This is a genomic window from Streptococcus pseudopneumoniae IS7493 (assembly GCF_000221985.1).
Taxonomy (GTDB): domain Bacteria; phylum Bacillota; class Bacilli; order Lactobacillales; family Streptococcaceae; genus Streptococcus; species Streptococcus pseudopneumoniae.
The window spans coordinates 1,543,541-1,774,226 of the sequence record NC_015875.1; the positions used below are offsets into that span (position 1 = coordinate 1,543,541).

At 39.4% G+C, this 230,686-nt stretch carries 224 protein-coding genes, 1 tRNA gene, 21 pseudogenes, 1 riboswitch and 2 other annotated features (1 of these 249 only partly in view); of the genes and pseudogenes, 52 read left to right on the forward strand and 194 right to left on the reverse strand.

The annotated features are described in order from the left end of the window. Positions 1–134: 134 nt before the first annotated feature. Both SPPN_RS07930 and pepO read right to left on the reverse strand, forming a co-directional pair. On the reverse strand, positions 135–788 hold the full coding sequence (locus SPPN_RS07930) for a recombinase family protein (RefSeq protein WP_000078993.1): 654 nt from the start codon (positions 786–788) through the stop codon (positions 135–137). A gap of 182 nt (positions 789–970) precedes the next feature. Further along, positions 971–2,863, reverse strand: coding sequence for an endopeptidase PepO (pepO, locus tag SPPN_RS07935; RefSeq protein WP_014017316.1), 1,893 nt, complete (start codon positions 2,861–2,863; stop codon positions 971–973). Between the two features lie 381 nt (positions 2,864–3,244). Here pepO and SPPN_RS07940 point away from each other — a divergent pair, with 381 nt between their 5' ends. From SPPN_RS07940 to tpx, 6 genes are all read left to right on the forward strand, one after another. Beyond that, on the forward strand, positions 3,245–4,360 hold the full coding sequence (locus SPPN_RS07940; RefSeq protein WP_000364968.1) for a HesA/MoeB/ThiF family protein: 1,116 nt from the start codon (positions 3,245–3,247) through the stop codon (positions 4,358–4,360). After that, positions 4,353–5,546: an MFS transporter gene (locus SPPN_RS07945; protein WP_001081491.1), complete on the forward strand. Its 1,194-nt coding sequence runs from the start codon at positions 4,353–4,355 to the stop codon at positions 5,544–5,546. The genes SPPN_RS07940 and SPPN_RS07945 overlap by 8 nt, the downstream gene beginning before the upstream one ends. 471 nt (positions 5,547–6,017) lie before the next feature. Then, the gene (locus SPPN_RS07950) at positions 6,018–6,740 is read left to right on the forward strand and encodes a metal ABC transporter ATP-binding protein (protein WP_000619142.1); all 723 of its coding nucleotides are present in this window, start codon (positions 6,018–6,020) and stop codon (positions 6,738–6,740) included. Next, complete coding sequence (locus SPPN_RS07955) at positions 6,737–7,585, forward strand: metal ABC transporter permease (RefSeq protein ID WP_000559788.1); 849 nt, start codon at positions 6,737–6,739, stop codon at positions 7,583–7,585. The genes SPPN_RS07950 and SPPN_RS07955 overlap by 4 nt, the downstream gene beginning before the upstream one ends. A 34-nt stretch (positions 7,586–7,619) precedes the next feature. Then, complete coding sequence (gene psaA, locus SPPN_RS07960; RefSeq protein WP_000733085.1) at positions 7,620–8,549, forward strand: metal ABC transporter substrate-binding lipoprotein/adhesin PsaA; 930 nt, start codon at positions 7,620–7,622, stop codon at positions 8,547–8,549. 122 nt (positions 8,550–8,671) lie between these two features. Further along, positions 8,672–9,163 carry a thiol peroxidase gene (tpx, locus tag SPPN_RS07965; protein ID WP_000256026.1) on the forward strand — a complete coding sequence of 164 codons (492 nt, stop codon included), beginning with the start codon at positions 8,672–8,674 and terminating at the stop codon, positions 9,161–9,163. A 209-nt stretch (positions 9,164–9,372) separates the two neighbouring features. Here tpx and SPPN_RS07970 read toward each other — a convergent pair whose 3' ends face one another. The 16 genes from SPPN_RS07970 to pbp2b all read right to left on the reverse strand — a co-directional run bounded on the left by SPPN_RS07970 (position 9,373) and on the right by pbp2b (position 28,959). Next, positions 9,373–12,081: an ABC transporter permease gene (locus SPPN_RS07970; protein ID WP_000595894.1), complete on the reverse strand. Its 2,709-nt coding sequence runs from the start codon at positions 12,079–12,081 to the stop codon at positions 9,373–9,375. A 1-nt stretch (position 12,082) separates the two neighbouring features. Continuing rightward, complete coding sequence (locus tag SPPN_RS07975) at positions 12,083–12,784, reverse strand: ABC transporter ATP-binding protein (protein WP_000323361.1); 702 nt, start codon at positions 12,782–12,784, stop codon at positions 12,083–12,085. A gap of 118 nt (positions 12,785–12,902) precedes the next feature. Beyond that, the gene (locus SPPN_RS07980; RefSeq protein WP_000240129.1) at positions 12,903–13,595 is read right to left on the reverse strand and encodes a phosphoglycerate mutase; all 693 of its coding nucleotides are present in this window, start codon (positions 13,593–13,595) and stop codon (positions 12,903–12,905) included. Positions 13,596–13,740: 145 nt separating this feature from the next. Beyond that, positions 13,741–16,533 (reverse strand): isoleucine--tRNA ligase, encoded by a 2,793-nt coding sequence (gene ileS, locus SPPN_RS07985; protein WP_000768050.1) that lies wholly within the window; start codon positions 16,531–16,533, stop codon positions 13,741–13,743. Between the two features lie 252 nt (positions 16,534–16,785). Beyond that, positions 16,786–17,667 (reverse strand): DivIVA domain-containing protein, encoded by an 882-nt coding sequence (locus SPPN_RS07995; RefSeq protein WP_001123179.1) that lies wholly within the window; start codon positions 17,665–17,667, stop codon positions 16,786–16,788. 8 nt (positions 17,668–17,675) lie between these two features. Then, positions 17,676–18,461, reverse strand: a complete 786-nt coding sequence (locus SPPN_RS08000; RefSeq protein WP_001032424.1) for a YlmH family RNA-binding protein — start codon at positions 18,459–18,461, stop codon at positions 17,676–17,678. Further along, entirely contained in the window at positions 18,458–18,721 is a 264-nt protein-coding gene (locus SPPN_RS08005; protein WP_000576506.1) for a YggT family protein, read from the reverse strand. Before SPPN_RS08005 ends, SPPN_RS08000 begins: the two co-directional genes overlap by 4 nt. Next, positions 18,721–19,266, reverse strand: a complete 546-nt coding sequence (locus SPPN_RS08010; protein ID WP_000053375.1) for a cell division protein SepF — start codon at positions 19,264–19,266, stop codon at positions 18,721–18,723. Before SPPN_RS08010 ends, SPPN_RS08005 begins: the two co-directional genes overlap by 1 nt. 9 nt (positions 19,267–19,275) lie before the next feature. Next, positions 19,276–19,947, reverse strand: coding sequence for a YggS family pyridoxal phosphate-dependent enzyme (locus SPPN_RS08015; protein ID WP_001101082.1), 672 nt, complete (start codon positions 19,945–19,947; stop codon positions 19,276–19,278). Positions 19,948–19,951: 4 nt separating this feature from the next. Then, a complete protein-coding gene (ftsZ, locus tag SPPN_RS08020) occupies positions 19,952–21,211 on the reverse strand; it encodes a cell division protein FtsZ (protein WP_000144268.1) in 1,260 nt (419 codons plus the stop codon). 16 nt (positions 21,212–21,227) lie between these two features. Further along, positions 21,228–22,601, reverse strand: coding sequence for a cell division protein FtsA (ftsA, locus tag SPPN_RS08025; protein ID WP_000090408.1), 1,374 nt, complete (start codon positions 22,599–22,601; stop codon positions 21,228–21,230). 218 nt (positions 22,602–22,819) lie between these two features. Further along, on the reverse strand, positions 22,820–23,524 hold the full coding sequence (locus SPPN_RS08030) for a YwaF family protein (protein WP_001055260.1): 705 nt from the start codon (positions 23,522–23,524) through the stop codon (positions 22,820–22,822). 94 nt (positions 23,525–23,618) lie between these two features. Beyond that, positions 23,619–24,992: a UDP-N-acetylmuramoyl-tripeptide--D-alanyl-D-alanine ligase gene (locus SPPN_RS08035; protein ID WP_000778741.1), complete on the reverse strand. Its 1,374-nt coding sequence runs from the start codon at positions 24,990–24,992 to the stop codon at positions 23,619–23,621. Positions 24,993–25,075: 83 nt separating this feature from the next. Continuing rightward, the gene (locus SPPN_RS08040) at positions 25,076–26,119 is read right to left on the reverse strand and encodes a D-alanine--D-alanine ligase (RefSeq protein WP_000814667.1); all 1,044 of its coding nucleotides are present in this window, start codon (positions 26,117–26,119) and stop codon (positions 25,076–25,078) included. 175 nt (positions 26,120–26,294) lie between these two features. Beyond that, the gene (gene recR / locus SPPN_RS08045) at positions 26,295–26,891 is read right to left on the reverse strand and encodes a recombination mediator RecR (protein ID WP_000966760.1); all 597 of its coding nucleotides are present in this window, start codon (positions 26,889–26,891) and stop codon (positions 26,295–26,297) included. A 10-nt stretch (positions 26,892–26,901) separates the two neighbouring features. Further along, complete coding sequence (gene pbp2b, locus SPPN_RS08050; RefSeq protein ID WP_080564682.1) at positions 26,902–28,959, reverse strand: penicillin-binding protein 2B; 2,058 nt, start codon at positions 28,957–28,959, stop codon at positions 26,902–26,904. Positions 28,960–29,262: 303 nt separating this feature from the next. On the opposite strand from pbp2b, the gene SPPN_RS08055 reads away from it, so the two are divergent. Further along, positions 29,263–30,114: a MurR/RpiR family transcriptional regulator gene (locus tag SPPN_RS08055; protein WP_000360356.1), complete on the forward strand. Its 852-nt coding sequence runs from the start codon at positions 29,263–29,265 to the stop codon at positions 30,112–30,114. 61 nt (positions 30,115–30,175) lie between these two features. Here SPPN_RS08055 and SPPN_RS08060 read toward each other — a convergent pair whose 3' ends face one another. From SPPN_RS08060 to SPPN_RS08180, 25 genes and pseudogenes are all read right to left on the reverse strand, one after another. Then, positions 30,176–30,526: a type II toxin-antitoxin system RelE/ParE family toxin gene (locus tag SPPN_RS08060; RefSeq protein ID WP_000384969.1), complete on the reverse strand. Its 351-nt coding sequence runs from the start codon at positions 30,524–30,526 to the stop codon at positions 30,176–30,178. Next, a complete protein-coding gene (gene relB / locus SPPN_RS08065) occupies positions 30,516–30,803 on the reverse strand; it encodes a type II toxin-antitoxin system RelB/ParD family antitoxin (protein ID WP_000150674.1) in 288 nt (95 codons plus the stop codon). The genes SPPN_RS08060 and relB overlap by 11 nt, the downstream gene beginning before the upstream one ends. A gap of 96 nt (positions 30,804–30,899) precedes the next feature. After that, positions 30,900–31,784 carry an ROK family protein gene (locus SPPN_RS08070; protein WP_000150277.1) on the reverse strand — a complete coding sequence of 295 codons (885 nt, stop codon included), beginning with the start codon at positions 31,782–31,784 and terminating at the stop codon, positions 30,900–30,902. Between the two features lie 17 nt (positions 31,785–31,801). Then, the gene (locus tag SPPN_RS08075) at positions 31,802–32,719 is read right to left on the reverse strand and encodes a dihydrodipicolinate synthase family protein (protein ID WP_001281495.1); all 918 of its coding nucleotides are present in this window, start codon (positions 32,717–32,719) and stop codon (positions 31,802–31,804) included. Positions 32,720–32,888: 169 nt separating this feature from the next. Further along, the gene (locus SPPN_RS08080) at positions 32,889–33,533 is read right to left on the reverse strand and encodes a YesL family protein (RefSeq protein ID WP_000057493.1); all 645 of its coding nucleotides are present in this window, start codon (positions 33,531–33,533) and stop codon (positions 32,889–32,891) included. Between the two features lie 82 nt (positions 33,534–33,615). Continuing rightward, positions 33,616–33,807: a hypothetical protein gene (locus SPPN_RS14015; protein ID WP_014017318.1), complete on the reverse strand. Its 192-nt coding sequence runs from the start codon at positions 33,805–33,807 to the stop codon at positions 33,616–33,618. A 9-nt stretch (positions 33,808–33,816) separates the two neighbouring features. Next, complete coding sequence (locus SPPN_RS08090) at positions 33,817–34,161, reverse strand: hypothetical protein (protein ID WP_014017319.1); 345 nt, start codon at positions 34,159–34,161, stop codon at positions 33,817–33,819. A gap of 326 nt (positions 34,162–34,487) precedes the next feature. Beyond that, on the reverse strand, positions 34,488–34,940 hold the full coding sequence (locus tag SPPN_RS08095; RefSeq protein WP_000575441.1) for a NanQ anomerase/TabA/YiaL family protein: 453 nt from the start codon (positions 34,938–34,940) through the stop codon (positions 34,488–34,490). A 227-nt stretch (positions 34,941–35,167) separates the two neighbouring features. After that, positions 35,168–36,007: a carbohydrate ABC transporter permease gene (locus SPPN_RS08100; protein ID WP_001192005.1), complete on the reverse strand. Its 840-nt coding sequence runs from the start codon at positions 36,005–36,007 to the stop codon at positions 35,168–35,170. 15 nt (positions 36,008–36,022) lie between these two features. Next, positions 36,023–36,889: a carbohydrate ABC transporter permease gene (locus SPPN_RS08105; RefSeq protein WP_162467683.1), complete on the reverse strand. Its 867-nt coding sequence runs from the start codon at positions 36,887–36,889 to the stop codon at positions 36,023–36,025. A 252-nt stretch (positions 36,890–37,141) separates the two neighbouring features. Beyond that, on the reverse strand, positions 37,142–38,470 hold the full coding sequence (locus tag SPPN_RS08110; protein WP_000672129.1) for an ABC transporter substrate-binding protein: 1,329 nt from the start codon (positions 38,468–38,470) through the stop codon (positions 37,142–37,144). Between the two features lie 123 nt (positions 38,471–38,593). Beyond that, positions 38,594–40,111, reverse strand: a complete 1,518-nt coding sequence (locus SPPN_RS08115; protein WP_044012217.1) for a PTS transporter subunit EIIC — start codon at positions 40,109–40,111, stop codon at positions 38,594–38,596. A gap of 20 nt (positions 40,112–40,131) precedes the next feature. Continuing rightward, positions 40,132–40,830: an N-acetylmannosamine-6-phosphate 2-epimerase gene (locus tag SPPN_RS08120; protein ID WP_001135655.1), complete on the reverse strand. Its 699-nt coding sequence runs from the start codon at positions 40,828–40,830 to the stop codon at positions 40,132–40,134. A gap of 179 nt (positions 40,831–41,009) precedes the next feature. Further along, positions 41,010–42,113 carry a Gfo/Idh/MocA family protein gene (locus SPPN_RS08125; protein ID WP_000241724.1) on the reverse strand — a complete coding sequence of 368 codons (1,104 nt, stop codon included), beginning with the start codon at positions 42,111–42,113 and terminating at the stop codon, positions 41,010–41,012. Positions 42,114–42,124: 11 nt separating this feature from the next. After that, complete coding sequence (gene nanB, locus SPPN_RS08130) at positions 42,125–44,218, reverse strand: neuraminidase NanB (RefSeq protein ID WP_001042150.1); 2,094 nt, start codon at positions 44,216–44,218, stop codon at positions 42,125–42,127. Positions 44,219–44,235: 17 nt separating this feature from the next. Further along, the gene (locus SPPN_RS08135) at positions 44,236–45,069 is read right to left on the reverse strand and encodes a carbohydrate ABC transporter permease (protein ID WP_000730466.1); all 834 of its coding nucleotides are present in this window, start codon (positions 45,067–45,069) and stop codon (positions 44,236–44,238) included. Beyond that, complete coding sequence (locus SPPN_RS08140) at positions 45,069–45,953, reverse strand: carbohydrate ABC transporter permease (protein WP_000237991.1); 885 nt, start codon at positions 45,951–45,953, stop codon at positions 45,069–45,071. Before SPPN_RS08140 ends, SPPN_RS08135 begins: the two co-directional genes overlap by 1 nt. Before the next feature lie 78 nt (positions 45,954–46,031). Next, a complete protein-coding gene (locus SPPN_RS08145; protein ID WP_000738778.1) occupies positions 46,032–47,369 on the reverse strand; it encodes an ABC transporter substrate-binding protein in 1,338 nt (445 codons plus the stop codon). Positions 47,370–47,387: 18 nt separating this feature from the next. After that, positions 47,388–47,840: a YhcH/YjgK/YiaL family protein gene (locus tag SPPN_RS08150; protein ID WP_000587463.1), complete on the reverse strand. Its 453-nt coding sequence runs from the start codon at positions 47,838–47,840 to the stop codon at positions 47,388–47,390. Positions 47,841–49,092: 1,252 nt separating this feature from the next. Beyond that, positions 49,093–49,536, reverse strand: a pseudogene (locus SPPN_RS08155) (RpnC/YadD family protein); the annotation flags it as partial. A gap of 8 nt (positions 49,537–49,544) precedes the next feature. Further along, a pseudogene (locus tag SPPN_RS12275) lies at positions 49,545–50,519 on the reverse strand (Rpn family recombination-promoting nuclease/putative transposase). A gap of 288 nt (positions 50,520–50,807) precedes the next feature. Further along, the gene (locus tag SPPN_RS08165) at positions 50,808–54,545 is read right to left on the reverse strand and encodes a trypsin-like peptidase domain-containing protein (protein ID WP_000480565.1); all 3,738 of its coding nucleotides are present in this window, start codon (positions 54,543–54,545) and stop codon (positions 50,808–50,810) included. Between the two features lie 761 nt (positions 54,546–55,306). Next, positions 55,307–58,420, reverse strand: a pseudogene (locus SPPN_RS08175) (sialidase domain-containing protein); the annotation flags it as partial. 137 nt (positions 58,421–58,557) lie between these two features. Further along, positions 58,558–58,743, reverse strand: a complete 186-nt coding sequence (locus tag SPPN_RS14435; protein ID WP_148255722.1) for a YSIRK-type signal peptide-containing protein — start codon at positions 58,741–58,743, stop codon at positions 58,558–58,560. Positions 58,744–59,030: 287 nt separating this feature from the next. Further along, entirely contained in the window at positions 59,031–59,258 is a 228-nt protein-coding gene (locus tag SPPN_RS08180) for a hypothetical protein (RefSeq protein ID WP_000576348.1), read from the reverse strand. A 354-nt stretch (positions 59,259–59,612) separates the two neighbouring features. Here SPPN_RS08180 and SPPN_RS13240 point away from each other — a divergent pair, with 354 nt between their 5' ends. Continuing rightward, on the forward strand, positions 59,613–59,765 hold the full coding sequence (locus SPPN_RS13240; RefSeq protein WP_014017320.1) for a hypothetical protein: 153 nt from the start codon (positions 59,613–59,615) through the stop codon (positions 59,763–59,765). Between the two features lie 286 nt (positions 59,766–60,051). On the opposite strand, the gene SPPN_RS08190 is transcribed toward SPPN_RS13240, so the two are convergent. From SPPN_RS08190 to nrdR, 17 genes are all read right to left on the reverse strand, one after another. Continuing rightward, positions 60,052–61,008 carry an acetylxylan esterase gene (locus SPPN_RS08190; protein WP_000795140.1) on the reverse strand — a complete coding sequence of 319 codons (957 nt, stop codon included), beginning with the start codon at positions 61,006–61,008 and terminating at the stop codon, positions 60,052–60,054. 320 nt (positions 61,009–61,328) lie between these two features. After that, the gene (gene recG / locus SPPN_RS08195) at positions 61,329–63,344 is read right to left on the reverse strand and encodes an ATP-dependent DNA helicase RecG (RefSeq protein ID WP_001048789.1); all 2,016 of its coding nucleotides are present in this window, start codon (positions 63,342–63,344) and stop codon (positions 61,329–61,331) included. 18 nt (positions 63,345–63,362) lie between these two features. Next, on the reverse strand, positions 63,363–64,466 hold the full coding sequence (gene alr / locus SPPN_RS08200) for an alanine racemase (RefSeq protein ID WP_000648055.1): 1,104 nt from the start codon (positions 64,464–64,466) through the stop codon (positions 63,363–63,365). Next, complete coding sequence (gene acpS / locus SPPN_RS08205; protein ID WP_000634996.1) at positions 64,456–64,818, reverse strand: holo-ACP synthase; 363 nt, start codon at positions 64,816–64,818, stop codon at positions 64,456–64,458. The genes alr and acpS overlap by 11 nt, the downstream gene beginning before the upstream one ends. Positions 64,819–64,862: 44 nt before the next feature. Beyond that, entirely contained in the window at positions 64,863–65,894 is a 1,032-nt protein-coding gene (locus SPPN_RS08210) for a 3-deoxy-7-phosphoheptulonate synthase (RefSeq protein WP_000864063.1), read from the reverse strand. Position 65,895: 1 nt separating this feature from the next. Further along, positions 65,896–66,927 (reverse strand): 3-deoxy-7-phosphoheptulonate synthase, encoded by a 1,032-nt coding sequence (locus tag SPPN_RS08215; RefSeq protein WP_000232198.1) that lies wholly within the window; start codon positions 66,925–66,927, stop codon positions 65,896–65,898. Positions 66,928–67,007: 80 nt separating this feature from the next. Next, complete coding sequence (secA, locus tag SPPN_RS08220) at positions 67,008–69,521, reverse strand: preprotein translocase subunit SecA (RefSeq protein ID WP_001274080.1); 2,514 nt, start codon at positions 69,519–69,521, stop codon at positions 67,008–67,010. Positions 69,522–69,665: 144 nt separating this feature from the next. Then, complete coding sequence (locus tag SPPN_RS08225; protein WP_000233474.1) at positions 69,666–69,953, reverse strand: hypothetical protein; 288 nt, start codon at positions 69,951–69,953, stop codon at positions 69,666–69,668. Between the two features lie 10 nt (positions 69,954–69,963). Then, positions 69,964–70,614 (reverse strand): ABC transporter ATP-binding protein, encoded by a 651-nt coding sequence (locus tag SPPN_RS08230; protein WP_000763091.1) that lies wholly within the window; start codon positions 70,612–70,614, stop codon positions 69,964–69,966. Between the two features lie 3 nt (positions 70,615–70,617). After that, positions 70,618–71,259, reverse strand: a complete 642-nt coding sequence (locus SPPN_RS08235; RefSeq protein ID WP_014017322.1) for a hypothetical protein — start codon at positions 71,257–71,259, stop codon at positions 70,618–70,620. Continuing rightward, the gene (locus SPPN_RS08240; RefSeq protein WP_000701266.1) at positions 71,252–72,043 is read right to left on the reverse strand and encodes a hypothetical protein; all 792 of its coding nucleotides are present in this window, start codon (positions 72,041–72,043) and stop codon (positions 71,252–71,254) included. Before SPPN_RS08240 ends, SPPN_RS08235 begins: the two co-directional genes overlap by 8 nt. A gap of 31 nt (positions 72,044–72,074) precedes the next feature. Further along, a complete protein-coding gene (locus tag SPPN_RS14020) occupies positions 72,075–72,410 on the reverse strand; it encodes a hypothetical protein (RefSeq protein ID WP_000681324.1) in 336 nt (111 codons plus the stop codon). Between the two features lie 80 nt (positions 72,411–72,490). Further along, positions 72,491–73,801, reverse strand: coding sequence for a ribosome biogenesis GTPase Der (gene der, locus SPPN_RS08250; protein WP_001207700.1), 1,311 nt, complete (start codon positions 73,799–73,801; stop codon positions 72,491–72,493). 13 nt (positions 73,802–73,814) lie between these two features. Continuing rightward, positions 73,815–74,528, reverse strand: coding sequence for an NADPH-dependent oxidoreductase (locus SPPN_RS08255; RefSeq protein ID WP_000140825.1), 714 nt, complete (start codon positions 74,526–74,528; stop codon positions 73,815–73,817). Continuing rightward, positions 74,525–75,421, reverse strand: coding sequence for a primosomal protein DnaI (gene dnaI, locus SPPN_RS08260; RefSeq protein ID WP_000446510.1), 897 nt, complete (start codon positions 75,419–75,421; stop codon positions 74,525–74,527). Before dnaI ends, SPPN_RS08255 begins: the two co-directional genes overlap by 4 nt. Beyond that, positions 75,422–76,591 carry a replication initiation and membrane attachment family protein gene (locus tag SPPN_RS08265; RefSeq protein WP_000802420.1) on the reverse strand — a complete coding sequence of 390 codons (1,170 nt, stop codon included), beginning with the start codon at positions 76,589–76,591 and terminating at the stop codon, positions 75,422–75,424. Beyond that, a complete protein-coding gene (gene nrdR / locus SPPN_RS08270) occupies positions 76,592–77,065 on the reverse strand; it encodes a transcriptional regulator NrdR (RefSeq protein ID WP_001203672.1) in 474 nt (157 codons plus the stop codon). A gap of 139 nt (positions 77,066–77,204) precedes the next feature. On the opposite strand from nrdR, the gene SPPN_RS08275 reads away from it, so the two are divergent. The 4 genes and pseudogenes from SPPN_RS08275 to SPPN_RS12950 form a co-directional block, all read left to right on the forward strand. After that, positions 77,205–77,570 carry a GntR family transcriptional regulator gene (locus SPPN_RS08275; protein ID WP_000119147.1) on the forward strand — a complete coding sequence of 122 codons (366 nt, stop codon included), beginning with the start codon at positions 77,205–77,207 and terminating at the stop codon, positions 77,568–77,570. A 4-nt stretch (positions 77,571–77,574) separates the two neighbouring features. Beyond that, positions 77,575–78,270 carry an ABC transporter ATP-binding protein gene (locus SPPN_RS08280; RefSeq protein WP_000054204.1) on the forward strand — a complete coding sequence of 232 codons (696 nt, stop codon included), beginning with the start codon at positions 77,575–77,577 and terminating at the stop codon, positions 78,268–78,270. A gap of 16 nt (positions 78,271–78,286) precedes the next feature. Then, positions 78,287–79,054, forward strand: coding sequence for a hypothetical protein (locus tag SPPN_RS08285; RefSeq protein WP_000498734.1), 768 nt, complete (start codon positions 78,287–78,289; stop codon positions 79,052–79,054). A gap of 251 nt (positions 79,055–79,305) precedes the next feature. After that, a pseudogene (locus SPPN_RS12950) lies at positions 79,306–79,554 on the forward strand (transposase); the annotation flags it as partial. Between the two features lie 264 nt (positions 79,555–79,818). Here SPPN_RS12950 and SPPN_RS08290 read toward each other — a convergent pair. Genes SPPN_RS08290 through SPPN_RS08300 form a run of 3 tightly spaced genes read right to left on the reverse strand, consistent with a single transcriptional unit; the run spans position 79,819 to position 82,428 of the window. Then, positions 79,819–80,583: an ABC transporter permease gene (locus SPPN_RS08290; protein ID WP_000475591.1), complete on the reverse strand. Its 765-nt coding sequence runs from the start codon at positions 80,581–80,583 to the stop codon at positions 79,819–79,821. Then, a complete protein-coding gene (locus SPPN_RS08295) occupies positions 80,576–81,346 on the reverse strand; it encodes an ABC transporter ATP-binding protein (RefSeq protein ID WP_000966493.1) in 771 nt (256 codons plus the stop codon). The genes SPPN_RS08290 and SPPN_RS08295 overlap by 8 nt, the downstream gene beginning before the upstream one ends. Next, complete coding sequence (locus SPPN_RS08300) at positions 81,316–82,428, reverse strand: HesA/MoeB/ThiF family protein (RefSeq protein ID WP_001052925.1); 1,113 nt, start codon at positions 82,426–82,428, stop codon at positions 81,316–81,318. Before SPPN_RS08300 ends, SPPN_RS08295 begins: the two co-directional genes overlap by 31 nt. Before the next feature lie 267 nt (positions 82,429–82,695). Between SPPN_RS08300 and SPPN_RS08305 the strand changes: the two genes are divergently transcribed. Beyond that, positions 82,696–83,373 carry an ArsR/SmtB family transcription factor gene (locus SPPN_RS08305; protein ID WP_000433071.1) on the forward strand — a complete coding sequence of 226 codons (678 nt, stop codon included), beginning with the start codon at positions 82,696–82,698 and terminating at the stop codon, positions 83,371–83,373. A gap of 60 nt (positions 83,374–83,433) precedes the next feature. On the opposite strand, the gene pepF is transcribed toward SPPN_RS08305, so the two are convergent. The 10 genes from pepF to SPPN_RS08355 form a co-directional block, all read right to left on the reverse strand. Further along, the gene (pepF, locus tag SPPN_RS08310) at positions 83,434–85,230 is read right to left on the reverse strand and encodes an oligoendopeptidase F (RefSeq protein ID WP_000435578.1); all 1,797 of its coding nucleotides are present in this window, start codon (positions 85,228–85,230) and stop codon (positions 83,434–83,436) included. Between the two features lie 10 nt (positions 85,231–85,240). Further along, on the reverse strand, positions 85,241–85,984 hold the full coding sequence (locus tag SPPN_RS08315) for a 16S rRNA (uracil(1498)-N(3))-methyltransferase (protein ID WP_001188219.1): 744 nt from the start codon (positions 85,982–85,984) through the stop codon (positions 85,241–85,243). 1 nt (position 85,985) lies between these two features. Further along, positions 85,986–86,936, reverse strand: a complete 951-nt coding sequence (gene prmA / locus SPPN_RS08320; RefSeq protein WP_000451162.1) for a 50S ribosomal protein L11 methyltransferase — start codon at positions 86,934–86,936, stop codon at positions 85,986–85,988. A gap of 137 nt (positions 86,937–87,073) precedes the next feature. Then, the gene (locus SPPN_RS08325) at positions 87,074–87,502 is read right to left on the reverse strand and encodes an NUDIX hydrolase (RefSeq protein WP_000418168.1); all 429 of its coding nucleotides are present in this window, start codon (positions 87,500–87,502) and stop codon (positions 87,074–87,076) included. Next, positions 87,483–88,571 carry a site-2 protease family protein gene (locus SPPN_RS08330; protein ID WP_000719722.1) on the reverse strand — a complete coding sequence of 363 codons (1,089 nt, stop codon included), beginning with the start codon at positions 88,569–88,571 and terminating at the stop codon, positions 87,483–87,485. Before SPPN_RS08330 ends, SPPN_RS08325 begins: the two co-directional genes overlap by 20 nt. 18 nt (positions 88,572–88,589) lie before the next feature. Further along, positions 88,590–89,060, reverse strand: a complete 471-nt coding sequence (locus tag SPPN_RS08335; protein ID WP_000257101.1) for a DUF3013 family protein — start codon at positions 89,058–89,060, stop codon at positions 88,590–88,592. Positions 89,061–89,350: 290 nt separating this feature from the next. Continuing rightward, positions 89,351–89,803: a type II toxin-antitoxin system HicB family antitoxin gene (locus SPPN_RS08340; protein ID WP_000961810.1), complete on the reverse strand. Its 453-nt coding sequence runs from the start codon at positions 89,801–89,803 to the stop codon at positions 89,351–89,353. A 36-nt stretch (positions 89,804–89,839) separates the two neighbouring features. Then, positions 89,840–90,019: a type II toxin-antitoxin system HicA family toxin gene (locus SPPN_RS08345; RefSeq protein ID WP_001132281.1), complete on the reverse strand. Its 180-nt coding sequence runs from the start codon at positions 90,017–90,019 to the stop codon at positions 89,840–89,842. 136 nt (positions 90,020–90,155) lie between these two features. Further along, complete coding sequence (locus SPPN_RS08350) at positions 90,156–90,344, reverse strand: hypothetical protein (protein WP_001862821.1); 189 nt, start codon at positions 90,342–90,344, stop codon at positions 90,156–90,158. 154 nt (positions 90,345–90,498) lie between these two features. Continuing rightward, positions 90,499–90,720: a hypothetical protein gene (locus SPPN_RS08355; protein WP_000425689.1), complete on the reverse strand. Its 222-nt coding sequence runs from the start codon at positions 90,718–90,720 to the stop codon at positions 90,499–90,501. Between the two features lie 281 nt (positions 90,721–91,001). Here SPPN_RS08355 and SPPN_RS08360 point away from each other — a divergent pair, with 281 nt between their 5' ends. Together SPPN_RS08360 and SPPN_RS08365 are read left to right on the forward strand one after the other, a co-directional pair. Beyond that, positions 91,002–92,273, forward strand: coding sequence for a replication-associated recombination protein A (locus tag SPPN_RS08360; RefSeq protein ID WP_001113218.1), 1,272 nt, complete (start codon positions 91,002–91,004; stop codon positions 92,271–92,273). 264 nt (positions 92,274–92,537) lie between these two features. Next, a tRNA-Lys gene (locus tag SPPN_RS08365) sits at positions 92,538–92,610 on the forward strand. Positions 92,611–92,818: 208 nt separating this feature from the next. Here SPPN_RS08365 and SPPN_RS08370 read toward each other — a convergent pair. The 6 genes and pseudogenes from SPPN_RS08370 to SPPN_RS08395 form a co-directional block, all read right to left on the reverse strand. Further along, positions 92,819–94,138: a glycoside hydrolase family 32 protein gene (locus SPPN_RS08370; RefSeq protein WP_000502536.1), complete on the reverse strand. Its 1,320-nt coding sequence runs from the start codon at positions 94,136–94,138 to the stop codon at positions 92,819–92,821. Positions 94,139–94,147: 9 nt separating this feature from the next. Then, positions 94,148–95,664, reverse strand: a pseudogene (locus SPPN_RS08375) (ABC transporter substrate-binding protein). A 27-nt stretch (positions 95,665–95,691) separates the two neighbouring features. Continuing rightward, complete coding sequence (locus SPPN_RS08380; protein ID WP_000797956.1) at positions 95,692–96,582, reverse strand: carbohydrate ABC transporter permease; 891 nt, start codon at positions 96,580–96,582, stop codon at positions 95,692–95,694. 10 nt (positions 96,583–96,592) lie between these two features. Next, positions 96,593–97,510, reverse strand: coding sequence for an ABC transporter permease (locus SPPN_RS08385; protein WP_001084980.1), 918 nt, complete (start codon positions 97,508–97,510; stop codon positions 96,593–96,595). A 153-nt stretch (positions 97,511–97,663) separates the two neighbouring features. Beyond that, positions 97,664–98,665 (reverse strand): LacI family DNA-binding transcriptional regulator, encoded by a 1,002-nt coding sequence (locus tag SPPN_RS08390; protein WP_000230199.1) that lies wholly within the window; start codon positions 98,663–98,665, stop codon positions 97,664–97,666. Positions 98,666–98,846: 181 nt separating this feature from the next. Then, on the reverse strand, positions 98,847–99,302 hold the full coding sequence (locus SPPN_RS08395) for a GNAT family N-acetyltransferase (RefSeq protein WP_000586775.1): 456 nt from the start codon (positions 99,300–99,302) through the stop codon (positions 98,847–98,849). Between the two features lie 69 nt (positions 99,303–99,371). On the opposite strand from SPPN_RS08395, the gene SPPN_RS08400 reads away from it, so the two are divergent. Continuing rightward, complete coding sequence (locus SPPN_RS08400) at positions 99,372–100,031, forward strand: prepilin peptidase (RefSeq protein WP_000565602.1); 660 nt, start codon at positions 99,372–99,374, stop codon at positions 100,029–100,031. A gap of 51 nt (positions 100,032–100,082) precedes the next feature. Here SPPN_RS08400 and SPPN_RS08405 read toward each other — a convergent pair whose 3' ends face one another. Together SPPN_RS08405 and SPPN_RS08410 are read right to left on the reverse strand one after the other, a co-directional pair. Then, positions 100,083–101,234, reverse strand: coding sequence for a spr1629 family repressor/antitoxin (locus SPPN_RS08405; protein ID WP_000481761.1), 1,152 nt, complete (start codon positions 101,232–101,234; stop codon positions 100,083–100,085). Positions 101,235–101,248: 14 nt separating this feature from the next. Then, positions 101,249–101,980: a spr1630 family ClpXP-sensitive toxin gene (locus SPPN_RS08410; RefSeq protein WP_000934350.1), complete on the reverse strand. Its 732-nt coding sequence runs from the start codon at positions 101,978–101,980 to the stop codon at positions 101,249–101,251. 123 nt (positions 101,981–102,103) lie between these two features. On the opposite strand from SPPN_RS08410, the pseudogene SPPN_RS13615 reads away from it, so the two are divergent. Beyond that, positions 102,104–102,202, forward strand: a pseudogene (locus SPPN_RS13615) (prepilin peptidase); the annotation flags it as partial. Here the strand turns inward: SPPN_RS13615 and trpA are convergent. The 31 genes and pseudogenes from trpA to SPPN_RS08580 form a co-directional block, all read right to left on the reverse strand. Continuing rightward, entirely contained in the window at positions 102,174–102,950 is a 777-nt protein-coding gene (gene trpA / locus SPPN_RS08415; protein ID WP_001127013.1) for a tryptophan synthase subunit alpha, read from the reverse strand. The pseudogene SPPN_RS13615 and the gene trpA sit on opposite strands and share 29 nt — an antisense overlap. Then, complete coding sequence (gene trpB, locus SPPN_RS08420) at positions 102,943–104,166, reverse strand: tryptophan synthase subunit beta (protein ID WP_000331250.1); 1,224 nt, start codon at positions 104,164–104,166, stop codon at positions 102,943–102,945. The genes trpA and trpB overlap by 8 nt, the downstream gene beginning before the upstream one ends. Further along, a complete protein-coding gene (locus SPPN_RS08425; protein WP_000169908.1) occupies positions 104,144–104,743 on the reverse strand; it encodes a phosphoribosylanthranilate isomerase in 600 nt (199 codons plus the stop codon). The genes trpB and SPPN_RS08425 overlap by 23 nt, the downstream gene beginning before the upstream one ends. Next, a complete protein-coding gene (gene trpC, locus SPPN_RS08430; protein WP_000076540.1) occupies positions 104,730–105,497 on the reverse strand; it encodes an indole-3-glycerol phosphate synthase TrpC in 768 nt (255 codons plus the stop codon). Before trpC ends, SPPN_RS08425 begins: the two co-directional genes overlap by 14 nt. Beyond that, the gene (gene trpD, locus SPPN_RS08435) at positions 105,494–106,498 is read right to left on the reverse strand and encodes an anthranilate phosphoribosyltransferase (protein WP_000658677.1); all 1,005 of its coding nucleotides are present in this window, start codon (positions 106,496–106,498) and stop codon (positions 105,494–105,496) included. Before trpD ends, trpC begins: the two co-directional genes overlap by 4 nt. Positions 106,499–106,508: 10 nt before the next feature. Further along, positions 106,509–107,075: an aminodeoxychorismate/anthranilate synthase component II gene (locus tag SPPN_RS08440; protein WP_000601921.1), complete on the reverse strand. Its 567-nt coding sequence runs from the start codon at positions 107,073–107,075 to the stop codon at positions 106,509–106,511. Then, a complete protein-coding gene (gene trpE / locus SPPN_RS08445; RefSeq protein ID WP_000439608.1) occupies positions 107,072–108,433 on the reverse strand; it encodes an anthranilate synthase component I in 1,362 nt (453 codons plus the stop codon). The genes SPPN_RS08440 and trpE overlap by 4 nt, the downstream gene beginning before the upstream one ends. 71 nt (positions 108,434–108,504) lie before the next feature. After that, positions 108,505–108,730, reverse strand: a binding site (T-box leader). A 75-nt stretch (positions 108,731–108,805) separates the two neighbouring features. Then, complete coding sequence (locus SPPN_RS14025; RefSeq protein WP_000693159.1) at positions 108,806–109,090, reverse strand: hypothetical protein; 285 nt, start codon at positions 109,088–109,090, stop codon at positions 108,806–108,808. Positions 109,091–109,256: 166 nt separating this feature from the next. Next, positions 109,257–109,487: a binding site (T-box leader), on the reverse strand. A 211-nt stretch (positions 109,488–109,698) separates the two neighbouring features. Next, the gene (locus SPPN_RS08460; protein WP_000789949.1) at positions 109,699–110,700 is read right to left on the reverse strand and encodes a LacI family DNA-binding transcriptional regulator; all 1,002 of its coding nucleotides are present in this window, start codon (positions 110,698–110,700) and stop codon (positions 109,699–109,701) included. Between the two features lie 284 nt (positions 110,701–110,984). After that, on the reverse strand, positions 110,985–111,176 hold the full coding sequence (locus tag SPPN_RS08465; protein WP_000656282.1) for a hypothetical protein: 192 nt from the start codon (positions 111,174–111,176) through the stop codon (positions 110,985–110,987). Positions 111,177–111,271: 95 nt separating this feature from the next. Continuing rightward, positions 111,272–111,982, reverse strand: coding sequence for an MgtC/SapB family protein (locus SPPN_RS08470; protein WP_000127548.1), 711 nt, complete (start codon positions 111,980–111,982; stop codon positions 111,272–111,274). 2 nt (positions 111,983–111,984) lie between these two features. After that, positions 111,985–113,676 carry an ABC transporter permease gene (locus SPPN_RS08475; RefSeq protein ID WP_001216169.1) on the reverse strand — a complete coding sequence of 564 codons (1,692 nt, stop codon included), beginning with the start codon at positions 113,674–113,676 and terminating at the stop codon, positions 111,985–111,987. Between the two features lie 11 nt (positions 113,677–113,687). Further along, entirely contained in the window at positions 113,688–114,698 is a 1,011-nt protein-coding gene (locus tag SPPN_RS08480) for an ABC transporter ATP-binding protein (RefSeq protein ID WP_000589142.1), read from the reverse strand. Positions 114,699–114,800: 102 nt separating this feature from the next. Continuing rightward, positions 114,801–115,859: an extracellular solute-binding protein gene (locus tag SPPN_RS08485; RefSeq protein WP_000870092.1), complete on the reverse strand. Its 1,059-nt coding sequence runs from the start codon at positions 115,857–115,859 to the stop codon at positions 114,801–114,803. Positions 115,860–115,891: 32 nt separating this feature from the next. Further along, positions 115,892–116,551: a DUF1868 domain-containing protein gene (locus SPPN_RS08490; RefSeq protein ID WP_000793816.1), complete on the reverse strand. Its 660-nt coding sequence runs from the start codon at positions 116,549–116,551 to the stop codon at positions 115,892–115,894. A gap of 181 nt (positions 116,552–116,732) precedes the next feature. Next, on the reverse strand, positions 116,733–117,743 hold the full coding sequence (gene galE, locus SPPN_RS08495; RefSeq protein ID WP_000996562.1) for a UDP-glucose 4-epimerase GalE: 1,011 nt from the start codon (positions 117,741–117,743) through the stop codon (positions 116,733–116,735). Positions 117,744–117,755: 12 nt separating this feature from the next. Next, positions 117,756–119,231: a UDP-glucose--hexose-1-phosphate uridylyltransferase gene (galT, locus tag SPPN_RS08500; RefSeq protein WP_000848806.1), complete on the reverse strand. Its 1,476-nt coding sequence runs from the start codon at positions 119,229–119,231 to the stop codon at positions 117,756–117,758. Positions 119,232–119,243: 12 nt separating this feature from the next. Continuing rightward, positions 119,244–119,885, reverse strand: coding sequence for a phosphate signaling complex PhoU family protein (locus SPPN_RS08505; RefSeq protein ID WP_000945329.1), 642 nt, complete (start codon positions 119,883–119,885; stop codon positions 119,244–119,246). A gap of 57 nt (positions 119,886–119,942) precedes the next feature. Beyond that, positions 119,943–120,689: a protein phosphatase 2C domain-containing protein gene (locus SPPN_RS12300; protein ID WP_000239031.1), complete on the reverse strand. Its 747-nt coding sequence runs from the start codon at positions 120,687–120,689 to the stop codon at positions 119,943–119,945. After that, positions 120,673–120,909, reverse strand: coding sequence for a hypothetical protein (locus tag SPPN_RS14440; protein ID WP_420173448.1), 237 nt, complete (start codon positions 120,907–120,909; stop codon positions 120,673–120,675). The genes SPPN_RS12300 and SPPN_RS14440 overlap by 17 nt, the downstream gene beginning before the upstream one ends. A 53-nt stretch (positions 120,910–120,962) precedes the next feature. Continuing rightward, a complete protein-coding gene (locus tag SPPN_RS08525) occupies positions 120,963–122,828 on the reverse strand; it encodes a glycosyl hydrolase family 28-related protein (RefSeq protein ID WP_044012235.1) in 1,866 nt (621 codons plus the stop codon). A 313-nt stretch (positions 122,829–123,141) separates the two neighbouring features. Then, entirely contained in the window at positions 123,142–123,372 is a 231-nt protein-coding gene (locus tag SPPN_RS08530; protein ID WP_001280259.1) for a hypothetical protein, read from the reverse strand. Positions 123,373–123,992: 620 nt separating this feature from the next. Further along, positions 123,993–125,219: a DegT/DnrJ/EryC1/StrS family aminotransferase gene (locus SPPN_RS08540; protein ID WP_001134541.1), complete on the reverse strand. Its 1,227-nt coding sequence runs from the start codon at positions 125,217–125,219 to the stop codon at positions 123,993–123,995. 42 nt (positions 125,220–125,261) lie between these two features. Next, on the reverse strand, positions 125,262–125,954 hold the full coding sequence (locus SPPN_RS08545; protein ID WP_000922216.1) for a sugar transferase: 693 nt from the start codon (positions 125,952–125,954) through the stop codon (positions 125,262–125,264). Between the two features lie 183 nt (positions 125,955–126,137). Beyond that, positions 126,138–127,880 (reverse strand): ABC transporter ATP-binding protein, encoded by a 1,743-nt coding sequence (locus SPPN_RS08550; protein WP_001180122.1) that lies wholly within the window; start codon positions 127,878–127,880, stop codon positions 126,138–126,140. Next, positions 127,870–129,615 carry an ABC transporter ATP-binding protein gene (locus SPPN_RS08555; RefSeq protein WP_000022577.1) on the reverse strand — a complete coding sequence of 582 codons (1,746 nt, stop codon included), beginning with the start codon at positions 129,613–129,615 and terminating at the stop codon, positions 127,870–127,872. The genes SPPN_RS08550 and SPPN_RS08555 overlap by 11 nt, the downstream gene beginning before the upstream one ends. Positions 129,616–129,669: 54 nt before the next feature. Continuing rightward, a pseudogene (locus tag SPPN_RS08560) lies at positions 129,670–130,301 on the reverse strand (DUF421 domain-containing protein). After that, complete coding sequence (locus SPPN_RS08565) at positions 130,298–130,753, reverse strand: DUF3290 family protein (RefSeq protein ID WP_000675346.1); 456 nt, start codon at positions 130,751–130,753, stop codon at positions 130,298–130,300. Before SPPN_RS08565 ends, SPPN_RS08560 begins: the two are co-directional and overlap by 4 nt. Before the next feature lie 126 nt (positions 130,754–130,879). Beyond that, positions 130,880–131,521 (reverse strand): SdpI family protein, encoded by a 642-nt coding sequence (locus SPPN_RS08570; protein ID WP_000694123.1) that lies wholly within the window; start codon positions 131,519–131,521, stop codon positions 130,880–130,882. Beyond that, positions 131,502–131,789, reverse strand: coding sequence for an autorepressor SdpR family transcription factor (locus SPPN_RS08575; RefSeq protein WP_000006513.1), 288 nt, complete (start codon positions 131,787–131,789; stop codon positions 131,502–131,504). Before SPPN_RS08575 ends, SPPN_RS08570 begins: the two co-directional genes overlap by 20 nt. Next, the gene (locus SPPN_RS08580; RefSeq protein ID WP_000066794.1) at positions 131,773–132,672 is read right to left on the reverse strand and encodes a CPBP family intramembrane glutamic endopeptidase; all 900 of its coding nucleotides are present in this window, start codon (positions 132,670–132,672) and stop codon (positions 131,773–131,775) included. Before SPPN_RS08580 ends, SPPN_RS08575 begins: the two co-directional genes overlap by 17 nt. A gap of 218 nt (positions 132,673–132,890) precedes the next feature. Here SPPN_RS08580 and SPPN_RS08585 point away from each other — a divergent pair, with 218 nt between their 5' ends. From SPPN_RS08585 to SPPN_RS08600, 4 genes are all read left to right on the forward strand, one after another. After that, positions 132,891–133,718, forward strand: a complete 828-nt coding sequence (locus SPPN_RS08585; protein ID WP_000767452.1) for an exodeoxyribonuclease III — start codon at positions 132,891–132,893, stop codon at positions 133,716–133,718. 11 nt (positions 133,719–133,729) lie between these two features. Beyond that, complete coding sequence (locus tag SPPN_RS08590) at positions 133,730–134,116, forward strand: bleomycin resistance protein (RefSeq protein ID WP_000386213.1); 387 nt, start codon at positions 133,730–133,732, stop codon at positions 134,114–134,116. Positions 134,117–134,456: 340 nt separating this feature from the next. After that, a riboswitch (purine riboswitch) is annotated at positions 134,457–134,552 on the forward strand. Positions 134,553–134,675: 123 nt separating this feature from the next. Further along, complete coding sequence (locus SPPN_RS08595) at positions 134,676–135,257, forward strand: xanthine phosphoribosyltransferase (RefSeq protein ID WP_000770417.1); 582 nt, start codon at positions 134,676–134,678, stop codon at positions 135,255–135,257. Beyond that, positions 135,257–136,519 (forward strand): nucleobase:cation symporter-2 family protein, encoded by a 1,263-nt coding sequence (locus SPPN_RS08600; protein ID WP_001194509.1) that lies wholly within the window; start codon positions 135,257–135,259, stop codon positions 136,517–136,519. The genes SPPN_RS08595 and SPPN_RS08600 overlap by 1 nt, the downstream gene beginning before the upstream one ends. A 55-nt stretch (positions 136,520–136,574) precedes the next feature. Here SPPN_RS08600 and SPPN_RS08605 read toward each other — a convergent pair whose 3' ends face one another. Continuing rightward, positions 136,575–138,065: a Sau3AI family type II restriction endonuclease gene (locus SPPN_RS08605; protein WP_000372610.1), complete on the reverse strand. Its 1,491-nt coding sequence runs from the start codon at positions 138,063–138,065 to the stop codon at positions 136,575–136,577. A gap of 116 nt (positions 138,066–138,181) precedes the next feature. Here SPPN_RS08605 and dcm point away from each other — a divergent pair, with 116 nt between their 5' ends. Continuing rightward, positions 138,182–139,447: a DNA (cytosine-5-)-methyltransferase gene (dcm, locus tag SPPN_RS08610; protein WP_000865859.1), complete on the forward strand. Its 1,266-nt coding sequence runs from the start codon at positions 138,182–138,184 to the stop codon at positions 139,445–139,447. Positions 139,448–139,510: 63 nt separating this feature from the next. On the opposite strand, the pseudogene SPPN_RS14030 reads toward dcm, so the two are convergent. The 23 genes and pseudogenes from SPPN_RS14030 to SPPN_RS08715 form a co-directional block, all read right to left on the reverse strand. Next, positions 139,511–139,891 (reverse strand): annotated as a pseudogene (locus SPPN_RS14030) (DpnD/PcfM family protein); the annotation flags it as partial. After that, positions 139,887–140,649: pseudogene (locus SPPN_RS12970) on the reverse strand (DpnI domain-containing protein). The pseudogenes SPPN_RS14030 and SPPN_RS12970, both read right to left, overlap by 5 nt. A gap of 139 nt (positions 140,650–140,788) precedes the next feature. After that, positions 140,789–141,127: pseudogene (locus tag SPPN_RS14035) on the reverse strand (hypothetical protein); the annotation flags it as partial. A 99-nt stretch (positions 141,128–141,226) separates the two neighbouring features. Next, positions 141,227–141,358, reverse strand: a complete 132-nt coding sequence (locus tag SPPN_RS14220) for a hypothetical protein (protein ID WP_259390853.1) — start codon at positions 141,356–141,358, stop codon at positions 141,227–141,229. 25 nt (positions 141,359–141,383) lie between these two features. Continuing rightward, positions 141,384–141,734: a 30S ribosome-binding factor RbfA gene (rbfA, locus tag SPPN_RS08625; protein WP_001273605.1), complete on the reverse strand. Its 351-nt coding sequence runs from the start codon at positions 141,732–141,734 to the stop codon at positions 141,384–141,386. A 165-nt stretch (positions 141,735–141,899) separates the two neighbouring features. After that, on the reverse strand, positions 141,900–144,701 hold the full coding sequence (gene infB / locus SPPN_RS08630) for a translation initiation factor IF-2 (protein ID WP_000039199.1): 2,802 nt from the start codon (positions 144,699–144,701) through the stop codon (positions 141,900–141,902). Positions 144,702–144,717: 16 nt separating this feature from the next. Beyond that, entirely contained in the window at positions 144,718–145,017 is a 300-nt protein-coding gene (locus tag SPPN_RS08635) for a YlxQ-related RNA-binding protein (protein WP_001041390.1), read from the reverse strand. After that, complete coding sequence (gene rnpM, locus SPPN_RS08640; RefSeq protein ID WP_000857562.1) at positions 145,010–145,303, reverse strand: RNase P modulator RnpM; 294 nt, start codon at positions 145,301–145,303, stop codon at positions 145,010–145,012. Before rnpM ends, SPPN_RS08635 begins: the two co-directional genes overlap by 8 nt. Before the next feature lie 21 nt (positions 145,304–145,324). Next, positions 145,325–146,461, reverse strand: coding sequence for a transcription termination factor NusA (nusA, locus tag SPPN_RS08645; RefSeq protein ID WP_000032273.1), 1,137 nt, complete (start codon positions 146,459–146,461; stop codon positions 145,325–145,327). Positions 146,462–146,504: 43 nt separating this feature from the next. Then, a complete protein-coding gene (gene rimP / locus SPPN_RS08650; protein ID WP_001808691.1) occupies positions 146,505–146,984 on the reverse strand; it encodes a ribosome maturation factor RimP in 480 nt (159 codons plus the stop codon). Between the two features lie 125 nt (positions 146,985–147,109). Then, positions 147,110–147,745 (reverse strand): tRNA (guanosine(46)-N7)-methyltransferase TrmB, encoded by a 636-nt coding sequence (gene trmB, locus SPPN_RS08655; RefSeq protein ID WP_001266102.1) that lies wholly within the window; start codon positions 147,743–147,745, stop codon positions 147,110–147,112. After that, positions 147,742–148,536, reverse strand: a complete 795-nt coding sequence (gene ccrZ, locus SPPN_RS08660) for a cell cycle regulator CcrZ (RefSeq protein ID WP_000363006.1) — start codon at positions 148,534–148,536, stop codon at positions 147,742–147,744. Before ccrZ ends, trmB begins: the two co-directional genes overlap by 4 nt. A gap of 161 nt (positions 148,537–148,697) precedes the next feature. Continuing rightward, positions 148,698–149,296 (reverse strand): annotated as a pseudogene (locus SPPN_RS08665) (lysostaphin resistance A-like protein). Positions 149,297–149,325: 29 nt separating this feature from the next. Then, complete coding sequence (blpZ, locus tag SPPN_RS08670) at positions 149,326–149,574, reverse strand: immunity protein BlpZ (protein WP_000276507.1); 249 nt, start codon at positions 149,572–149,574, stop codon at positions 149,326–149,328. A 41-nt stretch (positions 149,575–149,615) separates the two neighbouring features. Beyond that, positions 149,616–150,305: a CPBP family intramembrane glutamic endopeptidase gene (locus SPPN_RS08675; RefSeq protein WP_000760553.1), complete on the reverse strand. Its 690-nt coding sequence runs from the start codon at positions 150,303–150,305 to the stop codon at positions 149,616–149,618. A 31-nt stretch (positions 150,306–150,336) separates the two neighbouring features. Beyond that, positions 150,337–150,570: a ComC/BlpC family leader-containing pheromone/bacteriocin gene (locus tag SPPN_RS08680; protein ID WP_000379956.1), complete on the reverse strand. Its 234-nt coding sequence runs from the start codon at positions 150,568–150,570 to the stop codon at positions 150,337–150,339. Positions 150,571–150,781: 211 nt separating this feature from the next. Further along, the gene (locus tag SPPN_RS12320) at positions 150,782–151,078 is read right to left on the reverse strand and encodes a hypothetical protein (RefSeq protein WP_420173450.1); all 297 of its coding nucleotides are present in this window, start codon (positions 151,076–151,078) and stop codon (positions 150,782–150,784) included. Positions 151,079–151,476: 398 nt separating this feature from the next. Then, positions 151,477–151,755 (reverse strand): hypothetical protein, encoded by a 279-nt coding sequence (locus tag SPPN_RS08690; protein WP_000042206.1) that lies wholly within the window; start codon positions 151,753–151,755, stop codon positions 151,477–151,479. 169 nt (positions 151,756–151,924) lie between these two features. Continuing rightward, a complete protein-coding gene (locus SPPN_RS08695; protein ID WP_000795768.1) occupies positions 151,925–152,983 on the reverse strand; it encodes a DUF6568 family protein in 1,059 nt (352 codons plus the stop codon). Between the two features lie 160 nt (positions 152,984–153,143). Then, positions 153,144–153,483 (reverse strand): annotated as a pseudogene (locus SPPN_RS08700) (immunity protein). 304 nt (positions 153,484–153,787) lie between these two features. Further along, positions 153,788–154,006: a hypothetical protein gene (locus tag SPPN_RS08705; protein ID WP_000438253.1), complete on the reverse strand. Its 219-nt coding sequence runs from the start codon at positions 154,004–154,006 to the stop codon at positions 153,788–153,790. A gap of 5 nt (positions 154,007–154,011) precedes the next feature. Then, on the reverse strand, positions 154,012–154,386 hold the full coding sequence (locus SPPN_RS08710) for a hypothetical protein (RefSeq protein ID WP_000877386.1): 375 nt from the start codon (positions 154,384–154,386) through the stop codon (positions 154,012–154,014). Between the two features lie 51 nt (positions 154,387–154,437). Then, the gene (locus SPPN_RS08715; protein ID WP_000536880.1) at positions 154,438–154,665 is read right to left on the reverse strand and encodes a Blp family class II bacteriocin; all 228 of its coding nucleotides are present in this window, start codon (positions 154,663–154,665) and stop codon (positions 154,438–154,440) included. 282 nt (positions 154,666–154,947) lie between these two features. Here SPPN_RS08715 and blpA point away from each other — a divergent pair, with 282 nt between their 5' ends. The 3 genes from blpA to blpC are packed head-to-tail and all read left to right on the forward strand — an operon-like array spanning position 154,948 to position 158,685. Further along, positions 154,948–157,101, forward strand: a complete 2,154-nt coding sequence (gene blpA, locus SPPN_RS08720; RefSeq protein ID WP_000205164.1) for a peptide cleavage/export ABC transporter BlpA — start codon at positions 154,948–154,950, stop codon at positions 157,099–157,101. Positions 157,102–157,111: 10 nt separating this feature from the next. Further along, on the forward strand, positions 157,112–158,473 hold the full coding sequence (gene blpB / locus SPPN_RS08725; RefSeq protein WP_001069059.1) for a peptide export ABC transport accessory protein BlpB: 1,362 nt from the start codon (positions 157,112–157,114) through the stop codon (positions 158,471–158,473). Positions 158,474–158,529: 56 nt separating this feature from the next. After that, the gene (gene blpC, locus SPPN_RS08730) at positions 158,530–158,685 is read left to right on the forward strand and encodes a quorum-sensing system pheromone BlpC (protein WP_000358814.1); all 156 of its coding nucleotides are present in this window, start codon (positions 158,530–158,532) and stop codon (positions 158,683–158,685) included. Between the two features lie 44 nt (positions 158,686–158,729). Here blpC and SPPN_RS08735 read toward each other — a convergent pair whose 3' ends face one another. From SPPN_RS08735 to SPPN_RS08745, 3 genes are read right to left on the reverse strand one after another with little or no spacing between them, the layout of a single operon-like run. Then, entirely contained in the window at positions 158,730–160,070 is a 1,341-nt protein-coding gene (locus tag SPPN_RS08735) for a sensor histidine kinase (RefSeq protein ID WP_001028650.1), read from the reverse strand. A 13-nt stretch (positions 160,071–160,083) separates the two neighbouring features. Beyond that, positions 160,084–160,821 (reverse strand): response regulator transcription factor, encoded by a 738-nt coding sequence (locus SPPN_RS08740; protein ID WP_001219128.1) that lies wholly within the window; start codon positions 160,819–160,821, stop codon positions 160,084–160,086. Positions 160,822–160,825: 4 nt separating this feature from the next. Next, a complete protein-coding gene (locus tag SPPN_RS08745) occupies positions 160,826–161,164 on the reverse strand; it encodes a LytTR family DNA-binding domain-containing protein (RefSeq protein WP_000682127.1) in 339 nt (112 codons plus the stop codon). Between the two features lie 358 nt (positions 161,165–161,522). Here SPPN_RS08745 and SPPN_RS08750 point away from each other — a divergent pair, with 358 nt between their 5' ends. After that, entirely contained in the window at positions 161,523–161,774 is a 252-nt protein-coding gene (locus tag SPPN_RS08750) for a hypothetical protein (RefSeq protein ID WP_001130045.1), read from the forward strand. Between the two features lie 28 nt (positions 161,775–161,802). Then, positions 161,803–162,126, forward strand: a complete 324-nt coding sequence (locus SPPN_RS08755) for a hypothetical protein (protein WP_000131861.1) — start codon at positions 161,803–161,805, stop codon at positions 162,124–162,126. Positions 162,127–162,187: 61 nt separating this feature from the next. On the opposite strand, the gene SPPN_RS08760 is transcribed toward SPPN_RS08755, so the two are convergent. Both SPPN_RS08760 and SPPN_RS08765 read right to left on the reverse strand, forming a co-directional pair. Next, positions 162,188–163,237: an ABC transporter permease gene (locus SPPN_RS08760; protein WP_000653756.1), complete on the reverse strand. Its 1,050-nt coding sequence runs from the start codon at positions 163,235–163,237 to the stop codon at positions 162,188–162,190. Beyond that, positions 163,234–163,965, reverse strand: coding sequence for an ABC transporter ATP-binding protein (locus SPPN_RS08765; RefSeq protein WP_000889950.1), 732 nt, complete (start codon positions 163,963–163,965; stop codon positions 163,234–163,236). Before SPPN_RS08765 ends, SPPN_RS08760 begins: the two co-directional genes overlap by 4 nt. A gap of 67 nt (positions 163,966–164,032) precedes the next feature. Between SPPN_RS08765 and SPPN_RS08770 the strand changes: the two genes are divergently transcribed. Both SPPN_RS08770 and SPPN_RS08775 read left to right on the forward strand, forming a co-directional pair. After that, positions 164,033–164,443 (forward strand): HIT family protein, encoded by a 411-nt coding sequence (locus SPPN_RS08770; protein ID WP_001278321.1) that lies wholly within the window; start codon positions 164,033–164,035, stop codon positions 164,441–164,443. Between the two features lie 9 nt (positions 164,444–164,452). Further along, a complete protein-coding gene (locus SPPN_RS08775; RefSeq protein WP_000777749.1) occupies positions 164,453–164,740 on the forward strand; it encodes a hypothetical protein in 288 nt (95 codons plus the stop codon). A 697-nt stretch (positions 164,741–165,437) separates the two neighbouring features. On the opposite strand, the gene dnaJ is transcribed toward SPPN_RS08775, so the two are convergent. From dnaJ to SPPN_RS08805, 6 genes are all read right to left on the reverse strand, one after another. Further along, a complete protein-coding gene (dnaJ, locus tag SPPN_RS08780) occupies positions 165,438–166,577 on the reverse strand; it encodes a molecular chaperone DnaJ (protein WP_014017330.1) in 1,140 nt (379 codons plus the stop codon). 278 nt (positions 166,578–166,855) lie between these two features. Continuing rightward, positions 166,856–167,257 carry a hypothetical protein gene (locus tag SPPN_RS08785; protein WP_000114360.1) on the reverse strand — a complete coding sequence of 134 codons (402 nt, stop codon included), beginning with the start codon at positions 167,255–167,257 and terminating at the stop codon, positions 166,856–166,858. Position 167,258: 1 nt separating this feature from the next. After that, a complete protein-coding gene (dnaK, locus tag SPPN_RS08790; protein ID WP_000034669.1) occupies positions 167,259–169,082 on the reverse strand; it encodes a molecular chaperone DnaK in 1,824 nt (607 codons plus the stop codon). A gap of 475 nt (positions 169,083–169,557) precedes the next feature. After that, positions 169,558–170,082: a nucleotide exchange factor GrpE gene (grpE, locus tag SPPN_RS08795; RefSeq protein WP_000046024.1), complete on the reverse strand. Its 525-nt coding sequence runs from the start codon at positions 170,080–170,082 to the stop codon at positions 169,558–169,560. Positions 170,083–170,108: 26 nt separating this feature from the next. Continuing rightward, a complete protein-coding gene (hrcA, locus tag SPPN_RS08800) occupies positions 170,109–171,143 on the reverse strand; it encodes a heat-inducible transcriptional repressor HrcA (protein ID WP_000255760.1) in 1,035 nt (344 codons plus the stop codon). Positions 171,144–171,303: 160 nt separating this feature from the next. After that, positions 171,304–171,816: a DUF2812 domain-containing protein gene (locus tag SPPN_RS08805; protein ID WP_001088680.1), complete on the reverse strand. Its 513-nt coding sequence runs from the start codon at positions 171,814–171,816 to the stop codon at positions 171,304–171,306. 606 nt (positions 171,817–172,422) lie between these two features. Here SPPN_RS08805 and hsdR point away from each other — a divergent pair. From hsdR to psrA, 4 genes and pseudogenes are all read left to right on the forward strand, one after another. Further along, positions 172,423–174,756, forward strand: a complete 2,334-nt coding sequence (gene hsdR / locus SPPN_RS08815) for an EcoAI/FtnUII family type I restriction enzme subunit R (RefSeq protein ID WP_000229093.1) — start codon at positions 172,423–172,425, stop codon at positions 174,754–174,756. A gap of 12 nt (positions 174,757–174,768) precedes the next feature. After that, positions 174,769–176,232 carry a class I SAM-dependent DNA methyltransferase gene (locus tag SPPN_RS08820; protein ID WP_000029046.1) on the forward strand — a complete coding sequence of 488 codons (1,464 nt, stop codon included), beginning with the start codon at positions 174,769–174,771 and terminating at the stop codon, positions 176,230–176,232. Beyond that, positions 176,232–176,961, forward strand: a pseudogene (locus SPPN_RS08825) (restriction endonuclease subunit S); the annotation flags it as partial. The gene SPPN_RS08820 and the pseudogene SPPN_RS08825, both read left to right, overlap by 1 nt. 68 nt (positions 176,962–177,029) lie before the next feature. Continuing rightward, positions 177,030–177,827 (forward strand): tyrosine-type DNA invertase PsrA, encoded by a 798-nt coding sequence (gene psrA / locus SPPN_RS08830; RefSeq protein ID WP_000657448.1) that lies wholly within the window; start codon positions 177,030–177,032, stop codon positions 177,825–177,827. Between the two features lie 70 nt (positions 177,828–177,897). Here the strand turns inward: psrA and SPPN_RS08835 are convergent, their stop codons facing one another. The 9 genes and pseudogenes from SPPN_RS08835 to SPPN_RS08870 all read right to left on the reverse strand — a co-directional run bounded on the left by SPPN_RS08835 (position 177,898) and on the right by SPPN_RS08870 (position 181,692). Next, positions 177,898–178,311 carry a RusA family crossover junction endodeoxyribonuclease gene (locus SPPN_RS08835; protein ID WP_138699295.1) on the reverse strand — a complete coding sequence of 138 codons (414 nt, stop codon included), beginning with the start codon at positions 178,309–178,311 and terminating at the stop codon, positions 177,898–177,900. A gap of 148 nt (positions 178,312–178,459) precedes the next feature. Continuing rightward, positions 178,460–178,663, reverse strand: a pseudogene (locus tag SPPN_RS14045) (helix-turn-helix domain-containing protein); the annotation flags it as partial. 12 nt (positions 178,664–178,675) lie between these two features. Then, positions 178,676–179,098, reverse strand: a complete 423-nt coding sequence (ssb, locus tag SPPN_RS08845) for a single-stranded DNA-binding protein (RefSeq protein WP_000609572.1) — start codon at positions 179,096–179,098, stop codon at positions 178,676–178,678. Between the two features lie 3 nt (positions 179,099–179,101). Continuing rightward, positions 179,102–179,725: an ERF family protein gene (locus tag SPPN_RS08850; protein ID WP_000163473.1), complete on the reverse strand. Its 624-nt coding sequence runs from the start codon at positions 179,723–179,725 to the stop codon at positions 179,102–179,104. A 10-nt stretch (positions 179,726–179,735) separates the two neighbouring features. Next, complete coding sequence (locus SPPN_RS08855; RefSeq protein ID WP_000224405.1) at positions 179,736–180,209, reverse strand: siphovirus Gp157 family protein; 474 nt, start codon at positions 180,207–180,209, stop codon at positions 179,736–179,738. Positions 180,210–180,336: 127 nt separating this feature from the next. Further along, the gene (locus SPPN_RS13500) at positions 180,337–180,513 is read right to left on the reverse strand and encodes a hypothetical protein (RefSeq protein ID WP_000613912.1); all 177 of its coding nucleotides are present in this window, start codon (positions 180,511–180,513) and stop codon (positions 180,337–180,339) included. Positions 180,514–180,733: 220 nt separating this feature from the next. Beyond that, a complete protein-coding gene (locus tag SPPN_RS08860) occupies positions 180,734–181,081 on the reverse strand; it encodes a hypothetical protein (protein WP_000462836.1) in 348 nt (115 codons plus the stop codon). Then, complete coding sequence (locus SPPN_RS08865; protein WP_000608473.1) at positions 181,081–181,338, reverse strand: hypothetical protein; 258 nt, start codon at positions 181,336–181,338, stop codon at positions 181,081–181,083. The genes SPPN_RS08860 and SPPN_RS08865 overlap by 1 nt, the downstream gene beginning before the upstream one ends. 87 nt (positions 181,339–181,425) lie before the next feature. Next, entirely contained in the window at positions 181,426–181,692 is a 267-nt protein-coding gene (locus SPPN_RS08870) for a hypothetical protein (RefSeq protein WP_000450963.1), read from the reverse strand. Between the two features lie 196 nt (positions 181,693–181,888). Between SPPN_RS08870 and SPPN_RS08875 the strand changes: the two genes are divergently transcribed. Then, positions 181,889–182,050: a hypothetical protein gene (locus SPPN_RS08875; protein ID WP_237701456.1), complete on the forward strand. Its 162-nt coding sequence runs from the start codon at positions 181,889–181,891 to the stop codon at positions 182,048–182,050. On the opposite strand, the gene SPPN_RS13505 is transcribed toward SPPN_RS08875, so the two are convergent. Beyond that, positions 182,043–182,213: a hypothetical protein gene (locus SPPN_RS13505; RefSeq protein WP_000656630.1), complete on the reverse strand. Its 171-nt coding sequence runs from the start codon at positions 182,211–182,213 to the stop codon at positions 182,043–182,045. The two genes, SPPN_RS08875 and SPPN_RS13505, sit on opposite strands and share 8 nt — an antisense overlap. Beyond that, positions 182,210–182,353 (reverse strand): hypothetical protein, encoded by a 144-nt coding sequence (locus tag SPPN_RS13510; RefSeq protein ID WP_000389575.1) that lies wholly within the window; start codon positions 182,351–182,353, stop codon positions 182,210–182,212. The genes SPPN_RS13505 and SPPN_RS13510 overlap by 4 nt, the downstream gene beginning before the upstream one ends. 117 nt (positions 182,354–182,470) lie before the next feature. Between SPPN_RS13510 and SPPN_RS08880 the strand changes: the two genes are divergently transcribed. Then, positions 182,471–182,689 (forward strand): hypothetical protein, encoded by a 219-nt coding sequence (locus tag SPPN_RS08880; protein ID WP_000088810.1) that lies wholly within the window; start codon positions 182,471–182,473, stop codon positions 182,687–182,689. A 124-nt stretch (positions 182,690–182,813) separates the two neighbouring features. Here SPPN_RS08880 and SPPN_RS13515 read toward each other — a convergent pair whose 3' ends face one another. Genes SPPN_RS13515 through SPPN_RS08900 form a run of 5 tightly spaced genes read right to left on the reverse strand, consistent with a single transcriptional unit; the run spans position 182,814 to position 185,127 of the window. Further along, positions 182,814–182,981, reverse strand: coding sequence for a hypothetical protein (locus SPPN_RS13515; RefSeq protein WP_000152772.1), 168 nt, complete (start codon positions 182,979–182,981; stop codon positions 182,814–182,816). Beyond that, a complete protein-coding gene (locus tag SPPN_RS08885; RefSeq protein WP_001203053.1) occupies positions 182,971–183,825 on the reverse strand; it encodes an ATP-binding protein in 855 nt (284 codons plus the stop codon). The genes SPPN_RS13515 and SPPN_RS08885 overlap by 11 nt, the downstream gene beginning before the upstream one ends. 9 nt (positions 183,826–183,834) lie before the next feature. After that, on the reverse strand, positions 183,835–184,677 hold the full coding sequence (locus SPPN_RS08890) for a replication initiator protein A (RefSeq protein WP_000236631.1): 843 nt from the start codon (positions 184,675–184,677) through the stop codon (positions 183,835–183,837). Between the two features lie 39 nt (positions 184,678–184,716). Beyond that, the gene (locus SPPN_RS08895; protein ID WP_001169630.1) at positions 184,717–184,929 is read right to left on the reverse strand and encodes a helix-turn-helix transcriptional regulator; all 213 of its coding nucleotides are present in this window, start codon (positions 184,927–184,929) and stop codon (positions 184,717–184,719) included. 12 nt (positions 184,930–184,941) lie between these two features. After that, positions 184,942–185,127, reverse strand: coding sequence for a helix-turn-helix domain-containing protein (locus tag SPPN_RS08900; RefSeq protein ID WP_000263488.1), 186 nt, complete (start codon positions 185,125–185,127; stop codon positions 184,942–184,944). A gap of 148 nt (positions 185,128–185,275) precedes the next feature. Here SPPN_RS08900 and SPPN_RS08905 point away from each other — a divergent pair, with 148 nt between their 5' ends. Beyond that, a complete protein-coding gene (locus SPPN_RS08905; RefSeq protein WP_000040990.1) occupies positions 185,276–185,500 on the forward strand; it encodes a hypothetical protein in 225 nt (74 codons plus the stop codon). A 174-nt stretch (positions 185,501–185,674) separates the two neighbouring features. Beyond that, on the forward strand, positions 185,675–186,385 hold the full coding sequence (locus tag SPPN_RS08910) for a DUF4145 domain-containing protein (protein WP_000006951.1): 711 nt from the start codon (positions 185,675–185,677) through the stop codon (positions 186,383–186,385). Here the strand turns inward: SPPN_RS08910 and SPPN_RS14225 are convergent. From SPPN_RS14225 to SPPN_RS08915, 3 genes are all read right to left on the reverse strand, one after another. Continuing rightward, complete coding sequence (locus SPPN_RS14225) at positions 186,382–186,513, reverse strand: hypothetical protein (RefSeq protein WP_000446473.1); 132 nt, start codon at positions 186,511–186,513, stop codon at positions 186,382–186,384. The two genes, SPPN_RS08910 and SPPN_RS14225, sit on opposite strands and share 4 nt — an antisense overlap. A gap of 169 nt (positions 186,514–186,682) precedes the next feature. After that, the gene (locus tag SPPN_RS13520; protein WP_000969964.1) at positions 186,683–186,826 is read right to left on the reverse strand and encodes a hypothetical protein; all 144 of its coding nucleotides are present in this window, start codon (positions 186,824–186,826) and stop codon (positions 186,683–186,685) included. A gap of 72 nt (positions 186,827–186,898) precedes the next feature. Then, positions 186,899–187,174 (reverse strand): hypothetical protein, encoded by a 276-nt coding sequence (locus tag SPPN_RS08915; protein ID WP_001094379.1) that lies wholly within the window; start codon positions 187,172–187,174, stop codon positions 186,899–186,901. Positions 187,175–187,343: 169 nt separating this feature from the next. On the opposite strand from SPPN_RS08915, the gene SPPN_RS08920 reads away from it, so the two are divergent. The 3 genes from SPPN_RS08920 (at position 187,344) to SPPN_RS08930 (ending at position 190,613) form a co-directional block, all read left to right on the forward strand. Then, positions 187,344–188,099: a S24 family peptidase gene (locus SPPN_RS08920; protein WP_000377627.1), complete on the forward strand. Its 756-nt coding sequence runs from the start codon at positions 187,344–187,346 to the stop codon at positions 188,097–188,099. After that, positions 188,100–188,864: a type II toxin-antitoxin system PemK/MazF family toxin gene (locus SPPN_RS08925; RefSeq protein ID WP_000155204.1), complete on the forward strand. Its 765-nt coding sequence runs from the start codon at positions 188,100–188,102 to the stop codon at positions 188,862–188,864. A 621-nt stretch (positions 188,865–189,485) separates the two neighbouring features. Further along, positions 189,486–190,613 (forward strand): tyrosine-type recombinase/integrase, encoded by a 1,128-nt coding sequence (locus SPPN_RS08930; RefSeq protein ID WP_000266843.1) that lies wholly within the window; start codon positions 189,486–189,488, stop codon positions 190,611–190,613. A 94-nt stretch (positions 190,614–190,707) separates the two neighbouring features. On the opposite strand, the pseudogene SPPN_RS11435 reads toward SPPN_RS08930, so the two are convergent. Further along, positions 190,708–190,920: pseudogene (locus SPPN_RS11435) on the reverse strand (IS630 family transposase); the annotation flags it as partial. Between the two features lie 18 nt (positions 190,921–190,938). On the opposite strand from SPPN_RS11435, the gene SPPN_RS12335 reads away from it, so the two are divergent. The 4 genes and pseudogenes from SPPN_RS12335 to SPPN_RS08950 all read left to right on the forward strand — a co-directional run bounded on the left by SPPN_RS12335 (position 190,939) and on the right by SPPN_RS08950 (position 192,876). Further along, on the forward strand, positions 190,939–191,106 hold the full coding sequence (locus SPPN_RS12335) for a choline-binding protein A (RefSeq protein WP_007285044.1): 168 nt from the start codon (positions 190,939–190,941) through the stop codon (positions 191,104–191,106). 222 nt (positions 191,107–191,328) lie between these two features. Further along, positions 191,329–191,625: pseudogene (locus tag SPPN_RS08940) on the forward strand (ATP-binding cassette domain-containing protein); the annotation flags it as partial. Positions 191,626–191,809: 184 nt separating this feature from the next. After that, complete coding sequence (locus SPPN_RS08945; RefSeq protein ID WP_000781328.1) at positions 191,810–192,184, forward strand: CidA/LrgA family protein; 375 nt, start codon at positions 191,810–191,812, stop codon at positions 192,182–192,184. Then, positions 192,181–192,876 carry an LrgB family protein gene (locus SPPN_RS08950; protein ID WP_001288944.1) on the forward strand — a complete coding sequence of 232 codons (696 nt, stop codon included), beginning with the start codon at positions 192,181–192,183 and terminating at the stop codon, positions 192,874–192,876. Before SPPN_RS08945 ends, SPPN_RS08950 begins: the two co-directional genes overlap by 4 nt. Positions 192,877–193,821: 945 nt before the next feature. On the opposite strand, the gene SPPN_RS08955 is transcribed toward SPPN_RS08950, so the two are convergent. Further along, positions 193,822–195,021, reverse strand: a complete 1,200-nt coding sequence (locus tag SPPN_RS08955) for an ABC transporter permease (protein ID WP_000528826.1) — start codon at positions 195,019–195,021, stop codon at positions 193,822–193,824. Continuing rightward, entirely contained in the window at positions 195,000–195,911 is a 912-nt protein-coding gene (locus SPPN_RS08960) for an ABC transporter ATP-binding protein (RefSeq protein ID WP_000895307.1), read from the reverse strand. The genes SPPN_RS08955 and SPPN_RS08960 overlap by 22 nt, the downstream gene beginning before the upstream one ends. A gap of 122 nt (positions 195,912–196,033) precedes the next feature. Here SPPN_RS08960 and SPPN_RS14055 point away from each other — a divergent pair, with 122 nt between their 5' ends. The 3 genes and pseudogenes from SPPN_RS14055 to SPPN_RS08975 all read left to right on the forward strand — a co-directional run bounded on the left by SPPN_RS14055 (position 196,034) and on the right by SPPN_RS08975 (position 197,746). Further along, positions 196,034–196,225 carry a hypothetical protein gene (locus SPPN_RS14055; protein ID WP_000836789.1) on the forward strand — a complete coding sequence of 64 codons (192 nt, stop codon included), beginning with the start codon at positions 196,034–196,036 and terminating at the stop codon, positions 196,223–196,225. 217 nt (positions 196,226–196,442) lie between these two features. Continuing rightward, positions 196,443–196,727: pseudogene (locus tag SPPN_RS08970) on the forward strand (IS30 family transposase); the annotation flags it as partial. 402 nt (positions 196,728–197,129) lie between these two features. Further along, positions 197,130–197,746 (forward strand): annotated as a pseudogene (locus SPPN_RS08975) (TVP38/TMEM64 family protein). A 319-nt stretch (positions 197,747–198,065) separates the two neighbouring features. Here SPPN_RS08975 and scrK read toward each other — a convergent pair. Further along, a complete protein-coding gene (gene scrK / locus SPPN_RS08980; protein ID WP_000164308.1) occupies positions 198,066–198,953 on the reverse strand; it encodes a fructokinase ScrK in 888 nt (295 codons plus the stop codon). A 148-nt stretch (positions 198,954–199,101) separates the two neighbouring features. After that, entirely contained in the window at positions 199,102–200,988 is a 1,887-nt protein-coding gene (locus tag SPPN_RS08985; RefSeq protein ID WP_001064577.1) for a sucrose-specific PTS transporter subunit IIBC, read from the reverse strand. Between the two features lie 368 nt (positions 200,989–201,356). On the opposite strand from SPPN_RS08985, the gene SPPN_RS08990 reads away from it, so the two are divergent. Together SPPN_RS08990 and SPPN_RS08995 are read left to right on the forward strand one after the other, a co-directional pair. Further along, a complete protein-coding gene (locus tag SPPN_RS08990) occupies positions 201,357–202,811 on the forward strand; it encodes a sucrose-6-phosphate hydrolase (protein WP_000455325.1) in 1,455 nt (484 codons plus the stop codon). After that, positions 202,792–203,757: a LacI family DNA-binding transcriptional regulator gene (locus SPPN_RS08995; RefSeq protein ID WP_000226012.1), complete on the forward strand. Its 966-nt coding sequence runs from the start codon at positions 202,792–202,794 to the stop codon at positions 203,755–203,757. The genes SPPN_RS08990 and SPPN_RS08995 overlap by 20 nt, the downstream gene beginning before the upstream one ends. A 35-nt stretch (positions 203,758–203,792) precedes the next feature. Here the strand turns inward: SPPN_RS08995 and SPPN_RS09000 are convergent, their stop codons facing one another. From SPPN_RS09000 to gmk, 12 genes are all read right to left on the reverse strand, one after another. Beyond that, the gene (locus SPPN_RS09000; RefSeq protein WP_000704368.1) at positions 203,793–205,067 is read right to left on the reverse strand and encodes a hydroxymethylglutaryl-CoA reductase, degradative; all 1,275 of its coding nucleotides are present in this window, start codon (positions 205,065–205,067) and stop codon (positions 203,793–203,795) included. Then, positions 205,067–206,239: a hydroxymethylglutaryl-CoA synthase gene (locus tag SPPN_RS09005; RefSeq protein WP_000151945.1), complete on the reverse strand. Its 1,173-nt coding sequence runs from the start codon at positions 206,237–206,239 to the stop codon at positions 205,067–205,069. Before SPPN_RS09005 ends, SPPN_RS09000 begins: the two co-directional genes overlap by 1 nt. 130 nt (positions 206,240–206,369) lie before the next feature. Further along, on the reverse strand, positions 206,370–206,618 hold the full coding sequence (locus SPPN_RS09010) for a hypothetical protein (RefSeq protein ID WP_025170610.1): 249 nt from the start codon (positions 206,616–206,618) through the stop codon (positions 206,370–206,372). Between the two features lie 160 nt (positions 206,619–206,778). After that, a complete protein-coding gene (locus SPPN_RS09015) occupies positions 206,779–207,228 on the reverse strand; it encodes a threonine/serine exporter family protein (RefSeq protein ID WP_000172685.1) in 450 nt (149 codons plus the stop codon). A 1-nt stretch (position 207,229) separates the two neighbouring features. Then, entirely contained in the window at positions 207,230–207,988 is a 759-nt protein-coding gene (locus SPPN_RS09020) for a threonine/serine exporter family protein (protein ID WP_000392948.1), read from the reverse strand. A 114-nt stretch (positions 207,989–208,102) separates the two neighbouring features. Next, on the reverse strand, positions 208,103–210,082 hold the full coding sequence (stkP, locus tag SPPN_RS09025) for a serine/threonine-protein kinase StkP (RefSeq protein WP_000614553.1): 1,980 nt from the start codon (positions 210,080–210,082) through the stop codon (positions 208,103–208,105). Further along, positions 210,079–210,819, reverse strand: a complete 741-nt coding sequence (locus tag SPPN_RS09030) for a Stp1/IreP family PP2C-type Ser/Thr phosphatase (RefSeq protein ID WP_000406237.1) — start codon at positions 210,817–210,819, stop codon at positions 210,079–210,081. Before SPPN_RS09030 ends, stkP begins: the two co-directional genes overlap by 4 nt. A gap of 14 nt (positions 210,820–210,833) precedes the next feature. Beyond that, positions 210,834–212,147 carry a 16S rRNA (cytosine(967)-C(5))-methyltransferase RsmB gene (rsmB, locus tag SPPN_RS09035; RefSeq protein ID WP_014017339.1) on the reverse strand — a complete coding sequence of 438 codons (1,314 nt, stop codon included), beginning with the start codon at positions 212,145–212,147 and terminating at the stop codon, positions 210,834–210,836. Further along, on the reverse strand, positions 212,140–213,075 hold the full coding sequence (gene fmt / locus SPPN_RS09040) for a methionyl-tRNA formyltransferase (protein ID WP_000163714.1): 936 nt from the start codon (positions 213,073–213,075) through the stop codon (positions 212,140–212,142). Before fmt ends, rsmB begins: the two co-directional genes overlap by 8 nt. 12 nt (positions 213,076–213,087) lie before the next feature. Then, on the reverse strand, positions 213,088–215,484 hold the full coding sequence (locus tag SPPN_RS09045) for a primosomal protein N' (protein ID WP_000951914.1): 2,397 nt from the start codon (positions 215,482–215,484) through the stop codon (positions 213,088–213,090). A 65-nt stretch (positions 215,485–215,549) separates the two neighbouring features. Continuing rightward, positions 215,550–215,864: a DNA-directed RNA polymerase subunit omega gene (gene rpoZ, locus SPPN_RS09050; protein WP_000979235.1), complete on the reverse strand. Its 315-nt coding sequence runs from the start codon at positions 215,862–215,864 to the stop codon at positions 215,550–215,552. 24 nt (positions 215,865–215,888) lie between these two features. Further along, a complete protein-coding gene (gmk, locus tag SPPN_RS09055) occupies positions 215,889–216,515 on the reverse strand; it encodes a guanylate kinase (RefSeq protein WP_000775034.1) in 627 nt (208 codons plus the stop codon). 280 nt (positions 216,516–216,795) lie between these two features. On the opposite strand from gmk, the gene nagA reads away from it, so the two are divergent. Next, on the forward strand, positions 216,796–217,947 hold the full coding sequence (nagA, locus tag SPPN_RS09060; RefSeq protein WP_001134453.1) for an N-acetylglucosamine-6-phosphate deacetylase: 1,152 nt from the start codon (positions 216,796–216,798) through the stop codon (positions 217,945–217,947). 246 nt (positions 217,948–218,193) lie between these two features. Here the strand turns inward: nagA and SPPN_RS09065 are convergent. From SPPN_RS09065 to tgt, 3 genes and pseudogenes are all read right to left on the reverse strand, one after another. Then, a pseudogene (locus SPPN_RS09065) lies at positions 218,194–218,586 on the reverse strand (helix-turn-helix domain-containing protein); the annotation flags it as partial. 256 nt (positions 218,587–218,842) lie between these two features. After that, positions 218,843–220,660 carry an acyltransferase family protein gene (locus SPPN_RS09070; protein ID WP_001220861.1) on the reverse strand — a complete coding sequence of 606 codons (1,818 nt, stop codon included), beginning with the start codon at positions 220,658–220,660 and terminating at the stop codon, positions 218,843–218,845. A 100-nt stretch (positions 220,661–220,760) separates the two neighbouring features. Continuing rightward, complete coding sequence (gene tgt / locus SPPN_RS09075; RefSeq protein ID WP_001285257.1) at positions 220,761–221,903, reverse strand: tRNA guanosine(34) transglycosylase Tgt; 1,143 nt, start codon at positions 221,901–221,903, stop codon at positions 220,761–220,763. A 116-nt stretch (positions 221,904–222,019) separates the two neighbouring features. On the opposite strand from tgt, the gene SPPN_RS09080 reads away from it, so the two are divergent. Further along, positions 222,020–222,898 carry a DUF975 family protein gene (locus tag SPPN_RS09080; RefSeq protein WP_001108856.1) on the forward strand — a complete coding sequence of 293 codons (879 nt, stop codon included), beginning with the start codon at positions 222,020–222,022 and terminating at the stop codon, positions 222,896–222,898. 117 nt (positions 222,899–223,015) lie between these two features. On the opposite strand, the pseudogene pcp reads toward SPPN_RS09080, so the two are convergent. The 3 genes and pseudogenes from pcp to SPPN_RS09095 form a co-directional block, all read right to left on the reverse strand. Next, a pseudogene (pcp, locus tag SPPN_RS09085) lies at positions 223,016–223,660 on the reverse strand (pyroglutamyl-peptidase I). 111 nt (positions 223,661–223,771) lie between these two features. Next, complete coding sequence (locus SPPN_RS09090) at positions 223,772–224,134, reverse strand: DUF1304 domain-containing protein (RefSeq protein ID WP_000022854.1); 363 nt, start codon at positions 224,132–224,134, stop codon at positions 223,772–223,774. Positions 224,135–224,144: 10 nt separating this feature from the next. After that, positions 224,145–224,570: a MarR family winged helix-turn-helix transcriptional regulator gene (locus tag SPPN_RS09095; RefSeq protein WP_000570119.1), complete on the reverse strand. Its 426-nt coding sequence runs from the start codon at positions 224,568–224,570 to the stop codon at positions 224,145–224,147. A gap of 66 nt (positions 224,571–224,636) precedes the next feature. On the opposite strand from SPPN_RS09095, the pseudogene SPPN_RS12990 reads away from it, so the two are divergent. Beyond that, positions 224,637–224,768, forward strand: a pseudogene (locus SPPN_RS12990) (IS630 family transposase); the annotation flags it as partial. A gap of 271 nt (positions 224,769–225,039) precedes the next feature. On the opposite strand, the gene SPPN_RS09100 reads toward SPPN_RS12990, so the two are convergent. The 5 genes from SPPN_RS09100 to SPPN_RS09120 all read right to left on the reverse strand — a co-directional run. Then, complete coding sequence (locus SPPN_RS09100) at positions 225,040–226,218, reverse strand: LysM peptidoglycan-binding domain-containing protein (protein WP_000746064.1); 1,179 nt, start codon at positions 226,216–226,218, stop codon at positions 225,040–225,042. A gap of 162 nt (positions 226,219–226,380) precedes the next feature. Further along, on the reverse strand, positions 226,381–227,004 hold the full coding sequence (locus SPPN_RS09105) for an HAD family hydrolase (protein ID WP_001171567.1): 624 nt from the start codon (positions 227,002–227,004) through the stop codon (positions 226,381–226,383). Positions 227,005–227,007: 3 nt separating this feature from the next. Next, entirely contained in the window at positions 227,008–228,288 is a 1,281-nt protein-coding gene (locus SPPN_RS09110) for an MATE family efflux transporter (protein WP_000473987.1), read from the reverse strand. A gap of 60 nt (positions 228,289–228,348) precedes the next feature. Next, complete coding sequence (gene thrC, locus SPPN_RS09115; RefSeq protein WP_000177142.1) at positions 228,349–229,833, reverse strand: threonine synthase; 1,485 nt, start codon at positions 229,831–229,833, stop codon at positions 228,349–228,351. A 76-nt stretch (positions 229,834–229,909) separates the two neighbouring features. Next, positions 229,910–230,686, reverse strand: partial view of a glutamate-cysteine ligase family protein gene (locus tag SPPN_RS09120; RefSeq protein WP_001277929.1) — the 3' portion only. 501 nt of this gene lie beyond the right edge of the window; only the last 777 of its 1,278 coding nucleotides appear in the window; its start codon lies beyond the right edge, outside the window; its stop codon occupies positions 229,910–229,912.

Sequence of the window (230,686 nt, forward strand, 5' to 3'; positions counted from 1 at the left end):
GCGTAACGACCGTTAAACGATACACAAAAAATACCAGTCTAATACAGGTTAAAAACACTGTTAAACTCGTATTTTTTAAATATTCATATTGTTGTTTTGACTGTTTCATCAAACGGTCGTTAATCGAAACAAATTTACAGCTTCATTCTACCATTTTTCCCTATTTTTAGCAATGATTTTCCGTTTTTTTGACGATTGTTCGCCACTTTATTGCGTTCTAACACTTTATATAGGGTTGATGTAGAAATTTGTTCAGCTTTTGCAATATTACGTATGCTTATATTTGAATGTAGATATTTGTTAAGTATCCGCTCCTCCTTTTCTTTTGAAATCCGTTTTGCTCCTAATCTAACACCATTTTCCTTAGCTTTTCGAAGTCCTTCTTTTGTGCGAAACCTCAGATTTTCCAGCTCATTTTCTGCCACAAAGCCTAAAATGACGCAAAGTAACCTGCCAATAAGAAAGTCTGTTTCTAGTTTTTCATGCAAACTGACTAGCTGAATATGATATTCATTAAATTGTTCAATAAGTTCTAGTAGCTTAAACATAGATCGAGTCAGTCTATCTAACTTATAGATAGTGAAAGTAACCTGCTTGCCATCTTTCGAAAAGTCAGAGGCCAGTTTTAAGGCTTTTGTAAGTTCAGGACGAGTGTTATTTGCACCAGATTCCTTTTCTATAAAAAGTTTATCGCAATGTTTGAGAGCTTCGATTTGCACTTTCAATCCTAGGTCTTGCTTATGAGTAGATACACGGGCGTAGCCTATGTTGATAGTCTTTTGAGACATAAAAATCCTCCTGTTATCTTGATACGGAGGGATATTTTACTATGAATTTTAAAATAAGAAAAGACTTCAATTTCATAATCCCTATGAACTACACCCCAAAAGCTAGATTATTCTATCTAACTTTTTAGGGTGTACATAGATAGGGAAGGTGTAATTATAGGAGTTTTACTTGTCTCTTTGTATTACCAAATAATCACGCGCTCTTCTGGTGAACGCCACATTCTGTCACCTTCTTTGACATCATAGGTTGTAAAGAAATCATCGAAGTTTGGCACTTGTACATTGACACGAAGTTTGGCTGGCGCGTGCACATCGACACTAGCCAAAAGTTTCATAAATTCTGGACGACCTTTCATGCGCCAGATGCGACCGAAGTTGTAGAAGAACTCTTCTGCTGAGAAGTCTGCTTCTCTCTTAGCTGCTTCAAGCGCTGCTGCGATTCCTCCCAAGTCAGCCACGTTTTCTGATACAGTCAATTTACCGTTAATGGTTGCTCCATAAGAATCCTGTCCATCAAACTGGTCAATGACTTTTTGTGTTTTCTCCTTGAAGGCAGCATAGTCGCTCTCTGTCCACCAATCCTTGAGGCTACCATTTTCATCAAAGGAAGCTCCATTGGTATCAAAGGCGTGAGAAATTTCATGGGCAATAACTGCCCCAATACCACCGTAGTTAGCAGAAGATGACTGATGCAAGTCATAGAAAGGTGCTTGTAAAATAGCCGCAGGAAAGACAATCAGGTTCTTCTGTGGATTGTAGTAGGCATTGACCATATGAGCAGGCATGCCCCATTCTTTGTAGTCTACAGGTTGGTTCCACTTGCTCCAACTGTGCTTGATTTCCACACGCGCAAAGGCTAGAGCATTCTCAAAAAGACTGGCAGTTTCATTCACCACCTTATCCTTGTAACGTGCAGGCAATTCTTCTGGATAGCCAATATAAGGTTTGATCACATTGAGCTTCACGATAGCCTGTTTACAGGTTTCTGGAGTGAGCCAGTCATTCTTAAGCAGACGCTCCTTATAGACATCAATCATGGTTGCCACTTTTTTCTCCACATCCGCCTTGGCTTCTGGAGAGAACTTCTCACGGGCGTACCAAAGACCCAGGGCTTGCTTGAAAGGTTCCTGTGCTAGATGATAAGCTGCTTTGACCTTATCTTTTGCCTCTGGAACTCCAGAAAGGGCACGGCTGTAGGCACCTGACAAGACACGGATTTCTTCTGTTAAATAGCTGGTTGAAAGATTGACTACACTTAAAATTAAGTTTGCTTTGAGAAGAGGCCAAGCCTCTTCACTATAGAATTGATCTGCTGCTTGCCAGAAACGTTCCTCGTCTACAATAACCTTGTCTGGTACTTGTCCAAGAACAGCTTGGAAGAAGTCATTCAAAGGTAGGGCAGGCGCGAATTTCTTGAAATCTTCGTAAGAATATGGATGGTAAAGCTTGGCATATTCTGAACCTTCTTCATTAGAGAGCACCACTGCCGCAACTCGGCGGTCCAATTCAAGTCTTTTTTCTAGCAAGTCTTCAATTTCTTCATCAGAGAAATCATAAGCCTTGAGGAGATTTGCGCTGCTTTCTTTCCAAAGAGTCAAGAGCTCTTCGCGCTGAGGATGCTCTTCTGCATAGTAGGTCGTATCTGGCAAGATTGTGCTTGGAGCGCTAGCCCATAGAACATTGATTCTAGCATCCATAAAGTCTGGCGATACACCAAAAGGAAGGAAGTTTGGTTTTCCTGCAAGCTCAAACTCTGCTAGTTTAGCTGTAAAATCCGCAAAAGTCTCCAATTCTTGGAATTCTTTAAGGAGTGGTAAGACAGGTGTGATACCGTCAGCTTCTCTCTTGTCAAAATCACGAACTAGGCGGTGGTATTTGACAAAGTTTGCCAAGATAGCATCCTCAGGCACCTCTTCACCTGCTAACCACTTGTCTGTTGTCGCCAGCATCAAGTCTTCAATTTCCTGGTCTAAATCAACAAAACCTCCTGTTTGAGACTTATCTGCTGGGATTTCAGCTGTCTGTTGCCATTCTCCATTGATAGCATCATAAAAATCATCTTGATAACGTGTCATCTTGTTCTCGCTTTCATTTGTATTTGTCTTTATCTTAACAAAAATCACTAGGGAATGCAATTAAAAATGAACTTTCCTTTTCTATCATTTTTCAGTTAGTATTTCAATTTTTTAAAAATTTTTTAAAAATTCACAAAAAAATTAATTGTCTGAAAAATGAATTGACAAAAAATATATAAAATGATAAAATTCTATCTATCTCATAGCTTTGCTACTTGAAATTTAAATATTAGGAGGTAGATTTTATGCTTAAGCAAAAACGTGTTCATTCTGTAAGTATTGCAGGAATCGCAGTAGAAGGATAGTAATACTTTCTTCACCGAGGCTGGTAACTAGACTTTCTCTAGTTACCTTTTCTTTTAATTGATATAAGGAGATATAATGGATCTACTAAAAGCTCGTCCAAAACTAAAAAAGGCTTACCCAGTAGTATATAAAGACGGATCGGTCTATATAGGTGGGTTTGGAGAAATTACAGAATATGAAGACCCTAGCGGAGCTATTGAATACATGCTCAAAAAAATGGATGGAATTAATACCGTCGAAAAAATCATAAGAGAAGTTTCAGAAACCTACAGTGAACTATCACCATCTGATGTAATGGAAGCTATTGATGAAATCAGTAAAGAACGATTTATCGAGGATTTAAATCTTACTGGTTCTAAAATATTATCCAAGTATGAATTAGAACGTTATCACAGAAACATCAACTTTTTTTCATCTTACGCAACTTTAAGTGAAAATAAATATATTTCTCAAAAAAAATTAATTGATTCAAAAATTGGAATTATTGGATTAGGCGGATTAGGCTCTCACATTATATATGACTTAGCTGGCTTAGGTATAGGAGAAATAAAAGCTGTTGAATTTGATGTCGTTGATATATCTAATTTAAATAGACAAATTTTATATAACTTTGATGATATAGGAAAGAGTAAAGCAAGTATAGCAAAACAACGCATCTATGAATTTAATCCTCAAATAAAATTTACTGTTGAGGAAAAGAAAATCAATTCATCTGAAGATGTTGTTGAATCATTCCGAGGATTCGACTGCTTAATACTAGTTGCGGATAGACCTAAAATCAAACTAGCAAGATGGGTAAATGAAGCTATAGTAAAGCTGAATATTCCTTTATTTTGTGCAGGTTTAGAAGCGCAACGAGCCCTGCAATATACTATTATCCCCAAAATATCTGGATGCATAGATTGTTGGAGAAATACTATCCAAAAAGAACACCCTATTTCTCACCTAATCCTTGAAGAAAGAACTCGTTTAAATTTAGTTGGTGACAATACTGCCATAGCTCCTCTAGTATCTGTAGCAACTGGTATCATTTGTTCAGAAGTTACAAAATATATCACTGGTATCGGTGAATTAACTACTGTAGGCCAATTAAAATCTATAGATATGAATACAATGACTACAAAAATAGCCGAGCATTGGCATATAGATCCCAATTGTATAACCTGTCGTGGAGGTAATATTATTGAATAGAAATTACAAAATATTGTGGCTAACATTTCTTGTATCCAACTTTGGTGATTGGCTAAGAAAATTAGCTCTACCTTTGCTAGTATTTGAGAAAACAGGATCTCCATTTCATATGGCTACTCTATACGGTATTTCATTTTTACCATGGATTTTATTTTCTCTAGTAGGAGGTATATTAGCAGATAAATTCAAAAAAGTATATATCATTTCGATATGTCATTTAATCTCATTAGTCATTCTAAGTTTGCTAATAATATCTTTTAAAAATGATAATATACTCTTACTCTTAATTTATATTTTAACCTTCCTGCTCTCCTCTACAGAGCCATTAGTCCACCCAGCATTTCAAAGCTTGTTACCACAGATTGTAACAGACAATCAGCTATCAAAAGCCAATTCAGGAATCCAACTTATTGACAATACATTAAATCTTATTGGTCCTATGATTAGTGGTTCTGTTCTATTACTTATTAATCCAGCTAAAGTTTTATGGGTCAATGCTCTTACCTTTTTAATTGCCAGCCTATTAATTCTCTGCATAAAAACTCCAGAAAATACACTAGTAAATATCTCTAAAAAAGAGAGTCTTTCTAAAACAATATCTATTGGTTTGCACTATGTAAAAAATGATAAAATCATCCTAAGTGGAGCTATTCTTTTTTTTGGAACAAACTTTGGTATTCATATATTTCAGGCCAACTTAGTTTACTATATTACAGATGTTCTAGGCTATACCTCCTTTCACTATGGATTAATACTCTCAATAGCTGGTGTAGGAGCTATATTAGGTGCTATTCTTGCCCCTGAATTAATTAAAAAGTTTAGATATGGAAAAATCCTCTCCATCAGTACAATGCTAGCTGGTCTATCTACTATGTTGCTATCAATTAACACAAACTATATATATATGGGAGTATTTTTAGGTTTGAGTAATATGTTTGGCAATATCAATGCCATTACATATTTTACGTTACGACAAAAAGTTGTCAAAAAAGAAATGTTGGGACGTGTTGTTAGTATTACTAGAATGATCTCATTTGCTTCTATCCCCTTAGGAGCATACCTTGGAGGGATACTTGTTTCACATAACTTAACTATCATAAGTATTCTAATATTAGCAGGTACTATAAGATTTCTTGCAGGGGGATTTAGTTACTTTAGTCCATTAACCAAAAGTAAAAACTATTGATGTTTAAAGTGTGATATACTTATTCAAAATAATTCATCAAAGAATCGCTCATACTCAACAAAAATCAAAGGGTAAACTAAGGGGTTATCCATGGATAGATTAAAACACTTTTTGAAGTACAGATAGTAAATCTAATTAAAGAATCTTTAAAATCATAAAAACGCATAATATCAGGTGTATAAACCTTGAGATTATGCGTTTTATTAGACCTCCTACTAAATATATAGCAAAATAGAGTTAGTTGGAGCTGGAGTAGTACAATGCTGCTTCTAAGGCATTTTTATAATTTACTTTGAATTTCTAACAATGTTTTAAAAAACTCGGTGGACTATTCCAGATTCAATCCACTATATATTGATTCCCTTGTGTGATGTGTAAAGATTTTTTAATGACTTATTTTAATTTTTTCAAAAATTAACTTGACTTAATTTTTTTTTAATGTATATTAAGAGACAGGAGGAATATAAGTTTATGATACGTATCGAAAACCTCAGTGTCTCCTACAAAGAAACGTTGGCACTTAAGGATATTTCACTAGTGCTCCATGGACCAACAATTACCGGCATCATTGGTCCAAACGGCGCTGGGAAATCAACACTATTAAAAGGTATGCTGGGAATTATCCCACATCAAGGTCAGGCATTTCTCGATGACAAGGAAGTTAAAAAATCCTTACACCGAATTGCCTATGTCGAACAAAAAATCAATATCGACTACAACTTTCCCATCAAGGTCAAGGAATGCGTCTCGTTAGGACTCTTTCCCTCTATCCCTCTCTTTCGAAGTTTAAAGGCTAAACATTGGAAGAAAGTGAAAGAAGCCCTTGAAATCGTCGGTCTAGCTGACTACGCTGAACGGCAAATCAGTCAACTGTCTGGAGGTCAATTCCAGCGGGTCTTGATTGCCAGATGTTTGGTGCAGGAAGCCGACTATATCCTCTTGGATGAACCCTTTGTTGGGATTGACTCTGTCAGTGAGGAAATCATCATGAATACGCTGAGAGATCTGAAAAAAGCTGGGAAGACGGTTCTCATCGTCCACCACGACCTCAGCAAGGTTCCCCACTACTTCGATCAAGTCTTGCTTGTCAATCGAGAAGTGATTGCCTTTGGTCCAACCAAAGAAACCTTTACCGAAACCAATCTCAAAGAAGCTTACGGTAATCGACTCTTTTTCAATGGAGGTGACCTATGATTGCAGAATTTATCGATGGATTGCAAAAATTCCATTTCCTACAAAATGCCTTGATAACAGCTATTGTCGTCGGGGTCGTAGCTGGAGCTGTGGGATGTTTCATCATTCTACGCGGGATGTCACTCATGGGAGATGCCATTTCACATGCTGTCTTACCAGGTGTAGCCCTCTCCTTCATCTTGGGCCTTGACTTCTTTATCGGAGCCATTGTCTTTGGATTGCTAGCTGCCATCATCATTACCTACATCAAGGGAAACTCGATTATCAAAAGCGATACCGCCATCGGCATTACCTTTTCTTCTTTCTTAGCCCTCGGTATCATCTTGATTAGTGTCGCTAAAAGTTCAACTGACCTTTTCCATATCCTTTTTGGTAATATCCTAGCCGTCCAAGATACGGATATGCTTATTACTATGGGTGTTGGTGCAGCCATTCTCTTGTTAATCTGGATTTTCTTCAAGCAACTCTTGATAACTTCCTTTGATGAACTCTTGGCTAAAGCCATGGGAATGCCTGTCAATTTCTATCACTACCTTCTCATGGTACTCTTGACTCTCGTGTCTGTGACAGCCATGCAAAGTGTCGGAACTATCCTGATTGTAGCCATGCTGATTACCCCAGCCGCGACTGCTTATCTGTATGCTAATAGTCTGAAAAGTATGATTTTCCTATCTTCAACCTTTGGAGCGACAGCTTCAGTTTTGGGGCTCTTTATCGGCTATAGCTTTAACGTTGCGGCAGGTTCTAGTATCGTGCTTACAGCCGCTAGTTTCTTTCTCATTAGCTTCTTTATCGCTCCAAAACAACGATATTTGAAACTAAAAAATAAACATTTGTTAAAATAAGGGGCAAAGCCCCAATAATAAATTGGAGGATCTAATGAAAAAATTAGGTACATTACTCGTTCTCTTTCTTTCCGTCATTGCTCTTGTAGCATGTGCTAGCGGAAAAAAAGATACAGCTTCTGGTCAAAAACTAAAAGTTGTTGCTACAAACTCAATCATTGCTGATATTACTAAAAATATTGCTGGTGACAAGATTGATCTTCACAGTATCGTTCCGATTGGGCAAGACCCACACGAATACGAACCACTTCCTGAAGATGTTAAGAAAACTTCTGAGGCAGACCTCATTTTCTATAACGGTATCAACCTTGAAACAGGTGGCAATGCTTGGTTTACAAAATTGGTAGAAAATGCTAAGAAAACTGAAAACAAAGACTACTTTGCAGTCAGCGAAGGCGTTGATGTCATCTACCTTGAAGGAAAAAATGAAAAAGGTAAAGAAGACCCACACGCTTGGCTCAACCTTGAAAATGGGATTATCTTTGCTAAAAATATCGCCAAACAATTGAGTGCTAAAGATCCTAACAACAAGGAATTCTATGAAAAAAATCTCAAAGAATATACTGATAAGTTAGACAAACTTGATAAAGAAAGTAAGGATAAATTTACTAAGATCCCTGCTGAAAAGAAACTCATTGTAACCAGCGAAGGAGCATTCAAATACTTCTCTAAAGCCTATGGTGTCCCAAGTGCTTACATCTGGGAAATCAATACTGAAGAAGAAGGAACACCTGAACAAATCAAGACCTTGGTTGAAAAACTTCGCCAAACAAAAGTTCCATCACTCTTTGTAGAATCAAGTGTGGATGACCGTCCAATGAAGACTGTTTCACAAGACACAAACATCCCAATCTACGCACAAATCTTTACTGACTCTATCGCAGAACAAGGTAAAGAAGGTGACAGCTACTACAGCATGATGAAATACAACCTTGATAAAATTGCTGAAGGATTGGCAAAATAATCCTCTGAAAAACGTCATTCTCACATGAGCTGACGTTTTTTCTATGCACACATTTCCGGTCAAATCATTGGAAAATTCTGACCGTTTCAGCTACAATGGAAGAAAAAAGATTGGAGTATCTTATGGTAACTTTTCTCGGAAATCCTGTGAGCTTTACAGGTAAACAACTACAAGTCGGCGACAAGGCGCTTGATTTTTCTCTCACTACAACAGACCTTTCTAAAAAATCTCTGGCTGATTTTGATGGCAAGAAAAAAGTCTTGAGTGTCGTGCCTTCTATCGATACAGGCATCTGCTCAACTCAAACGCGTCGCTTTAATGAAGAACTGGCTGGACTGGACAACACGGTCGTCTTGACTGTTTCCATGGACCTGCCTTTTGCCCAAAAACGTTGGTGCGGTGCTGAAGGTATTGAAAATGCCATCATGCTCTCAGACTACTTTGACCATTCTTTTGGACGTGATTACGCTCTCTTAATCAATGAGTGGCACCTATTGGCACGCGCGGTCTTTGTCCTTGATACTGACAATACTATTCGCTATGTTGAATACGTGGACAATATCAACTCTGAACCAAACTTCGAAGCCGCAATTGCAGCTGCTAAAGCCCTATAGAAAAAATCCTCTGTCACAAAGAGTTCCCTACTCTTTGAAACGGAGAATTTTTGTTTACAAGTAAATACAAGTTCAATCAGCTAAAAACAACCACCTTATACTCTTCGAAAATCTCTTCAAACCACGTCAGCTTTATCTGCAACCTCAAAGCGGTGCTTTGAGCAACCTACGACTAGCTTCCTAGTTTGCTCTTTGATTTTCATTGAGTATTACTCTACAGATTTCAAGGCTTCTAACATATCAACCTTTCTCAAATGATGATTAACAAAGAAACCAAGCAAGGTCAAAATGATACTTACTGCTGCCACTGAGATTACATAGACTTCCCAGCCTACCTGTGGATAAAAGAGAATAGTCGCTGGTGAAATCATTTGAATCAAAAATTGGTGTAAATAGAAACCAGATACCAGACCAAGGACGATTCCAACAAGGGACAGCACAATCGTCTCACGGTAAATGTAGAGAGTGACTTCATTATTATGAAAACCGAGAACCTTGATAGTGGAGAGTTCACGGATTCTTTCAGCTACGTTGATATTGGTCAAATTGTAGAGGATAACAATAGCCAACAGAACCGACACGATGACCAAGATGGTCATGGTCTGATTGAGTGAGCTAGCGACGGAGTCAAAGAGGCGAATGGCTGAAGCATTTTGGACAACACTGGACACCGCAGCTTGATTCATAAGTAAGCCTGCCTGTCTTTCGATACTAGTAGCACTGGTATCTCTTAACGAGACCAAATAAGTGTTGGCTTGGGGTAGCTGTCCGTAAAGTTGCTCATAGCTAGCCTGACTCATATAAATAAAGTGACCAACGTAGTTCTCAGTAATGGCAGCAACCTTTAGTTCCTTACCTTCAATTTCGAAAGTCTGCCCAACCTTGACACCTGCCAGCTGGGCTAGTTTAGTTGTAATAACGACTCCATCTTTCAATGTCAGCTCCTGCTGATGATTTTGCAGATGGATAAAGGGAGTCAAATCTTCCTTATCTGTCATCATAAGGGTAATAGTCTGAAGACCAGCCTTACCTTTGAAATCCTTATCTAGCGTTTTTGAATAGATTTTCTGATAGGTTTGAATATCCTGCCCTTTCAACACTTCTTCCAACTCTGCCTTGTCTTGATTGGTCGCACTAGGATTTTCAGAGACAATCATTTGATACTGTTGGATTTGTTGAAACTGTCTAGACGGAACTCCTGCTACAGAGGATTGGATGCCCAAGCCTGCAAAGAGCAGAGCGACTGAACCTGCCACACCAAATATTGTCATCAACATCCGCTGTTTATAACGGAAGATATTGCGGGCTGTTACTTTATGGGTAAAATTGAGACGACGCCAAATAAAACCGATACGCTCCAGTAAGATTTTAGCTCCTTTAACAGGTGGTTTAGGCAGTAAAAGCTGAGCTGCTTCATCGTGAAGTTCCCTCCGAGCCACCAGATAGGCTGGTAACACACTCGCCAACCAACTCAAGCCAAGAGCTAGTATGCTATAGGTCCAATAGAACTGAATCTGAGTTTCTCCCACCACCATACCTTTTGTAATAACACTTGAAATCACACTGGCTAGCAAATAATGGCCAAGTATACTACCTAGAGCTGTTCCGACAGTCCCAGCTACTAGACCGTAAAGGAGAAACTTGGCAATAATATCCTTGCTACGATAACCCAAGGCCTTAAAAATCCCTGCATGTGTTCGCTCTTCATCCACAAAACGGGTCATAGTTGTAAAGGTCACCATAGCTGCTACGGCATAAAGCACTACAGGAAAGATATTGCCCACTGCCCGAATACTGGCTGAAGCATTACTGTACATGAGGTAGCCTTGACCACCTGGCATGGTCTGACGATTATAGACTTGATACTTGGGCTCAGCTAATTCATCCAAGACTTGCTGATGTTTTTCTAATTTTTCCTTTTCTTGGGCTAGATTTTGTTCAGCCTGCTTTAGTTTGTCCTCTTCCTTGCTCAATTCCTGCTTGGCTTGGGTAAGTTGAGCAATGGCTTGCTCTCTCTGAACTTGAGGTAGCAAAGATAATTGACTTTCCTGAGCCTGTAAACGAGCTTGAGCAGTTGCTAAACGACGCTTGCCTTCCTGCAAATTAGCCTGTGCCTGGTCAAGGGTCTCTTTCCCCTTATCGAGAGACTCTTGCCCTTCTTTTTTCAAGAGCTGCAGACGTGCCTTGCCATTATCTGATAAAGTTTGTTCAAGGTCTTCCTGATGTTGCTTGGATTTTTCTTCATAAGCTACTGAAAAGGCATTTAAGCCTGCTAAATCTTGATATTTCAAACGAGCTATATTGTAGACTTTCTGATCAAACTGACTAGGTAAAATCACCCCGTAGGCTGTCAGAGTCCCACTTCCACTTCCTGCATAGCCCATATCTCGCTGAGAGAGGATTTCAGCCGAATCCACAAAACCAGTAATGGTAAAAGTATGGTCTTTTAAAGAGGAATGACTGCCTTCTTTTTCTTTAAAACTAATCTCCTGTCCTACGCTATATTGACTCTGCAGATGACTGGCCAAAGCAATTTCCTGGTCTGACTGCGGAAGTCGTCCCTCTCTGAGCTGAAAGGTTGAAATTCGCTCTGGTTTGGAGTACAGCCGAATAGCATCCTGCCCATTAGCCATGGTCACATCTGTCAAGTAGCCAAACTCGACCTCTGCGCCCTCTAACTGTTCTAGTTCTTCTTGATCTGCTTGATCCAAACCATAGTTAGACATGACTGCCAAATCCAAGGTTTTAGCAGTTGTGAAATAAGCATTAGCGGTCGCCTCCATATTGGGGCCAGTTACTTTGAGACCTACTAGGGCTAGAGAGCCCAACATCATCAGGGTCAAGATGGATAAAAAACGCCCCTTGGAGCCTGTGAAGGACTGAATTAAGTCCTTCCAATAGGTTTTTCGCTTAATCATGCTAGTACTCCAAACTATCTATATCCTGAGGATGCTGGTTGATCACCACATCCTTGACACTGGCATCGTGCATATGAATCACGCGATCAGCAATAGGAGCTAGCGCGCTATTATGGGTCACAATAATCACTGTTGCCCCTTTTTGACGAGACATATCTTGGAGAATCTTCAAGACTTGCTTGCCCGTCTGATAATCCAAGGCACCTGTTGGTTCATCACAAAGGAGCAGTTTAGGATTTTTAGCTACCGCGCGTGCAATGGAGACTCGCTGTTGCTCCCCTCCAGAAAGCTGGGCTGGGAAATTATTTAGACGATGAGCCAGACCTACATCTGTCAGCACCTGCTCAGGATCCAAGGCATCTGTCACGATTTCAGAAGCCAGTTCCACATTTTCCTTAGCAGTCAGATTGGAAACTAGATTGTAAAACTGAAAAACAAAACCCACATCATTTCTACGATAATTGGTGCGCTGGTGGGAACTATAGTCTGCAATATTGACACCATCAATCCAGATTTCCCCCTCGTCATTGGTATCCATGCCTCCAAGAAGGTTAAGAACCGTTGACTTACCAGCACCTGACGCACCAAGGATAATCACCAGCTCCCCTTTTTCAATCTCAAAATTCACATCACGATTGGCCACAATCTCCGTGTCCCCAACCTGATATCGCTTGTAACAATGTTTCATCTCAATATAAGCCATCAGACCCACCCTCTCTCAAACAAATTACTTCCTACTACCATTATAACGCTTTTTCAACTAGTTGGAAACTGGGAACAAAAACAAAAAGCCTAGAAATCAATTCTAGACTTACATTTTTTTATTTTCCAAGGTAGTATTCAGAAACTACGTTCAATTTTTCGTCGAATTCGAATACCAATGGTGGGAAGTTAGGGATTTCCACGTCCATGATCTCGTCATCTGACAAACCTTTGATATGTTTTACAAGGGCACGGATTGAGTTACCGTGAGCTCCTACGAATACGTTTTTACCATCTTTAAGAGCTGGAGCGATTTTATCTTCCCAGAATGGAAGGGCACGTTCCAAAGTCACTTTCAAGTTTTCAGCATCTGGGATTACTGAATCGTCAAGTGAAGCATAACGACGGTCTGTGTGAGCTGAGTGCTCATCATCACGGTCCATGTTTGGAGGCAATACATCGTATGAACGACGCCAGATGTGAACTTGCTCATCACCAAATTGTTCAGCAGCTTCAGCTTTGTTTTTACCAGTCAAACCACCGTAGTGACGTTCGTTCAAGCGCCATGATTTTTCAACTGGAACCCACAATTGATCAGAAGCTTCAAGAGCCAAATTTGTTGTTTTGATAGCTCGTTTCAATACTGAAGTGTAAGCTTGGTCAAATTCGATACCAGCTTCTTTGATCAATTTACCAGCGTCAATCGCTTGTTGCGTACCTTTTTCAGACAAATCAACATCAGCCCAACCAGTGAAAAGGTTAGCTTTGTTCCATTCAGACTCACCGTGGCGAGCAAAAACCAATTTTACCATTAGATGGATTCTCCTTTAAATTTTCCGAGGTTTCCCCTCGTTTATCTATTCTATTTTACACAATTTTTCACAAAAAAGCTAGTCAAAACCAAAAAGGAAAGGACTGTTTGGCAATCCTTTTCCTTCTTAGTATCATACAACAACCTTACTTCTCTTCAAATCCTTCTGCGACTGCGTCCGCAAAGTTTTCTTCTACGATGCTTGCACAGTGGTCACAGATGACTGCCTGGTAGGTGCGTTCTGCTGTTGTTGGGTCGGTGCGACGGCAACGGTCACATACTTGGCCTGCAGCACGTTCAACTGTGAAGGCGACATCTTCGAAGCTAAGGGCAGCTTCTGGAGCTGGTCCTTCTGCGATGGTCAACTCAGACACGATCAAAAGTTGTGCTACATTGCTGTTTACTGCTTCGAGTAGAGTTTTCACAACTTCATTTGGATAAACTGTCAAGTGTGCTTCAAGTGATTTACCGATAACTTTTGCATTACGAGCTTCTTCCAAGGCTTTTTGAGCTTGTCCACGGAAGTCCATGAAGGCTGCCCATGTATCCAAGATTTCTTCTTGATTAGCAAAAGTTTCCGCTTCTGGCAATTCTGACAATTGAACGAAGTCTTCTGCTTCAAACTCAAGGTATGACCAGATTTCTTCCGCAGTGTGAGGAAGGATTGGTGTCAAGAGTTTGGTGATTTTCACAAGAATGTCATAGAAAACAGTCTGCATTTGACGGCGTTCGAGTGATTTGGCACCTTCGATATAAACAACATCTTTGGCAAAATCAAGGTAGAAGGCTGATAAATCAACGTTGATAAAGTTCACCAAGGCCTTGTAGATTGTCAAGAATTCAAAGTCTGCATAGGCATCACGAATGGTCTTGACAAGCTGGTTAAAGCGAATAGTCATGTACTTATCAACTGAGCGAAGCTCTTCGTAAGCGACTGCATCTTGAGCTGGGTTAAAGTCAGATGTATTGGCAATCAAGAAACGAAGGGTGTTACGGATCTTGCGGTAAGTTTCAGAGACTTGGCTCAAGATATCCATAGAGATACGCACGTCGTTGCTTGAGTCAACACTTGTTACCCAGAGACGCAAGATTTCAGCACCGAATTGTTTTTCAACATCGCTTGGAGCAATGGTATTTCCAAGAGATTTAGACATCTTCTCACCTTTACCATCAAGGGCAAATCCTTGTGACAGAATTTGTTTGTAAGGTGCTACACCATGATTGGCAACAGATGTGATGAGTGAAGAGTTGAACCAACCACGGTACTGGTCAGAACCTTCTAAGTAAAGGTCTGCTGGGTAAGTCAACTCAGGACGGTTTACTACAACCCCATTCCATGATGAACCTGAGTCAAACCAAACGTCCATGATATCTGTTTCTTTTTTGAACTCGCCATTTGGTGAACCTGGATGAGTAAATCCTTCTGGTAAGAGGTCTTTGGCATCACGTTCCCACCAAATGCTTGAACCGTGTACTTCAAAGAGTTTAGCCACGTGTTCAATGGTTTCAACAGTCATGATTGCTGTACTATCTTCAGCATAGAAGATAGGAAGCGGAACACCCCAAGCACGTTGACGAGAGATAACCCAGTCGCCACGGTCACGAATCATATTGTAAAGACGGACTTTACCCCATTCTGAGTGGAACTTCACTTTTTCAATTTCGTCCAAGATTTCTTGGCGGAATTTAGAAACTGAGGCAAACCATTGTGGAACTGCACGCCAGATGATTGGTTTCTTGGTACGCCAGTCAAATGGATATGAGTGAGAGATTTCTTCTTGGGCAAGAAGGAGATTACCAAGTTTCTCGATAACAGTTGGTACAACCTTGTCGTAGAACTGGCCTTCAAACTCAGCACCAGCATTAGCCATCATGATACCACGTTCGTCAACAGTGACTGCGACTTCAAGACCATTAGCAATACCAACATTGTAGTCGTCCTCACCAAAACCAGGGGCTGTATGGACGATACCTGTACCAGAGTCAGTGGTAACGTGATCACCAAGGATCACCAATTCATCTACAGCTGTATCCCATGGGTGTTCTGTTACGATGTGGTTGAGTTCTTGACCACGGTAAGTTGCCAACACTTGAACATCAGCCCAATCAAATTTCTCAGACAAGCTAGTCAACAACTCTGCAGCAACGACAAACTTACGAGCTTCACCAGCAGGTTGAACCAAAACGTAATCAATATCTGCACCAACCGTCAAACCACGAGAAGCTGTGATGGTGAATGGAGTCGTTGTCCAAACAACGATGTAAGTATCTGTATCTAGAACACCTTTGCCATCTTTGACCTTATTGGCATAGTAAAGGGAAGTTGAAACCAAATCATGGTATTCAATTTCCGCTTCGGCAAGGGCTGACTCAGATGACCATGACCAGTAAACTGGCTTGGCACCACGGTAGATATAACCCTTATTAGCCATCTCACCAAATACACGGATTTGGGCTGCTTCATAGTCAGGAGTCAAGGTCACATATGGATTTTCCCAGTCACCAGAAACACCCAAACGTTTAAAGTCTTCACGTTGTTTATCTACTTGAGAAAGAGCGTATTCACGGCAAAGTTTCAAGTACTCAACCAAGTCCATTTCTTTACGTTTGACACCTTGTTTTGCCAAAACTTGCTCGATTGGCAGACCATGAGTGTCCCAACCCGGGATAAATGGTGCGTAAAAACCTGACATTGATTTTGAGCGAACAATGATATCTTTTGAAATCTTGTTCATAGCGTGTCCAACGTGGATATTTCCGTTGGCGTATGGAGGGCCATCATGCACGGCGAAATGAGGTTTTCCTTGGTTCAATTCTTGACGACGTTGATAAAGTTTTGCATCTTCCCATTCCTTTTGCCAAACTGGCTCTTTGGTCGGAAGGCCTGCACGCATTGGGAAAGCTGTTTTCCCAAGATTAAGGGTATCTTTGAGTTTCATGGTATCTCCTTTATAAATAATAACAAATTAAAAACCACGACTGCCAAAAAGGACGAAAATCGTGGTACCACCTTTATTCGGAAAAAGATTTAGTCTTTCTCCCTCTTATCCCGTAACGTGGGAAACGTCAAATCTTACTCCATTCAGACTTGATTGTTTGAGAGGATAATCTTATCGTTAGGGAATGCAGGACTCACACCATCTCCTGCTCGCTGGAAATATAAGGATAAGATATTGTTCTCAGAATATTTCTTATAAAATTGTAACGGATTCTTGCGGTGCTTCAAATCCTGGTGCTGAATCAAACGTTTCTGTAGCTGGTGTTGAAGTCGAAGGATGTACTGGAGCTACTTCTGGTTCTTCGTACATTGGACCAACTGGATGAGCAGGCTCTTCTTCCATTTGAGGACCCACTACAGGAGTTGGATTTTCTACTTCCTGTTTAGTCTGAGCTTCAAATTCAGCCAATTCTTTATTGGCTGCTTCAATACGAGCCTGTAACTCTGCCATTTCTGCTTGAGAGAACTGACGTGTCATATCAATTGGTTCTTCCTCAATTGGAGCTGGAATCGGTTCTCCAAGTACCTCGCTAACCACTTCTTTAAAGGCTTCATCACTGGTTTGAAGATAAGTAGCTGTTGGACGGAGAATATCTTCCCAATCTGAAGATTCAACAATAGCCAACTGACTCTCAATTGTAGATTTGAGACGTTGGTGGAAGACACGGCTCTTATTCTTCAATTCTTCTGTTTCAACAGCGACTTTCTTAGCATTATCAGTTGCTTGACGAAGAATCTCGTTTGCCTTATATTTAGCTTCTTCCAACAAGCGTTGGGCATCCTGCTCTGCTTGGTGAATGATATTGTTTGAACGTTCATGTGCCGCCTGTTTCACTCGCTCAGCTGTATCCTGAGCAATCAATACAGACTGGCTCAATGAATCTTTCATTTCGTCAAAGTAAGACAAACGCTCTTCTAAACTCTTAATACGCAAATCTTTATCATGATTCGCACGAACAAGATCTTCGTAATCACGAACCACAATATCTAAAAATTCATCGACTTCTTCTGGATCAAAACCTCTGAATCGAGTTCCAAAGGTCTTGTCCTTTATTTCTAATGATGTAATTGGCATTCTATTCCTCACTTACTTAATAATAACTGGACGGTTATTTTTTTCTTCTCTTTTTTTGTTTGTCCCTTATCTTGAAGCAATCTCAAGCGCCCAAATTTTCTCACACTAATCAAGTCTCCAACTTGAACAATATAATCTGATTTGTCTACCACATGATAATTTACTTGGACAAGTTTCTTTTCAATCAACTGGTTTGCTTGGTTCCTAGATAGTTTCAAAACATTTGATAAAAGAACATCTAATCGAAAACTAGACACAGATAAATCCAGCTCTCGATACTGTTCTAACTTATCTATTTTCTCGGTGAAAGGACGTTCCTCCAGCGAAACGGGTATACGGCCAATTTTCTTTAATCCATCTTGAAAGAGAAGAAGAAATTGCTGATTAATCATAATCTGCGCCCGTTCTTCATCTACTAGGATATCTCCAAAAAGTTTCCGTTCAATCCCTAATTGATTGATGACTGTCCCTAAAATCTTAGCATGCGTTAAGTGTTCAAATTTATTGGAATACACAATTTCCTGGAGAGATATTTCAAAATCTGAAAACTCTGGCTGGAAATAATTTGGGTATAATAAAACTCGAACATACTCACTCGAGACGAATTCCCCACTACCGCTACAAGCAAGACCATAGGTTTTGGCCAAAATCTTTAATAGCTTCTCCTGATGAGGATTGATAAAAGAAGTTAAAAAAGGAGCATAGCTATCTTCTACCTTCTTTATCCATTCCATTCCCTTGTCAAGAAATGGACGATCTTCTATGGAGAAATGCTGATAAATCCCTTTATTCATCCTATCATCGCCAGAAAACGCACTAGGTTTTCTCCTAAAAATCGAACCAAAACAATCGCAACCCAAACAGATAAATCAAGACCCGCTATCTGTAAAGGCAGGCGTTGCAAAGGAGCAAGCACTGGTTTTACCAATGCTACAATCCAACGACCCAAACTTGATTCGTAGGCGCCTGGAAACCAAGACATGACAGCAAAGGCTACCAAAATCAGGGAGTAAATATCCACTGCATTATAAATCAGACGAATTAAAAAAATCATTATCGTCCTCTATTTCGTCTCATATCAAAATCAAACTCACCCTGTTGATCTTCATCTGGTAAACGAATATCTTCAACATTTACAATAACATTCACTGGTGTCAACAGGTACATGGTAGAAGCTACCTTTTTCAAATTTCCAGCTAGAACATGGCAAGCTCCATCCAGATAATCTAAACAACGACGAGCTTGCACTTCAGTCATATATTGAAAATCAATCAAAATACTTTCGTTTCCTGCTAATAAATCAACAATTTCTATCGCATCTTCATATTTTCTAGGGTAACGAACATCGATTGTTACTTTTTCAGTAGAATGCTGACTTTGCTTGGCTAACTCTTGTTGACGTGCATGCAGTCTAGTAATATTAGTTTCTTTTGTACTACTTGTGCTTGTACGTGGTGTTTGATTTGTTGAAAGAGCCTTGTCCTGTGTAGAATTTACTGGAGTCAAAATGGGCTCATCTCGTTTTTCATTAGGGAGACTTAAATCCTCATCCTCCGTAAAATAATCTATAAATCTATCGAATCTATCTTTTAAAGACATGGTTCTCTCCTACTTAAAAAATGATGTGCCTATACGAACAAAGGTGGAACCGAATTGAATCGCTTCTTTATAATCACGACTCATTCCCATACTTAACTCGGTCATAGGCATATTTGGAATTTGTTTCTCTTGAATTTCTCTTTGTAAATCTTGGGCCGCCTTGAAAATCTCTTTCAACTGCTCACTGCTAGCCTCAAAAGGTGCCATCGTCATTAAACCGACATATTCAATCTTATCTAGTCTGGCTAACTCTGGCAAGATTTCCAGCAGTTCCTCTCTCGAAAAACCGTGTTTGCTTTCTTCTTTAGAAATATTTACTTGAAGGAAACACTTGATGACTCGGTCACTTCTTTTTTGAATTTCCCCTGCTAGCTTTACTGAATCCAAGGCATGGAAATAATCAACGTATTGAATGACATCTTTCACCTTACGTCTTTGCAAGGTACCAATCAAATGCCAAGTCACATCTCGATCTTTTAGAGCTTCATATTTTTCCAGAAACTTATCGACACGATTTTCACCGATATGATGAACACCTAGCGGAAGCAAGGCTTCCGCTGTCGGTACATCTACATACTTGGTAACTGCAATGACAGAGACTGAACCACTCTCTCGATGAGCACTCAGACTAGCCTCTGCGACTTCTCGAAAAACAAGTTCTGTATTTTCTTTTACATTCATTTACTTAACGATTTTTGAAAAATGGAGGTGTATCCAATTCATCTTCATCTTGTGATGTTGGGGCTTCAAAGCGTTCAACTGGAGAAACGACTGAATCTGTTGTACGAACAATCGATTCACGGCGAAGATCCCAATCACCAAAAGCAGATGCCTGAGTTGGTTCCAAACGACGTGGATTTTGTTTTGGCAATTCAGCTGTTTCTGCCATATCAAAATGACGATCAAAGCCATGTGAATGAGCTGGTTTCACTGTCTCACGGTAGTTAGTAGTCGGTCTAGCTTGTGGAGCAACAGCCTTCTCTACGCGGTCTTGACGAACACCCGTTGCGACAACTGTTACACGAATTTCATCACGCATACTTTCATCAATTGAAGTACCGAGCCAGATGTTCACTCCTTGACCTGCTGCCTGGTTCACAATTTGTGAAGCCTCCTCAGCTTCAATCAAGGTTAAATCGAGACCACCAGTTACGTTGACAATCACATCTTCTGCTCCATCAATTGTTGTTTCAAGAAGTGGAGAGTAAATTGCCTTACGCGCCGCTTCTACCACACGTTCTTCTCCACTACCGATACCAATACCCATGAGAGCATTCCCTTTATTTGCCATAACTGTTTTCACATCGGCAAAGTCAAGGTTAATCAATCCTGGATTGGTAATCAAATCGGTAATCCCTTGAACACCTTGACGAAGTACGTTATCCGCTTCGCTAAGTGCTTCAAGAAGAGGAGTTTTCTTATCAACAATTTCAAGCAAGTTGTTGTTTGAAATAATCAATAGAGTGTCTACATGCTCACGAAGTTGGTTGATTCCTTCTACAGCAAATTGTCCACGTTTGCTTCCTTCAAAACCAAACGGACGTGTTACAACACCAACTGTAAGAGCACCTAAATCTTTAGCGATACGAGCAATAACAGGAGCAGCTCCAGTTCCAGAACCTCCTCCCATACCAGCAGTGATGAAGACCATATCTGCACCACTGATAGCTTCCGTCAGTGTTTCTTCGCTTTCTTCAGCAGCTTTACGACCAACCTCAGGTTGACCTCCTGCACCCAAACCACGAGTCAATTTAGGCCCCAACTGAATAACAGTCTCAGCTTTTGTACTACTCAATGCTTGTACATCTGTGTTTGCTGCGATAAATTCTACGCCTGTAACACCTTCGTCGACCATACGGTTGATGGCATTGCCACCACCTCCACCGACACCAATTACCTTAATCACTGCACCTTGAGCAGCAGCTGTATCAAATGAAAATGTCATAATTTATTTTTCCTCTTTATTCGTCAAACATGCTTCCGATCAAGCCACGGAAACGATCTGCTAATTTCGGCTTATTTTGTGAAGCTTGTTGGAAATCCGCCATTGGTTCTGTAGGAGCCACCGGCTCTACTTCTGGAGCAGGAGCTGGTTGAACAGGCGTTGATTGTACAAACTGAGCTGTTTTTTGCAGCATCCCACCAAAACTAATTGGCTGATGGCTTAAGTCATTCTCACCTTTTATCGCTCTCTGAGCCAAAAGATTCACTTCTGTTAATTGACCCGCAAATTCTGATAAACTAATCACATGCGCAAAGGCTGGATTACGGATACCAACTTGATTTGGAACATAAAGCTTGACACGGACGCCAAAGACTTCCTGAGCAAGTTCAACCATACCTGGTAAAATGGCATTCCCACCGATTAAGACAATACCACCAGGGAGCTCCAATAGACGTCTTCTATCTAATTCTTGCTTGATTTGCTCAAGGATGTGCTTAATTCGTGCAGAAATAATTTCTGACAAGTAGGCTTCCGTCACTTCAACTGCTTCTACTTCTCCAATAACTTCTACTTGGAAGGTTTCTTTGCTTGCAAGAGGCGGATAGGCTTCCCCGTAATTCAGTTTCAAGCCTTCCGCTAATTTGCGAGAGGTTTTCAAAACCTTGGAGATATCTTTAGTTACATAATCTCCACCTTCTTGGAGAATATGTGTGAACTGAAGTTCTTGGTTACGGATTGTAGCGACAGTCGTTTGACCTGCTCCCATATCAATCACTGTAGCACCAAATTCACGTTCACCTTCGTTCAAAACTGATTGAACCATTGCTAGTGGTGAAATAATAACATTTTCAACCTGTAGTCCGACACGTTCTACTGTCTTACGTAGGTTATGTAAAATAGTGCGAGGACCTGTATAAAGCAAACCACGCATTTCAAGACGAACCCCCATCATGCCACGTGGGTCACGAATCCCTTGGAAACCATCCACAATAAATTCTTCAGGAATAAAGGTAATGACTTCACGGTCAGGTGTCATACTCTTTGTCAAAGCTGATTTGACAACATTTTCAACATCTTGATCCGTAATTTCCTTGGTATCAGATGTTACTGGAATCATCCCTTGAGTTGGTTCTACCTGCAAAAGATTACCAGGCAAGCCGACATTCACTGATTTAATCGAAATGCCTGACTTTTCTTCTGCTTGGGAAATGGCTGACTTGATAGCAGTTGCTGCTGCATCAATATCAACAATAATTCCATCCTTTACACCTTTACTTTTGGCATTACTCACGCCAATTACATTTAATTCACCATTTCTCTGCTCGGCTACAAGCACCTTGACAGAGCTTGTTCCAATATCTAGACCTGTAAAAAAGCCTTCTCTAGCCATTACATCGCATCCTCTCTATCTTCCAAGTTTCGCACTTCGTATTATTCCATAGCTAAACTTAGGCATAGCTATTCACAGAATATTATAACACAAAAAATTTAATCATGCTTGCTTTTTTCCTAAATTTCCCAGCCAATTTTTGAGTTTCTATGTTCAGAAATTCTTATTTTATAAGCTGCTTGTAAAAACTCTCTAAGACAAAAAAAGAAAGCTCTGTGTTAAGCTTTCTTTGCAATCATTTTTTCTGCTTCTTGAGCTAAAAAGAATTCTAAGATTTTCTTAGTCAAACTGATAGTAGCTACCAGCACAATTGAAACAAGTAAATAATTAGCTACTAGACCATGATCCCCAACCAATGGCGGTTTTGTCAAGAATCCGTAATCCCCACCTGTTACCAAATTGACCACAAAAATCAAGGCATTTAGGGCAAAGGTCATGAGAAAAATTCCCTTCACATCCAGCAATTTCGCACTATACTGTCTCAATAGATAAACTAGAGAGTTCCCCAAGAGTGCTAAATGACCAAAGATAAAGGATAAAATGGTGATATGTGGAAAAGGGTAAGCATCTGGCACTGGATAAACAAAGGCTGCTAATGTCCCAAATGTTCCCAATAATGCAAAGTATTGTTTATATTTGGACTGACCAGGAAGCAAGAGTACCACAAACATAGCCATACGGCAATGGTAAAAGGGTAGGCTTTCTGACAATGGCATATGATTGACCCAGTACCAACCATAAAGAAGGATCAACTGAACGGCCTGTAAAATCTGGAAAAATCGTTGGTAAACCTTCTTTTCACGATAGCGATAGGCTGTATAAAAGGTCAAGGCTAAGAGCGTAAATAGGCTAACATACCAAAAAAAGTCAAATTTAGGTGGTTCTGTTGGCTGAGTTGTAAAAAAAATATCCCATAAATTCATCTAGTCTTCCTCATAATTCAAAATTTTCCTGCATATTATTATACCATGCTATTTGTCAAAAATGGATTTAGAAATACGTAAATGTTTGACAAAATCACTTGGCTTCAGTTGCTAAACTTTCTACCAACTTGGCTAGATTCATAGAGTTAGAGCCTTTGAGTAGGATTTGGTCGTGGGCTCCTAGACTTTCCTTGACCTGCTTGACTAGGTCTTCAAATTGGTCTTGGTCTTCTGTTTTCTTGAAGTAGTAAACGTGGCCAATTGGGAACATTTGACTGGCCAATTTGGCTAATTCAGCAATGTCTTCTCCATAGAAAATCACGGTATCAAGCACATCTGGAGAGAGACTCAAAATCATCTGGTTATGGAGTTGAACAGACTGGTCACCAAGTTCCTTCATATCCGCCAAGACAGCAATTTTTTTGCCACCTTCATTGGCTGGGATGGCAGAGAAAGTCTCTAAAATCAGCTTCATAGCAGTTGGGTTGGCATTATACACATCTGATAGGATATCTGCTCCATTGGCTGCTTTCTTCCACTCGGTACGATTACGCGTCAATTCAAGATTTTGGAAGGCCTGACGAATTTGCTCCTCTGAAACCCCTTCTTGTAGGACAACATAGGACGCAATCATAGCATTGGTGGCATTGTACTTACCAGTCACTGGCAAATCGAGGGCTTGTTCCAAGAAATTAGCCTTAAAGGTCAGACTGTCCTTGCGCTCAATCAAGTCTGTAATTTCCAACTCTGCTCCTGGCCCAAAACGGACTACCTTTTTATCTGTTGGCAAGTAGTCCTCTACAATGGAGTCAGCTGGTGCCAAAAGCAAGGAACCCGATACCATACCATCTGCAATTTGCATTTTCCCTTTAGCGATCTCCGAACGGTCTTTGAAAAAGGCCAAATGGGCTTCTCCAACCAAGGTCACGATGGCTGTCTTTGGATGAGCCAACTCAGACAAGAGATGAATATCGCCCAAGTGATCCTGCCCCATCTCCAAAACCAACTTTTCTGTTCCTTCAGGCATATGAAGAACTGTGTAGGGAAGGCCGATCTCGTTATTGTAATTGCCTTGTGTTTTGTAGGTTTTGTAGGTTGTTGATAGCAAGTGCGCCAACATATCCTTGGTCGTTGTCTTGCCATTTGAACCTGTAACTGCAAAGACATCAACAGCCATTTTCTCAAGATAGTAGGCAGCTAGTTGTTGAAAGGCAGTCAAGACATCATCTACTAGAATATAGGGATGATTTGCAACCTCTTTCTCAGACAGGGTTACAGCAGCGCCATTTTCAAAAGCTGTTTCGATAAAGTCATGACCGTCACGCGCACCTTTGAGGGGCGCAAATAAATCTCCTGTCGCAATCAAACGACTGTCAAACTCAGCTTTCTCTAACTGGGTGTCCTCAAAGATGCTGATATCATTTTTAGCCCTAACAGCTTGGGCAACTTCATGGATTGTTAATTTCATTTCTACTCCTTTAAAAAGGGTCGAAGTCCGAGAACTATGATCACCTTGCAGTGATGGTTCTGGCTCCTACCCTCTCTTTCATTTTATAGCAAATGCGCTTCGCGCTTGTCAAAACTTTCCTTGGCAAGGTCAACCAAACGCTCGATTAGTTCTGGGTAGCTGATTCCCATATTGTCCCAAAGCAGTGGATACATTGACCACTGGGTGAAACCTGGCATGGTATTAAGCTCGTTTAGAAAAATCTCTCCCTTATCTGTATAGAAGAAATCGCAACGAGAGAGACCGAGGCCACCAATGGCACGGAAGGCCGTTTCTGCATTTTGACGCATGACAGCTACCACATCATCACTGATTTTGGCTGGGATGTCCATGGTAATCTTGTTATCAATATACTTGGCATCGTAGTCATAAAAGGCAACATCCTTGACTACTTCTCCTGGTAGCGTGCTTTTGACATCGTAGTTTCCCAAGAGACCAACCTCGATTTCACGGGCATTGACCCCTTGCTCTACCAAGACACGGCTGTCATATTGAAAGGCAAGTTCCAAAGCTTGACGAAGTTCTTCTTGATTTTCAGACTTAGAAATACCGACACTAGAACCCATGTTTGACGGCTTAGTGAAGACTGGATAAGTCAATTTTTCTTCCACTTCAGCGATTTTAGCAGTCACATCATCCCCTTCAACGATAGCCACATAAGGAACTTGGGCAATACCAGCAGATTCTAAAATACGCTTAGTCGTGATTTTGTCCATGGCAAGGCTAGATGACAAGATATTACATCCGACATAAGGCATTTTCAAAACTTCTAAGAATCCTTGGACAGAGCCATCTTCTCCCATCGGACCGTGAAGAACTGGAAAGACCACTGCACCTTCTTCGTAGATGGCACTTGGTGCAACTTTCTTATCCCAATCAATAGTCGCATTGGTCATGAGACGGTCCTCTTGACCTGGAGTCTGACTAAATTCCTGCGTTTTGATAAAGTCACCTGACTGACTGATAAAGAAAGTCTTAACTGTGAAACGGTCGTAATTGACCGCACGCATGACACTCTCAGCTGAAAGGACAGAGACTTCGCGTTCCGCACTCCGTCCACCATATAAAAGAATAATCGTTTGTTTCATATTATTTGTCCTAATTCTACTAGAATACTCGCTCTTTAGTATATCATATTTGCTTGGTTTTTTAAAACTTGAACCTGATCCTACTCATCACACTATACAAAAAGAGGCCGATATCAACAATTTTCAGCCTCCTTGATTTTTTATAAATGAATGGAATTCGTAAATTTGTCTACACTTACAACTCTGTCCGATTTTCAATAGCCCGTAAGAGGGTTACTTCGTCCGCATACTCGATATCTGCTCCCACAGCAAGGCCTCGTGCCAGGCGCGTAACCTTGATCCCAGCTGGCTTGAGTAAGCGGGAAAGATACATGGAAGTCGCTTCCCCATCTGCTGTGGCATTGGTTGCTACGATTACTTCTGAAACCTCACTATCCATCAGACGAGTCATGAGACTCTTGAGATTGATATCATCTGGACTGATACCATTCATAGGAGAAATGAGGCCATGCAGGACATGATAGAGACCATGGTATTCTTGGATGTTCTCCATGGCTGCCACATCACGACTATCCTCTAGCACCAAAATCGTTGTCTGGTCACGACTCGGATCGGTACAAATGGAGCAAGGATCATCATCTGTCAAACGTCCACAAACGGAACAGTAGGTCAATTCTCTCTTAGCAGAAAGGAGATTTTTGGCAAATTCATTGACATCGTCATCAGACATCCCAATCGTATAAAAGGCCAGACGCGTGGCCGTCTTAATCCCGATACCTGGTAACTTGGAATAACTGTCAATCAGCTTGGCAATGGGTGTTGGATAAAGCATAATTTCCTTTCTAGTTCATTGGATGGTATTTTTGATACAGATTGATAATGTCACGCGCAATGGAAGGTCCTACACCATTTGTTAGATTGGTATTATGAGGAAAGACCACTGCAACAGCGATTTGGGGATTATCAGATGGGGCATAGGCCACCGCATTGGTATTGGTTGCTTCCTGACCATCTGCCACATAGCTTTCGGCTGTACCCGTTTTTCCGCTAATAGATACCAAGGCACCATTTGAAAAGGCACGTCCAGTTGTCAATCCACTAGTCCCATGAGCAACCTGATAAAAACCTTGGTGCAAGATACTCATATCGGAGTCGGATATATTGACCTTATTCATCTCTGTCGGTTGCAGTTGCTGAATCAAGTCACCCAGTCCTCCCTTATCATTATTACCATAAATGCCTTCAACAATACGAGGAGCCACACGAACACCATCATTTGCAATAGTTGCTACATACTGAGCCAACTGCATGGGCGTATAGTTATCAAACTGCCCAAAGGCATTGGTGATGTAATTAGCAAAGCTATACTCTTTGGGAACAAATCCAGTAGATTCATCTGGTAGGTCAATTCCGGTCGCAGCCCCCAAGCCATATTCGCCAAAGGTCGCACGAAGTTTTCCCATAGCTGTTTCCAAATTGCTGGTTCCAACAAACATATTTGGTTGATAGGTCTGGCCCATGATTCCAAGAGCGGTTTGAACCATGTAAGCATTGGATGAATACTCCAAGGCTTCCACAGCTGTAATAGGAAAAGATCCATATGCCAATTTATACCAAGAATAAATTGGAGCTGAACCTTGGAAAACAATAGGCTGATCTGTTAAGGTTTGGTTTCCTGATAAAACACCATTTTCCCAACCTGAGCTGATGGTAGCGGCCTTAACAACCGAACCTGGGACAAAGACATTGGTTACCGTTCCCAAGGAATCAGGAGTCAACTCTCCCGTTTTCAGGTCATGTTTGAGTCCTGACATAGACAAAACAGCACCTGTTTTGGGGTTAAGGGCGACTGCATACACACCCTCAGAATACTTGGCTCCACCATTTCCTAGCTCGGAATTGAAATAACTTTTCAGCAAAGCATCCACGCTATCTTGGAAGGCCAAATCAATGGTCAGTTTGATATTGTTTCCCTTACTACCTTCCTCAATTGTGTCCACGCTTTCCATATTGCCATATTTATCCAGATGGATTTCTTTTACCGAGCGTTTTCCTTGTAAGGTCTCTTCATATTGCTTTTCCAAATAGGAGGTTCCAACACGGTCATTTAGAGAATAGCCTTTTTTAAGATAGGCTTCTGCTTCTTCCGCTGGGAGACCAGCTTTTTCACTGGATACACTCCCTACTATAGAAGAAAGGGAAGTTTCCAAAATCTTTCGATCCCAAGAAGTAGAAATACTAATGCCAGGCATCTCCTTTGAAATAGAGGCAATAACAGCCACCTGAGAATCATTTAGAGGATCTGTCGCAATGGTTCCTGTCGCAAAGTTTCCAACAGCATTTAACTGACTAAAAAGATAGATTTCTTTCTTTTCATCCTCTGTATAGTTTAGTTGACTTGTTGGGACACTATCGACCGCATTGTTATACAGTTCTGATTCGGATAGGCGATTGCCATCTGAATCCAATCGTTTCTCACTCGGGAGAGCTTCCACTGTTTTTTTATAGATTTCAGGATCAGCCAAATAGTAATCAGCCAGCTGGCGTTCTGTCAAATTTGGCGAGCTAATACTCACATAAGTCAGTAACTTTTTAGCTATTTCTTTTAAGTCTGTAGCCGTCATTTTATTGCTACGCGTAAAGGAAACAACCTGCTTTAACGTATTTTCTACCAAAGGTTTTCCACTAGCATCATAGATTTCCCCACGGGCAGAACTGGTTGTGACCTTGGTCTGACTAGCTGAGGCTAGCTTTTTTTCGTAAAAATCCTTGTTCAAAATCTGCATATACAACAAACGACCAATAATGGTCATAAAGAGTAAAATGACGATTGAAAACAATAAATTAAGCCGAATCGGAATCGAATGGCTGTTAAATTTTCTCATACAAATCAGTCTCATTTCTAATACTCAATGAAAATCAAAGAGCAAACTAGGAAGCTAGCTGCAGGCTGTACTTGAGTACGGCAAGGCAACGATGACGTAGTTTGAAGAGATTTTCGAAGAGTATAATTAAAATCTTACTCTTAATTGTACCACAATTTGAGTAGAAAATTATGGAAAAGTAAGAAGCTTTTTCGACTTTTTCGTTTTTAAAACAGAGATGCGTTTTTATTTATCTATCCTTATATTATGTGTTATAATGAAGTGTGACTATTCCCTGATCTAGTCTTCCAGTATGACTCATGTAAAGGAGCTTTCCCTATGGACAAACCAGATATCGCAACTGTCATTGATTCACATTTTGAAGAAATGACAGACCTAGAGCAAGAAATCGCTCGCTATTTTTTGCAAGCTGAAACGATTACAGATGATTTATCTTCTCAACAAGTCACCCAAAAATTACATATTTCTCAAGCTGCTCTGACCCGCTTTGCTAAAAAGTGTGGCTTTACTGGCTACCGAGAATTCATTTTCCAATACCAACATGAGGCAGAAAATCAAACCAACCAAGTCTCCAAGCACAGTCCATTGACCAAACGAGTCCTCAGAAGTTATAGCAATATGAGGGAACAAACACAAGACTTAATTGACGAAATCCAACTAGAACGAATTGCCCAGCTAATCGAAGATGCTGAGCGTATCTACTTCTTCGGAACAGGGAGTTCTGGTCTTGTTGCCCGTGAAATGAAATTGCGGTTCATGCGTCTGGGTGTAGTCTGCGAGGCCTTGACCGATCAAGACGGCTTTGCCTGGACAACCAGTATTATGGATGAAAATTGTCTCGTACTTGGTTTCTCACTTTCTGGCACAACACCTTCTATTTTAGATAGTCTATTAGATGCCAAGGAGATGGGGGCAAAGACTGTACTCTTTACAAGTGTTCCCAATAAAGATAGCCAGACCTACACAGAGACTGTTCTTGTAGCCACCCACAGCCAGCCTTCCTACATCCAACGAATATCCGCTCAACTTCCTATGCTCTTCTTTATCGATTTGATTTATGCCTACTTTTTGGAAATCAATCGCGAAAGCAAGGAGAAAATCTTTAATAGCTACTGGGAAAATAAAAAACTCAACGGCTATCGTAGACAAAAACGTGTCAGAAAATCCTAGTTTGGCTGAGCCAAACTAGGATTTTTATTCATCACCAAACATACCTCTTCAAGATTATGAATTAGTCATATCTTGACTTAGTCTTGAATAATTTCATGTAATCACTTTTTGAAGGGAGTAAATAAGCAAGTCTGACGGTATCCTCAACAATTGTATACAATACAATGTAATCCTTACTCAAGGTCCATCCTCGCGTTTGGTAGCGAGGGTCTAATTTCTTACCAAATTTTTCATCAGCATCAAATCCAGCTTGGGGGAAAATTTCTAGCCGATTAATATCTTTTCTAATATTGGCTACTTTTCGTCTCGCAGCCTCTACAGAACCGATTTCCTCCGCTATATACTGATATATTTTATCCAGACTATCAATCACTCTAGGAGAATACAAAATCCTATATCTTTTATAATCCATAGCGTGTCACGACATCCTCATCTGTCAAGTAATTTCCAGACTCAATCTTGGCATAACTTTCTTGAACTTCTGCTTGTAATTGTCTAAACAAATACTCCTTCTCTAATTCCTCTTCACTCAGTAAATCTACTTCATTTGTTACGGCAACATTCTTTAAAAATAATCTGAGTGCTGATGAAAGAGAGAGATTTTTTTCTTTTAACACTTCCATGGCATCATTTACTAATTCTCTATTAGCTTGGAAGGTCACAATCTTACTTGAATTCGCTATAGTCATTTTATATAATTCCTTTATATATTTTATTTATTATCTCACAATTATAAAGAAAGTCAAGGGAATTTGATTAGAAAATCCTAGTTTGGCTGAGCCAAACTAGGATTGTTTTGTCTTAAAATGATAATATGCACCAAGCATACCTGCTGTATTCTGGTGATGGGCAAATTCTAATCGTGTTTTTTCTGCTAAACTTGGTACCAAAGCCTCTTTCAAGGCTGTGCGAATCTTAGGTTTGAGGATAGCCTCTTGCCCCATGATACCACCACCAAGAATAACCACTTCTGGATTGGCAACGTAGCAAATATTTGCCAGACCTTTTCCTAGATAGTCTACCATGCGGTCAATACCTTCCATGCAGAGTTTATTGCCTTCAGTGGCTTCCTTGAAAATGCGTCGGCCATTCCACTGATCAACATCTTCTCCATGAGATGTTGCTACATACTCCACCAAGGCTGTGGTAGAAGCGAGATCCTGAAAAGCTCCATCTTGCATATGCATATACCCGACTTCACAGGCCGAATTGCTAAAACCATGGAAGACTTTCCCATCCATAATCAAGCAACCACCGATACCTGTTCCAATGGTCAAGCAAAGGGTGACACTTGCTCCCTTACCTGAACCAGATACTGCCTCAGCCAGACCTGCACAGTTGACATCATTTTCAATCTCACAAGGAATAGCAAAGCTTTCTTCGATTTCCTTCTTGAACTGGGTTCCTGCATAATTTGGAATCTGAGGTCCAGCGTAGAAAATTTCCCCCTTATCAGGATCCACCATTCCTGCAGAAGAAATGGCAACACCTGCTACTGGGCCTTTTTCTAAATAGCTGGCTACAATATCTTTGGTTTTTTGTAAGATATGAGATCCACCCTTATACGCTTCAGTTGGCATTTCATGCGATTCAAGAAGTTGCCCCTCTTGATCAACCAAACCATACTTGATGTTGGTTCCACCTATATCAATTGCAACGTAGTGTGTCATAAATACCTCCTTATGGATTAGAGGAAGCGCTCCTTGGTTTCACGAATCAAGGCTGCAGCTGCTTCTACAACTGGACGATCTTCTTCCGTTACTGGCGTCAATGGTGAACGAACAGAACCAATATTCAATCCTTCATTGATCTTCAAGACTTCTTTAATGACACCGTACATATTTCCATGTGCAGCAGTCAATTTACCAATGATAGCGTTGATAGCATACTGTAACTCACGCGCTGTTTCTAAATCTTTATCCGCAATCAATTGGTTGAGTTTCAAGAAGAGTTCTGGCATAGCACCATAAGTACCACCGATACCAGCTTTGGCACCCATGAGGCGACCACCTAGGAACTGTTCATCTGGACCGTTAAAGACGATATGGTCTTCCCCACCAAGGCTGACAAAGGTTTGGATATCTTGAACTGGCATAGAAGAGTTCTTCACACCGATAACACGAGGATTCTTCAACATTTCGGTATAAAGACTTGGAGTCAAAGCAACCCCTGCCAATTGAGGAATGTTGTAGATCACGTAGTCTGTGTTTGGAGCTGCAGAACTGATATCGTTCCAATATTTAGCAACTGAGTATTCTGGCAAGCGGAAGTAAATTGGTGGAATTGTTGCAATGGCATCTACTCCCAAGCTTTCAGCGTGGCGAGCCAGTTCCATACTATCTTTGGTATTGTTGCAAGCAACATGGGCAATAATAGTTAATTTACCTTTAGCAACTGCCATGACTTCTTCCAAAATCAACTTGCGGTCTTCTACACTTTGGTAGATACATTCACCAGAAGAACCATTGACATAAAGACCTTGAACACCTTTATCAATGAAGTATTGAACCAAGGCACGTGTACGCTCTGGACTTACTTCTCCTTGATCATCATAACATGCGTAGAAGGCTGGAATGACACCTTCGTATTTTTTCAAATCTGACATAGATTTTCTCCTATTATTTTTATTTTCTGCTAAAGCAGATTCTTTCTTTACTTCTTTAGTATACACTTTACCGAAAAGGCTTTCAATATCTTATAGACACTTAGATTTTAGTTTCTAGCTTATAGAATAGCGTTTGAAGCCTTTGAAAGTAGTTTCAGAAATAAGACTCCTATTGATATTTTGCGAAAATTTTCCCCATCAATCCAGTCTGGATAAAGACCAATAGTCCAAACCCAAAAAGTAGGAAGACTGAGCCACCTAAGAGTAGACTGAAGGCGGACAGATAAAGAACCATCACAATGAAGACAAGAATGGCTAACATGAGGAAGAACCAAGGAAAGTTAAAACTAGCCAACATCAATCCTTTTTGAAGAATTTCTTTCCAAGATAGGTCATAACGTGCCGCGATAGGGTAACTAGCCAGCATCACGATAGTAAGAAACATCAGAATACCTAAACAAATGGCTTTCAGCAATTGGAAGGGCAGAGCTGTTTGACTCCAGAAAAGATAGAGATCTGAAAGGGTAAGAAACACAATTCCTAACTCCATTAAACCCAGCTGAAGACCTAGTTTCAGATTTTGCTTGAAAGATCTTAGATAGATTTTAAAAACAGGCACCCGTCTGCTCTTCTTAACTTCGAACATGGTCTCGTAGAGGCTAATTTTAGCCACTCCAATCGTTACGATTGGCAAACAAGAGACGACAAAAAGAAGATTGGCTGTCACGATGTCCAAGACTTTCTCACTAAAACGCATGAGAAAGTTGTCTGTATCAAATGCTGCCTTGATAAGGCTTACTCCTTTTTGTGCCATGTTTGCTCCTCCATCATTTTTCTTTGTAAACTGTTTTCTTTTTTGTCAGTAAAGCTTTCATAAGTCCCTACCATGAACAAATCTATTTTTTCTTTTTTCTTTTGGACTTTTTTCTATTTTTATATATAGGCTTATAATCATATACCCCGAACAGCGAAGCAATTAAAATAGTACTCCAAGTATGCTCATTAAATCCATCTAGCCCTCCACGAATTATCATTGCAAGCACTGTCCAAGCTAACATATTCAATAAAAAAATACAAAGTGCTTTCATTCTCGCATTTTAAAAGTTTATACGACCATTGTTAGGAATTTTATCATGTGCATCCCAAGCTGCAGCAATATTGTAGGCAAAATTACCATATACATCAGCTACATTCACAGCTACTCGTAAAATCCATCCAGAAATCTTGGTCGCTAATCCTACTCTTGCTGCTGCAGTTGCAGCTGCCCTACTTAAGATCGAGCGTGCCATACTAATACCATACTTAGCCGCATAAGTACCTAATTTTATGTATCTACCAATCAATGCATTCACAATGCCCCTAATTATCCAAGCCATCTCATCAACTGTAATTCCCTGTCCATCCAAGAAACTAGCTCTTGCAGCATACTTAGAAGATACCATTTCTAGCAATTCAATTTTACGTTCATCTGATATGTCTGGATAGACTCCTTTGCTATCTTCCACCAGATCCTTAATTTCTTGTTCAGTTAGCAAGTAATTTTGAGATAATTTTGCATCTATTCTATCTATTTCTGACTGTATAGTTTGGATATGCGAAACTTCATTCGCATACACAATTGAAGGTAAAATATTACTCATTAGCAATAAACAGACTGACAAGAAGATACCAATTTTTAAATATTTTATTCTCATTTCTCTACCTCACAAAGATCAATTTCATGGTAGAGCATAATCAAAGCTTTACAAAAAGACAATTCATCCTATTTTTAATCAATCAAAATTTTAAACAAATACTTGCGAACTTGATCTTCCATACCTGCATAACCATTTGGTTGATGTGGTTCTCCTGGGAAGAAAATCGCAAAATTGTGATAACCCAACAAGAGTGGGTAGTGTTCATGACAATGAACAAAGCCAATATCACTTGCTTCGTCAAATGCTACTGCTTCATCTTTGACACGTGCACCGTAGCTCGAATATTCATGTCCTTCTACCAACAAATGCAAGTCTGCATAGTTCTTGTGATGTTCAAACTGGTCGTTTTCAGCTTTATTTAGGACATTTTCTTGAACAACTAGAAAGACTTTATCTCCGTCAATCTCATACTTACCTAATTCGAAAGAATCCTTACGATGTTCATAAAGATAGTCGATAGCCTTGTCTAAATTAGGATGAATCCCTTTGTAAAAGGTGATGTTTTTCAAATCGTCAAAAATCATACTCTTTCCTTCGTTTCTGATAGTTAACTAAAACCATTCTTAAGTTGATAAGTGTCTGACAAAACTTCATAAAGTAACTGCATACCCTCCATTTTGTAGACACTTATAACTCTATATTCTCTTATACTCAATGAAAATTGAAGAACAAACTAGGAAGCTAACCGCAGGCAATACTTAAGTATGGCAAGGTGACACTGACCTAGTTTGCATTCGATTTTCGCAGAGTATTATCCTTTGACCGCTCCCATAGTAATACCCTGTGTGAAGGATTTTTGGAAGACAAGGAAGACTGTTACGATTGGCACGGCTGCAAGGGCAGCTCCTGCCATAATCAAACCATAGTTGGTTGCCATTTCAGCCTGCATGGTCGCAACCCCGAGTGAAATAGTCAAATTGTTACGTGAAGTCAACATTACCAACTGCATGAAGTAGTCGTTCCAACTATTGATGAAGGTGAAGATTGCAAGGGCTGCAAATCCTGGTTTCACAATCGGGAAGGCTACGCTCCAGAAGGTACGAATCTCACCACAACCGTCGATTTTAGCTGATTCAAGCAACTCTGTTGGAATATTTTCACTGAACTGTTTCATGAGGAAGACCCCAAATGGCCATCCAATCAAAGGCAAAATAACTGCCCAAAGAGTGTCATGAATTCCCATGAAGTTGACGATACGTACCAATGGTACAAGGACAACTTGTTTTGGAAGCGCCATAGCAGCGATAAAGATAGCAAATAGGATACGTTGACCATAGAAACGTTTTTTAGCCAATACATAACCTGCTAGAGATGAGGTTGCACAGACTAAGAACATGGTTACCAATGAGATAAATACTGAGTTCCACATCCATTGCAAGGCAGGGTTCTGCACCATAAGTTGTTGGAAGTTTTCCATGGTTGGCATTTTAGGGAACCATTGTGGCGGAATCATAATGGTATCAGGCTGTGACTTGAATGCCCCTGTCAAAATCCAGTAGAATGGAAAGATGAACAGCACAGTCAACAAGAGCAAAATGATTGTTGAAATAACAGTAAAGGCTGTTAATGGTTTTTTTTCTGTAGATTGCATAACTGTCTCCTTTCTTTAGTATTCTACGTCGTTTCCGAGCGCCTTAAATTGAACAAAGCTTACGATCGCAATCATGACTGCCAAGAAGACACCGATGGTGTTAGCATAACCGTATTCTGTCAATTGGAAGGCTTTTTCGTACAGGTAGTACATTAAGGTACTTGTAGAGTAGTTTGGCCCACCAGATGTCAACAATTGAATCAAGGCGAAAACTTGGAATGAGTTGATTGTCGTGATGATTGCGATATAAAGAGTTGTTGGAAGAAGGCTTGGCCATTTAATCTTCCAGAAAACTTGAAATTCAGTTGCACCGTCAACACGAGCTGCTTCAACCAATGAATTGTCAATATTCCCCATAGCTGCGATGTAGAGGATAATCGGTTGACCAACAGACGTTGTCAAGAGGATAATCATAATCGCCAGCAATGCCCAGTGCTTGTCGCCCAGCCATGAAATATTTTGAGTAATGATATGACTAGATTTCAAAACAAAGTTTAGGATACCTGATAGCGGATCATAAATCCATTTCCATACAACCGTTACGGCAACACTACCTGTTACAACTGGAAGGAAGAAGACAAAACGGTAAAAGGATCTAGCAATAGCATTTTGATGATAGGTCTGTGACGCTACAAAGAGCGAGAAGAGAACAACAATCGGTACAGAGCCAACAACCAAAATAACTGTGTTAATCAGAGATTTTGCAAAGACAGGATCTTTAAACATACGGACATAGTTATCTAAGCCCACAAATTCAAAACTAGTCATAGAGTAGTTAAAGAAACTTGTGATGAAGCCCATAATCATTGGTACTAAAACAAAGATAATAAAGAAGAACAACACTGGTGCTAGGAAAGCATAGGAAATCACTGTTTCCCGCATACGAATTTTATTGACTTTCACAGTCGGCACCTCTCTTTCAAATAGAATATTTTTTGACTTTCTTGAACTGTTTTAAAATCAAAATGAAATTTTTTATGATTCGCTTATGTAAGAACTTCATTTTAATTTCGTGACAATTTCTTACATTTTAAACAAAAGCCCCCCTTTTCTTACACTATCTGTGTAGAGGGAAAAAGGGGGTATACACTCTTAGGTTCTTTAAAAAACTACTTTTTATAGAATAACTAAGGACTATTGTTTCATAGCTTTTTTGATTGTTTCGTTCGCTTTTTCAGTGAAGGCTTTCAAAGCGTCCGCTGGTTTTTCGTCACCATTTGATACAGATTGCAACATTGGGAACCAAAGTGTTCTCATTTCAGCAAATCCATCAATAGTGTTGTAGTATGGTGAGTAGTATTGAGTCCAGCCGCTGATTGTTTCCATGCGTTTGTCTTCATAAAGTTTTCCAAATGAAGTACGGACTGGGAAAGCACCTGTACGAACTACGTCTTTAGGTCCCCACTCTTTGTCATCTGCGATAAACTGGATGAATTTCTTAGATGCAGCGACTTTCTTGTCGTCTTTATTGTTGAATACTGCAAATCCGTTTACAAGGTATTCAAGAGCTGGTTTACCTTCGTCTGATGGGAATGGTACTTCTACTACTTCTACCTTACTTGCTTCTAACAGTTTAGCTTGGATACCATTTTGAGCTGGTGCCCAAAGGGTTGTGTAAGATGTTTGACCGTTGGCAAAGTTTTGGATATCTGCCCCACCGTCAAATTGTGAACCATTATTGAGCAAATTGTCTTTAATCCAGCCAGTTGCTTTTTCAAGACCTTTGACGAATTTAGGATCATCAGTTGTATATTTGCTAACTTTTTCATCTGTTACAGAACCGCTATAAAGGTTAGAGATAAAGGCACGTGTTCCTTGGTCTCCCCCTTGACCAGAACTGAACAATGAACCTGGTGTGTAGCCCTTGTCTTTGAGTGCTTTCAATACTTTTTCAAAATCATCAGTTGTCCAACCTTCTTTTACAAGGTTTGCCACTCCAGCATCTTCTAGCATTTTCTTGTTCATTGCCATGTAGAATGGGGCAGAACTAATTGGATACATGTAAGCCTTGTCTCCAGCTTTACTTGCTTGTATGATGTTTTCGTTATTGACATCTTTAACAAATTCATCTGTGAAAAGGTCGTTCAACTCAGCCAATTTACCATTTTTACCGTATTGGATGATACGTCCTGGTGCGTCAAAGAGTACGTCCGGAGCTGTTCCTGCTTCGATGGCTGTTGTGATTTTTTCAGGGCCTGACTTGAAGTCGATGGTTTCCAATTTCACTTTTACATCTGGATTTGCTTTTTCAAACGCTTCGATGATTGATTTTTCATAAGTTCCAACACCGTCACCAGCTTTTTCTTGGGTAAATACTGGGAATGCCCACCAAGTGATTTCTGTTTTGGCACCGTCACCACCTGATTTCCCAGCATCTTTACTTCCGCCAGAATTGCCACAAGCAGCAAGACCAAGAACCGCAGCACCCGCAAGTACTGTACAAGCTAATTTTCTAAATTTCATTTGTATTCTCCTATTTTATAAGCGTATCCAACTTGGATAATGAGTTCTTTGCATTTATATACGTTTTCATTTTTTCCTACTCATCAATCACTCTCCTCTATTTTTTATTAAGTCAGTAAGTACTTAATCATCTACACCTAAAATTTCATTAATACTATTTTTATATAAGATTGCTTTTGCTCCATAGATTGCTTGAATGCCACCCTTCACTTCTAAGACATCAACTGCACCTATTTGTTTTAAAAGTGCTTTATCAACTTGATTAACTTCTTTTACAGCTACACGTAAACGTGTCACACAAGCATCTACATCTTCTATATTATTTGATCCACCCAACGCTCTGATAATTTGTAGGCTATCCTGTTTTAAATGATCCGCAGTATTTGAAGTTGAATCTGCGGATTCAGAAATTTCTTTAGAATCTACTTCTTCTCCTCTTCCTGGCGTTAGAACGTTGAATTGAGTAATGAACCATCTAAAAATAATATAATACAAAACACTCCAAATAAGTCCAAATGGAATCTGAAGAACCCAATTCGTCTTAGCGTTCCCCTGCAAAATTCCAAATAAAGTGAAATCGATTACACCTCCTGAAAATGTGTTTCCTATTGAAATATTTAAGATGTCTGCAATAAAGAAGCTGACACCATCAAGGAATGCGTGAACAACATATAGAACCGGACTGACGAATAGAAACATAAATTCAATTGGTTCTGTAATACCGGTAATAAAAGATGTTAAAGCAACTCCAAAAAACAAACCCGCGTATTTTTTACGACGATTCTTAGGAACACTATGGTACATCGCTAAACAGGCAGCCGGTAAACCGAACATCATTGTTGAGAAACGACCTGCAAAAAACCTTGTTCCTTCTGTAAATAATCCAGAATGAGCCGGATCGGCTAATTGAGCAAAAAATATTTTTTGAGCCCCAACCACTGTTTGTCCTGCAACAGTTTCAACACCACCAAGTTCAGTATACCAAAACATAGGATAAATCATATGATGTAAGCCTACTGCTCCAGAAAGTCTCATTAAAAATCCATATAGAAAAGTTCCAATTGGACCTGCCTGAGAAATATATCCACCTGTAGAAACAAGAAGTTGTTGGAAAGGTGGCCAAATAACAAAGAAGACAAAGCCAATTAAGATAGAAGAGAACGATGTAACAATAGGAACGAAGCGTGAACCTCCAAAGAATCCTAAAGCGGAAGGTAATTGAATATTGCTATATCGGTTGTGCAAATATACGGCAACTATTCCGACAACTAATGCTCCAATAACTCCAGTATCAATTGCAGATCCTTCTGCCATAAAAAGTTTTACCAGAGCTTTGATCGTTGCAGTCATAACTAAGTAACCAGTTACTCCTGCTAACGCAGCGGTTCCTTTATCTCGTTTCGCTAAGCCAATACATAATCCCACACAGAGAAGTAGTGACAAGTTACTGAATACAACCTCTCCTGCAGAGCTCATTACTTGGAATATCGATTGAAAAATACTATTGTCTAGTATTGGATAAGTTGCTATCGTGGTTGGGTTTGAAAGTGCACCACCAATCCCCAAAAGTAGACCTGCTGCAGGAAGTATAGCTATAGGTAACATAAAAGCTTTTCCAACTTTTTGTAAAACTTTAAATATAAAACTCCCCCCCTCACATCTTATTTAAGACCAGCAACGAAGCGTTCTGTAATCTCTTTTGGTCTAGTAATAGCGCCACCAACAACGATGCCTCGCACTCCGTATTCAAGGATTTGTTTGGCTTGTTCTGGTGTATGAATTTTTCCTTCTGCAATGACATCTACACCGGCATCACAGAGTTTTTTGATGAGTTCAAAATCTGGACCATCCACTTTTGGACTGTAGGATGTGTAGCCTGATAAGGTTGTTCCGACAAAGTCAATTCCTGCTTCGACCGCTGCCAATCCTTCTTCAAAAGTACTGGTGTCCGCCATCAAGAGCTGGTTAGGATATTTCTCCTTGACCTGACGAATGAACTCTTGAATTTCCAAACCATCGTAGCGTTCACGCTTGGTACAATCCAGAGCAATCACCTCGATGTCCAGTTCTGCCAATTCATCAACTTCTTTCATAGTAGCCGTGATGAAGGGTTCTTGTGGCGGATAATCTCGTTTGATTATCCCAATAATCGGAAGTTTGGTGACTTCCTTAATTTCCTTGATATCGCGAACACTATTGGCTCGGATACCGACTGCTCCACCTTGCTCAGCCGCTTTGACCAGCAAGGGAATCACCCCTCCCGCTTCTGTATAAAGCGGTTCATGAGGAAGAGCCTGACAAGAAACGATGATTCCATCTTTGATTTGTTCAATCAAGGCTTCTTTACTAATCTGTGGCATCCTCTTTCCTCCCTTTCTTTTTTCTTTATTTCTATGAGATTATTATACCTTAAAATTAAAACGCTTTCAAGAGTTTGTAGTATAATAGATTTCAGTTTCAAAAACTAGCCAAGTCAAACAGCTCCTCTAAAAGTACTTTCAGAGGAGCAAGTCGACCTATAATAGGAGAATACCAAAATTTAGTTTACAATTTCTGACAATTTTACTTTGCGATCTTCAAACATAGACTGGGTACAAGCATCTGCAGTAGCAATTGCTTCTAGGGCAGCTTCACCTGTCAAAAGTTTTGCAAATTCTTCTGATACTGGAGCTCCTTGCATAATCTCATGCAGATAGCGCATTTCTTTATCAATGACAGATGATAGCCATAATGGAGTACGTTTACCTGGTTTACCATAAGCAATTGCTCCATCCATCTCTGTACTATGATAGATACGAGTGCGATCATCATCTTCTTCTTGCGATTCATGAATCAAGAAATAACTTTCTTGCCCATCTAGCTTAAGAGTTCCTTTACAGTTGAATAAGTCTAAGCGGATGGCACCTTTGCTTCCTTGGATTAAGACATAATGTTCACCCCAACGATAAGCTGAACCCCATTCTAACAAGGCAAAACGCTTATTAGAAAATTCCATATTGACAAAAATCATATCATCTTCATCACCGAAATGTTCACCTTCATGGGCCACATTTCCACCTGTCATGGTTACAGTTTCAGGCATGCCCCCCATAAGGAATTGAACGCAATCCAATTCATGGATGTGGTGATACAAGTGACCACCTGATTTTTCACGAATTTTTTTCCATGATACTGACGGTTGTTGTTCTTCCCAACCATTACGAGCTGTATGACAATATAGAACGTCTCCGATAACTCCTTGATTAATGAGTTCTTTTGCATGATGAACACCATTAAAGAAATTCATAATATGTCCTGCCATAAAGGTTACATTGTTTTCTTTACACGCATCGACCATCTCGCGACAATCTTGATAAGAAAGCGCAATAGGTTTTTCACAGAAAACATTTTTACCATGCTGTGCAGCCTTAATAACCGGTTCCTTATGAAGATTATTTGGAGTTGCGACGATAACACAATCTACTTCATCGCTAGAAACCAACTCATCTAAGGAACTTGCTACTTTTGCTCCCAATTCTTCTGCAATCGCCTCTGCATTATCTGGATCATAGAGAAGAGTAATCTCTGCTCCATCATTCTTTTGCATGTAGCGAGCCAATTCAGCTCCAAAATACCCTGCTCCAACAACACCGTATTTAACCATGTTTTTCTCCTTTATTTTGTTAAATCATTAATTTCCAAATCTATATACTGAACTACATTGCTTAAATGCAATTCATTTCTCGACCACGAATCATATTTTTCAAACAGTACACCTATGTGATGATTTGGCAATTCTGTAATCGCAGAATAGGCATAACCATACGAAGGCAAATCAATATCATAGTGGTATCTCCAATCAATACTATCATCTTCTTTATTGACTAAACCAACAACTAATTGGCCTCCCTTACGGCCACTTCTAGAATTTGGTGTACTCAAAATGACTGCTTCTTTTCCATCAATTAATTGAGAGTATTTAATTGCAGATACTTGTGTGCCATATGAAGTTTGTTGGATTCTATCAATATACGAAACTTTCGACCATGTTTCTCCAGAATCTCTACTAGTCATATAAGCTATCTTACCTGTAGTGGTTCTAAAGAATGTTCGAATCACACCATCTCTCAGTTCAACCATTTGTGCTTCTGCTGTTGCATTTTTAAACGGAATTGAAGCTGAGGATTTCTTCCATGTTTGACCACTATCATCCGAAATGAGATAGGTTAGTTCTCCACTAGTATATGTTGCAAAAATCAATCTGTTACTTGATTTTAATGCTAAACCTTGTCCGGGACATAAGTAAGTTCCATTATGTTTTTCTCCTAAGAACGGAGGCAACAACTTAAATTGTTCCCAACTCTCTCCTCTATTCTGACTAGTTGTCATTGCTATATAATTAGTAGGAGTCACTTTAAATAACGAATCTTTGTAGAAAACATTCATAGGAACCTGTTTTCCATTATGCCTTTCTCTTAAAGAGCCACTATCAAAATCAACCGAATATTGTTCGACTGTTAAAGACTTTCCTCCCTCCAAAACTTCATACTTATCATTCATAGTATAATTTGTAGGTTTATTAGTTGTTTCATCATAAACGACACCATTTTCTCTAACTGTATAACGGAAATCGTTATCTCCATTCTTCTTTAGTTTTAAATAATAATAACCATTTATTTCTTTAAAACCTGAGTCGGCTTTATTTGCATTATTATTTCCAATACCCGCAGGCATAACATCAGCTAGTAATATCGTTTTCCCAGATTTTTTATCTTCAACAATGGATGAATCTATGAATGAAGCACTTCCACTAATTTGACTATTCTTTAATTTATTATCTCGTGGCCAGTAAACTAACTGCTCCTCATAGTCATTAAACCTCATAGCAAAAATTGGCTCACTCCACGTTTTCCCATTATCATCACTATAAGAAGTGGCAATATTAATCTTACTTTTAGAATCATGAGTCCCACCATAACGTGCATCAATACTTGATAGAACTCTTCCACTACTTAATGTATATAGTGTCGGTATTCTAAAATAGTTAGCTTGAGTAGAATCTCCTGATCGGAAAATTAACTGAAATGGATTTGACAAGGGAATAGTTGAAACTTCCTGATCACTAATTGCTTTGTTAAATAGACTGATTTCATCAATACTTCCTTTTGCGAGGTAATGTTCCTTACCTTCACGATTAACAGCTCCTAGTGTTGCCTTATCTATACCATTTATATTTGAAATTGGCAAAAATGTATCAACTGTTTCAGAGAACACTTCTATTCCATTGACATACATTGTGTATGTTTTATCTTTAGAATCAGATACAAATACTAGTGTATTTTCAACTGCCTGTCCTTTATGTTTTCCCCATAATGAAGCTGGTCTGGAAAATAAATAATTTATTCCCTTTTGGGCGTCTCTTATTTCTACACCTATCTCACCAGAATCTCTCATGAAAATTGAAAAGTAATTATTTTTAAAGCCTGCTTTATTATTAGATAGGCCAAACAAAGCTTGAAGAGAGTTTGGTTTATCTGCTTTAAATTTCATTACTACTGTCTGACTCTCTCCAGACAATTTATCTAATAACAAAGGGCTGATATCTATACTCTTATTGTTCAGTTGATATGAGCCTCCTTGAAAAATAGGAGATATGGACAGTTGACCATAGTTTAATTCATTCGCGTGAATCAAAGTAGGGACTCCCATTAAAAGACTAATGCCTACAACAGAAATTCCTAGTTTTGAATAAAGACCTCTTTTATTCATTTTTTTCCTTCTTTCGTCTACTTCACAGATCCTTCTGATAATCCACTTGCAATCTTATTTTGGATGATAGAGAAGAAAATAATTGATGGAAGAACTACAATAACAGACGCTGCCATCATATCTCCCCAGTCTAGTATTTCTGAACCATTAAGTGAACGAAGGGCTACTGCTACTGTCATCTTTCCTGTATTGTTAATCAAAATCAAGGCATACAGGAATTCATTCCAAGCATTGATAAATGTATAAATAGCTGTTGCTACAATACCTGGTGCTACAATCGGTAGCACAACTTTATAAAACGTTACAAATTTATTTGCACCATCAATTCGAGCTGCTTCTTCAATTCCAATTGGAACTGTTTGGAAAAATCCAACTAAGAGCCAAACTGCATATGGAACACTAAAAGATAGATAAACCATCATCAAGCCAAATAAACTATTTGTTAACCCAACTTTAGCAATGGCAATTGAATAGGGAATTGCTAACAAAATTGGTGGGAAAATATAGGTAATGACGAGTAGTCTCGACATGATTGCTCCCAATTTAGGGAAGAATCGAACAATACCGTAGGCTGCCATAGCAGAAATAATAATCGCAATAAGGGTTGTAGCTAAGGCAATGATTAAACTATTTCGAATGTTATCAATAAAGTGCAAATCGTTGATAACATGTATAAAATAATCTAATGTAAACTGTTCAGGCCAAAATCGTGTTGGATACTGAGTCAATTCCCCTTTCCCCTTGACAGACGATATGATAATCCATACCAATGGGAAAATTGCAACAATAGTCGCACCAATCAAGAGTGCATGTGAGAGAATATCTAAATAAATACTGGATTTCTTCTTCATTATTTTCTACCCTCCTTTTCCCACTTACTGATGATAGCAAAGTAGATAAAGCAAATCGCCATCAAGAAGATAAAGAGCAACACTGTAACTGCTGAAGCACGACCCAACAATTTAGTGCCCCAACCCAGGTTGTAAGCAAAAATTGGAAGCGTCGTTGTAGCATTAGCCGGTCCACCACCCGTAATAAGGTAGATAATGTCAAAGTTATTAAAGATCCATACAGTTCTCAAAACAACTAGAAGCCCTACAACTACTTTAATATGTGGAAAGACGATAAACTTGAACACCTGCCAACTTGAAGCACCATCTATCTTAGCAGCCTCAAATTGTTCTTCTGGTACTGTTTGCAAAGCTGAAAGCACATTAACCATAATCATCGGCGCTCCAAACCAAATGTTGATAAACACCAAACATAGGAATGCCCATGTACTATCTGTCAAAAATGCAGGTGTATGTTCCATTAAACCTAGTTTTACGATTAGATTCGGTAAATAGCCATAAACCCCGTTTAGAATCCATTGCCAAGAGAAGGCAATAACGATTGTAGGAAATGCCCAAGGAACAATCAATAAGGTCCTATATAATTTCTTAAAGTGGCGTACTCTGTGAAGAGCTAAAGCCAATACAAACCCTACTAAAACTTGACCAACTAATGAGAAAATGGTCCACTTAATTGAATTAAAGAACGCATTAAAGAAGTTGGGATCTGATAGCACAGCTTTATAGTTAGCTAAACCAACAAATTTATAATTGGGCATAATCAAATGCCTATTGGTAAAGCTATAAAAAATACTCGAGAAAAACGGATAAACAAAGAGTAATCCTACGATAATCATAGCTGGCAAAACAAATATCCAGCGAGTTAAATTACGTTCTTTAACCATTCTCCTTCTCCCTTCTTTTACAAGATTGGGCTAGGGCTTTTCAGCTCACTAGCCCACCTATTTTCTAGTCTTTTACATCTACTGAACAGCCTCAAATAAATCGTTTAATTGTTTTTCTGCTTCTTTTGCAGCTTTCATAGGATCTGTTCCATTTGTAATGATATCTTGGAACATTTGTTCAATAATGTGTTGGTTAGTCAACATACCAGCTTGTACACTTGGTCCATTTTCATAACCAATAGCAGTACCTTTTTTAACAGCTTCAGTAATCACTTCTTCAGCATGTTTAAATTTCTTACGAGTTTCATTTTCTTTATAGGCTGCAGAATCGCTAATCCCCTTAATAGTTGGCAACATACCTACTGGAGTTGAATCAAGGAATTTAACGTAGTCTTCTTCATTATAAAGTGATTCTAAGAATGCTTTAGCAACTTCTGGGTGTTTTGAATTTTTCCAAACAACCATTGGAATGTTTGAGGTTTCAATTCCTTGGTCTTTATCAGATTCTTTGATTTTTGGAATAGGATAAGCATCAATCGAATCAATCAATTGAGGACTGTTGGCATTGATTCCTCCAATATGGAAGCCAGAGTTAAAGTCAAATGCTGTTTTTCCTTGATAGAACAAGGTAGCTTGTTGAAGGACATTAAAGTTCAAAGAATCTTGAGGTGAGATTTCTTTATACAATTTAACCCAGTATTTAATACCATCTTGAGCAAGTTGACTTGTCAAATCCGCTTTAAGATCTTTTGTCAAGAGACTTCCACCACCACTACGTACGTAGAAGTTCAAGAAACGTGTTGCCATTAAGTCATTTGTTCCAAACGGAACAGATAAACCATAAACTCCAGCTTCTTTCAATTTTTTAGAAGCTTCATAGAGTTGATCCCAAGTTTTCGGAACCTCAATATTATGTTCTTTTAACAAATCTGTTCTAACCCACATAACTTGTGCATGTGAATAAAGAGGAACAGAGTAGTAATCATCTCCGATTTTTGCTTCATTTAAGGCAGTTTCGTTAAATTTATCCTGTCCAATACGCTTGATAGAATCATTTAGCGGAACCAAAGCATCTGAGTTGACCATTTCCATTACTTGGTTAGGAAGAGCTGTACTGATATCTGGCACATTCCCATTTGCTAAACCTGTAGTCCATTTAGTATAGAAGTCATTCCAAGAGAATGTTTCAATCTTGATTTTCGTTTTTGGATGCTTTTGCATGAAAGCATCTGCTGATTTTTGAATACTTTCTAAACGTGGTCCTTGAGTAAAGGAGTGCCACATTGTAATTTCACCAGATAATTCTGTTGGTGGTTCAGTACTAGTTGTACTTTCTTTCTTTCCTGAACAAGCTACCAAGGCAACGGCTGCTAGCGCAACTCCAGCTAGACATAAAAACTTTCTCATTTTTTTCATCGTTCTTCCCTTTCTACATTAAGAAATCGCAACTTTAAAGACAATTTTTTTCACAGGTTCATCATTTATACGAACCTTGGGTTGATGTAAATCTTCTGGAAAAGTGATGAGGCATTCGCCAGCTCTCAAATGAACCAACTGTTCCACTTTCCCTGTGTATAATTCAATATCCTTCTCTTCATCATACTCTTGGGTAACGCTTACATTTTTCGGCGACGTAACAGCCATGGCTTCTTCGTTTTCCAAAACTAAATGAATATCCAAATATTTTTGGTGAGTTTCAAAGAAGGCTCCTGCTTGACCGTCTGCTAGATAAGTAAAGCAATTCCCAAACAATCGATCACCATCGATAGCAATCGAACCTTCTGTTAAATTTTCTAGTCCTGTTTTTTCTAGAAAATCTATTAATGTTGCAAAATGTGGATTTACTCCCACATAAGTTCCTAAACGGCTAATTTTTGTAATAATCATCTCTTCTAACCTCCTTTCTCAATCTATTTTTCCTATCCAAGTTCCCCATTCTTCTGTCTAGCATTTTCTACTAGAAGGACATAAAAACACTACACTCTCTAACCTATACTCTTTGAAAATCTCTTCAAACCACAGTCGCTTCACCTTGGATTATATAGGTCAGTCTTATCTACAACCTCAAAGCGGTGTTTTGGGCAATCTACTGCTAGCTTGCTAGTTTCTTCTTTGATTTTCATTCAGTATCTCCTCAATCTTCACAAGGAGGTCTGATTTTTCTAGCGACAAACAGAATAAATAAGTTAGTTCAATGAGCTACCTTCCTTATAGATGAAATTGATATTCATGAAGGAAGTCCGCCCTTTATTTTTTGCAAAAGATACTAGTATGAATCTATTTGGGAAATTGAATTTATAAGCTGCTCACTTATACTCTTCGAAAATCAAATTCAAACTGCGTCAACGTCGCCTTGTCGTACTCAAGTACAGCCTGCGGCTAGTTTCCTAGTTTGCTCTTTGATTTTCATTGAGTATTAGTTTTTCTAAAATAATTCTAATCTATTATTCTAGCACTAGTAGACTCTTTGGCTAAATCTCCTTTCTACATCTCGTTTCACCAAAAACTTTTAAGAGAGAAATACTCTATATTTCATTCTCTAAATTAGTTTTGTTACCGTTTCCAATTAGAGTATACTTTTTTTTTAGTATTTCAAGTCTTTTTCTAATTTGGAATTTAGTTTCAAATCTTTTTTAACTATATCAAATATATTAAAAGTACTTTCAAAAATAATCAAATTCTTACAATACTTGTTTCGAATGGACAAGATAAGAAAACAAGAAAGTCAATTTTAGGAGAAAACAAGGTTAATAGTCACATGATATAATGCAATGATGTAAAAATCGAACAAATTGATTGGAAAATTCAAACCAATTTCTAACAATGATTTAAGAATTGTTGTGTCCTAATATAGATTCAATGCACTATAAAACGCATAATATCAAGTTTTTTTAATTACCTGATACTATGCGTGTTTGTGATTTTTAAGATTTTATGCCTAGAGTCTCTATATGAGGACTTAAAAAAACTGACTCGTAGATGATTTCCTAAAGTCAATCCTCTTACCTAAAAAAACGACTTCTAAAAAAGTTGCCTTCATTGAGAGGTGAAGCAATGATTGTCCTAAAAAATAGTTGGATCGCAAATCTCTCTGAAAATTTCTTCTCTCTGCCTAACTTGAATTTGAGATTCAACATTCTTATTTATGATGGTCTTTCAATAATACTTCAAACTCAGCGACGGTTATGCCCAACTGCTGGCTAGCAACCTCAGAAGTCAGAAGACCTTGACGAACTAGATTTAGTAGCATAGACAAACTTCCTTCAACTTTCCCACGTTCAAGACCTCTCTCTAAACCTTTTTCGATGCCTTGTTCAATCCCCTCTGCGCGACCACGTTCAAGACCACGCTCCAACCCTTTTTCTTCAGCTTGTTCCAAGGCATAGTCCTGTGCTAACAAGGCTTGTTCTTCTCGCCTGCGTTGTTCACTAAACATTTTCCTATCCTCCTCGGACCAGCTCTTGTAGTCCAGCAGTTGATCTGCTTGGCTGATGGCTCGCTCGGGCTGCTGGGTAAAGGGTTTATTCCCGAAAAACTCTAACCATGGTTTACGAACCTTGTCTTTGCTGGTTTCTCTGTATTTATTAGATCTTATTTATGATGGTCTTTCAATAATACTTCAAACTCAGCAACAGTCATACCCAACTGCTTACTGGCAATCTCGGAAGTTAGAATACCTTGACGGACTAGATTTAGTAGCATGGACAAACTTCCTTCAACTTTCCCACGTTCAAGTCCTTGTTCAACTCCCTCAGCTCGTCCACGCTCTAAACCCTCTGCGCGACCACGTTCAAGACCACGCTCCAACCCTTTTTCTTCAGCTTGTTCCAAGGCATAGTCCTGTGCTAACAAGGCTTGTTCTTCTCGCCTGCGTTGTTCACTAAACATTTTCCTATCCTCCTCGGACCAGCTCTTGTAGTCCAGCAGTTGATCTGCTTGGCTGATGGCTCGCTCGGGCTGCTGGGTAAAGGGTTTATTCCCGAAAAACTCCAACCATGGCTTGCGAACCTCGTCTTTGCTGGTTTCTCTGTATTTTTTTAGTTCCAAGAATGCCATCTTAACCAGATGGTTTTCCTGTCCATTGTTTGTAATTGTTAAAACCTCACCTGTCCTATCCTCTCGCATACTAAAACTGTGAAAAGCCAAGTCATCTGAGAAGTAGTTACTATCCACAATTGCGATAGCGTATACTGGTGAGATGTGTTTATAACTCTGATGAGTATCACCTTCTCGTTGACGAATTTTTTCAAGATTTTGATTGACCTAACTGCAAAGGTAAGCCCATAAACGATTGATGAAAAAATTCTGATGATGAACCTGAATTTCGATGATAACTTGCGTACCATTATCCAACTCCGCCAAAACATCTATACTGGTATAGAAATCTTGCGCCGAATAGGGCATGGAAGTCAAGACATGAATATTGCTTCCCTCCAAAATGGTCACATTTTTTGCTGGTAAATCCAGCATATCGCGGATAAATTGACAAGTGATTTCTGGGTTGCTAAAGATTTTCTTAGCAACCAAATCATTGGTCGGGCTAATGCCCGGATGTCTTAGAATCATATTTCCTCTCCTTTCATTATAGCACATTTTTAAATCTAGGTTTACTAGATTCACTGCTACTACCTATTTATTCGGAAAAGAAAGACAAAAGGAGCGAGAAAGTTAAAAATTATTAATCCTAATCACTTGTAAAGAGATAAATCTTGCTCATATTATTTATTAAAGACTCTATTTTACAAAAAAGATTACAAAATCAGCCGTTTTAGAGAACTCTTACCACTTCCTAGACTATTAATTCTAATGTTTTTTATACTACTCGCTTGCTCATCAATAGGTCATAAAGCAAAATCAGTTGATCCATTCCCCGTACTCGTTCACTCTATAGCCGTCTGGTGTTAGCGAATTGAAAAGTAGTTTCCCAAAAGCATCGATATAGTACCACTTTCCTTTATAATAAATCCATGTATTGGATTCCATGGAACCAGATGATCCTAAGTAGTACCACTTTCCTTTATAATAAATCCATGTATTGGATTCCATGGAACCAGATGATCCTAAGTAGTACCACTTTCCTTTATAATAAATCCATGTATTGGATTCCATGGAACCAGATGATCCTAAGTAGTACCACGCGCCACTTGAATCTTGGAACCAGCCTACCTCCATCATGCCATTATCCTTGAGATAATACCAATTACCGTCTGTATCCTGTATCCAACCGGTTTGCATGATTCCATTCGCATCAAAATAATACCATGCATCATTTTCTTTCATCCAGCCTGTCCGTTCTTTCCCATCGGAATTTCTAAAATACCACTGATTATTTATCTTATGCCATCCTCTTTGTTGATTATATGTAATAACAGAATGTTCAACAGTAGAAAGTGACATGTTATCCGCTTCAACGCCAAAAACAGCTGTTAACGATGACGAACCTGTCCCGTTCGTTGTGAATTGAGCAGTGGTTTCTGGGCTAGATAATCTTTCCTGTTTTGATGGAGTCTTTATTTTTCTCTCATCTCGGTGCCCTTCTACTGTCAATTTTTCTCCACCTGTAACTTTAGCCACAAAGTCTGGAACTTCCACTCTTTCAGGGACTAGTTCTTTTGAAGATACTATAGACTTCCCAAGGTCGCCTGGTATTTTTTCTCCCGATACTAAAACCTCTGATTCTGAAAATTCCTCACTAGACGCAGGCAGTTCTTCTCTGATCGGCGCATCTTTTGGAACTGGAAACTCTACTTTATCTGGAGATACCACTTCCTCTTTGAGATTACTTGAGTTTTCTTCCGTCGATGACACCACTTCCTTCACACCCTTAAGAACCACACGTTCTTTCATAGGTGTAACCTCGACTGTACGAGAATTTTCAACAATCTTTCCATCAGCTAAGACCTTATAAGTCACCTTAGTAACTTCTTTACCTACATACCCCTCCGAAACAACCTCCGTTTTCCCTTTCTCTAACTCTTCAGAGTCCTCAAAACGCTCTGTAATCGGAAGTTCTTTTATGACACTGTTGGGTTTAATACCTAAAGTAATCACCTTGGATTGAGGAGCTATTTTCTTCTCAGAAACTTGAGAAGATACCGCTCCTGTATACTTATCTACTTGATAAGTAGTAGTTCGAGTAACCACCCCTCCTTTACCCTCTACAACTGAACGGAAACCAAGCTCTTTTGTTTCATCTCCTTGGTAAAGAGTATCAAAAGCAATCGATTCTTTTTCTACTTTCGGCTTAGTACCTTTATACACTACTCGGTAAATAAGTGGAACACCTTCTTTTTCACCCTTAGTATCCTCTGTACGCTCTTTTCCAACCTCAAGGGTACTGTCACCTTCGTAAGTGGTAATAACCTCTGTTTTCGGCTCCTTTTGCGGTTTGAGAGGAGGTTCTACTTTATCTTTATCAGACTCTATTTTAGGTGTACTTGGTTTTTCGTCTTTTGGAGTTGAAGGAAGTTTATCCTTATCCTTCTCATCCACCAAAACTTCATCTTTTACATAGACAGGCTCTTTTGGTTTACCTTCAATATAAGAACGAACCCAATCCAGTTGCTCTTTTGATAAAACCAAACCACCACTGCGGCTTCCTACGACACCATTTTGGTGAACTCCAATTAAAGTACCTTTGTCATTATAAAGACCACCACCAGACGCTCCGGGTTTTGTGCCTTCATAGCTGATACCCTCAACACCTGAACCGAAATCAGTAGTATCTACAACTTCACTATCCAAGACTGGAGATAAACGACCATCCGGGAAACCATAAACCGAAACTTTTTCACCCTTAGCGATAGAAGTTGACTCAGAAACCACCTCTACAGGAGATACCGCTTTGAAATCTTCTTTTAGTCGAACCAAGGCTAAGTCATTTTTAAATCCAAATACGGAATCTTTTTTATTCCAATAAACAATATCATCATCTGAAAAATGCACAGACAACCCATTCGGTAAAGTTGCTTTATACACTGTATTGGTGCGACCAGATTTCGTAACGACCTCAGAACCTTTAACTGTTAAAAAATTATGAGCGACTGTTAACACCAAATTGGGTGCAATTAAAGTACCTGACCCCGACCCATCTGGCGTTTGAATGTGCGTTGTAGCATAGAAATTTTCTGAGCCATTCGGAGCTTGTAACACCTCTTTACTAGGCATAGGTAAGTTGGATTTGCCACTCAAGTCAACCTTACCAACTTCAGTTCTTGCGAAATCAGAAGACGAAGTAGATGAAGGATTTACTGAGTCAACAACAGCTTTTATAATGGTATTACCTAAAGCTAACTTACTGACATACTCATCAGACCAACTAGTATCACTTACTAGTTTGTTGACAGAAACTCCATTGTAAGATACCACTTTAGCTGTTGGGGAAGTTGCTATTAACTGTTTGAAGTCTGGATTTTGTCTTAAATGAAAATTCAAACCACTTCCAACAGGACCTTCCTGAACAACCTTATCTGAAATCAAAGGAGTTCCTTTAGTATCTTCCACTCGAAGTAGAACGCGGCCTTTTTCTTCACCTTTTACTAAAGTCGCTCGACCTTTTTCATCAAAACGATACAAAGCACCGTCAATCTCATACTCTACGTCTTTTAAGGCTCTGTGATTTTCATCATAATAGTAACGGTTTGCACCATCTATATACCAACCCTTTATACCATATTTATCAATCATAGAACGAATCCAAGCTCTGTGCTTTTCCGTAAAAATCGTACCACCCCCAATACGCTCACTCTCAGGAGCGTTTGAAGTATTTGTTCCGTGCTGGTGGATACCGACTACATCTCCCTTATCATTAAACAAAGGAGCACCTGAAAAACCTCCCAAAGCTGAGGAATGATAAGTGACTGCACCGCTCTCTTTATTGACACTGCTTACAGTTGTTGAGACTGAATAAGCCTTACCATCTTTCAACCTCTTCTTGTTTTCTTCACTTAAATTCGGAGTCGAAAAATCATTGGGATAACCTACCATAGTGATTTTATCACCAGTAGAAACCTCTTTATGGCTCAACTCTCTTGGAGAGTCCTCACCACCCGTCATAGCTTCTACAGGCTTTTTAGTTACCACTACTGCTAAGTCGTTGCTATAGTCTTTACCAAAGTCGTTGCCGTTATATAAGTGAATAGAGTCTTTTTCAAGAGCTTCTGATACACCAGAAGTAGGTACTTTATTGTTCTTTTCCGTCTCTGAGTTCATCACAACATAACTACGAGCAGACTCCCCACCACGCAAGACCGCGGACTTGTTTTCTTGGTTTTTATCATAGTAATTATGAGCTACGGTTACCATGACATTCGGCGCTACAAAGACACCACTGCCAGACGCGGTTTGTTTTCCACTCGTACCACTATCATAAGTGGTATAAGTCATAGCAACACCCTCAGCGGACTTCTCATGAACGCTCACATCTTTTATATCATCGCCACCTTGAATGACGTCAGCATACACTGTTCTTCCTCCAACAACTGGTAAATCAGGAATCGACAATCCAATCATACTCACCAATGCCAGACATCCCACCAATCCATAAGCTTTTGACTTACGAAATTTTCCTAAACCCTTTAAATATAAAAACATCTTTTTCCTCACTTTAGTTTCTAATACTTATTTATCCAGATATAATAGCTTACAATCTTTTAAAATCTTCAAATAAGTTATGATTGTTCCATACTCTTCAAACCAGGCCATCTTCGTCTTGCCGTATGTATATGTTACTGACTTCGTCAGTTCTATCTGCAACCTCAAAACGGGGTTTTGAGCTGACTTCGTCAGTTCTATCTGCAACCTCAAAACGGGGTTTTGAGCTGACTTCATCAGTTTCATCTACAACCTCAAAGCGGTGTTTTGAGCTGACTTCGTCAGTTCTATCTGCAACCTCAAAACGGTGTTTTGAGCAGGCTACGGCTAGCTTCCTAATTTGCTCTTTGATTTTTTGAGTATAAGGACATGTTGGATTCTATGTGCTGTATTGTCAACAATACACTCTTCTTCCTGTATATCTACCAACATGATTTACAGAATTTTATTTTACTATAATTTTACCTATATTCCAAGACAGAAATAAAATAATCAAGAACAAAAACGCATATAACCAATAACTAGCTATATGCATTTTAACACTTAAAGCGAACTGTTAAGTTGCGACTAGTGGTATCCAGTCCTAAGTAAGTCGGAAATATACAGTTTATTTACGACTAGCAAGGCATTTACCCGGCAATAAGAGCTCATCTAAATTGACTTTTTCTTAAAGTAGAAATTTCTACGAAAACTATCTAAATAAACTTTTTATCTCTATGACGGACAAAACATGTCTCAGTTATTCATCAACATCCAAGGTTCTAGTAGTTGACCCACTCCCCATTGGAGTTAACTTTATAACCATCTACTATAGTATTAACCGCTAATCTTCCGCTTTCATTGACATAGTACCATTTGTCTCCAACTTGGAACCATTGATTTACCTTCATTGCACCAGATGATTCCTGATAGTACCAATGGTCTCCATCTTTTATCCAACCAGTTGCCATTGAACCGTTAGCATTGAGATAGTACCACACACCACTGGATTCAACCCAGCCAGTAGACATTTCTCCACTCTCACTCAAATAATACCATTGGTTACCATCTCTGACCCAACCAGTTGCCATTGAGCCGTTAGCATTGAGATAGTACCACACACCACTGGATTCAACCCAGCCAGTAGACATTGCTCCACTCTCACTCAAATAATACCATTGATTACCATCTCTAACCCAACCAGTTGCCATCGCACCAGTAGAACTCAAGTAGTACCATTTATCCGCTTCCTGATGCCAGCCTTTCACCACTTCACCAGCAGATGTATAAAAATACCACGCACCATTTTCTTGCTTCCAACCAGTCGTTATTGGAACTTTAGTCTCAGTTTTAATAACATCTCCTACATAAGATTGGAGGTAACGAGGAGCAAAAGAAGTAAGAGGAGAGTTTGCTACCATTCTATCTGAAGACCCCAAAGATAATTTATCCTTCTCTGACTTCCTTTCTGTCATCTCCTCAGATACATTTTCTCTTACTGTATTCATGGTCTCGACAGGATTTTCTTTCGCATCTTCAGGAATTCTACTGCCAGCTAGTGTAACTGGTAAATCATGCATACTGTCAATTCTACCGGCCAATAGACCTGTAATTTCTTGACCTGCATCTTCTTTATTAAAGGTGAAAAGTAGAGTTTTTTGATCTGCTTGGGTCAAGAAGGTAGCTTTGTGTCCATTCGCTAAAGTCAAAGTCGGAATAGAATTCACTAGTACCTCAGAATCAAATTGCATAGCTAAGATACCTTGTTCTGCATCCTCTTCTTCTGTTTCCAATTTACGAACGTCCCTGATAGTTACACTCGTTGGATATACCGGATCTTTTGTTAAAAAGTCCCAATTAAATTTTCTAAATGATAGGGTATAGTCATTTTGTCCTTTTTCAGTGTGTTCATACAAGATACCATACTCCCCATTTCCTAATTCTTGGAGCGAATTATAGGCAAACTCTCCTTTTTGAATTGGTCTATGATGTAACCAAGTCAAGTCTCCGTTGTCCTCTACACGAGCCAAATGAGCCATTCCATTCGTCCGTTTAGGTCCTCCTGAATTGGTTAAAATGATGTATTCTTTTCCTTCGTGCATGGTGTGAATAGCAGCCATTTGGACATAAACATCTTTAACCTGATTGTATCTCTTGATTTCCTTGTCCCAAGTTTGCCCACCATCTTTACTTGTGGCAACCTGTAAATCACCCGTTAATCCTCTCATAAAGAGTTTCACATCACCATTATTTAACTGTACAGCAACTGACTCTGTATTTTGGGCAGGACTATTATTCATAGTTGAGGAATGAATTTTCCTTCCGCCTACTGTCCTATCATCATTGACAGCAGCTCCAGCCTGCCATGTTTCTCCATGATCATCTGAATAAATCAAACGAGAAGACTGGGATCCGCTTAGATGGGAGATAGCATTGGTGGTATAAGTAGGAACTAAGATACGACCCTTGTGCTCTCCTGTTCTAAGCACAATTCCTGTACCTGGACCTGTTCCTAAAAATTTCATCCAATCTTGGCGAATTGATGGTGTAATATCTCTTGGTTGCGACCATGTTTTCCCATCATCATCACTATAAGAAAGCCACAAATAGCTCGTATAGGCTACACGAAATGGATTTTTAGCAGATGGAGCAAAGTAGATATTCCCAAGAAGCTCTTCTCCTTTATAGAGGTCACCCTTATCTCTGTAGGCTTCTTCTTTTGGATCCACTACAACGCGATAATCTGTTTTTTGATTATTTGCATCATATACTTCTCCGTTTTCTCGGACAGTATATGCTTGATTTTCCCCTTGTTTATATAGTAATTGATAGTGCTTATCTCCAACTTGTTGATAAGCTTTTTGAGGTTTGTTTGGCATTCCAAAGACAGCTCGACCTTCTGGAAACATATCGTAGATTGAAAAAATTCTCTTTGTGGTAGGATCTTGAACCAAGACCATATCGATATTAAGTGGAGATGGTGCCTGCGGATCTTTTGCTTCTGGATTGTCTCGCAAGTTGGTCAAGGTTAAGGTTGGCTGCCAAGTAGTTCCCCCATCCTCACTTCTCCTAACGACCATAGCAATATCTCCCCAATCAGAATGGTGGAGACGACGCTGATCTGCCCCTGCCAGTAATGTTCCTTTATCCGTACGTAGCAAAGCTGGAATCCGATAACTCTTAATTCCTTCACTATTTGGCTTACCATTGACACCGCTCATAAACAACTCTTGCTTCTCTGTCAAGACTGCCCCTTCAGCAAGTGACGGCTCAATATCTGTCACATCAAATAACTGGCTACGTTTTTTGACTTCCTCTGGAGTTAGAGCACGATTGTATACAGTCAGATTACGAATAGAGAGATTTGAGCCCCACTTCAGTTCTCCTGCTCTATTAGTTGCACCTAACTGAAGTTTATCCACATCTGGCATGTCTGCCAGGAATTTCCCTGACTTTTTATTCGTACGAGATAATACACCATTCACATAAAGACGAACCTGACCATTTGGACTATCCTTTCTTGGTCTTTCAACAGTAAAAGTAACCGAATTATACTTGCCTGGTCTAATCTTCAAAGGCGCATCTGTATAACTTCCATAAAATTGACTACCATCAGCTCCACGTCCCTCTATCAAAGCTGTCCCATTATTGATTGCCATTGTAAAGTACTCATTTACTTTAGTTGTACTGGAAGCAGAAAAGAGATTGTAAAAACTAGGACCATCAGCAGCCGGTTTAAACTCCACATGAACAGTTGCATTTTGGAGTCCCTTTACTTTCTCTAATTCATCAGACAAGTCTACTCTTTTTCCATTTGAATCATTCGTCTCTAAGTCATCTTTTTCTATCACTGTTGCGACATTTTCCAAATCTCGTGCATAGTAATCTCTTGGAATTTTTTCTTCTTGCTTATCTTCCCTTTCTTGTTCTTGCTCATTGCCAGAAAGTTCAGTCTCTGAAACAGACTCTACATGCTCTGCAGGAAGAGTTATATTTTCTCCTTCCTCAGAAGGCTGGCTCTTTTCTGTATCAGTTAGGGTTGAGCCTCCCCCCCCCCCGAAAGTTGAGTTTCATTTGCCAGAGGTTGCTCACTCGCCCCTTCTTGAGCTAAAACAGGAGACGTTCCAAACACCACTGCTCCCACAATCATAGAAACCGCTCCTACCGATAGTTTCCTAATACTATAACGACACTTACGTTCTTGAACATTCCGATTCATACTGTTCCTCTCTATATCTATATCCCGATTTCTGAAATAAGACATTTACTCCAGAAAATGCACTTAGTTTGTCTTTTCTTAACTTTCTTTTACTACAGTTCATTTAAATGACAAAAATGAACTAAACAAACTATCTCAAATTGGTGCCAAATTTCCCCTCTCCTTTCTCCAATCAGACTCCTGCCAATCTAGTTTATCTACCAGGACACCGCTGCAATTAAACTAAAATATCTCTTTATAAGCAAATGATGGACATCAGCTTATGCTATTTACACCATACTTCCTGCTCAATCCTTATCGAACACTTTTTCAAATAGCTTTTCATAAGCATAAATACTTGTAGAAATAATGGGAAATATAATCAAGCTCACAATCAGAATCTTATCCAGCTTAAAGGGGACAATCCCAAATAAGTGAAGAAATAAATCAATCAGAAAACTGTCGAAAAAAACTGTCAAAAGTAGTTCAATTTGTCTTTTTCTCTGCTTTTTTGTCTTGAATGCCTTAAATATCATATTATTCCCCTTTTCTAAGCTTCAATCCCTTCTCTCTATCTGTCATTTCGCATAGCTGCTACTATTTTTACAGCAATCTATCTTTAAATATACATAAAGATAAGATTCTATCACTTTTTATAAGTGTTAGCAAATTTATTATACCTCATTTCTAAAACGCTTTCAATACAGTGTAGTATAATAGATTTTAGTTTCAAGAAACTCTTTTGTATAATAATATCCTTGAAAGTAGTTTCAGATGAACATTTATAGTCCATAAAAAGAAAACAGAGACTCATCTGTTTTTTACACTCAATGAAAATCAAAGAGCAAACTAAGAAGCTAGCCGCATGATGCTCAAAACACTGTTTTGAGGTGGTAGATGAAACTGACGAAGTCAGCTCAAAACACCGTTTTGAGGTGGTAGATGAAACTGACGAAGTCAGCTCAAAACACCGTTTTGAGGTGGTAGATGAAACTGACGAAGTCAGCTCAAAACACCGTTTTGAGGTGGCAGATAGAAACTGACGAAGTCAGTAACCATACCTACGGCAAGGCGAAGCTGACGTGGTTTGAAGAGATTTTTGGAAAGTATTAACACCTACAGACAAGCCTGACGATAGCAAGAACTACCCTACTCGATAGGTATCGGCTTTTGCTTTCTGAAAAAAATTATTTTAAGCAATTTGACAAAGCTAGCAACAAAAAATTCTATAAATATTTCCATGATAAAACGCATAGTATCAAGTCTTCTTAATCCCCTGATACTATGCGTGTTTGTGATTTTTAAGATTTTGTGCCTAGAGTCGACTCCTTATTTTAGATATTTGAAAGGAATCTCACTCCCACAGAGCCAGTTATAAACCTGGTCATTGACAAAAACATTCATGGCTTCATGGGCATACTCAGGCATGATGCGATAAGCCTTATCGCAGGTCAAACGATTGTAAATCGCAAACTGGGTAATGGGATAGCAAACATCGTCATCCAAACCCGTAATCATCTTAACCTCACCCTTGATACGATGGGCAAGGATCGCCATGATCTCCTCCTCAGTTTCATGGAAGGGGTCGTAAAATTTGAAATATCTAAAAAGTTCGTCATAGGCTTCGCTAGTATTACCAATCTCAAGCACTCGTCTGAAGTCTGACAAGAAGGGATAGATGGCAACTGGTTTCTGAATTCGAGGATTGAGCGCTGCTGCAACCAAAGCTAGAGCCCCTCCTTGCAAGGCACCATAGCTGGAAAGTCGCTTCTCATCTACCTGAGGCAGACTAGCAATAATTTCAACCAACTGGTAAATGTCCAGATAAACATCCTTATAAAAGAGGTGGTCCCGACCTTCCACAGCACCACGGATGATATGTCCCTTAACGGTATTTCCAAGAGGAGAGCGCAAACCGTCTTGTGAATAGCCCGACTGGCCTCGAACATCCATGGAAACAACACCGTAACCAGCTACGGTGAAAGCCAGCATGTCGGCCCAATCCCAACCACGTCCCATATAACCATGGAAATGGAAGATTAACGGAACCTTCTCCTCACTCTTTGGAAGAACAACTCGTGCATAGACCTTGCCTTGCTTGCTTCCTTCAAAGGTTAGCTCATAGCACTTGACTTGAGAAATGTGGAAATTTATTTCCTCCAACTGGTAGGCTGGAAGCGTGGAAACTTTTTTCACTTCCTCATCCCAGAAAGCATCAACGTCTTCTGGAACCTCGTCCCTTCCTAGATAGATCTTCATTTCTTCTAACAAAGCTGGATTTTTCATAGCATGCTCCTTTTGTTTTGTAATCGCTAGCACCACTGTAGCACATCTAAGAAAGCAATGCAAGAAAGAAGGGTAAATAGAAAGTGAATTTAGCTTTTCTTCCTTCAAGCCTATTGACTGAAAGTGGTTTTAGAAACGAAAAAAGAGCATTTCCGCCCTTTTTCTTCTGCTCAATCTTAATCTGTTGCTTCTTTCTTTTGAAAAGTGCTTGGGTAATTTACTTTAATCGTTACTGTCATATGAGAGTCCTCGTTTCTTTTTGATGACTCTAGTATAAGGGCCAAACCTGAAAGCTAGCTTAAGTTTTCCTTAGAGAAAGCTTAATCCAGATGTTCTTTCTTTTCCAGATGAAAGGCAATCATGCGCCACTCTGGATCCTCTTGCCAGCCTTCAATAGAACTAATGTAACTAACAACTTTTCTAGCTTCTTCTAAAATCGGAAAATCCTCGATAATATCAGCCACTTGGAACTCTGGAAGCCCTGACTGTCTGGTTCCAAAAATTTCACCAGAACCACGCATTTTCAAATCTTCCTCCGCAAGGACAAAACCATTGGTGGTTTCTGTCATGATGCGCATGCGGTCTTTCCCAGAATCCGTCTTGGGATTGGCAACAAGAACAGCATAGGACTGCTTGTCCCCCCGACCCACACGACCTCTGAGCTGGTGAAGCTGACTAAGCCCGAAGCGATCGGCATCCATGATGATCATGACAGTCGCATTTGGAACATTGACCCCAACCTCGATAACTGTTGTTGAAACCAGAATATCTGTTTTTCTCTCCTTGAAATCCTGCATGATCTGGTCTTTTTCGTCACTCTTCATCTTACCATGTAGAAGAGCCACTTCTGCCTTACCTGCAAAATGAGCCGTCAGCTCTTCTAATAAGGCAATGGCATTTTTCAAATCTAGAGCTTCTGATTCTTCAATCAAAGGAGAGATGACATAGGCTTGAGAACCTTTTTGGATTTCCCCCTCTAACCAAGTCAAAACCTGAGCTAGTTGCTCATGTTTGATCCAGCGCGTCACAATAGGCTTCCGACCTGCTGGCATCTGGTCGATAATGGAAACATCCATATCTCCAAAGGCTGTGATGGCAAGCGTCCGTGGAATGGGAGTCGCCGTCATCATGAGGACATCTGGATTGTCGCCTTTTTCCCGTAAAATACGCCTTTGCCCCACACCAAAACGGTGCTGCTCATCGATAATAATCAAACCAAGACGAGCATACTCCACCCCATCTTGTATCAGAGCGTGAGTTCCGATAATCAAATCAGCCTCACCCTTGGCAATGGTCTCCAAGACTTCTCTCTTTTCTGCAGCTTTCAAGGAACCTGTCAAGAGAGCCAGTTTCAAATTGGGAAAAAGGTTCTGTAAACTCTCAAAGTGTTGCTCTGCGAGAATTTCTGTTGGTACCATGAGGGCTGATTGGTAGCCAGCTGTCACTGCCGCAAACATAGCCAAGCCAGCGACCACCGTTTTTCCGCTCCCCACATCCCCTTGCAAGAGACGATTCATGTGGTGATCCGACTTCATGTCTGTCAAAATTTCCTGTAAACTCTTTTCTTGAGCTGGGGTCAAGGAAAAAGGTAGATTTTCTTTAACTACTGTCACTTTTTCCTGAGACCAATTCAGAACCAGACCACTTCCCTGAACTCTATTTTCAGACTTGAGCGTCTGCAATTGCATTTGAAAATAAAAGAGTTCCTCAAATTTGATACGGCGAAGAGCCTGCTTGTATTCTGCCAAATCCTTTGGAAAATGCATAGCTCGGACTGCCTGACAACGGGACATGAGTTTGTATTTGTCTAGTAAAGACTGGGGCAGATTTTCTTCTATCAAGAGGTCCAGTCCCTGATCAAAGGCTGTCTTGATAACTTTGACCAGACTGGCCTGACTGATTCCCTGAGCCAAGCGATAGACAGGTTGGAGATCATCTTCCACCTGAGCCAGGACCTTCATCCCAGTCAGACTAGCCTTGGCACGCTCCCATTTTCCAAAGACAGCAAGAGTTGCTCCCAACTCTATCTTATCTACTAGATAGGGCTGGTTAAAGAAGTTCACCGCAAAAACGACTTCTCCCTGCTTGAGGCTAAAGCGCAGACGATTGCGCTTGAAACCATAATACTGGACACTGGCAGGAGTCACTACTTGTCCAGACAGAACTGCCTTTTCTCCGTCTTCCAGCTCCAGCACTTGCTTGGTTTTGAAATCTTCATATCTGAAAGGAAAGTAAAGCAAGAGGTCTTGCAAGTTTTCAATTCCTAGTTTGGCGTATTTTTCTGCTGACTTTGGTCCCACACCAGGTAAGACATGCAAGGGTTGATGTAGATTCATGCTCCACTCCTTTCTTTTCTAATCATATTCTCTCGGAATGCGGTCGCTGAGAAGACAAACCACCTCATAGTTAATAGTCCCACGGTAGGACGCTACCTGAGTTGCAGTGATTTCCTTATCCCCATTGGAGCCAATCAAGGTTACCTTGGTTCCGAGTGGGTAAGGCTTAGGCAATCGAATAGTGATTTGGTCCATCGAAACCCTGCCGACAATTGGGCAAGCTTGGCCATCTACCAAGACAGAGAAATTTTCCATGTCTCTTGTCCATCCATCTGCATAGCCGATTGGCACGGTCGCGATGACCTGCTCGCTATCTGCCTGATAGGTCGCCCCGTAGCCCATGCAAGCTCCAGCTGAAACTGTCTTGACATGAACCAGAGCAGACTCCAAGGTCAAGGCTGGAATCAAGTCATAGGGTAAATCCAAGACCTCTCCGCTAGGATTAAGACCATACATAGCATCTCCCATACGAACCGCATTGAAAATAGTCTCTACATGCCAAAGAGTCGTTGCTGAGTTGCTGGCATGAACCAGCTCTGGAAGACCTTTCATACTTGATAGAATGGTTTTAAACCGTTCTAACTGGGCATTAAAATAGTCATCTGATTCCTCATCAGCAGTCGCAAAGTGGGTAAAGATTCCTTCAACACGAACACCGTGTTGTCTGATCAAGTCTTGAGCCTGATCAGCCTCACTAGCCTCTCTAAAACCAATCCGTCCCATGCCTGAGTCAATCTTGAGGTGGACAGTCAAGCCAGTTAAATCTGCTTCCTTATCTAAGAGTGCTTGAATCCACTCCAATCCAGCCACTGTCAAGGTGATGTCATATTCTTTAGCTAGAGTAACAGCTTCTAGCTCAGAAACTCCTAAAATAAGGATTTTCTTGCTGAGTCCAGCTTGTCTGAGTTCAATAGCTTCATCAATATTGGAAACGCAAAAGCCATCGACATCATCTTGAATCGCATTGGCAACAGCTACTGCCCCATGCCCATAGGCATTGGCTTTGACCACTGCCCACTTGAGTGTCCCCTCAGGGATATGAGCCCCCATTTGCTGAATATTGTGTCGAATAGCTCCCAGATGAATCAGAGCCTTGGTTGGTCTATGCGGACTAGCTTTCATGATTTTCCTCCAAAATGACACTGGCTGTCACAAACTGATCGGTATGGCTGATAGATAGCCAAATTTTTCCTGAAAATGGTGACTGACTAAAATAAGGCGCCCCGCGTTCATTGTTTAAGACTTCTAAATCCTGAAAACCGAGCTTGCCAATTCCCGTTCCCATAGCCTTGGAAAAGGCCTCCTTAGCCGACCAGCGACCAGCCAAATATTCGATTTGCCTGCGCCCTTTAAGACTGTTAAACCGTTCCATTTCCTTGGCTGTCAGCACGCGCTTGGCAAAGCCTTCATGTCGTGCAGCCGCTCTTTCTATCGAAGCCAATTCTTCGATGTCAATTCCGTGTCCAACTATCATTCTCATCAAAAGGAGTTGAGATTCCCCAACTCCATCCTTTTCACTTATTCTGCCAAGGTAGCATAGATTTCTTCTACCAAAGCCTCTGTATTTTCCCAACCTAGGCAAGGATCTGTAATAGAGCAGCCAAAGACCTCTGGTTGGTTTTGACGACCATCTGCTAGGTAAGATTCAATCATAAATCCTCGAACTGTCTTTTTAATTTTCTCATTCCAATCACGATTTTGCAAGGTCTGGCGAACAATTCGAATCTGCTCCATATACTGCTTGCCTGAGTTATCATGGTTGGTATCAATGAGGATAAAGGGATTTTCAAGTCCCATGGTTTCATAGCGTTCAATGGCTTGGAGTAGGTTTTCATAGTAGTAATTCGGCATATAATTGCCATACTCGTTAACTGCTCCACGGAGGATGACATGGGACAAAGGATTACCTGAAGTCTCAACTTCCTGCCCATGATAAAGGAAGGTTTGCTTATTTTGAGCAGCATAGATGGCGTTAAACATAACACCCAAATTTCCTGAGGTTGGATTTTTCATCCCTACTGGTGCATCAATCCCAGAAGCCACAAAGCGGTGCTCTTGGTCTTCCACAGAACGAGCTCCAACAGCATGGTAGCTGACCAAGTCATCCACCAAGATTAGATTTGACGGATAAAGCATCTCATCTGCCGTCGTCAAACCAGTCTCTGTAATCACTCGGTAGTGCAACTGGCGCACAGCCTGCAAACCGTTAATCAGGCTTGGAGCCTTAGAAGTGTCTGGCTGGTGAACCAACCCTTTATAGCCGTCTCCGTTGGTACGAGGCTTAGCAGTATAAACGCGCATAACCATGAAAATCTTGTCCGCTACCTTCTTTTGCAAGGCTGACAAGCGGCGGGCATATTCCAAGACAGCTTCTTCATTATCAGAAGAGCAAGGACCAATTACCAAAAGGAGACGGTCATCTTCCCCTGAAATAATGTCTGCCAATTCCCTGTCACGGCTTTCCTTGAGTCTCAAGGCTTCCGCAGACAATTGGGTTTCAGCCTTAATGACTTCCATATCGATTTCTTGACCTTTTTCAATAAATGCCATCTTATTCTCCTAACGTTTTGTAAATTTCTCTGACAAGAGCTTCTGTGTTATCCCAACCCAAGCAAGGGTCTGTGATAGACTTACCAAATACTTCTGGCTCATTTTGTCGACCATCTTCCAGATAAGACTCAATCATAAAACCACGAACGAACTGCTTAATTTTTTCATTCCAAGCACGGTTAATCAAGGTCTGGCGGACAATTCGGATCTGTTCCATATACTGCTTACCAGAATTGTCATGATTGGTATCAATGATGATAAAAGGATTTTCCAAGCCCATTTTCTCATACTGGGCAATGGTCTCAATTAAATTGTCATAATAGTAGTTGGGAATATTGTTACCATACTCATTAAGAGCACCACGAAGAATAGCGTGTGAAAGCGGGTTCCCAGTTGTTTCTACTTCTTTTCCTAAGAAAAGGAAACTTTGTTTGTTTTGAGCAGCATAAATCCCATTAAACATGACATTGAGATTTCCAGAGGTTGGATTTTTAAAACCAGTAGAAAATCCTGCCCCACTTGCCACAAAGCGGTGTTGCTGGTCTTCAACTGAACGGGCACCAACTGCCATGTAAGAAATCAAATCATCTACAAGCGGAAGGTTTTCAGGATAAAGCATTTCATCAGCAGTTGTCATCCCTGTTTCTGTGATGACACGATAGTGAAGATGGCGAACGGCTTTGATTCCATTGATAAGACTAGGCGCTTCTGTCGCGTTAGGCTGGTGAATCAAGCCCTTATAGCCATCTCCGTTGGTACGGGGTTTGGCAGTATAAACACGCATAACCATAAAGATACGATCTGCCACTTCTTCTTGTAGGACTGCCAAACGCTTAGCGTATTCAAGGACAGCTTCTTCGTTGTCAGATGAGCACGGACCGATTACCAAGAGAATCCGCTGGTCTTCTCCACGCATGATGGCTTCTAGCTCTTGATCGCGCTGTGATTTTCTCTCCAAAGCTTGGCCTTCTAATTTTGATAAGGCACGAACTTCTTCGATATTTATTTTAGGACTTTTTGCTGTAAATACCATAAGTCATCTCCTTATAAAGCAAACGAATACCAAGTAAAAATTTACTTTTCACAAGATATCCGCCTCTAAACTATCTCATTTTATTGTCTTTTACCGTGACAATTTTTAAACTTCTTACCAGAACCACATGGGCAAAGTTGATTGCGTCCAATCTGGCTCAAATCCAAATCTTCTGGCATACTTGCTTGGTGAGCAGCGATATTGCGAGTCGCTGTTGTACTGATATGGCGTTCTGCCTGTGGTCTTTCTTGTTCATGAATTTGTGCTTTCATCATCAAGCGTGTCACATCAAACTCAATCGAACCAATCATATCATTAAACATACGGAAACCTTCTGCCTGATACTCAACAACAGGGTTGTTCTGAGCATAACCACGAAGTCCAACCGCGTTACGCAATTGATCAAGGGCATCGATATGATCTGTCCACTTGTTATCCACCACTCGTAGAATCAAAACTTTTTGGAATTCTTTAACTGCTTCTTCATCGCGTAGTTTTGAAACCTGACTATCATAAACCTTCAAGGCACGTTGAAAAAGCTCTTCCTTGATGGCCTTATCAGACAAGCCTGACAAATCTTCCATCGTAATAGAATCTTCTGGAAGCAAGTTGTACTTAGCAAAGTTCAAAATTGCTTCAAGTTTTTCATCTTGTTTGGCACGCGCATGACCATCGACGACACGTTCAATCGTGCGTTTGTGCATAGCCTGAATTTCAGGTGCCAAGTCACGGTCTGCAGTGATGACATCGTAACGTTGAGCATAGATAATCTCACGTTGTTCACGCATGACATCGTCGTATTGAAGGACTTGTTTACGGGTATCGTAGTTATTTCCTTCGACACGTTTCTGAGCTGCCTCAACCTGACGCGTCAACATACGAGACTCAATGGCCTCTTCAGACATATTCAAGCGTTCAAATATGCCTTTCAAGCGTTCAGAACCAAAACGTTTCATCAAATCATCTTCAAGAGAGAGGTAGAATTGTGACTCACCTGGATCTCCTTGACGACCTGAACGTCCACGAAGCTGGTTATCGATACGACGACTTTCATGACGTTCTGTACCAATCACACAAAGTCCTCCAAGTTCACGAACACCTTCACCAAGCTTGATGTCGGTACCACGACCCGCCATGTTGGTTGCGATGGTAACGGCACCACGTTGACCAGCATTCATGATGATTTGGGCTTCTCTATAGTGATTTTTGGCATTCAAGACTTCGTGAGGAACACCAGCTGCGACCAATTTCTTAGAAATGTAGTCACTAGTTTCAACCGCTACTGTACCAACCAAGACAGGTTGACCCTTTTGGTAACGAGTCTTAACGTCTTCGACAACCGCTTTAAACTTAGATTCGATACTTGCATAAAGAAGGTCTGAGTGGTCAATACGTTGAACAGGACGGTTTGTTGGGATTGGAATCACACGAATGTTGTAGATTTCACGGAATTCTTCTTCTTCAGTCTTACCTGTCCCCGTCATACCAGACAATTTCTTGTACATACGGAAAAGGTTTTGATACGTGATTGAGGCAGATGTCTTGGTTTCATCCTGGATTGGCACACCTTCTTTGGCTTCAATAGCTTGGTGCAAGCCATCAGAATAACGACGACCTTCCATGGTACGACCTGTAAATTGGTCGACAATCAAGATTTCTTGCTCTTCGCTCACCACATAGTCAATATCGAGAAGCATGATGTAGTTGGCACGAAGGGCGTTATCGATAAAGTGAGTCAAAGCCACGTTTTCGATGTCATAGAGATTTTCAAGCTTGAAGTAGCTTTCAGCCTTGTCAATCCCTGAATCAGACAAACCAATAGTCTTAGACTGAACATCAATGATGTAGTCATCTTTGTCCAAAGATTTTACATAGTGGTCTGCCATGTGGTAGAGCTGACTGGTTTCAACTGCATTAGCTCCTGATACGATCAAAGGTGTACGGGCTTCGTCAATCAAGATTGAGTCAACCTCATCGACCAAGGCATAGTTAAGCGGACGTTGTACCATGTTTTCAGCACGAACGACCATGTTGTCACGAAGGTAGTCAAATCCGATTTCTGAGTTGGTTGAGTATGTAATATCACACTCATAGGCTTCTTTTTTCTCCATTGGAGATTTGGCAGCCAAGTTAATCCCTACTGACAAGCCAAGCCATGAGTACAATTCACCCATCTCAGTCGCGTCACGTTCTGATAGGTATTCGTTAACCGTAACTACGTGAACCCCTTTGCCTGAAAGGGCATTGAGGTATACCGGCATAGTCGCAGTCAAGGTTTTCCCTTCCCCTGTACGCATCTCTGGCACGTCACCATGGTGAAGAACGATCCCCCCCATGACCTGAACCTTATATGGGAAGAGACCTAGGACACGTTTGGCACCCTCACGGACAACCGCAAATGCTTCATAAAGCAATGAATCCAGCGATTCTCCATTTTGATAACGTTCTTTAAATTCAACTGTTTTTGCTTTTAGTTGGTCATCAGTCAAAGCAGCCATTTGGTCTTCGTATTTGAAAACCTTGTCAGCCATCTTTTCCAGACGACGGATTTCTCCTTTATCATTTTCGATAATTGTTTTTAAAATATTAGCCATGTTTTTCCTTACTTTAATTCCGAATATTTTAGAATGTTCTTTTAATTTTAGCACAATTACTGATTATTTTCAAGGAAGAATCCCCATTTTGAACAGGAAAAAGAGGCTAGTTTTCAAGCTAACCTCTCTGACTTTTATGATACTTTAATTACCAAAAATTGGCAAAAGAGCAAACAGGATAAATAGGTTTATCCAAAGAGAAAGACAGCAGATCAGTCCAAAACCAAAGAGACTGACTTTCTTGGACAGCAAGGCCATCAAAATGGACAGAATGCCAAAAATTAGCAAGACTTTCTGTATGCTGAAGAGGTCAATCTTCCCCCCCAGAATCGGACTGCCCCAAGGAAGAAAGAAGAAAGCAAGCCAGATTAGCAGAACTAAACCAATATAAACCTTGGAATAGCGTGTAATAAATGATTTTAGATGTACCATAAGCTACCTCCTAAGCTTGTATATCTTTTGAATACTGTATATGCCCATTTTCGACAACTAATACATCTGTACAAAGGTCTGAAATATCTTCCGATATGTGCGACGTCAGGATAACCAGACCATTTTCTTTTTTCAGGTAAGATAAAATGACCTGTTTAGTTAACCTCACACTCTTCTCATACAAGGCATTCATAGGTTCATCGAGAAAGAGTATAGAAGGAGAGGAAATAAAGGCTTGAATCAAGGCCATTTTTTGCTTTGTTCCTAAGGATAAATGACGGTATTCAACATCTTCAAATTCCTGTAAATCATAGTATTGAATCCAATCGGCAATTCTTTTTTCCGTAACTTTAGATGAAAAATACCTTAACAGTTCCAAATTTTCTCTCAGGGATAAATGAGATAAAAACTCGACTTTTTCAATTAAAACCCCTGCATCCTGAATATAATGATTTTTTATCCCGTAGACTTCCCCATCTTGAAGAACTTTTCCTTTATCAAGCTTAATATAACCAGCAAGTACCTTTAAAAGAACTGTCTTGCCAGATCCATTATCACCTTTAAGGCCATAAATTTTTCCTGATTGAAACACCAAATTCAACTGATTTAAAATAGGTCTTTTCGCGTAATTTTTCTGTCCATCTATAATTTCAAGTTTCATCGTTTATCCTTTCTTAAATTTCTCTTCCAAACGACTAACAATCAAGATAACCAATAAACTTAGGAGTCCTAAATATACTATTACAATATGATCCATCATCCATTCTTGTCCCACAAATGCTAAAAAATAGAGAAAAAAGGAAAAACCAGCGCCCGCACTAATCAGTGCTATCAGATAAGACAGTAGTAAGTACAAAATCATTAACTGAGCAAGTAAAAAGAAAGGTGCGACTGTTTTGAAATGAATTCCTAGAGGAAGTAAACCAAGAAACCAGACAAATAAATCTTGAATAAAAAATTTAGAGATGACAACCAATCGTTTCCTTGTATAATCGAAAAAGGAGCTTGATTGATAGCGAATCAAGTGATGGTAATGGTCTGCCAAATCACTTTCAAGCAAAATGACAGAGAGCCATCCAACCATGAAAAGCGAAAGGTTTAACAAGAGTTTGGGGATTTCTAAATTCGCTTCAGAATAGTCATTATAGGAAAAGATTGAAATCAATTCCCTCTTGAAAAAGAGAAAAACATCCTGCTTTTGAACCGCTATTGACAATAGATAGTTAATCAAAATCATCATCAGAACTATACGAAGTAGTAAAACGATCTTTCTCTTTAGCCAAATATTGTTAAAGTTCTTAAACATTATCTTCATATTTTTTAAGTACCATATAGGGGACAATATAAAGGATATAAGGAGTAAAGAGTCTCATCAAACTGACATCCCCATAGCTAGCTTGCATCAAACTCGTCATAGGAACCATATAGTAAGGCAAGGCACTATAGAGTAACATAGAACCAAGCCAAAGAAACATCAAATAGGCGATTGCCGAACGAGTCACATTCCCTAAATAATCAACTATTTTTAAAAAATAGACCGTATTGATGAAGATACCGATTAGAAGGACACAAGTAAAGAACAAATAGCTTGTTATCTCTCCATCCAAGAACCTTTGTAAACTACTCCCATTAGAAAATAGAGAATTCCATTCAAGAGGAGAAAAAGTCCCAAAGAAATAAATTAAAATTGCAATTATCAGCACAGTCACTAAATATATCACACAAGGGATACTTGCAAGTTGAAAAGTCAACTTTCTTTTTAACCCTTGATAACTCACTTCTCTTCCAATACTCAATCGTAAAACTTTATTTTTCAGCTCAATATATTGAAAACCTAGCAAAACAATGATGATTGGAATAATAAATGATTGATAAAAACCTAGATTGAACTGGAGAATACGAAAATCTAATGCTGATTTTAATAAGTCATTTTTAATTGCTTGTCCATCGAATTTAGCTAGATCGGGCGCATGAATATCAAAAAAGAAATAAGTCATCAAAACATCACGATAAACCAAAGCAAGAAAAAGCAAAGTAAGCAAGACATAAACAAATTTATGCCTTGCCAAAGTTAAGAGAGGAATCTTCATAAGCCACCTCCTATTAAAAAACCGATATAAATCAATGCCTCCCCGCTTTAGACTTCCCTAACTCCTTTCTTAGTCTAAGCATTTTTTTGAAACAAGAATAAGTTAACCTATTCAGACCAATAGCTAGCAGAATAAAAAGAAACCAAATGCCCCATAACTTGATATCTGTCAAATTTCTCAAGACGATATTGAAAAACAGAACTGAAATAACTGTCCAAGCAAGGCTAAAAAGAGCATAGAGGGGGATGTAAAACCAGTAAAAATAGTAAAAAATTGGGAAAAATTTACTTTCTCTATTATCCTTTTCAATCCAATTGAAAAAGTAAAACCAGGGCAATAAGATTATAAATTTAAACAAATGTTTCATCGATACCTCCTTTTTGATAGCGTTTTCTATTATTTTATTATATCAAAAAAATCTGGAAATGTCATTCCAGATTCTACTTTTTATTTGCGTTTTCTTGCGATGAGATGAATCGGTGTTCCCTCAAAAACAAAGGCCTTGCGGATTTGATTTTCCAAGAAACGCAGGTAAGAAAAGTGCATGAGTTCTTCTTCATTGACAAAGATGACAAAGGTTGGTGGTTTGGTTGCCACTTGGGTCGCATAGAAAATCTTGAGACGTTTTCCTTTGTCTGTCGGTGTTGGATTGATGGCAATGGCATCCATGATGACATCGTTCAAGACAGCTGATGGAATACGTGTATTTTGACTTTCACTGATTTGCTTAATCATCTCAGGAAGTTTATGGAGGCGTTGCTTGGTCAAAGCTGATACAAAGATAATCGGTGCGTAAGGTAGATATTGGAACTGCTCACGGATATCTTTTTCCCAGTTTTTCATAGTGTGGTTGTCTTTTTCAAGTGTATCCCACTTGTTGACCACGATAATCATTCCTTTACCAGCTTCATGGGCAAAACCTGCGATACGCTTATCGTATTCACGGATGCCTTCTTCCGCATTGATGACCATCAAGACCACATCAGAGCGGTCAATAGCTCGCATGGCACGCATGACAGAGTATTTCTCAGTATTTTCATAAACCTTACCAGACTTACGCATACCAGCCGTATCAATCATAGTAAATTCTTGGCCATCTGTATCTGTAAAGTGGGTATCAATGGCGTCACGCGTTGTTCCAGCAACAGGACTGGCAATGACACGGTCTTCTCCCAAGATAGCGTTAATCAAGCTTGATTTTCCAACATTTGGACGACCAATCAAGCTAAACTTAATGACATCTGGATTTTCTTCTTCATATTCATTTGGAAGATTTTCTACGATGGCATCTAGCACATCCCCTGTACCGATACCATGGACAGATGAGATAGGCAGTGGTTCACCCAAACCGAGAGCATAGAAATCATAGATATCATTTCTCATCTCAGGGTTGTCCACCTTGTTGACTGCGAGGATAACTGGTTTGTGGGTCTTATAAAGCTTGCGGGCTACGTATTCGTCTGCATCGGTAATTCCTTCCTTACCGGACACGACAAAGACGATAACATCTGCTTCTTCCATGGCAATTTCTGCCTGGTGCTTGATTTGTTCCATGAAAGGAGCATCGACATCATCGATTCCTCCTGTATCAATCATGCTAAAAGAACGATTGAGCCACTCACCCGTTGCATAGATACGGTCACGTGTCACTCCTTCGACATCTTCTACAATGGAGATTCGCTCACCAGCGATCCGATTAAATAGGGTTGATTTCCCAACATTGGGACGTCCTACAATGGCAATAGTTGGTAGGGCCATAATTTCTCACTTTCTACAATAACTTCTTCTGTTCAAGATTTTTTCTAGTTGAGCTTGGTTCAGCTTGACCAAATTGTTCTGCTAGACGCTGACTCCAGCTTGTGGTCGCACGCGCTCCAGCATAGTCAGCCTGTACACGGTCATAAGCTTGGATTGCCTCAGTTGACTGTTCTTTATATTCTTCCTCAAAGACAACATTCTCCAGTGGTAGTCTTGGCTTCACATCATGATGTTGATTTGGCACACCTAGTGCCATCCCAAAGACAGGATAGGTGTAGTCAGGCAGGTTAAAAAGTTCTGCAACTTCTTCTGACTTGTAACGCACCAAGCCAATAATGACACCACCATAGCCCAAGCTTTCAGCTGCCAGCAGGGCATTTTGACCAGCAAGAGCTGCATCGACTGAACTAATCAAGAGACCTTCTACACCTTGAGGTTGGAAGGTATCCGTATGGAGTCGTGCTCCCTTTTCTGCACGGTTCAAATCTCCGACAAAGAGAAGGAAAACAGCTGACTGGCGAATGGCTTCTTGAGGCACCAATTCATACAAGGCATCTTTCTTTTCTTGACTTCGTACCACAATCACAGAGTAGGATTGGAAATTCTTCCAAGACGAGGCCATTTGGGCTGCTGTCAGGATTTCCGTCAAGTCTTCCTGAGGAAGGGCTTGCTCCTTAAATCTACGCACTGAAGTATGAGCTTTCATTAGTTTAATCGTTTCTGTCATCGGCGGTTTACTCCTTCTAAACGAGTCTCCTCAGCCAAATAACGGATGCGTTCCATGACCCGTCTGGCTTCCCAGGTTTCGTCATTTCCATGTTTCCCTTTCGCAAAATGCTTCTCCAAATCTTCAAAGTTGAAGTTGGAGGTGAAAAAGGTCGGTAAATTTTCCTGCATCCGATATTGAAGAATGACCTGCAGGATTTCGTCACGCACCCAAGGTGTTGATTGCTCGGCACCAATGTCATCTAAAATCAGGACTTCAGAAAGCTTAATCTCATCCACCAATGTCTTAACATTACCATCACCGATAGCATTTTTGACATCGATGACAAAACTAGGATAGTGGAGGAGAGTGGAGGAAACACCACGTTTTTCTGACAAATCATGGGCTAAGGCAGCCACCATGAGACTTTTACCCACACCAAAGTCTCCATACAAGTAAAGACCTTTTCGAATAGCTGGATATTGCTCCACGAAGGCTAATAGCTTTTCAAAAACTGGCAAACGACCCAAATCATCCAAGTCTACTTGAGCTAAACTAGCTTGCTTGAGACTGGCTGGCAGATTGATTAACTTGAGACGGTTCTTAATAGCCGCTTCTTTTTCAGCCGCGATTAGTTCAGGAGTTTCTTCGTAAGAAACATCCGCATAGCCATGATTCATAACCAAAATCGGTTTGTAGCCTTTGGCAATATAATCCGTATCACCACGGAGAAACTTGTCACGCTCGGTAATGTACTGATTAAACTTGGAGATACTGCGATTTAATTCCTCTGGAGTCAAGGATTCTTGCTGGATAAAGGCCGCAACATCAGGGTCCTTCATGATTTTCTGGACCAAATCTTGATAATGAAAACGGCTAGGTTGACGTTTGAGTACGTCTCCGACACTTTCCATCTAATCTCCTCCTTTTTCTAATCGAGCTAATAGTTCTTGTTTCTTACGTTCTAGTTCCAGACGAGTTGCCTCGCTAGTTTCATTTTTATAATCTGGATTGCTCCACTTGGGTACATTGGACTTGGCAGGACTGGGGTTACTGCTTTTTTGAGCCTGATTCTTTTGCCCACGTTCACGAATGCGCAAGACTGCCTCTTCTGCCGAATGAATCTTTTGATAGGCATAGTCATTGGCTACCTTCATGGCATATTTCTCATTGATATTTGCCGAATCGACCTTATTAAAGGTCAATAAAAGAATGATATTGATGACTTCGTCCAGCAAACCCAAGCCAGCCATCTGTTGCAAGAGTTCTCTTTCTGTTTGGGTAATGGTTCCCTTGCGTGTTTTCTTGATTTCTGCCAAGAACTGCAGGGCAGTTTTACTTTTGGCCTCTTTGATAATGGTCGCTTCCTTAAGACTAAAGTCAGAGGAAACTGATTTTTGAGCAATTTTTTCACGCATGCGTTTGGTTGAAATAACCTGGGAAACAGCTGTTGACTTGGCCAATTGATAGGTTTCAAACCAAGTCCATTTCTTCTCCTCGGCAATAGCAAAGAGGTTTAAGACATCGGACTGCTCATCCGCAAAACGAAGTCCATCTCGAGCCATCAGCTGGCGAAAATGTTCCAAGTCAAAATCATTGGCCACTTTCTTCTTGAGACCAAGGTCTTCTTGACTGCCTAGTTCTGCCAATTCTGGAAAGACTTGATTAAGTGAGACAGGTATTTCTTCACCATCAGCACTTTCAACTTTCAAATCCTCCACAGCTACATCGCCAATCTTTTTCTCTAAAAGTCTGCGATACACAGGATGTTCCAAGAAGTCCTGACTAGATAGAGGAGCATGGAGGGCTAGTTGATAAACCTCCCCCTTTTGATAGAGGGTTAAGAGATTGAAAGCAGATAGGATTTTCAAGGATTTTAAAAGTCTGTCCATCCCAAAGTTGAGATGGTTGAGAATGCTTGAAAAGAGGTATTCCTTTCTGCCATTATCCCAAAAACTAATCGTATAAAGATAAAGGCTCAGTGCCTCCTGACCGATAATCGGGAGGTAGCACTGTACCAGAGATGAGGTATCTTGCGACACCCGATTATTCTTCAGATAAGAAAAACGGTCAATTGGCTTCATTTATCTTTCCTTTTTCTTTTTAGAGGACTGGGTGATTTGTTGGAGCAAACTCTCTAACTCACTAACATCCTTAAAACTACGATAGACACTGGCAAAACGTACATAAGTAATCTCGTCCAATTCAGCCAACTCCTCCATGACGAGTGAACCAATGTCCTCACTTTGAATTTCATTTTCATTTCGACCACGGAGTTTCTGTTCGATACGATTGACTACCATGTTGATTTCATCACTTGACACAGGACGTTTCTGGGCTGAGCGGATAATCCCATTAAAGATTTTATCTCTGGAGAATTGTTCCCGTGTGCCATCTTTTTTAACAACCACTAAGGTTCTTTCTTCTACTCGTTCGTAGGTTGTAAAACGGTGCTGGCATTCATCGCACTCACGTCTTCTACGAATGGTGTTCCCTTCTTCTGCTTGGCGACTATCGATAACACTTGACTTGGTAGCCCCACATTTTGGACAACGCATCCTTTCCCTCCTTATCGTTTTCTTTTCATTATACCATTTTTTAAACGATTCCCAAAACAATTCTTCTTTTTGCTTGACAAGTTTTTTGTTTTGTTGTATTATTTAATTAAGACAAAAGGATAGAAGAAAGGAGAACAAGATGTCCTGGACATTTGACAACAAAAAACCCATCTATTTACAGATTATGGAGAAAATCAAGCTTCAGATTGTTTCCCATACACTGGAAGCCAATCAACAACTTCCAACCGTGCGAGAGCTGGCTAGCGAGGCGGGGGTCAATCCCAACACCATCCAAAGAGCCTTGTCAGACCTCGAACGAGAAGGATTTGTCTACAGCAAGCGAACAACTGGACGATTTGTGACTGAAGATAAGGAGCTAATCGCCCAATCGCGCAAACAATTATCGGAAGAAGAATTGGAACACTTCGTTTCCTCCATGACCCATTTTGGCTATGAAAAAGAAGAACTACCAGGCGTAGTCGGCGATTATATTAAAGGAGTTTAAGCCTATGTCATTACTAGCATTTGAAAATGTATCCAAATCTTATGGAGCAACACCAGCCCTTGAAAATGTTTCTCTTGAGATCCCAGCTGGAAAAATTGTTGGTCTCCTTGGCCCAAACGGCTCAGGGAAAACAACCCTGATTAAACTAATCAATGGCCTCTTACAACCAGATCAAGGACGCGTCCTTATCAACGACATGGATCCAAGCCCAGCAACCAAGGCTATCGTAGCTTATTTGCCGGATACGACCTATCTCAATGAACAAATGAAGGTCAAAGAAGCCCTAACCTACTTCAAGACCTTCTATAAAGATTTCAATCTTGAACGCGCCCACCATCTACTTGCAGATCTTGGCATTGATGAAAATAGTCGTCTCAAGAAACTATCAAAAGGAAACAAGGAAAAGGTACAACTGATTTTGGTTATGAGCCGTGATGCTCGTCTCTACGTTTTAGACGAACCCATTGGTGGGGTAGACCCTGCTGCCCGTGAGTATATCCTCAATACCATTATCAACAACTACTCACCAACTTCTACCGTTTTGATTTCTACCCACTTGATTTCTGATATCGAGCCAATCTTGGATGAAATTGTCTTCCTAAAAGACGGAAAAGTCATCCGTCAAGGAAATGTAGATGACATTCGCTATGAGTCAGGTGAATCCATTGACCAACTCTTCCGTCAGGAATTTAAGGCTTAAGCAAAGGAGATTATTTATGTTTTGGAATTTAATTCGCTACGAATTTAAAAATGTTAACAAGTGGTATTTAGCCCTCTACGCAGCCGTGCTAGTCCTTTCAGTCCCCCTGGGAATGCAAGTACACTACTATTCTTATGTATCTTTCAAAGATAGCCAACCTTTCCTATTTATCTTTCTGGCTCTCGTCTTTGGTGGATTGATAATTACACTTGGGATTTCAACTCTTTTCTTGATTATCAAACGCTTCAAAGGTAGTGTCTATGATCGCCAAGGCTATCTGACTCTGACCTTGCCAGTTTCTGAGCACTATATCATCACTGCTAAATTAGTCGGAGCCTTCATCTGGTCTATACTTAGCTCGGCTGTACTGGCTCTAAGTACTTTTCTTATTGTGACTATAACGGTTCCAGAATGGATGTCACATTATGACTTGATCCCACTTCTAGGAACATACCTTCCTCAACTCTCTCTTGTGGGGTTATCCCTCCTACTAAATACCATTTCCAGTATCCTCTGCATCTACTTGGCTATTTCCATTGGACAACTGTTCAATGAATACCGTACAGCACTCGCTGTTGCAGCCTACATTGGGATCCAAATCGTCATTGGCTTTATTGAAGTCTTCTTCAATACCAGTGCGAACTTCTATGTCAATTCACTTGCAGGATTTAATGATAATTTCTATATGGGAGCAAGTACGGGCATTGTTGAAGAACTCATTTTCATAGCTATCTTTTACCTCGGAACCTACTATATTTTGAGAAACAAGGTTAATTTGCAATAGTTTTAAAATCAAAAAGGATAACATCTCATCACAGAGAGGCTATCCTTTTTGATTTTATCTCATTTTCCGTCTAACTTTATCTTACAGACGAATCCTTCTAACCAATTAATACTCTTCGAAAATCTCTTCAAACTACATCAGCTTCACCTTGCCGTAGGTATGGTTACTGACTTCGTCAGTTCTATCCACAACCTCAAAACCATGTTTTGAGCTGACTTCGTCAGTTCTATCTACAACCTCAAAGCAGTGCTAAGGAGCATATCTATTATGCACCCCCCTATGTCTCTTGGGAAAGGGGAACTAATGAGAATCACAATAGGCTCATTCGGAGATGGTTACCTAAAGGAACTAAGAAAACGACTCCCAAAGAAGTCGCATTCATCGAAAATTGGATTAATAACTATCCTAAAAAACACTTGAACTACAAGTCCCCCAGAGAAGACTTCTTGATGGAGAACTTGAAATTTGGCAATGAAATAAAGACTATACAAATTGATTAAGGAATTTAAAACATAGTAGATTGAAACTAGAATAGTACACCTCTACTTCTAAAACATTCTTAGAAATCGATTTGACTGTCCTGATCGATTTATCCTGTTCTTATTTCATTTCACTATAATTTCTAACAATATTTTAAAAACTGAACCGTACTATTTCAACTTCCATAAATTACAATATTGATAGGCACAGTTCCCATACCTGTCCAAATTCGAATAACGTTTAGTATAAATTAGAATATGACTACAACATCACAAATAATTAGACTATCTATAATATCTACGATGTAACATATACATAGGAAGCACCGTTATCAAGAGCGCCAAGGCTATCAACCAGATAAGATGAAGATACAAACCTGTCACCTCACCTCCCCATATAATACGAATCATGCAGGTAGCGTGATACAAGGGAGAAAACCAAGTCAAATCACCAAGTATTGGGGGCAAGGAAGTAATGGGAAAGAAGGTATCTGAAAACATATAAAGAGGACGGATTACCAAAACATTGTAGTAATTCAGAAATTCCCTAGACGGTGCCAAGTAGGTAAAGATTAGTCCTAAAACACCAAACAAATAACCCACTATAAATAAAATCAGAGGAATCAATAACATCAAGACATGAAAATGCGCTGTGATAAGCATGGAAATCAGCCAAAAAATCCCACCGAAAATCACTGCACGAATACCTGCCCAGATAGCCTGACCCACCACAATATCACTCGTATTGATTGGCGTCATCAACATAGCATCATAAGTCTTTTCAATCTTATACTGGATAAAGGCATTGACCGTTGTTTCTGCGGTGGCCGCAGACATGGCAGTCGCAGCAATTAAACCTGTAATGACAAAATCACGGTAGAGCATACCGTTAACATGCGTCAAATAGGCACCAACTCCAAATCCCATTGCTAAAAGATAAAAGAGGGGGTCGATAAGGTTGGGGACAATTGAAATTTTAAATAAATTTCTAAAACTCATGTAGTTGCGTACCACAACGTGTCCGATGGACTGAAATGATAACTTAAACATGCAAGTCCTCCTTCTCTGTCCCAGTCAACCCCAAAAAAAGCGTCTCAAGGTTGTCAGCATCATACTTGATGAGCAAGTCTTCTACAGTTCCTTCTTCTTTGATAGTCCCTTGGTGGAGCATCAGCACCCTATCTGTCAAATATTCAATCTCATTCATATAGTGGGAAGTAATAATGATAGAAACACCTAATTCCTTCAACTCCAAAAGTTTATCCCAAATAATATTGCGGGATTGAATGTCTAAACCAACTGTCGGTTCATCTAAAATGATAATATCAGGCCGATTGATGAGAGCTCTTGCCAAGACAAGACGTCGTCGCATCCCATCCGACAGCTGATTCACCATCTTTTGCGCATGTTTGCTCAGTTGAACAAAATCCAAGAGAGAATCGATTCTCTTCCTAAGTTCGACAGATGAGATACCATAACATAGACCGTGAGCAAAAAGATTATCATAAACATTCAAGGTCATGTCCAGCATATCCTCCTGCCCTACAATACCCAGACAAGATTTACTCTTACGACGATTGGTTTCAATATTTTGCCCCAAGATATCAATCTCTCCTGAGGAAATTGAGGTCAGTGAGTAAATCATCTTTAAAGTGGATGTTTTGCCAGCACCGTTGATTCCCAAGATACCCAAACACTCTCCTTCTCCCAATTCAAAGCTAATTCCCTTGACAGCTTCATAAGAACCATATTGCTTTTTTAGATTTTTAACACTTAACTTCTTCACTCTTTCTTTCCCCCACAAATAGAGCATGTTGGATACTTTGTTAATTCATCAAAATGTTGTTCGAATGTTATAAAGTCAATTGAGAATCTTTTATTAAATGTTAGCAATGCTTCGTATCCCCAAAAAATATATCTTAAAATTTCAAACGAAATAAAATACCCTTGAAATAGACAAGCAGGACCTAAAGCACCATTCGGAGTTCTGAACATCTCTAGTTCCAATGAATTTGTCATCGTACGAACAGTCTCCAACTCCTCAGCATACTCAGGAATTTTTTCCAAATCCTCTAAAAACTGACAGTAATAGCACGCTGCTTTATACGGAATAATTGAATATACTTTCCCATTTTTCTTACCAACCACAGCAGACAGACATAATTTATTGTATTGAACACAGGCTTCATTGACCCAAAAATCAATATAGCCTGTTGGATAATCTGCAACATTTACTACGATATCACATTTTGAAGTTTTTATTAACTCATCGACATCCTCTTTTGAACCTATCTCTTTATCAAGTACCTCAAATTCAATTAAAGGATTAAACTTTCTAAGCGACTCTTTTGCAGCCTCTACTTTTCTTTTTCCAATATCAGATGTCGAATACAAAATTTGTCTATTGAGATTACTAGCTTCGACCGTATCAAAATCAACTGCTGTAATATGCCCTATACCTAATTCAGCCAATGCTAGACAGATATTACTTCCTATACCGCCAATACCTAAGAGCAAAATACGCGTCTTTTTTAATTTTAACTGATAATCATATTTTGTTAAAGATAATGTATCTAAAGTATTAAAAAAGTTAAGATTTACGGAATATCTGTCCAATTCTTCTGAAGTTAATTCAGTTGTAGTAACAAAATTATCCTCCAAATACCCTAGTGTATCTAGTAAAGAAATACTTTCTTCTACATCATTAGAAGACAAGTTATCAACTAAACTACAAATTTCATTGATTGTGTATTGTCCATTGAGGAGCTTAATGAGCTGAGTATACTTCTCATCCAGATTCTCAATCTCAATACCATAATCTTTTCCTATACCTAATCTAATTTTATCCTTTAAAAATAGGACACTATGAATATCTTTAATTTTAGGTAAATTCAATTCTATTTCCTCCTAAAATAGACAAAAGGAATGGAAAAATCCATTCACTTTTGAAAAAATGTTGAGAATGTAATCTTAAGATTAACGTCCTTCAACTGTGGATACTGCTGCAATTACTTTTGTAATTTTACCTCCATTTAAACTCAGACAATAAAATTTAAAATATTCTCTAGTAAAACATTTTAAAAATCTATTTATCTTGTGCTTTAATTATAGTATAATAAAAGATAGAAAATCATCGATATATGAAATTTGGAGAAAATTTTTATGGAACCAGATATTTTCATCATCACAAAACTCTTATCAGACCCTTCTCGGATGCACATTTTAGATATTCTAATGGATGGAAAAGCTCACACGGTTAACGAAATTGCCAGCTTTACCAAAATCAAGCAACATACTGTCAGCTATCACCTCAAATTACTTACCGAAGCACAGGTAACCACTCTACAAACCTATGGACGTTTTCATTATTATTCTTTAAAAAGTGCTGCCATTGCAGAAATGCTGGAATTTCTCAGCTTCTACTCTCCTCAGCGTGATGTCAAAAGTTATAAACAACACATTCACAAAAAGGAATTAAAGGTCGCTCGCACCTGCTATGACCATATTGCTGGTGAGCTTGGCATTTCCATTACCAATTATCTCTTGCAAGAAAATCTCCTCAGCGAATCAGAAAAAGACTTCCAACTCACTGAAGCTGGGAAGTCTTATTTCCAAAGAAAATTACACATTGATACGGATGAATTGAAAAAGAAAAAACGGAAATTTTGCCCTAAATGTTTGGATTGGAGCGAACGTAAAAATCATGTCGGCGGAGCTCTCGGCAATGCTCTTTTAGAATTTTTCAGTGAAAAACAATTGGTCATCCCTGCACAAACGCCACGTTCACTTACCATTACAGAGCAGGGCAAAGAATTCCTCGAAAAGGAGTGGGGGATTTAAACATGGATTTTTAAGCAAATAACTGTCCATACCAATTCTATAACAACCTCTCTATTCCCCTTACTCTCCCAACTGGGCACTGTAGGCGATAATCTGATCAACCGTATCAGACAAGAATTGGATGGTATCACGAAGTGGTTTGTCTGTTGAAATATCGGCTCCGATAATCATGGCTGACTCAAGCGGTGTCTTGCTACCACCTGATTTGAGGAGATTGAGCCAGTCTTCAGCTCCGGTTTCAGAGTTTTTAAGATGAAGGTAACCAGCTGTCGAGATAACTAGTCCTGCTGAGTAAGTATAACTATACAAGCCCATGTAGTAGTGAGCTTGGCGCATCCAAGTCAAAGCTGCATCATCGTCGATTTCAATGGCATCTCCCCAGAAATCGGTCAAAACTTCCTTCATAATGCTGTTGAGCTTACTTGCTCCAAAGGTCTCCCCTTCTTCAATCAATGTATACACTTTACGCTGGAATGCTGCTTCCAAAAGGTGAGTGATAAAGTTATGGAAGTAGGTGTCTGTCAAGCGGTGAGCCAGAGCGAAGCGTTTTTGACGAGGGTCGTCAGACTGATGCTCCAAGTAATCACTGAGAAGCAATTCATTGAAAGTTGACGGCGCTTCAACATAGTAAGTCGACATGTGAGCATTGAAGTAACTCTGATGATTGTCTGAAAAGATGAATTGACCAGAATGCCCGATTTCATGAATCAAGGTATAGACATCGCTCAAACGGCCTGTCCAGCTCATGAGGACATAAGGGTGCACGCGATATGAATCCGCCGCATAACCGCCGGAATCCTTGCCACTGTTAGCAGCAAAGTCCACCCAGCGCTCTTCTTGATAGCGAGAAACTTCCTGACAATATTCCTGCCCCAAAGGTTCTACCGACTTCATGACCAAATCATAGGCGTCGTCAATAGTCACTTGAGGATTGAGGGCGCTATCCAAGTCCAATTTCCAGTCTGCAAAGGTCATCTTTTCAAGGCCATTCACCTTGGCAACATGCTTGAGGTATCTCTGAGCAACGGGCGCAAAATCCTTCATGATGAGGTCAATCTGACGATCAAACATAGCACGGTTCACTTCTTGCTCAGCCAGGAGATAATCAAAGACTGAGTCGTAACCCTTCATATCTGCTAGTAGTTTTTCAGACTTGACTTGGGCTAGATAGGCTGCAGCGGCCGTATTTTGGTGCTTACGAAGTCCCTCTGAGAAGGAACGGAAGGATTTCTCACGAACCTCAGCATCCTCATGATTTTGGTAGAAATTTTCATAGGTCACAAAGCTGTTTTTGTAGGTCTTGCCATGGGCTTCAAAGTCAGCCATTTCAAAATCCCCAGCACGCATCTTAGTATAAATATCCTGCGGACTGTAGAAAACTTCACCGAGATTGGTCAAGGCCTTCTCCACATCAGCCCCTAGATAGTGGGCTTTTTTGATTTTGGCCTGACGAATGGCCGCCGTCAAATGAGGCAATTTACCCAAACGGTCCAAGACTTCCTCATCAGCTTCCACCAAGGCATCGTCAAAGAAGGTCAAGGCTACGCTGGCGTCTGTTTCAAATTCCATCCCAGCTTGGGCGATATTAGCAAAATCCTCATTGCTATAGTCTGTCGTCTGCGGCATAAAGCCATAGTTGCCAATATGGCTCATCTGAATGTAGATTTGTTCCAATTCCGCAAAGGCCTTTTCAAAATCCTCAAAAGTATGAAGATTTCCCTTGTAATCACGACTAAATTGGTTGATGTCTTCACGAGCCTTCTCGATCGCACGCAAGAAATCCTCACGGTCTTGATATAGGGCTGTTAAATCCCAAAGTTCCTTCTCTGGAAATTCTGAACGGTGTTTTTGTTCCATTTTCTTCCTCTTATTTCTCTAATTCTAATAAAACACTAAGGGCTGATAAGGCGTAAAGCGGTGCTGTTTCTGCTCGCAAGATACGAGGGCCAAGTCCTGCCAATACTGCTCCCTTAGCTTCGAAACTCTCAATTTCTGCAGGTGACAGACCGCCTTCTGGTCCAAATATAAAGAGCAATTTGGCTCCTTTTTCAAGACCAGAGACTGCTTGCAAGAGAGCAGTGGCTTCACCGTCTTTAGCAGACTCTTCATAAGCTACTATGATAGAGTCAAACTGGTCCAACTGAGCTAGAAAATCGGCTTTTTTCTCGAAAAGCTTGATACTTGGAACAACATTACGCTTGCTTTGTTCTGCTGCTCCAAGGGCAATTTTTTCTAATTTTTCAACCTTTTTACCCAATTTCTTGCCATCCCACTTGGTAACTGACCAGTCGGCAGGAAAGGCCCAGATTTGGCTAGCACCCAGTTCGGTTACTTTTTGAGCGATGAACTCCAGCTTGTCTCCCTTGGGAAATCCAGATGCGATGGTCACTTGGATTGGTAATTCCACATTGTCAGCTAATTCTTGGACCAACTCAAACTGACGGGCTTCCACATCCAGCACGCACGCCAAACGTTTTATGCCATCATCAAAGACCAAGGTCACTTCATCATCTTCTTTCAGGCGCATAACCTGAAACATATGCTTGCTGGTTTCCTTGTCCTCGATGGTGACAGGAGAGACTGCACTCCCCTTGACAAAATACTGCTGCATGCTAGCCTCCAATCACACCTGAAATATCCTTGGTTTTCTTAAAGACACAGGCATTCCATTCCCCTTGAACCATGTGGGTTTCAAGGAAAAATCCAGCTGACTCAGCCGACTCGCGCACCATGTCCCACTTGTCCTTGATAATGCCACTCATGATGAGGTAGCCTTCATCCTTTACCAAGCGATAAGCATCCTCCGTCAGATGAATGAGAATATCCGCCAAGATATTAGCCACGATGACATCTGCTTCAATCTCAACTCCCTTAAGCAAGTCTCCTGCTGCTACATGGATATTTTCCATACCAGTGTTGAGCTCAATATTTTCCTGAGCCACACGAACCGCCACATCATCCAAGTCATAGGCGAAAATCTCCTTGGCACCTAGGAGTGAGCTTGCAATAGAAAGAACCCCTGAACCAGTCCCTACATCTAGCACTGTTTCGCCACCACGAAGAACCTGTTCCAAGGCAAAGAGGCTCATCTTGGTTGTTGGGTGGGTCCCTGTCCCAAAGGCCATACCAGGATCCAGCTTGATAATCTTTTCTCCTGCTGTTGCCTCATAGTCCGTCCATGACGGTACGATGGTCAGGTCATGGGTGATGCGTGCCGGTTCATAATACTTCTTCCAGTTGTCAGCCCAGTCTTCCTCAGCCAAGGCAGTCGTGCCCATCTTGACTTCTCCTAGGTCCATAAAGTCGGTCAATTCTGCCAGACGAGCCTGCAAATCCGCTTCAACTGCTGCTACATCAACCGTTTCAGGGTAGTAGGCGGTCACTACGATTTCTTCCTGTTGCTCCACCTCTGGGAAAATTTCACCGAATCGGTCCACATTTCCCACATAGTCCATGCTGTCTTCAATTGCTACCCCTTGCGCTCCCAGCTCAATCAAGAGATTGGAAACCAACTCCTCTCCCTCACGCTTCACTGTAACTTTTAACTCTTGCCATGTTTCCATTATTAAGATACCAAGCCCGTAAAACACAAAGCCAAAATAGGAAACTCTCTGAAGACGTTTGTGTCTAAGAGAAGTTTATCTTTTTGGCACAGTGTTTAGGGCGGGTTCAGTTTAGAAATGTAACTGAACCATCCTTTCTAATCACTTACTTTTAAATAATCTTTTAATCTCTCTTGCAACTGAGGCACAACTTGACTGGAACTAAGAAATTCCTCAACATTCATCAGCTGATAGCCCTGTCCTTCATCTCCGAAGATGATATTGTCAAATTGTTCTTGTCTTAGCTGACCAACCATAAAGACCGATTTCTTGCCTTTAAAAATTACGCTAGGATAAATCTTGCTCCAAAGCAGACAGTCTTCATCTAAATGAATTCCCAGTTCCTCATAAACTTCACGCCGAGCGCATTCAAAAGGGCTTTCGTCCCCTTCACGGCCACCACCTGGCAACTCCCACATGTTGGGACAAGGGATATCGTCCTTGTCATCACGCAAAATCGTCAGTAGCTTATCCCCACAAAAGAGGGCAATCTTGCAACCTTGGAAATCAGAAATTTCTAGTTCCATCTTCAGTTCCTTCTAACATTTCCTTTTCCAGCTCTGCTAACAAGTTTTCATAATAGCGTTTCTCGTCCCTCAACATTCGACTACTATCCATTTTCTGTCTAGCAATCTTGAGAGCCTTACGAGTTCGATCTACATCTTTCTTCACCTTTAATTGATACCAGGCTTGTATCACTTGAAGATTGGACAGTTTGAGAGACAGAAACGATTTGACCTGTCGAATACTAGCATATTGCTCCGCTTGCTCAAAATCTCCTTCCAACAAGGCGATATGAAGCAGGGATAGTTGGGCAACTGTCTGCATCATCGGAGTAGTTGTCCTCTCAAGTAATGCTTGAAACTGCTGTTTAGCTACTTCTTCCTTCCCTTCCAAAATGGAAACTTCACCTTGCATACCTAATACACCATCCGCAAAACTCCCTCGTGCATCCTCAGGAACTGCTTGAACAAAGTCTTTCAAATCATATTCTTGAGGAGCCAGCAAAGTTTGAGCAGAATGTCTCAATACCAGGTAGGCGTATTTGGTATTTTCAGGGTGTTGTAGTAATTCCCAAATTTTTGCTCCATCGGTGATGTCGACTGGCAAAATGTTATTTAGGAAGAAAGATAAATTAAGAAAAATCCAAGTCCCTGCAAAATACCAGCTTCTTGTCAAAAATCCAAACACTATCGCCAATAATATCAAGCCGAGATGAACCATCAAGCCTCCTGAAAGCATCAGGATGATTCTTTGATCGCTTTCATCCTCTTTTAAACCAATGTATTGAGCACCAACATTTTTCAGAATGGCTGTTCTACTAAGATGAAACCTGCCTGACTTTTTGGTCAAAATAAAATGTCCTAATCCAAAAGCCACCAGCCGATAGCCTGTCAAGTAGCCACAAAAAGCATGACCCAGTTCATGAAGAATAAAGATTAAATACATGCTTAGAAGAGCGAAGGCATAACCAAAAGTAAAGGCTAAAACTGCGGAATACCCCAACTCTGCAAATGCGATTGTTCCACAAGCAAAAGCTAGCATAATAAAGACAACAGCTAGCACATAAACCAAATAAGTCCCAATTTTCTTCATAACACCTCCAACCAACTCCTAGTATCTTGGATAAGGATAAAATTCTCCCTCTTCCAAGCCAACTTTTCCTTCTTCAAAGACTTCTTGATTCCATTCCATAACAAATTCCTCTGCTTCTGGATCTTCCAAAAAGTCCATGAGGGTATCTAGCCCAACCTCAGCAGTATCTTTAAGGAAAAGGGCAAAATAAGCTAAAAATTCACGGGAAAATCCTTTTTTAGGCAGGTAAGGAATAACAGTCAAATAGTCTTCCTCATTGACTGTTGACTTGGCAGGATTGTAGAAAAGGACCGCTTCCTCAAAAAGAATGTCATCTGATGAAACCTCTCCGTCTTCATCCACCATCTCCACACCTGCAGCATTTTGCGCTTCCAATAGAAAACTCACTTCTACCGCATGGTTGCGTTTGTCCCAGCTAATCTCAAAGTCAAAGGGAAAGTTCTTGTCCAACTCTTCCTCTAAAACATCTAAAAATCCGTATGTTGCCATTTTGTCCTCTTTCTATGCGACTCTTTAATCGCCCCGATTGCTCGGAAATATGCTAAAATAGATACTACCATCTTACCACAAAATTATTTTATGTCCTAATTATACCATATTACCTCATTTAAACCCTTGGTATCAGTGATTTTCTTAAAAGTCTGATTTCTTCATTTCTCATAAAAATCAATATAAAAAGCCCGCGAAAGGGCTAATAAATCTATAAAATCAATAGGCGAGTAACTAGCACAAGTGGACGTGCTTTTTTATTGACTATTACCACGATACCACGCTTAATCTTAGGCTTGAACTTTCTTATCTGCAATAGCGTCTGTCAAAGTCTGAGAAAAGTTAAGTCCCATTTCTCGTCCCAACTTATCTGCCCATTTTGGTATGGTCAAAGTCTTTTTAATGGGTTCCTGACTTCCTAGGTATTCTGATACATCAACAGATACCATAGAAATAAAAGATTTATCAAGGTCATAGGTTGACACGAAATCTTCATCATCTTTAAAAGGATCATTATCAATTAAAGACAAGCTATTGATATCTGATGGCTGAGGTAACTCTCCATCACTCTCTATCAAATCTGCAACAGTTATCCCTAGCCACTCCGACCCCATAGCCAAAGCCTCAGAAATCCCCTCTCCTTGTGTAGCTGAGTATTCAAAATCTGGGAAATGGACAAAATAAGTCGCTTCTGTTCCGTCTGTGTCGTCATAATAAAATAAAGCTGGATACGTAACTAACATTTCACTACCTCCATATCAAAAAGCAGGGGCTGAATTTTACAACCCAGCTTGCTTTCTTATCCCTCTTTCAGTGTACTTATTCAGCTCACCATGAAGGATTGTGATAGGTCTTTCCCCTTGCTTCTCGATTTTAATATGGGAGCCTTTACCGCCTCTAGTCTTTATCCAACCATGGGCCGTAAGGAGTTTAACCATCTCTTTTTGTGTCATAGGCATAGCGCTTTTACCTCCTGACAACACCATTATAACACGTGTTACACGTATTGTAAAGGAGTGATACTTATTATTCTATTATACATAAAAACCCTTAGATGTGGTTCTAAGGGAAGCCAATTTATTCATACCTATTTTTCTAATGAGTAGTAAAAACTGCTTCTTTATCGAGCAATTCATCATCTGTATAGTCAATTGTAAAAGTATCTCGATCTAAGACAGATTGAGGCGGAGTTGAATGAATCATAGGAACACTGCGTACTCTATATTTTTTATCTCCAATTTTTACAAACTGATACTCTTCGAAAATCTCTTCAAACCACGTCAACGTCGCCTTACCGTACTCAAGTACAGCCTGCGGCTAGTTTCCTAGTTTGCTCTTTGATTTTCATTGAGTATGATTAACTCTCAAGTATTCAAAATCAGGATTTTCAACAGTTATTACAAGGAGGCGATTTACTACTTCAAAAACATCAATTATTCTATTTTTCATATTTTTTCAACCCATTATTAGAATGAACTTCTTGGTAAGCAAAATCAAGTTTAGATTTAATGTTTTCGTACAAATCTAAAATCTCTTTTGGAGTATCTTCCCGGAAGAAAAGTTTTCTTTTCCCTGAAATAACTTGATCACTAAGAATCCAATGACGAATTTGTTTTGTAAAAATCAAAATTTCCTGACTTGGTAGTTCCATCATTTCCATTGCTTATCACCTCTCTTTTCATTATAGTTCATACAATGACATTCAGCAATATTATTTCTCAAGTCAGCACTTCCACTTCTTTAGGCTCAACTATCCTATTTTGAGCTTTAAAGAAAATCAAATCTCTCATGCTGATACCTCTCCTCATTAAATTAAATAGTAAAAAAGATTCTATCTCACTCCCTGATTATTACAAAACCATTGAAATATCACAACTAATAGGCTAGAATGGATATAGTAGATCAGTCATTCTACTCAAATCCACGCTAGAAAGGACTGCTATGCCAGACAATCTCGCGCTTCGCATGCGCCCTAAAACCATCGACCAGGTCATCGGTCAGGAGCATCTGGTCGGACCTGGAAAAATCATCCGCCGCATGGTGGAAGCCAACCGCCTGTCCTCCATGATTCTATATGGCCCTCCGGGAATCGGCAAAACCAGTATTGCCTCTGCCATCGCTGGAACGACCAAGTATGCCTTTCGAACTTTCAATGCGACAGTTGATAGTAAAAAGCGACTGCAAGAAATCTCGGAAGAAGCTAAATTTTCTGGTGGTCTCGTCCTATTGCTAGACGAAATTCATCGACTAGATAAGACCAAGCAAGACTTCCTCTTGCCTCTCTTGGAAAGTGGACTGGTCATCATGATTGGAGCAACGACTGAAAATCCTTTCTTCTCTGTCACTCCTGCCATTCGTAGCCGTGTTCAAATTTTCGAGTTGGAACCTCTGTCTAACCAAGACGTCAAAGAGGCCCTGCAGATAGCTCTAAGTAACCCTGAACGTGGTTTTGATTTTCCAATAGAACTAGATGAGGATGCGCTGGATTTCATCGCAACCTCTACAAACGGAGACCTTCGCTCTGCCTTTAACTCACTGGACTTGGCTGTTCTCTCTACCCCTGAGAATGACAAGGGCATTCGCCACATCACCTTAGACATCATGGAAAATAGTCTTCAGAGAAGCTACATCACTATGGACAAGGATGGAGACGGTCACTATGATGTTCTATCTGCCCTGCAAAAGTCTATCCGTGGCTCAGATGTGGATGCCAGTCTCCACTATGCTGCCCGCTTGATTGAGGCTGGGGATCTGCCTAGTCTCGCTCGTCGCTTGACTGTTATCGCCTATGAAGATATTGGCTTAGCCAATCCTGAGGCCCAGATTCATACCGTGACTGCTCTGGATGCTGCCCAGAAGATTGGGTTCCCAGAAGCCCGCATTCTCATTGCCAATGTCGTGATTGATTTGGCCCTTTCTCCAAAATCCAACTCAGCCTATGTAGCTATGGATAAGGCACTTGCTGACCTCAAAACATCAGGGCACTTGCCTATTCCGCGACACCTGCGTGATGGGCACTACAGTGGAAGCAAGGAACTTGGCAATGCCCAAGACTATCTCTATCCACACAACTATCCTGGAAATTGGGTCAAGCAAGACTATCTGCCAGAAAAAATTCGTAATCATCACTATTTCCAAGCAGAAGATACTGGTAAATATGAACGGGCCTTGGCTCAAAGAAAGGAAGCTATCGACCGTTTGCGAAAAATCTGAAATCCTTTTCAAAAAATTGCACTTTCCTCTTGATTTTTTTTGAAAAAGTGGTATCATATAAGTATAGAAACGCTGTGGTGTACGACTTCACACTTAAGTGTTGACCGACTATTTTTTGTATTATTAGGGAAACAAAAGTCTTCTAACAGCATGTAGGCCGTCTCACACGGAAACAGCTTCAGTTAGAGCGAGTTGCCCACCTGCTTAATTGCGCGGGTTCAATACAAACCGTGAAGTTTCGGCACCAATACAGCTTTTTTCTTTGCCTCCTTAGCTCAGCTGGCAGAGCAGCGGACTCTTAATCCGTGGGTCACAGGTTCGATCCCTGTAGGGGGCATCTACATACAACAGGAAAAGCCTTGGAACCAAGGTTTTTTTTGCTTAAATAAAATTTTTTTCAAATTCTTTAGAAAACTAGTTTAAATCATAATCCAACACCAATTTTACAAATACCATAAACTAAGCTTATATACCCAAAACACAAAAAGTCCTCTTTCCACTATTTTAGAAAGAGAACTTTTTCTTTAGGAGAAATAACTTTATTTTTAATCGATTCGTGATAGCTCAGCTGGCACTGTTAAGTAATAAGTTGCAGTCAAGCTTGCTTTGCCTTGATTAACAAAAATCTCGATGGAATTTTTATCTAAAATAACATCCAATTCTTTAGCTTCAATATCTACATACCGTCGGCTTGTATCCTGTTCTTCTTCACCTAGAATTTTTTGAACAAGATGGCTACGATCAATGTAAACTTGCTGCGCATTACTGACATAACCAAATTCAAGATAATCTGTATCATTTCCTAAGCGGTAATGACAATCTTTATCTATTTGGATTTGATATTGGCCTTTTTTAACAGGGAATTGTCTTAGTTTGCCATCTTCCAATCTTAGAATTCTAGGTAAAGTCATGGCACATGCCCATTTGTGTTCTTGGTCATGGGTTGGAAGGGTACGCCCCCATGTCTGCATCCAAGCAATCAGGATACGACGATTTTGATCGTCCAACAATGTTTGAGGCGCATAGAAGTCTTGGCCATGATCAATTTCTTGAACTGATTCTGGGATAAAACGTTTTTCTCCCCAATCTACCTTACCCGTGAACAAAACCGATGAGTTGATGTTATGATATGAGTCTCCCTCACGCTGATAACGCATGGGTGACATAATAAGGCAATCTTTCCCCTCTAACTCGAAGTAATCTGGGCATTCCCACATGAAGCCTTGGTGTTCTACCCCTTTTAAAAAGATGGATTCGAACTGCCATTCTACTAGGTTATCGGACCCTAGTAGAACGATACAGCCCACATTATCCTTGTGTTTGGCAGCTACTACGGAGTAATAGCGTCCATCTTTTTCAAAGAGTTTTGGATCACGAAAATCAGCAGCAATCAACTCATCTGGCAAGTCTGCTCCAGTTGCAACTGGATTTTGTTCAATCTTTTCAAAGTGAATCCCGTCGTCTGAAAATGCTATATTTTGCACTTGACGAACACCTGTTTCTTCTTCGATATGCCCAGTATACATGAGCCAGAGGCGATCATCCTTGACAATGGCAGAACCTGAGAAACATCCATTGCGGTCATAATCTTGGTCAGGAGCAAGTGCCACCGGCAAGTGCTCCCAAGTCATCAAGTCCTTACTTTTAGCATGTCCCCAGTGCATAGGCCCCCAAACACTATCATAAGGATAGAATTGATAAAAGAGATGGTATTCTCCACGAAAATAGACAAATCCATTTGGATCATTGATCCAACCAATCTCAGCTGAAAAATGTTCTTCAGGCTTATATTGAGTATTTACGAGATGTTTATTTTCTGCTATAAAACGATTGGCTTTTTCTACTGTGTATTTCTTATCTCCCATAATCAACCTCTAGTTTTTGTTTGCTTGGTATTGGTCGTAGTATTTTTGTTTAATAGCGAGGTAATCTGAAAGTCCGTATTTTTCAAGTTCTTTCTTGTAATCATCCCACTCAGCATCAATATTGCCATTTACAATCCATTCAGCGCGCTTGCGGTAGATATAGTCATTCATATCTGCCTCGATGTGGGCAATCTTATCCAGATCTTCCTGTGTCATAAAGACTCTTGGATAGTTATTGTCATTGCTCATGTAAGGAACATAATATTCTTTGATAAGATCCAAACGCCATTTGGCATCATCTGGCATAGTTGTCACTTTACCATAGTATGAATCTAGGATAGCTAGTGGTCCTCCTACTTCAGTCTTTTGACGAAGTTCTGCTGGTGCAGTTCCGTTTAGTGGTAAGTGTTTGAGGCTGTTAGTTGCTTGGTCAAATTCAAAGATATTTTGTTGCTTGTCATCTCCGTAAGTTCCCCAGTTATTTTGCACAGATTGGAGTGGAGCGTATTGTGCATCAATCCATTTAGCTGTCAATTCTAGGTTTTTGTTTACACTGGTAATAACCATCTTGTCACGTGCAAATCCCATACCGTTTGTACGAGCTACGTGTTTTTGACCACTTGGTCCAGCAAGTACTGGTAAAACATCATAACTTTCGTTACTTCCAGTAACATTATTCTTATCCCATGTAAAGTAAACACCAAATTTCTGATCATGACCTTTAGCAATGTAACTATTCCAATCATGTTCGAAAGCTTCTTTATCAATCAAGCCTTTTTCTTGCAATTGACGGATAAATTTGACACCTTCTTTATAGTTATCGTTATCTGCTGTGAAATCAACTTTGCCATCATTTCCTACTACTAAATGATCATCGTTATCCCCTATACCAAATGCAGCAAATAGGAATTTAAAATCTTCGTTTCCGTTACCACTAATAAATGAAAATGGAATTTCATCAGCCTCTCCATTTCCATTTGGATCCCCGTTTTTGAAAGCTTCTAGGACTTTAATCAAATCATCAGTAGTTTTTGGCATTTCAAGACCAAGTTTCTTAAGCCAATCTTTGTTAATCCAAGCCATATCGTTGACGCTTTGAATAGACTCTTTAGATTTGGCATGTATTTATCAATCAAATCTTCAACTGGAATAATAACACCTTTTTTAGCCCAGTTCATCAAGTCCACATCTGAAGCTCCGTCGTTGTGGATAGCATCTGGTAAATCACCACTAGAAATATCCAAGTTACGTTTTTCTGCAAAGTCGGATTGGTAGTTGGTCCAGTCAATATGAACGCCAGTTTCCTTCTCCAAACGTTGCAAAATTAACTTTTCATTTGGGTCTTTAGGAGATAACGGTGAACTGGCTGTCATAAACTTCAATGTTTTCTTTTCTTGAAGCGGGAATGTTACACCTTCCAACTTATAATCTGGACTTGAAGCTGTATTTTTTGAGCCACAGGCTGCAAGTACTGCTAAACTAGCTGTCAACAAAACTGCTGATTTTGAGAATGTTTTGAATTTCATGAGAAAACTCCTTTTATTTTTCTTTTTTTATCCTTTAAGTGAACCAGCCATAATTCCTTTATCAAAGTATTTTTGGAAGAATGGATACATAACAATCAATGGCAAGCTGGAAATGACAATAGTTGCGTATTTAATCAATTCAGCTAAACGTTTCATTTCATTCATAGCCGCTTGTGCTCCAATCATGTCTTGACCTGGTTGGCTCTGAATGAGAATTTTACGAAGTACTAGTTGCAATGGTTCCAAGTTTGGATCCTTGATATAAATCATTGCATCAAAGTATGAGTTCCACTGGCCGACAAAAGCATAGAGGAAGAGAACAAACATAATTGGTTTTGCAAGAGGAAGCATGATTTTGAAGAAAATCTGTAAATCATTTGCACCATCAATGACCGCTGCTTCAACTAATTCTTCAGGCAATCCTTGGAAATAAGCCCTAGCAAGAATAATATTCCAAACATTGACAGCACCTGGAACAATGATAGCCCATGGAGTATTCAGCATGCCCAAATCTTTTACCAGCAAGTAAGTTGGGACTAAACCACCACCAAAGAACATGGTTACAATCAAGAAGTAGTTAATCCAACGGCGCCCTACCAAGTCTTTCTTAGAAAGAGGATAAGCTGTAAACACAGATAGCAAGACTGTTAAAGCCGCAAAGCCAAAAGAGTATAGTAGAGAATTGATAAAACCTCTTAGAATAGATTGGTCACTGAATACACGCTGGTAACCTTCTACCGTCCAATCGGCTGGATTAAAGCTAATCCCTCTACTAACCAGAACCTTAGGATCCATAAAGGATGCTACGACGATATAAAGTAAAGGAAGTAAGGTTATCAAAACGATAAAGACAATAATGATTTTATTTAAGAGTAAGATACGTCTATCAAATTTTGTATCCATAATCGAATTTTTCATGCTTCCCTCCTTAAATTCCTTCACCATTATTCACGCGTTTAACGATTTGGTTAACCGCGACTAGCAATACTACGTTAATCACTGCATTAAACAAACCAACCGCTGTTGAGTAAGAATAGTCTCCTGATACAAGACCAACTTTATAGACATATGTAGAGATAATTTCAGAAGTTGGCAAGTTCAACGATGTCTGCATCAGGAATGCTTTTTCATATCCGACATTCATGATTCCACCTGCAGCTAAAACAAATTGGATAACCATAATAGGCTTAAGAGCTGGAATATCAATGTGCCAGATTCGTTGGAAGATATTGGCTCCATCCAGTCGTGCTGCTTCTACTAAGGCTGGATCTACATTTACCAACGTTGCCGTGTAGAGCGTTGAAGCCCACCCCATTCCTTGCCAGATACCACTAAAGATGTATAAAGGTCTAAAGAAGTCTGGATTTGTCAAGAAGTCAGCCTTCATTCCAAACATAGAGAGAAAATTGTTAATTGGTCCTCCCACTGAAAAGAAAAGGAAAATCATACCAACGATAACAACGACTGAGATAAAGTTTGGTGCGTATAAAATGAGCTGAATTCGTTTTTTAACTTTTTCACTCAAGAGTTGATTGAGCATAATAGCAAGAATGATTGGTGGTAAAAAGCCAAGCAATAAACCATAGATACTTAATTTTAAAGTATTGGCTAACAAGATACCAAAGTTGGGAGAGGATATGAATTTTGTAAACTCAGAAAAACCAATCCAATCACTCCCTAAAATTCCTTTTAAGGGATTGTAATCTTTAAATGCGATTAAAACCCCGTACATAGGAATGTATTTAAAGATAAAGGTTAAAACTAAACCAGGGACAGTCATCAATAACAAGAGTTTTTGTTTCTTGATTCTTTCCCAAAGAGAAACTTGCTTCGCTTTGCTATTCATAGCAACCTCCTTTTTTGAAACGTTTCATTTTTGGTCGAAAAAGATAACGCTTGGCGCTGTCTATTTGTTTTGTTTTTGAAACGTTTCATTTTTGTTTTAAAAAAATAAATCTTTTTTTATCTGAATTCATTCTAACATTGTTAGCGTTTTCTGTCAAGACTTATTTTCATTTTTTGTTGTTTTTCCTTCAACAAATTTCACTGGTAGGATTGTCTGCAAATTAACAGTCTTTCCATCAATAATATCAAACAAAATCCGAACCGCTTCTTTTGCCATTTCTTCCAATGGTTGTTCAATAGTTGAAAGTAGATAATCTCTATCTCCAGCCATTTTAATTCCATCGTATCCAATAATTTGGACATCATGAGGAATACGTTTACCATTTTTTTCTAGTATATCAATAACATCTAAAGCTGCAAAGTCGTTAATTGTAAAAATTCCATCTATAGAATGATTGTCTTCCAAGAAACTCTCTAGCTTTCCATGATAGTCAGTAACTGTCTCATCCAAATCAAAAATACTAAGAGGTATTTTATGCTCTTGGACATACTTTTCAAAGGAAATTCTACGACGTTTGGTTTCATTAATGGTTGTATTATGTCCGCCCACAAAGGCTAAATGCTGACATCCTTTACTAATTAATTGTTTAGCTGCTTCTCTTCCACCTGCATCATTATCTGATGAAACACAAGGAATGGCAATATCTGAGTATGTGCGGTCAATACTAACAAAGGGAATTCCTGACGTCAAGTAATGTTCAATTGGACTATAGGTAATGGCAACCACTCCATCAACTTTATTATGACGCAACATCTCCAGATAGTCTTGCTCTCTATTTGTACCATTGATAGAACATAAGAGTAATTTGTTATTTCTCTTATAGACTTCATTTTCCACATGCATAGCAAATTCTGAAAAGAAGGGATGCCAGATACTTGGTACAATGATTGCAATCGTTTCTGTTCGATTTTTTTTCATTCCTCTAGCATAGTAATCTGGAATGTAATTCAAAGTTTTAATCGCTTGCTCCACTTTTTTCAAGGTTACTTCTTTAATGCCTTTTTCTTTATTAATCACACGTGAAACTGTTCCAACACTAACTCCTGCTTCTAAAGCAACATCTTTCATGGTAATTGATTTTCTTTGTTCTACCATCTTATCACCTCCTTTCAATATATAGTATCATGCAAACGCTTTTTTAGCAACTATTTCTCAATCATTTTTGTCCAGACCCTTTTTCCCATCATGAATAAAATCACTCCAATCGGCTTTCTAAAATCCCATCAATTTCATATATAGGAATCTACCAACCACAGGAAAAGACTTTGTTTGCTTTCTATCTCCTCTTTTTCATAATATATTTCCGTACAGGTGCTTCAACCATTTGAACGATTTCAAATCCTTCTTTTTGGTAAAGATTCTGAGCTCTTTGATTTGCTTCGAGGACATTTAAAGAAATACTGTCTATATCTTCATTTTCAAAGGCCAAACTAACAAATTTCCTTAAAGCCTGCCTACCTAAGCCCTGCCCCTGTTTCTGGGGGTTGATAAAGAATCTTCCAATATGAAGATTGCTGTCTTCTAGCCTGATTTTCTGGATAAGCCCGACAAACTCGTGTCCATCAAAGATTGAAAAGACTCCTTCCAAGTCTTGCAAGGCTTGAAGGGTCAGTGGAAAAGGAATCCTTGGTCCCATCCATTGTTCTTGAAAGGATTTGCCAAGGGAGCTGGACCATTGGCATACGAGCTGAGCGTTTTCTGTGCTCACCTTTTCTTCAAAACGAATTATCATCTTGACCTCACCATCTTATCTATGTCTCTCCATTATACTACTTCTCCTATTTTTTACGAATAGATAAGTATGATTGATATTTATTTTTTTCTTGTCGGGAGTATTCTCGCTTCCTTTCTTGGTTTGGTCATTGACCGTTTTCCAGAGCAATCCATTATCAGTCCAGCCAGTCACTGCGATTCCTGTCAGACTCGCTTGCGTCCCTTAGATTTGATTCCGATTCTCTCACAGGTCTTCAATCGCTTTTGCTGTCGCTACTGCAAGGTCCGCTATCCTGTCTGGTATGCCCTCTTTGAACTAGGCTTAGGACTCCTCTTTCTGCTTTACTCTTGGGAATTACTTTCCTTGAGTCAAGTCATCCTAATCACTGCTGGTTTGACCTTGGGCATCTACGACTTTCGCCATCAGGAATATCCCTTACTGGTCTGGATGACTTTCCACCTAATCCTAATAGCTTCCTCTGGCTGGAATCTGGTCATGATCTCCTTCCTCATACTTGGAATTTTGGCTCATTTTATCGATATCCGCATGGGTGCAGGGGATTTCCTTTTTTTAGCTTCTTGCGCTCTCGTCTTTAGCGCAACAGAATTGCTCATCTTGATTCAGTTTGCTTCTGCAACGGGGATTCTAGCCTTTCTCCTGCAAAAGAAAAAGGAAAGACTTCCTTTCGTGCCTTTCCTCTTACTCGCTGCTTGTGTGATTATTTTTGGTAAGCTACTGCTTGTTTGATAAAGTCCAATTTCTGCCATATGTCCTTCATGAAATTATTTCACAGTTGAATTATAAATTATTTCTTTTGTACAAAGGAATGATGTTATCAAATCGATCTGTTCTTTTATCTTCTTGATACTGATCAAAAAATTTCATTTCGACTGAAAATATTTCGCTTATAAACTGTAAACGAATACTTTGTTTAGACATTATAGTCGCTAGACTGACTAGATGATTACTCAAAACGACGTCCAGAATACTCTTTACTTTGCTTGGTTTTTTAACAAAAATTTGATCATCCAGAGGTTCTATCATTTTGTAACCTTTTTGCGCAATTTGACGATAAAAGTAAGAATGTTGCTTTGGAGTCAATAATCCTAACTTAAAAGCTCGATACTCTAAAGCCTGTATCGAAACATTCAAATCCGACTTCAATAAAATATAACTATCAGGATTGCTGACACGCTTGCCAACCCTCTCTTCAAATTTGACTAAAAACTCTTCTTTTGGCAATAAAAAACATGATGCAAAATAATTTGCTTCTTGCTCCAAACGATCGCCATCTTCATTCATATCTTTATATTTGTGTAAAAGAATATGTCCTAGCTCATGAGCTAAGTCAAAATTTCGACGTACAGATGATTTATTCGTTCCCAACACAATATAAGGTCTTCCCAATTTTGACCATGCGCTATAAGCATCAGCTTGACCATTAATTAATCGTTCCACGATATAGATGCCTGAACGTTCTAATTTATAAAGCAAATCATGATTATCTTTTGAAATACCTAATTTTTCCCTGGCATAAAGAGCCAATTCCTCAATGGATTTTCCCTTATGATAAGATTCACTCACTACATTACTTAGGTCATGAATTGTAATATTAGGTATAATTACAAAACTTTCAAAATAATCAATCAAACTATCTACCTTATGTAAATACATAGTTTGAATATCTATTGTTTTCCGTGTTGCTAGGTCTGCATTTCTAAAGGCAATTACAGAAGAATCAAATCGAATGCTCTCCTCTTCCTGTTCAAAATAAGTTAAATCAACATGAAATTGGTTGGCCAAATGCATTTTGGTTGATAATTTAGGTTTCGTTTCGTTGGACTCAAACTGCCAAATGGCTTGTTCCGTTAAATTAATTCTCTGAGCCAATTCTGCTCTACTTAAACCATTTAACAGCCGTAATTCTTTCAATACCCGACCATTAAACATTTACATACTCCTTACTACTTTTGACCTTCTTGTTTTTCTATTCTTGGAATAATTTCAAAATCTTCTGTTTCCGATAATTCTGAAAAATTAGGAATATTTTGATATTTAGCTTCTTCGAAATGGTACGAACTTGATTGAATATACTCAGACAAATCCTGAATCAAGTGTAACTGACCAGTTCGTGCATCAGGCATAACAACATCTACAGATATAATATTGTTTTCTGAGTCCGCCTCATAAGTTAAAATCATAAATTTTTCGATATTCGAATTTTTGGTAGCTTGTTCAATTTCTTGAATCATTTCATCAGAAACTAACTCCATCTGAATTGGAAAAGAATGACTATCTTCATCATTTTTGTAGGAAGAATGTTGATTAAGATAAAGTGTATTCATCCGAGCATATTCAAATAAGTAGCCACTCTTATTTTTTTGTACCAAAGGAAATTGGCTCGTAAGTCGCTTCTTACCCTTTATAATTAACAATACTTTCCCATATTTTTCTGTATTTGTTTCAAATTCTAAATATCCCCAAGTCTGTCCTGCTAATTGTAATTTATACTCAAACAAATCTGCTGATGCAAATGCAGTATCAATATGATTAGGTCGCGTCCATGCATAACCATTCGACACTTTCATTGTCTCTCTTTTTTCTAGACGTTCATCTACATAATCTTTTTGCCCTTTCATCAAAGTATCTACAATTTTTTGTGCCTCAAGCGAATCAAAGAGATTCTGATTCAACATAATTCTTCCTCCTCCGAATACTTTTTAATGAATTATATCATTTTCTTAAAGAAATTACTACAATAATTAGCTTTTTCTTAAAGTTATATATTAGAGTAATTTAGCAAATGATATCTAAAACCAGCTTTTCTCCTGCAAAAGAAAAAGGAAAGACTTCCTTTTGTGCCTTTCCTCTTACTTGCTGCTTGTGTGATTATTTTTGGTAAGCTACTGCTTGTTTGATAAAGTCCTGAATCGGCTCTCCTTGGTGGAGGGCTTTTACAATTTTCGAACCGACAATAACACCATCCGATACCGCATTGAAGCGTTCTACATCAGCTTGACTAGATACGCCAAATCCTGTCAAGACTGGGATATCGGCCACTTGATGAAGTTGTGCCAAGTGCTTGTCCAAATCTGCGCGGTAATTGCCTGATTTCCCTGTCACCCCATTGATGGCAACCGCATAGACGAATCCTTCTGCCCCATCAATCAACTCTTTCTGACGCTCAAGCCCTGTCGTCAAACTAACTAGAGGAATCAAGGCGATGTCTGTATCTGCCAAAAATGGTTCTACAAAGTTGGCATGCTCATGAGGCAGGTCTGGGATAATCAAGCCCTTCACAGCTGTATCAGCCAGATCTTTGACAAAATTCTCCACACCGTACTGAAAGAGGGGGTTGAAGTAGGTCATGATGACCAGTGGAACCTCTGTTTCAATTGTTTTCAAGGTTTCAACCAAAGCCTGGGTAGAGGTCCCGTGGGCTAAACTGCGCAGGCCAGCTTCTTCTATAACAGGTCCATCTGCAACAGGATCTGAAAAGGGAATGCCCACTTCAATTGCAGAGACACCTAAATCTTCTAAAAAGTGAATTGTTTCCCCAAGTCCATCCAAACCTTTCTCATGGTCTCCAGCCATGATATAGGGAACGAAAATTCCTTTTCCAGCTGCTTTTATAGCGTTTAATTTTTCTGTTAGTGTCTTAGGCATGAGCTTCTCCCTTCTTTGCTGCATCTGCTTCCAAGCGGTCCTTGACTTGAACCACATCCTTGTCCCCACGACCTGATAGACAGACAATCATAGACTTGTCTGGTCCAAGTTCTTTGGCCAATTTCACCGCAAAGGCGATAGCATGACTCGATTCCAAGGCTGGGATAATCCCTTCCACACGAGACAAGAGTTGGAATCCTTCCAAGGCTTCTTCGTCTGTTACAGGGACATAGCTGGCACGTTTAATATCGTGGTAGTGAGAATGCTCTGGACCGATACCAGGATAGTCCAAACCTGCTGAGATAGAGAAGGCTTCAAGAATTTGACCATGGGCATCTTGGAGCACATCCATGAGGGAACCGTGAAGGACACCTGGACGACCCTTGGTCAAGGTAGCTGCGTGGTGCTCTGTATCCACACCAAGTCCAGCCGCTTCAGCTCCATACATAGCTACAGACTCATCTTCTACAAAGGGATGGAAGAGCCCAATAGCATTAGATCCACCACCAACACAGGCTACTAGGGCATCGGGCAGATTTTGACCTGTCATATCGCGATACTGTTGTTTAGCTTCGCGACCGATGACACTTTGGAAGTCACGAACGATTTCTGGAAATGGATGAGGCCCCAAGGCAGAACCAAGGATATAGTGGGTATCGTCGATATTAGCCACCCATGAACGAAGGGCTGCATTGACCGCATCCTTGAGCACGCGCGAACCATCTGTTACAGCCTCGACCTTGGCTCCCAAAAGCTCCATGCGGAAGACATTGAGGGCTTGGCGTTTGACATCTTCCTCACCCATGTAGATGGTACATTCCATGTTAAAGAGGGCCGCAGCAGTTGCAGTTGCCACACCGTGCTGACCAGCACCCGTTTCTGCGATAATTTTCTTTTTACCCATGCGTTTGGCAAGCCAAACTTGTCCTAAGACATTGTTAATCTTGTGGGCTCCTGTATGGTTAAGGTCTTCCCGTTTGAGATAAATCTTGGCTCCGCCGATATGCTGGGTCAAGTTTTTTGCGTAATAAAGAGGAGTTTCACGTCCTACGTACTGGCGCAAAAGCTGGTTTAATTCCTCTTGGAAACTTGGGTCTGCCTGACTTTCACAGTAGGCCTTCTCCAACTCCAAAACTGCTGTCATCAATATTTCTGGGACAAAACGTCCGCCGAATTTTCCGTAAAATCCATCTTTATTTGGTTCCTGATATGCCATGCTTTACCCTCTCTATAAATCTTCTAATCTTTTCATGATCTTTTTGTCCATCTGTCTCCACTCCGCTTGATACATCTACTGCATAGGGAGTAAAGTGTTGAATTGCTTTTACTACATTGTCTTCATTAAGCCCACCTGCGATAAAGAAAGACTGAGTTAATCCAGTCGTATCCAGTTGAGCCCAGTCAAAGGTCTGGCCACTTCCTGCCACAGGGGCATCAAAGAGTAGATAATCTGCCTGAGAATTGGGGACATGCCCATTTCCATCTACCTGCACAGCCTGAATACTGGCACAAGGCAAATTCTCAAATAAATCATCTGCCACCTGACCGTGAACTTGAACCAAGTCCAAGCCAACTTTGTCAATCGCTTCTAGCAGTTCTGCCCGACTTGGTGAAACAAATACACCAACCTTTTTCACATCCGCAGGAATAAGCTTTGCCAGCACAGCTGCCTCTTCTAAAGTCACCTGTCTTTTACTAGGTGCAAAGACAAAACCGATATAATCGGCTCCTGCTGAAACGGCTGTTTCCACCGCTTCTTTGGTCGATAGTCCACAAATTTTAACCTTTGTCAATCTGCAACTCCTTGGTTCTCTGGGCTACATCTTCTGCCTGCATGAGAGCTGTCCCTACTAAAATTCCGTTAAAGTATGGCGCTAGTCGTTCCGCATCCTGCCCTGTGAAAATAGCAGATTCAGAAATGTAATAACGTCCTTCCTTAAAGTGTTGGGACAAGTCTACACTGGTCTGCAAGTCGACTTCAAAGGTAGTCAAATTGCGATTATTGACCCCGATAATCTGGGCACCAAGTCTGTGAGCCACTTCTAGTTCAGCTAGATTGTGGGTTTCCACTAAGACTTCCAGACCAAGTTCCGTCGCGTAGTCATAAAGTTCCTTAAGACGTTCTTCTGACAAGGCTGCCACAATGAGCAAGATGACTGTCGCACCTGCATTGCGAGCGCGGATGATTTGCTTTTCATCGATGATAAAGTCCTTGTTGAGCGTCGGAATGTTTACCTGACTGGAAATCTCCCTTAGATAATCCAAATGACCTTTAAAGAAAACCTCATCTGTCAAAACAGAAATCATCACTGCACCATTTGCTTCATAAGTCTGGGCCTGTTGCACAATATCCACATCGAGATTGATATCTCCCAAACTAGGGCTAGCTTTCTTGACCTCAGCGATTACCTGCAAGCGGTCCTGATGATTCTTCAAAAATTCTGCCAAGCGATAGGTCTGGCGCAGAGGCTGGATTTGCTCCAGCTTCATCTGCTCCACCTCACGCGCCTTCTGCTCTAAGATTCGTGCTAAAAATTCCTGACTCATTTTTGGTACTCCTGTAACAGTCTGAGTTTTTCAAGGGCCTTGCCTCTAGCAATCACTTGACGGGCCAAGGCAACTCCTTCCTTGATGCTATCAATCTTACCATTAGCATAGAAACCAAGACCAGCATTCAAGACTGTCGTTTCCAAGAATGGACTTGCTTCGTTTTTCAGAACGCTGAGCAAAATTTCTGCATTTTCCTGAGCATTCCCACCACGAATATCTTCCATAGCATAGCATTCCATTCCCAAATCCTCTGGAGTAAAGCTTGACAAACTGATTTCGCCATTTTCAAGAAGTGCAATCTTGGTTGTTCCGTTCAAGCCAGCTTCATCCAACCCTTCTGGTCCAGCAACCACGATGGCACGTTTGCGACCCATATTTTTCAAAACCTGAGCTGTACTTTCTAGGAGTTCTGGACGACTAATTCCAAGAAGCTGTGTTTCTAAAGCCATTGGATGAATCAGTGGACCAGTCAAATTCATAATCGTTGGAATTCCCAATTCCAAACGAGCTGGCATGATGTATTTCATAGCTGGGTGCATATTTTTAGCGAAGAGAAAGACGATTCCAGTTTTATCAAAGACCTTACCTAGTTCAGCTGGTTTGAGGTCAAGATTGATTCCCAAGGCTTCGAGGACATCTGCGGAGCCAGATTTAGAAGAAATCGAGCGGTTACCATGCTTGGCCATGTGAATACCGCCACCAGCCAAGACAAAGGCTGCAGTTGTGGAAATATTAAAACTGAAAGACTTGTCCCCACCTGTACCACAGTTGTCCATGGCATCATGAATCTCAGTTGGAATATGCTGGGCATGTCCTCTCATGACTTGGGCAATGGCTGTGCGTTCTTCAGGTGTTTCCCCCTTCATCTTAAGAGCTAAGAGGAGAGAAGCAATCTGCGCTTCAGTTACACGCCCAGTTACGATACGCTCAATGACATCCATCATTTCCACACCTGATAAATTTTCAAATTTTGCTAGTTTTTCAATAATCTCTTTCATCCTAGTTTCCTCACTTTACAACCTTCTCGATAAAATTCCGAATAGAAGACAAGCCGTCTGGCGTTCCAATGCTCTCTGGATGGTACTGGAAGCCATAAATCGGTAGGTTTTTATGTTGAATCCCCATGATGGCTTGGTCATCAGTCGAACGAGCTGTCACTTCAAAGTCTTCTGGCATTTCCTCAATCAAAATACTGTGATAACGCATGACCGCACGGCCATCCTCAATACCTTGATACAAAACAGATGGCGCTTCAAAGTTGATATTGCTCTGTTTCCCATGCATGACTTTTGGAGCCAAACCTAGCTTACCACCAAAGACTTCTGCAATGGCTTGGTGACCCAAACAAATCCCTAGAATCGGCTTCTTGCCTGCAAAATCACAAATCATGTCTTCCATCTTTCCAGCATCAACTGGCCAACCAGGACCAGGAGAAAAGACCAGACCATCTGCTTTTTCAGCTTCTTCATACAGCTTGGAATCATCATTTCTCAGAACCTGAACTTCTGCAAAATTCCCAATGTATTGGGCCAAGTTATAGGTAAAAGAATCATAGTTGTCAATCAATAAAATCATGGTCTTAGTTCTCCAATTCTAGTCATAGATTTTGCTTTGTTAATGGTTTCTTGGTATTCGTTTTGGGCGATAGAGTCGTAGACAATCCCTGCCCCAGCCTGCACATAGGCTCTTTGATTTTTGAGAATCATGGTTCGGATGGCAATGGCCAAATCCATATCACCCGTCGCAGACAAGTAGCCGATTGCTCCCGCGTATACGCCCCGTTTTTCTGTTTCCAGTTCATAGATGCGTCTCATAGCTCGAATCTTTGGTGCTCCAGAAACTGTTCCAGCAGGAAGTGTTGATTTCAAGGCATCCATAGCAGTGAGTTCTGGAAGCAAACGTCCCTTGACCACGCTGGTCAAATGCATAACATAGCGGAAGAGCTCCACCTTCATATACTTAGTAACTTGGACACTGGCCGTTTCAGAGATGCGGCCAATATCGTTACGCCCCAAGTCTACCAACATTCGATGTTCTGCTGTTTCCTTCTCATCAGAGAGGAGGTCAGTCGCCAAGGTCTTGTCTTCTTCATCCGTAGCCCCTCTTGGTCGCGTCCCTGCAATCGGATTGGTTGTCACGATGCCATTTTTGACAGAAACTAAACTTTCTGGACTAGCTCCGATGATTTGATAATCCCCAAAATCATAGAAATAAAGGTAATTAGAAGGATTAGTCACGCGGAGATTTCTGTAGAAGTCAAATGGATTTCCAGTAACTTCTGCTGAGAAACGCTGGCTGAGTACACATTGGAACATATCTCCGTTACGAATCAAGTCACGAGCTGTTTCTACCATTCCCTCAAACTTATGTGGAGCGATATGCGGTTTGAAGTCTAACGGAGATAGATCCAAGTCTTCAAATTCATTTGGAGCAGGAATGCGTAATTCCTCAAGCACTTGGTTCAAGGATTTTTCCAAGGCCTCTTGACTGCGCTCACTATAGAGAGCATCCTCGATGACATGAATTTTTTCCTTCTTGTGGTCAAAGACAATGTAACTCTCATAGACGAAGAAATGCATGTCTGGCGTTCCAATTGTATCTTCAGGAATTTGACCAATTTCTTCATAAAGCGAAATCATATCGTAACCAACAAAACCAATAGCTCCACCACCAAAAGGGAGCTCTGAATGGTGCTGGCTCTTATGAGTCACTTCATAAAGGAAATCCAAGGGATCCTGATCAATCATTTTCCCATTTTGGTAAAGAACTCCATTTTCAAACTTAATCTCAAAAACAGGATTATAGGCTAAGATAGAAAAACGAGCTGTTTCCTTGTCTCTCGGAATACTCTCTAAGATAACCTTGTGTTGTCCCTTTAAGCGCATATAAGCTAAGATTGGTGATAAGACATCTCCATGAATGATTCGTTCCATTGTAATTTCCCTTTCAGTTCTACTTCTAGTCCGTGGCGACTGTATGAAAAATCCCCACGCAAAATAACTTGCGTGAGGACGAAATTCGCGGTGCCACCTCAATTATAGGATTTCTCCTATCTCTCATTCCTGTCTTAGAAAGATTCTGTAACAGGCTGTGCGATAAAGGGCACTCCCTTGAGAATGATGTTTTCTTCTCTCGTTTCAGATGGACCCAACCTTACAGTTTTCTCTGCTTGTTTTCAGCAACCACAAGCTCTCTGTGAGAGAAAGGACTGTAATTTTTCCATCTTTTATTTTTTAGCTTCTAGGTAGTCTGCAATCGCAGCTACGTCCTTGTCTCCACGACCAGAGACATTGATGAAGAGATGTTCATCTCGGTACACCTTTATACTCTTCAAACCGCGTCAACTTCACCTTGCCGTAGGTATGGTTACTGACTTCGTCAGTTCTATCTGCAACCTCAAAACAGTGTTTTGAGCTGACTTCGTCAGTTCTATCTGCAACCTCAAAACAGTGTTTTGAGCTGACTTCGTCAGTTCTATCCACAACCTCAAAACAGTATTTTGAGCTGACTTCGTCAGTTCTATCCACAACCTCAAAACAGTGTTTTGAGCAACCTGCGGCTAGTTTCCTAGTTTGCTCTTTGATTTTCATTGAGTATTACTAGCTTTTTTCGTATTAGTCCGGCCTTTTTGTTTGCTTTTAGTAGTAGGCAAGGAGCTGTAGATAGAACTCAAGTTCATCAAAGCGACTTAAGGCCCTAATAAAAGATAAACAAAATGACGGATAGAAAAAAGCCCACACACGGAATCTACTTCCATGTGAGGGCGTTGGTAACGCGGTGCCACCTCAATTATAAAGGAACTATCTCCTTTACATCTCTGCCTTGTCTAACAACAAGCTGCACTGTAAGGTGTGCGCACCGAATTTTCATTGTTTCAAATTCATTTTCAAAATCAGCCCACTTTCACTACTTCCAACCACCTATTCACAACCACCACAGGCTCCCTGAAGATCAAAAATAGTTACTTTTCTGATTTGTTGAACTTATTTTAATACTTTGTTTTTTCTTTGTCAAGACTTTTTTACGATTTTTTTGAAAATATCATTCGAATGTGACCATGTCTTCCTTAGATCGAACATGAACATGTCCCACTTGTTAGAAATTGGATCCAACTCAATAGAAACTGAATGGAGGCTAAACAGAACTTATTTTAGAACACTCCATCTTTTCCACTAGGATTTTCAAGAATTAAACAATACTAGAAACTCTGTCTCCTAACAAATTTAGGAGAAACTTCAACAGATGTGACACTTTCCCCTTTAATAATTGCTAAAACACCTTCTATCATTTCTTTAGCCAATTTAACATAATTGGGAGCAATTGTAGACAAAGCTGGAGTATAATACTGAGAAATAGGAATATTATCAAATCCAATGATAGAAATATCATCTGGAATAAGAATTCCTTTCTCATAGCACGCACGAATCAAGCCCTGAACCTTTTCATCTCCTGAAACAAAAATAATGTCCGGATAATTTTGGGTAGTCAAGTGCTGCATTGCATAAGAATAAACTGAATCAATTGTAGATAAGCCATAAATGACTTTTAAATCCATAAAGTAATTTTTATCATTCAGAAAAGAACGCACACCTCTTTCACGATCCTTATTAACATGGGATTCTCCTCCCATAAGCAACCACATATTTTTAAATTTTTCTTCAGTTACAGCTTTCATCATATCATAAGTAGCTTGAAAATTATTATTAGATACATAGACTACTCCAGACGTTTGAGATTCACCGAAAACAAGAAAAGGCATATGGTTCTTCTTTAAATACTGAATTCTGATATCATCTACACTTTCATAAAAAACAATAACACCATCTACTAGGCTACCTGTGCTTGATATAATTGAATTACTAATTGTATCCTCCTCTCCAAAGTACTCAACTATAGCATTAACACCAAATTCTTTACACGTCCGTAACACTTTATCTAACAGCGTATGAAACCAAATTAAAGGAAAAGAGTCGATTTTTTTTACAGAAATCAATATATTTATAGCTTCTTTTTTAGTTAAATTTTTTGCATACGCATTTGGAATATACGACAATTCCTCTATAACTTTTTGAATCGCTTGATAAGTTTCTTCTTTAACATTTACTCCACCATTAATAACTCGTGAAACTGTTTTTGGAGAAAAACCTGATAAACGTGCAATATCATAAATAGTTACCTTTTTCCCATTTATATTTTTCATTTCAGTCCTCCATTACGAACATTCTAATATTACTATACAATATTTAATTTTTTTTAACAAGAGAATTTAGTAAATTATTTAAGATCCACAAATTCACAAAATTAATTTTACAAATATTCTTTCCCTTCAAAAAAGTTTAAATTGCATTTCACACCTTTATTTTTAAGAATGTTTCCAACTTCACGACAAATAAATTCATATGAGAAAAAAATGCCATAAAATTGTAGATTAACTTTTTCAGTAAAATGTGTAGGATTTATAAAAACATATAATAGCCTGTCAATTTAACATTTTAACATAGAGTTAATTTTTTCTTTAAAGATAACATTTGTTATCAACTCATCAGGAGGTAAATGAAAGGCAAACACCATTTCACAAATATCATAAAAAGAAATAAATTTGTATACTTGTATCAAACAATTATTATCAAAATATTCTATTTTACCTAAATCAAAATTGATTTTATAATCTTTCATAAAAACCTCTGAGCAAAAATCTACTCAAAAATTAGATGATTAAAACATCTAAAAAACAAAAGGACAAAAACATCTGTCCCTTTGTTTACTAAATTTCAGCTAATTTCTTCGACATAAATAACACCTACAATATTAGCAATTTCTTCCATTAGTTTAAGGTGCTCAAATCTACCTGATAATTCCAGAGTAATAAATGACGCGATTTTTTTGTCTGGAACATCAAAATATTCAATTCTGTCAGAATTAACATCTCCAAATGCAGTTCTAGAATCAGTCATTCTAATGCCATTTTCTGCACAATAAACCAATACACGATTATAGGCTTCTGTAGATTTAACCACTATATACAATTCAATCATTTTAGAACGATTTCGTAGATATTTTTTTAGTGGTTGGAACATGGATATCACACCCCAAACAGAAATGGCTACTAAAAGAGCTCCCTCATAAAAACCTACTCCAATAGCTAATCCAATTCCAGCTGAAGCCCATATTCCGGCTGCAGTTGTTAAACCAGTTATTTTCTTTTTATCTGTAATAAGTATTGTTCCAGCCCCAAGAAAACCAACACCTGATATAACCTGCGCACCTAAGCGTGTAGGATCTCCTGTACCAAATTTATAAGATACGTATTCATTCGTCATCATAATTAAACATGCAGCCAGACAAACAATACTATGTGTACGAATACCTGCTGGTTGAGATTTACTTCCTCTCTCTAAACCAATTACACCACCAATAACTACTGATAAAACAATCCTGACAACTATTTCAATATGTGATAACCCAAGACTAGTGGCTGTCATGATTATTTCCTTACTTTACGCCCCGGTCTTTGTGTGAAGTATAATACAGTTCCAGAAACAATCATCAGAACAATTGTATAAACAAATACCAGAGCTTGTGCATTAGATGTTGCTGTTTCATCACCTGCAGATCGAATCGTAATACCTAATGGTTGAGCTAGGGGATGGTAAAGGAATACAGATAAGTCGAAGTCAGTTAATAAAGAGTTAAAGTTTAAAGCAATAACAGAGAGAACAACCGGTAAAATAAATGGAATGATAACCTTCATCATAGTATAAAAAGGTGAAGCACCCATACTTCTTGCTGCATCTTCCATCTCATCATCAACACTAAATAAAATAGCACGTACCATTCTATAAGAAAATGGGATTTTTACAACTATATATGCAATAAGTAGAATTACCAAACCACCTACCAAAATCTGATTCAAGACAAGAAATTGTGGCTGATTAAAAGTAAATAATAAACTTACTGCTAAAAGTGTACTTGGTAGTAACCAAGGAAGTAGAGCACCATATTCAAATAAGAAATCAAAACGAGATTTATGTTTTCTGACAACACGAGCAAATACAACTGCGAGAATTGTTGCTGTTGTCGCAGCAATAATAGAATAAATAAAGCTGACCAAGAATGGAGAGAATGCCGCACTATTACTAAAGAATAAGCGATAATTTTCTAAAGTAAAGTTTGATAATGTTAAGTTACCTGTTTGAATTGCAACTGGATCTGTAAATGAGTATAATACTATAAAAATTAGTGGAAGCATGAAAACTGTGAACAATCCATATGCTACAATGTGAGCAATGATATTCCAAGGCTTAGACGCAATTTTTTGTTTTTTAAGAGGCGCTTTAGTCTTAGAGATAGAAATATAATTTCCACCTTTTTCTATCTTATTCATGATAGTAAGCAAAATTGTAGTTGCAATACCTAAAATAATTGCAAGTAGGGCAGCTAAATCACGAGAATTCCCCATCCCTGCAAATGTAATAATCATTGGATTTATAGTTTGAAATTCTTTACCACCAACAATCATGGGTGCTGCTACTGCAGATAAACCACTAAGAAAAACCATAATAGTAAGTGCAAATAGAGTTGGAATTAAGGTTGGTAACACTACTTTTCGGAAAACAGTAAATGGTTTTGCTCCCATATTTCGAGCAGCCTCAATAGTGTGATAGTCAACGCTTCGAATTGTATTTGTTAAAAACAATGTATGATTAGCCGTTCCTGAAAATGTCATAATGAATAAGACTGCACCATACCCAATAAACCAGTTAGGGTCTAAAGAAGGGATAATATTTTGTAAAAATTTTGTAATCAATCCATAAGGACCATAGACAAATTTATATCCAGTCGCTAAAACCACTCCTCCATAAATTAAAGAGGTCATATAACCTAATTTTAAAATTTTAGCACCTTTAATATCAAAGTATTCTGTAAATAGAACACAAAGAATACCTACGATATTAACTGTAATAATGAGTGAAAATGCCAACTTAAAACTGTTCATAATACTCTGAAGTGCCCTTTGAGATTTTAGAACACGATGTACAGCATCAAGGGAAAATTCTCCTCCTTTTACAAATACATTCACTACTAGATCAAAGTTTGGATAAATAATAAATGTTACTAAGAACCAGATTAACCCTAAACGAATAAGCCAATCTTTTAAATTTAATTTATGACGCATACTGCACCTCCTTAAAATTGCAGAACGTCTGATGGAGTGATAAATAATTCCACACTTTCTCCGACAGATCTAATAGCAGCCTGACTATCAATACTTGTTACATTAAGAATCTGACTTTCAGAAACTTTTATTGTATAGTGAATTGTAACTCCAGAAAACTCAACATCAATAATTGTCCCTTTTAGAATAAAATCTTGTTCAGTTTCACGATTGAATCGAACTTTCTCTAATCGAATGTATCCTTTTTTATCCTCTAAGAAAACGCTTGTATTTTTCAATAATACTTCGTGGACTGTTTCATCGGTCAAAACATTAATATCTCCAATAAAATCACATACAAATTCAGTTTGAGAATTATGATAAATCTCTACTGGTGTACCGACCTGTTCGATGTATCCATTGTTAAAGACTGCAATTCTATCAGATAAAGTCAAGGCTTCCTCTTGATCATGAGTAACATATAAAGTAGTAATACCTAACTCTTTTTGAAGTCTTTTCAACTCTTTTCTCAAATCTACACGTAATTTTGCGTCAAGGTTTGACAATGGTTCATCTAGACAAAGAATTTTAGGTTCAAGAACCAGAGCACGAGCCAATGCTACCCTTTGTTGTTGACCCCCAGATAATTCTGATACATTACGCTGTAACTGTTGATCAGAGATCTTAATTTTTGCTGCTACTGCTGATACTTTTGCTTTAATAACATCTGGAGCTACCTTCTTAACTTTTAAACCAAATGCAATATTATCAAAAACAGTCATAGTTGGAAATAGCGCATAAGATTGAAATACAATTCCAATTCCACGCTTTTCAGGTTCCAAATGAGTGACATCTGTTCCATTAACTTCAATACTTCCTGATGATGGATCTAAAAAACCTACCAATGCTCTCAAAGTAGTTGATTTACCACATCCTGAAGGTCCAAGAAAAGTAAAGAATTCCCCTTCATGTATATCTAAATTCAGATTATCAATTGCAACAAAATCACCATATTTAATTTGAATATTATCAAATTTAATCATCTCACTAACTCCCTCTATTACTAAACCAAAAGCCTCTCTTTATTTCTTCCTTAAATTTAGAAATAATAGAGAGACTTGGACATAAAAATTAACTCTTATTTCTTATTGTACGTATTCTAATTCAGCTTTTTCTACCCATTCATCCAAATGTTTTCCAACAGCTTCCCAGTCAATATTTTGTGGTTTCACTTGATCAACAAATTTTTTCGTATCTTCAGGTAACTCTGTTAGGGCATCTTTATTTGCAGGAATAGATCCAAAGTTCTTACTATATTCTACTTGAATTTCTGATTGACCAAACCAATCAATAAATTCTTTAGCTAACGCTTGTTTTTTACTAGTGCTTAAAACCATAGTTTGTTCAGTTACAAATGGTACACCAATCTCAGGAGTCATAACTTTGAAAACAACATTTTGTTCTTTTTGTCCAACTAATGCACCAGAACCCCACATCATTCCATATTGTATTGGATCTTCTTTGTCTAACATCTTAACAATTGAACTTTCTCCCTTTTGAAGAGTGTATGCATTTTTCAAATATTCTTTTGCTGCTTCCCAACCTTTTTCGGAAACACCTAATTCACCTTTATCATCAAGGTATCGAACTAAGATACTTGCTAGAATTGCCCGTCCTGTACCACCTTGAAGACCAGAAATTGAATATTTACCTTTATACTTACTACCTAATTCAGTCCAATCTTTAGGCATTTCTTTTACATCAGGCGCTCCAATTAAAACTAATGGTTGAACAATCACAGGATTATAATAATTATCTTTATCTGATAAAGATTGATCAATTTTATCTAACCATTTAGGCTTGTACTGGACTAGTAATTTTTGATCTCTAATTTTATTTGAATCAACAGCACCAATTCCAAATACCATATCTGCAACTGCATTATTCTTCTCGGCAATAACACGGTCTGCTAATTGAGCGCCAGGAATATCAACCATTTTTATATTAAAACCAGCTTCTTTTGCTTTAGCAGTTAACCAATCACCACGACCATTTGAGACTGAGTTCGAATAGATTACTAATTCTTGACTTTTATCAGCTTTTTCTTCAGATGAAGAAGCAGTCGTAGAATTTGAACCTCCAGAGCAAGCAGCAAGTGTAGTAAGAGCAACTCCCGTTGCAAGTACAGTAGACCAAACTTTCATTTTTTCATGATAAGTTCTCCTTTTTTATTATTTTATTTAAATTTTTCGTGATATGGAACAAATTGTCTCATATCTTCAAATACAGTATAGTCAATACGGTTTACAGTAATAGTTGGAATCTTCTCTAATAAAATTTCAGTTAATTCCGCTCTAACTTTAGTAAACTCTTCTTCCTCCTCTTCGGTTAGAGGAATCCGAAGATACCCAATTGAAATATGGAATTGATATCTATCATGATTAGGGAAACAAACACCTGCTTTTTCTGAGACATAAGTACGAATTTCTTCTAATCTCTTAGCAGAAGCTTCATCTGCAGGTTCAACTAGTATGTTTTGTTTTCCCATTTCCGTTACACGCATAAGAATTTCTTCATTTAACAATGGAAAAATTTCAAGTTGTTTAGCAAAGTAATCATGTATTTTCTGTAAAGGTGTATCTAAAGGAAGATTACTGCTCCAAAACTCCGTTTCACGATTTTCATGGCACAACAATTCAATTACAGTCATGTGAATAGAATTCCTTGGAGTTAAAGTGAACTTATCGATAAATGGTAATTCTCTATAACGTGATTGAATAATATCAACAACTTCCATCAAATCTTGTTTAGTATAAAGATTTGCTACAACAGTATTTCCTGGAAAATGATTAAATTCCCCATTCTCTTTGAACTTAATTTTTGTTAAGTTTTTCATATAAAGACCTTCTTTTTTTTATATTTGACATCGGTGTCAGCATGTTTACATTATACAATGAAACCGTTTCCTTTGTCAAGCGCTGTCAAACATTTTTTTTAATTTATCTTTCATTAAATATACATTTCATTAAAAGGTTAAGTAATTTTTCCAAAATACAGCACTCATATAGACAGTATCATCAATTATAGCCATTGGGATTTTTTGATTGCCAATTCCATGTATCTCTACACATGTCTTCAATCGATTTTGTTGTTCTCCAATTTAATTCCTTATATGCTTTGTCTGCATTTGCATAACAAGTTGCAACGTCTCCTGAACGTCTTGGAACTATTTTATAAGGAATAGGGATCTTATTAACACTTTCAAATGTATTTACAAGTTGTAATACACTAGTGACTTCTCCCGAGCCTAGGTTATAGATATAAACATCTGTTTTTTCAGATACTTTTTCTAAAGCTTTTATATGTCCTATTGCTAAATCTACTACATGGATATAATCACGCACACCAGTACCATCAAGCGTATCATAATCATTTCCGAACACACTTAGCTCTGACAGCTTACCTACCGCTACTTGTGCAATATAAGGCATCAAGTTGTTAGGAATTCCTGAGGGATCTTCCCCAATAAGCCCAGACTCATGAGCACCAATTGGATTGAAATAACGAAGCAACGCAATACTCCATTCTGAATCTGCCACATGAACATCTTTTAAAATTTGCTCAAGCATCACTTTCGTATACCCATAAGGATTTGTCGCACTTGTTTGCATCGTCTCAATTAGAGGTGACTGATTGTTAATTCCATATACAGTCGCACTTGAAGAAAAGACAATCTTTTTAACATTAAATTCTGACATCACTTCAACAAGTGCCAATGTACTCATAATATTATTTTTGTAGTACATCACAGGCTTTTGCACGGATTCTCCGACAGCTTTATAACCTGCAAAATGAATTGCAGCATCAATCGATTCTTGTTCAAATACCTTTCTCAATGCTTGTTTATCACAAACATCTAATTCGTAAAACACAGGACGTATTCCTGTAATTGCTTCAATACGGTCTAGCACCAAGATGCTAGAATTCGAAAGGTTGTCGACAATGATAACTTCCTTTCCTAAATTTAGTAATTCTACTACGGTATGGCTACCAATATAACCAGCTCCGCCTGTTACCAATATTGCCATTTGGGTTTCCTCCTAATTAATTCCAACCGACTTAACAAATCTCATAAACGCTTCATGTCCAGATGAAGTATTCTTATAAACACCTGCATCTTCTAGGACTCTCGCAAATGCTTGTCCTACTTCGTGTTGAACTACGCTATTAACCTCTTCTTTTTTAATGTTAGGATATTTTTCTTTCAATTGGTCGGCCCATTCTAAATGATAATCCGCAATTGCGTTTTCCTCTCCTAAAAGATATTTTCCAACTTCTTCTAACTCTGGTTTCAAACGAGGTGGTAATATCGCAAGTCCCATCACTTCGATTAACCCAATATTTTCCTTTTTAATATGTTGTACATCTTGATGAGGATGGAAAACACCATCTGGGTATTGTTCAGTAGTATGATTATCTCTTAGAACAATATCTAATTCATATCTTCCGTCCACTTTACGAGCAATAAGAGTCACCGTATGGTGTGGGACATCTGCAGTCATTGCAATGATGTCTACTTCTAAATCTGAATATTCTCTCCACTTGTTTAGAATTTTAGTAGCTAAATCTAACAAGCGATTTTTATTTTCACTTTGTAACCTAATTACTGACATTGGCCATTTTACAATACCAGCATTAACATCCTCAAAGTCTTTAAAACGAAATTCACTCTCAAATTTTGCTTTTTCCATTGGGAAAATATATTTCCCTCCCTGGTAGTGGTTATGACTAAGAATGGAGCCTCCTGAGATAGGAAGATCAGAATTTGAACCAGCAAAATATCCTGGCAAAATATCAACAATCTCCAATAATTGTTCAAATGTTTTAGAGGTAATAGCCATTGGTACATGTTGACTATTCAAAAATATCGCATGCTCATTAAAATATGAGTAGGGAGAATACTGGAATCCCCATACTTCGTCACCAAGTTTCAACCGAATAATTCTATGATTCGAACGTGCTGGATAATTTATTCGACCTTGATATCCTTCATTTTCCATACATAGTAAACATTTAGGATAATTAGTTGCTTTTACTAATTTTTCAGCAGCAATTGTTTTTGGATCTTTTTCGGGTTTTGACAAATTTATCGTAATCTCTAGCTCTCCGTATTTAGTTGATGCTCGAAACTCAATATTCTTAGCAATAGCAGAAGTTTTAATATAATCACTATCTTTACTTAACTTATAAAACTCTTCAACTGCTTCTTGAGGTGATATATCATATGAACTCCAAAAAATATCATTTAATCGACTAGGTAAAGGAACTATGAAATTCATTAACTCTGCTCCTAAACATTCCTTTTCCTCGATTAAATCTTTAATTTTACCGTTTTTTAAGGCGATTTCCACTAAGTAATCTTTTATTTGTTTCAGGTCATTTTCATCGGAAATGCGATCAGTTCCCTCCTCACCTATTAACGCTAGTACTCTATTTTTCACATATATTTTGTCAATTTCATTATACATTCCGTATTCAATTACTCTATCAACAAAATTATCAATAATTGTTTTCATATATTTTTCTTTCTAATTTATGTTCCCATATTTTCTATACATTATCCATTTATAAATTGCTTGCGTAGTATGAGCAATTTTATCAAGGTGATGAATAATATCTAAAGCACCAATTACTTCAGAAACATTCCCATCATCTTCAAATATGTAATTCATTATTTTCTTTTCAATATTTATACTAAGCTCTTCTATCTCATTCTGTTTTTGTATAACAACCATATCTAAACATCCAGATTGTTCCTCTCTATAACAAGATATAGCCCTATTCATATGCTGTCCGATAACTTCATGAAGTATTTTTATTTCTGAAATAATTTTCTTCAAATTTTCATTATTTTGAATAATCTGTAGATTTTTTAAAATTTCAACAATTCTATCCCCAATACGTTCAATGTCAGTTGATATTTTTATTACACTAATAATTCTTCTTAAGTCATATGAAACAGGATGTTGTAAACAAATTAACTCAAATCCTTTTTTATCAATATTTAGAACTGACTCATTTATGATTAAATCTTCTTTAATCAATTCTACTCGTTCTTCATTTGATAAATATTCAAATAACTTCTCGTATTTATCAAGCACAGATACCCAAATGGTCTCTAAATTATTTGATAATTCTATAATTTCATTTTCTAAATATAACCTTAACATTTAGGTACCTCTTCTTAACAAAGTTCAATAGTAACAATTAATATTTTAAACAATATATCAAACATCAATAACTAGAATACTTGCATCATCCTTCTTTCCATAGATTGGATCAATAGCAGAAGAATTAAATCTCATCTTAATTAACTCTTCAAAAGTCTTATTTTGATTATTTTGATAGAATTCATAAAAGCCATCACTCATTAAAACAATTTGTTCACTAGTAACATCTATTTGATTAATAATAGCATGGTCTAAAAATCTCTCATCCAACGAACCTATCCAGTACCCACTCGGTTGATTAGATAATTTTCTGATTTTTTGTAAAATAATTTTTTTATTTAAAGCACTATTTGTACCAATTGAATCTTTTATCTCATTTTTTCCTTTTTCAAATAAGTTATCTACTCTATGATCAGTTATTTCCATTTCGTTTACTAACATGACGCAGTCACCTAGCATCATATACTCCAACTTTTTTTCTGAAAGTTTAGCAAATATAAAAGCAAATGTTGGTAAGCGATAATACTCTGTTAATTCATATGAGTTTAAACCTATTTCATCTTTACCCTCGAGTAAAGCAGTTTCAAATATTTGTTTAAGAGTTTTTGATTCTTTACAATTAACCGACAAACTTTCTGATAAAATATGTACAACTTCTGAGACTGAATAACCTATCTCCTCTTTAGAATTATATAAATCTGTAGCTCCATCGATAATCCAAAAATACTGATTTTGTGAACCTACAGTATCCTCATTTTCTACAGAACTTCCTTGTATCGAACAAATTTTATTTATCTTTACCATAATACTTCAACCCTTTTAGTGTCAAAAGTAAACCAATTCCTGTCACTGTTAAGAATAGTTCCATAATCTTGTTCGAACCAGTCTTTGGTAATTTTTGTTTTACATCTACTATTTCTTTAGATTTATTAATATGATTTTCAGTTTCTCTGCCATCTCCAACTATTTTATGGTTCACTTCTTCTGTCTTATTATCTTGTTTATTGTCGATCTTGTCATTCATTTGTCTATTATCTTTACTTGAGTTAAACTCTCCGTTCTTCTGGTTACTATCAATTACATTATTTGAATTAGATTGTTTTTCATGCACATATGAACTTGTTTTAAATTTTTCCTCTTTGTTTTTTCTTTTTCGTTTTTATCACTTAAGTTATTTGTTACAATTTTATAAAGCCCATTCTCCGTTACAATATTGAAATTACCATCGCTATCACGTATAACAGGTTCTTTCTCATTTGCATTAGATTTGATGAATGATATATACTTACCGGATAAATTATAAAATTGGTTATTTAAAACGGTTATTTTACCCTTTGAATCCTCAATAACAATTCCTTCTTTACCACCGAATATACTATTCTCTGAGACTACTAAATTATCACTAACTCGTAATAATTCAATATTTGGTTGTTCTGTTTCCTTAGAATTATTATTAATTACATTTTTTGTTACAGTAATATCTGATACTTTTCCTAAATATTCTGCACTATCTTTTGCAACTCGTATCGCTTTTGTTTTAGGATCGGCAATATTAAATATATTTTCGGCGATAACCACCTGTTTATTTAAATCTAATAGGTCTTTAGTGTTTTTATAGCTATAAGCATTTACTAAAGCTGCTCCGCTTTCTCGATAATGTACACTCTCTCCTTTAACTTTCTTATCAAAGCGATTTCCTTTGATTAATACATCAGTGAATCCTGTAAAACGTACACCTGCATACATCATGTTATCAAAATGATTATTTAAAATTTTAATATTAGAGGGGTTCTGTGTCGACAATGTTTGATAGTGTGTGCCAATTGCTGTTACTAATTCTCCAGATTTATCACTTTTGCCAAAATAGGAATTTTGAATAGTCACATTTTCAGATTTTTTCCCATCATCATTCAAGGCATAAGGAAAACCTTTTCTAGTTAATGGTTCAATCTGAATGCTCTCCTTACTTATGATTTGCCCATCCTTCATCGTTTTGGGTAAGGCTTGCCCAAGAAAACGAGAATTATCAACTAATACATTTTTCGAACCTGCAATTTGAATAGCATGCCCTTGATAACTATCCTTGAATGTTACATTTTTTATAGTTACGTTATTTGAATTCCCAATAGCAAATGCACCTGAAGAATTTATAAGTGGTAGATTTTTTGCTTTAGTTCCTTCTTCATTCAAAGCACCGTTCATATCAATAGTACCACCAGAATAACTAATATCTTCTGTTGGGCTCCATTCTACTTGCGCACCATCATCCGTAAATAAACCTGTCATAAAAACAATGGAAGGGTGATTCTTAATATTTATACCATTTAGAATTGTAGCTTTCTCATTCAATTCTAAGTGTGTATGACTTTTTAAAAAAACAATTTCTTTTACTAAATAAGTTCCTTCAGGAAAATATACATTTCCTCCACCTAGTCCTTTAGCTGCAGCATCTATTGTATCTTGAATTGCTTGACGATCATCATTAACTCCGTCACCTATTGCTCCATAATCTTTAACATTTAAAGCAGTATCTTCAAATTCTTTTTTGATAATTCTGTCACTTATAACATCTTCCTTATAACTCTTATTTTCATTAGTAGATGTTACTGTAGATTCAACTGTTCTGTTGTCTAATTGTGAATTAGAACGAATAGTACCATTAGAGCTGATACTATTAACACTTAACGAATTATCTAAACCATTAGTGGTTGAATTAGAGGCAATCATTTCAGCAGAACGATTCTGATTAACAGTTGGTGAATTATCTAAATCATTAGTAATTGCATTAGAAGACTCTTTTGTAGCCATCGGTGAAGAACTAGTAACAACTTCATCCGATAAAATACCTTGGCTTCCCAAAATTGAAATTGCCAATAGTACCGAGCAGGTCCCCACCTTTAATTTACGAATACTGAATACCTCATTAGGAACAAAATATTTCATCAGAACCTCCAATTTTTTTACTATTTTTTAACAATTGATTATTACTTTTCTTAAAATAGATAGAATGACACCGCTGTCATTATCTTTATCATATATTTTCCAAATTGAATTGTCAAGGAATAACACAAGAAAATATTAAAATTTATACTCTTCGGAAATCTCTTCAAACTAGGTCAGTGCCGCCTTGCCCTAAGTCTAGGTTACTGACTTGGTCAGTTCTATAGTAGATTGAAACTAGAATAGTACACCTCTACTTATAAAACATTGTTAGAAATCGATTTGACTATCCCGATCGATTTGTCCTATTCTTATTTCATTTTACTATATCTACAACCTCAAAGCAGGGTTTTGAGCTATCTATGGCCAACTTCCTAGTTTGCTCTTTAGCCTTCCATTCAAAAGTGATGCTATCTTTCTTAGCTTGAATATAAAATATCCCATTTACTATATTTAAATTTATTGATATGTTGTAAATTATAAATGAAAGAACAAATACCTTGTCATACAAGCATTCGCCAGGGATATTTACCTGAATATCGCTCATATGGCGGATTGAAACTAAAACACTACAATATATTTCTTAAATAGACCTTCTATAAAAGCTAGATTTAACCTCGATAAAAATAGATGCAGTGCTTCTAAAATACTGGAATAGGGCATATAGGTAATCGTAGACAAGTGTTTTATAGATTGTCTCGCAGGAGATCTAATGATGTATAGCAAGCATCACTAAACATATAGAATATCTGTATTATTATAATATCAACATGCTATAAATTCTATCATGCAAAAGAATGACTAGAACATGAAAGACAGGCACAAAACTTTGAACAATATTCTGAAAACAAAAAAAAGACGTGAGTTTCCACAATCTCACTCATGGAAACTCACGTCTTTCAAAAAATAGGGTGAATTGAAAACTAGAACAAGACACTAGATTTTCTAAATGATGTCTAGTAAGGATTCTAAATGCTACACTAAATTGCTCACATCTTATTTCAAACCACGGGACTCCCACAAGAAAGGAAAATCCTATAAAAATTCTCTCTCTGAGGAGAAAGGAGCCTCAACTACAGGTGTAAACTATTATCAATTGAAAACAACAGTTTTTACACTCAATTAGACTTTTTAGGGACAGGATCACTTTCGCTTGACTGTAGTTTGTCATTTTTTTGATAAAGTTAGCACTTTTTCAGAAACTGTTTTGAAAGTCTCAATGATATAGTCCACTTCTTCATCGCTTAATTTAGTGTGAAGAGGGAGCGTAATTTCATTTTCAAAGAAGGCATAGGCTCTTGGATAATTCGCCATATCAAAGCCAAGATTCTTATAGGCTGTCAAGAGCGGAAGCGGTTTGTAGTGTACGTTACTTGCAATTCCTGCTTTAGCTAATTCTTGGATGATAAGATTGCGTTCTTCTAGGCTTGCTCCTTTTACACGGGTGATGTAGAGGTGGCGTGAAGATTCGACAGTTTCAGTCTTGTGTGCCAAAGGATGGATGCGAGAACCTGCAAAACCACTATCATAGCGGTCCACAATGTCCTTACGGCGTTCCAACAAACTTGGATAGCGGTTCAATTGTACCAAACCAAGTGAAGCCATGATATCGGTCATGTTGCACTTATAGGCTGGTGTAACGATATCGTATTCCCATGACCCCAGTTGCATCTTGGCAAGAGCATCCTTAGTTTGCCCGTGAAGGGAAAGGATTTGGAATTCCTTGTACATCTCTTCGTCATCAATCACTGGATTGATTTTCCAAGTCGCACTTCCACCTTCTGCCGTTGTAAAGTTCTTAACGGCATGGAATGAGAAGGAAGTAAAGTCAGCGATAGAACCAGAAGGTTGTCCTTTATAAGTAGATCCCAAAGCGTGGGCACTATCAGAGACAATGACAATACGGTTAAAGGCCTTTTGCCACTTGCTTGAAGCGGTAAAGAAGTCACGTTTTTTCTCCACGACTTGGAACAAACGGTCATAATCGCAAACAATCCCTGCGAGCTCTACTGGGATAATCACCTTAGTTTTCTCAGTGATAGCTTGCTCCAGCAAGTCATAGTCCATCTCAAACGTATCTGCTTGGATATCTACCATGACAGGGGTCGCTCCTACGTGCGTGATGACACTACATGAAGCTGTATAGGTCATGGCTGGAACGATGACTTCATCACCAGGCCCAACTTCAAGCACACGCAAAATTAACTCCAGAGCGGCTGTCGCAGAGTTAAGGCAGACAGTCTTAGGCGTCTGTGTGTATTGGGACAAGCGACGCTCCAGTTCTTTGGTCTTAGGACCTGTTGTAATCCAACCAGAACGAAGGGTATCCGCTACTTCAGCAATTTCTGATTCCGTAATATCGGGTGGTGAAAATGGAATATTGTAATTTGGCATTGATTTGCTCCTTTTATCTGTACTCATTCTCTTATGACTACTTTATTTTAGCACCTCAAATACGGTTTGAAACATGATTTTGATGTCTCCAAGGAAACTAAACTCTCGGAGATAGACGAGGTTATAGCGCATCTTTTCAGGAAGGACGTGTTCGACATAGGCTTGGTCAACCGACAGACCTTTCTCCGTCATTTGACTGATGATAGTGTCCTCATCCTTGTAGTTGATGCTGGTTGGAGAGGTAATCCCTGCTGGTAAGAGCAAGGTCGCCATCATTTCAGGGCTATACCGCTCTGTGTAACGAGGCACTTCAGGTCGTGTACCGACAAAGGACATTTCGCCTTTCAGGACATTGACCAACTGAGGAAGTTCATCCAAACGCACACGGCGGATGAAATTACCAACCTTGGTAATGCGGCTATCGTTAGCAGAAGTCACCAGGCTCCCTTTTTTATCCGCATCCGTCACCATGGTACGGAACTTCCAAATCTTGAAAGGTCGATTGTACTGGGTCACGCGCTCTTGCTTGTAAATCACTGGCCCCTTGCTATCCAACTTGATCCAAATGCTCAAGATGAGAAAGATGGGTGAGGTCAGAACCAGTACTACCAAGGCTAGAACCCAATCCAAGCAACGCTTGAAAATCAGCGAACTCTTCCTTTTAGAGACAAGCTGGTAGTAAGACTCAACCTCGCTTGATTTCATTTCCACGGGCAAGTCTTCCCATTTCAGCATGCTGTTTCTCCTTTGTTTTTATTATACTATTTGTCAACATTTTTCATTATACCACAAAATGGAAAAGGCGGTGAAAGAAATCTGTAATTTGAAAGATTTCCTTCTGGTACTCAATGAAAATCAAAGTACAGCTTTTAGGTTGCAGATAAAGCTGACCTGGTTTTAAGAGATTTTCAAAAAATATTAAGACATAGCTCCTGCCTGCAAGCTATACATCTTGTGATAGGTCCCTCCCAAGGCCAAGAGTTCCTCATGTGTTCCACTCTCAATAATGCGCCCCTTGTCCAAAACATAGATGCAGTTGGCGTCTTGAATAGTAGAAAGGCGGTGAGCGATAGCAATAGTTGTTCGGCCCTGTCTCATCTTCGCCAGAGAAGCTTGAACCAAGCTTTCTGTTTCAGAGTCAATATTGGCGGTCGCTTCATCCAAAATCAGGATTTTAGGCTGGCTGGCAACTGTTCTGGCAAAGGCAAGAAGCTGTCGCTGACCAGTTGAAAAACTCGATCCACGCTCAGACACAGGGGAGTCGTACCCCTTAGGAAGTTCTTGAATAAAGGAATCTGCATCCACAAAGGCTGCCGCAGCCTGAACCTGATCATCACTGATTTCTTGGTACATGGCGATATTGGACTTAATAGTTCCATGATAGAGAAAGGGTTCCTGCAAGACCAAACCGATGTTTTTTCTCAGCTCTTCTTGACTGAAATCCCTGATATCCACATCATCCAAGAGAACTCTCCCTGACTGGAATTCATAAAAGCGCATGAGGACATTGATAATCGAAGATTTCCCCGAACCTGTATGACCTACAAAGGCAATGGTTTCACCCTTGTTGACCGAAAAAGAAATATCATCCAGAATAGGATGTTTGCCATCATATGAGAAACACACATGTTCAAAACGAATATTGCCTTCTTCAACCTCAACCTGACTATTTTCTTGAAGAGGCTCATAGGTTGCCTCGTCAATCAAGGCAAAGACACGGCCTGCAGACACCATAGACGTTTGCAGGGTTGAAAAGTTTTGCGTTACTTCAATCAGAGGATCAAAGAGACGATTGATGTACTGGATAAAAGCATACATAGTCCCGACCGTTATCCCGATAGAAAGACCACGGTAGCCAAAATAGGCCATTAAGACAGTATAACCTAGGAGTTTCAACAAACTCATAGCAGGGCGCAACAAGAGGGCATCAAAGGCTACAGAGCGGTTGGCATAGACCAAGTGTTCTTGGTTAATCTCATCAAATTCTGCCTGCTGGCGCTTTTCTTGATTAAAGACCTGGATAATCCTAATTCCTTCGATATTTTCTACCAGCTTACTATTGATATCTGACAAGAGACTTCTGGTTTTCTCGATAATCTTGACTGATTTTTTACGATAGAGATTGACCAAAAGGAAAATCAAAGGGAGAAAGAGCAGGACTAATGCTGTCAAACGAAAATCCAACACCAACATGGTATAAAGGGTTGTCAAAAAGATAAAAATTGCTGAGATAAAACTGGATAAAATCCCCGAAAACATATCACTGATTGTCTCGGTATCATTAGTCAAACGAGAGACGATAGAGCCTGCTGGCGTCTTGTCAAAATAAGACATGCCTAGCTTCTCCATATTGGCAAAGGCATCGCGACGAATATCCCTCACAATACTGTAAGACACCCGTACAAAGAGAAGATTTCCGACATACTGAACCAGAGTTTGCAGGATATAGAGACCATAGTAGGCCAGCAACACTGTCACAGCGAGTTGATTGAGATTGCTGAGATACTGGTCGATAAAGTGGGAAGCCACAAGGGGAATGACACTTTTAATGACCGTAGTCGCTAGGAGAAAGCTGAGTGCCAAAAAGGTCAGAAGACCATAAGGCTTGAGATAAGATATCAAGCGCTTCAATACAGCCCATTGTTCTTGTTTATTCTGCATCTTCTTCTCCCTTCATTTCCAGCTGCTGAGACTGGTAGGTTTGGGCATACCAGCCATCCAAAGCTAGCAAGTCTTCGTGCCTGCCTCGTTCGATGATTTGACCATTTTGCAGGACTAAAATCAAATCTGCATGGACAACTGCACTGAGGCGATGAGCCGTAATAATGGTTGTCTTGTCCTTTCGCGTCTCCTTAAGGTTGTCGATAATCGCATACTCTGTCTTGGCATCCACGGCCGACAAAGAATCATCCAAAATCAAGATATCAGGGTCTAAAATCATAGCCCGACTCATAGCCAGACGCTGCTTTTGCCCACCAGAAAGACTGACTCCCTTTTCACCAATCAACGTATCAAATCCCTGTGACATGGCTACAATGTCTTGGTAAACTTGAGCTAGCTTAGTCGCTTCCTCGACCGCTGAAATGGGCAAGTTAGGATTGCCAAAGCGAATATTGTCTAAAATCGAAGTCGCAAAGAGGAACTGGTCCTGAGGGACGTAGCCCATAAGACTACGAAGGTCTGTCAAACGATAATCGCGAATATCGTGACCATTTAGATAAATAGCTCCCTTATCCACATCGTACTCACGCAAGAGGAGTTTAATCAAGGATGTTTTCCCAGAGCCTGTCTGCCCAACCAAGCCCAGAGTTTGCCCTTTTTCCAAACTAAAGTGAATATCCATTAGCGTTTCCTCGTTTTCAAAAGCAAAGTTATCAATAGCATACTCCAAGCGCCCGTTTTCAATACCATCCAGAGGAAACTCGGAGTCTTTTACAGATGATTCCTGAGACAAAAGATTCTCAATCCGCTGGTAAGAAACCTTTCCTCGCTGAGTGATATTAAAGAGGAAACCAATAGCCATGAGAGGCCAGACCATCATATCCAAATAACTAATAAAAGTGACCAAATTTCCAACTGTAATCTGCCCCTCCCGAACCATCAAAGAGCCGACTAAGAGTGTTAAAACATAGGATAATCCAACAAACAAGAAAACCATTGGGTCAAAGAGTCTATCGTATTTCATGGTTTGGAGATTCTTTTGGAAGGTTAATTCATTGACTGCCTGAAAGGACTCCAGCTCATCTGCCTGATAACCAAAAGACTTGGTCACTTTGATACCTGATACAGACTCCTGAACCTTGTTATTGAGTTCAGAAAAGGCATCCTGTGACTCTCCAAAGACCTTATGAGTCTTTCTTCCCAAACGACTGGTCGCATATGCCATAAAAGGCAGGGGTAAAATTGCAACTAGAGTCATCTGCCAGGAAATGCTAAAGAGCATGGTCAGCAAAGTCACTAAAGCTGTAATAGAGGCATCCACCGCAGATATAACACCACCACCTGCAAGACTCGTCAAAGAATTGATATCATTGGTTGCGTGTGCCATCAAGTCCCCCGTCCGATAGGTTTGATAAAAGGCTGGAGACATCTTTGTAAAATGCTCAAACAAGCGAGACCTCATAATCTGCCCCAGACGGTAGGATGTCCCAAGAATATACATACGCCAAACATAGCGCAGATAGTACATACCAAAGGCCGCAAGAAGCAAGTAAAATAGGTAAATAAGTAGTTCATTCTGAATTAATTGCCCCGATGTGATAGCATCAATGATCCGCCCCATGACCATTGGGGGAATGAGGTTAAGGACAGAAACCAAGACCAAGGCCACAATTCCGACTAGATAACGGCGTTTTTCTAGCTTAAAAAACCACCAGAGTTTTTGAATAATGGACATAAAATTCCTTTCTAGTTCCAAATGGAAACCTGAGACTCCGACCCCAGGTTTTTCTTATTCATAGGTTACAACTGTAACGTCACCTTTGTCATACTCAGCGATAAAGATATTGGCTACATTGTCATGCCCTTGTTTGCCGAGATTATCAATCAACCACTCTTCGCTACAGCCAAGCGATTCCAAGACTTCTACTTGGATAACACCATCAGTCACAATTAGATACTTAGGATTTTCATCTCCCATTTGGACCACGATGAGTTGGTCATTTTGCTCCTGCACAGCTCGTTCAACTTGCTTCATCTGGAAAATCCCTTGGCTACGAAGTTTGAGGGTTACATCCACCCCAAACAAATCAACCGAACGACAGGCTTCTAGGTCAATCTTCTCATGTTTGATGAGGAGAGTTGGCTTACCATCAATCAAACATTTCACAAAACGAATATTATGAAGCCACTTGAGGGTCAAAACCAAAATAGTCCACATCAGTAAAATCACCTCGTACTGCAAAATGCTGATAGAACTATTGTAAATCACACCACCAATGATAGCACAGAGAACATAATTCTGAATTTAATCTGTCGCAGAGTTAGGTGCTAAGTTCCCCTTTCCTGTCACATTGATAACAAAACAAGTGAGAAGAGCCCCAAGGCCAGTTCGATTACAATTTCCATACAGTTGAGTGTCACTTGTTTACCTTCACCAATTCAATAACGTCTGTTTGATGCAATTCTAATTTCTTTAAAAGATACTTGTCTAATTCGCTCCCGTTCATAGCACGATAGACATTTGAACCTACCTTGACAAGCGCTCCATCAGTGGTAACTGAAGTATTTACGTAAACTTCTGATTTATCCACTCCCAAGTCTTTGGAAACGACCTCTATAAAATGAAGTGAAGTTTGAAATTGGTTGTTAGAGGCTTGATTGGTCTGGTATTTTGAAATTGTCACCAAAAGCATGGCTACTAAAGTCAAGGCTAAAATCATGACCAATTCCCGAAACTTAGTCCCCTTTTTATCTCGATAAGCTTTAAAAGCAAAAAAACCTGTGATAGCTAGGAGAATAATCCCAAAGCCAATCATGATTCCATTTTGCTGACTGATTTGGCTAAGAACATATTCATATGAGTAAAATTTCATTTATTTTCACGCCTTTTCATAAAATCATTCTTCATTATAAATGAAAGAGGGTGATTTTTCAAACCATACGTTGGGGAAATAGACATATCAGACCAACTTCTCAAACTAATGACTCCAGTAGCTATTTCAAGATTCTAATTTTGATAATTGATAAGAATAGACACTAGGAATTATCACTACAAAGAAAAGTGTCAAGAAGAATACCCAGTAAACATATAGTTGCACAAAGGAATTTAGAAACAATAACAATCCTCCGAATACCCAAATTTTCCCAGCTAGGCGATGCGTTTTTCTCCAGTTTTTATCATTCTCTAAGGTCCACGGTAGTCGAATACCGATTATATAATTTCGGTGTGTTTTTGGTAGATAATTTCCAATTACGATCATCACGACTCCCATAAAAATCTGAGCTAGTAGCCCACTCATCATGGAATAACCCAAAGATTCTCCGAAGATAGAAATCATTAATAGACAAGATACAAAAGGAATAATCCAGTAAATCAAGAGTTGTATTTTTGAACTGATATTGCTAGATTTAGGATCCTTAATCATTAAAAATAGAAGCAACCAATGCATCAAAAGCATGAGAGTCGGTAATCCAAAGATAGCAGACATTTTATGATTGTAGCCATCTGCTTGACCCAGTAGATTAAAATGAGTGGGTATCTCCTCTGGTAATTGATTCCAGAAAACACAACCTACAAGGGAAGGTAGTAGGATGAGAATGCTCGTAAATAATACCAATTTCTTATTGATTTTTATCTTCATCAAAATGATCTCCTTTCAGATCTGCTAACCAAACCATTATATCCTCTAAAACCGATGTATTTAACTCATAATAAATAAAGTTTTTTTCTTTCATTTCATGAATCAAATCCGCTGCTTTCAAAATCGTAAGATGGTGTGAAATAGTTGCACTAGTCAACTCAAATTGACTGGCAATTTCTCCTGCAGGTAATCTACCTGTTTTGAGTAAATTCAAAATCTCTCTCCTAACTGGATGAGATAAGGCTTTAAAGCTATTTGCAAAACTCATAATGACTCCTTTCCCTCTGTAATATTAGTAGGGCTAGGACTAAGCAAGGTAGAACTGATAGTATTCCTGTCGGTGATGGGCCTAAAATCAAGAGGCTTGAAACTTTTTCTCCTGGTAATTGAAAGAGTAACCCAATACCGGCAGTTGCATTGATTGCCCCATGAAATAGGGCAGAAGCCCAGATAGAACCTGTCTTTTCAAACAACCAGCTCAACAATATTCCTAGGCTAAAACAAAATAGAAACATAGCAACAACTCCCAAAACGGGATAAGAAAAATAAGATAGTCCATAATTATAGCCTTGCAAATTGATTGGTAGATGCCAAAGACTCCAAATGAGACCAAGCAAGACATGAGTCTGGACTATTGAAAAGCGTCCTCTTAGAGCTGGGTAAAGATAGCCACGCCAACCAATTTCCTCTCCCAATGCAAAGAAACTATTAAGAAAAGGAGCGTAGGTCAAACTAGCTAGGATTTGAATCAAGGCCAAGAAAGATAAGGGGAACGGTGATTGAAGGACTCCTTTTTCTTGTAAAATAGCTTGAATAGATTCAAAACCAAGGCTGAAATTGCTAGGGAATAGAAGAAAATAAAGTCCTGCTCCTAAAAAACTGATAACTGCTGGGAACCAGATAGCTAGTAAGTAAAAGCGCCAGTTCCTCTTGAGATTCACGACTAATTTAGATTTGATTCCACTAGGTTGATTCGTGATTTTCCCTAAGAGAAAGACTGCAAGCGCAGGCATCCACATGGCTACAATACTAGCAAGTTGACTCCATGGAGAATTTAGACCAACACCACCTATCCATAGTGCCAACCATATTATCCAAGCAAGGGCATAAGCCAAGACCACAAAAAGAAGGATTGTTCTCTTATTTGACATATATGTAACTTCACTTTCTATTTAGATGTTTTTCTAAATAACATTATACACCTTTCTATTCTAAACACAAGAGCTATTTAGATTTTTTTCTAAATAGTTTAGGGAATTTTTATTTTCTCAGGATAAAGTCTAAAGAGTAATTTTCAAACCATACGTTGGGGAAATAGACCTTTTTTTGGTATAATAAAATCTATAATCTGAATGAAAAAGGTAACTTTATGAAACTCATCTCATGGAATATTGATTCCCTCAATGCTGCCCTAACTAGTGACTCAGCTCGTGCCAAATTGTCCCAAGAAGTCCTACAAACCTTGGTCGCTGAAAATGCTGATATCATCGCTATCCAAGAAACCAAGCTTTCTGCCAAAGGGCCTACAAAGAAACACTTGGAAATTTTAGAAGAACTCTTCCCAGGCTACGAAAACACGTGGCGCTCTTCTCAAGAACCTGCCCGTAAAGGCTATGCTGGTACCATGTTCCTCTACAAGAAAGAACTCACACCAACTATCAGCTTCCCAGAAATCGGTTCCCCTTCTACCATGGACTTGGAAGGCCGTATCATCACGCTAGAATTTGATGATTTTTTCGTAACGCAAGTTTACACTCCAAACGCTGGCGATGGCCTCAAACGCTTGGAAGAACGCCAAGTCTGGGATGTCAAATACGCTGAGTACTTAGCTGGACTAGACAAAGAAAAACCAGTCCTTGCGACCGGTGACTATAACGTAGCCCACAATGAGATTGACCTTGCAAATCCTGCTAGCAACCGCCGTTCACCAGGATTTACCGACGAGGAGCGTGCTGGATTTACCAACCTTTTAGCAACTGGATTTACGGATACCTTCCGCCACATTCACGGCGATGTTCCAGAACGCTACACTTGGTGGGCACAGCGCAGCAAGACTTCTAAAATCAACAATACAGGCTGGAGAATCGACTACTGGCTGACAAGCAACCGCGTGGCTGACAAGGTGACCAAGTCTGATATGATTGACTCCGGTGCGCGCCAAGACCACACACCCATTGTCATGGAGATTGAACTCTAAGGAGAAAGCGAATGGACTATCAAGCTGTCATTCCTGAATTTGTAGTATCTGACATCGAAAAATCACGCCACTTCTACTGCGACCTGCTAGGATTCTCTGTCGAATACGATCGTCCAGAGGAGAAATTTCTCTTCCTCTCGCTTGAAGACTGCCAGCTAATGCTAGAGGAAGGAACCCCCGAGGAACTGGCTAACCTTACCTACCCTTTTGGAAAAGGTGTCAATCTATCCTTTGGTATAAAGGATGTCCCACAACTTTATCAAAAAGTGATGGAAGCTGACTATCCTATCCATCGTCCCCTGACAAAAAGAGAATTTCGAGTAGGAGATAACTTTATATATCCCCATGAATTTGCGATTTTGGATCCAGATGGTTATTTTTTAAGATTTAGCGAGTAGAATAATAAAGGTTTAGCAAAAAATATTTCAAATCAGAAAAAGGCATATTGTCAGGTCTTGAAAAATCTTGATAATATGTCTTTTATGATGAAAAAATCTTCTAATACTCTTCGAAAATCAAATTCAAACCACGTCAGCGTCGCCTTACCGTACTCAAGTACAGCCTGCGGCTAGCTTCCTAGTTTGCTCTTTGATTTTCATTGAGTATAAATGTTAGCCAATAAGTTGATTTTTCCCCATTTTTATTATATTTGTTCGTTTTTTAAACCAAAACACTAACAAAACAGTTGATTTCTAAAGTGATTTAGTGTAAAATAAAAACATTGGCTCAAGCCTATTTAAAATTGAATATCATTTTACTTGTTTATGTCGTGAATTGGCACGACGTTTCTACAAGGTGCCGGAACACCTAACAATAAGTAAGTCAGAAGTGAGGTATGGTCGTTTTTGCCATGCCTATTTTGGGGACTTACTTAGAGATTAAGTAAGTCCTTTTTCTATTTCTTGCTAGAAACTATAAACAAGCAAATGGATTGGCTTTTAGACTTTAGGAGGTCTTATGAAATTATTAGAAGAGCGCATCCTCAAGGATGGGCATATCTTGGGTGATAACATCCTCAAGGTAGATTCCTTTTTAACCCACCAAGTTGACTTTAGCTTGATGAGAGAAATCGGTAAGGTTTTTGCGGAAAAATTTGCTTCTGCTGGCATTACCAAAGTCGTAACCATTGAAGCGTCGGGTATTGCCCCAGCCGTTTTTACAGCTGAAGCCTTAAACGTTCCCATGATTTTCGCTAAAAAAGCTAAAAACATCACTATGAATGAAGGCATCTTAACTGCCCAAGTTTACTCCTTTACCAAGCAGGTAACCAGCACCGTTTCTATCGCTGGAAAATTCCTCTCACCAGAGGACAAGGTCTTGATTATCGACGATTTCCTTGCTAATGGCCAAGCTGCCAAAGGCTTGATTCAAATCATCGAACAAGCTGGTGCCACAGTCCAAGCTATCGGTATTGTGATTGAAAAATCCTTCCAATATGGCCGTGATTTGCTTGAAAAAGCAGGCTACCCTGTTCTATCACTCGCTCGTTTGGATCGTTTTGAAAATGGTCAGGTCGTATTTAAGGAGGCAGATCTCTAATGCAAACTCAAGAAAAACACTCGCAAGCAGCCGTTCTTGGCTTGCAGCACTTACTAGCCATGTACTCAGGATCTATCCTGGTTCCCATCATGATTGCGACAGCCCTTGGCTATTCAACTGAGCAGTTGACCTACCTGATTTCCACAGATATCTTCATGTGTGGTGTGGCAACCTTCCTCCAACTCCAACTCAACAAATACTTTGGGATTGGGCTACCAGTCGTTCTTGGGGTTGCCTTCCAGTCGGTAGCTCCCTTGATTATGATTGGGCAAAGCCATGGTAGTGGCGCTATGTTTGGTGCCCTTATCGCATCAGGGATTTACGTGGTTCTTGTTTCAGGTATCTTCTCAAAAGTAGCCAATCTCTTCCCATCTATCGTAACAGGATCTGTTATTACCACGATTGGTTTAACCTTGATCCCTGTCGCTATTGGAAATATGGGAAATAACGTTCCAGAACCAACTGGTCAAAGTCTCTTGCTTGCAGCTATTACTGTTCTGATTATCCTCTTGATCAACATCTTTACCAAAGGATTTATCAAGTCTATCTCTATTTTGATTGGTCTGGTTGTTGGAACCGCCATTGCTGCTAGCATGGGTTTGGTGGACTTCTCTCCTGTTGCGTCAGCACCACTTGTCCATGTCCCAACTCCACTCTACTTTGGGATGCCAACCTTTGAAATCTCATCTATTGTCATGATGTGTATCATCGCAACGGTGTCTATGGTTGAGTCGACTGGTGTTTACCTAGCCTTGTCTGATATCACGAAAGATCCAATCGACAGCACGCGCCTGCGCAACGGTTACCGCGCAGAAGGTTTGGCCGTACTTCTCGGAGGAATCTTTAACACCTTCCCTTACACAGGATTTTCACAAAACGTTGGTTTGGTTAAATTATCAGGTATCAAGACTCGCCTGCCAATCTACTACGCAGCTGGTTTCCTGGTTCTCCTTGGACTCCTTCCTAAGTTTGGTGCCCTTGCTCAAATCATTCCGAGCCCTGTCCTCGGTGGTGCCATGCTGGTGATGTTTGGTTTTGTATCCATTCAAGGGATGCAAATCCTCGCTCGTGTTGACTTTGCTAACAATGAACATAACTTCCTTATCGCAGCTGTTTCAATCGCTGCAGGTGTCGGACTCAACAACAGTAATCTCTTTGTCAGCATGCCGACAGCCTTCCAAATGTTCTTCTCAAACGGAATCGTCGTAGCTAGCCTACTCGCCATTGTACTCAATGCTGTATTAAATCATAAAAAGCAATAAGAAAAAGAGGTGCGAGCCTCTTTTTTTGTTTATCACAAATTGATTATAAATACTATCAATCCCAATTCCCATCTAATATTTCTTTTATAAACTTCTTAGGCATCCAAAAGGAGTGTTTTGTAATCCTACGTCCATCTGGAAGTTCATCTGTATCAGATAATGAGCCTTTCCCAACAAATTTTCCTTTTTCAATTTCATAGTAAGCATTGGTAGCATGTAATTTCGTAAATAGAATTCTATTTATCTTACTTTGAGGGAAATTAGTTGAAACTTTATTACCATTTTGAGTTAATTTAACTCCGTCAGAAATAATTTGTCTAGTTTCCTGCCACACTCTTTCGATTTCTTCTAATTGTCTATCCTGAAATCCCCAAAATTTGATAGAATCTAATACAAATAGCTTAGGTTCAATTTCCTTAAAAATAACGAAGAGGAATCGTTTATTATAAATTTCATTATAAACATGTGATGATTCCCAACTATCTGTTTCTGCTAATTCTTTAAAACAATAAGTTTTAAATGGAGAGTCTTCCTTAGGTAAATTATTCTTATCTACTCGAATAACTCTCAAATTCATGTTTGCTTTTTGAAATTCTTTGGTCTTATCCAAATCCCCTGTCAAGCCTAAAATTTTTCTAATCAGAGTACTATTCTTACCTTTTGCCTTGGGATTCACTTCAAATCTATCATATAACTTTTGTTCAGAGAAACCTTTGTAGGAAAGAATCTTCTCTGCAATAACCTCAGTAAATGACTTTTTTTCACCCCTAAAATTAGCCAAAACACTTTCTTGATCTGATTGGTTAAAGATTTTATGATTAATCAGATAGGTCATATAACTTGATTTTAATTCCCAAGCTCTTTGTTTTGCTAATTCATGACTAAATGGTTGCTGTCTTAAATCCTTTCCTTTACCTGCACCTTTTGTACAAGTTGATAAATAGTTTCCATCTGATTCTGATAATTCATGTGCCCTTCCATTTTTGATTTTATCTGTAATCTTCTGATAGTCTTCAAGGATGACTGCCATATCCTCCTCAAACCATTCATATAAAAATATTTTTTCAATGACATAGTCCTTCATTGTTTGATTGGGAATTAAGCCATTGTAAAACAATAACAAAATCTTTGCACATTTTTTCCATAAATGAGTGAAGTAAAAATCCTCTAAATTTTCCTCCATATAGTTTAGTATTGTTAATACAAGTCGTTCTTTTGCACTAAGTGTCCCATTTTTGTTTATCTTAAAAGGAGTAACTTTTAACTCTACACCTATTTTTTCAAAGTCAGCTTCCGAGTCACTATTTGGCTGGTAACCATAGAAATATTTTTCAATATAATTTCCATACTGCCCTTTTGACTTCATACTAATTGCTTTATCTTGTACCTCAGAGACTACTCTATCATTATAATCGTCATATGATTTATAAAGCGAACGATTATACTCTTCCATAACATCGGAAAATTTTCTATTTAATAGTTTGTTAGAATATTCAATAACACTATCGATATCTTCATCGTTATAGTTAAATAAGTTTTGATCCATTTTCTTCTCCTATCTTTTATATTATATCAAATTAAACTAAAGCAAACATTAATACTTGATCAATCATTGAAAATAGTATATAATGGATTAAACTGTAAAAAAATGAAGGAGAAAAGATGAAAGTTCTCGAACTATTTGCTGGAGTTGGCGGTTTTCGGATAGGATTAGAAAATGCCGATAAGCAACTCTTTAAAACAAAATGGGCAAACCAATGGGAACCATCTCGTAAATCTCAAGACGCATTTGAGGTCTATGATTATCACTTCCCCAATAGCGAAAACATCAATATTAGTATCTCTGATGTAACAGACGAACAATTTTCCAAAATGGATGCCGATATGATTGTCGGTGGTTTTCCTTGCCAAGATTACTCTGTTGCGCGTAGCAAGAAAGATGAAAAAGGTATTGAAGGAAAAAAAGGAGTTTTATTTTGGGAAATCATTAGAGCAACTGAAATCATTAAACCCAAATACTTAATTCTGGAAAACGTGGATAGGCTTTTAAAAGCGCCCTCAAAACAGAGAGGACGTGATTTTGCAATCATGCTAACAGCTTTTAATAACCTTGGATATTCTGTAGAGTGGAGAGTTATTAATGCTGCTGAGTATGGAAGAAGCCAACGAAGACGTCGTGTATTCTTTTTCGTATATCGAAATGATACAGTCTTTGCCCAAAAAAATGACAATCTTTACGAAAAAAATGAAGAAATCTTTGAAGATAATAGGTATGATGACTATATTTTCAATCAAGGTCTATTTGCAAAACAATTTCCTATTAAACCTATAGCAGTTAAAAATCGTCATGTGTTTTATGAGTTACCAAATGATATAGTTGAAGTTTCAGATACTTTTACTGGTACTGTTTGGAATACAGGAATTATGAGACATGGAAAATACTATTCTATTGATACAGAACCTAATTACAATGGCAATCCTATCACTCTAGGAGAAATTCTTCAAGATGAGTCTGAAGTACCTGAAAAATATTTTTTAACTGATCAGTCAAAATTGGAAAAATTTCAATATCTTAGAGGATCTAAGAAAATTGAACGAACATCCTCTGACGGACATCAATACATCTATTCAGAAGGAGGAATGTCCCCTTATGATGATTTAAACCTTCCAGGACGAACAATGCTTACATCCGAAGGAACAGTTAATCGTTCCACACATTTATTATTTGTAAACAATAAATATAGATTAATTACACCCATTGAAGCTGAACGCCTTCAGGATTTCCCAGATGATTGGACAGCTAAAAAGAAATTGTCAGATGGATCTATTGTAGAGGTATCTGATAAAATGAGAATGTTTTTTATGGGAAATGCTTTGGTTACTGAGATTGTAAAAGAAATTGCTAAATTTATTAAAAAAATTGATTAATTTATCTGAAACTAAAAAAGAGGTGCGAGCCTCTTTTTTGTGTGACAAAATAAAAACATCTATCTAATCATATATGCTAGTGTCATAGTTCTGAAAATCATCTGAATCAAGAACAATTTCACAACTCTTATACTTTTCTCTTACAAGTCGTTCGGCTTCATCTGGATTTTCAGCCTCTATACTTACTAAACGTGATAAAGTTTCTGTAATTTCTACTGTATACTTTTTCAGTTTTAAATTGCTTTCCAATCATTCACTTATTAGCAATAATCTATATAGTTTTGGGCTTTCCAACCACTCTGGTAATTCATCTCCATATTCCCAGCTATATTTTTTATTCAATAAAAAAAGTTGTTTCTCATCACCAAACTCCATATTTTCAGACAACCACCTCACACAATCAGGGTCTGATAAAGTATAAACCATTACACATAAGTTTTCATAATTTCCGATACTTTCCTCTACCTTTAAATTCTATTATTTCTTTGTCTCTTAATATTTGAAGCTGTTGCCTAATCTTTTCTTTGATATGATTGTTCTTAACAAAGATATTTTTTAGGTCACTTTCAAAACGATACATATCTTCAAGGGTAAATTCTGAACCCTCTATCTTATCTATACAATTTAGAATTTCTATTGTCCAACCTCTTACTGAAAGAGAGTTCTTCCTTAAAAATAAACTTTGCTTAAATTCTTTTGTAACTTTTTCTGGATCTCTAACTTGTCCATTTTTCACAAAAAATATTCTTCCTTTAGAAAGTACTTGTGATAAATCAATGTTACAACCAATCCAACCTGCTCGTCTAGCAGTTGGCGCAAGTGGCTTCCTTTGAATAATTGATTTCGGTGTAACAAATTGCTTCGGAAGGACAAGAAAATTATTTACCTCAAAATTTTTTGTATAAGTTAAAAAAGAAATTAGAATTATTATCTACCTGCACACGCTCCATCATCGTTGCATAAGCACCATCATTGATTGTTGATGAAAAATTTCCTTTTTTGCTCTTTAGTTCAAACTCCTCACTACAATGATTACAGTAAAAATCTGCTACAGGTCTATTATTTTCAAAATGATTTAAAGGATTTTTCCCACAATTAGGGCAATAAGACTGACGATAAACCCAATCCTCCATTAAGATACGTGCCTTCTGACTATTACTTTTATAGGTTTCTACTAGTTCTAAATTAAATTGTAATTCCATTTAAAAATTCCTCACTAATATGAGAATTCACTCGATATAAGCAATTAAAATCTACTATAACTAGTATACCACATATATGTACCTATTACATTTGTATTTCATCATTCTCTTTTATATTTCCTTCTCACATATCTCATAAAATATACCCTAGTTCTTGAGCTAATTTTAAAGAAAAAGCATAAAATTGAGCTATATTCGCTGGTATGGTAATTGCCATGGCAAGTCCACCTGGTAATCCTGCAACAACAGAAGTCCCACTCGCTAATAAAACATTATCCCTAATACAGACATTAGCCACTCGATCTAAGATTTCTTAAGATAAGAGAGACGTTGGGCCTTGTTCTAATAAGGTAGGAATGTCCTGTGAATCTAATTCTTTGGAAAACTTATCCACTAAAAACTTCGAACGATCAACCTTAACAACAGGTAGTTTCACCACTTGTTGCAATACTTGCATAGCTAAGTCTTGTTCAGCCATATAAATACCTCTTTCTCTTGTATCTTTATCTCATAATATCACACTATCTAAATTTTATAAATCTTTTTAATAATTTTTAATACTCTTCGAAAATCAAATTCAAACTACGTCAGCTTCACCTTGCCCTACTCCAGTACAGCCTGCGGCTAGTTTCCTAGTTTGCTCTTTGATTTTCATTGAGTATAAGTCTAGAAAGATTCCCCCATCATGTTTTATTGCCTTTTTCTCCACCAAAAAAGAGGGTTGCCCCTCTTCTTTAGTTCTTATCCAGATTGCGTAGCATCTCGTCAATCTTGTTTCCATACTCGATGGACTCGTCTTTGACGAAGGTCAAATCTGGGATTTTGTACAATTTCAAATTGCGACCAAGTTCACGTTTGATGGTACCAGTTGCTTTTTCAAGCCCGATTTGGACTTTTTGGATATCCGAAGCAAGGTTACTCAAAATGGTGTAATAAACCTTGGCAACAGACAAGTCACCCAGCATCTGAACATCTGTGATGGTCACACCTTGGACACGTGGATCACGGACTTTCTTTTGCAAAATCTCATTGACTTCACGCTTGACTTCCATGCCCACACGATCTGTACGGAAATGATTTGCCATGATATTCCTTTCTCTACTTTGAACCAAAAGCTAGGCCAGCAGACCTAGCTATTTTTATTAGATAGAGGAACTAGAGCCATTTGAATCTAGGAAACAAGCCTTAGATAGAACTGAAGTTCATCAAGGCGCTGTTGACGACGAGTCAAATGAGCTATCGTTTCTCTATTATCTCTTGATTTCTTCCATGACATAGGCCTCAATCACATCATCCATCTTAATATCATTGTAGCCGTCGATCATCATTCCACCTTCACGGCCGTTTGTAACTTCCTTAACGTCGTCTTTATAGTGTTTCAAGCTTGCGAGTTCACCATCATAGATAACGACACCATCACGGATAACACGGACTTTAGAGTCACGGGCAACCTTACCGTTGATAACCATAAATCCACCGATAGTTCCCACTTTAGACACCTTGAAGGTTTCACGAATAACTGCTTCACCGATAACTTTTTCTTCGAATTCTGGATCAAGCATCCCTTTCATGGCTTCTTCCATCTCTTCGATAACCTTATAGATAATGCTGTGGAGACGAATTTCCACATCGTCAGCTTCTGCTTGTTGACGAGCTTGTGGTGTAGGGCGTACGTTGAAACCAACGATAAAGGCATTTGAAGCTTCGGCAAGGGTCACGTCAGATTCATTGATAGCACCGACCGCTGAGTGGACGATGGTCACTTTGACACCTTCCACATCGATTTTCTGAAGTGATGCAGAAAGGGCTTCAACAGAACCTTGTACGTCAGCCTTAATGATAACGTTAACAGACTTGAGTTCACCAGCTTTAAGGGTATCAAAGAGGTTTTCAAGGCTAACACGTTGGGTAGCTTGACGTTGTTTCATGAGGGCACGTTTGGCACGCTCTTCACCTGCTGCACGCGCAGATTTTTCATCTTCGTAGACAGCAAAGTGGTCACCCGCCATTGGCGCTTCGTTCAAACCTGTGATTGAAACTGGCGTTGATGGACCTGCTACCTTAACACGACGACCAAGGTCATTGGTCATAGCACGGACACGACCGAAGGTATTTCCGACAACGATTGGGTCTTGAACATTCAAGGTACCTTGTTGAACAAGAAGGGTTGCGACCGCACCTTTTCCTTTATCCAAGCGCGCTTCGATAACTGTACCGATCGCACGCACTGTTGGGTCTGCCTTGAGTTCTTGAATTTCAGCTACAAGAAGGACTGTTTCCAACAATTCTTCGATGTTTTGGTTGAATTTAGCTGAGATTTCAACAAATTCAGAATCTCCACCCCAAGCAGTTGACATAACTCCATGCTCTGCCAATTCACCGATAACGCGTTCTGGGTTAGCACCTGGTTTATCAATCTTGTTGATAGCTACGATGATTGGAACATTGGCCGCTTTTGAGTGGTTGATGGCTTCGATAGTCTGAGGCATAACCCCGTCATCTGCCGCTACGACCAAAATCGTAATATCGGTAACAGAAGCACCACGCGCACGCATAGATGTAAAGGCCGCGTGTCCCGGTGTATCAAGGAAAGTAATCTTCTTGCCATTTTCCACGATTTGGTAGGCACCGATATGCTGAGTGATACCACCTGCTTCACCTGTCGCAACACGAGAATTACGAAGGGTATCTAGGAGTGTTGTTTTACCGTGGTCAACGTGTCCCATGATAGTTACAACTGGTGGACGCTCAACCAATTCATTTTCATTGAGATAACCATCTTCGACAAAGAAACGTTCGATGTCAGCATTATCCACTTCAACCTTTTGTTTGGCTTCGATACCGTAATCCACCATGAGGAGTTCGATGGTTTCCCCATCCAAGGATTGGTTTTGTGTGGCCATGACACCCATCATAAAGAGTTTCTTAACGATTTCAGCTGGTTCACGTTTGATACGTTTTGCGATTTCCGCAACGGTCATACCATCTGTATACTCAAATTCTGTTGGCAATTCATGGAATTTACGCTCTGTAACAGGTTTTGGAGTCTGATTACGGTTGTTCTTGTTATTGCCTTTTTTGTTCTTTTTGTTGTTATTCCAGTTACTATTCTTTTGATTTCTCACTTGATTTTGACTACTTCGATTCTTTTGTTGTTTTCTAGGACCATCTTCTTCGTGATCATAATCGTCACGATTTTTGTCTGGTCGAGCTTGTTTCTTACGACGTGTATCCACTGGCGCTTCTTTAGCTACAGGAGCAAGTTCAACCACTGCTTGAACTTGCTGTTCTTGTTGCGCTTGTTCAGCTAACTTAGCCGCTTCTTCAAAGATTTCCTCTGGTTCCTTGCGTTTGTTAGCTTGAGCCAAGGCTTCTTTAGCAGCCTGATACTGCTTGAAACGTTCCTCACTTGAACGTGCATATTCAGCATTTTGCTCTGCTTTTAGGGCTGCTGCACGGGCTTTAAAGTCAACACGTGGAGCCGCTTGATTTGGACGTTTATCCTCTTGTTGACGGCGTTCATTTCCTCGATTTTGCTGACCTTGCTGTTTCTTAGCTTGATCATTAAAGCGACGATTATCGCGGTTGCCTTGACCTTGTTTTCCACCATTGCGACCGTCGTTTTTCTGACGGTTTCCGTTTTGTTGTTGGTCACGGTTATTGCCCTTATTTTGCTTGCGTCGTTCTGCCTGTTCTTTGGCACGAGCTTCACGCTCAGCCTTGAAATTACGACTTTGCGGTTTAGCTGCTACTTTTTCTGTTTTCGGAGCGACTGGCTCAGCAGGTTTTGCCTCTTCCTTAGCTACAGCTGGTTTAGCTGGCTCAGATTTTTCGGCTTTCTTTTCTGCACTTACTTTTGGTGCTGCAGGTTTTGCTTCTACTTTCGGAGCAGCTGCAGGCTTAAAGCTGGCAGCAATTTTTGCAGCGACAGCTTCTTCCACACTTGATGAGTGGCTTTTCACATCCAAGCCCAACTCTTTTGCACGCGCTACAACTTCTTTACTTTCTTTTCCAAGTTCTTTTGCGATTTCGTACAATCTTTTCTTAGACAAATCATGTCCTCCTCTTCTATTCCATAAGAGACCTCATTTTCTTTGTAAATCCAGCATCTGTTACAGCCAAAACCTTTCTCGATTTCCCGACTGCTATGCTTAATTCCAGTGTTGAAAACACGGTTACAATTTCCACTTGATAATAATGACTTTTATCTTGAATCTTCTTGGTCAGATTGGGTCCAGCATCATGAGCTAGAAAGACCAACTTGGCCTTGCCGTCTTGAATGGCCTTGACCACCAATTCTTCACCCGATATAATCCGCCCTGCTCGCTGAGCAAGTCCCAAGAGATTACTTATCTTTTGCTTATTCAAGTCCTAACTCTCTTCTTTTCACTTTGTGATCCACATAAGCGATCAACTCGTCATAAAAGCTTTCTTCCACTTCCATGCTAAAGCTGCGGTTAAAGACCTTCTTCTTTTTCGCCTCTAGGGCTTCTGCATTGTCTAGTTTGATATAAGCGCCGCGGCCATTGGCCTTGCCCGTAGGATCAATAAAGACTTGTCCTTCCTTGTTCTTGACAATGCGGAGCAAATCACGCTTATCAATCACTTCGTTAGACACAACAGACTTGCGCAAAGGGATTTTTCTTGTTTTCATCTTTCCCTCCTCTAGCAGCTTTTATTCTTCTACAGTATCGTTTTCTACTTCCAACTCTACTGAAGCAGCGTCTTCCATGGCTTCAAATTCGCTAGCAGACTTGATATCGATACGGTAACCAGTCAAGTGAGCCGCCAAGCGCACGTTTTGTCCACGACGACCAATGGCAAGAGAAAGCTTGTTATCTGGAACAACCACCAAGGCACGTTTGCTGTCGTTTTCATCAAAGATAACTTGGTCAACCTCAGCAGGAGCGATGGCATTGTAGATAAATTCAGCTGGATCTGCTACCCACTCGATAACATCGATATTTTCTTCGATTGGTACCATGCGGTCATTTTTAGCATCGTAACGAGCTGGGTGGAATTTGCTAGTAATCTTCTTGATATTAGCACCACCACGTCCAACGATTGTACCGATAGCATCCACGTTTGGATTGTGGCTACGAACAGCAACCTTCGTACGGTCACCTGCTTCACGAGCCACGCTCATGATTTCAACAGTTCCATCATAAACTTCTGGAATTTCTTGCTCCATCAAACGTTTGATCATTTCTGGATGGCTACGGCTAACAAAGACGTTCACACCACGAGGGTTGTCTTCAACCTTGTAAACATAAACTTCGATACGATCATGAGAAGCAAAAACTTCTCCAGGAATTTGGTCTTGTTTTGACAATTGGGCTTCGATGCTACCAAGGTTGACATAGATAAAGCGGTTGTCAAAGCGTTCTACTGTACCAGACATGATTTCTTGCTCATGTTCTTTGTAAGTATTGTAAGTGATGGCACGTGTTTGCTTGCGCATTTTTTCCATGATGGTTTGTTTGGCAGATTGGGCTGCTACACGACCAAACTCAGCTGGTGCTTCTTCAAACTTGATTTTGTCTCCAAGTTCATAAGCTGAATTAATGGCAAGAGCATCTTTCAAGCTGATTTCCAAACGGCTATCAAATACTTCATCAACAACTTCACGGACAGTATAAACTGTAAAGTCACCTGTTTTTTCGTTGAAGTCAATAGCTACGCTGTCTGACTGACCATAGCGTCTGCGATAAGCGGAACGAAGCGACTCTACTACTGCGTCGATGATATCTTCTTTTTTGATTCCCTTGTCTTCTTCCAAAATGCGGAAGGCCTCTAGCATTTCTTTACTCATGTTTTCTTCACTTTTGAATCCTCAAAAGCTATCCTTTCTTTTTCTATAATTTAACTGCTAAACGTGCTTTTGATACTAAACTGTATGGAATTTGGACGGTTTTCTTACGCGTCTTGTCCATATATTCCATAGTCAACTCGTCCTCTTCGAAGGCCAACAAGGTTCCTTCAAAGACCTTTTGCTTATCGATGGCTTGGTAGAGCCCGACATGGATGTATTTTCCAACCGCTCCAGCGACGGCATCCTTGGTTTTCAAAGGACGTTCCAAGCCTGGACTGGTAATTTCTAGGAAATATTGTTCTGGGAAGGGATCTGGCTTGATGGTGTCTAGGACAGGACTGATAATTTCTGTTAAGTCTGCCGTGTCGTTCAAGGTAATTCCTTCGGGTTTATCTACAAAAATACTGAGAATCATGTCACTGCCAATCTTTCCATACTCGATATCCACGAGTTCAAAAGGAGCTTCTATGACAGGTTCTACAACTTCTCTGACTAATTCTACGATTGTTGCGATTGCGTCCACCTCCTCATAAGCAAGAGGCGAAGATATTTCCCCGCCTCACTTTTCATATTCTTACTCTTAGTATAGCACGTTTGCCAACTTATGTAAAGCAAAAGCACTTATACAGCCTGATTTCAGGCTATTTCTTAAAATTCTGCCTCAACTCGGTAGATAACTTGCCCCTTGTTGGAGAATTTTTGTTCGTATTCTGTCATGACATTGCCTTCAAAATCACTGGCATGTAGGTCAAGCCAGACGCCATTGAGTTTCATGCCATACTGAGAAAAGCTCACTAGGCTATACTCAAACAAACCACGGTTATCCGTCTTGAAATGAATTTCTCCATTTTCAGGCAAGATACGCTTGAAGGTATCCAAGAAGGTTTTGTAGGTCAAACGACGCTTTTCATGACGCTTTTTAGGCCATGGATCTGAAAAGTTCAGATACAAGCGATCAATCTCACCGTCTTCAAAGTAGTCAGTCAAGTCAGAACCATCTACCCACAAGAGCTTGATGTTCGGCACTCCAACTTCAAGCACCTTATCCAAAGCGTAGCTCAAAACAGACTTTTGAATATCAATCCCGATATAGTTGATGTCAGGGTTTTGCTTGGCCATACCTGAAACAAAGGCACCCTTTCCACTTCCAACTTCCACATGAATGGGATTGTTATTGCCAAACAAGTCCCGCCATTTTCCCTTGGCTTCCAAGGGATTGAGGACCACATACTGGGGATTTGCCTCTAGTAATTCTGTCGCCCCTTTACGATTTCTAACTCTCATCTTCTCTTTCCATACTTGTCTCGGAAGTGACGCAAGCCATGAATCTCCCGATTGACATTTTCTAAATCTTGGTTCATATAATACTTGGAAATCTGGCTCAAATAAGACAATTGACCGTACCAATACAATTTACTTAATACCGTTTGATTGTACTTGTAACCGTAGTAGGTCAACCATTCCTTCCACTGATGTTCTGGAATATAATGGCAGAGCATATGGGCCACATCAAACATGCGATCGGTCAAGCGAACCGAATCCCAATCTACCAAATAAATCAAGCCACTATCCGTCTCAATCCAATTACTATGTCGTACATCTCCATGGACAATGGTCGCATAGTCCTCTCTAAATCCTGGAATAGTCTGACGTAAATCAGCCATCACTTCACTGATAAAATGATTTTTACGCAAAGCATCTGGAGCCGTTTCTTGCCAAGACTGTAGTAAATCTACAGGTGTTTCCATGGCATAGCCCAATCGACTCAACTGTGTCATCAAAGGACGTGAGCGATGAAGACGGGTTAAAATATTGACGATTTGTTTACGATTCATATCATAGGGGGTCAATATCTTGCCTGTCAACCATTCTTGAGCACACATATCACGTCCATCTGCCAAACGGCGACTCCATAATAATTGTGGAGCAATTTGTTCTCTAGCTAGACCAGGTAGGATTGGAGAGGTGTTCATTTTCACAAAGATACGCTTCCCATCAGGATAGCTACCCATATAAGCCTTGCCACTTTTCCCAGGTATGGGAGTCAGTGTTAGCTCATTATCACCCAAATCCATTTCTTTCCTCCGTATAAAGTTTCCTTACTATTCTACTAGTTTTTGGCCTATTCGTCAACCACTCTAACCCGATTCTCAAAGAAAAGCCTCTGGAGTGGTTTGGGTTATCATTATAGAAAGAAAAAGGTAAGCACAATCTCCTACTTACCTTTTCATGATTTTTATAAATAATATAAGAGTGGCCAACTGTTGTAAAGCATATGGACTAGAGTAGAAACCCATAGGTTTTGGCTCTTTTTATAAACAAACCCCCAAGTAGATAAAAAATAAACGAAGGGACATTAGAAGGTCCATGCATGAAAGAAAAGAGAGAGGAAGTTAGCACAAGCCCTAACCAAGAATTGTCAAAAACCGCACCTTGAAGAAGTCCTCTGAAAATGAGTTCCTCCTGGATGGGGCCAAAAACTGAGGTAGTCAAAATCAAAGACAGGGAAATTCCTCTGCTGACTTCCGCCAAGTGTTGAACTCCTGCGCCAGAAGAAACAGCAAAGAAATGAATATAAACCAGCGTCTCAAGCACACTTAGAAGAAAGATTGCAATGAAAAGCATAAGTTGTTTCTTGCTTAACATCCCAAAAGAAATCATTTCAAACTTTCTAGCATAAGCAACACTCAGCGAGGTTACAAGGAGACTTACAATAATCAATGCAGATTCATTTTAAAAAAAATCCCCATGGTTAATCGTATAAGGAACTGTAATGACGATTATTAGTACTAAAAATCCAAAGCACAAGGCATGAAATTTATCAAAAAACTCCATAAAATTATCCTCCTCACCAAACAGACTTCCTACGCGTCATCCTTTAGCTCTAACCTTTCCAAAACAAACCATTTTAGTAACCAAAATCCGACTACATAACCAGCCCCTAAGAAGATAGCCATTAAAGATAGCATGGGATTTAGGAAATAAAAGACCGTCACAGATACAAAGGTTAGCACAAAAACATTGAAGGCAATGGTGTCGGAAGACAAATCTAGAATATAGGGTGTCAACCAGTCTAAGGTTTTGGAATCTAGGAAAAATAAGTGTTTATACATGATGACCTCCTTTATGGCTGAAAAGCAAGTCTTTTGTTTTTTTACCCCAAGACCCTATGTAGAAAAGTGAGCAAAAACGGGAAAATCGCTACAATATTATTGATCACATGCACCGCATAGGATGGATAAATACTCTTGGTATAGCGGGTCAAACCGGCAAAGATGATTCTAAATGTTGCAAAGACGAAAATATCTAACAAACTAGGTAGGCTTGAAAAATGAGGAAGAGCAAATAAAATTGACGGAAGAAGCAAATCAAGGCCAAATCGCGAATGTTTAAAGAAGGCGTGTTGAAGTAATCCTCTATAAATCAATTCTTCCATTAGTGGAGTCAGGAAAAACAGGGTTACATAGATACCTAGCTCGGCAAAGTTGGTCCCACTATAACCGATCAATACAGCCCAACCTTCAGCAGTTGACTGAACATGTTTAGCTGTCTGAACGTTAAAAGAGATCTGGAGCACTAGCACTAATACTGTCAAAATCGAATACCAAAGCCATTTTTTTCTCGGAATGCGAAAAAGATAGCCGTGCCCTGTCTTAAACAGAATCCAAATCATGACTCCACTAAATAGCAAACTCAAGAAATTTTGAATCCAGACGAAATTGCCAATCTGGGAAGAAAATTGCCAATAATTTTGAACAATAAGCGTCAGCCGAGAAAGACCAAATACGAAAAATAGGTAAGACAAGACTACACTTATTTTGAAAACAAGCTGATACTTTTTCATAGAAATTCTTCCTCATTTCTTGTATTTCAGCCTATATTCCACATAAATGAAAACCTGCTCCTATATAACCACGGTCATGATAACCGCGCGGGCAGTAACCACTTACTGGAAAAGGACCTGAATTTTTTAATATAGGAGGGTAAGAACCGAATGGACTTACCTGATTAGCGTACCCTCTATAAATATCAGATACATCCCCACCCTCTATACGAGCAAGCATTTCATTATCCATAACTGCAAATTGTGACATCATTTTTGTATCCATGACGAATATCTCCTTTTTTATGTTTAATTTTTGTCCTATTGCAACCTTAATAAGGTTAGTATACTACTATTTTTTAAAATTTTCCATCCAAATCACGAATGGTCATCAAAACATCTTGAATTGTAAAAAATTTAAAAAGCAAGCATGAAAAACATACTTGCCCTAAGGGAACTTGACAATATGAAAATACAAAATAGAAAACTATGCACCCTCACTTCCGTCTGTTCTCATATATTCTCATAATCGCAACCAGGATACAGGCTGTCCCACTTGCCAAAACCAAGAGGGTAATGATAATGTTGAGAATTTCAGGCGTACTCCCTATTCTGTTGATAAGACGGACTAAAGACAATACTGTCAATAAGAGTAAAGCTACTGACCCTGTCCGAATTAAAGAAGCCATTCGGTTCTCAACCGCATATAAAAAGGATGGCAACATAACACAGGCTATAGCAATCACAAACAGGTTGCTCCCCGTTTCTTCTCCCTTGTTCACTACGGAAATCATGAGAAGATTCGATGCTATGATCAACGTAGAACAGATGATAAAATAGGATTTCTTATTCATTTAATATACCTCACATACTATGGTAAAAGTCAAACTGGACAAAAACAAACTTTAACTGTTAGCTTCTGAAAATTGAAACATTGTTTTTGTATTCACGAGGAATGCCTTTTTTTATTTTCGTCCTGTTAGAATACCGTTGCTTGTACTCCATCAAGCAACCCCATTCCATTAGATAGTATGTTGTCTAGCTCCTCCATCTTTTCATCTGAAAATGTTATTTTTCAGCGTTGATTGCTTTTTCATAGGTCGCTATCATCCTTGACAACACCATCTTCCCAAACTCTTCTCCAAGCAACTTCTTTTTCCTTGCCATTTTTTACCCCTTTATTTTACATTTTTTAGTTCTGATTGTTGTTTTTTTCTTCCTCTTCGTCTTCTTTTCTTTTATTTTCTTTATAATCGTTCAGCATTTCAAAACCTTTATCAAAAGCAAAAAAACCTAAACCTAAAGAAAACGGCGCTCCGACTATTTCTATAACTTTTGCCCACCTTGGCCCAAAATCTTCTGAAAAATAAGCAAGCGCCCCGACGGCTACAACTGCTAAAATTAAAAAATATGCTCCAAAATCTGCACCTTCTGTTACTCTAGCTTTTTCTGTTCTACTATTCTTACTCATGATAATTTTCCTTTCATTTTCGATTTTCTACTTCAGCTAATACTAACTATTTACCATTCATTTCATATACAGTTATAATCTTTTATATATAAAATAAATACACCTATTTTCTCACTCTTGTCTATAGGCAAATTCTAGCTATATGTTATTACAAACAAATAGTATCATTTCACCTGTTTACCACTATTTTTATTTGTGAATTTTTTTGTTTCACTTTAATCATTACAGAAGTTATAAAAAATGCGATAGCCATCCGAAGCAGTTGATAACTTTCTTCCTCTCCTGTTTTCGGTAATAATTTTTCATTCGAAGTAATAGATTTGCTTACATAATCAGTCCCCTTAACATCAGTTGAAGGAGTTTTATTTTCTTGAGCAACATCAAAAATAGGTTTGGGAGTTTCCAATTGATTCTTATTGTCTAACATTGCTAAATTGTCAGATTGAGTAGTTTTAGCTTCAGAAGTTGAGTTTGTACTCTCCACTTTCCCACTATTTTCACTATTAGAATTGGGGTTATCATTGGATATTTTCATTTCGGTTCTTTTTTCATCACTCATACCTTTGCTGTCGCTTACAACTTTATCACTAATACTCATGCTGTCATTTCTGGTTTTCTCATCACGGACACTTTCAGTTACTGTTTCCTCAGAAGATTTTACTGTCTCCGTTTGCTTAGGTGAGTTTCTCGAGTGCATATAATCATACACCTGTTGTGCAGTTGCTCCGCCACCAACCCATCCAGATATCGGATGTCCATTTTTTAAATACAAAATTGTTGGTGTTCCTGGAATACCGACTTTTTTAAATAGAAACTCTCTCGCTTCCCCATCAAAATCCTTACCATCCAAATCATAATACTCTAACTTCTTTTCAATCAAGTTATTAAATTCTTTCAATTCAGGAGAAAATTGACGACAATGAGAGCAAGTTTTTCTACCAAAATAAATAGTATGTTCCAATTGATCCTCTGTAAAAGATTGACGAACAGCTTCAATATCTATCTTTTTAAAGTCCGTAACATTCTTCTCATACTCTTCTGGGGTTACAACAGAAGGTTTATGCTCCATCTTTTCCGTACCCGATTGTAAATCTGGCGCCACAAGAGAACTATCATTCGCCTGGATAGATGAAGTAGTAGGCTGTTCTTCTGCATATGCAAGACCTGCTGTAATAGATGCAAACACAAGTGGTACAAGTAATAGCGATTTTATCTTTTGATTCTTCATAAGAATACTCATTTACATTTGTTATCTTTATCTTACCTTATTTAAGATTACAAATTCATATAAATCTTAAATGGTCATCGAAACATCTTGAATTGCAAAAACTTCATTATAAAAGGGTAAGTATTGCGAAAACACTTACCCCTTTATACTTTATTAAGCTCTACTTTTTATAATACTTCAAACCCCAAATGAGCAGAAGCATGATGGTTGAGCAGAGAATAGCGCCAATATAAGCGATTAGTTGTTGATAGGATTCTGCTACTGTGATACCTCTATACAAATAGATAATAGACATAAAACCTGTCAAGCCGATATACATAAGTTGATTGGTTCTAGGACTAACCAAATCATCATCTTCAAACTCTCATTTTCCTAGTGAGGTAAACAGTGACCAAAATAGAAGCCAGGTTAATAATCACTAAAAGAAATTGGATGACAATATCGATATTCGAATAGTGATAATAGCGTCGCTTATCATCGGTCACAAGGTGTTTTGACATGATTTCTTTTAGATTCAACTTTGTGAAGAGTTATTTGAAAAGCAGAGAACCAGCTTGATTGATCAGATTTCCACCATCGAAAGAAAAGTGTGATAAAGTATTGTTTTTCATAGACTTATTTGATATACTGAGCATTGGAGTGTCCTTTTGTTTTTATTTTTTGAACTTATATCATAAAGGAGAAACTCCCTTTTTTCCAGTAAAAACAGCACCCAATGGGTGAAAAGAGAAAAGCATCTAGAATCCTTGGTTTCATACCGATTCTGGATGCTTTTTTGTGTTATATATGCATAATCAGGTTTCTCTAATGTGGCCATAAAACTGAAACTGCCGCCCCACCAGCTGCACAAATTAAATAAATCTGCGGGGTTGGGAAAGGGATTGTCTGCGCACAAAGCGAAATCCCCTCAACCGCACCACCTACTCCACTTAAAAATCTGTCTGCAAGTTGTTTATCTCCAGCTGTTATCGTTGTTAGTTTTTCATCAGGTAAAATGATGAAATTATTTACTGATTGTTCCATTCTTTTCACACTTTCTTTGTTAAATTAATTTGGCTAGTAGACAAAAGATAAACTAAAGCATTAAAGACAATGAAAATATTTCCATAGAATAAGATTAGCCTCGCCTCCAAACCAAGATACAGTTTGACCATCAAAAAGATGAGCAAAAGAATTTGAAACCATAGCGTTTTTCCAAAAATAAATTTAAAGCGATTTTGAATGTCTGCTTCCTTAATTTTTACCGCCAAACCTTTATTAGCAAGAAGGAAAACTCCTGCTTCAAATAAGCCACTGTAGAGAACAAGCCATCCAATCGATACATTCGAGATTTTCAAAAATGTACCTAAAAGAATATCCAAAACACTACTCAAGAAAATAATAAGAAATAATCTGTATTTCATATAAATCACCTCCTTTTACTACTATTCTCAATCTACTATATCTCTAAAAGTTTAACTTGCTCTAAAAGCTCCCCAAGCCGCTGTACAAAACTGTGCTCCTAAAATCCCGCCGGCAAGAGTTCCCACAACTGGGATAACACTCCCCAGAGCTGCACCTCCTATTGTACAAATTCCTAATGCTTGAACAACTTCTCCAGCCCCTACTTTATCTCCACCTTCAACACGAGCAAGCATTTCATTATCCATAACAGAAAATTGTGACATCATTTTTGTACCCATGACAAATACTCCTTTTTTATTTTTAATTTTTGTCTTGTTGCAACTTTGACAAGTTTAGTATATCATTGTTTTTTAAAATTTTTCATCCAAATCTTGAATTGTCATCGAAACGTCTTAAATTAGCTTTTTTATTTAAAACTACCTCTAAATTTTTTTAAAAAGATAATTTCTAATCACTTTTTTTACCATTCAGGAACTTTCAATGACTATTCAAGATTTCATAAAATATGAACTTATTTTTATGGCATAATATACCTATCTACTATATGAAAGGAATTGCCAATGACTTCTTATAAACGTACATTTGTTCCTCAAATAGATGCTAGAGACTGCGGTGTTGCTGCCTTAGCCTCGATTGCTAAATTCTATGGTTCAGATTTTTCTCTAGCTCACTTGAGAGAACTTGCAAAGACCAATAAAGAAGGAACGACTGCTCTTGGCATTGTAAAAGCCGCTGATGAAATGGGCTTTGAAACAAGACCTGTTCAAGCAGATAAAACTCTCTTTGACATGAGTGATGTCCCCTATCCATTTATCGTTCACGTTAACAAAGAAGGAAAACTCCAACATTACTATGTTGTCTATCAAACAAAGAAAGACTATCTGATTATTGGTGATCCTGACCCTTCTGTAAAAATCACTAAAATGTCAAAAGAACGCTTTTTCTCTGAATGGACTCGAGTAGCTATTTTTCTAGCTCCCAAACCCAGCTATCAACCCCATAAAGATAAAAAAAATGGTCTACTAAGCTTCCTTCCTCTGATTTTCAAACAAAAATCTCTCATTGCTTACATCGTTCTCTCAAGTTTATTGGTCACGATTATCAATATAGGTGGTTCTTATTATCTCCAAGGAATCTTAGATGAATACATCCCAAATCAGATGAAATCAACTTTAGGAATCATCTCAGTCGGTCTGGTTGTAACCTATATCCTCCAACAAGTCATGAGCTTCTCCAGAGATTATCTCCTAACCGTTCTGAGCCAGAGATTAAGCATTGATGTGATTTTATCCTATATTCGCCATATTTTTGAACTTCCTATGTCTTTCTTTGCGACACGTCGTACAGGAGAAATCATTTCACGGTTCACAGATGCCAACTCTATTATAGATGCCTTGGCTTCTACCATTCTCTCTCTTTTTCTGGATGTTTCTATTCTGATTCTTGTAGGGGGAGTCTTACTGGCACAAAACCCTAATCTCTTCCTTCTTTCTCTTATTTCTATTCCTATATACATGTTCATCATCTTTTCTTTTATGAAGCCTTTCGAAAAAATGAACCATGATGTCATGCAAAGTAATTCTATGGTTAGCTCTGCCATCATTGAAGATATCAACGGGATTGAAACTATAAAGTCGCTCACGAGTGAAGAAAATCGCTATCAAAATATAGACAGCGAATTTGTAGATTATTTAGAAAAATCCTTTAAGCTCAGTAAATATTCTATTTTACAAACGAGTTTAAAGCAGGGAACAAAATTAGTTCTGAATATCCTTATCCTATGGTTTGGCGCTCAATTAGTCATGTCGAGTAAAATTTCTATCGGTCAGTTGATTACCTTTAACACACTTCTTTCTTACTTTACAACTCCTATGGAAAATATTATCAACCTCCAAACCAAACTCCAATCTGCGAAGGTCGCTAATAACCGCTTGAACGAGGTCTATTTAGTCGAATCTGAATTTCAAGTTCAAGAAAACCCTGTTCATTCACATTTTTTGATGGGCGATATTGAATTTGATGACCTTTCTTATAAGTATGGTTTTGGACGAGATACCTTAACAGATATTAATCTCACGATTAAACAAGGAGATAAGGTTAGCCTAGTTGGAGTCAGTGGTTCTGGTAAAACAACTTTAGCCAAAATGATTGTCAATTTCTTTGAACCCTACAAAGGACATATTTCTATCAATCATCAGGATATTAAAAACATTGATAAAAAAGTCTTGCGCCGTCATATTAATTACCTACCCCAACAAGCCTATATATTTAATGGCTCTATTTTGGAAAATTTAACCTTGGGCGGTAATCATATGATTAGTCAAGAAGATATTCTAAGAGCTTGTGAATTAGCTGAAATCCGTCAAGACATTGAAAGAATGCCTATGGGCTATCAAACTCAGCTCTCTGATGGAGCTGGTCTATCAGGAGGACAAAAGCAACGAATCGCTCTCGCTCGTGCTCTTTTAACTAAAGCTCCTGTTTTAATACTAGATGAAGCTACTAGCGGTCTTGATGTCTTGACTGAGAAAAAAGTTATAGATAATCTTATGTCCCTAACTGATAAAACCATTCTCTTTGTAGCCCATCGTCTCAGTATAGCCGAACGGACTAACCGTGTCATTGTTCTTGACCAAGGGAAAATCATTGAAGTGGGTAGTCACCAAGAGTTAATGCAGGCGCAAGGCTTCTACCATCATCTATTCAATAAATAAGGAGAATGTCATGAATCCTAATCTTTTTAGAAGCGTCGAGTTTTATCAGAGACGTTACCATAACTATGCGACAATGTTAATTATACCTCTTTCATTACTATTTACTTTCATCTTGATTTTCTCCCTTGTTGCCACAAAAGAAATTACTGTTACTTCCCAAGGAGAAATCGCCCCTACAAGTGTCATTGCATCTATTCAGTCAACAAGTGATAATCCTATCCTAGCTAATCATTTAGTGGCAAATCAAGTAGTTGAAAAAGGTGACTTACTCATCAAATACTCTGAAACAATGGAAGAAAGTCAGAAAACTGCCTTAAAAACTCAATTACAAAGACTTGAGAAGCAAAAAGAAGGACTTGGAATTTTGAAACAAAGCTTAGAAAAAGCGACTGATCTTTTTTCTGGCGAGGATGAATTTGGCTACCATAATACCTTTAGGAATTTTACTAAACAATCCCATGATATTGAACTGGGTATCACAAAGACTAACACCGAAGTTTCAAATCAAGCTAATCTTGCCAATAGCAGTTCATCAGCCATCGAACAAGAAATTACAAAAGTTCAACAACAAATTGGAGAATATCAAGAGTTGAGAGATGCTATCATAAATAACAGAGCACGCTTACCAACTGGCAATCCGCACCAGTCAATTTTGAATCGTTATCTTGTAGCCTCACAAGGACAAACACAAGGAACTGCAGAGGAGCCATTTTTATCTCAAATTAATCAAAGTATTGCAGGTCTTGAATCATCTATCGCAAGCCTCAAAATTCAGCAAGCTGGTATCGGAAGTGTAGCAACTTATGATAATAGTTTAGCAACCAAAATTGAAGTACTCCGTACTCAATTTTTACAGACAGCCTCACAGCAACAACTAACCGTGGAGAATCAATTAACAGAATTAACAGTACAACTAGATCAAGCGACACAGCGCTTAGAAAACAATACCTTAACCGCCCCAAGTAAAGGTATCATTCACTTAAACAGTGAATTTGAAGGTAAAAATAGAATTCCAACTGGTACAGAAATTGCTCAAATATTCCCTGTCATCACAGATACAAGAGAAATACTAATCACTTACTACGTATCTTCTGACTATCTACCTCTACTAGATAAAGGACAAACTGTAAGATTAAAACTGGAGAAGATTGGAAATCACGGCACCACCATTATCGGTCAACTTCAGACAATTGATCAAACTCCTACCAGAACAGAGCAAGGTAATCTCTTTAAATTAACCGCTCTTGCAAAACTATCTAATGAGGATAGTAAACTCATCCAATATGGCTTACAAGGTCGCGTCACTAGTGTAACTGCAAAGAAAACATATTTTGATTATTTCAAAGATAAAATTTTAACCCATTCTGATTAATTTTCAGATAACACTCTATAACTATTTATTATCTTATCAAAAAGGAGAATCATAACATGGATAAGAAACAAAACCTAACTTCATTTCAAGAACTAACAACTACCGAACTCAACCAAATTACAGGTGGAGGACTGTGGGAAGATATCTTATACAGCCTTAATATAATTAAGCATAACAATACGAAAGGACTTCATCATCCAATACAACTATAAAAAATAAGACCGAGTAACAAGAACTCTCGGTCTTATTTTTTTCATCATTCTGTAGGTATCATAGTAAGCACCTGACGAAAGACTTGATCTTGACAGGTAGTATTGAGACTAGCATTGGGATAACTTTCCACAAGCTTCATAACGGTATAGAGACCAACTCCTCTATCCTCCCCTTTAGAACTGGCTCCAAAGGAGAAGATTTCAGAAATATCTATGCTCTCTTTTTTGATGGAGTTTTCAATGATAAAGGTCTCCTGTGCTCCATTTTTAAAAAAGGCAATTGAAACATGAGGTTGACTAGTCTCTGCACTGGCTTCAATAGCATTATCACAAAGGATAGACACAATGGTTAGAAAATCAAGTAGGCTCATCCCCTCAACCTGAATCTCCTCAGGAACTTCAACATTAAAGACAATGTTCTTTTCTCTAGCTTTTAGAAATTTCCCTGCTAGGAGACTTTTGAGGGCGCGGTCCCGAACATTCAACAATCGCCCAAGGTCATATTTATTGTCCTGCAATTTCTGACTGGAATCTTTTAAGACGGAGCCGTAGACCTCTTTTATCTGCTCCATATCCTCCTCTTCAATACCCAGACGTAAACTAGTCAAGAGGTTGGTGTAGTCATGGCGAAAACTCCGTACTTCCTTGTAAAGCTCCTCTATATGCCGACTATAGCGTTCCATATCTCTATAGCGCAAGGCCTGCTCTTGGTTCAGTCTATCATGGAGTTTGTCCTTCAAATAGGTATCCAATTTCTTGATAACCCCCATAAAAAATAGGAGGTAGAACACTAGGATGAGATGGCGAACAGTCGTTGATTGAATACCTTGCTCATATTCAAAGTAAGACAGACTTTGTATCACCAAATAGTAAGCCCCCATTATCCAGTTAATCTTAGTCAGGGACTTTTGAAAACCTGTATCGAGAATCTCCCTTCTCAAACTAGTAAAATCATAGTCCAACCATTTCAAAAAGGCTAGAGAAATGAAGAAATTGAAAATTATTATACATAACCCAGTAAATGAGTAGCCATCATATACTTGCCCTTGTCCCAAAAATGGAAGCACAAAATAGGAGACTCCTCTATAAAAGAGATTCACCAATATCATTGGAAAGAGACCATAAAAGAAAAGGAGTTTTTTAGGAAGCCCTCTTAACAATAAGAAAGACAAGCATATGCCGTACAAGGGTTCCATAAAATAAGATAGGTAAACATTTCCTACCATATAGCCAATCATTACAAAAACAAAGGCCAACAGTATCTTCAAAAGAAAGGCTTTAAAAATCCTCTCGAAAGTAAGATTAATTCCATCTACCTTAAAGAAAATGACAATTTCTAGCCCATTAGTAATGAGTGTATGCAATAATATCCAAACAATATTCATAAACTCTCCTAGTTCAGTGTAAGTTATTAATAGCCTCAGACACTTCCCTGACCTTATAACGCGCGATCAGACAACTTCCACCATTGGGAAAGAAAAGGAGTTTTTCTTTCTTATCCAAATGCACCACATTTGCAGGATTGATGAGAAAAGAGCGGTGGCACTGCAAGAGACGGGGTTCCTGCTTAAAAACCTCCTCTAAACTCGCTGTAAATTCCAGCCTGTCTGTCTTGGTATAAAGAATAACACGATGGGCTCTGGGCGACGTTTCGAGATAGTAAACCTCTTTAAAAGGATACTGAAATTGGGCAAATTTTGATTTAAAGTAAAAGCAATCTTCCGCCAGACTTTTACTATCTTGACTATTGGCATAGAGGAGGGCTGTCTCGATCCGAGATTCAAACTCCTCTGCTGACAAGGCCTTATCAATATAGTCCAGAGCAGACACTTGGTAGCGAAAGGACAGGGGCATAAACTCTGAGTGAGTCGTCACAAAGACAATCAGGGCATAGGGGTCTCGATCCCGAATCTTTCTAGCCACCTCTAGACCCTTCATCTCCTCATTTCGAATCTCAATATCCAAAAAGAATAGCTGATGGCCCCCCTTCTCATGCACCTCTGCCAGCAGTTGGTCCGGCTTGCCAAATACCTCAAAAGAGCTAGGAATGATATGATGTGCTTTCAAAAGTTTCTCAATCGTCGTTTCAATCCTAGTCTGTTGGGAAAAATCATCTTCTAAAACAAATATTCTCATCTTCTTACTCTCCTTCTTTCAACCATTTTTGACGAATTTCTCTATAGCGACGTCTGGCATACTTGACAGCGTATTGACCTTCTTCTCCAAGAAAAAGGATTCTTTCTTGAAAATCAATCGATTTTACTTTATCAAGATTGACCAAACAATTTCGATGACATCTCATCAAGGTTTCCCCATATTGGTTCTCAAGATCACTTAAATTTTGAACCATATTAAAACTAGCTTCTTCTGTAACAATCTGTACAGTATGGGCTTTAGTTGGATGTGTTTGGATATAGTAGACATCGTCGATGTTTACTTTATAAACTGTTTTCTGTGTCTGAATAATCATATGTTTCATTGGATTCTCCTCCTAAGAAAAGAATAACAGAAAAGTTCTCACACAAGCGCACCCAATCCTAAACAGTCTTTGAAAACTCCTAAAAGGACTATTTTTCTACAACATCATGATGAGCTTACAACTATTTTATCATAAAATCTTAACAGTACCATTCAGGAAATTTCAAGGACAATTAAAGATTTGATGGTGAAAAAGGAGATAAAAGTGATAGACTATGATTATAGAAAGACTATGTTTGCAACAACTTTAAAAATCATCAAAAAAGGAGGGGTGCATATGATTTATTCACATCCACCATGATTAACACCCTATAAATATACTCTATTGCAATTGACGTAAATATAACAAGGAGAAAATTATGGCCAAGTCAAATAAAACAAAACAATTAACATCAATCGAACTTTCTCATATAAATGGCGGTAGTATTCCATATGGATGGTATTCTCCGTTTCATATGATTAGCGATAATGTACTATGTAGAAATGGATATTCATATAATAAAGCTAATCTTGATAATGGTAAATGTATCATTGATTGGGGCAACATAGTTGGCAATGTTGCTAATAATATAGGTGCCTCACTAGGAGATTTACACAATCCCTTACCTTAAAACATAAATTATATAGGAGGTCACGTAAATGACAGACCCAATTAAAACTGCTCAGGCACTGATAACTGACTTAAACAAAGCCTACCAAGCATGCAGACAGGCAACCGCTGACGACGTCCGCTTTCAGGAGCAATTAAACTCTATTCTTGGCTTTCTAGCAAAGGCTGAGACAGTGGATAATCGAGTCTTGATTGAACTGGAAAAATTTTACCAGACTTCCAGTCTTCTCATGGGACTCAGCGCTCTCGATCCAGATGCTCCTACTCGTGCCGCTTGGCGGGCCTATGACCGCTTCCACTTTGACCAAGTCAAGACCAAGTTGAGCCTCTACGGGCCAACCATTATCTTGTAGAAAATAAAAGAAGTTGAGGCAAACTGAACTCAACTTCTTTTTTAGTGTCATATAGGCAATGTTAGTCCTGCATCTGACGTTTTACCTGATAAGGCAAATACAAGACTTGTAAAACCAAACCTGCACCCAGCAAGGCTAGAAGGGCTAGTTTTTCTTGGAAGGTAATCAACCCGACAACTAATTCCACAAGTAAAACAAAACTGGTCAATCCTCGGACTACCGCCTGCAAGCCTTTTTCCTTTTGCCCCTTGTCCAGTGGAAAGAGTTGAGTCAAATACTGGTAGTCAAAGGCATGATAGAGGGCCAGCAACTGGAAGAGCAAGAGGTAGTTAAAGAGAACTACCACTGCTGTCGCAATCCAAGCTTGCTCGATAAAGACCTGCGCCAGCAAGGAAAGTAGGAGCAGACGGAGACTGAGCGCAAAGAGATCTCCATTTCGCAAATAAGAACGAAGATAGAGATTTTGCCAAATCTTCCCAGGCACCTTCTGAACAACCTTTAGGATAAAGTCCAGATAGGCACGACGCTTGACGCTGTTTGAAATTCCCTTTACCTGCGTAAAGAGGGCAAAGAAACGAAGCAAGACTTGTTTGCGCTTGCTTTCTTGGGAAATGACATAGTCCCAGTTCAGTCCAGTTTCAGTGAAAAATTTGCTGGCCTTTTGACGAAAGAGGAAATATTTACCTAACCCAAACAAAAGCACATAGATTAGGAAGACAGGCAAGCCATAACCCATGGCTAAAAATAAGGGCGCAAATAAAAGCAAGAAAAGGGTCTGTACAAAGAGCCAAAAGACTAGGGAAATGCCAGTTTGACGCTTGAGATGGAGCTTGATTTCCTCTTCTCCAACTAAGAGAAAGAGCTTGTCTGGAGCCTCCATATAGGTGGCAATTCCACCCCAAAGCAACAGTAAAACAGAGGTAATTCCTACAAACAAAAGGATGGGCCAATGATTTTCAGGAAAATCTTGCAAGAGTTGACTGTACTGGTAGGCTAGAAAGCCCAGCAGGACAAGCAGGAACAAGACAAAGTGGTCATTGAGAACATAACGTAGATAACCAAGACACTCCTTACGAAAAGCCTGCTTTCTCTTTAAAAACAAGTCTTTCATAGGTCCTCCTCTTTGGTCAGAGCCAAGTAAATATCATTCAAACTAGCCTCAGGCATGTTAAAGGCTTCGCGCAGTTGCAGGAGATTTCCCTTAGCACGCACTTCCCCTTTGTGAAGAATGACAAAAGCATCACACATCTTTTCCGCTGAATCCAGCACGTGGGTACTCATGAGAATAGACTTGCCTTTTTGCTTTTCCACTTCCAAAAGCTGAATCAAGTCCGCAATAGCCAACGGGTCAAGACCAAGGAAAGGCTCATCCACGATGAAAAGACTTGGATCCACCACAAAAGCACAGATAATCATGACCTTCTGCTTCATCCCTTTTGAAAAATGAACAGGGAACCAGTCTAATTTCTGGTCCAGACGGAACATTTTTAACAAAGGTTCTACTCGATCAAAAGCAAGATCTTGCTCAATACCATAAGCCATGGCAACCGTTTCGATATGCTCTCTGAGGGTCAATTCCTCATACAAGCTAGGTGTCTCAGGAATGTAGCCAATTTGCTTGCGGTAACTTGTCGCATCTTCTTGCAGGGTCAGCCCATTGATATTGATGGAGCCACTATAAGGTGTCAACAGACCGATAATTTCATTGATGGTCGTCGATTTTCCAGCACCATTGAGACCAATCAAACCGACCAACTGCCCACTTTCAACAGTAAAAGACACATCTTTCAAAACAGGGACATGAACATAGCCACCTGTCAGGTTTTTAATTTCTAACATATTTTCTCCAAATCTGGTATAATGTAGCTATATTATATCAAAATTCAGTACAGTAGAGGTAGATTTTATGTCAGATTGCATTTTTTGTAAAATCATCGCAGGGGAAATTCCTGCTTCAAAAGTATATGAAGATGAGCAGGTTCTTGCCTTTCTTGATATCTCTCAAGTGACACCAGGACACACCTTGGTCGTGCCAAAAGAACACTATCGTAATCTTTTAGAAATGGATGCTACTAGCGCCAGCCAACTCTTTGCCCAAGTACCAAAAGTAGCTCAAAAAGTCATGAAAGCTACCAAGGCTACTGGTATGAATATCATTGCTAACTGTGAAGAAGTCGCAGGTCAAACCGTCTTTCATACCCATGTTCACCTCGTACCTCGCTACAGTGCGGACGATGACCTTAAGATTGATTTTATCGCCCACGAACCAGACTTTGACAAACTCGCTCAAGTCGCTGAAACCATCAAAAATGCCTAAGGAGTTGCCATGAAATTATCCAATCTATTGCTATTTGCAGGAGCTGCAGCTGGAAGTTATCTGCTCACAAAAAATCGCCAAACCATCACAGATGAAGTCTTGAATACCACTGACCGCGTTCAAGCTATCAAGGACGATGTGGATATTATCCAAAACAGCCTACAAATCATTGACCAGCAAAAAGAACTCATCAAGGAATATCAAGAAGACCTGACTTACAAGTTTAAGGTCTTGGAAAAGGATATCCAGACTAGACTAGCTGTGATTAAAGAAACACAGGAAATCGAAGATAAGTAAAAAGAGCCAGTCGGCTCTTTTTTAAAACGTAAACAAGTTATATCCCATCAACTATACATCATAATTTAGGCAACTCATACTCAATAAAAATCAAAGAGCAAACTAGAAAGCTAGGCGCAGGCTGCTCAAAACACAGTTTTGAGGTTGTGAATAGAACTGACAAAGTCAGCTCAAAACACAGTTTTGAGGTTGTAGACAAGCCGACGCTGACGTGGTTTGAGGAGATTTTTAAAGAGTATCATTCACCATTTCACAACTAAATCGAAGATTTTCCGCCGTACTGAAAACGAGTCTGGGATAAAAGTCTAATCTTCAATATAAAAAGCGAACAAAACGAGTTATCTGACACTCAGAATTCTGTCTTGTTCGCTTTTTTATCTAATCTATCGATTTTTAAAATTTATAATAAAGAATTCCTGAAATCAAAATCTTTTTGTCTCAGACTCGTCCGGAAACTTTGAGACCTAGGCTCAAAGTTTAGGTATGGAACTTCGAAGAAGATCGCTACCGTCCGTCATTACTTAAGGAAAGTCTTAAAAAAATCTATAAACAAAAAGAGCCACTCGGCTCTGAGCCACTCGGCTCTTTTGTTTATACTCAATGAAAATCAAAGAGCAAACTAGGAAGCTAGCCGCAGGCTGTACTTGAGTACGGCAAGGCAACGCTGACGTGGTTTGAATTTGATTTTCGAAGAGTATTATTCTCCTTCAAAGGCATCTTTAATATGGTCAAAGAAGCCCTTTTTCTTTGGATTGACTTTTAAATCACCAGCAGCTGCAAATTCTTTCAAGGCTGCTTTTTGACGATCGTTCAAGCCTGTTGGTGTTACGACATTAACGGTAACATATTGGTCACCAACTGCACCACCACGAAGACTCGGAGCTCCTTTGCCACGTAGGCGGAATTTCTTACCAGTCTGAGTTCCCTCTGGGACAACCAATTCAACATCACCGTGAACAGTTGGAATATCTACTGTGTCACCAAGAGCTGCTTGGACAAAGTTGAGGTTGAGATTGTAGAAGATAGTAGTTCCTTCACGTTCAAACTTATCGCTGGCTTCCACAGAAACAACCACGTACAAGTCACCATAAGGTCCACCGTTAAATCCAGCTTCACCTTGACCAGCTAGGCGAATTTGTTGACCAGTTTCCACACCAGCAGGAATTTTGACATGTACGCTATGATCTTGTTTTTCATGCCCTGTTCCGTGACATGTTGTACATGGATCTTTGATTTCTTTTCCGCGACCATGACAGACATCACAGGTTACTTGACGACGCATCATACCAAGCGGAGTCTGCGTATCGACGTTAATGACACCAGCACCATGACAGCGTCCACAAGTGACTGGACTGGTTCCTGGCTTAGCACCTGAGCCATTACATGTACGACAGCTTGCTTCACGGTTGTATTTAACTTCTTTTTCAGCTCCAAAAATAGCTTCTTCAAAGGTCAAGTTCACACGATACTGGAGGTCATCCCCTTGGCGAGGAGCATTTGGATTGCGTGAAGCACCGCCTCCGCCGAAGAAACTTGAGAAAATGTCCTCAAAACCACCGAAGCCACCTGCCCCATTGAAACCGCCAGCTCCACCACCGAAGCCTCCAAATCCACCATTGGCGCCTGCAGCACCATATTGGTCATAGGCAGCCCGTTTTTGGTCGTCACTCAAAGTCTCATAGGCTTCTTGAACTTCCTTGTACTTTTCCTCAGCACCAGGCTCCTTATTGATATCTGGGTGATATTTTTTCGAAAGCTTACGATAAGCCTTTTTGATCTCGTCTGCCGAAGCGTTTTTTGACACCCCCAGACGATCATAAAATTCAGTATTGTTCATACAAGATACCAAGACCGTAAAATTCGACTGAAAAATAGGAAATCTGACGCTGGAGCGATGCTCCTAGACAGATTTATCTTTTTTCCGAGAATTTAGGTCGGGTTCAATTCCTTTCTGTTATATTAAGTAAGAAATTTGGGAACCCGTGTTCAATTCCCTGAACACATTTGTTCCTTTCTTTCATATTGATGAGACAAAACCCAAACAAATGATATTCCGTCCCTTTTTATCGAAAAACAGAGGCTGGGTTGCAACCTCTGCAAATAAGTAAATTAACTTTATTTTGATTTTAAATATCCTATAAGTACAGAAATATTTATATATTTTTGTCTCTTCTTAGTATTTGCTATAAAATTCCAATAGATTAGAAGGAATACACCGACAACCCAAATCATGCCCATTATAAACGATATTATAAATTCTGGTTTTTGTATGGTTGCTGATACTAGTGCTGATACTAGCGCTGACAACAATACTGAAGTAACAAAATTCCTTACCGCCTCATCATTTTTAACACAACTTTCATGCTCAGCTAAAATAATTGCTTTATACCTAGCCAAATATACTGCTGGAATATTATCTATAAAATCTTTTGCAGACTCATAACTATCAGCTTTATTACAGAAATCATTATAAACTTTTCGTGTATTTTTTAGATATTCTTCAGCCAATACACTCATCTTACTTTTCAGTAAACTCTCCGTCTACGACGTCATCGCCTGCGTTTCCTGTTGCTTGTGTGCCTTCTGCTCCTGCTTGAGCTTGTTGCGCTGCTGCTGCTTGTTCGTAGAGTTTAACAGCAAGTCCTTGAGCTTTTTCGTTCAATGCTTCAAGTTTTGCTTTCATATCGTCCAAGTTGTTGTCTTCTTGAGCTTTTTTAAGGTCATCAAGGGCAGATTGGGCAGCGTCACGTTCTGCGTCGAATCCTTTGCCTTCAGTTTCCTTGATTGTCTTTTCAGTCGCAAAGATCGCTTGGTCTACTTCGTTACGAAGGTCAACTTCTTCTTTACGTTTCTTATCTGCTTCAGCGTTAGCTTCTGCATCTTTCATCATGCGGTCAATTTCTTCGTCAGTCAAACCTGAGTTTGATTGGATGACAATTGTTTGTTCTTTTTGAGTTCCAAGGTCTTTAGCTTTAACAGACACGATACCGTTCTTGTCGATATCAAATGTTACTTCGATTTGAGGAATTCCACGAGGTGCAGCTGGGATATCTGTCAATTGGAAACGTCCAAGAGTCTTGTTATCTGCTGCCATTGGGCGTTCACCTTGAAGAACGTGGATATCAACGGCTGGTTGGTTGTCTGCCGCAGTTGAGAAGACTTGTGATTTAGATGTTGGGATTGTTGTATTGCGGTCGATGAGTTTTGTGAAGACTCCACCCATTGTTTCGATACCAAGTGACAATGGTGTTACGTCAAGAAGGACAACGTCTTTGACATCACCAGTAATCACACCACCTTGGATAGCCGCACCCATAGCAACTACTTCGTCAGGGTTTACTGATTTGTTTGGTTCTTTACCAGTTTCAGCTTTAACAGCTTCAACAACGGCAGGGATACGAGTTGAACCACCAACAAGGATAACTTCGTCGATTTCTGACAAGCTCAAACCTGCATCCGAAAGGGCTTGACGAACTGGAACTTTTGTACGTTCTACAAGGTCACGAGTCAAATCGTCAAATTTCGCACGAGTCAAAGTCATTTCCAAGTGAAGAGGGCCAGCTTCACCTGCAGTGATAAATGGCAAGCTGATTTGAGTTGAAGTTACACCAGAAAGGTCTTTCTTCGCTTTTTCAGCTGCATCTTTCAAACGTTGCATTGCCATCTTGTCAGTAGACAAGTCAATACCGTTTTCTTTCTTGAATTCTGCTACCAAGTGGTCAATGATTTTTTGGTCAAAGTCGTCACCACCAAGTTTGTTGTCCCCTGCAGTTGACAATACGTCGAAGACACCGTCACCCAATTCAAGGATAGAGACGTCGAATGTACCACCACCAAGGTCAAATACCAAGATTTTTTCTTCTTTGTCAGTCTTGTCCAAACCATAAGCAAGAGCTGCTGCAGTTGGTTCGTTAACAATACGTTCTACTTCAAGACCAGCAATTTTACCAGCGTCTTTTGTTGCTTGACGTTGAGCGTCGTTGAAGTAAGCAGGAACTGTGATAACTGCTTTGGTTACTTTTTCACCAAGATAGTCTTCAGCGTATCCTTTCAAGTATTGAAGAATCATAGCTGAGATTTCTTGTGGAGTGTATTCTTTTCCATTAGCAGAAACTTTTTCAGAAGTTCCCATTTTAGATTTGATAGAGATAACTGTATCTGGGTTTGTAACTGCTTGACGTTTCGCAGCGTCACCAACAATGATTTCTCCGTTTTTGAATGAGACTACAGATGGAGTTGTGCGGTTTCCTTCTGGGTTTGCGATGATTTTACTTTCAGTTCCTTCAAGAACTGCTACTGCTGAGTTTGTTGTACCTAAGTCAATACCGATAATTTTAGACATGTGTTTTTCTCCTTGTTAGTTAATTTTCTTTTTGATATTTCCCTTAAGTGGTGGGGACGTGAGCAACTCCCTTCGGGATTTCATCACTTATTTTTGAGCCTATTGTCTCAAAAATCCCCTGTTTCAGTAGCAAAAGCTACTGAAACTTTTACCACGGCGGGAAATATCTTCCTTGCAAGCCTCCGGCTTGCCTCTTATCTTTCTTCATAGTTTATTGTCGTTTCGGACAAGTTTTCTATTATGTAAATTGCGACACGAGAAGTCGAAATCGATTTTATTTCGACGACGAGTTAATAAGGAGGCTAGGCAAATGCCATAGCGATTGCCGTTTTCTGACGAGTTGCTTTAGCTACCGTCAGAATTGCCGAATCGAACACGCCCTAAGCTCTGAGTAAAAAAGATAGATTTTCTTGTGTTCATCGAACACTTCGTCAATCTCCTATTTTTACTGCGAGCTTTTTACGGGCTTTGTATCTTAGTTATACACCACTACCATTGCTGGGCGTAGGATGCGGTCATGGAGTTTGTAGCCTTTTTGGAAAACTTGGGCGATGGTATCTGCTGGGTGTTCATCGTCTGCTGGGAGAGTTTGGATGGCCATATGGTAGTTATGGTCAAATTCGCCATCTGCTGCGATTTCTTCAATTCCTTCTTCTTTCAAAGAGTGAATCAAGCTTTCTTGCACCATCCCCAAGCCCTTCTTCACATCATCTGTCAAACCTTCAACTGCAAGTGCACGCTCAAGGTTGTCAAGAGATGGTAAGATTGCTTTTGCCAAGTCCTGGCTACGATAACGTTGCAAGTTTTGACGTTCTTCATTGGCACGGCGTTGGATATTTTGCATTTCTGCATGAGCGCGAAGATATTTGTTTTCGAACTCATCTGCACGTTCATTTGCCAAGTCCAACTCAGACTTTTCAGGAGTTGTTTCTTCAGCTGTTTCCACAACTTCCTCTTCTTGAACTTCTTCTACTTCTTCCTTTTTTATATCTTGGGCCATGTTCGCCTCCTTTAATGATTTCAATCTTAGTGTACTTCGTAATGATTACTGCTGAGGTAGCGGTAAAAATCTGTCAACTTCATGGTCAAAACACGGTTGACCACATTGACTTGGTTGATTAGCTGTTGGTAATCCAGATTGACTGGACCGATAATGGCTAGAATTCCAACTCCCCGATAAGGAATGAGGAACTTGCTACTAATCACCGCTAGGTCAGCTAGACAGGACTCTTGACTGTCTGCAACACAGACATTTTGCATCTGATCTTCACGCAATCCCTCACGAATCTCCAGAGCCACCTTTTGCGGTTGGTCAAAGAACTGATAAGCTGCCAGATTGGCAAAATTCAAGAGATTGACCTTGCCCGCCACCACAATGTTTTCGTTGAACATTTCCTTAAAGATGTGTTCAAAGAGATCAATGACATTGTCCGTTGTTGTAAAGTATCGCTGGATAATCTGCGGAATCTCCGTCCGAATCTTGTAGTGAATATCTAGAACAGTGTGACCGAGGAAACGTTCTCGAATGATTGCCTTCAGTTTCAGCAAATCTTCCTGCAAGAAGTTCCTTGGAATCAGAAACTGACTGGTAACCGTTCGCGACTCGTCTAGGGTAAATACTGCCAAGGCTGTATGTTGCCCCAAAACAACGATATCAAAGGCTGTCAACCACTGCCTGCTGGGCTCAACATCCAGTGCCACTACCGTACAGCCACTCAAGTCTGTCAGTAGATTAGCAGCCTCTTGCAGAATATCCTCCAATTTGAAGAATTCCTGATCAAAGGCTTTGACAATCTCATATACCTCATTTTCAGCTAGTCGGTCAAAATCCAGTGAGTGTTTCACATAGTACTGAAAACCAGCAACACTTGGCATCCGACCACTTGAAGTATGAGCCTTCTCAAGCAAACCTTGCTTTTCTAGAGCCGCCATGTCATTACGAATGGTAGCACTGCTAGAGTTAATAGACTCTTGCAAGGCTTTGGATCCGACAGGTTCGTGCGTTTTGGTAAAGATGTCAATAATCAGATTTAAAATATCCTGCTGACGCTCTGTAACCATCTCATCACTCCTCTCTGTCTGATCGATTAGCACTCGATGCACTCAAGTGCTAACTTATGATTCTATTATACACCCTTAAAAGAGAATGTCAAGATAAAAACTCAAAAAATTAGCACTCTTTTACCAAGAGTGCTAAAAATCAGTCTAAAGACCTAGAACCTTACTGTTTATCTACTCGATATTTCCTTTTTAGTCTGAAATAACCATAGATTAGATAAGAAATCATGAAAGCATACAAAACAAAAATAATGAAGAAAGACATAGAAAGATCTTCTCTAAATAAACTCATACAAACAACCAAACCACCTGAGAAAGCAACTGTACATGAACGAAGTCTAGATCGCATAACTTCCCATCTGAGCCCCTTACTCATATAGACTTGATCCTCTGGAAGTAAATCAGAAGACGATTTACGAAGAATCGAACAAAAACCTGCTCCTATCAATTCCCAACCTCTATTTCTAAAATCTTGCAGTTCATGCTTATATTTTTTAAGAAATCTAGAATCATAGATACGGTAGATGACATCGTCTGGTTGACATTGGTCAAGATAGAACAAACCAAAACGACCCGTTCTATATCTCCAACCTTTCAAATGCATCTCATGCAAATACTCTTCTTCCTTGTCCAAATCAACAATGGTGAAAATCCGAAATTCTACTCTGCTATTCATTGTCTTACCCCAAAATTAGAAAACATGCCTGGTGTTATTTATTAGATAATTCTTTCCACTTTTGACTCAATCTCCAAAAAATATAAGAAATCTGAACCGCAAAAACTATCAATAAAACCCAATCTATTATGAAAATCAAAAATACTTCCCAACTGAAAGAACTAGCTCCACTGACAAACTTTGAGAAAACCGGTAGTAGAGCTAAAAAGAGAAGCAGAGTAGGAAGCATCCGCCTCGTTAAAATCCTTTTGGCATAAAAAAATCTTTATTTAAACTAAAATATTATAGCAAAATTTACGCCAGTTTTTGAACGGCTGATGTAGATATTTTATACTTTCAAAATGTTTAAATGTGATTATTTATTTTTGAAAAATAGCTCACCAGCCCGACTGAAAGTGCTTATAGAATGATAATAAGTCGCCTGCCGAAAACAGCGAAAAATAGCGGTGTTGTGCGGAGATAATCTGACTCGATGCTAAAGTATATTGTATACTTATTTTCAACAATTTAGCAGAGTATTTTTATAAGTATGATATAATAGAAGTATAATTTGTTCTGATAGTTTATTTTATGGAGAAGTAGATTTTTAAATGCGGAGGGTTCAATATGGTTGAGTTTATAAAGTCTAAGAAAGAAATGAGTGAGGAGGATATTAAAGCAAATTTCATCACTCCTGCTATTGTATCCAAAGGATGGAAAAATGGTGAGCATATCGCTTACGAAGAATACTTCACTGATGGTCGAATTGAGGTTAGAGGAGATAAGGCTCGTCGTAAAGAGGGGAAAAAATCAGACTATTCACTGTATTACCAATTTGGAACTCGAATTGCAATTGTTGAGGCAAAGGATAATAAACACAGCGTTCGAGCAGGATTACAACAAGCTATTGAATACGGAGAGATTTTAGATGTTCCATTTGTTTATTCTTCGAATGGTGATGGCTTTATTGAACACGACCGTATCACGAGAGAAGAACGTGAGCTGGAGTTAGACGAATTCCCTACTCGTGAAGAATTATTTTCTCGTATGACGAAGGAAAAAGGATTGACGTACGAAATTACAGAAGCTATCTCAACTCCATACTATACAGACGCCTTCTCAATGAAAACGCCACGCTATTATCAGCAAATAGCTATCAACCGTACTATTGAAACAGTTGCCAGAGGACAAAAACGAGTAATGTTTGTGATGGCAACAGGAACGGGGAAAACGTTCATGGCTTTTCAAATTATTCATCGCCTTCGAAAAGCTGGTTTGGCTAAACGAGTTTTATTCTTAGCGGATAGAAACATCTTAGTAGACCAAACGATGGCTGAAGACTTTAAGCCATTCGAAAAGGTAATGACGAAAATTACACCAAAACTTTTGACTGCTCCTGAAAAATTAAATTCTTTTGAAATTTATCTAGGGCTTTATCAGCAACTAACTGGTGAAGATGGAACTGAAACACATTATCAAAAGTTTGACAAAGACTTCTTTGATTTAGTCATAATTGATGAAGCGCACCGTGGTTCAGCTAAGGAAGACAGTAACTGGCGTAAGGTGATTGATTATTTCAGTTCTGCGACACAGATTGGGATGACCGCTACTCCTAAAGAAACCAAGAATGCTTCCAATACGGAATACTTTGGTGAGCCAATCTATACTTATAGTTTAAAACAGGGAATCGAGGATGGTTTTTTGGCTCCATATCGTGTTATGAGGATTAATTTAGATGTGGATGTGGATGGTTATCGTCCAGAAACTGGAAAAGTTGATGCTAACGGACAATTAATAGAAGATAGGTACTACGGCAGGAAAGATTTTGACAAAACCATTGTCATTTATGATAGAACGCAAAGAGTTGCCAAGTTTGTTTCTGATTATATGAAGCAAAACAATGCACGATTTGATAAAACAATTGTTTTTTGTGTTGATATTGACCATGCCGAGCGAATGCGTGCTGCACTTGTAAAAGAGAATCTAGACTTAGTCCAAGAAGACTATCGTTATGTCATGCAAGTAACTGGTGACAACGCTGAAGGAAAAGCTCAACTGGATAACTTTATGGATGTCAATTCTAATTTTCCCGCTATTGTAACAACGTCTAAATTATTAACGACAGGAGTTAATGCTAAAACATGTCGTTTGATTGTTTTAGACTCTAATATCCAATCCATGACTGAATTTAAACAAATTATTGGTCGTGGCACACGTCTTTATCCTCAAAAGGGGAAAGAATTTTTTACGATTATTGATTTTCGAAATGTTACCAATTTGTTTGCTGACCCTGATTTTGATGGTGAGCCAGTGAAGGTGCTGGAAACAGGTGCGAAAACAGTCAGTGGTTCTACACCTGGTTTCGTAGGTGAGGAAGATGACCCAGTAGAAAAATATATCGTTACAGACAAGCAGGTTACCATTCTTAATTCTACTGTTCAAGTATTGGATGAAAACGGGAAACTGATTACCGAAAGCCTGACCGACTACACTCGGAAGAATATCTTAGGTAGCTACGCCACTTTGAACGATTTTATCACAGTTTGGCATACGGCGGATAAAAAGAAGCTTATCTTAGACGAACTTTATAAAAAAGGAGTTTATCTAGATGCTATTCGAGAGTCGGAGGGAATATCAGAACAAGAAATCGATGATTTTGATTTACTCCTAAAACTTGCCTATGGTCAAAAAGAATTAACCAAAACGGAACGTATCAATAAACTCAAACAAAGCGGATATTTATATAAATATAGTGAGGAAGCGCGTGCTGTTTTGGAAATTTTACTGGACAAATACATGGATAAAGGTATTGGAGAACTCGAAAGCATTGAAACATTAAAACTTCCAGAATTTCAGATATATGGTGGAACCTTCAAAATCATCAATACTTATTTTGGAGATAAAAAACGATATTTACAAGCAATTAAAGAATTGGAGAAAGAGCTATTTACAGTAGCTTAATGAAAGGAAAGTATGTCAATTACATCATTTGTAAAAAGAATTCAAGATATCACTCGAAACGATGCTGGTGTTAATGGTGATGCTCAACGTATTGAGCAAATGTCTTGGTTATTATTCTTAAAAATTTATGATAGCCGTGAAATGGTTTGGGAATTAGAAGAAGACGAGTATGAGTCAATTATCCCAGAGGAATTAAAATGGCGAAATTGGGCTCATGCCCAAAATGGGGAACGGGTATTGACAGGCGATGAATTACTTGATTTTGTCAATAACAAGTTATTCAAAGAGTTGAAAGAGCTTGAAATAACTTCAAATATGCCTATTCGAAAAACGATTGTTAAATCAGCTTTTGAAGATGCGAACAACTATATGAAAAATGGCGTCTTGTTACGCCAAGTCATCAATGTTATTGATGAAGTTGATTTCAACAGCCCTGAAGATCGTCATTCGTTTAATGATATTTACGAAAAAATTCTTAAAGATATTCAAAATGCTGGGAACTCAGGAGAATTTTATACGCCACGTGCAGCGACTGATTTTATTGCCGAAGTTCTTGACCCAAAACTTGGAGAATCAATGGCAGACCTTGCTTGCGGAACAGGAGGCTTCTTGACTTCGACTCTGAACCGTTTAAGTAGTCAACGTAAAACTAGTGAAGATACAAAAAAATATAATACAGCTGTTTTTGGTATTGAAAAGAAAGCATTTCCTCATCTTTTAGCAGTTACAAATCTGTTTCTTCACGAAATTGATGACCCTAAAATTGTTCATGGAAATACTTTGGAGAAAAATGTTCGTGAATATACGGATGATGAAAAATTTGACATTATTATGATGAATCCACCTTTTGGAGGGTCAGAATTAGAAACAATAAAAAATAACTTTCCAGCAGAATTACGGAGTTCTGAAACGGCTGATTTATTTATGGCTGTCATTATGTATCGTTTGAAAGAAAATGGTCGTGTTGGAGTTATTTTACCTGATGGTTTTCTATTTGGTGAAGGTGTAAAAACTCGCTTGAAACAAAAACTGGTAGATGAGTTCAACTTGCATACGATTATTAGGTTGCCTCATAGTGTCTTTGCACCGTATACAGGAATCCATACGAACATTCTTTTCTTTGATAAAACAAAGAAAACAGAAGAAACTTGGTTTTATCGTTTAGATATGCCAGATGGTTATAAAAATTTCTCTAAAACTAAGCCGATGAAGTCAGAACACTTCAATCCTGTTCGTGACTGGTGGGAAAATCGTGAAGAGATTCTGGAAGGTAAGTTCTACAAATCTAAATCATTTACACCTAGTGAATTGGCTGAGTTGAATTATAATTTAGACCAGTGTGGTTTTCCAAAAGAGGAAGAGGAAATCTTAAATCCCTTTGAGTTGATTCAGAATTATCAAGCGGAAAGAGCAACTTTAAATCATAAGATTGATAATGTATTAGCTGATATTTTGCAGTTGTTGGAGGACAAATAATGACACCAGAACAACTTAAAGCAAGTATTCTCCAAAGAGCGATGGAAGGGAAATTAGTGCCGCAAAATCCCAATGACGAACCTGCAAGTGAATTATTAAAGAGAATTAAAGCTGAAAAAGAAAAACTTATCAGTGAAGGAAAAATCAAACGAGATAAAAAGGAAACTGAGATATTTCGTGGTGATGATCTCTTATTATGAGGAAGTTCCTTATGAAATACCAAAAAGTTGGGAGTGGGTGAGGTTTTCTACATTGGTTGAAATTGTTAGAGGTGGTTCTCCACGACCAATCAAAGATTATCTTACTTCCGAAGTAGATGGAATAAATTGGATAAAAATAGGTGATACTGAAAAGGGTGAAAAGTATATAAATAATGTTAAAGAAAAAATCAAAAAATCAGGGCTTAACAAAACTAGATTTGTAAAAAAAGGTACATTTTTGTTAACTAATTCTATGAGTTTTGGTAGACCTTATATTTTGAATGTTGATGGTGCAATACACGATGGATGGTTGGCTATTTCGAACTATGAAAACTCATTAAATAGAGATTACCTATTCTATATTCTTTCATCAAATGTAGTTTATTCTCAATTTTTATCTCTAATTAGTGGAGCTGTTGTGAAAAACTTGAATAGTGATAAAGTTGCTTCTATTCTAATCCCACTCCCACCCCTTCCTGAACAATCCAGAATCGTTGATAAAATCGAACAATTTTTCGCCCATATTGACGCACTAATTTAGTATAATAGTTTTACGTGCGGTGGAATTTCTATCAAACATAAGATAGGAGTTTTACGTTGAAAGAATTTGAATTACATTTGAAGAAAGCTGGTTTAGCTGAAAATACTGTGCGTTCGTACCTTTATGGTGTTCGATTTTTCTTGGAGAATTATGAACTCAAAATGGAAGATTTATTTGAATACAAGGGATATTTATTAGACAATTTTAAACCTAAAACTGTCAATTTGCGACTACAAGGAGTAAATAAATATCTGACTTTTATTGGTCATGATGATTTGAAATTAAAATTTGTCAAAGTACAGCAAAAACCGTTTTTAGAAGATGTCATTAGCTATGCTGATTACCTTTTTCTTAAACGTAGTTTGAAAAAAGATGGTATTTTAAAATGGCATTTTGTCGTTTGGTTTTTAGGTGCAACTGGGGCTCGTGTAAGTGAGCTTATTAAACTAAAAGTAGAGCATGTAGAAATCGGTTATTTTGACATTTACTCAAAAGGTGGTAAAATTCGTAGACTGTACATTCCTAAAAAATTAAGAAATAGTTGTCTTAGTTGGTTAGAATCAGAAAATCGCCGAAGTGGTTATTTATTTTTGAATAAATTTAATGAACCAATTACAGCAAGAGGAGTTGCTCAACAGTTAAAAAATTATGCTGATAAATACAAAATGAATCCTAAAGTAATTTACCCTCATTCTTTTAGACATTTATTTGCTAAGAATTTTTTATCGAAGTATAATGATATTGCATTGCTTGCAGATTTGATGGGACACGAAAGTATAGAAACTACTCGAATTTATCTAAGGAAAACAGCTACTGAACAACAAAATATTGTAGATAAAATTGTTAATTGGTAAAAAAATAACAGGTGGTCAAATTGACCATCTGCTATTTTTTTGTGATTATGGTCATATTTCTATCCTCCTATCAAATCCCATCAACTATCCTCTGCAATATCTCGTGATATTCGTAAATCTCCAGCTCAATCCTATAATTCTTATTTCCGGACTTGCCACCGTGCATGAACTCAGTCGATACTATCACGTTGTAATTATCATCTGTCCAAATCTTAGCGTCCGTCAAACCATCAAACAAAGCCTTGCTTGTGGGCGACCAGTTCGGTGGGTCATACTTCCGATTTGTCGGAGGATATATCCGAACCTTAACCTTGCAAGGTTTGTCCTCGCTGTAAGGTAAGCCAAAGTAATCTCTCAGTACATTCTTGCCCTCGTATTCGGCTAACTGCCGTAAGAACTTAGTTGTTTTAGCCTTTTGATGAAAGTGCGGTCTATCATTTGAGTTAATCATCTGCTTCCTGTTCAACTCAAATTTAAGAATCAATCTCTCCTGCATTCAACCTCCCTAGCCATCTAGCTTTTTCCACGCTTGCTATTGCAAGAATGTCATTAGCTAAATCAAAAGCTGTGTACCAATCCAGAACTCCTAACAAGTCCTTGTGCTCCTTTAATTCATCAACTAAGCTTTTCAGTCGTTCCAATGGGTTGCTTTCATACCCCAACAGATATCCAACGCTTACGCCGAAGTAGTCAGCAAGTTGTTGGGCTTTTTCTGGTTTGATTTGGCTTTCTCCGTTTTCCCAGCGTGATAGAGTCTTTTCTGATATGCTCATTTCTTTTGCTATTTCCTTTTGAGATAGCTTTTTTTCTTGTCTTAATTCTTTTAGTCTATTCATAGAAACACCTATTTAAAATGGCAAATCATCATCCGAAATATCCATCGGATTTGAATTTCTCGCAAAATTAGGTGCTTGCTGGTCGTGGTTATCAACTACTGGTTGACTACCATCTTTCTTAAATTCCATCAGCTGGAAATTCTCAGCAACCACTTCTGTCACATAGACACGTTGTCCTTGTTGGTTATCATAAGTCCGAGTCTGAATGCGTCCAGTGATTCCAATCAAAGCGCCTTTCTTAGCCCAGTTAGCAAGATTTTCAGCCTGCTTGCGCCACATAACGCAATTGATAAAATCAGCTTCACGCTCTCCATTCTCGCTTTTAAATGTGCGATTTACTGCAAGAGTAAACGTAGCGACTGCCACATTTGATTGTGTGTAGCGTAATTCTGCGTCTTTGGTCAAACGACCAACTAATACGACATTATTTATCATTTTCTAGTTTCCTTTCAATTTAGCAAGTAACATATCCGCATCTTCAATCTGCGACTGCTTAATCATCTTATAATCGACCACTCCAAGATGGTTCAAGAACCATTTAACGATAGAGCCATCCTCTTTGCCTTTTTCAACAGAAATAGCAGCAATTTCTTTCAGATAGTAGTTTGCTTTTTCAACTGAGATAACTGGGGCATTAGCTTTTTTAGCTTGTTGATTTTCAGCTTCGTTCATATCACTTGGATATTCGTCAACATCTTTCTCTCCGATTCCAAACAACCCCTGTAGTGCATATTTGCGAGCATAAGAACTAACCGCTCCTGTCCATTGTGGTACTTGCATTTGCTGGTTTCCTGTTTTAAACACAGGAACCTTATCCAATTCCGCAAAACCAACTGACTGAAATTGTTTATCTCCGTTTGATACAATAGCGGTTGATTTTACAAAAATACGTTCCCCTACACCAAACAAATCGTCTGATACAGTCAATTCCCAGTCGGTATTGATTTCTTTAAATTTTGTATAAATATCCTCAGCATTTCGGAAAGCGTAATTTACACCTTGTTTTTTCTTTTTTTCTAGTTGCATTCTCTTTTGCAATTCTGAAAAAGCTAATTTTGTCATATCCTAACTCCTATCTGATACTCAAGTTTTTATGCTCAACCAAACTTGCACCAATGATTTCAAGTCCCTTCTTCAAGTCCTCTTTCAAGCGTTTCTTATCCGCTTTCCAAGTTGCTACCTTGTAATATTCTGGCAAGACTGCTTCGTCTACCTCCACGGCTTGAGATTTTCTAAATGATACCTTGAAAAGTGGTGTATCAACACGTTCATGACCTGTCAGGCTCATGCTTGCTGAAAGTGTATCTTTCAAGTGTTCTTTCTTCTTCTCGTCTGCCTTGTTTAGCTCCATCAAGCGCTTAATTTCATTCTTACGAGCCTCAACGTCCGCTTCAAGGTTCTTCATGACCTTGATATAGTTTTCTACCTTGGTTTCATACTCAATTTCCCAATCAATGGAATCCAAGGTGTCTAGTTTTGTTTCTTCGTCCAACTCCAAGTTGTAAACATCAAGAAATTGTCCTGTCAATTCGTAAAGTGTTGCCATCGTTTCTCTCCTATGCCCCTCATTATTCATATTTGGGGTCTATTTCCGTTTTTTATTCTTCGTTCGATAAATTTATATACCTGCTTCTTAAAATCGCATACAGGCGATTTTAGAGCCTTCTAAAAGCTCATCTTCTACCTTTCGTCTTCTTCAAATTCCAATTTTCACGTTTTAAGTGTCTATTTTCGTTTTGCAATTTCAAAATAATATCCTGTTGATCGTTGATGATTTCTCCGAGTTCAATTCCGAGATGCATATATTTAGCTCGCCATTTATCGATTTCTTCGTGTAGCTCCTGAATCATACTTCATCCCCCACGTATCGATACTGCCCACATCCAACATAGATGTACTCGCTTGGGTCAAGTTCTTCTCGTTCTTCAGGCGGTTGCATTATATCTCTGTCGTAATCAAACATGAGCATACACCTTTCCAAGATCCAGCAATTCGTTTTTTTCTTCATGATTGGCCAAAAGCCATACACGGTTTTCAAGTTCAATTCTAGTCATTAGCGTCTCCTTTGCTCTACCCCAAATACTTTTCATAGCGTGATCTTCGTGGTTCTGGCAAGGCTAGAGGCTCAGGGCGCAATCCTTGAGGCGGTTCGTTGTCGTAGGTGAAGCCTTTGAACTCTCTGCGGATATTCTTGCGGATTTCTTGTCGCTGTGCCTCTCTACCACGTTCGTATGCTTGGTTGTAACCTTGGATAATCATAGACGCAAATTCTTGCTCTTCTCGTCTTTCTTCTTCCTTCTGGCGGATTTTCTCCTCTTCCTGCTTATCCATCTGATGAGCTAGAAGCCCTGCACCGATAAATCCTAAAATCACTGCACCAGTTCCTAAAAGCTGGCTAACTAATGGTGGTTCAAACATTATTCTTCCTCTTCATCATCTTCTTCTGCCATATTCTGCTTAATCGCCTCACTTGGGCTCATGCCATCCAATACATCCTTGATGACATGTGAGATGTCGTGGGTTACTTTCAACGGCTTTTCTAACTCATTAGGTAGCCCCAAAAGTTTTGTAGTTAGCAATCCAAGCGTAGATAATTTATGTAGCTTTTTTTGTAACTGTTCAATGCGTTCAATTTTTTCCTGTTGCGCTTTGATAATTTGGTCTTTGTTAATCATTGTTTTTCTCCTGTGGATAACTCAGTTATCCCTTTCTTTTATTTAGATTAGTAGTAGTTTGTTGTAAAGTTAGTAGTTATTATTCTGCTATCGTGTCATCTTAACGGTTTTAGACATTTCTTTCTTCCATGATTGACTGCCTCGATATTGCAGATAAGCATCAAAACCTTTGATTGTGACAAGCTGACCATCGTTTCTAAGGTATTTTTGTTGACTAGGTAATTTTTTCATCTCTCGCCTCATATCTCCCGCTTGTCGTTTTGAACATCCAAAGATGTGCTCTAGTTCTTCATCGTTTGCAGAAATCTTCTCGATGATCACGTCTTTAATTCTCACGATTTGAACTGTTTCCATTTTTGCTCCTTTCGTGGTATAATTTTCTTGAATAATTTTGTCATGCGCCTGATTGCCGTCAGGTGCTTTTTTGCTATCTCCTTTTCTGCTATAATGAAACCAGAAAGGAGGTAATATTATGACTGAAATTCACGCATGTCTTTGCGGAAATTGGGTGAACCTATCAGCCGACGACGATTGTGTAATGGGACCAAATATGGCTAGTCCTTACATTTGGTGGGAAGAAAATGCAGAACTCTACTCACCAATTTCTAAACCTGAAGCAAACTCGATGTACCATCAGGATTATATCTACATTCACTATCGTGGCGCTGACTATCGTATCCATCCAATGTTCATTCAAATCGTTTCTAGATAACTTTTTCTAGTCTGCTAGAAATGATTTCTAAATCTAAGTCGTCCAGTTTCAACTGGTCGGCTTTTTGATTTAAACGAGCTTCGATAGCTTGGTTAATTTCAAACCATTCTATTTTTGTAAATCGGCTCCTGAATTTTAGAAATTCCTTTACTGCTTCTTTCATACTGTCCTACTTTCCATTGCCCTGAGTTCTATCTCATGGCTGACTTGTCTAAATAGCTTCTCACATGCTATTTTTGCTTCTCTGTACGTTGTAGATTCGCTGATGAAGTGATCAGCAAGCTCAATGATTTTATCTTCCATTCAGACTCCTATATCAGCCTCAAGACTGATGTAATATCCTCCTAAATTGCTATAATACTCTTGACTAGGACCTCTCACCGTTTTAGTCAAAATTCCAATAGAAAGGAGGAAAACTATATGTCTCGTTTACAACCTAGACCTCAAAAGAATTATCCTAACTACAACTGGGATGATTTAGATCGTTTTATCCAGGATATTCTAAGTGATCCATCGTTCAAAGTTTGTTGCGTAGACCCTGCACTTTATGCTATCCCTAAAGACGAAATTATTGCAGAATGCATAAGTGCTGGTTATACAGTTGAAGAACGTGAAGATGGCATTTTAAACATTTCATGATTAGCTAAACTAATGACTTGCGATTCAAGTCTAAAAAGTCTCGCTACTAAGTCTATCGATTGTCCGATAGGCTTTTTTCTTTTCCCACTATACGGATATCGTCTTGGTCTCATTTCCTCACCTCCTAACTCGTATAAATCCCGCCATTTCTGGCAAAGGCTCGTAGTTCGTTCATCTTTCTTGTAAATTGGTAGTCGCTTGTAATCAACAACCGCTCTTTCAGCAAGCTAGACAATCCGTAATGTTTTTCTTCAAACTGTTCAATAATCTGCTGACGCTCTTTAATAGTCACTTGCTGACAAGGTGCGTCTAGACTCTGTGTCATTGCTAAATTTGAACGCATTGGTCTTCATGTTTCCTTTCGTTATTCTATCTACGAGGCTTTTCTCGTAAAGTTTCTCCAAGTGATTGCCCCCGTAGTTGGTTGTAATAATCGTGTTCGTCCTGTTTTCAAGTATCTGATACAGGACTTTTTGCATCCAGTTGTTCCCCTGCTTGATTTCATCGCCTACACTTGACTCTTTGCCAAGATCGTCCAAAATCAAGTAGTCCACTTTCTGCAAGAACTGGATAGTCCGTCTTTCTTCCCACTTGGAATCCTTGTATCTAAAAGCGTCTTTCATCCGTGAGAATAGTTCCATGGAGGGAATATAGACCACCGAGCGCTTCAACTGGAACTTCTGGAAACTCTCGTTCAGTGTCTTAGCAATTCCAATTGCTAGATGGCTCTTCCCAACTCCAGGCGGACCACTGATAATCGTATTCCCTTCATATCGCTCTTTCACATAGTCAACCGTCACACGTTTAGCGAAATTGACCGCCTCAGCATCTTGGTCTGTGTGAATCTCAAAGCTGCCGATAGTCGCATTCTTCAAATCAGGCGGAATAATACTCTCCTTAGCAAACAAAGAGTAAGACCTTGTATTTCTAATTTGAGCCTCAGCTTGCGCCAGTTGCTCTCCTGCTTGACTGTGGATTTTCTCCTGTCCGCATTCAGGGCAATAAGTCAGCACATTCTGCGTGCAAGGGTTGACTGAGCGCCACATATAGACTCCCTCATGCTTGGGGCATTGGGTATTCAAGGTTTCAATCTGTAAAAATCTACCCTGCAATTCATCTCTTGATACTGCTCGCATAGCACCCTCCTAGAATCCCAGTCGTGGGTTGTAACCGTCGTCTGACAATCTTAACTCACTGCTTGGCTTCCCACTTGACCGCTTCGGTCTCTGTCTATTCTCTACCAACTCAGCAGTCACTAGACCTTTCTGTTTCCAGTCTCTCAAAATACTCTCAAGATACTTAAAGTAAGGTTTACCATTGCCCACACATTCCTTGATTGCTAACTTGATAACCTCTTTACTATGGTCTTGCAAGAAGTATTTCAAATCCTCAATCTCAAACGGTGTTGGGTATCTGCCAAACTCTGAAAAAATCCAATCGTGAACAATCCCCAAGTCATTTTCGGGTGCGTCCTCTATACTATATAGATTATTAGCACCAGCACCATCTGGTTCAGTAATTCTGTTTATGTAACTCTGATTAATGTAACTCTGATTAGAATCAAAGTTTTTTACTTCCGTAGGTAAAGAATTTTTACTTATGTGGTCAAAGTTTTTTACTTCCGTAGGTAAAGAATTTTTACTTATGTAACTAGATAACCTATTTACATAAATCTTGTCGCTTTTGTTAAATTGCTTTTTTAATTCAATCAAGCCAAAATCAACTAATTCCTTTTTTCTCTTGATGATTGTAGGTTTTGATAACTGAACAAAATAATCTTTTTGTAGCTCTTCAATCGATAAATGAATATATGCTCCTTTTTCATCAATCCAGTTATTCTTCAAAGACAATTTAAGCCTATCTTTCATAATTGAATACAAAACTTTTGCTTCCATACTTAATTCTGAAAACGCTTTGTCTTTAATCAAAACAACTGGTATTTTTATGAAGTCAAGGAAATCTTCGATGTCGTCTTTTTGTATCACCATTCAACTAAATCACCTCCTATTTATAAAAATCCCCAGAAACTATACACTTGAAGTGTAGTTTTTCTCGAAAAAAATTTCATCCAGTGGAATATCAACTATACGACAGAAATCTATAGCTGTAGTTATTCTCATAGGTGTATCATATCTTTCATAATCCATGTATGTATTTCTAGAGATTCCTAATTTTTTAGCGATTTCCTCTTGAGTCATTCCTGTTTTTATTCTCGCCATTTTTAAGCTAATTTTTTGCACGCACTCACCCCCTTATCTTAATTCGTCTAAGCTGACTTCCAGTGCATCAGCGATTTTGCACATATTCGTCCACGACATCTCTTTCATCCTACCAGCCTTCAGATTTGAAAAATTAGATGGATGGACACCCGATTCCTTAGCTAAACGATACATCGACCAGCCTTTTATTTTTAATTGTTTTTCAATTTTATCCCACATCAAAAAACACCATATGTTGTGCTTTTCAAGCACACTAAATCCTTTCTTATACAATATGTTGACAACCAAATACGTTTGGGTTATAACATATCTTGACTAGGATCTCTCCCGTTTTAGTCAAAACTTCAGCAGAAAGGAGGTTCAAAAAATGAGTAAGCTTAGCCATAAGCCAAACCACGTTGTTAAGAAACTAACCTGGGAAAATCTCGATAATATTCTATTATCTTATTTTTCAGAGTCGACTACTGATAAACCTAGCGCAGTAATTCAGTTATCTGATTTTGAAATGTCTAAAGCTGAAATTATCGAAGAAGCAACTGCTCAAGGTTATCAAGTTATCGATAATTCTGATGGTTACTTAAAGTTTCTATAACGAATTTTAAAGATGATATATTTGTACGATTTACATCAATATCTCTTTTTAACTTAGCAATCTGTCTATCAGATTGCTTTTTTCTTTTCCCACTATACGGATATCGTCTTGGTCTCATTTTCTCACCCCCTTTCAAATGTGGTATAATCAAAATAAAACGATTGGAGAAAAAATATGTCATTTGATCTTTCTAAATTAAGCCTAGGCAGTCGCTTCGCAGGCAATTCAAAAGCATTTCAATGCCCTGTATGTTCAGGTTTCTCTTCCCATTTATGGACTTATAATCCTATTGATATCAATAGAGATTACAAAGAATCTATCAAATTTATTATAATTGCACAATGTCAGGCTTGTAATCAATTTTCTATTTGGATAACAAATGAAATCCAAATAACGTATGGCTCCAGGATAGTATTAAACACAAGCGATGCAACGTCGACATTAATTTTCCCAAATGTTGCCGAAGGAGTACCTAAACCTAATAATGATATGCCTGATGATGTGAAAGAAATCTATATTGAAGCTGGAGAAGTTCTAAATATATCGCCTAGAGCTTCTGCAGCTCTATCCCGTCTAGCTATTGAAAAGCTTGTTGCTCATTTAAACGCACAAGGTAAAGATTTAAATACCCAAATTGGAAGTCTTGTCTCTAAAGGAATGCCAATAGAAATCCAACAAATGCTAGACAGTGTTAGAGTAATAGGGAATAATGCTGTACATCCAGGTCAAATAGACATAAAAGATAACAAAGAGTTAGCTTTATCATTGTTAAGTTTTATCAACTTGATTGTAGATAATCGAATCACACAACCTAAAAAAATTCTAGACATATATAACCTATTACCTGATTCCTACCGAAATTCTATCGAAAGAAGAGATAATTAATCTTTCTCAAAGATTAATACATTTTCTTTGTCCCAATACTGAGTTACAACTCTAACCGGGTCATCTTCTGTCCCTTTCCCTCGTTTAAATGTAATTTTTATCAATTCAACAATTTCAACACTTTCCATTCCCTACTCCTTATCTTTTTTATCATATCGGTATTCCACTATCTTACGGATAGTGAAAGATACAATCACAAATCCTGCTAGGATTATCAATCCAACATTTTCATCCATTGCTTTTCACAGCAAATGATGGTACACTATCTAGTAGAGGTTGGGGCTTCTGCCCCTTTCTCTACTTTTTCTTAAGCTCTTTGTCTTTGAGCTTGTAAGCTAAGTACTGCTTATGCCAAAGACGAGCTTCGTTTACTAAGCCTAGTACCAAGATGACGGTTGTGGTGTCCTTGGTTGCTAGGCTTTTTATGATGTGTTCCATCATTCGCCTTACCTCCTGTTTTATTTTGCTCTTGGAGCAACAACCTGCCAAGGATTTGAACCTTGGTGATACCAATCAGGCTACATTCATTTTATCAAGCATTCCTGCAAATGCTGCATCAAAACGAATGTCATCGATTTCCTCTTGAGTGAAACCAGCATCAAGAAGGTAACGCTCTTGGCGTTCAATCTCCTCTGCTAACTCTGTCCATCCAAAAGCGAATTGACGGCAGTTAGTACAGAATGTTTCAAGTTGGCTGTAGAGGAAGTTTTCCTCGTAAGTACCTTGGATTAAAGTTTCCTTAGCTACTGCTTTAAAGATGTTGATTGCTTTCTCGTTTAATGTGTTCATGGTGTTTCCCTCCGGTTTGTTTTTGTTATTTCCTTAAGCTTGATTATATTATACTACACTTCAAGTGTAGTTGCAAGTGTTTTTTGCCTTTTTGTTAAAAAAATTTTACTTTTTTACACTTTAAGTGTACAATAGGGGTATAAAACAAAGGAAAGAAAGGAGTTAGCGAATGGATTCATTGGCTCAAAATATAAAGTACTATCGTAAACTATGTGGACTTACTCAAAAGGAATTGGCTAAGAAACTGTCAGTGGCTCCTACTGCTATATCGGCGTGGGAAGTTGGTAGAAACCAGCCTCTAATGAATAATATAGAGCAGATGTCTGCTATTTTTGGTATCAAAAAATCCCTGCTACTCGGTGAAGATTTTTCAAGTCATGTTGATAAAGCCACTTCCCCAATCCAAACCATCTACGACGAACTAAAACCTCCAAGACAAGCCAAAGTCCTGAATTATGCAAAGAGGCAACTGGACGAGCAGAAAAACGAAGAAGAAACGAAGATAAACGAAGTATCGGAAGTTATCAGCTTGTACCAAGTTGAGGTTGTATCTGAGACAGCCGCAGCTTCTGGATTTAACTATGGATTCGGTTACGACGATACAGATAGAGAGACTATAGAGGTTGACGAGCAACCACCACGCCACGATATTGCGACTAAGGTCAGCGGAGACTCCATGCAGCCTGACTACCAAGACGGAGATATTCTCTATTTAGTAGACAAAGGACTGACCACCTACAACGGAGACCTAGCAGTTATCGCATACGGAGACCGTTCTTACTTCAAAAAGATCTATACCGAAAACGGACGCTTACGCCTCGTATCACTCAATGACAAGTACGAAGACATCACCCTAGACTTCCCACCAGCCGAAGACACACACATCAAGATTTATGCAGTTATCGGGGTGTATAGAGGGGAATAAATGACAATACAAAATAAACAGATTTTAAAGGCTTCAAAAAACTTTGAGAAAGTTCATTCAACATTTAAAAATAATAATAAATTCCGATTTTTGCCTAATTGGCTAGAAAAAGAATCTAATCTATTCTTGTCAGAAACACAAAACACTAGCAAGAGTTACAATGTTCTGAAACGTGGTTCTTTAATCTTTGTAGATTTTGGAATCAATATTGGCTCTGAATTATCAAATAGACACTGGGCTGTTGTCCTAAATAAAAATGATTCTCCAAAATCAAGGAATCTGACGGTACTTCCAATTAGTTCAAAAGAAAAAAAGTTTTCTGTTATGATTGACGAAGTTATACAGCAAAAATCCAAAAGATTCTTATTACCTATTCTTGACAAAATTGGTTTTGATTATTTTTCGATCATTCACTATGCACTTACAGAAATTACTCCTTTTGATTTAGGGAGTGCAGAAGAAATATATCAGGAATTTTTGATTCAATACGGAGATGCTTACAATTCAGAATCAGCTAAAGAAATCTATGACAACGGTGCAGGGATGGAAAAAGTGGAAAACACTAATAGAAAATTAAAAGATCTTGTTAACCATTATCAACGATTTAATAAAATTTCCTACGCAAAATGTGATCAGATAAAAACGATTAGTAAAGACAGAATTATTTACATAAACGAACTGGATCCTTGCGGAAAAATCAAGGTTAGTGACGAAACTTTAGATAGAATTGACGAAAAATTAAAAGAATTGTACTTAAAAAATTGACATTTATAAAAGTTTACTCTATAATTAGGTTACTTAGAGGTTTACCCTCATATTTTTAAACTTTGAGCCTTTGCGCTCCAGGGAAGTAGCTTAATTGTTACTTCCCTTTTTTGAGTTATAAATACTTGAAATAAACAAAAGCACCCCCATATTCGCCAATAGCAACCTCATCCTATAGGTCTATTGTGCGAAATTGATATTTTTTGAAAATTATATTACAATACAGCTATCAGGAGTTTAGCTCCATAAAGTTTAGGTTTGGATTTTAGATCCATAACGTGATGGTAGCCGTATTTGATACGACTACTTTTCTTTTCATATTCTAGTAAACATAAGTCGTTAAAATAAGTTGACGTTTGACAGAAATTAAAAAAAGAAATACACTAAGAATGTAAAAAAGCCTTGTTCGTCAAGGATAAAATCGTCTGGTGTACTTCTAAGAGGTACACCTTATTTTATTATCTGACGAGCTGCCAACTGTTTCCATTTTGGAAACAACTCAAAAAAATCCCCACACTCGCAAAGTTTGGCGACTCTGAGTGTGAGGATATCCAGTATAGTAAAAGGCATTAAAAGCCCTCTTTACTATACCCATTTTATCAAAAAAGTGAGGTAAATACAATGTGGATGGAAGAACTTCCCAACGGAAAATACAAATTTTTTGAGCGATATAAAGATCCATATACTGAGAAATTAAAAAAAGTTTCAGTCACGATGGAGAAGAAAACTCCCCAGGCAAGAAATCAAGCTGCTATCTTACTGCAGGAAAAGATAAATAAAAAACTCAGCACAAAACAAGTAGAAAGCATTACATTTGAAGAAATCTATAACCTTTTCTATAAATCATGGGCGCAAACAGTAAAGGAATCAACAAAACATAATTGTAAATCAGTTGATAAGAAGATGAAGGAAATCATACCATCCGATACCATACTTGCTAATCTTGACAGGCGTTTTCTTCAAGAGGCTATTGAAAAAATTATTGAAAGCAACGGATATATTACAGCTAAAAAAGTACGGCATAGGCTCAGAGGTATCTTTAATTACGCTGTTCAATACTCTTACATTGAAAACAACGAGGTCGATTATACTACGATTCCTCAAAAACCAAAGACTTTAGAAGAACTGGAAAAAAAGCGTAACAACTTTCTCACCATGCAAGAAATAAAAGCGCTTATCGATGTCCTTAATCGTCGAGAATATCACCAAAAGTACGCTGACATGGTTCTTGTGCTGGCATTAACTGGTATGAGATATGGTGAGTTAACTGCCTTACAACTGAAGAATATAGACTTTGAAAACAACAAAATTGAGATCACAGGTAATTTTGATTCAGTAAACAAAATCAAGACGCTACCAAAGACTACAAATTCAATACGGACAATCAAAGTATCAGAGAGTGTCATAGAAGCTATCCAAAGACAAATAGTACGACTTAGCGAACGTTTCCAGCCATTGTCAAGCGATGATTATATTTTCTGTTTTGAAAAATGGAATCAACCTACAACAATAGCTTGCTTCATACAGATATTAAAAAAATATGGAAAACAGGCCAAAATAGAAAAAAACTTATCTAGCCATATTTTTAGGCATTCTCATATTTCGTTTTTAGCAGAGTCTGGCCTCCCAATAAAATCAATAATGGATCGAGTTGGGCACTCAAATGCAAAAATGACTTTGGAAATCTATTCTCATACTACTGAAGATATGGAGGATAAACTGGTCAATAAATTAGATACTATTTTTTAATTCTGCCCCTTGGTTGCCCCTTTTTGATTTCATAACACAACAAAACCCCTTGAAGATATTGATAATTCAAGGGGTTGCTTTATATCGTTATAAAAGCCTCTACAAAGGATTTCAATTCCTCTAAAGGAATCTTTCGGTTTTTGACGACTCGCTTTTTCCTCTCTAAGTGTCCTTGTTCACGTAAGTTCTTTTCCCACGTGAAGAGAGTTCTGACGCCGACATCAAAAACCTTGGCTGCCTCGACATGGCTGTTCCCCTCTTTGATGTAATCTAATGCTCGCTGTTTAAAATCTGTACTATATGCCATAGCTTTATTATAACATGCTTGTTTGAAACTAAGCAACTATATTACCTAAAAGACTCAGGTGCTATGTTAACAGGCTGGGTGAAAGATAGCGGATCTTGGTATTACCTTGCTTCAACTGGTAAGATGCTTCACAACACCTATACACCTGGTGGTTACTGTGTAGATACCGGTGGCGCTTGGAAATAATCTAAAGTATACATTTTATTCCTTCAGCTATTAGTGTACATGCTCAGACTAAATGTTATCAGAGCTACAAAAAAACTAGATAATAATACGAAAAGCGAATCGAAACAATGAATTCTGTTTTGTTCGCTTTTTGTTTCAATCTGTGTCATTACGATATTTTCATTTAATTGTATATCCCCCAAAAATTTACATTTTTATATGAAGTATTTTAGATAAAAGCAAACGCTAAATCATATCCTCAAAAAAACAGGTTTAGAACATTTGAAAAATCGAACGCTCAGCAATGATAGTCTGTCTGGTGGCGAGAAACAACGCCTAGAAATCGCTCGCGCCCTCTACCATGATAGCCAACTCATTTTAGCAGATGAGATTAAGGCCAATCTTGACTCGGAAAATAGCAGAAAAATTAGCGACTTGCTCTTCTCCCTACCTCAAACGGTCATTGAAGTCATTCACCACTACACAGAAGAGGACTTAAAAAACTACGACCAAGTCATTCACTTAAGCAGAGAAAAGTAGTATTCTTCGAAAATCGCTTCAAACTATGTCAGTTTGACCTACAAACCCAACACTTTACTTTGAGTAACATGCAGCTGACTTCCTAGTTTGTTCTTTAATTTTCATTATCCCTTGTTCATTTCCTTGAAATTTTCTGAAAAAAGAGTAAACTGGTATTCAAGAAGTCTATTTCGTGGAGTTTAGGATGAAATTATATGTTCAATTAATGATTCTCTTTGTGATTTCTCTAATCGGAGAGGGGATTTCCAGTTTCTTTCATTTGCCCATCCCAGGCAGTATTATCGGCTTGATTATTCTCTTTCTATCCCTACAATTCAAATGGTTGAGAACTAGGCATGTCAACATGGTGGGGAATTTCTTGCTGGCCAATATGACCATTCTCTTTTTGCCGCCAGCAGTAGGAATCATGGAAAAGTTTGATGTGATTGCTCCCTATCTCCTACCCATTGTTTTGATTGTCTTTTTTGCAGCAGTTGTCAATATTATCCTCATAGCCTTGGTAGTTCAGTTTATCAAACGACGGTTTGAGGGAGATTATGAGAAAGGAGATGCCAAATGAGTGAATTTGTTTCCAATCCCCTATTTGGGCTTGCCCTGTCTATCCTAGCTTATCTAGTGGGGATGTTGATTTACAGACGTTTTCCTCATCCATTGACAACGCCCCTGCTTTTGTCGGCTATTTTTATCATTATTTTTCTTAAGGTGACGGGTATTTCTTATCAAGATTACTACCAAGGTGGGGTTTATCTGAACAACTTGATTGTCCCGTCGACAGTGGCTTTGGGGATTCCGCTTTACAAGAGTTTTCATTTGATGAAGCACCATGCTCGGAGTATTCTCTTTGGTAGTCTGCTAGCAGTAGTTGTCAATACCTCTTTCACAGCCCTTGTGGCCAAAATCTTTGGTATGGACTTTTTCCTAGCCATTTCTCTCTTTCCCAAGTCAGTAACAACCGCCATGGCAGTGGGAATCACAGAAAAATTGCAAGGTCTGACGACCGTGACCTTGGTGGTAGTCGTGGCAACTGGGATTTTAACCAGTGTCATCGGACCAACCCTTTTGATGTGGTTGAAAATTGACGACCCAGTAGCTGTTGGTCTTTCCCTTGGAGGAACAGGCCATGCAGTTGGAACAGGAACAGCCTTCCGATACGGCTCTGTAGCAGGAGCCATGGGTGGTTTGGCTATCGGTGTCACTGGTATTCTCTATGTCTTTGTCAGCCCCATCGTAGCTAGTTTGATATTGAGTTAATACTCTTCGAAAATCTCTTCAAACCGCGTCAACGTCGCCTTGCCGTAGGTATAGGTAACTGACTTCGTCAGTCTTATCCACAACCTCAAAACACTGTTTTGAGCAGCCTGCGGCTAGTTTGCTCTTTGATTTTCATTGAGTATAAAAAGCAAGGAATTCGAGCAATCTCATTATGGTAGTGACATGGGGGTCTAACTTCTCATATTTATACATTTCTCCAATCAGTTAGTTGATTACAACCGAGATTTTCTATACTCTCCTTATAAGATTTTCGCATAAGATGAGACAGCACACGCTGAAGACGTCTATGTTATTTAGATTTAATGCAATCTTTTCAAAGAGTTTTGATAATCTATATTTCTTATTTAGTTTAGTTGATTTCATATCACTATACTATAATGCTTATCCAAATGATGACACTATCAAAACACCCTATTATTGGATGCTTACGAAACCGATTTTTATACTCTTCAAACCACGTCAGCTTGTCCTTAGTGTGTATACGTTACTGACTTGGTCAGTTCCTCAACCTCAAAACTATGTTTCGAGGAGCCTTCCGCTAACTTCCCAGTCTGATTTTCATTGAATATTAACGATACTTTATCACATAAAGAGGCTGGATGAAAAGTCTTCACAATCAAAAAACGCATCCTATCAAGTTGAGTCCTGATAGGATGCGTTTTTATATTATTGAAATTTTGTTACAGACCGATAAGAGTTCTATCATAATCAATAAATAAAGTGATGGGAAATAAGAATTGCACACCCTGGTTTTGGAATTCAAATCAATTTATAAGAATGTTTTAGAAGCAATATTATCCTATTCCAGATTCAGTTCACTATACAATTGAGTTCTCAAGCAACCTGTTTACATAATGTGTGCATAATTAGGTTCGTGATTCCACTCTTTTTATCTCTAAAAAACCTCGCTTTCGCGAGGCTCTTCTATTTATAAGATAAGGCACGTTTAAATGTTTTCCAAATCCCTAAATCATCTGTTTGAAGGACTAGGCTGGCATACATGCGTCCGATAAATCCTGTTGCTACCACCGCAAAAATCACTGTAATAGCAAGTGAAATCCATGCTTCTACTCCCCCTGCATAGCCATTAATAGTTCTAAATGGCATAAAGAAGGTCGAAATAAAGGGAATATAAGAACCAATCTTCAAGATGAGATTGTCACCAGCTGCACCTAGAGCTGTCACTCCAAAAAAACCACCCATAATCAAAATCATCAAAGGCGACAAGGCTTTTCCTGAGTCCTCAGGACGAGAAACCATAGAACCTAGAAAGGCAGCCAAGACGACGTACATAAAGAGACTGACCAAAATAAAGAACAAGGTATTCAGTGAGATAGCATCTCCCAAGTGATCCAAAATACCAGACTGAGCCAAGAATGGCAAATCTTTAAAGAGTAGAATGGCTGCCAGACCACCTACCACATAAATCCCGATATGCGTTAAAATCACCAGAAACAGAGCCATCATCCGCGCATAGAAATAGTGACTAGCCCTTATGCTAGAAAAGACGACTTCCATAATTTTGGTGCCTTTTTCACTGGCAACTTCCTGAGCTGTTACACCCGCATAGGTAATCAGAATCATATAAAGAAAGAATCCTAAGGCGCCTGCTGCAATTGTTTGAATAAACTTTTTATTTTCCTTGGCTTCATCAATCTTTTCTGTGAATTGAATTGTCTGCGCTAAGCGTTTTTCCTGCTCTTGAGACAAGGAAGCAGTTGAACGATTAAGCTGATTTTGCAGTTCATTGAGTGTATCTGTAACTGCAAATTTAATTCCATTTTCAAGCGACGTTTCGCCATGATAAACTGCCTTCAAGACACTATCCTCTTGGTCAATAGTCAGATAGCCTTTTAATTTTTCATCTTTAATCGCTTCTTTGGCACTTGCTTCGTCTTTGTAGTCAAAATTAACACCATTTACATTCTTCAGTCCTTCTGCTACAGATGGCACTGTTGTCACTACTGCCACTTTATCATTTTTAGCCATTGAAGAGCCTTGGAGATAAGCAATTCCTCCAGAAATTCCTAAAAAGAGGAACGGTGAAATCACCATAAAGAAGAAACTCCACGATTTGACATGTCTAAGATAGGTTTCCTTGATTACAACCCACACATTTCCCATACTTCCACTCCTGATTCTAGTTTAAAGATTTCATCGATAGTTGGCGCTTGTTGGTCAAAGGTTGCGATATATTGCCCTTGAGTCAAGATTGGGAAGAGTTCTCTACCAGCGCTCTCATCCTCCAAAATCAATTTCCAACTGCCTTGTTTGGTCAAGCTCACCTGTTTGACATGAGGAAGATTTTCCAATTCTTCCTTGCTTCGTTCACTTGAAACAAAGAGACGCGTTTTCCCGTATTGATTGCGGACATCCTGAACTGGTCCGTGCAATATCACACGGCCATCTCGGATCATCAGAATATCGTCACAAAGTTCCTCAACATTGGTCATGACATGGTCAGAAAAGATAATGGTTGCTCCGCGCTCTTTTTCCTGAAAAATGACTTGTTTGAGCAATTCTGTATTAACTGGGTCCAATCCACTAAAAGGCTCATCCAAGATAATCAGGTCTGGTTCATGAATCAGAGTAATAATGAGCTGAATCTTCTGCTGATTTCCTTTTGACAGACTCTTGATTTTATCTGTCAGCTTTCCTTTCACTTCCAACCTCTTCATCCATTGAGGGAGTTTTTCTTTGACTTCTTTGGCATCCATGCCTTTTAGAGTCGCCAAGTAGCGGACTTGTTCAAGAACTGTCAATTTAGGCATGAGACTGCGTTCTTCAGGCAGATAACCAATCCGAGCATAGGTCTCCTGACGAATATCCTGACCATCCAGACCGATTTCTCCCTGATATTCTAGGAATTTCAAAATACTATGGAAAATCGTTGTTTTTCCAGAACCATTTTTTCCGACTAGTCCCAAAATACGACCTGGTCGCGCTTGAAAGTCAATACCAAACAAAACTTGCTTGGATCCAAAACTTTTCTCTAGACTTCTTACTTCTAGCATCTTTCACCTCCGAAATTTCTTGCACTCATTATACTCCTTTTTGATAACCTTTACAACGTTTTGTGTCCATTTTTAGAAGACTATTGCTGTGTAAAATATGGCCTGGAGCACTTTTATACTCAATGAAAAGCAAAGAGCAAACTAGGAAGCTAGCCGTAGGCTGCTCAAAGTACAGCTTTGAGGTTGCAGATAAAACTGACGAAGTCAGCTCAAAACACTGTTTTGAGGTTGTGGATAGAACTGACGAAGTCAGTAACTATATCTACGGCAAGGCGAAGCTGACGTGGTTTGAAGAGATTTTCGAAGAGTATTAGTGATAAATCCATTATACAGTAGCAAACTTAATTTATACCTTCCGCTCCTCAACTGTCTATTTTTAATCCTGAATTGTTATTTGAGTAACTCCTTTTTCCTCATAAAGTTTTCTTCCTCTAAAACTTCTGGAAAAAGGCGAATAGTTTCAGACAACATTTTTATAAGAAACAAGTTCATCTGTCATTTCAAGAAGGAGTAATCCTTTATCTACTAATGGACGGAACGGAATTCAACCGCTTGTCTGATGTGTTTTCTAAGGAACATATCTACTATGCACATCCCTATACCTCTTGGGAAAGGGGAACTAATGAGAATCACAACAGGCTCATTCGTAGATGGTTACCTAAGGGAACTAAGAAAACAACTCCCAAAGAAGTCGCATTCATCGAAAATTGGATGAACAACTATCCTAAAAAATGCTTGAACTACAAGTCGCTCAGAGAAAACTTCTTGATGACTAACTTGAACTTGAAATTTAGCAATAATTCATTCACCATCTAACTATATTTAGTAATTATTTCAGAACTGATTAATATTAAAATTAACTAACGATTCAAAGGATTCATACTAGACATAAATTACATCCATCAGATAGAGACTCTTATTATTTTTAGATTTTAGCTTTTCTAGCTTCAGAATACATCTAAACTTTAGAGAAGATGACTATTCGAAAGCTCGAATGCCTCAAAATTATCTCAGATAAGCTATTCGAAACTTAGAATACTTGTAAATTTATGGAATTACAATTATTCTAAACTTAGAATGCATATAACCTTTAGTTGACAGACCTGTTCTAAGTCTCGAAGGGCTATTTACTTTCTATTCCTTATCAAAAAAGACTCATTCCCCCTTTCTCCTCCAAAATATGGTATAGTAGAGTTATACTATCTATGAGGAGTTTACATGTCACAGGATAAACAAATGAAAGCTGTTTCTCCCCTTTTACAACAAGTTATCAATATCTCATCGATTGTCGGTGGGGTTGGGAGTTTGATTTTCTGTATTTGGGCTTATCAGGCTGGGATTTTACAGTCCAAGGAAACCCTCTCTGCCTTTATCCAGCAGGCAGGCATCTGGGGTCCACCTCTCTTTATCTTTTTACAGATTTTACAGACGGTCGTCCCTATCATTCCAGGAGCCTTGACCTCAGTGGCTGGGGTCTTTATCTACGGGCACATCATCGGGACTATCTACAACTATATCGGCATCGTGATTGGCTGTGCCATTATCTTTTATCTGGTGCGCCTATACGGAGCTGCCTTTGTCCAGTCTGTCGTCAGCAAGCGCACCTACGACAAGTACATCGGCTGGCTAGATAAAGGCAATCGTTTTGACCGTTTCTTTATTTTTATGATGATTTGGCCCATTAGCCCAGCTGACTTTCTCTGTATGCTGGCTGCCCTGACCAAGATGAGTTTCAAGCGCTACATGACCATCATCATTCTGACCAAACCTTTACCCTCGTGGTTTATACCTACGGTCTGACCTATATTATTGACTTTTTCTGGCAAATGCTTTGACACGTAAAAAATCCGTTTGGTTTCCCAAGTGGATTTTTAAAGCGTAGATTAACTATAGCTTAATACTAAATATACTTTGGTATGGAAATCATGCATATTTTTCGATAGTAAGGCGAGGACTTACCTAGCCTTTCCGCCGTGATAGAAACACCTGAAATCTAATGGTTTCAGGCATTCGGAAACTTTGAGACATTAGGCTCAAAGTTTAGGTATGGAATTTCGAAGAAAGTCGCTACCGTCCGTAATCACTTAAGGAAAGGCTCAAAAATATTATTTGCAACCACAAAATCCGTTTGGTTTCCCAAGCGGATTTTGTGCTTTATTTTGAAACTTCTTTTGCAAGAACAAAGTTCCCAAGTGTGGCAGAACCATTTCCTGCGACTGCTGGCGTCACGATATAGTCACGCACATCTGGTACTGGTAGGTAACCATTAAGAAGAGATGTAAATTTCTCACAGACACGGTCCAGCATATGTTGTTGAGCCATGACCCCTCCACCAAAGACAATCACGTCTGGGCGGAAAGTCACTGTCGCATTAACCGCAGCTTGAGCGATATAGTAGGCTTGGACATCCCAAACAGGGTTATTGAGTTCAATATTTTCCCCACGAACACCTGTACGAGCTTCCAAACTTGGACCAGCTGCATAGCCTTCCAGACATCCCTTGTGGAAAGGACAAACACCCTTAAACTCTTTTTCAATATCCATTGGGTGTCTAGCAACATAATAATGACCCATTTCAGGGTGACCCACACCACCGATAAACTCACCACGTTGGATAACACCTGCACCGATACCTGTACCGATTGTGTAGTAAACCAAGTTTTCGATACGACCACCAGCATTGTTACGGGCAACCACTTCACCATAAGCAGAGCTGTTTACGTCTGTTGTGAAGTACATTGGCACGTTGAGGGCGCGACGAAGAGCCCCAAGCAAGTCCACATTTGCCCAGTTTGGTTTTGGAGTCGTTGTGATAAAGCCATAAGTTTTTGAGTTTTTATCAATATCAATCGGACCAAATGAACCGACTGCAAGACCAGCAAGATTATCAAATTTCGAGAAGAACTCAATGGTTTTATCTATTGTTTCGATTGGAGTTGTTGTTGGAAATTGTGTTTTTTCTACAACGTTAAAGTTTTCATCACCGACAGCACAGACAAACTTTGTACCGCCCGCTTCCAAGCTTCCATATAATTTTGTCATGATAAACCTCTTGTTTTTATTTTCTTTATTATAGCATATTTCGAAAGTCTAAATTTCTCTATTTTTTAGATTTTCCTCTGTAAATCTTACCATTCAAGCAAAAACGAACAAACATGTCATTTGTTCGTTTTCATTTAGCTAGGAAAGATTAAGCTTTCACTTCGATAAGAGCATCCCCCTTCGCAACTGAACCTGTTGCGACTGGAGCTACTGAAGAGAAGTCAGCTGTGTTTGTAACGATAACCATTGTTGTATCATCAAGACCAGCTGCAGCGATTTTGTTTGAGTCAAATGTTCCAAGAACATCGCCTGCTTTCACCTTGTCACCTTGGGCAACTTTTGCTTCAAAACCGTCACCATTCATAGATACAGTGTCAATACCAACGTGGATCAAGACTTCAGCACCATTAGTTGTTTTCAAACCAAAGGCGTGTCCTGTTGCAAAGGCGATTGAAACTTCAGCATCAGCTGGTGCATAGACCACACCTTGGCTAGGTTTCACAGCGATACCTTGTCCCATAGCTCCACTTGAGAAGACTGGGTCATTGACATCAGCAAGAGCTACAACGTCACCAACGATAGGAGTTACAAGTGTTTCATTTTGAAGAGCTGCTGGAATGTTACCAGTTGTTTCTTCTTGGACCAAACGTTCTGTCGCTACTTCAGTAGCAACTTCTTTTTCATCCTCATAACCAAACATGTAAGTAAGAGCAAAACCAAGTGCAAATGATACGGCTACCATAAGAAGGTATTGGGCAAGTTGTCCGTTACCAACATAAAGCATTGTACCAGGGATGATGGTGATACCACTACCATTACCAGCAAGTCCAAGGATAGAAGCCAATCCACCACCGATTGCACCAGCAATCAATGAGAGGAAGAATGGTTTACGGAAGCGCAAGTTCACCCCGAAGATAGCAGGCTCTGTAATACCGAGGAAGGCAGAAAGAGCAGCTGGGAAAGCAAGTGTTTTCAGTTTTGGATTTTTAGTTTTAACACCAACCGCAACAGTCGCAGCACCTTGAGCTGTCATAGCCGCAGTGATGATAGCGTTGAATGGGTTAGCATGGTCAGCAGCAAGCAATTGCACTTCAAGCAAGTTGAAGATGTGGTGCACACCTGACACGACGATCAATTGGTGAACCCCACCAATCAAGAAACCACCAAGACCAAGTGGCAAGCCAAGAATTGCTTTTGTACCAATAAGGATATAGTTTTCAACAATGTGGAAGACTGGTCCGATGACAAAGAGTCCAAGGATAGACATGACCAAAAGTGTCACAAATGGTGTTACCAAGAGGTCAATGACATCTGGAACGACCTTGCGGACAGCTTTTTCAAATTTTGCTCCGACAACCCCGATGATGAAGGCTGGAAGAACGGAACCTTGCAAACCAACAACAGGGATGAAACCAAAGAAGTTCATAGCCGTTACTTCACCACCTGAAGCGACTACCCAAGCGTTTGGAAGTGAGCCAGAAACAAGCATCATACCAAGAACGATACCAACGGCAGGATTTCCACCGAATACACGGAAGGTTGACCACACAACCAAACCTGGCAAGATGATGAAGGCTGTATCTGTCAAGATTTGTGTGTAAGTTGCAAAGTCTCCTGGAAGTGGCATTTTAAGAGCATTGAAAAGACCACGCACACCCATGAAGAGACCTGTCGCTACGATAACTGGGATGATTGGAACGAAAACGTCACCGAAAGTACGGATAGCACGTTGGAACCAGTTCCCTTGTTTAGCAGCTTCTGCTTTCATGTCATCTTTAGATGATGTTGGTAAACCAAGTGCAACAACTTCATCGTACATTTTGTTTACTGTACCAGTACCAAAGATGATTTGGTATTGACCTGAGTTAAAGAAAGCACCTTGAACTTTTTCCAAGTTCTCAATCACTTCTTTATTGATTTTTCCTTCATCTTTGACCATGACACGAAGACGAGTCGCACAGTGAGCTACACTGTTGACATTTTCACGTCCACCCAAGGCATCGATGACTTTTTTTGCAATTTCCTGATTGTTCATTTGCAAAAATCTCCTTATATAAAATTTTGTTCTTGTTTGAAAGCGATTTTATTCGCCCTACGACTATTATTTTATCATGTTTTAGAAATATGTCAAGCGTTTTGCAGAAAAATATTCTATCCACTTAGTAAGATTGATTGTTTTTGACTGTTTTATCAGGTGTTCCTTAAAAAAATAAGTTTAAAATCTTGCTTAAAAGGGTTTTGTTTCATTATCTTTCATATTTTCGTGAAAATTTGATTGCTTTCCCGCATTTATTTTGTGACAAACGTTTGACAGTTTTTTCTCTTTTTTAACATAAAAGTCTTGCTTTTTTTTACGAAAACGGTTACTATTAAAAGTGATAAGATTTTTGGAGGAATGAAAGAATGGAATGGACTACTGAGCGTCGTTACAGACTTTATCAAGATTGGACGCAAGAAGAAATTCAAAATATTAAGGAAAATATGGCACAATCTCCATGGCATACTCATTACCATGTTGAGCCAAAAACAGGACTTCTCAACGACCCAAATGGCTTTTCTTACTTTGATGGGAAGTGGATTGTTTTTTATCAAAACTTTCCGTTTGGTGCAGCCCATGGTTTAAAATCTTGGGTGCAATTGGAAAGTGAGGACTTGGTTCACTTCACAGAAACTGGTGTCAAAGTTTTACCTGATACTCCATTAGATAGCCACGGTGCCTACTCTGGTTCTGCCATGCAATTTGGCGATAACTTGTTCCTATTTTATACAGGAAATGTTCGTGATAAAAACTGGATTCGTCATCCATACCAGATTGGGGCTTTGATGGACAAGGATGGCAAGATTACAAAGATTGACAAGATTTTGATTGACCAACCAGCAGACTCTACTGACCACTTCCGCGACCCGCAAATTTTTAACTTTAAGGGACAATACTATGCTATCGTCGGTGGACAGGACTTGGAGAAAAAAGGCTTCGTCCGTCTCTACAAGGCTGTAGACAACGACTATACAAACTGGCAAGTCGTTGGCAACCTTGACTTTGCTAACGACCGTACTGCCTACATGATGGAATGTCCAAATCTGGTTTTTGTAGGGGAACAACCTGTCCTTCTCTACTGCCCACAAGGATTGGATAAAGATGTTCTAGACTACGACAATATCTATCCAAATATGTATAAGATTGGGGCTTCCTTTGACCCTGAAAATGCCAAAATGGTAGATGTGTCTCAACTTCAAAACATGGACTATGGTTTCGAAGCCTATGCAACTCAAGCCTTCAACGCTCCTGACGGACGCGCTCTAGCTGTTAGCTGGCTTGGCTTGCCTGATGTTTCATATCCATCTGACCGTTTTGACCACCAAGGAACCTTCTCTTTGGTCAAGGAACTCACTATCAAAGACGGTAAACTATACCAATACCCAGTCACAGCTATCAAGGACCTTCGTGCCTCTGAAGAAGCCTTCTCAAACCGTGCCCAAACTAAGAACGCTTACGAACTTGAACTCAACTTGGAAACTAATAGCCAGAGCGAGATTGTCTTACTTGCTGATCAAGAAGGCAAGGGACTTTCCATCAACTTTGACCTTGTAAATGGTCAAGTAACAGTGGATCGTAGCCAGGCTGGAGAACAGTATGCCCAAGAATTTGGAACTACTCGCTCTTGCCCTATCGACAATCAAGCTACTACTGCTACGATTTTCATCGATAACTCTGTCTTTGAAATTTTCATCAATAAAGGAGAAAAAGTATTTTCTGGTCGTGTCTTCCCACATGCGGACCAAAATGGGATCCTCATCAAATCTGGAAACCCAACTGGAACTTACTATGAATTAGATTATGGTCGCAAAACTAACTGATGTCGCCAAACTTGCAGGCGTCAGCCCTACTACCGTTTCTCGGGTTATCAACAAAAAAGGGTATCTATCTGAAAAAACCATCCAAAAAGTCAATGAAGCCATGAGAGAATTGGGCTATAAACCCAACAACCTGGCTCGTAGTCTGCAAGGAAAATCGGCTAAGTTAATCGGCTTGATTTTCCCCAATATTTCCAACGTTTTCTATGCAGAATTGATTGATAAGCTGGAACACCAACTCTTCAAAAATGGTTACAAGACCATCATCTGCAACAGTGAGCACGATTCTGAAAAGGAACGCGAATACATCGAAATGTTGGAAGCCAATCAGGTGGACGGCATCATTTCTGGTAGTCACAACTTGGGAATCGAAGACTACAATCGTGTGACAGCGCCGATTATTTCCTTTGACCGAAACCTATCGCCAGACATCCCTGTCGTCTCCTCTGACAACTATGCTGGTGGGGTTCTTGCTGCCCAGACCTTGGTTAAGACAGGTGCCCAATCTATCATCATGATTACAGGGAATGACAATTCCAATTCACCAACTGGACTACGCCACGCTGGTTTTGCATCTGTACTCCCCCAAGCTCCTATTATCAATGTTTCCAGTGACTTTTCTCCCGTCAGAAAAGAAATGGAAATCAAGAATATCTTAACTCGACAAGAGCCAGATGCCATCTTTGCTTCAGATGACTTAACTGCTATTCTAGTCATTAAAATTGCTCAAGAACTGGGCATTTCTGTCCCTGAAGAGCTCAAGGTCATCGGCTATGATGGTACTTACTTTATCGAAAATTACTACCCTCAATTGGCTACCATCAAGCAACCTATGGAAGAAATTGCCTGCCTCACTGTTGACCTCCTCTTGCAAAAGATCGAAGGCAAGGAAGTCACCACAACTGGTTACTTTTTGCCAGTTACTCTTTTACCAGGAAAAAGTATTTAAATACAAGAAAACTCAGACCGAATTCGTCTGAGTTTTTATGATCTTAAATTTTCTAGGTAGCGCTGGGCTGTCTCTAGGTTAAAGGTTTTATCTGCGATGAGGCGCTCGACTAGGGGAGCAACTTCGGATTCACTAGCACCTGCGAGAAGTGCCAAAGATTTAGCCTGCAATTTCATGTGGCCTTGCTGAATCCCTGTACTCACCAAGGCTTTGAGGGCCGCAAAATTTTGGGCAAGCCCGATAGACACGATAATCTGGGCTAATTCTTTGGCAGAAGGATTTCCCAATAATTCATGACTGAGAGCTACACGAGGGTTGAGACCAACAGAGCCACCCTTGGTCGCTACAGGCATGGGTAAGGTCATCTCACCGACCAATTCTTCTCTTTCAAGATCCAGCGTCCAGCGACTGAGACCTTGATAGCGCCCGTCTCGACTAGTAAAGGCATGAGCCCCCGCCTCAATGGCACGCCAGTCATTACCAGTGGCAATCAAAATGGCATCAATACCGTTAAAAATCCCTTTATTGTGGGTAGCCGCTCGATAAGGATCAGCTTGCGCAAACTGACTAGCCAAGGCTATCTTCTCTGCAATTTCTCGTCCTTGCTCCTTTTGGCGGATCAAGTAGCGAAAGGCGATGCGACAGCTTGCAGTCACCAGAGAATCAGTTGCGTAGTTGGACAGGATTCCCATGAGACTCTGTCCCTGACTGAGTTCTTCTAAGACTGGTTTCAAGGCTTCCAGCATGGTGTTGAGCATATTGGCACCCATGGCTTCCTGGGTATCGACATGAATATAAACAACGAGAAAGTCTGGTTCGCCTTTTATCTGCTCGACATGCAGATCACGCGCCCCACCTCCACGTTTAACGATAGAAGGATAGGCTTGATTGGCAAGTTCTAGGAGCTCTGCTTTCTTGCTGGCAATCTTCTCTTGCGCTTGTTCAGGGTCAGCAACTTGATAAAGGGCTACCTGTCCAATCATCTGGCGCTCATGAACCTGAGCAGTAAAGCCACCTGCTCGCTTGATGATTTTACTAGCATAGCTGGCCGCAGCAACCACGGACGGTTCTTCTGTCACATAGGGAACTGTGTATTCCTGACCGTTAACGAGAACCTCTGGGACCAGCGAATAAGGCAGAGAAAAAGTTCCCACCACATTCTCACTCAGCTGATCTGCCACAGTTACACTCATCTGTTCATCCTGCTCTAAACTCTCTTGCCTCTCAGGACTAAGGAACGCCTGAGCTTTTAACAGCTCGAGGCGCTCTTGGTATGATTTTTTAGAAAATCCATTCCAACTTATCTTCATTATTTTTCAACCTTGCTATAACGGCGTTGGTGATCAACAATTTCAACCAAGGCAAAATCTTGATTTTCATAGCCAGCAAACTGAGCAGAATTTGTTTCATCTAAGTCTACTTCTTCAAAGAAGACTTTTTCATAGTCTGCAACAGATAAGGCAGTTCGTTGGTTGAGCTTGTTCAAGCGGTCTTTATCCAGATAAGCTTCATAACCTTCAACCAATTCACCGCTGAAGAACTCAGCTACAGCACCACTTCCGTAACTATAAAGGGCGATTTTATCCCCAGCCTTCAAGCTATCTGTATTTTCCAAGAGAGACAGAAGCCCAAGGAAAAGTGAACCTGTGTAGATATTCCCCACCTTTTGACTGTAAAGAATAGACTGGTCAAAATGCTTTTGCAAGAGGTCTTTTTTCTCTTGAGGCAGGCTCTTATCCATGATTTTTTTCAAACCTTTTAAGGCTAATTTAGGATAAGGCAAATGGAAACAAACAGCCGCAAAATCATCCAAAGTAAGCTGGTAGCGTTTTTGATATTCAAGCCAAGTCGTTTTCAAACTATCCAAGTATTGTTGGGTAGAATAAACACCATTTACATAAGGAGTTGTCGAGTAATTTGGACGCCAAAAATCCATGATGTCACGGGTTTGAGCAACATTGTCATTATTAAAGGCCATCATGCGTGGATTTTGTGTAATCAACATGGCCACACTTCCAGCACCCTGAGTGGGTTCTCCTGGAGTTTCAATACCGTACTTGGCAATATCACTGGCAATGACCAAGACCTTGGACTCTGGAGAATTTTCCACATGCAATTTGGCATAATGAAGGGCAGCTGTCGCTCCATAGCAGGCTTCTTTAATCTCGAAACTACGCGCAAAGGGCTGAATACCCAGCAAGCCATGCACAAAGACGGCTGCAGCCTTACTCTGGTCAATTCCTGACTCGGTCGCCACAATGACCATGTCAATTTCTGCTCTTTCTTGCTCAGTTAAAATAAAGTCACTAGCACTGGCCGCCAAGGTCACGATGTCCTCAGTTAAGGGCGCAATACTCAATTCCTCGAGTAAGAGTCCTTTGCTTAATTTTTCAGGGTCAATTCCCCTCGCTTCTGCTAAGTCTTGTAACTTCAAGACATATTGACTGGTCGCAAAACCAATCTTATCAATACCGATTGTCATATTTACCTCTGTTTTATCATTCATGTAAAAAATCGTTCGGTACTATTTTATCACAAATGGCAATAAAAGAGAGAAAAAAGACTTGATTCACCAAATCAAGCCTCTTATTGGTCATAATTTCAAAGAATGATTAGTTGCTAGAGAGTTCACCGATATAAGTAGCTTTATAAGCCCCATTCTCAGTTATCAGTTCCTGGAGGATTAAATTTCCTGAGTAAGTCCTTCCCATCTCATCTACAAATTCTTGATAAAACTGACTGGTCGGAATTTCTCTGACATCCTTATCAAATGTCTTGTCAAGTGTTTTACTAACCTTTTCGGCAATCAACTGATGCTCTTGTAATCCACTTTGAAACTCTGAACCCAAACTAGAAACCATGACTGGGATAAGCAACAAAGTCAGTAGACTTACAGACAATAAGGAAAATAGTGATTTTTTCATGATTTTTCCTCCTTTATATAGAGAGAATAGCATACATAGAAAGCCTTGTCACTATATTTATCTCATTTTTCAGAAAATTCTTTTATTTCTGTAAAGTCTACGATACTCGATGTGTTTTTATATAATGATACAGTCTGAGAATCACTGTTCCGCTAGCCATTCCAATGGAAATGACCAGAGCCAGCATAACAACTAATGTTGCACTTGCCAGCGCTTTATTATAGTCCCCTGTCACAAAAAAGGCAGTTGTCCGATAGGAGAGATAACCCGGAACCAAGGGTGCCAAGATTGCTAAGATAAAGACCACAGCAGGAGTCTTATAAAGAATACTTAAAATCTGGCTGACACAAGAACCTATAATGGCTGCAATAAAAGTAGCCACAATAACATTGGTCGGTTCCTTGAGCAAGAGATAGACTAGCCAGACAGCCATGCCCAAAATTCCTCCTGGTAAGAGCATGGACCGCTGAACATTGAGTACGATTAGAAAGGTAATAATAGCAAGAAGACTTGCTACTGCTTGTAATAAAAAGGTTATTAGTGTCATATTAGTTCATCAATACCAAGGCGACAGAAGTTCCTGCCCCTAAAGCAAGGGTAATGAGCAGGGATTCAAACATCTTGCTCATACCAGAGTTTATGTGGTTGGTCATAATATCACGAACCGCATTGGTCAAGGCAATTCCTGGAACAAACGGCATGACCGCACCAGCTATAATCAAGTCTGCCGTTGAAGGAAAGCCTGTGTAGCGAGCCCAAAACTGGGCAATCATTCCAAAGACGAAGGCCCCAGCAAAGGCTGTCACAAAGGGAATTCGGATAAACTTCTCCACATAGAGGGAAAAGGCAAAACCAAATAAGGTCGCCACTCCTGCCCCAAGTGCGTCGTAGATATTTCCACTAAACATAACCGAAAAGAAAGGAGCACTTAAGGTCGCAGCCAGAGTTACCTGCAACTTAGTATAGGGAAGGGGTTGGGCCTGCAAGGCCGTCAATTGCTTAAAGGCTGTTTCTAAATCAATCTGCCCCCCAACCAGCTGACGAGAAATCTGGTTCACATCGCAGACTTTTTCGATGTTATAAGAAGAGGAGGTCACCCGCTTCATGCGCGAAATATTGGTATTTTCAATAGAGAAAAAGATAGCGGCAGGCATGGCAAGGACATTGCAATCCACAATCCCCTGCGAATGCGCAATCCGAATCATGGTATCTTCTACGCGATGAATCTCTGAACCACTTTTAAGGAGAATAGTCCCCGCTAGCATAATCACATCGATGACGGCATTTAATTCTCTTGATTCTTCCATGCGTTCCTCCTTTTATCAACTCCTTCTATTCTATCACAAATCCGGACTCAAAAAAAATCTTTGCCATGAAATCATGACAAAGATTGATTACTTATCTTGATTATCCATCTGATTTTAAGGAGTAGCTGAACTTGTTTTAGGTTTGTAGATTGAAATCTTGACCCTTGTCTTATTGAGGTCTACCTTTTCACCTGCTCTAGGACTTTGTTCAACAACCATGCCTTCTGCACTACCTGCAGGCGCTTTCGTCACTTCTACAACTTCTATATTGGCTTCCTTAATCCCAACAATTTGAATCAAATTGTTCTTAGTAAACTCCAAGCTGGAACCAATGTAGCTCGGCATGGCAACACTTGTAACTTTTTTAGCTACTGTCAAGACGATTTGAGTAGGTTTACTCAAATCATAAGGGATACCTGCACCTGGACTTTGTTTCATAATCGTTCCTGGTTCGCTTTCGCTGGACTCTTCTTCCTCTATCTTAATCAAATTCTCAGGAACCTTCTTCTGCTTGAGTTCTGAGATGACTTCTGTAGAGTTCCGTCCAATATAGTTCCCTAATTGAATCGTCGTAGCTTTTTTAGCCACTGTCAAGACAATTTGAGTTGCCTTGCTCAAGTCATAGGTCGTACCTTCTGGTAGACTTTGCTTCATGACCGTTCCAGCCTCACTCTCCTTGGACTCTTCTTCCTCAATTTTAATCAAATTATCTGGAACTTTTTTCTCTTTTAATTCCGCAATGACATCAGAGGATTTCCGGCCGACATAATTACTAATTTGGAAGGATTGTTTGCCTGATGAGACAACCAAATTGATTTTCGTTCCTTCTTTTCGACCAGTTCCAGCGCCAGGATCTGTACGGATAATCCGCCCTTCCTCCACCTTTTCACTGGCCTCTGACTTCTCCTCTCCAATCTCAAAATTGGCTTTTTTGAGCGTTTCCTTGGCTTCCGCAACTGTCTGACCTGCCACATCTGGAATAGAAATGGTTGCAGGAGTTCTGGATAGTATCCAAATAAGAGAAGCTGCCACCAATACAAGGCTGGCCAAAAAAATCAGGTAACGCATCTTAAATCTACGTTTTTTCGGTGCTTGTGGTTGGTAAGTTTCCTCTGTCACAGCCTGGCTTGGTTTTTTGATTGGTTTGTGTTCTGTCTGCGCTTGAACCTTAGGAATAGATGTCAAGGTACTCTGGGAAACCTTCGGTAAGGTCTTGGTATCTGCCTTAGTCGCATCGTCAAAGATCAGCTTTGGTTCATTACGACGATTATAAGACAAACTACTAGACAAATCCACATACATCTCAGCAACTGATTTATAGCGATCTGTCAATTTCTTAGCAGTTGCCTTGATAACAACATTCTCCAAAGCCTGGGGCACAGATGGATTCTCAGCAATAACGGACGGCAGGGGTTTTTGGAAATGCTGGAGGGCGATGGTCACTGCACTATCCCCATCATAAGGGATATGGCCTGTCAGCATCTCATAGAAAATGATCCCCATGGCATAGATATCACTTTGTACAGTCGCCTTAGAACCACGCGCCTGCTCTGGTGACAAGTAATGAACGGAGCCCAGCATCGAGTTAGTCTGAGTCAGACTCGTCTCAGCAAAGGCTACTGCAATCCCAAAGTCTGTAACCTTGACAGTCCCATCTGGTGTCAAGAGGATGTTTTGAGGTTTCAAGTCCCTGTGAACAATCCCTCTGGTATGAGCCAAACGCATGGCGAGAAGAATTTGTCCCATGATACGGACGGCTTCTTCATTAGAAAGAGGATAGTGTTCCTTGATATAGCGTTTAAGGTCAAGTCCAGCCACATACTCCATAGCGAGGTACTGTTGACCGTCTTCCTCACCAATATCTGTTATCCGAACGATATGAGGATGGTCTAAATCTGCCATAGCTCTCGCTTCACGCTGAAAACGAGCTACAGCTATCGGGTCCGTCTGGTAGTTAGTCCTCAGAACCTTCACTGCCACTTCTTCCCCGTCTAGAATCAAATCTTTGGCTAAGTAAACATCTGCCATGCCTCCTCGACCAATCTGTTTGACAATCCGATAGCGTCCGGCAAAAATCTTGCCGATTTGGATCATTCTGCATCCTCCTCGTTCATAGAAACAAGGGCAACCGTAATGTTGTCTAAACCTCCTGCATTGTTAGCAAAACGAACAAGTGTCTCCGTTTTATCTGCTAAAGGAATATCACTGGTTACAATATCCCGAATCTCACTGCCTGAAATCATGTTGGTCAAGCCGTCACTATTGAGCAAGAGATAGTCACCTGACTCAAGGATCACTGTCCCAAAATCAGGCTGAATTTCATCTTTTTGCCCAATAGACTGGGTGATAATATTTTTTTGCGGATGAGCTTCTGCCTCTTCTGGTGTCAATTGACCAGCCTTGAGTAATTCATTGACCAAAGAATGGTCGCTCGTCAACTGATGGTATTCTTCTCCACGAATCAAGCCGATACGCGAATCACCAATATGAGCATAGATAGCCTGATTATCGATAATAGCAAGGACTTCCAAAGTAGTTCCCATACCTCTGTAAGCTTCATCCTGACCAAGCTGGTGAATCTTTTGATTTTCAATTTCTAGGTAATGGGCGAACCATTCACGCACTTCATTGACTGTATCGATTTGGGTATCAACCCAAGCTATACCTAGGTCTGTTACCGCCATTTCACTAGCGATATTCCCTGCGCGATGACCTCCCATCCCATCAGCTAAAATAATCATAGTACGTCCAGCTCTATTGACATAGTGGTTGACATAGTCTTGGTTATTTGTCCGTTTCTGACCAACATCTGTTAATAATGAAATTTCCATGTGTCAGTTCCTTCCTAATCCGATATCTTGCGAAATTGACTGATGAAGAATCCATCACTTCCATACAATTCAGGTGTAATGAGGATACAGCCGTCTTTCATGATATCCTTACATTCATGTTCTAGCTTTACCTGCTCGAACTCAGGATGACTTTCTAAAAACGCCTCAACGACTTGAAAATTCTCCTCTGAGACAATAGTACAGGTACTATAAGTTATTATACCACCTTTGCCTAGTGTTTGACAAACACTACCTAATATTTCTAGCTGAATTTCCTGTAAGGACGCGAAATCTGCCGTTTCTTTATTGTATTTGATATCTGGTTTTCGGCGCAAAAGACCGATTCCTGAACAGGGAGCATCCACTAAAATCTTATCAAATGAATCCTGACTAAAAAACTCATGCACCTTTCTGGCATCCAATTTTTGCCTTTGAACCCGATCTGCAACTCCCAGACGTTGAGCATTTTCTTGAATTAAGTCCAACTTGTGATCGTACAAGTCCAGAGCAGTAACCTGACCTGTCGTGAGATAAGAGGCTATATGGGCTGTTTTCCCACCCGGAGCCGCACAGGCATCAAGCACTCGCTCATCTCCCTGCAAATTCAAAGTTGGCGCAACCAGCTGACTAGACTCGTCTTGGATGGTTATAGTCCCTTCTGCAAACAAATCATGGCCTGCAAAATGCCCTTGCTCCTTAACCAGACCAGTGGTTGCTAAAAGGGAATTATTCGCCTCCAATAAGGCTTGGATTTCCTCTTTTCGGCTTAAATCAGTTACACGAATACTGGCCTTGTTTCGCACCAAGAGACTTTCAAAAATAGCTTGCGCTCGCTCCTCTCCGTATTCTTCCTTGAGCTTTGCAACTAGCCAAACCGGAAGGGAATAAGCGATGGAGTCACGCTTGTTTTTTCGTTTGATGCTAGCAATATCTGGCCAGCCTTCACGCAAGATACGGCGAAGGACGGCGTTGACCAATTTTTCACTGCCTTTTTTACGGACTTTGGCCAATTCCACTGCTTCATTGACCACAGCATAATCTGGAATCTTGTTCAAATAGCGGAGCTGGTAGGCACTCATGAGAAGAAGGACATAGAGCCAGTTATCTAACTTATCTCTGTCTTCGATAAAATGGGATAGGTACCATTCCAGAGTCAGTTTACGGGCTACCGTTCCATAGACTAGCTCGGTCACTAAGCCCTTGTCTGCTGCCGAAAGTTGACTTCCCTTGAGATGCTTATTTAAGGCGATATTTGAGTATGCTTGATTGATAAAAACATCCTCTAATACTGCCAGGGCTAAACTTCTAGCCGTTTCTACTTTAGTCACCAAATCGTTCTCCTACAGTCAATGTACGTCCAACTCCGTTGAGGAAGGAAGCGATGTCCATCTTAGGCTTACCAGCTGGCTGCACTTGCTTAAGAGACAAAGCTCCTTCTGCCGTTGCGACAATCAATTCTTTCTTGCCGATAGAGAGAATCTCTCCTGGATTTCCCTGACCTTCTACTGGCAGGGCTTCATAAATCTTAAAGCGGTCGCCCTTAAGGAAAGTATGGGCAACAGGCCAGGGGTTCATCCCTCTGATTTGGTTGAAAAGTTGACGATTGCTTTTAGTCCAATCCAACTTTTCTTCCTCTGGCTTGATATTTGGCGAGAAAGTAACCTGACTTGGATCCTGCGGTTCAGGTTTGATGTCACCAGCAATGTAGGCAGGCAAAGTATCCAAAAGCAAATCACGACCAACTAGCGCCAATTTTTCAAACAAGGTGCCAACATTGTCCTCATCTGTGATCGGAATACTACGACGAGAAATCATATCCCCTGCATCCATTTCCTTAACCATCTCCATAATGGTTACACCAGCTTCCTCATCACCTTGAATCAAGGCATAATGGATCGGAGCACCACCACGATGTTTAGGAAGGAGTGACGCGTGAACGTTGACCGCAAAGTCCATGCTATCAAGGAGTTTACTTGGGAGAAACTGGCCAAAAGCGGCAGTCACAATCCCATCTGCTCCTAGCTTCATAAGATCTTCCATCTCTGGACTTCCAGATAGTTTTTCAGGTTGGTAGATAGGAAGTCCTGCCTCTTTTGCAGCTTGTTTAACTGGGGTTTCCTGGATAACTTTTTTACGTCCGACAGCACGGTCTGGCTGGGTCACAACGGCTAGAATTTCGTAACGGTTATCTGTCAAAAGTCCTTTTAAGACTGTTGCTGAAAAGTCGGGTGTCCCCATAAAGATTAGTTTTGTCATATCTTCTCCTTCTTATAAAAATTGCTGTGGCTCATGGTCAATGCTGAGACGGAGCTCACTATTTTCCCTTTCTTGAGTCAAGGCCAAGACCTGGTTGAGGGTTGGTCCCAGCTCATCTTCTAAACGGTATTTAATTAAAATCTGGTAATGATAGAGGTTGTGAGTACGGGCGATGGGTTTGGGCGTTGGCCCGAGGATGTTACTGGTTTCAGACAAACCTGACCGCAAAATGTTCATGACTTCATAGGCACGTTTGACCACCTCTTCTTCTTTCTTGTGAGAAAGGGTAATGCCAATGGTGAAATAGTAAGGTGGATAGCCAAGTTGTCGTCTGATACCCATTTCATAAGCATAAAAGCCTTCGTAGTCCTGGTCTTTTGCAAATCGAATAGCGTAGTGCTGAGGATTGTAAGACTGAATCAAGACCTGCCCAGCTTTTTCAGCACGTCCTGCTCGACCTGCCACCTGAGTCAAGAGCTGGAAGGTTCTCTCAGAAGAACGGAAATCAGGCAGATTCAAGGCCGTATCCGCATTTAGAACTCCGACTAGGGTCACATTGGGAAAATCCAAACCCTTGGCAATCATCTGAGTACCAAGCAATATGTCCGCTTCCCCTCGTCCAAACTGATCAAGTAGAGCTTGATGACTGCCTTTCTTACGAGTCGTGTCCACATCCATCCGCAAAATACGGGCCTGGGGAAAGAGTTCTGCTAGCTCGTCATAAGCCTTCTGGGTTCCCGTCCCGTAGTAGCGAATGCTGCGACTCTTACAGTTAGGACAGACCTGAGGAATGTTCTTTGAAAAACCACAATAATGGCAGTTCATGGTCTTGGTATCCATGTGCAAGGTCAAGGAAATGTCACAGTTGGGACAAGTATCCACCGTCCCACACTCCCGACACATGACAAAGCTAGAATAGCCACGGCGATTGAGCATGAGAACCACCTGCTCTTTTTTAGCCAGACGGTCTTGGATGGCTTCTAGCAAAGGAGGCGTAAAGTTTGACGTCTCGTTTTGTCCGATATAATCCCGAAAATCAATCACTTGAACCTCAGGGATTGTAGCCAAAGGATTGGCACGCTGGGTTAGACGTAAGTGTTGATAGACGCCTTTGCCAGCACGCGCCCGGCTCTCTAAGCTCGGCGTTGCAGACCCAAGCACCAGAGCCGCTTGATTATACTGAGCCCGTAAAATGGCTACCTCTCTAGCATGATAACGGGGATTGCTGTCCTGCTTATAAGTCGCTTCATGCTCTTCATCGATAATCATGACACCCAGATTTTTCAGCGGAGCAAAGATGGCCGATCTAGCACCCACAACAACTTGAGCGTCTCCACGCTCAACCTTGCGCCATTCATCATACTTTTCACCATTAGACAAGCCTGAGTGAAGAATGGCCACTTTCTCACCAAATCGAGCAATAAAACGCTCCGTCATCTGAGGAGTCAAGGAAATCTCAGGTACCAGCAAAATAGCTGTCTTGCCCTTGTCCAAGGCTCCTTGGATAATCTGCAAATAAACCTCCGTCTTCCCACTTCCTGTAATCCCTTGAAGGAGGAAGGGAGGCTGGTGACTGCCAATCGCACTCACAACCGCATCACGCGCCTGTCTTTGCTCTGGATTCAACTCCAAAGGCTGACTTGCTTCAATGCCTTCAAAATAAGCAGCCGAGCGTTGAACTTCCTTTTGGACTATAGTAACAGCACCTTGTTCCACAAAGAAGTTGACTTGCTCCCGCGAGTAGGACTCTAACAAACTAGCCAAGGAAGCACTCTCAGGATGAGACAGTAAATAGTCTCTCAATTCCAACTTTTTCTTGGCACGTGCAGCAATCTCTACACTTTCTAATTGAGCAAGGTCTACCTCATACCAAGACTGGGTCTTGACTTTCTTTTGATCAATTGCCTGATATTCCAGACCAAGCAGACCTTTCCTAGTCAAACGCATCATTTCAGCTTGCTTACCTAAATCTAGAGAAGAAAAGGCTAGCGAATCTTCTGAACCAAACAAGCGCTCTCGGTCTTCCTGACTCAAGCCTTCCAGAGGATAGAGAATCTTATCATAACTGGAGTTCAGAAATCCCGGTAGCATAGCCTTGAGAATAGAGATTTTGTAAGAAAATACAGATTTGCGGAGCTCCTCAGCCAGCCAGAGTTGTTCTTTCGTGAGAACAGGAGAAAAATCCAGCACCTCTGCAATATCTTTTAAATCTTGCTCCATCTCTTCTTCATCTGATTGAGACTCCAAACCAAGAACAATTCCTTGAATCAGGCGATTGCCCTTACCAAAAGGCACATGAACCCGCATCCCAACTTCCAGCATTCCCTCAAATTCCTCAGAAATCCTATAACTATAGGGCTGGTCCGTCTGCATCAAGGGCACATCTACAATAATCTTGGCTATGGCCATCTTCTCACCTCCTCCTTGTCAGTACATTCTTGCAATAGAAAAAATAAGATTGAGTCCCCCCAACCTTAAATTTTTTCACCATCTTCTTTTTCTTTAGCGATTTGCTCTTTGATTTTCTTTTCTTCTTCTTCTTTGCGGCGTTTTTCTTCTTCGATACGGCGACGCACTGCTTCACGTTTTCCTTCTGGATCTGGGTGAATTGTAACGTTTCCTGATTCGATTTCTTCTAGAGCGCGAAGAGTTGATTTTTCAGACTTGAAACCTTGAGTTGCTGGCGCACCTGCTTCCAATTCGTGGGCACGTTTTGCTTCCAAGATTACGAGTGAATATTTTGATGGAACCTTGTCGAGCAAGGTATCAATAGAGGGTTTTAACATCATTTGCTTGTACCTATTTTCTAAATTTTATCGGGTAGTTGGAGACTTTGGTAACATCTCCTGATAGTGACCAATGACACGGTCCACACGGAAGTGCTCTGCTTCGATCACACGTTTGACACGCTCAGCAGCTAGGGGCACCTGATCGTTGACAATCGCATAATCATACTCACGCATGAGGGCAATTTCTTCCTTGGCTTTCTCGATTCGTTGGGCAATCACTTCTGCACTATCTGTTCCACGACCTACTAAACGATCTTGCAATTCATCCAAATCTGGTGGTGTCAGGAAGATAAAGACAGCATCTGGAACCTTTTTCTTGACCTGAAGAGCGCCCTGAACCTCAATTTCAAGGAAAACATCAATTCCCTTGTCCAAGGTTTCATTGACGTAGGTCAAAGGGGTTCCATAGTAGTTGCCGACATATTCTGCATATTCCAACATCTGTCCTTGACGAATCAACTCTTCAAACTCTTCGCGAGTACGGAAGAAATAGTCACCACCGTCCACTTCTCCAGGACGTTGTGCGCGTGTCGTCATCGATACAGAATATTGAAATTGGTTTTCAGAACTCTCAAAAATCTCTCTTCTAACCGTTCCTTTTCCAACCCCTGAAGGACCAGAAAAAACGATTAGTAAGCCTCGGTCTGCCATTGTGTCTCCTTTTAGTCAGTCTGTGAAATAACATTTCTCTAGAATAATGACAAAAAGCCAAATTATCCTTTACAGTCTTTCTATCTAGTGTAACAAAAAAGCAGTAATTTTTCAACTGCTCTTTCTTATTTATTTAGATGTGTTGTGATTCGAACGTGAAATATCGCTTTTAAAATATCTCCAAAAAATAGGTCTATACCATTTACAAATAAAAAAGAAAGGTTTATAATGTAATTGACATAATAAATTGTAGAATCAATCTTTTAAGGAGGTTAACATTATGCCTAACTATATTAAAGCGGATCAATTTTTCTACCCACACGGAGTTCGTCGTGGTGGTTATTTGGAACTTGTGGATGGCAAGTTTGGAAAACATGTAGAGCAGATTCCTGAAGGAGCTGAGGTGATTGACTATACAGGTTATAGCATTGCACCAGGTCTTGTGGATACTCATATTCATGGATATGCAGGTGTAGATGTGATGGACAATAATATCGAAGGTACCCTTCATACTATGAGTGAAGGACTTCTTAGTACCGGTGTTACCAGTTTCTTGCCCACAACTTTAACAGCCACTTATGAGCAATTGCTTGCAGTCACTGAAAATCTTGGAAACCATTATAAAGAAGCAACAGGTGCTAAGATTCGTGGGATTTATTATGAAGGTCCATATTTCACAGAAACTTTTAAGGGGGCACAAAATCCAACTTATATGAGAGACCCGGGTGTTGAGGAGTTTCATTCTTGGCAGGATGCTGCAAAAGGGATGCTAAATAAAATCGCTATTGCACCAGAACGTGATGGGGTGGAAGATTTTGTACGTACTATTACAGGTGAAGGTGTGACAGTTGCACTTGGACACTCAGATGCGACATTTGAACAAGCTAAGAAGGCAGTCGATGCTGGAGCGAGTGTTTGGGTGCATGCCTACAATGGAATGCGTGGGTTGACTCACCGTGAATTGGGTATGGTTGGAGCCATGTACCAATTGCCACATACCTATGCAGAGTTGATCTGTGATGGTCACCACGTAGATCCAAAGGCTTGCGAAATTCTTATCAAACAAAAAGGAACAGAAAACATCGCTCTTATCACAGACTGTATGACAGCTGGGGGATTGGAAGACGGAGATTATATGTTGGGAGAATTCCCAGTTGTCGTTGCAAATGGAACTGCACGCCTCAAATCGACAGGTAACTTGGCAGGTTCTATCCTCAAACTCAAAGATGGTTTGAAGAATGTGGTCGAATGGGGAATTGCGAATCCGCATGAAGCAGTCATGATGGCCAGCTTCAACCCAGCTAAATCCGTTCACATCGATGACGTCTGTGGACAAATTCGTGAAGGTTATGATGCAGATTTTATTGTTTTAGACAAAGATTTGGAATTGGTAGCAACCTATCTAGATGGTGTGAAACGTTATCAAGCATAAGAGAGAAGAGTCTGGGCAAAAGTCTAATTTGAGGAGAAAATCCAGTAATACTCCTTTGAAGTCAAAAAGCAACAAACACTGTCAACTATTTGTTACAACTCCATTAATTAGTATTCCACTTTCTAAAATCAGTATTTTGAGCTGTGCAATCCAAGTCTTCTAATTTGTTTTTTAATTTCTGTTTAGTATAAATTTTACTTGGGCAGTAGACCAACTTGGAGCGTTTACGAGTTGTTCCAGGCTCAGTTTAGCTTGTTTTCTTAGTCTCTTCTTTGTCTTTCTGTGAGACTTGGGAGAGAGGATGTTTTCCTTATAGAGTATTTTTCTAACAGTTGTATCAGAGAGCTGAATTCCCTCTTCTTCAGCTAGTAATTCACAGAAATGAAGGACATTTGGTTTATATGCTTCATAGGAGAGGTATTTCTTTAGGACACGTTCTTTGATTTCATCAGGGATTGCATGTTTTGGTTTTCGATTTCTGTTTCCGTGTCTGAAGGCTTCTTTTCCTTTCTGTTGATAGGCTAGTAGCAGACGATTGCTTTGTCTTTCAGAAAGATTCAGTTCGACACAGGCTCGATTCTTTGTTTTCTTTCCTTGGTCTATAGCTTTTATCACAAGATATTTTTTCGTTTCATTCATATTCAGTTGGATACTTTTCATACAACTATTTTATCAAATGGGACATTTTCACGTTCGATTTACTAAATGAAAGTTCTATAATGAAGTTAGCCACCCAGCCCTCCTAAAAATTAGATGGTTCAACTAGCTGAAAGTGTAGGCATAAGAAAACACCTCTGTGTTATACTTGTTGTTCAACCACAAACACAAGAAAGGCACAGAGATGCGATATTTTAAAAGAGTTGGATTTCTCCAACTCTTCTCTTTTTAATACACGTTATTTTGATTTGACTGGCTTGTCTTGAGCTGTCTTCAAGGTTGTGGCAATCGTATCTGCATACAATTTTGCTCCTGCTTCAATAGTGCTAGTGTCACTTCCGAAATGGACTTGGTCTGTTCCTGCCCAAATTTCTGGATGCTCTTTCGCAACTTGATTCCAATCTGCTATCGTGATGTAAGGTGTCTTCTCTGCCAATTCTCTCATATAGGCAGCAGCCTTCTCAACGATGGCATAGGTCTCTTTTGTCTTATCTCCCTCATAAGGAGTCACCAAAACCATATGGTGGCCCTTAGGAAGATTTTTCACGATACTGTCCCAGTCTTCCTTGTAATTTTCAGGATTATTTACCCCAGTCGCAATGACCACCATCTTAGGTAAAAATTTATTTTGGCTATTGTTTAGCATGATTTCATTGGCAGTCTTGGTTGTTCTGCTGACCTGCGCGTTAATTTGTGCTCCAGGAAGAGCTGTCTGCAGGGCTGTATTTGCCCTTAAAGCCACCGAGTCACCAATTAACATAGTGCCATCAGCAATTCCTAAACTATCAGCTTCTGCTCGTTCTGCTATCACTTTTGTTTGGGCAATATTACTAGCAGCTTGCTTCAAGCCATTGACAGTTAAGTCTGTCTCAAACGCTCCCACTTGTGGTGCCAACAAAGTCACTAAGAAGACAATGAAGGCCAAGATTCCCGTACTTGTTGCAAGAATTGTGTGAATATAAGGCAGGGGACGAAGAGTTTGTAAAATAGGTGTGTTCTTGCCTGCAATCCAAGGTTCCAATACATAAAATGAAAGACTGGCAAATCCATAAGAAAAAATCAAAGTTAATAACACAGCAAGAAGATTTGAGGTCAACTGTGAGAAAATGATGTAGAAAGGCCAATGGAAGAGATAAACTGCATAGCTAGTATCCGCTAAAAAGCTAATCATCTTTGGCTCTTGTATATGATGTGTCTTTTCATGTAAGACACGCGCCGCCAGAATCATAGCAAGGGCTGCAAGGCTGGCAAGCAAGAAGCCAATAAGATAGGCAAAGAGATAGGTAAATTTGACAAAGAAAGTCAAAATGAGTAAGAAGCCAAAACCTCCTCCAAAAACCAAAAGGGTCTTGCGTAAATCCCAGATTTTATCCAACTGCTTGACGAGGGAAGTCGTCTGACGAACACCTACAATAGTTGCTAGGATACTTCCCAAAAAGAATGGATAGACATGAGTTAAACTGGAGAAGTAAACAGAGGAATAAGAGGTCACTAGAAAACTACCAATAAACATGGAGAAGAAGCTGATCAAGAAGGCAGCAGCTGATAAGAGAAAGACCATTCCCCTCAACTGACCATTTGATTTGGACTGTTTGGATAAGAACCAAACTGCCAATCCCCAAAGAATATAGTAGTGAACCTCAACGGCCAAGCTCCAATTATGAACAAACAAATGAGGAATGAACTGAGATTCATAACTCCCACCTGTTAGCAGTTCATAGAAGTTAGTCATAAAGCCTAAAACACCCGCAATCTGACCCCCAATTCCAGCCACATAATCTTGGCGAACTAGAAAGGTAAAGGGCATGGTTACCAAGACCATCAAAATCACAGGTGGCACAATCCGATAAAAGCGTCTCCTAAAAAATCCAATCAAGTCAATCTCATGATTTTTAGAAAACTCTTCGATGAGTAGAGCCGTAATCAGGAAACCTGAAAATGTGAAAAAGACATCTACCCCGAAAAATCCTCCAGGAAAGATGGTCTGAAAGAAATGATACAAGAGTACCAGTAGTAAACCTGTAATCCTAATCAAGGAAAACCATTTAATGCGCATACGAGTTTATTCTCCCTTTCATTATACACTTTATTCTATCAAAAAAAGAAGAAAAATCCTAAGAGAAAACTTAGGATTTTTAGCTTATATCTATTCCGTTTTAGAAATTGCGTCCTGACTTATTATAGCCATATTTTTCCACAAAATACTCACGGAATTCCAAGAGATTGTCATCCATGATGGCTTGTCGCACTTGCTTCATCAGGTTAAGCAAGAAGTAAAGATTATGGTAGCTAGTTAAGCGGATACCGAAGGTTTCATCAGCTTTGAGTAGGTGACGAAGGTAGGCGCGTGTGTAGTTCTTACATGTGTAGCAATCACACTCAGGATCCAGTGGCGTAAAGTCCTCAGCAAACTGGGCATTTTTGACAACCAAACGTCCCTGACTGGTCATACAAGTCCCGTTACGAGCGATACGAGTCGGCAAGACACAGTCAAACATATCCACCCCACGAATGACCCCATCAATCAAGCTATCTGGCGCTCCGACACCCATCAAATAGCGAGGTTTATTTTCAGGAAGCAGTTGGGTTGTGAAGTCCAAAACCGCATTCATCTCTTCGTGGGTTTCTCCTACTGCCAAGCCACCGATAGAGTAGCCTGGGAAATCCATGCTGACAAGGTCATGAGCCGATTGGCGACGCAGGTCTTCAAATCCTGCCCCCTGCACAATCCCAAATAACCCTTGGTCATGCGGACGACGGTGAGCCTTCAAACCACGCTCAGCCCAACGACTGGTACGCTCGATTGATTTCTTAACGTAATCGTAAGGTTGATAAAACTGAGGACATTCGTCAAAGGACATCATGATGTCTGAGCCTAGATTATTCTGAATAGAGATAGCTTTTTCTGGCGATAGGAACATCTTGGAACCATTGAGATGGTTTTTAAAGGTTACTCCTTCTTCTGTGATATTACGGCTATCTGCTAAGGAATAAACCTGAAAACCACCACTATCTGTCAAGATAGGCTGGTCCCAATTCATGAACTTGTGGAGACCACCTGCGCGAGCAATAAGTTCATCTCCAGGACGAAGCCAGAGATGATAGGTGTTTGACAGGATAATTCCCGAACCCATCTCCTTCAATTCTTCAGGCGACTGAGTTTTGACAGTGGCTTGAGTCCCAACTGGCATAAACATAGGTGTTGGGAAGGTGCTGTGGGGAGTGATGATTTCTCCCAGACGAGCTCCTGTATGTTTTTCTTTCTTAATCAAACGGTATTTGATTGGTGAATCTGACATTTTTTACCTCCGAAGCTGGGAAAGACAGTCCCAGTTCATACTTTGTACCCAAGGGCATACTGTATGATTTTATCAAAAAAAGCTGGAACTGTCACGAACTATGGTATAATAAGAGAATGAACTATCCAAAAATTGATTTAAAAACAATTCGTCAGGAGTCAAAACATTTTCAGGCTGACACCCCCCGTCTCTTTCTCCTCTATATCCTTCCCAGTATGCTGGTCATCTTATCTGGTTTTCTTAATCCCTTATCTCGGATCCACGTGACTGTTTTAGAACAGCCATTTTTCAGCATACTTGGTCAAATACTTCAAGCCTACCTCTTTCCTCTACTAGTCTCCTTTATCGGGACTATTCTTTTGACCAGTTCCGTCTATGCAACCCTGACACTCATGAAAGATTCTAAAACGGAGCCATCTGTAAAAAACAGCCTAGCTCTCTTTGATGAGGAGCGCTTTTCTCAAACCTTTTTGACCCTACTTCTCAAACGTTTCTATCTCTTTTTATGGAGTATCCCTAATTTACTTGGGATTTACTTCCTCTTTTATAGTAGCTTTTTAGCCCAAAAATTCGTCACCCTACATCCTGAGTTTCCAAATCTAGATCTCTCATCAGTTGAAACCGAGCGTTTCCTCATGGTCTTTGGACTCTACTTTCTTGCAAGTCTCATCTTGATCATTGTAGGAAATATCCTCTATATTCCACAGTATTATTCCTATTCACAGGTGGAATTTCTTCTCTGTTATAGTCTAGACCTAGGACAGGCCTCACCAAGACGAATCCTAAAAACTAGCCGTTCCTTTATGAAGGGCTACAAGTTCCAGCACTTTGTCCTAGATTTACAGCTTCTTCCTTGGTACTTCCTCAATTGGATTACCTTTGGCATTGCTAGTTTTTTACTCCTACCTTATATCCAATGTACTAAAATCAGCTTTTATAGAGCAGTACTTAGAGCAGCACTTAGTAAAAAATACCAACTAAACTACCCCTGGTAGGGCTAGTTTTTCACTCCTACCCTACATTCAAATTAATTAATAAAATGATTTTTTACCGAGCAGTATTGGCTCGAAAACGTCCAAAAGCTTGAAGGTTTTCCCTCAAGCTTTTTTCTATCAATGAGTTTCTCCGCCTACCAACTTGAGATCCTGATCTCCATGTTCTATAATGGCTCCGATTGCCGCTTCTATCCCTCGCCTAATATCCACTAAACTCATAGCTGGAGTTGTAGGTCGATTCACCACCTATTCCATCATATAAGGAATATGCATAAAACCTGCCTTAACATGTGGAAATTTCTTTTCTACCAAATAGAGGGCCTGATACATCAAATGGTTGCAGACAAAAGTCCCTGCCGTATTGGAAACAGAGGCCGGCAAGCCCTCTTTTTTTATAGCTTGAACAATCGCTTTAATCGGTAAACTACTAAAGTAGGCCGAAGCACCGTCTTGGCGAATGGAAAGGTCAATCGGTTGATTACCATCATTATCAGGAATGCGTGCATCGTCTTGATTTATAGCCACTCGTTCAGGCGTCAAGCTAGATCTTCCACCTGCTTGGCCAATACAAAAGACAAAGTCAGGTTGATAGCGGTTCATCTCTTCTTCCAATACTTGAGCCGATTTGTGAAAGACTGTTGGCACTTCTAACCAACGGACCTCAGCACCATGGATTTCAGCTGGTAAACCTTTAATGGCCTCCAAAGCTGGATTAACCTTTTCCCCTCCAAAGGGCTCAAAACCTGTCACTAATACTTTCATTTCTAACTCCTCAAAACAAATTCAATGAGACTTTTTCTTAAAAACAAGTATAACATATTTCCCTTATTCCGGAGTGAAAAGGACTAGCGAGACTAAGATTGACCTTTGAACTTATTTAAAGAGAAAAATACTAATCAAGGCTAAAATAGCTGGCTCACCTTGCTTCAAAATAATTTTCTTATCTGCTGTGAGAGAGCCATAAGCCGCAGCACCAATCACAAATAAAACAAAAATAGTCACAATTTCTAAATTCTGTGAGAAATAAATCCCATACAGGAGAAAGACTCCTAGCAGAGCATTATAAATCCCTTGATTTTTAAACAGTGAACTTACCGACGGACGAGCTAGTTCTTCCCTGTCCATGTTAAAGACACGACTAGTCGCTTCTGATTGCGTTGCAATACTTTCCAAATAAAAAATGTAAAAATGCTCCAAAGCAACGATTGTTGCTAAAATAATTGTAATAATTGACATCTATTTCTCCTTAAATTTCTATATTTTCAATGCTCAAAACCAATTTGTTTAATAAACGGCTGAATTCTGTTCTCTCAGACTCTGTTAAGATACTTTCCATCTCTTTCTTAACCTTGATATGCTGCAGAGGTGGATTCATCACTAACTGCTCCTTGGCATACTTCGTAGCCTCTACCAAGACTTCTCGCTGATTTTCAGGATTACGATGACGCTCCACCAAACCTTCCTTTTCTAAAATCTTAAAATGCCGTGTCAAAGCAGCCTGATCAATCTTCAAACGCTCCTGAACCGCTATTTGATTACAAGGGGAATGCTTCAACAAAAATAATAAAATCTGATACCGTGTCAAACTAATCCCAAGCCTTTTTTCAAACAATTGCGTACTCGCTTGCTCAGACAAGCGGAGTTGATACAGTAAATCTTGAATCTCTATCATTTCTTCCTCCTTTCTATTGATTTATCAATAGTTGATTAATCAAGTTTAATATAATACTGGACTAAGAAAAACAAGGCTTTCCAAACATTGGAAGCCGTCATTGATAAGCTTCAAGAAGTTATTCAAGGACTGGAAAAAAGCGTTTTAAAGTCCACTGTCAGCAGACAATGGACAAGGTTGCTTTTTGAAAACAATTGAGTATAAAGTAAAATAGATTGCAAGAATGTTGCTTGAATCATTACAAGACAGAAACTTCCCATCTTCCATTCAAATTGATACTCAATGAAAATCAAAGAGTAAACTAGAAAGCTAGTCGCAGGTTGCTCAAAGCACAGCTTTGAGGTTTCAGATAAAACTGACGTGGTTTGAAGAGATTTTCGAAGAGTATGACAAATAAAAAACGAACAAGACCTACTTCCTATCACGAAAGCTAGATCTCATTCGTCAAAATGATATTACCAAGTCTGGTTTATCCATTCATTGAAACGTGAACATGGTCATAGTGGTTTTCTGTCACACTACCGCGGTCTGGCATTGGATTCCAAGTGTTAGCTGGCCCATATTTGCTATCGAATGGAGCATAGAAACGTTGTTTCCAGATGATGTAACTAATGCCGCGGCTGGCCATATTTTGAATAGCGTATTCCGCAATCTTATCCCCTAGTTCTGAGCTTTCTGGTACAATAAAGTCAATAGCCAAACCTTTTCCGTGATCTCCACTGTCTCCTGGACGGTAACCACTAAAGAATGTGATGCCAAACAAGTTGGCAATTTCTTCTTTAAAGGCAGCCGTTTGTGGTTGAAGGCCTGCATTTTCAGATTTCGCTACTGCAAGTCCAGCATAATCAGGCGCAGCTGGAGCTGTGTAAGTTGTTGAAACTATCTTCGTCTCTTCTGGTTGATAAGTAGAAACTGTTGGTGTAGCTCCATTTGATGATGCTACTTCTTTTGCTTCTGAACTTGTTGCAGTTGTTTCAGGAGCTTTTTCTTCTACTGGTGTTGTAGTTGCTTCTACTGCTGATTCAGCTTGAGTGCTTGCTTGAGTTTCATCTTTCTCAGCTGGAGTCATTGCCTGAGGAGCTGCTTCTGCAACTGCACTACTTGTTTCGGCTGTTTGCTCCTCTGGGACAGAAGTTCCTGTAGATGGTGTCACTTCTTCTGTAGCAGTCACTGTCTCTGTAACTTCTGAATTTGATGAGACTTCTTTTGGCGCTTCTGCAATTGGTTGAGAAAGATCTGCAACTTGAACAGTTTGATCATCTACAGTCACTTGATTGGTTGTCAAATCTGCTGTCGCAGTTGTCACTTCTTCATTAGAGTCTGCTTGGGGTGTTTGGATTTCAACTTCCGTTACTTCTTCTACTTCATTGACAGTCGTTGTCAAAACAGTTTCTGGGAAAATCAAGTCCATATTAGTGATTTTATTCAAATTCGCAAGAACTGTGACATCTACACCCAAGGCTTCTGCAATTGTGCTCAAGGTATCACCATACTGTACTGTATAACTTGTTTTGTTGTCCGGTCTAGTCAAATCGTTTTGGATTTGCTCAACACTACGGGCAGTCCAAAGAACTTCTTCTGCTTGAGTTGCCAATACTGGGGCAAATGACAAGGCTACCGTTGAGGCTAATAATATTCTTTTCTTCATTCTTTCAAATTCCTTTCAAATAAGTACCTATCTATCATAACACAAAAAATGCAGAAAAAAAGCCCTCTCGGGCCTATTTAACAGAACTGTCTATTCCTTGTAACAAACTCTGTTACTTGAAACAGTTTGTTAGGTCTCTGTCACAAAACTGACACAATCTTTTTATTGCTCAGCCTCAAAAATACGGGAAATATCTGCTAACGCTTGAATCCTGTGATTGCCTTCATAGGTCGACTCTAAAAAGTTGATACTTTGAATCCTACTATTCTGGGCAAATTCCACATCTAGAGTCCGATCACCTATATAATAGGTCTTCTCAGAATCCAACTGATACTTGCCTATCAGATAGGTAGCCGCTTCTGAACTTGGCTTCCGCGCAAAGCCACTCTGACTGGTTAAAATCTCTGTAAAATAAGATTCCAAACCCAAGTCTCTGAGAATGGTAAGAGCATTGTCTCCCTTATGAGTGTAGACAAACTGTTGAATTCCTACTTGATCTGCCCAATTCAACACCTCACGCGCACCTGGCATCAAAACTACCTGAGCATTCTTCTCAGCCAGACTCTGTGCACGCACCTGATTTAGCACTTTCAAATCCAGTTTTCTCTCTTCTGCCACCTGCACAAGCAAATCCTGAACAGAATACTTGAGAATAAACTCTCTCACCTTCTCCTTATCATAAGGAATAGCAAACTGACCAAAAGTCTCCTCAATCCCTGACAAAATTGCTTCGTAAGAGTCCAATAAAGTCCCGTCTAAATCCCAAATAAAAGCTGGTTTTTGCATTTCCTATCCTTTCAAGCTCATATAACGCTGGTAACGGTAACGTAGAAATAACCAACGAAAACCATTATCCAAAAGGGTTCCGGCCCAAATACCGGGCAAGCCCCAACCAAGCACAATCCCCATCAGATATCCTGTTCCAATGCGGATACACCACATTCCTATACTTGTCGCATAAAAGGGAAGCCGAGCATTGCCCAAACCCTGCCAGACTGCTGTATAGATGACTGTTCCTATCGTCATAGGAGTACCAAGTAGTGAAAAAAGTGTCACTAGAACACTAGCCTCCACCGCTAGAGAATCATTCGTATAGAGATGAGTCAGTGGTATACCCAAGGCATAGACACTAAGCGTCAAGGGCAACATGAGAAGCAGAGAAAGCCAAAAAGTTTGCTTGCTCAAACTAGCTACTCTTTCCCAATTATCCTCTCCAACTGCTCGAGCCACCAGCATGACGGTTGCCGTAGCGACGCCAAAGGCAGGCATGTAGTTAAACTGGGTCAAAACTTCTCCGATTGCATTTCCAGCCACTGCCTCTGTTCCAAAAGAAACGACCAAGGCAATGATAACGACATCACCAGCCCGCATCATCAGTCGCTCTCCAGCTGCTGGCAAAGCTAAGGTCAATAGTTCCTTATCTAAACCAAAAGTCGGTTTCTCAAAAGGCAACTTTAATTGTGACCATAAAATCACAAGACCTACCAAACGAGACAGAATAGTCCCCCAAGCAACACCCGCTATCCCCATACCCAGAACAAAAATAGCTAGACTTGAAAAAAGAATATTCAAGGCATTGGATAAAAGACTCACATAGAGGGGCAAACGTGGATTATGCATTGCACGAATCAAGGCACCCATACTGGTCATCAAGCCCAAAAGAACAATCGATCCGCCTACCAAGGATAGGTAGAGTCCACCACTCTCAGCTACATCTCTCTCCGTCCCCAAAAGTCCTATCATCTCTTTCCCAGTGAAGATGGACAAAGCTCCCAACAGAAAACTTAATAGTAAGGTAATCTTCAAGGCCTCAGTCACATGATAGGCTAGCTTAGACTGATCCTTCTGCCCCAAACTTTTTGAAATAACACTGGAAATAGCAGCTCCCAGAGCGATGAAAATCGCCTGGTAAATCGTGATAATATTGCCAGCTACTGATACACCCGAAATAGCTATCAAGCCCAAGTGGGCTACCAAGTAACTATCTACCATCCCCATGAGCATCTGCAAAAAGTTTTCGCCCATAGCTGGCAAGGCAATATTAAGAATGTCTTTATTTTTCTTAAACAATCCTTCCTCCTGATGAAAAGAAACTCAGTTGGTTTCCCAACCGAGTTTACTCCCTCTGTCTTAAAGTCCTAGATAAGCCTCAACCGCTGCTTGCATGTTAGCAGCCGCCACAGTTGTCTTATGACGAACTGGAGCTGTTTCAAGGCCATCAACTGCTGGCGGCACTGCCACTCCTGAAATATCATGTAATTGAGCCAAGGCTTCAAAGTCGCCAAGCCCTGATTTTCCAGTTACAGCTTCTACTGCAACCACTGGGAACTTGTATGGACTCGCTGTTGAAGCAATCACTGTCTTAGTCACATCGCCAGTAGCCGCTTGGTATCTCTTATAAACTGCCGAGGCAACCGCCGTATGTGGATCCTCGATATAAGAATCTGACTCATAAACACGCTTGATTTCTGCCGCTGTTTCTTCCTCAGTTGCATATTCAGCCGCAAAGAGATCAAGAATCTCTGCATCAAAATTAGTCAACTCATATTGACCTTGTGTATTCAAAGCATTCATGAGTTCAGCTGTCTTAACCGCATCATTACCCAAAAGATGGAAAATCAAACGCTCCAAGTTTGAAGATACCAAAATATCCATAGATGGACTAGTTGTTACCTTAAACTCACGTTTCTTGTCGTAAACACGTGTCTTGAAGAAGTCTGTCAAAACATTGTTATCATTTGAAGCACAGATCAATTTACCAACTGGTAAGCCGATTTGTTTGGCATAAAAGGCAGCCAAGATATTTCCGAAGTTTCCTGTTGGTACTGTGAAGTTGACCTTATCACCAGCCACAATCTCACCAGTCTTAACCAACTGAGCATAGGCATAAACATAATAAACAATCTGTGGCACCAGACGACCAATGTTCATAGAGTTTGCAGATGAAAATTGCAACTTGTTGGCCGCTAATCTTTCACGAAGAGCCCCATCGTTAAACATATGCTTCACATTTGTTTGGGCATCATCAAAGTTACCATCTATTGCGATAACATGAGTATTACCACCAGTCTGAGTGGTCATTTGCAACTCTTGTACCTTGCTGACACCATCCTTTGGATAAAAGACAATAATCTCAGTACCAGGCACATCCGCAAACCCCGCCATAGCAGCTTTCCCCGTGTCACCAGATGTCGCTGTTAAGATGACAATCTTGTTCACCAAACCATGCTTCTTAGCAGCTGTTGTCATAAAGTATGGCAAAATAGACAAGGCCATATCCTTAAAGGCAATCGTTGAACCATGGAACAGTTCCAAATTGTATTGACCGTCTAATTTCACCAAAGGCGCTATAGCTGGAGTATCAAATTTACTATCGTAGGCATTGTTGATACAGTAGTCCAACTCTTCAGCTGTAAAGTCATCTAAAAATGCTGACAAAACAATCTTAGCAACTTCCTGATAAGAAGCAGCTTTCAATTTGTCAAAGTCCAAATCTACCTTTGGATAAGTAACCGGTGTAAACAAACCGCCGTCCGTCGCCAAACCTTGCAAAATAGCTTGGCTAGCAGTTACTGTATTGTTGGCATCACGCGTTGATTGATAAACTAATGTCATTACTCTCTATCCTTTATCTATAGTCTCTTCCATTATATCATGATTTTTCAGAAAATTCTCCCTTTAGTAAGAGAAATTATAGGCTCAATTCTTCTTTCAAAGGCTGTAGGTAGGTCATTTCTTTCTTATTTCTCATCTTCAGTCCTTCCTCGGCTAGCAGGAGTAAGTCTTTGGAAAATCCAATAATCGCAGTTTCTTCCTGATCTGTAAGCTTTTTCTTAGAAAATTGTCGTCTTAAAAATTTATAATTTCGCCCAAATTCTTTAAAGAAAGGTGCTGTTTCTAAGTAAGCTTCTAACTTATCTAAATTAACTAATAATCCCAAGTGAAAGGCAGCAGAAGCGAAGGTTTTATCTAGAGGCTGAGTACACACACTACGAAACTCAACTGTTCCTCGAGTCGTTAAGTCTTGGTACTGGTAACTACGATGAGTTTCAAAATCCTTCTCTTGAGGGTAAATAAGAATCTCATCCCCATTAAGAGCATATGCTTGGATTTCAGATGTAGCCAAATAGTCCCTAGCCTGAATGGGATAAAAATAATAGGTTTGTCCATCACGTTCCGCAGTAAAAATCGCAGAATGATCGAGATAGTCAAAAAAATCATCTTCATCATCAAAAAGTCTAGTATTAACCCCAACATTCTCTGGATAGATGCCATGCATCGATTCTTCCCAGAAGATGTCCCTTGAAATTTTTGTATCCCAATCCGCACCTGTAAACTCAGAATTGGCAAATACATAAGCCTTAGCCGCTTCAATTTGAGTAAAAGCATTAATCACCCGCAAGTAGTTGGTTTTTGAAATATCCAGCTGAACCTGGCTCCCACAGATAAAAGTACCATATTCAGGGAA

What these genes read in the sequence shown, in the direction of transcription:
- SPPN_RS07930 (WP_000078993.1), bottom strand. Translation starts at nt 788, where the DNA reads ATGTCTCAAAAGACTATCAACATAGGCTACGCCCGTGTATCTACTCAT.
- pepO (WP_014017316.1), bottom strand. Translation starts at nt 2,863, where the DNA reads ATGACACGTTATCAAGATGATTTTTATGATGCTATCAATGGAGAATGG.
- SPPN_RS07940 (WP_000364968.1), top strand. Translation starts at nt 3,245, where the DNA reads ATGGATCTACTAAAAGCTCGTCCAAAACTAAAAAAGGCTTACCCAGTA.
- SPPN_RS07950 (WP_000619142.1), top strand. Translation starts at nt 6,018, where the DNA reads ATGATACGTATCGAAAACCTCAGTGTCTCCTACAAAGAAACGTTGGCA.
- SPPN_RS07955 (WP_000559788.1), top strand. Translation starts at nt 6,737, where the DNA reads ATGATTGCAGAATTTATCGATGGATTGCAAAAATTCCATTTCCTACAA.
- psaA (WP_000733085.1), top strand. Translation starts at nt 7,620, where the DNA reads ATGAAAAAATTAGGTACATTACTCGTTCTCTTTCTTTCCGTCATTGCT.
- tpx (WP_000256026.1), top strand. Translation starts at nt 8,672, where the DNA reads ATGGTAACTTTTCTCGGAAATCCTGTGAGCTTTACAGGTAAACAACTA.
- SPPN_RS07970 (WP_000595894.1), bottom strand. Translation starts at nt 12,081, where the DNA reads ATGATTAAGCGAAAAACCTATTGGAAGGACTTAATTCAGTCCTTCACA.
- SPPN_RS07975 (WP_000323361.1), bottom strand. Translation starts at nt 12,784, where the DNA reads ATGGCTTATATTGAGATGAAACATTGTTACAAGCGATATCAGGTTGGG.
- SPPN_RS07980 (WP_000240129.1), bottom strand. Translation starts at nt 13,595, where the DNA reads ATGGTAAAATTGGTTTTTGCTCGCCACGGTGAGTCTGAATGGAACAAA.
- ileS (WP_000768050.1), bottom strand. Translation starts at nt 16,533, where the DNA reads ATGAAACTCAAAGATACCCTTAATCTTGGGAAAACAGCTTTCCCAATG.
- SPPN_RS07995 (WP_001123179.1), bottom strand. Translation starts at nt 17,667, where the DNA reads ATGCCAATTACATCATTAGAAATAAAGGACAAGACCTTTGGAACTCGA.
- SPPN_RS08000 (WP_001032424.1), bottom strand. Translation starts at nt 18,461, where the DNA reads ATGAATAAAGGGATTTATCAGCATTTCTCCATAGAAGATCGTCCATTT.
- SPPN_RS08005 (WP_000576506.1), bottom strand. Translation starts at nt 18,721, where the DNA reads ATGATTTTTTTAATTCGTCTGATTTATAATGCAGTGGATATTTACTCC.
- SPPN_RS08010 (WP_000053375.1), bottom strand. Translation starts at nt 19,266, where the DNA reads ATGTCTTTAAAAGATAGATTCGATAGATTTATAGATTATTTTACGGAG.
- SPPN_RS08015 (WP_001101082.1), bottom strand. Translation starts at nt 19,947, where the DNA reads ATGAATGTAAAAGAAAATACAGAACTTGTTTTTCGAGAAGTCGCAGAG.
- ftsZ (WP_000144268.1), bottom strand. Translation starts at nt 21,211, where the DNA reads ATGACATTTTCATTTGATACAGCTGCTGCTCAAGGTGCAGTGATTAAG.
- ftsA (WP_000090408.1), bottom strand. Translation starts at nt 22,601, where the DNA reads ATGGCTAGAGAAGGCTTTTTTACAGGTCTAGATATTGGAACAAGCTCT.
- SPPN_RS08030 (WP_001055260.1), bottom strand. Translation starts at nt 23,524, where the DNA reads ATGAATTTATGGGATATTTTTTTTACAACTCAGCCAACAGAACCACCT.
- SPPN_RS08035 (WP_000778741.1), bottom strand. Translation starts at nt 24,992, where the DNA reads ATGAAATTAACAATCCATGAAGTTGCCCAAGCTGTTAGGGCTAAAAAT.
- SPPN_RS08040 (WP_000814667.1), bottom strand. Translation starts at nt 26,119, where the DNA reads ATGAAACAAACGATTATTCTTTTATATGGTGGACGGAGTGCGGAACGC.
- recR (WP_000966760.1), bottom strand. Translation starts at nt 26,891, where the DNA reads ATGCTTTATCCAACACCCATTGCCAAGCTGATTGACAGTTATTCCAAG.
- pbp2b (WP_080564682.1), bottom strand. Translation starts at nt 28,959, where the DNA reads ATGAGACTGATTTGTATGAGAAAATTTAACAGCCATTCGATTCCGATT.
- SPPN_RS08055 (WP_000360356.1), top strand. Translation starts at nt 29,263, where the DNA reads ATGGACAAACCAGATATCGCAACTGTCATTGATTCACATTTTGAAGAA.
- SPPN_RS08060 (WP_000384969.1), bottom strand. Translation starts at nt 30,526, where the DNA reads ATGGATTATAAAAGATATAGGATTTTGTATTCTCCTAGAGTGATTGAT.
- relB (WP_000150674.1), bottom strand. Translation starts at nt 30,803, where the DNA reads ATGACTATAGCGAATTCAAGTAAGATTGTGACCTTCCAAGCTAATAGA.
- SPPN_RS08070 (WP_000150277.1), bottom strand. Translation starts at nt 31,784, where the DNA reads ATGACACACTACGTTGCAATTGATATAGGTGGAACCAACATCAAGTAT.
- SPPN_RS08075 (WP_001281495.1), bottom strand. Translation starts at nt 32,719, where the DNA reads ATGTCAGATTTGAAAAAATACGAAGGTGTCATTCCAGCCTTCTACGCA.
- SPPN_RS08080 (WP_000057493.1), bottom strand. Translation starts at nt 33,533, where the DNA reads ATGGCACAAAAAGGAGTAAGCCTTATCAAGGCAGCATTTGATACAGAC.
- SPPN_RS14015 (WP_014017318.1), bottom strand. Translation starts at nt 33,807, where the DNA reads ATGAAAGCACTTTGTATTTTTTTATTGAATATGTTAGCTTGGACAGTG.
- SPPN_RS08090 (WP_014017319.1), bottom strand. Translation starts at nt 34,161, where the DNA reads ATGGTATCTTCTAAGTATGCTGCAAGAGCTAGTTTCTTGGATGGACAG.
- SPPN_RS08095 (WP_000575441.1), bottom strand. Translation starts at nt 34,940, where the DNA reads ATGATTTTTGACGATTTGAAAAACATCACCTTTTACAAAGGGATTCAT.
- SPPN_RS08100 (WP_001192005.1), bottom strand. Translation starts at nt 36,007, where the DNA reads ATGCAATCTACAGAAAAAAAACCATTAACAGCCTTTACTGTTATTTCA.
- SPPN_RS08105 (WP_162467683.1), bottom strand. Translation starts at nt 36,889, where the DNA reads ATGCGGGAAACAGTGATTTCCTATGCTTTCCTAGCACCAGTGTTGTTC.
- SPPN_RS08110 (WP_000672129.1), bottom strand. Translation starts at nt 38,470, where the DNA reads ATGAAATTTAGAAAATTAGCTTGTACAGTACTTGCGGGTGCTGCGGTT.
- SPPN_RS08120 (WP_001135655.1), bottom strand. Translation starts at nt 40,830, where the DNA reads ATGCCACAGATTAGTAAAGAAGCCTTGATTGAACAAATCAAAGATGGA.
- SPPN_RS08125 (WP_000241724.1), bottom strand. Translation starts at nt 42,113, where the DNA reads ATGGTTAAATACGGTGTTGTTGGAGCAGGGTATTTTGGAGCTGAATTG.
- nanB (WP_001042150.1), bottom strand. Translation starts at nt 44,218, where the DNA reads ATGAATAAAAGAGGTCTTTATTCAAAACTAGGAATTTCTGTTGTAGGC.
- SPPN_RS08135 (WP_000730466.1), bottom strand. Translation starts at nt 45,069, where the DNA reads ATGAAGAAGAAATCCAGTATTTATTTAGATATTCTCTCACATGCACTC.
- SPPN_RS08140 (WP_000237991.1), bottom strand. Translation starts at nt 45,953, where the DNA reads ATGGTTAAAGAACGTAATTTAACTCGCTGGATATTTGTTTTGCCAGCT.
- SPPN_RS08145 (WP_000738778.1), bottom strand. Translation starts at nt 47,369, where the DNA reads ATGAAAAAAATGAGAAAGTTTTTATGTCTAGCTGGAGTTGCGCTAGCA.
- SPPN_RS08150 (WP_000587463.1), bottom strand. Translation starts at nt 47,840, where the DNA reads ATGATTATTACAAAAATTAGCCGTTTAGGAACTTATGTGGGAGTAAAT.
- SPPN_RS08165 (WP_000480565.1), bottom strand. Translation starts at nt 54,545, where the DNA reads ATGTTTTTATATTTAAAGGGTTTAGGAAAATTTCGTAAGTCAAAAGCT.
- SPPN_RS14435 (WP_148255722.1), bottom strand. Translation starts at nt 58,743, where the DNA reads ATGAATCGGAATGTTCAAGAACGTAAGTGTCGTTATAGTATTAGGAAA.
- SPPN_RS08180 (WP_000576348.1), bottom strand. Translation starts at nt 59,258, where the DNA reads ATGATATTTAAGGCATTCAAGACAAAAAAGCAGAGAAAAAGACAAATT.
- SPPN_RS08190 (WP_000795140.1), bottom strand. Translation starts at nt 61,008, where the DNA reads ATGAAAAATCCAGCTTTGTTAGAAGAAATGAAGATCTATCTAGGAAGG.
- recG (WP_001048789.1), bottom strand. Translation starts at nt 63,344, where the DNA reads ATGAATCTACATCAACCCTTGCATGTCTTACCTGGTGTGGGACCAAAG.
- alr (WP_000648055.1), bottom strand. Translation starts at nt 64,466, where the DNA reads ATGAAAGCTAGTCCGCATAGACCAACCAAGGCTCTGATTCATCTGGGA.
- acpS (WP_000634996.1), bottom strand. Translation starts at nt 64,818, where the DNA reads ATGATAGTTGGACACGGAATTGACATCGAAGAATTGGCTTCGATAGAA.
- SPPN_RS08210 (WP_000864063.1), bottom strand. Translation starts at nt 65,894, where the DNA reads ATGGCATTTATTGAAAAAGGTCAAGAAATCGATATGGAAGTCATTAAG.
- SPPN_RS08215 (WP_000232198.1), bottom strand. Translation starts at nt 66,927, where the DNA reads ATGGTATTTACAGCAAAAAGTCCTAAAATAAATATCGAAGAAGTTCGT.
- secA (WP_001274080.1), bottom strand. Translation starts at nt 69,521, where the DNA reads ATGGCTAATATTTTAAAAACAATTATCGAAAATGATAAAGGAGAAATC.
- SPPN_RS08225 (WP_000233474.1), bottom strand. Translation starts at nt 69,953, where the DNA reads ATGGTACATCTAAAATCATTTATTACACGCTATTCCAAGGTTTATATT.
- SPPN_RS08230 (WP_000763091.1), bottom strand. Translation starts at nt 70,614, where the DNA reads ATGAAACTTGAAATTATAGATGGACAGAAAAATTACGCGAAAAGACCT.
- SPPN_RS08235 (WP_014017322.1), bottom strand. Translation starts at nt 71,259, where the DNA reads ATGTTTAAGAACTTTAACAATATTTGGCTAAAGAGAAAGATCGTTTTA.
- SPPN_RS08240 (WP_000701266.1), bottom strand. Translation starts at nt 72,043, where the DNA reads ATGAAGATTCCTCTCTTAACTTTGGCAAGGCATAAATTTGTTTATGTC.
- SPPN_RS14020 (WP_000681324.1), bottom strand. Translation starts at nt 72,410, where the DNA reads ATGAAACATTTGTTTAAATTTATAATCTTATTGCCCTGGTTTTACTTT.
- der (WP_001207700.1), bottom strand. Translation starts at nt 73,801, where the DNA reads ATGGCCCTACCAACTATTGCCATTGTAGGACGTCCCAATGTTGGGAAA.
- SPPN_RS08255 (WP_000140825.1), bottom strand. Translation starts at nt 74,528, where the DNA reads ATGACAGAAACGATTAAACTAATGAAAGCTCATACTTCAGTGCGTAGA.
- dnaI (WP_000446510.1), bottom strand. Translation starts at nt 75,421, where the DNA reads ATGGAAAGTGTCGGAGACGTACTCAAACGTCAACCTAGCCGTTTTCAT.
- SPPN_RS08265 (WP_000802420.1), bottom strand. Translation starts at nt 76,591, where the DNA reads ATGAAGCCAATTGACCGTTTTTCTTATCTGAAGAATAATCGGGTGTCG.
- nrdR (WP_001203672.1), bottom strand. Translation starts at nt 77,065, where the DNA reads ATGCGTTGTCCAAAATGTGGGGCTACCAAGTCAAGTGTTATCGATAGT.
- SPPN_RS08275 (WP_000119147.1), top strand. Translation starts at nt 77,205, where the DNA reads ATGTCCTGGACATTTGACAACAAAAAACCCATCTATTTACAGATTATG.
- SPPN_RS08280 (WP_000054204.1), top strand. Translation starts at nt 77,575, where the DNA reads ATGTCATTACTAGCATTTGAAAATGTATCCAAATCTTATGGAGCAACA.
- SPPN_RS08285 (WP_000498734.1), top strand. Translation starts at nt 78,287, where the DNA reads ATGTTTTGGAATTTAATTCGCTACGAATTTAAAAATGTTAACAAGTGG.
- SPPN_RS08290 (WP_000475591.1), bottom strand. Translation starts at nt 80,583, where the DNA reads ATGTTTAAGTTATCATTTCAGTCCATCGGACACGTTGTGGTACGCAAC.
- SPPN_RS08295 (WP_000966493.1), bottom strand. Translation starts at nt 81,346, where the DNA reads ATGCTCTATTTGTGGGGGAAAGAAAGAGTGAAGAAGTTAAGTGTTAAA.
- SPPN_RS08305 (WP_000433071.1), top strand. Translation starts at nt 82,696, where the DNA reads ATGGAACCAGATATTTTCATCATCACAAAACTCTTATCAGACCCTTCT.
- pepF (WP_000435578.1), bottom strand. Translation starts at nt 85,230, where the DNA reads ATGGAACAAAAACACCGTTCAGAATTTCCAGAGAAGGAACTTTGGGAT.
- SPPN_RS08315 (WP_001188219.1), bottom strand. Translation starts at nt 85,984, where the DNA reads ATGCAGCAGTATTTTGTCAAGGGGAGTGCAGTCTCTCCTGTCACCATC.
- prmA (WP_000451162.1), bottom strand. Translation starts at nt 86,936, where the DNA reads ATGGAAACATGGCAAGAGTTAAAAGTTACAGTGAAGCGTGAGGGAGAG.
- SPPN_RS08325 (WP_000418168.1), bottom strand. Translation starts at nt 87,502, where the DNA reads ATGGAACTAGAAATTTCTGATTTCCAAGGTTGCAAGATTGCCCTCTTT.
- SPPN_RS08330 (WP_000719722.1), bottom strand. Translation starts at nt 88,571, where the DNA reads ATGAAGAAAATTGGGACTTATTTGGTTTATGTGCTAGCTGTTGTCTTT.
- SPPN_RS08335 (WP_000257101.1), bottom strand. Translation starts at nt 89,060, where the DNA reads ATGGCAACATACGGATTTTTAGATGTTTTAGAGGAAGAGTTGGACAAG.
- SPPN_RS08340 (WP_000961810.1), bottom strand. Translation starts at nt 89,803, where the DNA reads ATGTTAGTTACGTATCCAGCTTTATTTTATTATGACGACACAGACGGA.
- SPPN_RS08345 (WP_001132281.1), bottom strand. Translation starts at nt 90,019, where the DNA reads ATGCCTATGACACAAAAAGAGATGGTTAAACTCCTTACGGCCCATGGT.
- SPPN_RS08355 (WP_000425689.1), bottom strand. Translation starts at nt 90,720, where the DNA reads ATGGAAATGATGGAACTACCAAGTCAGGAAATTTTGATTTTTACAAAA.
- SPPN_RS08360 (WP_001113218.1), top strand. Translation starts at nt 91,002, where the DNA reads ATGCCAGACAATCTCGCGCTTCGCATGCGCCCTAAAACCATCGACCAG.
- SPPN_RS08370 (WP_000502536.1), bottom strand. Translation starts at nt 94,138, where the DNA reads ATGGGAGATAAGAAATACACAGTAGAAAAAGCCAATCGTTTTATAGCA.
- SPPN_RS08380 (WP_000797956.1), bottom strand. Translation starts at nt 96,582, where the DNA reads ATGAAAAATTCGATTATGGATACAAAATTTGATAGACGTATCTTACTC.
- SPPN_RS08385 (WP_001084980.1), bottom strand. Translation starts at nt 97,510, where the DNA reads ATGAATAGCAAAGCGAAGCAAGTTTCTCTTTGGGAAAGAATCAAGAAA.
- SPPN_RS08390 (WP_000230199.1), bottom strand. Translation starts at nt 98,665, where the DNA reads ATGGTAGAACAAAGAAAATCAATTACCATGAAAGATGTTGCTTTAGAA.
- SPPN_RS08395 (WP_000586775.1), bottom strand. Translation starts at nt 99,302, where the DNA reads ATGATAATTCGTTTTGAAGAAAAGGTGAGCACAGAAAACGCTCAGCTC.
- SPPN_RS08400 (WP_000565602.1), top strand. Translation starts at nt 99,372, where the DNA reads ATGATTGATATTTATTTTTTTCTTGTCGGGAGTATTCTCGCTTCCTTT.
- SPPN_RS08405 (WP_000481761.1), bottom strand. Translation starts at nt 101,234, where the DNA reads ATGTTTAATGGTCGGGTATTGAAAGAATTACGGCTGTTAAATGGTTTA.
- SPPN_RS08410 (WP_000934350.1), bottom strand. Translation starts at nt 101,980, where the DNA reads ATGTTGAATCAGAATCTCTTTGATTCGCTTGAGGCACAAAAAATTGTA.
- trpA (WP_001127013.1), bottom strand. Translation starts at nt 102,950, where the DNA reads ATGCCTAAGACACTAACAGAAAAATTAAACGCTATAAAAGCAGCTGGA.
- trpB (WP_000331250.1), bottom strand. Translation starts at nt 104,166, where the DNA reads ATGGCATATCAGGAACCAAATAAAGATGGATTTTACGGAAAATTCGGC.
- trpC (WP_000076540.1), bottom strand. Translation starts at nt 105,497, where the DNA reads ATGAGTCAGGAATTTTTAGCACGAATCTTAGAGCAGAAGGCGCGTGAG.
- trpD (WP_000658677.1), bottom strand. Translation starts at nt 106,498, where the DNA reads ATGAAAGAGATTATTGAAAAACTAGCAAAATTTGAAAATTTATCAGGT.
- SPPN_RS08440 (WP_000601921.1), bottom strand. Translation starts at nt 107,075, where the DNA reads ATGATTTTATTGATTGACAACTATGATTCTTTTACCTATAACTTGGCC.
- trpE (WP_000439608.1), bottom strand. Translation starts at nt 108,433, where the DNA reads ATGGAACGAATCATTCATGGAGATGTCTTATCACCAATCTTAGCTTAT.
- SPPN_RS14025 (WP_000693159.1), bottom strand. Translation starts at nt 109,090, where the DNA reads ATGAAAATCAAAGAGCAAACTAGGAAACTAGCCGCAGGTTGCTCAAAA.
- SPPN_RS08460 (WP_000789949.1), bottom strand. Translation starts at nt 110,700, where the DNA reads ATGAAAAATATAAATGGGAAAAAGGTAACTATTTATGATATTGCACGT.
- SPPN_RS08465 (WP_000656282.1), bottom strand. Translation starts at nt 111,176, where the DNA reads ATGAAAGATTATAAAATCAATTTTGATTTAGGTAAAATAGAATATTTT.
- SPPN_RS08470 (WP_000127548.1), bottom strand. Translation starts at nt 111,982, where the DNA reads ATGACAGCCACTAGTCTTGGGTTATCACATATTGAAATAGTTGTCAGG.
- SPPN_RS08475 (WP_001216169.1), bottom strand. Translation starts at nt 113,676, where the DNA reads ATGCGTCATAAATTAAATTTAAAAGATTGGCTTATTCGTTTAGGGTTA.
- SPPN_RS08480 (WP_000589142.1), bottom strand. Translation starts at nt 114,698, where the DNA reads ATGATTAAATTTGATAATATTCAAATTAAATATGGTGATTTTGTTGCA.
- SPPN_RS08485 (WP_000870092.1), bottom strand. Translation starts at nt 115,859, where the DNA reads ATGAAAGTTTGGTCTACTGTACTTGCAACGGGAGTTGCTCTTACTACA.
- SPPN_RS08490 (WP_000793816.1), bottom strand. Translation starts at nt 116,551, where the DNA reads ATGAAAAACTTAACAAAAATTAAGTTCAAAGAGAATGGGGAATTTAAT.
- galE (WP_000996562.1), bottom strand. Translation starts at nt 117,743, where the DNA reads ATGGCAATATTGGTAACAGGCGGAGCTGGTTATATTGGTAGCCATACC.
- galT (WP_000848806.1), bottom strand. Translation starts at nt 119,231, where the DNA reads ATGAAAACAATTATTGATAATTTTGTTGATAGAGTAATTGAATACGGA.
- SPPN_RS08505 (WP_000945329.1), bottom strand. Translation starts at nt 119,885, where the DNA reads ATGTTAAGGTTATATTTAGAAAATGAAATTATAGAATTATCAAATAAT.
- SPPN_RS12300 (WP_000239031.1), bottom strand. Translation starts at nt 120,689, where the DNA reads ATGGTAAAGATAAATAAAATTTGTTCGATACAAGGAAGTTCTGTAGAA.
- SPPN_RS14440 (WP_420173448.1), bottom strand. Translation starts at nt 120,909, where the DNA reads ATGAATGACAAGATCGACAATAAACAAGATAATAAGACAGAAGAAGTG.
- SPPN_RS08525 (WP_044012235.1), bottom strand. Translation starts at nt 122,828, where the DNA reads ATGAAATATTTTGTTCCTAATGAGGTATTCAGTATTCGTAAATTAAAG.
- SPPN_RS08530 (WP_001280259.1), bottom strand. Translation starts at nt 123,372, where the DNA reads ATGAGCGATATTCAGGTAAATATCCCTGGCGAATGCTTGTATGACAAG.
- SPPN_RS08540 (WP_001134541.1), bottom strand. Translation starts at nt 125,219, where the DNA reads ATGCCAAATTACAATATTCCATTTTCACCACCCGATATTACGGAATCA.
- SPPN_RS08545 (WP_000922216.1), bottom strand. Translation starts at nt 125,954, where the DNA reads ATGCTGAAATGGGAAGACTTGCCCGTGGAAATGAAATCAAGCGAGGTT.
- SPPN_RS08550 (WP_001180122.1), bottom strand. Translation starts at nt 127,880, where the DNA reads ATGCAGAATAAACAAGAACAATGGGCTGTATTGAAGCGCTTGATATCT.
- SPPN_RS08555 (WP_000022577.1), bottom strand. Translation starts at nt 129,615, where the DNA reads ATGTCCATTATTCAAAAACTCTGGTGGTTTTTTAAGCTAGAAAAACGC.
- SPPN_RS08565 (WP_000675346.1), bottom strand. Translation starts at nt 130,753, where the DNA reads ATGAAATTTTACTCATATGAATATGTTCTTAGCCAAATCAGTCAGCAA.
- SPPN_RS08570 (WP_000694123.1), bottom strand. Translation starts at nt 131,521, where the DNA reads ATGAAGATAAAAATCAATAAGAAATTGGTATTATTTACGAGCATTCTC.
- SPPN_RS08575 (WP_000006513.1), bottom strand. Translation starts at nt 131,789, where the DNA reads ATGAGTTTTGCAAATAGCTTTAAAGCCTTATCTCATCCAGTTAGGAGA.
- SPPN_RS08580 (WP_000066794.1), bottom strand. Translation starts at nt 132,672, where the DNA reads ATGTCAAATAAGAGAACAATCCTTCTTTTTGTGGTCTTGGCTTATGCC.
- SPPN_RS08585 (WP_000767452.1), top strand. Translation starts at nt 132,891, where the DNA reads ATGAAACTCATCTCATGGAATATTGATTCCCTCAATGCTGCCCTAACT.
- SPPN_RS08590 (WP_000386213.1), top strand. Translation starts at nt 133,730, where the DNA reads ATGGACTATCAAGCTGTCATTCCTGAATTTGTAGTATCTGACATCGAA.
- SPPN_RS08595 (WP_000770417.1), top strand. Translation starts at nt 134,676, where the DNA reads ATGAAATTATTAGAAGAGCGCATCCTCAAGGATGGGCATATCTTGGGT.
- SPPN_RS08600 (WP_001194509.1), top strand. Translation starts at nt 135,257, where the DNA reads ATGCAAACTCAAGAAAAACACTCGCAAGCAGCCGTTCTTGGCTTGCAG.
- SPPN_RS08605 (WP_000372610.1), bottom strand. Translation starts at nt 138,065, where the DNA reads ATGGATCAAAACTTATTTAACTATAACGATGAAGATATCGATAGTGTT.
- dcm (WP_000865859.1), top strand. Translation starts at nt 138,182, where the DNA reads ATGAAAGTTCTCGAACTATTTGCTGGAGTTGGCGGTTTTCGGATAGGA.
- rbfA (WP_001273605.1), bottom strand. Translation starts at nt 141,734, where the DNA reads ATGGCAAATCATTTCCGTACAGATCGTGTGGGCATGGAAGTCAAGCGT.
- rnpM (WP_000857562.1), bottom strand. Translation starts at nt 145,303, where the DNA reads ATGAAAACAAGAAAAATCCCTTTGCGCAAGTCTGTTGTGTCTAACGAA.
- nusA (WP_000032273.1), bottom strand. Translation starts at nt 146,461, where the DNA reads ATGAGTAAAGAAATGCTAGAGGCCTTCCGCATTTTGGAAGAAGACAAG.
- trmB (WP_001266102.1), bottom strand. Translation starts at nt 147,745, where the DNA reads ATGAGAGTTAGAAATCGTAAAGGGGCGACAGAATTACTAGAGGCAAAT.
- ccrZ (WP_000363006.1), bottom strand. Translation starts at nt 148,536, where the DNA reads ATGGATTTGGGTGATAATGAGCTAACACTGACTCCCATACCTGGGAAA.
- blpZ (WP_000276507.1), bottom strand. Translation starts at nt 149,574, where the DNA reads ATGTATAAACACTTATTTTTCCTAGATTCCAAAACCTTAGACTGGTTG.
- SPPN_RS08675 (WP_000760553.1), bottom strand. Translation starts at nt 150,305, where the DNA reads ATGAAAAAGTATCAGCTTGTTTTCAAAATAAGTGTAGTCTTGTCTTAC.
- SPPN_RS08680 (WP_000379956.1), bottom strand. Translation starts at nt 150,570, where the DNA reads ATGGATACAAAAATGATGTCACAATTTGCAGTTATGGATAATGAAATG.
- SPPN_RS12320 (WP_420173450.1), bottom strand. Translation starts at nt 151,078, where the DNA reads ATGATTTCCGTAGTGAACAAGGGAGAAGAAACGGGGAGCAACCTGTTT.
- SPPN_RS08690 (WP_000042206.1), bottom strand. Translation starts at nt 151,755, where the DNA reads ATGAGTAAGAATAGTAGAACAGAAAAAGCTAGAGTAACAGAAGGTGCA.
- SPPN_RS08695 (WP_000795768.1), bottom strand. Translation starts at nt 152,983, where the DNA reads ATGAAGAATCAAAAGATAAAATCGCTATTACTTGTACCACTTGTGTTT.
- SPPN_RS08705 (WP_000438253.1), bottom strand. Translation starts at nt 154,006, where the DNA reads ATGGAACAATCAGTAAATAATTTCATCATTTTACCTGATGAAAAACTA.
- SPPN_RS08710 (WP_000877386.1), bottom strand. Translation starts at nt 154,386, where the DNA reads ATGAAATACAGATTATTTCTTATTATTTTCTTGAGTAGTGTTTTGGAT.
- SPPN_RS08715 (WP_000536880.1), bottom strand. Translation starts at nt 154,665, where the DNA reads ATGGGTACAAAAATGATGTCACAATTTTCTGTTATGGATAATGAAATG.
- blpA (WP_000205164.1), top strand. Translation starts at nt 154,948, where the DNA reads ATGACTTCTTATAAACGTACATTTGTTCCTCAAATAGATGCTAGAGAC.
- blpB (WP_001069059.1), top strand. Translation starts at nt 157,112, where the DNA reads ATGAATCCTAATCTTTTTAGAAGCGTCGAGTTTTATCAGAGACGTTAC.
- blpC (WP_000358814.1), top strand. Translation starts at nt 158,530, where the DNA reads ATGGATAAGAAACAAAACCTAACTTCATTTCAAGAACTAACAACTACC.
- SPPN_RS08735 (WP_001028650.1), bottom strand. Translation starts at nt 160,070, where the DNA reads ATGAATATTGTTTGGATATTATTGCATACACTCATTACTAATGGGCTA.
- SPPN_RS08740 (WP_001219128.1), bottom strand. Translation starts at nt 160,821, where the DNA reads ATGAGAATATTTGTTTTAGAAGATGATTTTTCCCAACAGACTAGGATT.
- SPPN_RS08745 (WP_000682127.1), bottom strand. Translation starts at nt 161,164, where the DNA reads ATGAAACATATGATTATTCAGACACAGAAAACAGTTTATAAAGTAAAC.
- SPPN_RS08750 (WP_001130045.1), top strand. Translation starts at nt 161,523, where the DNA reads ATGGCCAAGTCAAATAAAACAAAACAATTAACATCAATCGAACTTTCT.
- SPPN_RS08755 (WP_000131861.1), top strand. Translation starts at nt 161,803, where the DNA reads ATGACAGACCCAATTAAAACTGCTCAGGCACTGATAACTGACTTAAAC.
- SPPN_RS08760 (WP_000653756.1), bottom strand. Translation starts at nt 163,237, where the DNA reads ATGAAAGACTTGTTTTTAAAGAGAAAGCAGGCTTTTCGTAAGGAGTGT.
- SPPN_RS08765 (WP_000889950.1), bottom strand. Translation starts at nt 163,965, where the DNA reads ATGTTAGAAATTAAAAACCTGACAGGTGGCTATGTTCATGTCCCTGTT.
- SPPN_RS08770 (WP_001278321.1), top strand. Translation starts at nt 164,033, where the DNA reads ATGTCAGATTGCATTTTTTGTAAAATCATCGCAGGGGAAATTCCTGCT.
- SPPN_RS08775 (WP_000777749.1), top strand. Translation starts at nt 164,453, where the DNA reads ATGAAATTATCCAATCTATTGCTATTTGCAGGAGCTGCAGCTGGAAGT.
- dnaJ (WP_014017330.1), bottom strand. Translation starts at nt 166,577, where the DNA reads ATGAACAATACTGAATTTTATGATCGTCTGGGGGTGTCAAAAAACGCT.
- SPPN_RS08785 (WP_000114360.1), bottom strand. Translation starts at nt 167,257, where the DNA reads ATGAGTGTATTGGCTGAAGAATATCTAAAAAATACACGAAAAGTTTAT.
- dnaK (WP_000034669.1), bottom strand. Translation starts at nt 169,082, where the DNA reads ATGTCTAAAATTATCGGTATTGACTTAGGTACAACAAACTCAGCAGTA.
- grpE (WP_000046024.1), bottom strand. Translation starts at nt 170,082, where the DNA reads ATGGCCCAAGATATAAAAAAGGAAGAAGTAGAAGAAGTTCAAGAAGAG.
- hrcA (WP_000255760.1), bottom strand. Translation starts at nt 171,143, where the DNA reads ATGGTTACAGAGCGTCAGCAGGATATTTTAAATCTGATTATTGACATC.
- SPPN_RS08805 (WP_001088680.1), bottom strand. Translation starts at nt 171,816, where the DNA reads ATGAATAGCAGAGTAGAATTTCGGATTTTCACCATTGTTGATTTGGAC.
- hsdR (WP_000229093.1), top strand. Translation starts at nt 172,423, where the DNA reads ATGGTTGAGTTTATAAAGTCTAAGAAAGAAATGAGTGAGGAGGATATT.
- SPPN_RS08820 (WP_000029046.1), top strand. Translation starts at nt 174,769, where the DNA reads ATGTCAATTACATCATTTGTAAAAAGAATTCAAGATATCACTCGAAAC.
- ssb (WP_000609572.1), bottom strand. Translation starts at nt 179,098, where the DNA reads ATGATAAATAATGTCGTATTAGTTGGTCGTTTGACCAAAGACGCAGAA.
- SPPN_RS08850 (WP_000163473.1), bottom strand. Translation starts at nt 179,725, where the DNA reads ATGACAAAATTAGCTTTTTCAGAATTGCAAAAGAGAATGCAACTAGAA.
- SPPN_RS08855 (WP_000224405.1), bottom strand. Translation starts at nt 180,209, where the DNA reads ATGGCAACACTTTACGAATTGACAGGACAATTTCTTGATGTTTACAAC.
- SPPN_RS13500 (WP_000613912.1), bottom strand. Translation starts at nt 180,513, where the DNA reads ATGATTCAGGAGCTACACGAAGAAATCGATAAATGGCGAGCTAAATAT.
- SPPN_RS08860 (WP_000462836.1), bottom strand. Translation starts at nt 181,081, where the DNA reads ATGTTTGAACCACCATTAGTTAGCCAGCTTTTAGGAACTGGTGCAGTG.
- SPPN_RS08865 (WP_000608473.1), bottom strand. Translation starts at nt 181,338, where the DNA reads ATGATTAACAAAGACCAAATTATCAAAGCGCAACAGGAAAAAATTGAA.
- SPPN_RS08870 (WP_000450963.1), bottom strand. Translation starts at nt 181,692, where the DNA reads ATGGAAACAGTTCAAATCGTGAGAATTAAAGACGTGATCATCGAGAAG.
- SPPN_RS08875 (WP_237701456.1), top strand. Translation starts at nt 181,889, where the DNA reads ATGGCTAGTCCTTACATTTGGTGGGAAGAAAATGCAGAACTCTACTCA.
- SPPN_RS13505 (WP_000656630.1), bottom strand. Translation starts at nt 182,213, where the DNA reads ATGAAAGAAGCAGTAAAGGAATTTCTAAAATTCAGGAGCCGATTTACA.
- SPPN_RS13510 (WP_000389575.1), bottom strand. Translation starts at nt 182,353, where the DNA reads ATGGAAGATAAAATCATTGAGCTTGCTGATCACTTCATCAGCGAATCT.
- SPPN_RS08880 (WP_000088810.1), top strand. Translation starts at nt 182,471, where the DNA reads ATGTCTCGTTTACAACCTAGACCTCAAAAGAATTATCCTAACTACAAC.
- SPPN_RS08885 (WP_001203053.1), bottom strand. Translation starts at nt 183,825, where the DNA reads ATGCGAGCAGTATCAAGAGATGAATTGCAGGGTAGATTTTTACAGATT.
- SPPN_RS08890 (WP_000236631.1), bottom strand. Translation starts at nt 184,677, where the DNA reads ATGGTGATACAAAAAGACGACATCGAAGATTTCCTTGACTTCATAAAA.
- SPPN_RS08900 (WP_000263488.1), bottom strand. Translation starts at nt 185,127, where the DNA reads ATGTGGGATAAAATTGAAAAACAATTAAAAATAAAAGGCTGGTCGATG.
- SPPN_RS08905 (WP_000040990.1), top strand. Translation starts at nt 185,276, where the DNA reads ATGAGTAAGCTTAGCCATAAGCCAAACCACGTTGTTAAGAAACTAACC.
- SPPN_RS08910 (WP_000006951.1), top strand. Translation starts at nt 185,675, where the DNA reads ATGTCATTTGATCTTTCTAAATTAAGCCTAGGCAGTCGCTTCGCAGGC.
- SPPN_RS14225 (WP_000446473.1), bottom strand. Translation starts at nt 186,513, where the DNA reads ATGGAAAGTGTTGAAATTGTTGAATTGATAAAAATTACATTTAAACGA.
- SPPN_RS13520 (WP_000969964.1), bottom strand. Translation starts at nt 186,826, where the DNA reads ATGATGGAACACATCATAAAAAGCCTAGCAACCAAGGACACCACAACC.
- SPPN_RS08915 (WP_001094379.1), bottom strand. Translation starts at nt 187,174, where the DNA reads ATGAACACATTAAACGAGAAAGCAATCAACATCTTTAAAGCAGTAGCT.
- SPPN_RS08920 (WP_000377627.1), top strand. Translation starts at nt 187,344, where the DNA reads ATGGATTCATTGGCTCAAAATATAAAGTACTATCGTAAACTATGTGGA.
- SPPN_RS08925 (WP_000155204.1), top strand. Translation starts at nt 188,100, where the DNA reads ATGACAATACAAAATAAACAGATTTTAAAGGCTTCAAAAAACTTTGAG.
- SPPN_RS08930 (WP_000266843.1), top strand. Translation starts at nt 189,486, where the DNA reads ATGTGGATGGAAGAACTTCCCAACGGAAAATACAAATTTTTTGAGCGA.
- SPPN_RS08945 (WP_000781328.1), top strand. Translation starts at nt 191,810, where the DNA reads ATGAAATTATATGTTCAATTAATGATTCTCTTTGTGATTTCTCTAATC.
- SPPN_RS08950 (WP_001288944.1), top strand. Translation starts at nt 192,181, where the DNA reads ATGAGTGAATTTGTTTCCAATCCCCTATTTGGGCTTGCCCTGTCTATC.
- SPPN_RS08955 (WP_000528826.1), bottom strand. Translation starts at nt 195,021, where the DNA reads ATGGGAAATGTGTGGGTTGTAATCAAGGAAACCTATCTTAGACATGTC.
- SPPN_RS08960 (WP_000895307.1), bottom strand. Translation starts at nt 195,911, where the DNA reads ATGCTAGAAGTAAGAAGTCTAGAGAAAAGTTTTGGATCCAAGCAAGTT.
- SPPN_RS14055 (WP_000836789.1), top strand. Translation starts at nt 196,034, where the DNA reads ATGAAAAGCAAAGAGCAAACTAGGAAGCTAGCCGTAGGCTGCTCAAAG.
- scrK (WP_000164308.1), bottom strand. Translation starts at nt 198,953, where the DNA reads ATGACAAAATTATATGGAAGCTTGGAAGCGGGCGGTACAAAGTTTGTC.
- SPPN_RS08985 (WP_001064577.1), bottom strand. Translation starts at nt 200,988, where the DNA reads ATGAACAATCAGGAAATTGCAAAAAAAGTCATCGATGCCTTGGGTGGA.
- SPPN_RS08990 (WP_000455325.1), top strand. Translation starts at nt 201,357, where the DNA reads ATGGAATGGACTACTGAGCGTCGTTACAGACTTTATCAAGATTGGACG.
- SPPN_RS08995 (WP_000226012.1), top strand. Translation starts at nt 202,792, where the DNA reads ATGGTCGCAAAACTAACTGATGTCGCCAAACTTGCAGGCGTCAGCCCT.
- SPPN_RS09000 (WP_000704368.1), bottom strand. Translation starts at nt 205,067, where the DNA reads ATGAAGATAAGTTGGAATGGATTTTCTAAAAAATCATACCAAGAGCGC.
- SPPN_RS09005 (WP_000151945.1), bottom strand. Translation starts at nt 206,239, where the DNA reads ATGACAATCGGTATTGATAAGATTGGTTTTGCGACCAGTCAATATGTC.
- SPPN_RS09010 (WP_025170610.1), bottom strand. Translation starts at nt 206,618, where the DNA reads ATGGTTTCTAGTTTGGGTTCAGAGTTTCAAAGTGGATTACAAGAGCAT.
- SPPN_RS09015 (WP_000172685.1), bottom strand. Translation starts at nt 207,228, where the DNA reads ATGACACTAATAACCTTTTTATTACAAGCAGTAGCAAGTCTTCTTGCT.
- SPPN_RS09020 (WP_000392948.1), bottom strand. Translation starts at nt 207,988, where the DNA reads ATGGAAGAATCAAGAGAATTAAATGCCGTCATCGATGTGATTATGCTA.
- stkP (WP_000614553.1), bottom strand. Translation starts at nt 210,082, where the DNA reads ATGATCCAAATCGGCAAGATTTTTGCCGGACGCTATCGGATTGTCAAA.
- SPPN_RS09030 (WP_000406237.1), bottom strand. Translation starts at nt 210,819, where the DNA reads ATGGAAATTTCATTATTAACAGATGTTGGTCAGAAACGGACAAATAAC.
- fmt (WP_000163714.1), bottom strand. Translation starts at nt 213,075, where the DNA reads ATGACAAAACTAATCTTTATGGGGACACCCGACTTTTCAGCAACAGTC.
- SPPN_RS09045 (WP_000951914.1), bottom strand. Translation starts at nt 215,484, where the DNA reads ATGGCCATAGCCAAGATTATTGTAGATGTGCCCTTGATGCAGACGGAC.
- rpoZ (WP_000979235.1), bottom strand. Translation starts at nt 215,864, where the DNA reads ATGATGTTAAAACCCTCTATTGATACCTTGCTCGACAAGGTTCCATCA.
- gmk (WP_000775034.1), bottom strand. Translation starts at nt 216,515, where the DNA reads ATGGCAGACCGAGGCTTACTAATCGTTTTTTCTGGTCCTTCAGGGGTT.
- nagA (WP_001134453.1), top strand. Translation starts at nt 216,796, where the DNA reads ATGCCTAACTATATTAAAGCGGATCAATTTTTCTACCCACACGGAGTT.
- SPPN_RS09070 (WP_001220861.1), bottom strand. Translation starts at nt 220,660, where the DNA reads ATGCGCATTAAATGGTTTTCCTTGATTAGGATTACAGGTTTACTACTG.
- tgt (WP_001285257.1), bottom strand. Translation starts at nt 221,903, where the DNA reads ATGTCAGATTCACCAATCAAATACCGTTTGATTAAGAAAGAAAAACAT.
- SPPN_RS09080 (WP_001108856.1), top strand. Translation starts at nt 222,020, where the DNA reads ATGAACTATCCAAAAATTGATTTAAAAACAATTCGTCAGGAGTCAAAA.
- SPPN_RS09090 (WP_000022854.1), bottom strand. Translation starts at nt 224,134, where the DNA reads ATGTCAATTATTACAATTATTTTAGCAACAATCGTTGCTTTGGAGCAT.
- SPPN_RS09095 (WP_000570119.1), bottom strand. Translation starts at nt 224,570, where the DNA reads ATGATAGAGATTCAAGATTTACTGTATCAACTCCGCTTGTCTGAGCAA.
- SPPN_RS09100 (WP_000746064.1), bottom strand. Translation starts at nt 226,218, where the DNA reads ATGAAGAAAAGAATATTATTAGCCTCAACGGTAGCCTTGTCATTTGCC.
- SPPN_RS09105 (WP_001171567.1), bottom strand. Translation starts at nt 227,004, where the DNA reads ATGCAAAAACCAGCTTTTATTTGGGATTTAGACGGGACTTTATTGGAC.
- thrC (WP_000177142.1), bottom strand. Translation starts at nt 229,833, where the DNA reads ATGACATTAGTTTATCAATCAACGCGTGATGCCAACAATACAGTAACT.